General features: G+C 25.0%; 256 protein-coding genes, 3 rRNA genes, 1 pseudogene and 1 other annotated feature (1 of these 261 cut by a window edge). Of the genes and pseudogenes, 183 read left to right on the top strand and 77 right to left on the bottom strand.

The window, feature by feature from the left end; translation table 4 throughout:
- From ACICQF_RS06050 to ACICQF_RS06015, 8 genes are all read left to right on the top strand, one after another.
- On the top strand, positions 1-380 hold the 3' portion of the coding sequence (locus tag ACICQF_RS06050) for a F0F1 ATP synthase subunit delta (RefSeq protein WP_395473154.1). 163 nt of this gene lie to the left of the window's left edge; only the last 380 of its 543 coding nucleotides appear in the window; its start codon lies off the left edge, out of view; its stop codon occupies positions 378-380.
- An 11-nt stretch (positions 381-391) separates the two neighbouring features.
- A complete protein-coding gene (gene atpA / locus ACICQF_RS06045; RefSeq protein WP_395473153.1) occupies positions 392-1,975 on the top strand; it encodes a F0F1 ATP synthase subunit alpha in 1,584 nt (527 codons plus the stop codon).
- Between the two features lie 27 nt (positions 1,976-2,002).
- Positions 2,003-2,854 carry an ATP synthase F1 subunit gamma gene (gene atpG / locus ACICQF_RS06040; protein WP_338958301.1) on the top strand — a complete coding sequence of 284 codons (852 nt, stop codon included), beginning with the start codon at positions 2,003-2,005 and terminating at the stop codon, positions 2,852-2,854.
- A gap of 17 nt (positions 2,855-2,871) precedes the next feature.
- Positions 2,872-4,434 (top strand): F0F1 ATP synthase subunit beta, encoded by a 1,563-nt coding sequence (gene atpD, locus ACICQF_RS06035; RefSeq protein ID WP_338958299.1) that lies wholly within the window; start codon positions 2,872-2,874, stop codon positions 4,432-4,434.
- A 14-nt stretch (positions 4,435-4,448) separates the two neighbouring features.
- Positions 4,449-4,766 carry a F0F1 ATP synthase subunit epsilon gene (locus ACICQF_RS06030; RefSeq protein ID WP_174480958.1) on the top strand — a complete coding sequence of 106 codons (318 nt, stop codon included), beginning with the start codon at positions 4,449-4,451 and terminating at the stop codon, positions 4,764-4,766.
- Between the two features lie 5 nt (positions 4,767-4,771).
- Positions 4,772-5,002: a hypothetical protein gene (locus ACICQF_RS06025; protein ID WP_174480957.1), complete on the top strand. Its 231-nt coding sequence runs from the start codon at positions 4,772-4,774 to the stop codon at positions 5,000-5,002.
- Between the two features lie 275 nt (positions 5,003-5,277).
- On the top strand, positions 5,278-7,335 hold the full coding sequence (locus ACICQF_RS06020) for a PTS transporter subunit EIIC (RefSeq protein ID WP_395473152.1): 2,058 nt from the start codon (positions 5,278-5,280) through the stop codon (positions 7,333-7,335).
- A gap of 103 nt (positions 7,336-7,438) precedes the next feature.
- On the top strand, positions 7,439-8,155 hold the full coding sequence (locus ACICQF_RS06015; RefSeq protein ID WP_395473151.1) for a hypothetical protein: 717 nt from the start codon (positions 7,439-7,441) through the stop codon (positions 8,153-8,155).
- 382 nt (positions 8,156-8,537) lie between these two features.
- Here the strand turns inward: ACICQF_RS06015 and ACICQF_RS06010 are convergent, their stop codons facing one another.
- Positions 8,538-8,678: a hypothetical protein gene (locus tag ACICQF_RS06010; RefSeq protein WP_395473150.1), complete on the bottom strand. Its 141-nt coding sequence runs from the start codon at positions 8,676-8,678 to the stop codon at positions 8,538-8,540.
- 40 nt (positions 8,679-8,718) lie between these two features.
- On the opposite strand from ACICQF_RS06010, the gene ACICQF_RS06005 reads away from it, so the two are divergent.
- From ACICQF_RS06005 to ACICQF_RS05990, 4 genes are all read left to right on the top strand, one after another.
- Positions 8,719-9,669 carry an IS30 family transposase gene (locus ACICQF_RS06005; protein WP_395473149.1) on the top strand — a complete coding sequence of 317 codons (951 nt, stop codon included), beginning with the start codon at positions 8,719-8,721 and terminating at the stop codon, positions 9,667-9,669.
- A 232-nt stretch (positions 9,670-9,901) separates the two neighbouring features.
- Positions 9,902-10,525 carry a hypothetical protein gene (locus ACICQF_RS06000; protein WP_395473148.1) on the top strand — a complete coding sequence of 208 codons (624 nt, stop codon included), beginning with the start codon at positions 9,902-9,904 and terminating at the stop codon, positions 10,523-10,525.
- A gap of 72 nt (positions 10,526-10,597) precedes the next feature.
- Positions 10,598-11,245 carry a hypothetical protein gene (locus ACICQF_RS05995; protein WP_395473147.1) on the top strand — a complete coding sequence of 216 codons (648 nt, stop codon included), beginning with the start codon at positions 10,598-10,600 and terminating at the stop codon, positions 11,243-11,245.
- Complete coding sequence (locus ACICQF_RS05990; RefSeq protein WP_395473146.1) at positions 11,239-12,306, top strand: hypothetical protein; 1,068 nt, start codon at positions 11,239-11,241, stop codon at positions 12,304-12,306. Before ACICQF_RS05995 ends, ACICQF_RS05990 begins: the two co-directional genes overlap by 7 nt.
- A 19-nt stretch (positions 12,307-12,325) precedes the next feature.
- On the opposite strand, the gene ACICQF_RS05985 is transcribed toward ACICQF_RS05990, so the two are convergent.
- Positions 12,326-13,276: an IS30 family transposase gene (locus ACICQF_RS05985; RefSeq protein ID WP_395473145.1), complete on the bottom strand. Its 951-nt coding sequence runs from the start codon at positions 13,274-13,276 to the stop codon at positions 12,326-12,328.
- Positions 13,277-13,571: 295 nt separating this feature from the next.
- Between ACICQF_RS05985 and secA the strand changes: the two genes are divergently transcribed.
- Complete coding sequence (gene secA / locus ACICQF_RS05980) at positions 13,572-15,956, top strand: preprotein translocase subunit SecA (protein ID WP_395473144.1); 2,385 nt, start codon at positions 13,572-13,574, stop codon at positions 15,954-15,956.
- Between the two features lie 57 nt (positions 15,957-16,013).
- Here secA and ACICQF_RS05975 read toward each other — a convergent pair whose 3' ends face one another.
- Together ACICQF_RS05975 and ACICQF_RS05970 are read right to left on the bottom strand one after the other, a co-directional pair.
- Positions 16,014-17,012 carry a hypothetical protein gene (locus ACICQF_RS05975; protein WP_395473143.1) on the bottom strand — a complete coding sequence of 333 codons (999 nt, stop codon included), beginning with the start codon at positions 17,010-17,012 and terminating at the stop codon, positions 16,014-16,016.
- 82 nt (positions 17,013-17,094) lie between these two features.
- Positions 17,095-17,244: a hypothetical protein gene (locus ACICQF_RS05970; protein ID WP_281748502.1), complete on the bottom strand. Its 150-nt coding sequence runs from the start codon at positions 17,242-17,244 to the stop codon at positions 17,095-17,097.
- A gap of 362 nt (positions 17,245-17,606) precedes the next feature.
- Between ACICQF_RS05970 and ACICQF_RS05965 the strand changes: the two genes are divergently transcribed.
- The 5 genes from ACICQF_RS05965 (at position 17,607) to ACICQF_RS05945 (ending at position 20,971) form a co-directional block, all read left to right on the top strand.
- Positions 17,607-18,557: an IS30 family transposase gene (locus ACICQF_RS05965; RefSeq protein ID WP_395473142.1), complete on the top strand. Its 951-nt coding sequence runs from the start codon at positions 17,607-17,609 to the stop codon at positions 18,555-18,557.
- A 255-nt stretch (positions 18,558-18,812) separates the two neighbouring features.
- Positions 18,813-18,938, top strand: a complete 126-nt coding sequence (locus ACICQF_RS05960; RefSeq protein WP_395473141.1) for a hypothetical protein — start codon at positions 18,813-18,815, stop codon at positions 18,936-18,938.
- 21 nt (positions 18,939-18,959) lie between these two features.
- Positions 18,960-19,781 carry a BspA family leucine-rich repeat surface protein gene (locus tag ACICQF_RS05955; RefSeq protein WP_395473140.1) on the top strand — a complete coding sequence of 274 codons (822 nt, stop codon included), beginning with the start codon at positions 18,960-18,962 and terminating at the stop codon, positions 19,779-19,781.
- Positions 19,782-19,940: 159 nt separating this feature from the next.
- Positions 19,941-20,561 carry a ribonuclease H family protein gene (locus ACICQF_RS05950; protein WP_339039162.1) on the top strand — a complete coding sequence of 207 codons (621 nt, stop codon included), beginning with the start codon at positions 19,941-19,943 and terminating at the stop codon, positions 20,559-20,561.
- Positions 20,562-20,584: 23 nt separating this feature from the next.
- Entirely contained in the window at positions 20,585-20,971 is a 387-nt protein-coding gene (locus ACICQF_RS05945) for a hypothetical protein (RefSeq protein WP_338958242.1), read from the top strand.
- Between the two features lie 11 nt (positions 20,972-20,982).
- On the opposite strand, the gene ACICQF_RS05940 is transcribed toward ACICQF_RS05945, so the two are convergent.
- From ACICQF_RS05940 to ACICQF_RS05930, 3 genes are all read right to left on the bottom strand, one after another.
- Entirely contained in the window at positions 20,983-21,480 is a 498-nt protein-coding gene (locus tag ACICQF_RS05940; protein WP_395473139.1) for a helicase-related protein, read from the bottom strand.
- Positions 21,446-22,408, bottom strand: coding sequence for an SNF2-related protein (locus ACICQF_RS05935; RefSeq protein WP_395473138.1), 963 nt, complete (start codon positions 22,406-22,408; stop codon positions 21,446-21,448). The genes ACICQF_RS05940 and ACICQF_RS05935 overlap by 35 nt, the downstream gene beginning before the upstream one ends.
- A gap of 271 nt (positions 22,409-22,679) precedes the next feature.
- Positions 22,680-23,630: an IS30 family transposase gene (locus ACICQF_RS05930; protein ID WP_395472746.1), complete on the bottom strand. Its 951-nt coding sequence runs from the start codon at positions 23,628-23,630 to the stop codon at positions 22,680-22,682.
- Positions 23,631-23,670: 40 nt separating this feature from the next.
- Here ACICQF_RS05930 and ACICQF_RS05925 point away from each other — a divergent pair, with 40 nt between their 5' ends.
- The 8 genes from ACICQF_RS05925 to ACICQF_RS05890 all read left to right on the top strand — a co-directional run bounded on the left by ACICQF_RS05925 (position 23,671) and on the right by ACICQF_RS05890 (position 26,745).
- Positions 23,671-23,913 (top strand): hypothetical protein, encoded by a 243-nt coding sequence (locus ACICQF_RS05925; protein WP_395473137.1) that lies wholly within the window; start codon positions 23,671-23,673, stop codon positions 23,911-23,913.
- Positions 23,914-24,415: 502 nt separating this feature from the next.
- On the top strand, positions 24,416-24,622 hold the full coding sequence (locus ACICQF_RS05920; protein WP_395473136.1) for a hypothetical protein: 207 nt from the start codon (positions 24,416-24,418) through the stop codon (positions 24,620-24,622).
- Between the two features lie 16 nt (positions 24,623-24,638).
- Positions 24,639-24,818, top strand: a complete 180-nt coding sequence (locus ACICQF_RS05915; protein WP_395473134.1) for a hypothetical protein — start codon at positions 24,639-24,641, stop codon at positions 24,816-24,818.
- Positions 24,811-25,173 carry an ERF family protein gene (locus ACICQF_RS05910; RefSeq protein ID WP_339049050.1) on the top strand — a complete coding sequence of 121 codons (363 nt, stop codon included), beginning with the start codon at positions 24,811-24,813 and terminating at the stop codon, positions 25,171-25,173. Before ACICQF_RS05915 ends, ACICQF_RS05910 begins: the two co-directional genes overlap by 8 nt.
- An 8-nt stretch (positions 25,174-25,181) precedes the next feature.
- Positions 25,182-25,532: a hypothetical protein gene (locus ACICQF_RS05905; protein WP_395473133.1), complete on the top strand. Its 351-nt coding sequence runs from the start codon at positions 25,182-25,184 to the stop codon at positions 25,530-25,532.
- A 102-nt stretch (positions 25,533-25,634) separates the two neighbouring features.
- Entirely contained in the window at positions 25,635-25,913 is a 279-nt protein-coding gene (locus ACICQF_RS05900; RefSeq protein ID WP_395473132.1) for a hypothetical protein, read from the top strand.
- Positions 25,914-25,915: 2 nt separating this feature from the next.
- Positions 25,916-26,485 (top strand): hypothetical protein, encoded by a 570-nt coding sequence (locus tag ACICQF_RS05895; RefSeq protein WP_395473130.1) that lies wholly within the window; start codon positions 25,916-25,918, stop codon positions 26,483-26,485.
- Positions 26,485-26,745, top strand: coding sequence for a hypothetical protein (locus ACICQF_RS05890; RefSeq protein ID WP_395473129.1), 261 nt, complete (start codon positions 26,485-26,487; stop codon positions 26,743-26,745). Before ACICQF_RS05895 ends, ACICQF_RS05890 begins: the two co-directional genes overlap by 1 nt.
- Positions 26,746-26,812: 67 nt before the next feature.
- On the opposite strand, the gene ACICQF_RS05885 is transcribed toward ACICQF_RS05890, so the two are convergent.
- The 4 genes from ACICQF_RS05885 to ACICQF_RS05870 all read right to left on the bottom strand — a co-directional run bounded on the left by ACICQF_RS05885 (position 26,813) and on the right by ACICQF_RS05870 (position 32,669).
- Positions 26,813-27,703 (bottom strand): hypothetical protein, encoded by an 891-nt coding sequence (locus ACICQF_RS05885; protein WP_395473128.1) that lies wholly within the window; start codon positions 27,701-27,703, stop codon positions 26,813-26,815.
- A gap of 830 nt (positions 27,704-28,533) precedes the next feature.
- The gene (locus ACICQF_RS05880) at positions 28,534-30,795 is read right to left on the bottom strand and encodes a hypothetical protein (RefSeq protein WP_395473127.1); all 2,262 of its coding nucleotides are present in this window, start codon (positions 30,793-30,795) and stop codon (positions 28,534-28,536) included.
- Positions 30,785-31,507, bottom strand: coding sequence for a hypothetical protein (locus ACICQF_RS05875; protein ID WP_395473125.1), 723 nt, complete (start codon positions 31,505-31,507; stop codon positions 30,785-30,787). Before ACICQF_RS05875 ends, ACICQF_RS05880 begins: the two co-directional genes overlap by 11 nt.
- Positions 31,428-32,669, bottom strand: coding sequence for a hypothetical protein (locus tag ACICQF_RS05870; RefSeq protein WP_395473124.1), 1,242 nt, complete (start codon positions 32,667-32,669; stop codon positions 31,428-31,430). The genes ACICQF_RS05875 and ACICQF_RS05870 overlap by 80 nt, the downstream gene beginning before the upstream one ends.
- Before the next feature lie 40 nt (positions 32,670-32,709).
- Here ACICQF_RS05870 and ACICQF_RS05865 point away from each other — a divergent pair, with 40 nt between their 5' ends.
- On the top strand, positions 32,710-33,660 hold the full coding sequence (locus ACICQF_RS05865; protein ID WP_395473123.1) for an IS30 family transposase: 951 nt from the start codon (positions 32,710-32,712) through the stop codon (positions 33,658-33,660).
- Here the strand turns inward: ACICQF_RS05865 and ACICQF_RS05860 are convergent.
- The 13 genes from ACICQF_RS05860 to ACICQF_RS05800 form a co-directional block, all read right to left on the bottom strand.
- Positions 33,657-33,878: a hypothetical protein gene (locus ACICQF_RS05860; RefSeq protein WP_395473122.1), complete on the bottom strand. Its 222-nt coding sequence runs from the start codon at positions 33,876-33,878 to the stop codon at positions 33,657-33,659. The two genes, ACICQF_RS05865 and ACICQF_RS05860, sit on opposite strands and share 4 nt — an antisense overlap.
- Positions 33,879-33,880: 2 nt before the next feature.
- Entirely contained in the window at positions 33,881-34,381 is a 501-nt protein-coding gene (locus ACICQF_RS05855) for a hypothetical protein (RefSeq protein ID WP_395473121.1), read from the bottom strand.
- Between the two features lie 21 nt (positions 34,382-34,402).
- Positions 34,403-35,365 (bottom strand): hypothetical protein, encoded by a 963-nt coding sequence (locus ACICQF_RS05850; protein WP_395473119.1) that lies wholly within the window; start codon positions 35,363-35,365, stop codon positions 34,403-34,405.
- A 4-nt stretch (positions 35,366-35,369) separates the two neighbouring features.
- Entirely contained in the window at positions 35,370-36,818 is a 1,449-nt protein-coding gene (locus ACICQF_RS05845; protein WP_395473118.1) for a hypothetical protein, read from the bottom strand.
- A 43-nt stretch (positions 36,819-36,861) separates the two neighbouring features.
- Complete coding sequence (locus ACICQF_RS05840) at positions 36,862-37,212, bottom strand: hypothetical protein (protein ID WP_395473116.1); 351 nt, start codon at positions 37,210-37,212, stop codon at positions 36,862-36,864.
- A gap of 3 nt (positions 37,213-37,215) precedes the next feature.
- Entirely contained in the window at positions 37,216-37,734 is a 519-nt protein-coding gene (locus ACICQF_RS05835) for a hypothetical protein (RefSeq protein WP_395473114.1), read from the bottom strand.
- Positions 37,735-38,106, bottom strand: coding sequence for a hypothetical protein (locus ACICQF_RS05830; protein WP_395473113.1), 372 nt, complete (start codon positions 38,104-38,106; stop codon positions 37,735-37,737).
- Positions 38,107-38,268: 162 nt separating this feature from the next.
- Entirely contained in the window at positions 38,269-38,646 is a 378-nt protein-coding gene (locus ACICQF_RS05825; protein WP_395473112.1) for a hypothetical protein, read from the bottom strand.
- 5 nt (positions 38,647-38,651) lie between these two features.
- Entirely contained in the window at positions 38,652-39,431 is a 780-nt protein-coding gene (locus ACICQF_RS05820; RefSeq protein ID WP_395473111.1) for a hypothetical protein, read from the bottom strand.
- Positions 39,397-39,687: a hypothetical protein gene (locus ACICQF_RS05815; RefSeq protein WP_395473110.1), complete on the bottom strand. Its 291-nt coding sequence runs from the start codon at positions 39,685-39,687 to the stop codon at positions 39,397-39,399. Before ACICQF_RS05815 ends, ACICQF_RS05820 begins: the two co-directional genes overlap by 35 nt.
- 2 nt (positions 39,688-39,689) lie before the next feature.
- Positions 39,690-41,024 (bottom strand): hypothetical protein, encoded by a 1,335-nt coding sequence (locus tag ACICQF_RS05810; protein WP_395473109.1) that lies wholly within the window; start codon positions 41,022-41,024, stop codon positions 39,690-39,692.
- Positions 41,025-41,079: 55 nt separating this feature from the next.
- A complete protein-coding gene (locus ACICQF_RS05805) occupies positions 41,080-41,577 on the bottom strand; it encodes a hypothetical protein (RefSeq protein WP_395473108.1) in 498 nt (165 codons plus the stop codon).
- Between the two features lie 145 nt (positions 41,578-41,722).
- On the bottom strand, positions 41,723-42,088 hold the full coding sequence (locus ACICQF_RS05800) for a hypothetical protein (protein ID WP_395473107.1): 366 nt from the start codon (positions 42,086-42,088) through the stop codon (positions 41,723-41,725).
- A gap of 102 nt (positions 42,089-42,190) precedes the next feature.
- Between ACICQF_RS05800 and ACICQF_RS05795 the strand changes: the two genes are divergently transcribed.
- On the top strand, positions 42,191-42,760 hold the full coding sequence (locus tag ACICQF_RS05795) for a hypothetical protein (protein ID WP_395473105.1): 570 nt from the start codon (positions 42,191-42,193) through the stop codon (positions 42,758-42,760).
- A 731-nt stretch (positions 42,761-43,491) separates the two neighbouring features.
- Here ACICQF_RS05795 and ACICQF_RS05790 read toward each other — a convergent pair.
- A complete protein-coding gene (locus ACICQF_RS05790) occupies positions 43,492-44,013 on the bottom strand; it encodes an IS30 family transposase (RefSeq protein WP_395473104.1) in 522 nt (173 codons plus the stop codon).
- 221 nt (positions 44,014-44,234) lie between these two features.
- Between ACICQF_RS05790 and ACICQF_RS05785 the strand changes: the two genes are divergently transcribed.
- Positions 44,235-44,603, top strand: coding sequence for a hypothetical protein (locus ACICQF_RS05785; RefSeq protein ID WP_395473103.1), 369 nt, complete (start codon positions 44,235-44,237; stop codon positions 44,601-44,603).
- 93 nt (positions 44,604-44,696) lie between these two features.
- Here the strand turns inward: ACICQF_RS05785 and ACICQF_RS05780 are convergent, their stop codons facing one another.
- From ACICQF_RS05780 to pepF, 4 genes are all read right to left on the bottom strand, one after another.
- Entirely contained in the window at positions 44,697-46,091 is a 1,395-nt protein-coding gene (locus tag ACICQF_RS05780) for a hypothetical protein (protein ID WP_395473101.1), read from the bottom strand.
- A 345-nt stretch (positions 46,092-46,436) separates the two neighbouring features.
- The gene (locus ACICQF_RS05775) at positions 46,437-47,387 is read right to left on the bottom strand and encodes an IS30 family transposase (protein WP_395473100.1); all 951 of its coding nucleotides are present in this window, start codon (positions 47,385-47,387) and stop codon (positions 46,437-46,439) included.
- 261 nt (positions 47,388-47,648) lie between these two features.
- Complete coding sequence (locus tag ACICQF_RS05770; protein WP_252320243.1) at positions 47,649-48,638, bottom strand: GMP reductase; 990 nt, start codon at positions 48,636-48,638, stop codon at positions 47,649-47,651.
- 129 nt (positions 48,639-48,767) lie between these two features.
- The gene (gene pepF, locus ACICQF_RS05765; RefSeq protein ID WP_395473099.1) at positions 48,768-50,606 is read right to left on the bottom strand and encodes an oligoendopeptidase F; all 1,839 of its coding nucleotides are present in this window, start codon (positions 50,604-50,606) and stop codon (positions 48,768-48,770) included.
- 145 nt (positions 50,607-50,751) lie between these two features.
- Between pepF and ACICQF_RS05760 the strand changes: the two genes are divergently transcribed.
- A complete protein-coding gene (locus tag ACICQF_RS05760) occupies positions 50,752-52,146 on the top strand; it encodes a M17 family metallopeptidase (RefSeq protein ID WP_395473098.1) in 1,395 nt (464 codons plus the stop codon).
- A gap of 70 nt (positions 52,147-52,216) precedes the next feature.
- Here ACICQF_RS05760 and ACICQF_RS05755 read toward each other — a convergent pair whose 3' ends face one another.
- Positions 52,217-53,809, bottom strand: a complete 1,593-nt coding sequence (locus ACICQF_RS05755) for a hypothetical protein (RefSeq protein ID WP_395473097.1) — start codon at positions 53,807-53,809, stop codon at positions 52,217-52,219.
- Between the two features lie 297 nt (positions 53,810-54,106).
- Between ACICQF_RS05755 and ACICQF_RS05750 the strand changes: the two genes are divergently transcribed.
- The 39 genes from ACICQF_RS05750 (at position 54,107) to ACICQF_RS05560 (ending at position 77,730) form a co-directional block, all read left to right on the top strand.
- Positions 54,107-54,229, top strand: coding sequence for a hypothetical protein (locus ACICQF_RS05750; RefSeq protein WP_395473096.1), 123 nt, complete (start codon positions 54,107-54,109; stop codon positions 54,227-54,229).
- Positions 54,230-55,057 (top strand): IS30 family transposase, encoded by an 828-nt coding sequence (locus tag ACICQF_RS05745; protein ID WP_395473718.1) that lies wholly within the window; start codon positions 54,230-54,232, stop codon positions 55,055-55,057.
- Positions 55,058-55,319: 262 nt separating this feature from the next.
- Positions 55,320-55,652, top strand: coding sequence for a 30S ribosomal protein S10 (rpsJ, locus tag ACICQF_RS05740; protein ID WP_395473717.1), 333 nt, complete (start codon positions 55,320-55,322; stop codon positions 55,650-55,652).
- 84 nt (positions 55,653-55,736) lie between these two features.
- A complete protein-coding gene (gene rplC, locus ACICQF_RS05735; protein ID WP_174480934.1) occupies positions 55,737-56,429 on the top strand; it encodes a 50S ribosomal protein L3 in 693 nt (230 codons plus the stop codon).
- A gap of 23 nt (positions 56,430-56,452) precedes the next feature.
- A complete protein-coding gene (rplD, locus tag ACICQF_RS05730; protein WP_281748516.1) occupies positions 56,453-57,082 on the top strand; it encodes a 50S ribosomal protein L4 in 630 nt (209 codons plus the stop codon).
- 1 nt (position 57,083) lies between these two features.
- Complete coding sequence (rplW, locus tag ACICQF_RS05725) at positions 57,084-57,377, top strand: 50S ribosomal protein L23 (RefSeq protein ID WP_252319250.1); 294 nt, start codon at positions 57,084-57,086, stop codon at positions 57,375-57,377.
- 24 nt (positions 57,378-57,401) lie between these two features.
- Complete coding sequence (rplB, locus tag ACICQF_RS05720; RefSeq protein WP_252319248.1) at positions 57,402-58,265, top strand: 50S ribosomal protein L2; 864 nt, start codon at positions 57,402-57,404, stop codon at positions 58,263-58,265.
- 14 nt (positions 58,266-58,279) lie between these two features.
- Positions 58,280-58,552, top strand: a complete 273-nt coding sequence (rpsS, locus tag ACICQF_RS05715; protein WP_395473095.1) for a 30S ribosomal protein S19 — start codon at positions 58,280-58,282, stop codon at positions 58,550-58,552.
- Positions 58,553-58,564: 12 nt separating this feature from the next.
- Complete coding sequence (gene rplV, locus ACICQF_RS05710; RefSeq protein ID WP_174480929.1) at positions 58,565-58,897, top strand: 50S ribosomal protein L22; 333 nt, start codon at positions 58,565-58,567, stop codon at positions 58,895-58,897.
- 16 nt (positions 58,898-58,913) lie between these two features.
- The gene (gene rpsC, locus ACICQF_RS05705; protein WP_395473094.1) at positions 58,914-59,657 is read left to right on the top strand and encodes a 30S ribosomal protein S3; all 744 of its coding nucleotides are present in this window, start codon (positions 58,914-58,916) and stop codon (positions 59,655-59,657) included.
- A gap of 1 nt (position 59,658) precedes the next feature.
- A complete protein-coding gene (gene rplP / locus ACICQF_RS05700; RefSeq protein WP_281748520.1) occupies positions 59,659-60,144 on the top strand; it encodes a 50S ribosomal protein L16 in 486 nt (161 codons plus the stop codon).
- A complete protein-coding gene (gene rpmC / locus ACICQF_RS05695; protein WP_338958179.1) occupies positions 60,125-60,619 on the top strand; it encodes a 50S ribosomal protein L29 in 495 nt (164 codons plus the stop codon). The genes rplP and rpmC overlap by 20 nt, the downstream gene beginning before the upstream one ends.
- Positions 60,619-60,897 carry a 30S ribosomal protein S17 gene (gene rpsQ / locus ACICQF_RS05690; protein WP_395473093.1) on the top strand — a complete coding sequence of 93 codons (279 nt, stop codon included), beginning with the start codon at positions 60,619-60,621 and terminating at the stop codon, positions 60,895-60,897. Before rpmC ends, rpsQ begins: the two co-directional genes overlap by 1 nt.
- 21 nt (positions 60,898-60,918) lie before the next feature.
- Positions 60,919-61,287, top strand: coding sequence for a 50S ribosomal protein L14 (gene rplN / locus ACICQF_RS05685; protein ID WP_174480924.1), 369 nt, complete (start codon positions 60,919-60,921; stop codon positions 61,285-61,287).
- 13 nt (positions 61,288-61,300) lie between these two features.
- Complete coding sequence (gene rplX / locus ACICQF_RS05680; protein WP_395473092.1) at positions 61,301-61,648, top strand: 50S ribosomal protein L24; 348 nt, start codon at positions 61,301-61,303, stop codon at positions 61,646-61,648.
- A 21-nt stretch (positions 61,649-61,669) separates the two neighbouring features.
- Positions 61,670-62,227: a 50S ribosomal protein L5 gene (rplE, locus tag ACICQF_RS05675; RefSeq protein WP_338958174.1), complete on the top strand. Its 558-nt coding sequence runs from the start codon at positions 61,670-61,672 to the stop codon at positions 62,225-62,227.
- A 1-nt stretch (position 62,228) separates the two neighbouring features.
- Positions 62,229-62,414, top strand: coding sequence for a type Z 30S ribosomal protein S14 (locus tag ACICQF_RS05670; RefSeq protein WP_174480921.1), 186 nt, complete (start codon positions 62,229-62,231; stop codon positions 62,412-62,414).
- Positions 62,415-62,427: 13 nt separating this feature from the next.
- Entirely contained in the window at positions 62,428-62,832 is a 405-nt protein-coding gene (rpsH, locus tag ACICQF_RS05665) for a 30S ribosomal protein S8 (RefSeq protein ID WP_174480920.1), read from the top strand.
- Positions 62,833-62,844: 12 nt separating this feature from the next.
- The gene (gene rplF, locus ACICQF_RS05660; protein WP_395473091.1) at positions 62,845-63,399 is read left to right on the top strand and encodes a 50S ribosomal protein L6; all 555 of its coding nucleotides are present in this window, start codon (positions 62,845-62,847) and stop codon (positions 63,397-63,399) included.
- Between the two features lie 30 nt (positions 63,400-63,429).
- Positions 63,430-63,780 (top strand): 50S ribosomal protein L18, encoded by a 351-nt coding sequence (rplR, locus tag ACICQF_RS05655; protein WP_174480918.1) that lies wholly within the window; start codon positions 63,430-63,432, stop codon positions 63,778-63,780.
- 18 nt (positions 63,781-63,798) lie between these two features.
- Positions 63,799-64,503, top strand: a complete 705-nt coding sequence (rpsE, locus tag ACICQF_RS05650; protein ID WP_338988156.1) for a 30S ribosomal protein S5 — start codon at positions 63,799-63,801, stop codon at positions 64,501-64,503.
- A gap of 9 nt (positions 64,504-64,512) precedes the next feature.
- A complete protein-coding gene (rplO, locus tag ACICQF_RS05645) occupies positions 64,513-64,956 on the top strand; it encodes a 50S ribosomal protein L15 (RefSeq protein ID WP_395473090.1) in 444 nt (147 codons plus the stop codon).
- Positions 64,957-66,315 (top strand): preprotein translocase subunit SecY, encoded by a 1,359-nt coding sequence (secY, locus tag ACICQF_RS05640; RefSeq protein ID WP_338958165.1) that lies wholly within the window; start codon positions 64,957-64,959, stop codon positions 66,313-66,315.
- Positions 66,316-66,324: 9 nt separating this feature from the next.
- Positions 66,325-66,990: an adenylate kinase gene (locus ACICQF_RS05635; protein WP_395473089.1), complete on the top strand. Its 666-nt coding sequence runs from the start codon at positions 66,325-66,327 to the stop codon at positions 66,988-66,990.
- Positions 66,983-67,765 (top strand): type I methionyl aminopeptidase, encoded by a 783-nt coding sequence (gene map / locus ACICQF_RS05630; RefSeq protein ID WP_395473088.1) that lies wholly within the window; start codon positions 66,983-66,985, stop codon positions 67,763-67,765. The genes ACICQF_RS05635 and map overlap by 8 nt, the downstream gene beginning before the upstream one ends.
- On the top strand, positions 67,765-68,085 hold the full coding sequence (infA, locus tag ACICQF_RS05625) for a translation initiation factor IF-1 (RefSeq protein WP_348774424.1): 321 nt from the start codon (positions 67,765-67,767) through the stop codon (positions 68,083-68,085). Before map ends, infA begins: the two co-directional genes overlap by 1 nt.
- Before the next feature lie 21 nt (positions 68,086-68,106).
- Positions 68,107-68,220 carry a 50S ribosomal protein L36 gene (rpmJ, locus tag ACICQF_RS05620; protein WP_174480911.1) on the top strand — a complete coding sequence of 38 codons (114 nt, stop codon included), beginning with the start codon at positions 68,107-68,109 and terminating at the stop codon, positions 68,218-68,220.
- 24 nt (positions 68,221-68,244) lie between these two features.
- On the top strand, positions 68,245-68,643 hold the full coding sequence (gene rpsM, locus ACICQF_RS05615) for a 30S ribosomal protein S13 (protein ID WP_174480910.1): 399 nt from the start codon (positions 68,245-68,247) through the stop codon (positions 68,641-68,643).
- Positions 68,644-68,660: 17 nt separating this feature from the next.
- Positions 68,661-69,053 carry a 30S ribosomal protein S11 gene (gene rpsK, locus ACICQF_RS05610; RefSeq protein ID WP_252319229.1) on the top strand — a complete coding sequence of 131 codons (393 nt, stop codon included), beginning with the start codon at positions 68,661-68,663 and terminating at the stop codon, positions 69,051-69,053.
- An 18-nt stretch (positions 69,054-69,071) separates the two neighbouring features.
- Positions 69,072-70,040, top strand: a complete 969-nt coding sequence (locus ACICQF_RS05605) for a DNA-directed RNA polymerase subunit alpha (protein ID WP_395473087.1) — start codon at positions 69,072-69,074, stop codon at positions 70,038-70,040.
- An 18-nt stretch (positions 70,041-70,058) separates the two neighbouring features.
- Positions 70,059-70,424, top strand: a complete 366-nt coding sequence (rplQ, locus tag ACICQF_RS05600; RefSeq protein WP_252319218.1) for a 50S ribosomal protein L17 — start codon at positions 70,059-70,061, stop codon at positions 70,422-70,424.
- A 468-nt stretch (positions 70,425-70,892) separates the two neighbouring features.
- Positions 70,893-71,291 (top strand): hypothetical protein, encoded by a 399-nt coding sequence (locus ACICQF_RS05595; protein ID WP_395473716.1) that lies wholly within the window; start codon positions 70,893-70,895, stop codon positions 71,289-71,291.
- A 9-nt stretch (positions 71,292-71,300) separates the two neighbouring features.
- Positions 71,301-72,221, top strand: coding sequence for a M60 family metallopeptidase (locus tag ACICQF_RS05590; RefSeq protein WP_395473086.1), 921 nt, complete (start codon positions 71,301-71,303; stop codon positions 72,219-72,221).
- Positions 72,222-72,307: 86 nt separating this feature from the next.
- Complete coding sequence (locus ACICQF_RS05585; RefSeq protein WP_395473085.1) at positions 72,308-73,258, top strand: IS30 family transposase; 951 nt, start codon at positions 72,308-72,310, stop codon at positions 73,256-73,258.
- A 402-nt stretch (positions 73,259-73,660) separates the two neighbouring features.
- Positions 73,661-73,879: a hypothetical protein gene (locus ACICQF_RS05580; protein ID WP_395473084.1), complete on the top strand. Its 219-nt coding sequence runs from the start codon at positions 73,661-73,663 to the stop codon at positions 73,877-73,879.
- Between the two features lie 17 nt (positions 73,880-73,896).
- Positions 73,897-74,532 (top strand): hypothetical protein, encoded by a 636-nt coding sequence (locus ACICQF_RS05575; RefSeq protein WP_395473083.1) that lies wholly within the window; start codon positions 73,897-73,899, stop codon positions 74,530-74,532.
- Positions 74,533-74,659: 127 nt separating this feature from the next.
- On the top strand, positions 74,660-75,397 hold the full coding sequence (locus ACICQF_RS05570; protein WP_395473082.1) for a hypothetical protein: 738 nt from the start codon (positions 74,660-74,662) through the stop codon (positions 75,395-75,397).
- Positions 75,398-75,776: 379 nt separating this feature from the next.
- The gene (locus ACICQF_RS05565; RefSeq protein ID WP_395473081.1) at positions 75,777-76,406 is read left to right on the top strand and encodes a hypothetical protein; all 630 of its coding nucleotides are present in this window, start codon (positions 75,777-75,779) and stop codon (positions 76,404-76,406) included.
- 148 nt (positions 76,407-76,554) lie between these two features.
- Complete coding sequence (locus ACICQF_RS05560; protein ID WP_395473080.1) at positions 76,555-77,730, top strand: TIR domain-containing protein; 1,176 nt, start codon at positions 76,555-76,557, stop codon at positions 77,728-77,730.
- A 76-nt stretch (positions 77,731-77,806) separates the two neighbouring features.
- Here the strand turns inward: ACICQF_RS05560 and rpoC are convergent, their stop codons facing one another.
- The 6 genes from rpoC to ACICQF_RS05530 form a co-directional block, all read right to left on the bottom strand.
- Positions 77,807-81,565 carry a DNA-directed RNA polymerase subunit beta' gene (gene rpoC, locus ACICQF_RS05555; RefSeq protein ID WP_395473079.1) on the bottom strand — a complete coding sequence of 1,253 codons (3,759 nt, stop codon included), beginning with the start codon at positions 81,563-81,565 and terminating at the stop codon, positions 77,807-77,809.
- An 18-nt stretch (positions 81,566-81,583) separates the two neighbouring features.
- The gene (locus ACICQF_RS05550) at positions 81,584-85,294 is read right to left on the bottom strand and encodes a DNA-directed RNA polymerase subunit beta (protein WP_395473078.1); all 3,711 of its coding nucleotides are present in this window, start codon (positions 85,292-85,294) and stop codon (positions 81,584-81,586) included.
- Positions 85,295-85,476: 182 nt separating this feature from the next.
- On the bottom strand, positions 85,477-85,857 hold the full coding sequence (gene rplL, locus ACICQF_RS05545; RefSeq protein WP_252320298.1) for a 50S ribosomal protein L7/L12: 381 nt from the start codon (positions 85,855-85,857) through the stop codon (positions 85,477-85,479).
- Positions 85,858-85,897: 40 nt separating this feature from the next.
- Positions 85,898-86,389: a 50S ribosomal protein L10 gene (rplJ, locus tag ACICQF_RS05540; RefSeq protein ID WP_252320296.1), complete on the bottom strand. Its 492-nt coding sequence runs from the start codon at positions 86,387-86,389 to the stop codon at positions 85,898-85,900.
- Positions 86,390-86,425: 36 nt separating this feature from the next.
- Positions 86,426-86,551, bottom strand: a sequence feature (ribosomal protein L10 leader region).
- Between the two features lie 202 nt (positions 86,552-86,753).
- Positions 86,754-86,966: a hypothetical protein gene (locus ACICQF_RS05535; protein WP_252320294.1), complete on the bottom strand. Its 213-nt coding sequence runs from the start codon at positions 86,964-86,966 to the stop codon at positions 86,754-86,756.
- Between the two features lie 380 nt (positions 86,967-87,346).
- On the bottom strand, positions 87,347-87,472 hold the full coding sequence (locus tag ACICQF_RS05530; RefSeq protein WP_395473077.1) for a hypothetical protein: 126 nt from the start codon (positions 87,470-87,472) through the stop codon (positions 87,347-87,349).
- Between the two features lie 40 nt (positions 87,473-87,512).
- Between ACICQF_RS05530 and ACICQF_RS05525 the strand changes: the two genes are divergently transcribed.
- Positions 87,513-88,463 (top strand): IS30 family transposase, encoded by a 951-nt coding sequence (locus ACICQF_RS05525; RefSeq protein ID WP_338980648.1) that lies wholly within the window; start codon positions 87,513-87,515, stop codon positions 88,461-88,463.
- 12 nt (positions 88,464-88,475) lie between these two features.
- On the opposite strand, the gene ACICQF_RS05520 is transcribed toward ACICQF_RS05525, so the two are convergent.
- The 3 genes from ACICQF_RS05520 to ACICQF_RS05510 form a co-directional block, all read right to left on the bottom strand.
- Positions 88,476-88,751, bottom strand: a complete 276-nt coding sequence (locus ACICQF_RS05520) for a hypothetical protein (protein WP_395473076.1) — start codon at positions 88,749-88,751, stop codon at positions 88,476-88,478.
- A gap of 15 nt (positions 88,752-88,766) precedes the next feature.
- Positions 88,767-89,390: a hypothetical protein gene (locus ACICQF_RS05515; protein ID WP_395473075.1), complete on the bottom strand. Its 624-nt coding sequence runs from the start codon at positions 89,388-89,390 to the stop codon at positions 88,767-88,769.
- Between the two features lie 914 nt (positions 89,391-90,304).
- Positions 90,305-91,057: a TIR domain-containing protein gene (locus tag ACICQF_RS05510; RefSeq protein WP_395473074.1), complete on the bottom strand. Its 753-nt coding sequence runs from the start codon at positions 91,055-91,057 to the stop codon at positions 90,305-90,307.
- 244 nt (positions 91,058-91,301) lie between these two features.
- Here ACICQF_RS05510 and ileS point away from each other — a divergent pair, with 244 nt between their 5' ends.
- Genes ileS through ACICQF_RS05490 form a run of 4 tightly spaced genes read left to right on the top strand, consistent with a single transcriptional unit; the run spans position 91,302 to position 96,972 of the window.
- Positions 91,302-94,064 (top strand): isoleucine--tRNA ligase, encoded by a 2,763-nt coding sequence (gene ileS, locus ACICQF_RS05505; protein WP_395473073.1) that lies wholly within the window; start codon positions 91,302-91,304, stop codon positions 94,062-94,064.
- A gap of 31 nt (positions 94,065-94,095) precedes the next feature.
- On the top strand, positions 94,096-94,803 hold the full coding sequence (gene lspA / locus ACICQF_RS05500; protein ID WP_395473072.1) for a signal peptidase II: 708 nt from the start codon (positions 94,096-94,098) through the stop codon (positions 94,801-94,803).
- Positions 94,691-95,614 carry an RluA family pseudouridine synthase gene (locus ACICQF_RS05495; RefSeq protein ID WP_395473715.1) on the top strand — a complete coding sequence of 308 codons (924 nt, stop codon included), beginning with the start codon at positions 94,691-94,693 and terminating at the stop codon, positions 95,612-95,614. Before lspA ends, ACICQF_RS05495 begins: the two co-directional genes overlap by 113 nt.
- Positions 95,614-96,972, top strand: a complete 1,359-nt coding sequence (locus ACICQF_RS05490) for a hypothetical protein (RefSeq protein WP_395473071.1) — start codon at positions 95,614-95,616, stop codon at positions 96,970-96,972. Before ACICQF_RS05495 ends, ACICQF_RS05490 begins: the two co-directional genes overlap by 1 nt.
- 42 nt (positions 96,973-97,014) lie before the next feature.
- On the opposite strand, the gene tsaE is transcribed toward ACICQF_RS05490, so the two are convergent.
- From tsaE to ACICQF_RS05470, 4 genes are all read right to left on the bottom strand, one after another.
- Complete coding sequence (gene tsaE / locus ACICQF_RS05485) at positions 97,015-97,485, bottom strand: tRNA (adenosine(37)-N6)-threonylcarbamoyltransferase complex ATPase subunit type 1 TsaE (protein WP_395473070.1); 471 nt, start codon at positions 97,483-97,485, stop codon at positions 97,015-97,017.
- Positions 97,486-97,580: 95 nt separating this feature from the next.
- The gene (gene pnuC / locus ACICQF_RS05480) at positions 97,581-98,474 is read right to left on the bottom strand and encodes a nicotinamide riboside transporter PnuC (RefSeq protein WP_395473069.1); all 894 of its coding nucleotides are present in this window, start codon (positions 98,472-98,474) and stop codon (positions 97,581-97,583) included.
- 22 nt (positions 98,475-98,496) lie between these two features.
- Positions 98,497-98,907: a hypothetical protein gene (locus ACICQF_RS05475; RefSeq protein ID WP_395473068.1), complete on the bottom strand. Its 411-nt coding sequence runs from the start codon at positions 98,905-98,907 to the stop codon at positions 98,497-98,499.
- The gene (locus tag ACICQF_RS05470) at positions 98,907-99,032 is read right to left on the bottom strand and encodes a hypothetical protein (RefSeq protein WP_395473067.1); all 126 of its coding nucleotides are present in this window, start codon (positions 99,030-99,032) and stop codon (positions 98,907-98,909) included. The genes ACICQF_RS05475 and ACICQF_RS05470 overlap by 1 nt, the downstream gene beginning before the upstream one ends.
- Positions 99,033-99,213: 181 nt before the next feature.
- Between ACICQF_RS05470 and asnS the strand changes: the two genes are divergently transcribed.
- The 4 genes from asnS to ACICQF_RS05450 all read left to right on the top strand — a co-directional run bounded on the left by asnS (position 99,214) and on the right by ACICQF_RS05450 (position 103,326).
- On the top strand, positions 99,214-100,632 hold the full coding sequence (asnS, locus tag ACICQF_RS05465) for an asparagine--tRNA ligase (RefSeq protein ID WP_395473714.1): 1,419 nt from the start codon (positions 99,214-99,216) through the stop codon (positions 100,630-100,632).
- Between the two features lie 144 nt (positions 100,633-100,776).
- Positions 100,777-101,190, top strand: coding sequence for a hypothetical protein (locus ACICQF_RS05460; protein WP_395473066.1), 414 nt, complete (start codon positions 100,777-100,779; stop codon positions 101,188-101,190).
- A 390-nt stretch (positions 101,191-101,580) separates the two neighbouring features.
- Positions 101,581-102,531: an IS30 family transposase gene (locus ACICQF_RS05455; protein WP_338979395.1), complete on the top strand. Its 951-nt coding sequence runs from the start codon at positions 101,581-101,583 to the stop codon at positions 102,529-102,531.
- A 390-nt stretch (positions 102,532-102,921) separates the two neighbouring features.
- The gene (locus ACICQF_RS05450) at positions 102,922-103,326 is read left to right on the top strand and encodes a hypothetical protein (protein ID WP_339038919.1); all 405 of its coding nucleotides are present in this window, start codon (positions 102,922-102,924) and stop codon (positions 103,324-103,326) included.
- An 844-nt stretch (positions 103,327-104,170) separates the two neighbouring features.
- Here the strand turns inward: ACICQF_RS05450 and ACICQF_RS05445 are convergent.
- Together ACICQF_RS05445 and ACICQF_RS05440 are read right to left on the bottom strand one after the other, a co-directional pair.
- Complete coding sequence (locus ACICQF_RS05445; RefSeq protein WP_395473065.1) at positions 104,171-104,509, bottom strand: hypothetical protein; 339 nt, start codon at positions 104,507-104,509, stop codon at positions 104,171-104,173.
- The gene (locus ACICQF_RS05440) at positions 104,484-104,672 is read right to left on the bottom strand and encodes a hypothetical protein (RefSeq protein ID WP_395473064.1); all 189 of its coding nucleotides are present in this window, start codon (positions 104,670-104,672) and stop codon (positions 104,484-104,486) included. Before ACICQF_RS05440 ends, ACICQF_RS05445 begins: the two co-directional genes overlap by 26 nt.
- Before the next feature lie 709 nt (positions 104,673-105,381).
- On the opposite strand from ACICQF_RS05440, the gene ACICQF_RS05435 reads away from it, so the two are divergent.
- The 12 genes from ACICQF_RS05435 (at position 105,382) to ACICQF_RS05380 (ending at position 112,610) form a co-directional block, all read left to right on the top strand.
- Positions 105,382-105,537, top strand: a complete 156-nt coding sequence (locus tag ACICQF_RS05435; protein ID WP_395472771.1) for a hypothetical protein — start codon at positions 105,382-105,384, stop codon at positions 105,535-105,537.
- Positions 105,522-105,647, top strand: coding sequence for a hypothetical protein (locus ACICQF_RS05430; RefSeq protein WP_395472770.1), 126 nt, complete (start codon positions 105,522-105,524; stop codon positions 105,645-105,647). The genes ACICQF_RS05435 and ACICQF_RS05430 overlap by 16 nt, the downstream gene beginning before the upstream one ends.
- 551 nt (positions 105,648-106,198) lie before the next feature.
- Positions 106,199-106,672 carry a hypothetical protein gene (locus ACICQF_RS05425; RefSeq protein WP_338957806.1) on the top strand — a complete coding sequence of 158 codons (474 nt, stop codon included), beginning with the start codon at positions 106,199-106,201 and terminating at the stop codon, positions 106,670-106,672.
- 250 nt (positions 106,673-106,922) lie between these two features.
- Positions 106,923-107,084: a hypothetical protein gene (locus tag ACICQF_RS05420; RefSeq protein WP_338957563.1), complete on the top strand. Its 162-nt coding sequence runs from the start codon at positions 106,923-106,925 to the stop codon at positions 107,082-107,084.
- Positions 107,084-107,308 (top strand): hypothetical protein, encoded by a 225-nt coding sequence (locus tag ACICQF_RS05415; protein ID WP_395473063.1) that lies wholly within the window; start codon positions 107,084-107,086, stop codon positions 107,306-107,308. The genes ACICQF_RS05420 and ACICQF_RS05415 overlap by 1 nt, the downstream gene beginning before the upstream one ends.
- Positions 107,308-107,451, top strand: a complete 144-nt coding sequence (locus ACICQF_RS05410; protein WP_338957559.1) for a hypothetical protein — start codon at positions 107,308-107,310, stop codon at positions 107,449-107,451. Before ACICQF_RS05415 ends, ACICQF_RS05410 begins: the two co-directional genes overlap by 1 nt.
- Complete coding sequence (locus tag ACICQF_RS05405; protein ID WP_395473062.1) at positions 107,444-107,719, top strand: hypothetical protein; 276 nt, start codon at positions 107,444-107,446, stop codon at positions 107,717-107,719. The genes ACICQF_RS05410 and ACICQF_RS05405 overlap by 8 nt, the downstream gene beginning before the upstream one ends.
- 49 nt (positions 107,720-107,768) lie before the next feature.
- Positions 107,769-108,458, top strand: coding sequence for a hypothetical protein (locus ACICQF_RS05400; protein ID WP_395473061.1), 690 nt, complete (start codon positions 107,769-107,771; stop codon positions 108,456-108,458).
- A gap of 15 nt (positions 108,459-108,473) precedes the next feature.
- Positions 108,474-108,632: a hypothetical protein gene (locus tag ACICQF_RS05395; protein ID WP_395473060.1), complete on the top strand. Its 159-nt coding sequence runs from the start codon at positions 108,474-108,476 to the stop codon at positions 108,630-108,632.
- Between the two features lie 242 nt (positions 108,633-108,874).
- Complete coding sequence (locus tag ACICQF_RS05390) at positions 108,875-109,189, top strand: hypothetical protein (protein ID WP_395473059.1); 315 nt, start codon at positions 108,875-108,877, stop codon at positions 109,187-109,189.
- 80 nt (positions 109,190-109,269) lie between these two features.
- A complete protein-coding gene (locus ACICQF_RS05385) occupies positions 109,270-110,454 on the top strand; it encodes a hypothetical protein (protein ID WP_395473058.1) in 1,185 nt (394 codons plus the stop codon).
- An 11-nt stretch (positions 110,455-110,465) separates the two neighbouring features.
- Positions 110,466-112,610, top strand: a complete 2,145-nt coding sequence (locus ACICQF_RS05380; RefSeq protein ID WP_395473057.1) for an IS30 family transposase — start codon at positions 110,466-110,468, stop codon at positions 112,608-112,610.
- Positions 112,611-113,097: 487 nt separating this feature from the next.
- Here ACICQF_RS05380 and ACICQF_RS05375 read toward each other — a convergent pair whose 3' ends face one another.
- On the bottom strand, positions 113,098-113,346 hold the full coding sequence (locus tag ACICQF_RS05375) for a hypothetical protein (RefSeq protein WP_395473056.1): 249 nt from the start codon (positions 113,344-113,346) through the stop codon (positions 113,098-113,100).
- Positions 113,347-113,672: 326 nt separating this feature from the next.
- Between ACICQF_RS05375 and ACICQF_RS05370 the strand changes: the two genes are divergently transcribed.
- The 3 genes from ACICQF_RS05370 to ACICQF_RS05360 all read left to right on the top strand — a co-directional run bounded on the left by ACICQF_RS05370 (position 113,673) and on the right by ACICQF_RS05360 (position 115,263).
- Positions 113,673-114,335, top strand: a complete 663-nt coding sequence (locus tag ACICQF_RS05370) for an FMN-dependent NADH-azoreductase (RefSeq protein WP_338956870.1) — start codon at positions 113,673-113,675, stop codon at positions 114,333-114,335.
- 97 nt (positions 114,336-114,432) lie between these two features.
- Positions 114,433-114,666, top strand: coding sequence for a hypothetical protein (locus tag ACICQF_RS05365; RefSeq protein WP_395473055.1), 234 nt, complete (start codon positions 114,433-114,435; stop codon positions 114,664-114,666).
- A gap of 21 nt (positions 114,667-114,687) precedes the next feature.
- The gene (locus ACICQF_RS05360; protein ID WP_395473054.1) at positions 114,688-115,263 is read left to right on the top strand and encodes a BspA family leucine-rich repeat surface protein; all 576 of its coding nucleotides are present in this window, start codon (positions 114,688-114,690) and stop codon (positions 115,261-115,263) included.
- 23 nt (positions 115,264-115,286) lie between these two features.
- Here ACICQF_RS05360 and ACICQF_RS05355 read toward each other — a convergent pair whose 3' ends face one another.
- Positions 115,287-116,552: a rod shape-determining protein gene (locus tag ACICQF_RS05355; protein ID WP_395473053.1), complete on the bottom strand. Its 1,266-nt coding sequence runs from the start codon at positions 116,550-116,552 to the stop codon at positions 115,287-115,289.
- A 297-nt stretch (positions 116,553-116,849) separates the two neighbouring features.
- Here ACICQF_RS05355 and ACICQF_RS05350 point away from each other — a divergent pair, with 297 nt between their 5' ends.
- Both ACICQF_RS05350 and ACICQF_RS05345 read left to right on the top strand, forming a co-directional pair.
- Positions 116,850-117,449, top strand: coding sequence for a fructose PTS transporter subunit IIA (locus ACICQF_RS05350; protein WP_395473052.1), 600 nt, complete (start codon positions 116,850-116,852; stop codon positions 117,447-117,449).
- A complete protein-coding gene (locus tag ACICQF_RS05345) occupies positions 117,419-117,613 on the top strand; it encodes a hypothetical protein (protein WP_395473713.1) in 195 nt (64 codons plus the stop codon). The genes ACICQF_RS05350 and ACICQF_RS05345 overlap by 31 nt, the downstream gene beginning before the upstream one ends.
- Here the strand turns inward: ACICQF_RS05345 and ACICQF_RS05340 are convergent.
- The gene (locus ACICQF_RS05340) at positions 117,534-117,698 is read right to left on the bottom strand and encodes a hypothetical protein (protein ID WP_395473051.1); all 165 of its coding nucleotides are present in this window, start codon (positions 117,696-117,698) and stop codon (positions 117,534-117,536) included. The genes ACICQF_RS05345 and ACICQF_RS05340 overlap by 80 nt on opposite strands.
- A gap of 61 nt (positions 117,699-117,759) precedes the next feature.
- On the opposite strand from ACICQF_RS05340, the gene ACICQF_RS05335 reads away from it, so the two are divergent.
- From ACICQF_RS05335 to ACICQF_RS05310, 6 genes are all read left to right on the top strand, one after another.
- Positions 117,760-118,311 carry a hypothetical protein gene (locus tag ACICQF_RS05335; protein WP_395473050.1) on the top strand — a complete coding sequence of 184 codons (552 nt, stop codon included), beginning with the start codon at positions 117,760-117,762 and terminating at the stop codon, positions 118,309-118,311.
- Positions 118,312-118,331: 20 nt separating this feature from the next.
- Positions 118,332-118,823, top strand: a complete 492-nt coding sequence (locus ACICQF_RS05330) for a hypothetical protein (RefSeq protein ID WP_395473049.1) — start codon at positions 118,332-118,334, stop codon at positions 118,821-118,823.
- An 85-nt stretch (positions 118,824-118,908) separates the two neighbouring features.
- A complete protein-coding gene (locus tag ACICQF_RS05325) occupies positions 118,909-119,247 on the top strand; it encodes a hypothetical protein (RefSeq protein ID WP_395473048.1) in 339 nt (112 codons plus the stop codon).
- Between the two features lie 145 nt (positions 119,248-119,392).
- Positions 119,393-119,755, top strand: coding sequence for a hypothetical protein (locus ACICQF_RS05320; RefSeq protein WP_395473047.1), 363 nt, complete (start codon positions 119,393-119,395; stop codon positions 119,753-119,755).
- 149 nt (positions 119,756-119,904) lie between these two features.
- Positions 119,905-120,162 carry a hypothetical protein gene (locus ACICQF_RS05315; RefSeq protein ID WP_338956883.1) on the top strand — a complete coding sequence of 86 codons (258 nt, stop codon included), beginning with the start codon at positions 119,905-119,907 and terminating at the stop codon, positions 120,160-120,162.
- A 60-nt stretch (positions 120,163-120,222) separates the two neighbouring features.
- Positions 120,223-120,501 (top strand): hypothetical protein, encoded by a 279-nt coding sequence (locus ACICQF_RS05310; RefSeq protein ID WP_342258150.1) that lies wholly within the window; start codon positions 120,223-120,225, stop codon positions 120,499-120,501.
- A 241-nt stretch (positions 120,502-120,742) separates the two neighbouring features.
- Here the strand turns inward: ACICQF_RS05310 and ACICQF_RS05305 are convergent, their stop codons facing one another.
- Complete coding sequence (locus ACICQF_RS05305; RefSeq protein ID WP_395473046.1) at positions 120,743-120,991, bottom strand: hypothetical protein; 249 nt, start codon at positions 120,989-120,991, stop codon at positions 120,743-120,745.
- 40 nt (positions 120,992-121,031) lie between these two features.
- On the opposite strand from ACICQF_RS05305, the gene ACICQF_RS05300 reads away from it, so the two are divergent.
- The 3 genes from ACICQF_RS05300 to ACICQF_RS05290 are packed head-to-tail and all read left to right on the top strand — an operon-like array spanning position 121,032 to position 121,981.
- Entirely contained in the window at positions 121,032-121,154 is a 123-nt protein-coding gene (locus ACICQF_RS05300; protein WP_395473045.1) for a hypothetical protein, read from the top strand.
- Entirely contained in the window at positions 121,155-121,763 is a 609-nt protein-coding gene (locus ACICQF_RS05295; RefSeq protein ID WP_395473712.1) for an IS30 family transposase, read from the top strand.
- Positions 121,739-121,981 carry a transposase gene (locus tag ACICQF_RS05290; protein WP_395473044.1) on the top strand — a complete coding sequence of 81 codons (243 nt, stop codon included), beginning with the start codon at positions 121,739-121,741 and terminating at the stop codon, positions 121,979-121,981. The genes ACICQF_RS05295 and ACICQF_RS05290 overlap by 25 nt, the downstream gene beginning before the upstream one ends.
- Positions 121,982-121,993: 12 nt before the next feature.
- Here ACICQF_RS05290 and ACICQF_RS05285 read toward each other — a convergent pair whose 3' ends face one another.
- The 3 genes from ACICQF_RS05285 to ACICQF_RS05275 form a co-directional block, all read right to left on the bottom strand.
- The gene (locus ACICQF_RS05285; protein ID WP_395473043.1) at positions 121,994-122,290 is read right to left on the bottom strand and encodes a hypothetical protein; all 297 of its coding nucleotides are present in this window, start codon (positions 122,288-122,290) and stop codon (positions 121,994-121,996) included.
- A 146-nt stretch (positions 122,291-122,436) separates the two neighbouring features.
- Positions 122,437-125,160, bottom strand: a complete 2,724-nt coding sequence (mgtA, locus tag ACICQF_RS05280) for a magnesium-translocating P-type ATPase (protein WP_395473042.1) — start codon at positions 125,158-125,160, stop codon at positions 122,437-122,439.
- A 394-nt stretch (positions 125,161-125,554) separates the two neighbouring features.
- Positions 125,555-126,481 carry an IS30 family transposase gene (locus ACICQF_RS05275; RefSeq protein ID WP_395473041.1) on the bottom strand — a complete coding sequence of 309 codons (927 nt, stop codon included), beginning with the start codon at positions 126,479-126,481 and terminating at the stop codon, positions 125,555-125,557.
- Between the two features lie 239 nt (positions 126,482-126,720).
- On the opposite strand from ACICQF_RS05275, the gene ACICQF_RS05270 reads away from it, so the two are divergent.
- The 14 genes from ACICQF_RS05270 (at position 126,721) to rrf (ending at position 146,158) form a co-directional block, all read left to right on the top strand.
- Positions 126,721-127,218 carry an amidohydrolase family protein gene (locus ACICQF_RS05270; RefSeq protein WP_395473040.1) on the top strand — a complete coding sequence of 166 codons (498 nt, stop codon included), beginning with the start codon at positions 126,721-126,723 and terminating at the stop codon, positions 127,216-127,218.
- A 27-nt stretch (positions 127,219-127,245) separates the two neighbouring features.
- A complete protein-coding gene (gene nagB, locus ACICQF_RS05265) occupies positions 127,246-128,001 on the top strand; it encodes a glucosamine-6-phosphate deaminase (RefSeq protein WP_395473039.1) in 756 nt (251 codons plus the stop codon).
- Positions 128,002-128,012: 11 nt separating this feature from the next.
- Positions 128,013-128,762 (top strand): triose-phosphate isomerase, encoded by a 750-nt coding sequence (gene tpiA, locus ACICQF_RS05260; protein ID WP_395473038.1) that lies wholly within the window; start codon positions 128,013-128,015, stop codon positions 128,760-128,762.
- 41 nt (positions 128,763-128,803) lie between these two features.
- Entirely contained in the window at positions 128,804-130,180 is a 1,377-nt protein-coding gene (locus tag ACICQF_RS05255; protein ID WP_395473037.1) for a hypothetical protein, read from the top strand.
- 17 nt (positions 130,181-130,197) lie between these two features.
- On the top strand, positions 130,198-131,733 hold the full coding sequence (gene gpmI, locus ACICQF_RS05250; protein ID WP_395473036.1) for a 2,3-bisphosphoglycerate-independent phosphoglycerate mutase: 1,536 nt from the start codon (positions 130,198-130,200) through the stop codon (positions 131,731-131,733).
- Positions 131,734-131,923: 190 nt separating this feature from the next.
- Positions 131,924-132,850 carry a hypothetical protein gene (locus ACICQF_RS05245; protein ID WP_395473035.1) on the top strand — a complete coding sequence of 309 codons (927 nt, stop codon included), beginning with the start codon at positions 131,924-131,926 and terminating at the stop codon, positions 132,848-132,850.
- 29 nt (positions 132,851-132,879) lie between these two features.
- Complete coding sequence (locus tag ACICQF_RS05240) at positions 132,880-135,219, top strand: hypothetical protein (RefSeq protein ID WP_395473034.1); 2,340 nt, start codon at positions 132,880-132,882, stop codon at positions 135,217-135,219.
- A gap of 119 nt (positions 135,220-135,338) precedes the next feature.
- The gene (eno, locus tag ACICQF_RS05235; protein WP_395473033.1) at positions 135,339-136,643 is read left to right on the top strand and encodes a phosphopyruvate hydratase; all 1,305 of its coding nucleotides are present in this window, start codon (positions 135,339-135,341) and stop codon (positions 136,641-136,643) included.
- Between the two features lie 107 nt (positions 136,644-136,750).
- Positions 136,751-137,803, top strand: a complete 1,053-nt coding sequence (locus ACICQF_RS05230) for an ATP-dependent 6-phosphofructokinase (RefSeq protein WP_342257626.1) — start codon at positions 136,751-136,753, stop codon at positions 137,801-137,803.
- A gap of 18 nt (positions 137,804-137,821) precedes the next feature.
- On the top strand, positions 137,822-139,228 hold the full coding sequence (gene pyk, locus ACICQF_RS05225; RefSeq protein WP_339039014.1) for a pyruvate kinase: 1,407 nt from the start codon (positions 137,822-137,824) through the stop codon (positions 139,226-139,228).
- A gap of 43 nt (positions 139,229-139,271) precedes the next feature.
- On the top strand, positions 139,272-141,206 hold the full coding sequence (thrS, locus tag ACICQF_RS05220; protein ID WP_395473032.1) for a threonine--tRNA ligase: 1,935 nt from the start codon (positions 139,272-139,274) through the stop codon (positions 141,204-141,206).
- A 311-nt stretch (positions 141,207-141,517) separates the two neighbouring features.
- Positions 141,518-143,038 (top strand): 16S ribosomal RNA (locus ACICQF_RS05215).
- A gap of 192 nt (positions 143,039-143,230) precedes the next feature.
- Positions 143,231-145,969 (top strand): 23S ribosomal RNA (locus ACICQF_RS05210).
- Positions 145,970-146,051: 82 nt separating this feature from the next.
- Positions 146,052-146,158: ribosomal RNA gene (rrf, locus tag ACICQF_RS05205) — 5S ribosomal RNA — on the top strand.
- Together the 16S, 23S and 5S rRNA genes form the textbook arrangement of a ribosomal RNA operon.
- An 82-nt stretch (positions 146,159-146,240) precedes the next feature.
- Here rrf and ACICQF_RS05200 read toward each other — a convergent pair.
- Entirely contained in the window at positions 146,241-146,513 is a 273-nt protein-coding gene (locus ACICQF_RS05200) for a hypothetical protein (RefSeq protein WP_338988300.1), read from the bottom strand.
- A gap of 278 nt (positions 146,514-146,791) precedes the next feature.
- On the opposite strand from ACICQF_RS05200, the gene ACICQF_RS05195 reads away from it, so the two are divergent.
- Positions 146,792-147,895, top strand: coding sequence for a DNA alkylation repair protein (locus tag ACICQF_RS05195; RefSeq protein ID WP_395473031.1), 1,104 nt, complete (start codon positions 146,792-146,794; stop codon positions 147,893-147,895).
- A gap of 320 nt (positions 147,896-148,215) precedes the next feature.
- On the opposite strand, the gene ACICQF_RS05190 is transcribed toward ACICQF_RS05195, so the two are convergent.
- On the bottom strand, positions 148,216-148,917 hold the full coding sequence (locus tag ACICQF_RS05190) for an IS30 family transposase (RefSeq protein ID WP_395473030.1): 702 nt from the start codon (positions 148,915-148,917) through the stop codon (positions 148,216-148,218).
- Positions 148,918-149,215: 298 nt separating this feature from the next.
- Here ACICQF_RS05190 and infC point away from each other — a divergent pair, with 298 nt between their 5' ends.
- The 11 genes from infC (at position 149,216) to ACICQF_RS05135 (ending at position 159,513) form a co-directional block, all read left to right on the top strand.
- The gene (gene infC / locus ACICQF_RS05185; protein WP_174480738.1) at positions 149,216-149,758 is read left to right on the top strand and encodes a translation initiation factor IF-3; all 543 of its coding nucleotides are present in this window, start codon (positions 149,216-149,218) and stop codon (positions 149,756-149,758) included.
- A 16-nt stretch (positions 149,759-149,774) separates the two neighbouring features.
- Entirely contained in the window at positions 149,775-149,963 is a 189-nt protein-coding gene (gene rpmI, locus ACICQF_RS05180; protein WP_338959025.1) for a 50S ribosomal protein L35, read from the top strand.
- A 16-nt stretch (positions 149,964-149,979) separates the two neighbouring features.
- Entirely contained in the window at positions 149,980-150,339 is a 360-nt protein-coding gene (rplT, locus tag ACICQF_RS05175) for a 50S ribosomal protein L20 (RefSeq protein ID WP_252320320.1), read from the top strand.
- A 165-nt stretch (positions 150,340-150,504) separates the two neighbouring features.
- Positions 150,505-151,455 (top strand): IS30 family transposase, encoded by a 951-nt coding sequence (locus tag ACICQF_RS05170; protein WP_395473711.1) that lies wholly within the window; start codon positions 150,505-150,507, stop codon positions 151,453-151,455.
- 105 nt (positions 151,456-151,560) lie between these two features.
- The gene (locus ACICQF_RS05165) at positions 151,561-152,421 is read left to right on the top strand and encodes a TMEM164 family acyltransferase (protein ID WP_395473029.1); all 861 of its coding nucleotides are present in this window, start codon (positions 151,561-151,563) and stop codon (positions 152,419-152,421) included.
- Positions 152,422-152,452: 31 nt separating this feature from the next.
- Positions 152,453-152,956: a dUTP diphosphatase gene (locus tag ACICQF_RS05160; RefSeq protein ID WP_395473028.1), complete on the top strand. Its 504-nt coding sequence runs from the start codon at positions 152,453-152,455 to the stop codon at positions 152,954-152,956.
- Positions 152,957-152,991: 35 nt separating this feature from the next.
- On the top strand, positions 152,992-153,699 hold the full coding sequence (locus ACICQF_RS05155; RefSeq protein ID WP_395473027.1) for a M48 family metallopeptidase: 708 nt from the start codon (positions 152,992-152,994) through the stop codon (positions 153,697-153,699).
- On the top strand, positions 153,677-154,456 hold the full coding sequence (locus tag ACICQF_RS05150; protein ID WP_395473026.1) for a TrmH family RNA methyltransferase: 780 nt from the start codon (positions 153,677-153,679) through the stop codon (positions 154,454-154,456). The genes ACICQF_RS05155 and ACICQF_RS05150 overlap by 23 nt, the downstream gene beginning before the upstream one ends.
- A gap of 64 nt (positions 154,457-154,520) precedes the next feature.
- The gene (pheS, locus tag ACICQF_RS05145) at positions 154,521-155,585 is read left to right on the top strand and encodes a phenylalanine--tRNA ligase subunit alpha (RefSeq protein WP_395473025.1); all 1,065 of its coding nucleotides are present in this window, start codon (positions 154,521-154,523) and stop codon (positions 155,583-155,585) included.
- Between the two features lie 24 nt (positions 155,586-155,609).
- Positions 155,610-158,015, top strand: coding sequence for a phenylalanine--tRNA ligase subunit beta (pheT, locus tag ACICQF_RS05140; RefSeq protein ID WP_395473024.1), 2,406 nt, complete (start codon positions 155,610-155,612; stop codon positions 158,013-158,015).
- A 76-nt stretch (positions 158,016-158,091) separates the two neighbouring features.
- Positions 158,092-159,513 (top strand): MATE family efflux transporter, encoded by a 1,422-nt coding sequence (locus tag ACICQF_RS05135; RefSeq protein WP_395473023.1) that lies wholly within the window; start codon positions 158,092-158,094, stop codon positions 159,511-159,513.
- A gap of 99 nt (positions 159,514-159,612) precedes the next feature.
- Here ACICQF_RS05135 and ACICQF_RS05130 read toward each other — a convergent pair whose 3' ends face one another.
- Positions 159,613-160,563: an IS30 family transposase gene (locus ACICQF_RS05130; RefSeq protein WP_395473022.1), complete on the bottom strand. Its 951-nt coding sequence runs from the start codon at positions 160,561-160,563 to the stop codon at positions 159,613-159,615.
- 817 nt (positions 160,564-161,380) lie between these two features.
- On the opposite strand from ACICQF_RS05130, the gene ACICQF_RS05125 reads away from it, so the two are divergent.
- Positions 161,381-164,008, top strand: coding sequence for a valine--tRNA ligase (locus ACICQF_RS05125; protein ID WP_395473021.1), 2,628 nt, complete (start codon positions 161,381-161,383; stop codon positions 164,006-164,008).
- 7 nt (positions 164,009-164,015) lie between these two features.
- Here ACICQF_RS05125 and ACICQF_RS05120 read toward each other — a convergent pair whose 3' ends face one another.
- Positions 164,016-164,303 carry a hypothetical protein gene (locus ACICQF_RS05120; protein WP_395473020.1) on the bottom strand — a complete coding sequence of 96 codons (288 nt, stop codon included), beginning with the start codon at positions 164,301-164,303 and terminating at the stop codon, positions 164,016-164,018.
- A 41-nt stretch (positions 164,304-164,344) separates the two neighbouring features.
- Here ACICQF_RS05120 and ACICQF_RS05115 point away from each other — a divergent pair, with 41 nt between their 5' ends.
- From ACICQF_RS05115 to ACICQF_RS05080, 8 genes are all read left to right on the top strand, one after another.
- On the top strand, positions 164,345-165,295 hold the full coding sequence (locus tag ACICQF_RS05115) for an IS30 family transposase (RefSeq protein WP_395473019.1): 951 nt from the start codon (positions 164,345-164,347) through the stop codon (positions 165,293-165,295).
- A 171-nt stretch (positions 165,296-165,466) separates the two neighbouring features.
- The gene (locus ACICQF_RS05110) at positions 165,467-165,928 is read left to right on the top strand and encodes a hypothetical protein (RefSeq protein ID WP_395473018.1); all 462 of its coding nucleotides are present in this window, start codon (positions 165,467-165,469) and stop codon (positions 165,926-165,928) included.
- 64 nt (positions 165,929-165,992) lie between these two features.
- Positions 165,993-167,303, top strand: a complete 1,311-nt coding sequence (locus ACICQF_RS05105) for a ComEC/Rec2 family competence protein (protein WP_395473016.1) — start codon at positions 165,993-165,995, stop codon at positions 167,301-167,303.
- Positions 167,304-167,499: 196 nt separating this feature from the next.
- Entirely contained in the window at positions 167,500-168,498 is a 999-nt protein-coding gene (locus ACICQF_RS05100) for an SGNH/GDSL hydrolase family protein (RefSeq protein WP_395473015.1), read from the top strand.
- 215 nt (positions 168,499-168,713) lie between these two features.
- Positions 168,714-169,625, top strand: a complete 912-nt coding sequence (gene holA, locus ACICQF_RS05095; RefSeq protein WP_395473014.1) for a DNA polymerase III subunit delta — start codon at positions 168,714-168,716, stop codon at positions 169,623-169,625.
- Between the two features lie 43 nt (positions 169,626-169,668).
- Positions 169,669-171,120, top strand: a complete 1,452-nt coding sequence (locus tag ACICQF_RS05090) for a hypothetical protein (protein ID WP_395473013.1) — start codon at positions 169,669-169,671, stop codon at positions 171,118-171,120.
- Positions 171,121-171,267: 147 nt separating this feature from the next.
- Positions 171,268-171,582: a transposase gene (locus ACICQF_RS05085; protein WP_395473012.1), complete on the top strand. Its 315-nt coding sequence runs from the start codon at positions 171,268-171,270 to the stop codon at positions 171,580-171,582.
- 45 nt (positions 171,583-171,627) lie between these two features.
- Positions 171,628-172,218 (top strand): IS30 family transposase, encoded by a 591-nt coding sequence (locus tag ACICQF_RS05080; RefSeq protein WP_395473011.1) that lies wholly within the window; start codon positions 171,628-171,630, stop codon positions 172,216-172,218.
- 41 nt (positions 172,219-172,259) lie between these two features.
- Here the strand turns inward: ACICQF_RS05080 and ACICQF_RS05075 are convergent, their stop codons facing one another.
- The 3 genes from ACICQF_RS05075 to ACICQF_RS05065 form a co-directional block, all read right to left on the bottom strand.
- The gene (locus tag ACICQF_RS05075) at positions 172,260-173,282 is read right to left on the bottom strand and encodes an ABC transporter permease (protein WP_395473010.1); all 1,023 of its coding nucleotides are present in this window, start codon (positions 173,280-173,282) and stop codon (positions 172,260-172,262) included.
- Positions 173,283-173,384: 102 nt separating this feature from the next.
- Positions 173,385-173,678: an ATP-binding cassette domain-containing protein gene (locus tag ACICQF_RS05070; RefSeq protein WP_395473009.1), complete on the bottom strand. Its 294-nt coding sequence runs from the start codon at positions 173,676-173,678 to the stop codon at positions 173,385-173,387.
- Positions 173,602-173,868: an ATP-binding cassette domain-containing protein gene (locus ACICQF_RS05065; protein WP_395473008.1), complete on the bottom strand. Its 267-nt coding sequence runs from the start codon at positions 173,866-173,868 to the stop codon at positions 173,602-173,604. Before ACICQF_RS05065 ends, ACICQF_RS05070 begins: the two co-directional genes overlap by 77 nt.
- Positions 173,869-174,207: 339 nt before the next feature.
- Here ACICQF_RS05065 and ACICQF_RS05060 point away from each other — a divergent pair.
- A pseudogene (locus ACICQF_RS05060) lies at positions 174,208-175,035 on the top strand (threonine/serine dehydratase).
- Between the two features lie 525 nt (positions 175,036-175,560).
- Here the strand turns inward: ACICQF_RS05060 and rpsT are convergent.
- Entirely contained in the window at positions 175,561-175,821 is a 261-nt protein-coding gene (gene rpsT, locus ACICQF_RS05055; RefSeq protein WP_338959088.1) for a 30S ribosomal protein S20, read from the bottom strand.
- Between the two features lie 212 nt (positions 175,822-176,033).
- Here rpsT and ACICQF_RS05050 point away from each other — a divergent pair, with 212 nt between their 5' ends.
- The 5 genes from ACICQF_RS05050 (at position 176,034) to ACICQF_RS05030 (ending at position 180,132) form a co-directional block, all read left to right on the top strand.
- Positions 176,034-176,315 carry a hypothetical protein gene (locus ACICQF_RS05050; RefSeq protein WP_174480491.1) on the top strand — a complete coding sequence of 94 codons (282 nt, stop codon included), beginning with the start codon at positions 176,034-176,036 and terminating at the stop codon, positions 176,313-176,315.
- A gap of 21 nt (positions 176,316-176,336) precedes the next feature.
- The gene (locus ACICQF_RS05045; RefSeq protein ID WP_338959091.1) at positions 176,337-176,945 is read left to right on the top strand and encodes a hypothetical protein; all 609 of its coding nucleotides are present in this window, start codon (positions 176,337-176,339) and stop codon (positions 176,943-176,945) included.
- A gap of 36 nt (positions 176,946-176,981) precedes the next feature.
- A complete protein-coding gene (locus ACICQF_RS05040) occupies positions 176,982-178,736 on the top strand; it encodes a DUF2779 domain-containing protein (protein ID WP_395473007.1) in 1,755 nt (584 codons plus the stop codon).
- Positions 178,723-179,670 (top strand): methionyl-tRNA formyltransferase, encoded by a 948-nt coding sequence (fmt, locus tag ACICQF_RS05035; protein WP_395473005.1) that lies wholly within the window; start codon positions 178,723-178,725, stop codon positions 179,668-179,670. Before ACICQF_RS05040 ends, fmt begins: the two co-directional genes overlap by 14 nt.
- Before the next feature lie 105 nt (positions 179,671-179,775).
- Positions 179,776-180,132 (top strand): transposase, encoded by a 357-nt coding sequence (locus tag ACICQF_RS05030; protein ID WP_395473004.1) that lies wholly within the window; start codon positions 179,776-179,778, stop codon positions 180,130-180,132.
- Here the strand turns inward: ACICQF_RS05030 and ACICQF_RS05025 are convergent.
- The 3 genes from ACICQF_RS05025 to ACICQF_RS05015 all read right to left on the bottom strand — a co-directional run bounded on the left by ACICQF_RS05025 (position 180,129) and on the right by ACICQF_RS05015 (position 182,336).
- Positions 180,129-181,079 carry an IS30 family transposase gene (locus tag ACICQF_RS05025; RefSeq protein WP_395473003.1) on the bottom strand — a complete coding sequence of 317 codons (951 nt, stop codon included), beginning with the start codon at positions 181,077-181,079 and terminating at the stop codon, positions 180,129-180,131. The two genes, ACICQF_RS05030 and ACICQF_RS05025, sit on opposite strands and share 4 nt — an antisense overlap.
- Before the next feature lie 325 nt (positions 181,080-181,404).
- Positions 181,405-181,623, bottom strand: a complete 219-nt coding sequence (locus tag ACICQF_RS05020) for a hypothetical protein (protein WP_395473002.1) — start codon at positions 181,621-181,623, stop codon at positions 181,405-181,407.
- 38 nt (positions 181,624-181,661) lie between these two features.
- Positions 181,662-182,336, bottom strand: coding sequence for a BspA family leucine-rich repeat surface protein (locus tag ACICQF_RS05015; RefSeq protein ID WP_395473001.1), 675 nt, complete (start codon positions 182,334-182,336; stop codon positions 181,662-181,664).
- Positions 182,337-182,559: 223 nt separating this feature from the next.
- Between ACICQF_RS05015 and lepA the strand changes: the two genes are divergently transcribed.
- On the top strand, positions 182,560-184,368 hold the full coding sequence (lepA, locus tag ACICQF_RS05010) for a translation elongation factor 4 (RefSeq protein WP_395473710.1): 1,809 nt from the start codon (positions 182,560-182,562) through the stop codon (positions 184,366-184,368).
- A 187-nt stretch (positions 184,369-184,555) separates the two neighbouring features.
- Here lepA and ACICQF_RS05005 read toward each other — a convergent pair whose 3' ends face one another.
- Entirely contained in the window at positions 184,556-184,705 is a 150-nt protein-coding gene (locus ACICQF_RS05005; RefSeq protein WP_339038931.1) for a hypothetical protein, read from the bottom strand.
- 250 nt (positions 184,706-184,955) lie between these two features.
- On the opposite strand from ACICQF_RS05005, the gene ACICQF_RS05000 reads away from it, so the two are divergent.
- On the top strand, positions 184,956-185,309 hold the full coding sequence (locus tag ACICQF_RS05000) for a hypothetical protein (RefSeq protein WP_339038933.1): 354 nt from the start codon (positions 184,956-184,958) through the stop codon (positions 185,307-185,309).
- Between the two features lie 75 nt (positions 185,310-185,384).
- Positions 185,385-185,897, top strand: coding sequence for a hypothetical protein (locus tag ACICQF_RS04995; protein WP_395473000.1), 513 nt, complete (start codon positions 185,385-185,387; stop codon positions 185,895-185,897).
- A 108-nt stretch (positions 185,898-186,005) separates the two neighbouring features.
- Here ACICQF_RS04995 and ACICQF_RS04990 read toward each other — a convergent pair whose 3' ends face one another.
- Positions 186,006-186,956 (bottom strand): IS30 family transposase, encoded by a 951-nt coding sequence (locus ACICQF_RS04990; RefSeq protein ID WP_395472999.1) that lies wholly within the window; start codon positions 186,954-186,956, stop codon positions 186,006-186,008.
- A gap of 86 nt (positions 186,957-187,042) precedes the next feature.
- Positions 187,043-187,168, bottom strand: coding sequence for a hypothetical protein (locus ACICQF_RS04985; protein ID WP_395472998.1), 126 nt, complete (start codon positions 187,166-187,168; stop codon positions 187,043-187,045).
- Between the two features lie 265 nt (positions 187,169-187,433).
- On the opposite strand from ACICQF_RS04985, the gene ACICQF_RS04980 reads away from it, so the two are divergent.
- The 7 genes from ACICQF_RS04980 (at position 187,434) to ACICQF_RS04950 (ending at position 192,228) form a co-directional block, all read left to right on the top strand.
- Positions 187,434-188,615, top strand: a complete 1,182-nt coding sequence (locus ACICQF_RS04980; RefSeq protein ID WP_342267150.1) for a prolipoprotein diacylglyceryl transferase — start codon at positions 187,434-187,436, stop codon at positions 188,613-188,615.
- A 123-nt stretch (positions 188,616-188,738) separates the two neighbouring features.
- Positions 188,739-189,047, top strand: coding sequence for a hypothetical protein (locus ACICQF_RS04975; protein WP_174480536.1), 309 nt, complete (start codon positions 188,739-188,741; stop codon positions 189,045-189,047).
- 19 nt (positions 189,048-189,066) lie between these two features.
- On the top strand, positions 189,067-190,125 hold the full coding sequence (locus ACICQF_RS04970; protein WP_395472997.1) for an MSC_0882 family membrane protein: 1,059 nt from the start codon (positions 189,067-189,069) through the stop codon (positions 190,123-190,125).
- Positions 190,126-190,643: 518 nt separating this feature from the next.
- The gene (locus ACICQF_RS04965; RefSeq protein WP_395472996.1) at positions 190,644-190,805 is read left to right on the top strand and encodes a hypothetical protein; all 162 of its coding nucleotides are present in this window, start codon (positions 190,644-190,646) and stop codon (positions 190,803-190,805) included.
- A complete protein-coding gene (locus ACICQF_RS04960) occupies positions 190,754-191,593 on the top strand; it encodes an IS30 family transposase (protein WP_395473709.1) in 840 nt (279 codons plus the stop codon). Before ACICQF_RS04965 ends, ACICQF_RS04960 begins: the two co-directional genes overlap by 52 nt.
- Before the next feature lie 169 nt (positions 191,594-191,762).
- Positions 191,763-191,963 (top strand): hypothetical protein, encoded by a 201-nt coding sequence (locus ACICQF_RS04955; RefSeq protein WP_395472995.1) that lies wholly within the window; start codon positions 191,763-191,765, stop codon positions 191,961-191,963.
- 13 nt (positions 191,964-191,976) lie between these two features.
- A complete protein-coding gene (locus ACICQF_RS04950; RefSeq protein WP_395472994.1) occupies positions 191,977-192,228 on the top strand; it encodes a hypothetical protein in 252 nt (83 codons plus the stop codon).
- An 87-nt stretch (positions 192,229-192,315) separates the two neighbouring features.
- Here ACICQF_RS04950 and ACICQF_RS04945 read toward each other — a convergent pair whose 3' ends face one another.
- A complete protein-coding gene (locus ACICQF_RS04945) occupies positions 192,316-192,873 on the bottom strand; it encodes a hypothetical protein (RefSeq protein WP_395472993.1) in 558 nt (185 codons plus the stop codon).
- Between the two features lie 246 nt (positions 192,874-193,119).
- Between ACICQF_RS04945 and topA the strand changes: the two genes are divergently transcribed.
- The 4 genes from topA to ACICQF_RS04925 all read left to right on the top strand — a co-directional run bounded on the left by topA (position 193,120) and on the right by ACICQF_RS04925 (position 197,330).
- On the top strand, positions 193,120-195,081 hold the full coding sequence (gene topA, locus ACICQF_RS04940; RefSeq protein ID WP_395472992.1) for a type I DNA topoisomerase: 1,962 nt from the start codon (positions 193,120-193,122) through the stop codon (positions 195,079-195,081).
- A 9-nt stretch (positions 195,082-195,090) separates the two neighbouring features.
- Entirely contained in the window at positions 195,091-196,014 is a 924-nt protein-coding gene (truB, locus tag ACICQF_RS04935) for a tRNA pseudouridine(55) synthase TruB (RefSeq protein WP_395472991.1), read from the top strand.
- On the top strand, positions 196,007-196,891 hold the full coding sequence (ribF, locus tag ACICQF_RS04930; protein WP_395472990.1) for a riboflavin biosynthesis protein RibF: 885 nt from the start codon (positions 196,007-196,009) through the stop codon (positions 196,889-196,891). Before truB ends, ribF begins: the two co-directional genes overlap by 8 nt.
- Positions 196,892-197,027: 136 nt before the next feature.
- Complete coding sequence (locus ACICQF_RS04925; protein ID WP_252320869.1) at positions 197,028-197,330, top strand: hypothetical protein; 303 nt, start codon at positions 197,028-197,030, stop codon at positions 197,328-197,330.
- A gap of 50 nt (positions 197,331-197,380) precedes the next feature.
- Here ACICQF_RS04925 and ACICQF_RS04920 read toward each other — a convergent pair whose 3' ends face one another.
- The gene (locus ACICQF_RS04920) at positions 197,381-198,184 is read right to left on the bottom strand and encodes a phosphotransferase (protein WP_395472989.1); all 804 of its coding nucleotides are present in this window, start codon (positions 198,182-198,184) and stop codon (positions 197,381-197,383) included.
- Positions 198,185-198,284: 100 nt separating this feature from the next.
- On the opposite strand from ACICQF_RS04920, the gene ACICQF_RS04915 reads away from it, so the two are divergent.
- Positions 198,285-198,800 carry a cob(I)yrinic acid a,c-diamide adenosyltransferase gene (locus ACICQF_RS04915; RefSeq protein WP_395473708.1) on the top strand — a complete coding sequence of 172 codons (516 nt, stop codon included), beginning with the start codon at positions 198,285-198,287 and terminating at the stop codon, positions 198,798-198,800.
- Positions 198,800-199,393 (top strand): RdgB/HAM1 family non-canonical purine NTP pyrophosphatase, encoded by a 594-nt coding sequence (gene rdgB / locus ACICQF_RS04910; protein ID WP_395472988.1) that lies wholly within the window; start codon positions 198,800-198,802, stop codon positions 199,391-199,393. The genes ACICQF_RS04915 and rdgB overlap by 1 nt, the downstream gene beginning before the upstream one ends.
- Positions 199,394-199,881: 488 nt before the next feature.
- On the opposite strand, the gene ACICQF_RS04905 is transcribed toward rdgB, so the two are convergent.
- Positions 199,882-200,715: a hypothetical protein gene (locus ACICQF_RS04905; protein WP_395472987.1), complete on the bottom strand. Its 834-nt coding sequence runs from the start codon at positions 200,713-200,715 to the stop codon at positions 199,882-199,884.
- A 241-nt stretch (positions 200,716-200,956) separates the two neighbouring features.
- Positions 200,957-201,604: a hypothetical protein gene (locus ACICQF_RS04900; RefSeq protein WP_395472986.1), complete on the bottom strand. Its 648-nt coding sequence runs from the start codon at positions 201,602-201,604 to the stop codon at positions 200,957-200,959.
- Between the two features lie 135 nt (positions 201,605-201,739).
- On the opposite strand from ACICQF_RS04900, the gene ACICQF_RS04895 reads away from it, so the two are divergent.
- From ACICQF_RS04895 to ACICQF_RS04885, 3 genes are all read left to right on the top strand, one after another.
- Positions 201,740-203,014 carry a hemolysin family protein gene (locus ACICQF_RS04895; protein ID WP_395472985.1) on the top strand — a complete coding sequence of 425 codons (1,275 nt, stop codon included), beginning with the start codon at positions 201,740-201,742 and terminating at the stop codon, positions 203,012-203,014.
- Between the two features lie 75 nt (positions 203,015-203,089).
- Positions 203,090-204,160, top strand: a complete 1,071-nt coding sequence (locus tag ACICQF_RS04890) for a hypothetical protein (RefSeq protein WP_339038964.1) — start codon at positions 203,090-203,092, stop codon at positions 204,158-204,160.
- Positions 204,161-204,253: 93 nt separating this feature from the next.
- Positions 204,254-204,415 carry a hypothetical protein gene (locus tag ACICQF_RS04885; protein WP_395472984.1) on the top strand — a complete coding sequence of 54 codons (162 nt, stop codon included), beginning with the start codon at positions 204,254-204,256 and terminating at the stop codon, positions 204,413-204,415.
- A 345-nt stretch (positions 204,416-204,760) separates the two neighbouring features.
- Here the strand turns inward: ACICQF_RS04885 and ACICQF_RS04880 are convergent, their stop codons facing one another.
- The 3 genes from ACICQF_RS04880 to trpS all read right to left on the bottom strand — a co-directional run bounded on the left by ACICQF_RS04880 (position 204,761) and on the right by trpS (position 206,664).
- Positions 204,761-205,105 carry an HAD hydrolase family protein gene (locus ACICQF_RS04880; RefSeq protein ID WP_395472983.1) on the bottom strand — a complete coding sequence of 115 codons (345 nt, stop codon included), beginning with the start codon at positions 205,103-205,105 and terminating at the stop codon, positions 204,761-204,763.
- Positions 205,106-205,224: 119 nt separating this feature from the next.
- On the bottom strand, positions 205,225-205,539 hold the full coding sequence (locus ACICQF_RS04875) for an HAD hydrolase family protein (protein WP_395473707.1): 315 nt from the start codon (positions 205,537-205,539) through the stop codon (positions 205,225-205,227).
- A 99-nt stretch (positions 205,540-205,638) separates the two neighbouring features.
- Positions 205,639-206,664, bottom strand: coding sequence for a tryptophan--tRNA ligase (gene trpS, locus ACICQF_RS04870; protein WP_339038969.1), 1,026 nt, complete (start codon positions 206,662-206,664; stop codon positions 205,639-205,641).
- Between the two features lie 379 nt (positions 206,665-207,043).
- On the opposite strand from trpS, the gene ACICQF_RS04865 reads away from it, so the two are divergent.
- Genes ACICQF_RS04865 through ACICQF_RS04855 form a run of 3 tightly spaced genes read left to right on the top strand, consistent with a single transcriptional unit; the run spans position 207,044 to position 208,473 of the window.
- On the top strand, positions 207,044-207,304 hold the full coding sequence (locus ACICQF_RS04865) for a hypothetical protein (RefSeq protein WP_395472982.1): 261 nt from the start codon (positions 207,044-207,046) through the stop codon (positions 207,302-207,304).
- 28 nt (positions 207,305-207,332) lie between these two features.
- Positions 207,333-207,938, top strand: a complete 606-nt coding sequence (locus tag ACICQF_RS04860; protein ID WP_395472981.1) for a hypothetical protein — start codon at positions 207,333-207,335, stop codon at positions 207,936-207,938.
- Positions 207,901-208,473, top strand: coding sequence for a hypothetical protein (locus tag ACICQF_RS04855; RefSeq protein ID WP_395472980.1), 573 nt, complete (start codon positions 207,901-207,903; stop codon positions 208,471-208,473). Before ACICQF_RS04860 ends, ACICQF_RS04855 begins: the two co-directional genes overlap by 38 nt.
- A 50-nt stretch (positions 208,474-208,523) precedes the next feature.
- On the opposite strand, the gene ACICQF_RS04850 is transcribed toward ACICQF_RS04855, so the two are convergent.
- Positions 208,524-208,829 (bottom strand): hypothetical protein, encoded by a 306-nt coding sequence (locus ACICQF_RS04850; protein WP_395472979.1) that lies wholly within the window; start codon positions 208,827-208,829, stop codon positions 208,524-208,526.
- A gap of 514 nt (positions 208,830-209,343) precedes the next feature.
- On the opposite strand from ACICQF_RS04850, the gene ACICQF_RS04845 reads away from it, so the two are divergent.
- Genes ACICQF_RS04845 through ACICQF_RS04835 form a run of 3 tightly spaced genes read left to right on the top strand, consistent with a single transcriptional unit; the run spans position 209,344 to position 211,015 of the window.
- Positions 209,344-209,739, top strand: a complete 396-nt coding sequence (locus tag ACICQF_RS04845; RefSeq protein ID WP_174481244.1) for a Spx/MgsR family RNA polymerase-binding regulatory protein — start codon at positions 209,344-209,346, stop codon at positions 209,737-209,739.
- A gap of 23 nt (positions 209,740-209,762) precedes the next feature.
- Positions 209,763-210,578: an NAD(+)/NADH kinase gene (locus ACICQF_RS04840; protein WP_395472978.1), complete on the top strand. Its 816-nt coding sequence runs from the start codon at positions 209,763-209,765 to the stop codon at positions 210,576-210,578.
- A 38-nt stretch (positions 210,579-210,616) separates the two neighbouring features.
- Positions 210,617-211,015 (top strand): hypothetical protein, encoded by a 399-nt coding sequence (locus ACICQF_RS04835; RefSeq protein ID WP_395472977.1) that lies wholly within the window; start codon positions 210,617-210,619, stop codon positions 211,013-211,015.
- A 1-nt stretch (position 211,016) separates the two neighbouring features.
- Here ACICQF_RS04835 and ACICQF_RS04830 read toward each other — a convergent pair whose 3' ends face one another.
- The gene (locus tag ACICQF_RS04830; RefSeq protein ID WP_395472976.1) at positions 211,017-211,352 is read right to left on the bottom strand and encodes a rhodanese-like domain-containing protein; all 336 of its coding nucleotides are present in this window, start codon (positions 211,350-211,352) and stop codon (positions 211,017-211,019) included.
- Between the two features lie 119 nt (positions 211,353-211,471).
- On the opposite strand from ACICQF_RS04830, the gene ACICQF_RS04825 reads away from it, so the two are divergent.
- The 3 genes from ACICQF_RS04825 (at position 211,472) to ACICQF_RS04815 (ending at position 216,782) form a co-directional block, all read left to right on the top strand.
- Entirely contained in the window at positions 211,472-213,586 is a 2,115-nt protein-coding gene (locus ACICQF_RS04825) for a polyribonucleotide nucleotidyltransferase (RefSeq protein ID WP_395472975.1), read from the top strand.
- 178 nt (positions 213,587-213,764) lie between these two features.
- Positions 213,765-215,534 carry a ribonuclease J gene (locus tag ACICQF_RS04820; RefSeq protein WP_395472974.1) on the top strand — a complete coding sequence of 590 codons (1,770 nt, stop codon included), beginning with the start codon at positions 213,765-213,767 and terminating at the stop codon, positions 215,532-215,534.
- A 297-nt stretch (positions 215,535-215,831) separates the two neighbouring features.
- Entirely contained in the window at positions 215,832-216,782 is a 951-nt protein-coding gene (locus ACICQF_RS04815; protein ID WP_338979395.1) for an IS30 family transposase, read from the top strand.
- A 146-nt stretch (positions 216,783-216,928) separates the two neighbouring features.
- Here ACICQF_RS04815 and ACICQF_RS04810 read toward each other — a convergent pair whose 3' ends face one another.
- On the bottom strand, positions 216,929-217,126 hold the full coding sequence (locus ACICQF_RS04810) for a hypothetical protein (RefSeq protein WP_395472973.1): 198 nt from the start codon (positions 217,124-217,126) through the stop codon (positions 216,929-216,931).
- 12 nt (positions 217,127-217,138) lie between these two features.
- The gene (locus ACICQF_RS04805) at positions 217,139-217,579 is read right to left on the bottom strand and encodes a hypothetical protein (RefSeq protein ID WP_395472972.1); all 441 of its coding nucleotides are present in this window, start codon (positions 217,577-217,579) and stop codon (positions 217,139-217,141) included.
- A 344-nt stretch (positions 217,580-217,923) separates the two neighbouring features.
- On the opposite strand from ACICQF_RS04805, the gene ACICQF_RS04800 reads away from it, so the two are divergent.
- From ACICQF_RS04800 to ACICQF_RS04755, 10 genes are all read left to right on the top strand, one after another.
- Positions 217,924-219,024: a hypothetical protein gene (locus tag ACICQF_RS04800; RefSeq protein WP_395472971.1), complete on the top strand. Its 1,101-nt coding sequence runs from the start codon at positions 217,924-217,926 to the stop codon at positions 219,022-219,024.
- 104 nt (positions 219,025-219,128) lie between these two features.
- A complete protein-coding gene (locus ACICQF_RS04795) occupies positions 219,129-219,842 on the top strand; it encodes a GIY-YIG nuclease family protein (protein ID WP_395472970.1) in 714 nt (237 codons plus the stop codon).
- Positions 219,843-219,914: 72 nt separating this feature from the next.
- Positions 219,915-220,865, top strand: coding sequence for an IS30 family transposase (locus ACICQF_RS04790; protein ID WP_395472969.1), 951 nt, complete (start codon positions 219,915-219,917; stop codon positions 220,863-220,865).
- Between the two features lie 124 nt (positions 220,866-220,989).
- On the top strand, positions 220,990-222,912 hold the full coding sequence (parE, locus tag ACICQF_RS04785; protein ID WP_395472968.1) for a DNA topoisomerase IV subunit B: 1,923 nt from the start codon (positions 220,990-220,992) through the stop codon (positions 222,910-222,912).
- Positions 222,913-222,932: 20 nt separating this feature from the next.
- Entirely contained in the window at positions 222,933-225,446 is a 2,514-nt protein-coding gene (gene parC / locus ACICQF_RS04780; protein ID WP_395472967.1) for a DNA topoisomerase IV subunit A, read from the top strand.
- A gap of 159 nt (positions 225,447-225,605) precedes the next feature.
- The gene (locus ACICQF_RS04775; protein ID WP_395472966.1) at positions 225,606-227,045 is read left to right on the top strand and encodes an NADP-dependent glyceraldehyde-3-phosphate dehydrogenase; all 1,440 of its coding nucleotides are present in this window, start codon (positions 225,606-225,608) and stop codon (positions 227,043-227,045) included.
- Between the two features lie 246 nt (positions 227,046-227,291).
- A complete protein-coding gene (locus ACICQF_RS04770; protein WP_395472965.1) occupies positions 227,292-228,242 on the top strand; it encodes an L-lactate dehydrogenase in 951 nt (316 codons plus the stop codon).
- Between the two features lie 20 nt (positions 228,243-228,262).
- Positions 228,263-228,778, top strand: coding sequence for a formate/nitrite transporter family protein (locus tag ACICQF_RS04765; RefSeq protein WP_395472964.1), 516 nt, complete (start codon positions 228,263-228,265; stop codon positions 228,776-228,778).
- Positions 228,768-229,091: a formate/nitrite transporter family protein gene (locus ACICQF_RS04760; protein ID WP_395473706.1), complete on the top strand. Its 324-nt coding sequence runs from the start codon at positions 228,768-228,770 to the stop codon at positions 229,089-229,091. Before ACICQF_RS04765 ends, ACICQF_RS04760 begins: the two co-directional genes overlap by 11 nt.
- 294 nt (positions 229,092-229,385) lie before the next feature.
- Entirely contained in the window at positions 229,386-230,684 is a 1,299-nt protein-coding gene (locus tag ACICQF_RS04755) for a hypothetical protein (RefSeq protein ID WP_395472963.1), read from the top strand.
- The last annotated feature ends 2 nt before the right edge of the window (positions 230,685-230,686 follow it).

Here is a 230,686-nt window from a genome sequence, read left to right as displayed (position 1 = left end):
TTGAAACACGTAAACAAATTATTAGTGAAACTTTTAAAAATCATATTGAACCATATATGTTAAATTTTTTCTTTTTGTTGATTGATGAACATCATTTCCAGTGTGTTCGTTTTATTTTAAAAGAATTTCGCAAATTATGTAATGAATATCAAGATGTAAACTATGGCATTATTTATTCAGTAATAGAACTTTCAAACCAACAAATAAATCAAATAAAATTGAAAATTGAGAAAGTCATTAAACATAAGATTAAAGTCGTTAACAAGATTGATAAATCATTAATTGGCGGTATTAAAGTTAAAGTACGGAATCAAGTTTTTGATGGTTCCATTAAAGGTCAAATTGATCAATTAAAACAAGAATTATTAAGTCATGAATAGAGGTAAAACAAATGTCCTTAAATGTTAATCAAATTTCAGAAATTGTAAAAAGCCAAATTAAAAATTATGGTAAAAAAATTAGTGCTAATGAGGAAGGCATTGTTGTTACTGTCGGTGATGGAATTGCGCTAATTCATGGTTTAGATAAGGCTGTTAATGGTGAATTAGTATTTTTTTCTAAAAGTAATATTTATGGTATGGTTTTGAGTTTAGAAGAAACTGCTGTTGGTGTTACTTTAATGGGGGATGACACAGGTATCAAAGAAGGAGATATTGTTAGTAGAACAGGTAATGTTGTTGAAACACCAGTTGGTAATATGCTTTTAGGAAGAGTTGTTAATGCACTAGGGCAAAAGATTGATGGTAAAGGTCCAATTAAAACTACGAAAACTAGACCGATTGAAAGAATAGCGCTGGGTGTGATGACTAGAAAATCTGTATCAGAACCTTTAGCAACAGGATTATTATCAATTGATGCAATGATTCCGATTGGCAAAGGTCAAAGAGAGTTAATAATTGGTGATCGTCAAACTGGAAAAACAACGATTGCTATTGATACTATTATTAATCAAAAGGGTAAAAATGTCTTTTGTGTTTATGTTGCTATTGGTCAAAAAGCTTCAACTGTTGCTCAAATTGTTGATAAATTAACACAACTAGGGGCAATGAAGTATACAACTATTGTTGCTGCTACTGCTAGTGAAGTTGCTCCTTTGCAATATATTGCTCCTTATACAGGAGTAACTATTGCCGAAGAATGAATGGAAGAAGGTAAAGATGTCTTAATTGTTTATGATGATTTGAGTAAACATGCAGTGGCCTATCGTGCTATTTCCTTATTATTAAGAAGACCACCAGGAAGAGAAGCTTATCCAGGAGATGTTTTTTATCTTCATTCACGTTTATTAGAGCGTGCAGCTAAATTAAATGAAAAACATGGTGGTGGGAGTATTACTGCCTTACCTATTATTGAAACACAAGCCGGTGATATTTCTGCATATATTCCTACTAATGTTATTTCAATTACTGATGGTCAAATTTTTTTAATGTCAGAATTATTTAATGCCGGAATTCGTCCAGCAGTTGATGTAGGTTTATCAGTTTCACGGGTAGGTTCATCAGCACAAATTAAAGCAATAAAAAAAGCAGGTGGAACATTAAAATTAGAATTAGCACAATTTCGTGAATTACAAGCTTTTTCACAATTTGGTTCTGATTTAGATGAAAATACTAGAGCTGTTATTGAACATGGTAAACGTGCCATTGAAATTTTAAAACAAAAACAAAATGAACCATTAAATCAAATTGATCAAGCAATTATTTTATTAGCAATTAAAAATAAGGCAATTAAATGATTACCAGTAGAAATGATGGATTCTTTTAAAAAGGAAGTAATAACTTATTTTCAAAAACAACAACGAAAAAGTTATTTAAAGTTACAGCAAGATCAAGCATTTAGTGAAGAGTTACAAGTGAGCATTAGTCAAGGCATTATGCAGGTTGTTTATAATTTGACTAATAAGCTAAATGACTATAATCCTAAAATATATGGTAGTCTTGAAGAATGGGAAACACTAATTAAAACATTCAAATAATGTATTAGGAAGGTAAGGTGAAATATCATGGCTCAAAGCATGGAACAAATTAGACAAAAAATTAAATCTGTTAATACTAGTTATAAAATTACTAAAGCAATGCAACTAGTATCAACAGCTAAATTAAAAAAAGTAGGTAAAAGAATTGAGATGATTAAACCTTATTATTCTGAAGTTTATGATACATTCAATCAACTAATACCTAAATTAAGTAATTCAATTTATTTAAAAACAAAGGATCAAGTTATTAATAAAACAATATGAGTTGTTTTTAATTCTAATTTAGGATTATGTGGTGGTTTTAATAATAATTTAAATAAATTAGTACTAGAACAATATCAACCACAAGATGAAATAGTTGTTATTGGTAGTAAAGGAGTTTCATACTTTACTAATCATCATTGTAAAATTATGCAATCTTATACTGAAATTAACATTCAATCATCATATAATGAGTCGCAAGAGATATCTTTGTTGTTACTTTCTAAGTTTAATAATAAAGAAACTGATGCTATTAAAATTGCATATACAAAATATGTAAATACGGTAACAACAATTCCAACAATTATTGATTTATTACCAATTGTTTCTATTAAAACTAATCAAGAAAGTAATTTAATTCAAACTGATTTTGAACCAGACGCTAATACTGTTATTAATAGTGCTATTCCTTTATATGTTGGTGCCATTGTTTATGGTGCATTAGTAGAATCACAAGTGTCAGAGCAAGCATTACGAAGATTAGCAATGGAAAATGCTTCAAATAATGCCAAAGAAATGAAAGATAAATTATTAGTAAGTTATAATCGTGCCCGTCAAGGTGCTATTACCCAAGAAATTTCAGAAATTATTGGTGGCGCTGATGCCCAATCATCATAATAAAGGAGTAAACTAAAATGAAAAATGCAACTAGTAAAAAATCTATAACAATTAAAGAAAAAAATGTTAGTGATAAAAATTCTTTAAAAAAAGATAACACTAAAGTTATTGCTAAAGTAAAAGCAAAAGTGACTAAAAAAGTAGTTAATAGCAAAGAAAGTGTTAAAACTAGTAAACAATTACCAACTAAACGAAATATTGGAAAAATTGTTCAAATTTCAGGTCCAGTTATTGATATTCGTTTTAATGATAATAGTTTACCTAATTTAAATAATGCTATTAGTATTGATAATAATGGTCAAAAATTAATTGTTGAAGTTGCAAAACATATTGGTGATGATAGTGTTCGTTGTATTTCAATGGGTCCAACTGAAGGATTACTACGTGGTCTTGAAGCAGTTGATTTAGGAATACCAATTAGTGTTCCTGTTGGTGAAGAAGTTTTGGGTAGACTTTTTAATGTATTGGGTGAAGTCATTGATGATGGTAAAGAACTTAAAACTAAATTAAAATATCCTATTCATCGTACACCTCCTAGTTTTGATGAATTACAATCAAAATCTGAAATTTTAGAAACAGGAATTAAAGTTATTGATTTATTAGCACCTTATGCTAAAGGTGGAAAAATTGGTTTATTCGGTGGAGCTGGAGTTGGTAAAACAGTTTTAATTCAAGAATTAATTAATAACATAGCTAAAGAACATGGTGGTATTTCTGTCTTTTCAGGAGTTGGCGAAAGAACACGTGAGGGTAATGATTTATATTATGAAATGCAAGAGTCAGGTGTTATTAGTAAAACTGCTTTAGTGTTTGGTCAAATGTCAGAACCACCAGGTGCTAGAATGCGTGTTGCATTAACTGGTTTAACAATTGCTGAATACTTCCGTGATGAAAAACAACAAGATGTATTATTATTTATTGATAATATATTTCGTTTTACACAAGCTGGTAGTGAAGTATCAGCTTTATTAGGAAGAATGCCTTCAGCAGTAGGGTACCAACCAACATTATCGACAGAAATGGGTGCTTTACAAGAACGTATTGTATCAACAACACGTGGTTCTATTACATCTGTACAAGCAGTATATGTACCAGCTGATGATTTAACTGATCCAGCTCCTGCGACAACATTTACTCACTTGGATGCCAAAATTGTTTTAGATCGTAATATTGCTGCTTTAGGGCTTTATCCTGCTGTTCATCCTTTACAATCTTCATCAAGAATGTTAGATCCTGCTATTGTTGGTCAGGAGCATTATGATGTTGCGCAAAGAGTTATTGAAACAATTCAACGTTTTTCTGAATTAGAACCAATCATTGGTATTTTAGGAATGGATGAGTTGAGCGAAGAAGATAAAAAAATAGTAGCTAGAGCAAGAAGAATTCGTAATTTTTGTTCACAACCATTTCATGTTGCTGAAAAATTTTCGGGTTTAAATGGTATTTATATTCCGATTAGTAAAACTGTTAATAGTTTTAAACAAATTTTAGATGGTGAATGTGATGATTTACCAGAGCAAGCGTTTTTATATGTAGGAACTATTGAACAAGCAATTGAAAAGGCAAAGAAATTGAGATAATTGAAGGTGATAGTATGGCATTAAATCTTAAAATTATTACTCCTGATGGTATTTTTTTCGATGGAGAAGTACAGTGAGTTAATGTTAAAACAACTGAAGGCTATGTTGGTATTCTTGAATGGCATACACCTTTGATTGCTAATATTCAAATATCGAAAATGTCATTTAAAATTAAAGAAAAAATTCGTAATTTAACGATTTCTGGTGGACTTTTGGTAACTGATTTACATATGGTTCGTATTATTAGTGATAAAGTTGAATATACATCAATTTTAAAAGAGCAAGAAACAAAGGTATTTGATGAGCGTATTAAAAGGGTTAGTGGAGGTTAATAAATATGCATGATTCACATTTAATAAAATGAATAATTGAAATAAGTATTTATCTTTTTAGTTTTATTGCTAGCGGATTTGCTGTAAAAGCAATTCCTTTTAATAAATTTCTTGATCATAAAAGAATAAAAGAATCATGAATTTTATATATGTTAACAACTTTAGTTTTTACTTATTGTATTGGTACGTTAATTATTAAATTTATTGGTTTAGATATTTGGTTTAATTTAAATTAATACTTAAAATTAAAAAAATAAAAATAGTAAGTGTTTTAAAATACTTACTATTTTTTTAATTACAATATATTATTAAAATTTATAGTAGTTATTGATAATACCTATATATATTATAAAATTTCTCCGAAATTACTATTATAGTAGTAAAAAAATCGTTTTTATTTATTTTATTGTTGTTTTTACTATTATATATATATATATATATATATAATATTTTTATCTGTATAGAATAAAATTCTCATCTGTATAGAACAATATAGAATGGAGGTGAGAAAATGAGTAAATTTTTTCATAGTAAACAAACAACTCCTGAGGATAAGAAAAATCCTAGTTTTACTTTTAAAGGAACTTTTAATAAATTAGGTGGCAAAATGTTTGGTAAAATGCAAAACTTATCAAGAGCCATTGTTTTACCAATAGCCACATTACCAATAGCTGGCTTATTGTTAGGAATTGGTGGTGGAGTTGCTAGTTCTTTAAAGCAATTACCTAATCATGATAGTCTTGTTGGTATTATTAATATTTTTTCAATTATGCAATCAGCTGGAAACGTTGTTTTTGCTAATTTAGGATTGATTTTTGCTATTTCTATTGCTTTTGGTTTTGCAAAAGCTAGTAAAGGTGTAGCTGCTCTTTCTGGATTTATTACTTTTATTGTTATGACTTCAGTTATTAGTGGCATGTTTTTTTGAAATCCTAAAACAGGAATGTTGGGATTTGATCCATGAGGTTTAGGTGAAGGTGCAAAGATTACTCCAGAAAGTGGTAAATCTTCTGGTTTATTTTCTTCTGTCTTAGGATTATTTCCTACGTTTGATACTTCAGTTTTAGGTGGCATTCTTGTTGGTTGATTAGTATCAGTTGTTCATAATCATTCATACAATATTCGTATGCCAAGAGTATTAGCTTTTTTTGGTGGTGAACGTTTTGTGCCAATTTTAGCTGTTTTTGTTGGAATAGGAATGGGATTAGCTTTTTTCTTTATTTGACCAATGTTATTAATTGCTTTTAGAGAAATTGGTAATGGCTTAGCAGCTGGTATGAATACAGGTCAACTTACTGATGGACAGTTAACTGGTGATAATTTTCATCCAACAGTTGGTGGAGCATTTATTGCAATGTTTTTTGGAATTACTGAACGTTTATTAATACCAACAGGATTGCATCACGTTCAATATGCACCTTTCTGATATACTGGAATTGGTGGTACGTGAACTAATGGATCTGACACATTTGTAGGAGCGTACAATATTTTCTTTGGACAATTTGCTTCTAATGCAGTAGGACACATGAATCAAACACCAGGAACAATGTTTATGAGTGGGCGATTTGCATATATGCAATATGGTTATCCATTTGCAGCGCTTGCTATGTGAATGTTAGCACGACCAGAAAATAAAAAAATGGTTGGTGGTATTTTAGGATCTGCTGCTCTAACTTCTTTCTTAACAGGAGTTACAGAACCATTGTTGTTTTCATTCTTATTTGTAGCACCATTATGTTTTGTTTTCCATGCATTTATGGCAGGAATTAGTTTTATGATGGCGTATTTATTAAATATAGTTGTTGGTCAAGGTTTTGCTGCTGGATTTATTGACTTTTCTTTCTTTGGAATATTACCAAGTATTCTTGGTAAAGAAACAGGCTTCTATTGAGTATTTGGTGCTGGATTAATTATGGCACCTGCTTATTTCTTTGGGTTCTATTACATTATTAAGTGAAGAAATTACAAAACTTTAGGTCGTGAAGAAGGAGAATTAGCAACCAACTTAGCTTTACAAAGTGTTGAAAGTTCTTTAGATAAGTCTTCAAAAAAAGGTAGAACAAAAGTAGAAAATTTATTACTTGGACTTGGTGGAGCATTAAATATTATTGATGTTAACGCTAAAGATAAAGTATTAGTTGCAACTTTAAAAGATGCAAATATTTATTCAAAAGCTTTATTAAGATTAAGTGGAACTAAAAATATTAAAGTAATTGCCAATAAAGTTGAAATTACTTATCTTGATGGTGCAGAGTCTATTCATAAAACTTTACAAGCAGAAATGACAAAGAAACAAACATTAACACCTGATACTAATAAAGATAAAAATAATGATATGTTAGAAAATATTTTTAAAGGTCTTGGTGGACGAAGTAATGTTAAATTATTAGACAATTGTGCTACAAGATTGCGTGTTACAGTTTTTGATGAAACTAAAGTTGATGATAATATTTTAAAATCAACTGGTGCAGTTGGTATCTTTAAAAAAGGTACAGCTATTCAAGTAATTTATGGGCCACAAGTAGGTAATATTAAAAATGATTTATTAAAAACTTGAACTCCAAAATAAACTATTACTAAAATATAAAAATGAGCAACTTTTTAAGTTGTTCATTTTTTTAGTTTTAGTTACGGATAATGTTAAAATTATGATATAGGATGGAGGGAAAACTATGTTTTTTGATGATGATGAAGAAAAGTTAGAAGAAGCTAGGTATGAAGAAATACAAACAAATATACAAAATTTAACATTAACAATTGATGTTAATATTGTTGTTAAAGATTTATTTAAATATATTAAATTAAAATGTACACAAAAAATTAGAATTATGGATATATTAGCATTGTTTTTATCAATATTTTCAATAATTCTTTCAATATTATTAACTGTTATTGATAAAACTGATCAAAAAATTAGTTTTGAACTTCGAAAATTATTGTATGCGGTAAATATATTTAAAGATTTAACAGTGGTAATGGTATTAGTAATTGCATTATTTATGATTATTTATGAGATTAAATATTGAATTAAACAAAATAAGCAATTCAAATCTTTTTATGCAGCAAATGCTGATTTTACACCCGAAGAAATTGTTTTGGAACTAATGGATCTTAATAATATTTTTAGTTTTAAGCATTGAAATGAAATTTCATTCCATATTAAATACTATAAAAAATGTAAATCATTTAAACGACATGCAATTTTAATCGCTATTTTGGATTATTATCAATTGCCAATTAATAAATGAAATTTAATGTATTTAAATCAAACAATTAATTATTTAAATAAAAAACATTTTCGTCATATTCTTAGATTATGCATATTTAGTTGTTTAGCAATAATAATGATTATTTTAATGAGTACTTTCCCTTCAATATTTTTAAGATAAAATATTTTATATAGATAGAAAGGTATATATGGAAAAATTTAATGAATAAATAAAAATATTAACGACAATTTTTATTAATAATGCTAATATCAATACTAAAATTAAACAAGAAAAATTTTTAATCAATAATTTTGAATTTTATGGAATTTTAACTAGTAAACGAAAACCATTAGTAAAATTATTTTTAAATAAATGAAATAAAAATTTATCGTTAGTAAATAAAAAAACAGTTATTTGAAACATTATATTTACAAAAAAATCGTGAATTTCAATATACAGCAATGGAATTTTTAAATCTTTGATGAAAGAAAAACTTAAGTTTTAATGACTTAGATTGGCTTTTATCGATAATTAAACATAATATTTGATGAGATACTACTGATTATTTTGATAATATTATTGGTGTTCTTATATTTAGCAACAATAATATTAGTGTTAGAGATCAATATTTATTTAAGTGCTGAATTATACTTGTAAGTGCAAGTAAATAAAATTGCAAAAAATTCTCATATAAAAATTTCATAATGCTAAATTTAGTTTAGAAAAAAGTAAGGAGTTTTTATATGAGTTATAAACATCTTGGCATAGATGAAAGGATTTATATTGAGAATCAATTGAAATTTAAATTTAAAATTAGTGAAATAGCTAAAAATCTTAATCGAAGTATTAGTACTATTATTCGAGAAATTAATAGAAATAAAGATAATAATCATTATTTTTCATTAATTGCACAAAATAAAGCTGAAAATCGAAAACAATCACATATTAGTTTTCATAAGTTTAAAAATAAGAATTTAGTAAAATATGTACAACAAAAATTACTATTAGGTTGATCACCTGAACAAATTTATGGCAGAATTAAAAATTTTCATAAAGAGTGAGTTATTAGTTTTAAAACAATTTATACTTGAATTTATTTTGGAATGCTTGATAAAGTTACTAGTAAAAATTTAAGAAGAAAAGGTAAAAAACTAAAATCTAAAGAAAATCGTGGCAAGTTTAATGGTAAATCAATTAAAGAACTAGATATAAATGTTAATGATCGTATAACACTTGGTCATTGAGAAGGAGATACTATAGTATCATCAAGAGGCAAAAGCAAATCATGTTTAATAACTTTAGTTGAAAGAGTATCACGATTTACTTTAGCAATATTAGTTAAAAACAGAACTACTAAAGTTATTAATAAAAATGTCAGTTATTATTTATCAATTCTTCCTAAAAACATTGTTAAAACTAGTACTTTTGATCGTGGCAAAGAATTTTCAAATTGACAACAACTTGAAAAAAATTTAGATGTAAAAATTTATTTTGACAATCCATATTCACCTTGACAAAGAGGTACTAATGAAAATACTAATGGTTTAATTAGAGAAAAATTTCCTAAAAAATTTATTTTTTCAAAAACTAATAAAAATGAAGTTCATAAATTTATATTGTCTTTAAATCAAAGACCGAGAAAAATATTAAATTATCTTTCACCAATCGAATATTTGGATAGAAAAATAATTTAGTTGCACTTACCTTTACAATTTAGCAAATTAACAATGTTAGTCAAAAAATAATTGTTGTTATTGATGAACATTAAAATTAAAATTGCTTATAAATAATATTTATAATAATATTCTTAAAATAGTGTAAGATTCACTTAATAGATAGAGAAAAATATTAAAATATAAATATAAGTTTTTGACCTATTTACTTTATTTTAAAGTAAATGGGTTTTTATTTGGAAAGGAAAAGCACATGCCTAATAATTATTCATTGATTGTTAAACCTCTTTTACAAGAAGAACCTATCATTAATAGTAATATTTCATTTTTTAAGACTTTACAAGTAGAATCTAGTACAACAATGATTTCAATAATACCTTCAATAAAAATATCAATTTTAACAGATCATGAAATAAAAGCTTTATCTAAATATCAAATTCAATCATTGCTACCAGAACAAATCCCACTTTTTACAGCAGAACAAATTAAATCATTTAGACCCAAACAAATTCAATGATTTTGATTATGACAAATTCAGTCATTTACAAAAAAACAGATTGCATCATTTACGCCACAACAAATTCCGTATTTAACATATGAACAAATCCCAATTTTTACACCAGAACAAATCCCTACGTTTACACCGTTGCAAATTTCTGTATTTACGCCACAACAAATTCCTCTTTTTACAATCGAACAAATCCCTACGTTTACACCGTTGCAAATTTCTGCTTTTACAAAAGAACAAATTCCAGAATTTACAGAAAAACATATTGCATCATTTACGCCAGAACAAAAACAAATTTTTACATTAGAGCAGCGTAAATTTTTTGGAAGAAAAATAATTTCAACTTTTAATAAACAAAAAAATAATTAATCAATAATTGAACAAGTTGTATCATTTACATCAGAACAAATTCAATCTTTTACGTTATCACAAATTCAGTCATTGACAAGAGAACAAGTTGTATCATTTACAGAAAATCAAATCAAGGCGTTTACTCCTATTCAGATTCAAGCATTTTTGCCGTTGCAAGTAGCAGCATTTACACAAGAACAAATTGCATCATTTTTGCCTTTGCAAATTCCGTATTTTAGTGAAAAACAAGTTGTATCATTTACACCAGAACAAGTTGTATCATTTACAGAAAATCAAATCAAGGCGTTTACTCCTATTCAAATTCAAGCATTGACGCCTATACAAATTAGATCATTTTTGCCTATACAAATTAAATCTTTTACATTATTACAAATTCAATCATTAACAGAAGAACAAGTTCCATTTTTTACAGAAGATCAGATTCAAGCATTGACATCAATTCAAATTGAGTCATTTACGTCATTACAAATTCCACTTTTTACATCAGAACAAATTCCTCTTTTTACAACAGAACAAATTTCATTTTTTACACAAATTTCATTTTTTACAATAGAACAAATTCGTTCATTTACATCATCACAAATTTTACATTTTACAAAAACACAAATTTCTTCATTTTGGTCATGACAAATTCAATCGTTGACAAAAGAACAAATTCAGTCATTTACAACAGAGCAGATTAAATTTTTACGTTATCACAAATTCAGTCATTGATAGAAGAACAGATTCAATCATTGACAAAAGTACAAATTGTTTCATTGACAATTGAGCAAGTTTCACATTTAACAAATCAACAAATACCATTATTTACAACTGAACAAATTCAAGCATTGACGCCTATACAAATTAGGTCATTTAATGTTACACAAATTCCATATTTTACATCTATTCAAATTGCATCATTTTTGCCATCACGAGTTTCAAAATTTATAGAAATACAAATTGTATCTTTTACAAAAGAGCAAATTTCATTGTTTTTACCATCACAAATTACGGCTTTTACTCCTAGCCAGATTCAATCGTTTTTGGCTACTCAAATTGCATCATTTTTGCCGTTGCAAGTGGTAGATTTTACAAAACAACAAGTTCCACTTTTTACAATTCAACAAATACAATCATTTTTGGCTATTCAAATTGCAGCTTTTACACCCATTCAAATTGATTCATTTTGATTATGACAGATTAAATCATTTTTGCCGTTGCAAGTAGCAGCATTTACAAGAGAACAAATTGCATCATTTTTGCCGTTGCAAATTCAGTCTTTTTGATTATGGCAAATTCAGTCATTGACAGAAGATCAAATTCCAGCGTTTACAAAAATACAAATTTTACATTTAACAGAAGACCAAATACAATCATTTTTACCAATTCAAATTGCAGCTTTTACACCCATTCAAATTGAGTCATTTTGATTATGGCAAATTCCACTTTTTACAAAAGAGCAAATTCCAAATTTTACAAAAGAACAGATTGCTTCATTTACATTAGAACAAATTCGTTGATTTACACTATTACAAATTCCATTTTTTACACCAGAACAAGTTTCATTTTTTACAAAAGAGCAAATTTCTTGATTTACAGAAAAGCAAATTTCATCATTTACAGAACAACAAATTCCATACTTTACAAAAGAGCAGATTCAAGAGTTGACAATGGAACAGATTCAATCTTTAATAGGCCAACAAATTCAATCGTTTACAAAGGAGCAAATTCCATTTTTTACAGATATGCAAATTCAATGGTTTAGAGCTGACCAACGTAAATTTTTTAAAGGCTAAATTGTAAAGGTAAGTGCAACTAAATTATTTTTCTATCCAAATATTCGATTGGTGAAAGATAATTTAATATTTTTCTCGGTCTTTGATTTAAAGACAATATAAATTTGTGAACTTCATTTTTATTAGTTTTTGAAAAAATAAATTTTTTAGGAAATTTTTCTCTAATTAAACCATTAGTATTTTCATTAGTACCTCTTTGTCAAGGTGAATATGGATTGGCAAAATAAATTTTTACATCTAAATTTTTTTCAAGTTGTTGTCAATTTGAAAATTCTTTGCCACGATCAAAAGTAATAGTTTTAACAATGTTTTTAGGAAGAATTGATAAATAATAACTGACATTTTTATTAATAACTTTAGTAGTTCTGTTTTTAACTAATATTGCTAAAGTAAATCGTGATACTCTTTCAACTAAAGTTATTAAACATGATTTGCTTTTACCTCGTGATGATACTATAGTATCTCCTTCTCAATGACCAAGTGTTATACGATCATTAACATTTATATCTCGTTCTTTAATTGATTTATCATTAAACTTGCCACGATTTTCTTTAGATTTTCGTTTTTTACCTTTTCTTCTTAAATTTTTACTAGTAACTTTATCAAGCATTCCAAAATAAATTCAAGTATAAATTGTTTTAAAACTAATAACTCACTCTTTATGAAAATTTTTAATTCTGCCATAAATTTGTTCAGGTGATCAACCTAATAGTAATTTTTGTTGTACATATTTTACTAAATTCTTATTTTTAAACTTATGAAAACTAATATGTGATTGTTTTTGATTTTCAGCTTTATTTTGTGCAATTAATGAAAAATAATGATTATTATCTTTATTTCTATTAATTTCTCGAATAATAGTACTAATACTTCGATTAAGATTTTTAGCTATTTCACTAATTTTAAATTTAAATTTCAATTGATTCTCAATATAAATCCTTTCATCTATGCCAAGATGTTTATAACTCATATAAAAACTCCTTACTTTTTTCTAAACTAAATTTAGCATTATGAAATTTTTATATGAGAATTTTTTGCAATTTTATTTACTTGCACTTACAAGTATAATTCAGCGTAATTAAAATAATTATAGTAAATTATTTTTTCTAACTTCGAAGAGAAAGAAAAAAATATAATATAAATACAATTTTTTTTTGGGTACTAAGTTTTCTAAGTTTTTTTATGTTAAAATAATAAAGATTTTATTACTTTACAAGTAATAATAAGTATAAGTAATAATAAAGAAAAAAATGGTGATTTACTTTATGTGAGATCGTAAAATTTTACGAAAAATTAATAAACAAGTTAAGGCAATAATTAGCCTTGATGAAACAATGAGAAAAATTAAAGATGAAGAATTAGCAAATAAAACAGTTGAATTCAGAACCAGATTGGCAGAAGGTGAGACTTTAGATGATATTTTAGTTGAAGTTTTTGCGACAATTAGAGAAGCAGCACGAAGAATTAGTGGATTACATCCATATCCTGTTCAATTAATTAGTGGTATTGTTCTTCATAATGGTGATGTTGCTGAAATGCGAACTGGTGAAGGAAAAACTTTAACTGCTGTGATGCCAATTTATCTAAATGCTTTAAGTAGTAAAGGTGTTCATGTTATTACTGTTAATGAATATTTGGCGGCAAGAGATGCTGAATTAAATCGACCAATTTTAGAATTTTTGGGAATTACTATTGGCGTTAGTCTTCGTGATCATTCTACTAATCAAAAACGTGAAGCGTATTTAAAAGATGTTACATATACAACTAATTCGGAATTAGGCTTTGATTATTTGCGTGATAATATGGTTAAGGTTTATCCAGAAAAAGTTCAACGTCAGCTTAATTATGCTATCATTGATGAGGCGGACTCTGTTTTAATTGATGAATCAAGAACACCTTTAATTATTTCTGGTGGTTCAAAAAATCGTACTCCTTTATATCAAGCATCAGATGTTTTTGCAAAAACTTTAATACCTGAAGATTATAAAATTGATTGAGAATCACGTCAAATTGCATTAACAGTAACGGGTGTTAATAAAGCTCAAAAACAGTTTAATTTAAAAAATTTATTTGATATTGATAACTCGGAATTATTTCATCATATTCAAAATGCACTTCGTGCTAATCATGTTTTCAAATTAGATGTAGAATATGTTGTTAAAGATGGTGAAATTGTGCTAGTTGATCAGTTTACTGGTAGATTAATGCCTGGTAGAGTATATAGTGATGGACTTCATCAATCTTTACAGGCTAAAGAAAATGTTACAATTCAACAAGAAACAACAACAGTAGCTACTATTACTTATCAAAACTTTTTCCGTTTATATAATAAATTAAGTGGTATGACAGGAACTGCTAAAACCGAAGAAGAAGAATTTGTAAAAATTTATAATATGAGAGTAATTAAGATTCCTACTAATAAACCAATTATTCGAGAAGATAAACCCGATCATGTTTTTGCTTCATTAAATGCTAAATTTAAATCTTTAATTGCAGAAGTTAAAGAACGACATACTAAAGGACAACCAATTTTGATTGGTACTGCTAATGTTGATGTATCAGAACGAATTGCTAATATGTTAACTTTGGAAGGAATTAAGCATGAGATTTTAAATGCTAAAAATCATGCTCGTGAAGCTGATATTATTGCTAGAGCTGGTGAAAAAGGATCAATTACTTTAGCAACTAATATGGCAGGACGTGGAACTGATATTAAACTTGGTAAGGGTGTTATTGAACTTGGTGGCCTTGCTGTATTAGGTACCGAAAGAAACGAAGCACGAAGAATTGATAATCAATTACGTGGAAGAGCCGGAAGACAAGGTGATCCTGGATTTTCACGATTTTATGTTTCAATTGAAGATGATTTGATGTTACGTTTTGGTGGTGAAAAATTAAAAAAAGCTTTTGCAAGTTTAGGTGAAGACTATATTAGATCAAAAATGTTAACTAGATCAATTACTAGAGCACAACAAAAAATTGAAGGTATGAATTTTGATGCACGAAAAAACTTATTAGATTATGATAATGTTATTGCTCAGCATCGTGAAGCTACATATCATCAACGTGATAATATTTTACTTGCTGATGATTTATTAGATTTAATCAAAAATATGCACAGAACAGTAGCACGTGATTTACTAAATATTTTTAATAAAGTTGTTGGTAGAGAACAGTTTATTGATTATGATGAATTAGTTAAAGGTATTGAAAATAAATTAATTAAGCCTAATGATTTAATAGCAGAAAAGTTAAATCGATTAAGTACTGAAGAAAATATTGATTTAATTGTTGAAAAATCTTATAATTTTTATCTTGAAAAAAGAGAAAAGTTAAATGATGTTATTATAAAACAAATTGAAAATAGTGTTATTTTACAAACTTTTGATCAATATTGAACTAATCACATTGATGCTTTAAGTAAACTGCGTGCAGGAATCCATTTGCGTGGTTATGCGCAGTTAAATCCCTTACAAGCTTATATTGAGGAAGCTTCAAAATTATTTAATCGTATGAAAATCAATGTTGCTTATCAAGTTATTATTATGTTACATAGCATTGATCCAGAACAACATCAGGTCCGTGGTGGTCAAGATGTATTGGATACAGTATTAGCAAGTAATGTTGAAACTAAAACTAAAATTGGATAATCAATCTTTATTTAAAAAACTAAGTATTAAAATACTTAGTTTTTTAAATATGTTTTTTTATTCTATTTGATTTTTTTCTTTATGTTTTCATGACTTCTTTTTAAATATGTTTTTATTTTTTTTACTGTCATAAGTGACTGAAGTTGTTCAATGGGGGAAATTATTACCTTTAGTAACAGCATTACTATTATTCATGGGTACTAAATTTTTAATATAATTAGTTCCATCTGCTGTGGTGGGGCGTTCATAAACAATAGTTCAATTTAAACTTTCAATTGGATCATTAAGCTTCGGTTGTGCAATAAAATTATGTCAAAACATTAAGGCACCTGCATAATCTCGACGGTATAATTGTGGATTAAAATTATTAATAATTTCTCCTTTATTTCATACTTCTTCAATTTGTTGTGGTGTTCATATTGTTTCTTCTTCTTCATTATTTGTTGAAGAAGTTATTTTTTGATTAATTTCATTTTGTGAATATAGTGCTTTTGCTTCTAGTGACATATATTTCTTTTTTCTACTTTTTTTAATAAAGCATATACAAGAAATTATTAAAACTATAAAATAAAAAAATTCTAATCCTCATGGAATAATGAAAAATAGTTTTTTCCGAATAGTTATCGTAGAAGCAAATTTATAAAAAGCAACATATCCGCCAAAGGAAAAAAATAAAATTGATCCAATAATAAAAAATAATGATATTCATAACATAATTCTAGTTAATATTAAGGAAATAAAATCATTATTTTTTAAAAAAATAAAAGGAAAGGCAACAACACCTAAAATTATGAAACCAAAACCCAATACTGCAATTGTCAGAGTTGGAAAAGTTAAATTGAATTTAAAAAATTTCTTAGTGATTAAATTATCAATAAGGATTAATAAATCAGTAGTTTCTCTTTTAAAGAAAATAATTCATAAAACTCAACTAATTAGTAAAGTTACACTTGTTAATCATGAAAAAATTATAATCATTCAATTATTATAATAGTTAATACTTTTCTTTGTTGAATAATTATCATCAACAGTTTCTTTAAATATCTTTTTTTTCATTTTTAAAAACCTTATAATATTTTATTGTTAATCAATTCTAATAATTTTTCTTTTTTCATAATATCTCTCCAAAACTAACTTATTATTTTTGTGTATATTTTGTTACTGTATTATTGAATGCTTGTTGATAACATTTACCACTGCAATATATAAATTTATCACGATATAAAGAGTCAAATGTATATTCTTTCTCACATGATGAAATATAGCATTTAGTTGTAATAATTGGCATAATCTAATTAACCCCCTTTAAATTTATATTATACATTTTACATGATTTCTGTTTTATCATTTTATTAATTATTTTTTTATATTTTAAGTTTTTTATATATTAAAATTTATATTATTTTAAATAGTGCAATAGATTTAGTTAATAAGTTATTAGTATACAATTTTATGAAAAAAGTGTTAAAAAATAATTAAAAGTATGTAAAATATATTTATCTTCTTAAACTTAAGAAGTTATTGGTAAAAATTGAGGAGGATTAATGCTGAATTATACTTGTAAGTGCAAGTAAATAAAATTGCAAAAAATTCTCATATAAAAATTTCATAATGCTAAATTTAGTTTAGAAAAAAGTAAGGAGTTTTTATATGAGTTATAAACATCTTGGCATAGATGAAAGGATTTATATTGAGAATCAATTGAAATTTAAATTTAAAATTAGTGAAATAGCTAAAAATCTTAATCGAAGTATTAGTACTATTATTCGAGAAATTAATAGAAATAAAGATAATAATCATTATTTTTCATTAATTGCACAAAATAAAGCTGAAAATCGAAAACAATCACATATTAGTTTTCATAAGTTTAAAAATAAGAATTTAGTAAAATATGTACAACAAAAATTACTATTAGGTTGATCACCTGAACAAATTTATGGCAGAATTAAAAATTTTCATAAACAATGAGTTATTAGTTTTAAAACAATTTATACTTGAATTTATTTTGGAATGCTTGATAAAGTTACTAGTAAAAATTTAAGAAGAAAAGGTAAAAAACGAAAATCTAAAGAAAATCGTGGCAAGTTTAATGGTAAATCAATTAAAGAACGAGATATAAATGTTAATGATCGTATAACACTTGGTCATTGAGAAGGAGATACTATAGTATCATCACGAGGTAAAAGCAAATCATGTTTAATAACTTTAGTTGAAAGAGTATCGCGATTTACTTTAGCAATATTAGTTAAAAACAGAACTACTAAAGTTATTAATAAAAATGTCAGTTATTATTTATCAATTCTTCCTAAAAACATTGTTAAAACTATTACTTTTTATCGTGGCAAAGAATTTTCAAATTGACAACAACTTGAAAAAAATTTAGATGTAAAAATTTATTTTGCCAATCCATATTCACCTTGACAAAGAGGTACTAATGAAAATACTAATGGTTTAATTAGAGAAAAATTTCCTAAAAAATTTATTTTTTCAAAAACTAATAAAAATGAAGTTCATAAATTTATATTGTCTTTAAATCAAAGACCGAGAAAAATATTAAATTATCTTTCACCAATCGAATATTTGGATAGAAAAATAATTTAGTTGCACTTACCTTTACAATTTAGCAATTTAGCAATTTAATAATAAAAAATAGTTTCAATTTAAAAATAGTTTAGTTATCGGTGAACATTTTGCAAGTACATTGATAATTTTTTATTTAATTTAAATTTAAAGATAATTGTAATGCTTTGTTTTTTTATAACTTATTGTTTATTTATTTTTTTAAAAAATACTAAAATATATTTATCTTCTTAAATTTTAAGAAGTTATTGGAGAAAACTTGGAAGGTGATTAATTATGAAATCATTATTAACAACATTAAGTATTTTAGCAATTACGGGTAATTTAACTAATGTTATCTTAAATACAAGTTCACAAAAAATTCAATTTTTAGATAATAAAATTCAGCAAGATACAATTTAAATTGACAAAGATGGAAAACAAGTGAAAACTAGTGAAGTAGATTTATCAAATATAAATAGCAAAGAGGTTATTCAAATTGGATTTTTTCAAAATCGAGAAGGAATAATTCAAGTTGTTAAAATGCCAGTAACAATAGAAAAAGTATCTGATCATTTACCATCAGAAATTAGATCTTTGAAAAATATGTTTATGGATGCAAGAGCATTTAATCAAGATATTTCAAAATGAAATACATCAAATGTAGTAGATATGAGTTATATGTTTAGTAATGCTTCATCATTTAATCAAAATATATCAAGTTGAAATATTGCACACGTAACAAATATGAGTTCAATGTTTGCTGGAGCAAAAAAATTTAATCAAGATATTTCAAACTGAGATGTAGTTAATGTAACAACTATGCATGCAATGTTTTATGGTGCTTTATCATTTAATCAAAATTTATCTTGAAATATAATTAATGTGAGAGATATGAGTTCAATGTTTTATGGTGCTTCGTTATTTAATGGTAATATTACAAATTTACTCTATGATAATAATGTAACAAATATGAATAATATGTTTCGAAATTGTTTATCATTTAATCAAGATATTTCAAAATGAATTGTAAATGATGTTACAAGCATGCGTTGTATGTTTGCTGGAGCAGTGGCATTTAATCAAGATATTTCGAAGTGAGATACTTCAAAAGTGGTGGATATGGGTTATATGTTTTATAAAGCTTCTTTATTTAATAAAGACTTATCAAAATGAAATGTAAATGAAGTATTATGACATGGATGATTTGCTAAAAATTCAGGATTTGAAAATGATCCTAACAAATGACCCAAATTTAAAAATTAAAATTTTAAAATAATAAATATTTTTTTGTGCCATTTTATTTAATTAGTAAAGTCACTTGCTAATTAGCATTAGCAATATTTTTGCTTTTAGTTGTAATTTTAATTAGATAAAATTTAATATTATTGTAAAATTAAAATAAACAATAGAGGAGTCATAATTATGGCAAGTAAATTTTATGCAGTAAAAAAAGGTAGAGTCATCGGAATATTTGAAAACTGGAATGAATGTGAAACACAAATTAGAGGTTATGCTGGTGCTCAGTATAAAAAATTTGCAACTAAAAAAGAAGCTCAAGATTATTTAGATGATAAAATTCAAATAAAATCTGAAAATCACTATAAATATGAAGTAATAGCATATACTGATGGTAGTTTTAAAGAAGAAATTAATCAATTTTCTTATGGACTTGTTTTCTTAAATAATGGCAAAAAAGATATATTTTATGAAAAATTTGATGATGAAAATTGAGCAAAATTAAGAAATGTTGCTGGAGAAATAATGGGTGCACAAAAGGCAATGCAGTTAGCTTTGGAAAATAATATAAAATCAATTTTAATTTGTCATGATTATGTTGGAATTAGTAAATGATGTACTGGTGAATGAAAAACTACTAAAGTAGAAACAAAGGCATATAAAGCATTTTATGATAAAATAGCAAAAGATGTTAATGTTTATTTTAAATGAGTTAAAGGTCATAGTGGTAATATATATAATGATGAAGCAGATGCTCTTGCTTGAAAAGCATTTAATTTAAAAAAAATGTCTAAACCAATAATTTAAATGTTAAAAAGGTGGTAAATAACATGATTAATAAAAAAATAATATTAGCAACTTGTTTAGGAAATATTATTGGAGGTAGTTTGTTTACTCTTTCTGATCTATATCAAAAAAGAGAACAAAATATTCTTGAATTTGATATTACTTCAGCTATAACAGTGCTTTCAGGATGTTTTACTGGTGCTCTTTTTGGTTTTATTTCAGGTCTTTTTTGTTGTTTAAATGATGAAGAAGATAATGGTGATTATAGAGAATTTTTTGAAAGTCAACAAATCATTGATAACACTCATTCTTTTCAATCTTCAAACGAATTTGCGCCTTTATTGCAAGAATATATTCTTGAAATTAATGATGAACAATTCATTCCTAATAATAATGCAGATCTTGTTTTTAATCCTCGTTTAGTTTATTAAACATAATAAAATTATTCAAAAAATTTAATACCTTGATCATTAATTATTTTATTAATATCAATTTTATTATTAAGGATGTCTCTAATTTTTAAATCGATAGTATTAGCACAATATAAATTAATAATTTCTCTAGTTTTATTATCGTTTAATTGAGTTGGAAAAAAGCGACTTTCAGCTTGCTCATTTTCGGTTGGGTTTAATTCACGATCTAGAAAAATCATAACATCACCTTTATCTAATGTGATACCAACATTAGTAGATTTAATATTACATAAAATAATTTTAACTTTTTTACTTTGAAAATCACTAATAGCTTTAAGCCTTTGTTCATGATTTACTTTACCAGTAATTAATTGATGATTTAATTTATGTTTATCTAAAATGTTACTTAAAATGTTAATTACTTTATCACTAAAACTACTATAAATAATAATTGAATCATTTTCATTATCATGTAAGTAGTCTAGTAGTCAATTAAATTTTGCTCCTAAGTTCTTTCATTCCCTCATTAATAGGTGTTGAACAAATAGTTCTTAATTTCGTAAATATTTGTAAAAAAGTTATTTTAGATTTTTTATTATAAAATAATTCTTGTTTCATAGTTTCAAGAGTATCATAATAAATTGCGGTTTGTGCTTTGGACATAGTTAAAATTAAATCATTTTTAATAATTTTTGGCATTTCATTACGTACATCAATTTGTTTGCGCATAATTGATATTTTTTTAACTAAATAATCAAATTCTGCTGCTAGTTGTGGTTTAACATTTGGTTTTGGTATATTAATAGTTACAAAATTGGTAATACGTTTTCTAATTATTCCAAAATAACGAGCAACAAAATCTCAATAATCAATATTTTTATATAGTTTATTATCAATAATTTTTAATATACCAAAAATATCACTAGGATGATTATTGGCAGGGGTACCAGTTAAACAATAAACTGATGATACTTTATTTGCAACTTCCAAAATTGTTGAACTTTGTGCAGTTTTATAGTTTCTTAAAAAATGTGCTTCATCAATAACTAATGTAAAATCAAATTTAGTTAATAATTTATTTTTTATATCATTTTTAAAAGTGTTTTTAGAAACTACTAAAATACAATTATTACTATTTTTAAATTGATTATATTTTTCTGTTCGCACTTTAGTAATATCATCTTTAATAGTAATACAATTATAGGTAGTTCATTTTTTAATTTCAGGAACCCATGTTAATAAAATAGTTGACTTAGGAACAACAAATAATATTTTATTAGTTTTCATTTCTGATAATGCTGTTAAAATAGTTGGTGTTTTCCCAGTACGCATTTCATTAAATAAGCCAAATCTTTTATTTGCTTTTAAAATTGCAACATCAACACGTTGATAATGTCTTAGTTTAGGATTACCTGGATAATCATTTAAGTTTTTTTCTTGTTGGATTTTTTTCATGATATTAGTGAGTGTTCATATATTTTTTTTAATTTATCATTATTATTTGTATATTTAAGTAGTATTTCAAGAGCAAACGGAGTATTAAATATTTTAAATTCATTGGTATTATTGATATCAATAATACCAATGAATTTAAAATTTCTTTTTTATTTTTTTTCACTTTAATTGTAATATGTTCATTATTAAAACTTATGATTTCTAACATTATTAACCTACTTTAGTGTTTGTATATGATATTAAATATGCTAAATTGTAAAGGTAAGTGCAACTAAATTATTTTTCTATCCAAATATTCGATTGGTGAAAGATAATTTAATATTTTTCTCGGTCTTTGATTTAAAGACAATATAAATTTATGAACTTCATTTTTATTAGTTTTTGAAAAAATAAATTTTTTAGGAAATTTTTCTCTAATTAAACCATTAGTATTTTCATTAGTACCTCTTTGTCAAGGTGAATATGGATTGGCAAAATAAATTTTTACATCTAAATTTTTTTCAAGTTGTTGTCAATTTGAAAATTCTTTGCCACGATCAAAAGTAATAGTTTTAACAATGTTTTTAGGAAGAATTGATAAATAATAACTGACATTTTTATTAATAACTTTAGTAGTTCTGTTTTTAACTAATATTGCTAAAGTAAATCGTGATACTCTTTCAACTAAAGTTATTAAACATGATTTGCTTTTGCCTCTTGATGATACTATAGTATCTCCTTCTCAATGACCAAGTGTTATACGATCATTAACATTTATATCTCGTTCTTTAATTGATTTACCATTAAACTTGCCACGATTCTCTTGAGATTTTCGTTTTTTACCTTTTCTTCTTAAATTTTTACTAGTAACTTTATCAAGCATTCCAAAATAAATTCAAGTATAAATTGTTTTAAAACTAATAACTCACTCTTTATGAAAATTTTTAATTCTGCCATAAATTTGTTCAGGTGATCAACCTAATAGTAATTTTTGTTGTACATATTTTACTAAATTCTTATTTTTAAACTTATGAAAACTAATATGTGATTGTTTTCGATTTTCAGCTTTATTTTGTGCAATTAATGAAAAATAATGATTATTATCTTTATTTCTATTAATTTCTCGAATAATAGTACTAATACTTCGATTAAGATTTTTAGCTATTTCACTAATTTTAAATTTAAATTTCAATTGATTCTCAATATAAATCCTTTCATCTATGCCAAGATGTTTATAACTCATATAAAAACTCCTTACTTTTTTCTAAACTAAATTTAGCATTATGAAATTTTTATATGAGAATTTTTTGCAATTTTATTTACTTGCACTTACAAGTATAATTCAGCATTATAAATTAGGTAAAAAATCAATTACAAAAGATATTGAAAGTATTAAAGGTAGTGAAATTTTAAAATATATTAAAAATATTCCAAATATTAATACAAATGAAAATGATTTAATATCTTGTACATTTTATGAACAATATAATGGTTATTATATTTTTACAAATGATAAAAATCAATAATGTTTTAAATATAACATTAAATGAGAACAAGATAGAAGAAGTTTTAAAATAAATAATCCATATAATCATAATGATTTATCAATTAATTATATAGTTACTGAAATGAAAGATGTATCAACACATAACGAAAAAGTATTTTATATCAAATTTATGAAAGGAATGAGTATAAATGCTTAATTGAAAAGAAAATTATGAATATAGAAAAAATTATTTAAATATTAAAGTAACTCATAGTTGTGATATATGTAATAAAAATTCATCATATGCAAATAGAACTTGTAATAAATGTTTTTATAAATTAATAGGTGAAAATAATGAAATGTCAATTACATAATGAAAAATATATATGATTTTCTGAATTAGAAAAAACATATTATTGTAATAAATGTATTAATGAAATGATTTAAGAAGATATGTATTTAACATCAAATAATTGAGATTACTTATATGAATATTATATTAATGAATTACAATTAGAAAATTTTAAAGGAGTGTAAAAATAATGAATCAATTAGAATTACATATTGCAATGAAATTAATAGAAAAATTTGAAGAATTACAAGAAGAATTTAATAGTAAGTATGAAGATTTATACGTTGAAATTGATAATGATGGTGATTTAAAAATTAGTAATGATTATTTTAATTATGAAAATGTAAATCAATTAGAACAAATAATTATTGACTATAAAAAGATTATTAAAGGTTAAAGGAGATGAAAAAATAATGCCTGCACATAAGAAAAAACCCGAAGATTTTATTAATAAACAAATGATTATTAGACTTACTGAAAAAGAATATGAAGAATTTAAAAAATATTGTGTTGAAAGAAATATAAATATGAGTTCTTTTGTAAGGAGTTTAATTAAAAATGCAATAAATAGAAAGAGTGATTATAATGAATAATTTATATAAAAAAATACTTAAATTACAATTAGAAATTGGTAGTACACCTAAAAATGGTTTTAATAAATTTGGAAATTATAAATATTGATTATTAAGTGATATTTTTAATAAATTTAAATTATTATGTAAAGAATTAAATATTGTGATTACACATGAAGATATATTAACAACAGATAGAAAAATAAATTATTTAGATACTAAAGAAGTAGAAATAACTTATTTTAAAAGATATACAATTATTGATTTAGATAATGATAAAGAAATTAAATATTTTGATATACTTGCTTGTGCTAAAAATACAGATATAGCAAAAGCAAAAGGTAGTGCAGAAACTTATGCTTATAGATATTTTTAATGAATTTATTGTTATTAAGTGAAGATGAACTTGACCCAGATAATGATAGTGTTAATGTAATTCAAAATAATAAACCACAAAATAATTATGTTAATACTGCTAAAATACAAAATGAAAAATGAGAACCAAGTGAAAAACAATTAGATTATTTTGAAAAATATATGATTACAAATACAGTTTTATTTGATGATTATATAAGAGAAGATATGGAAAGATTAAATCCAAGTAATAATAAAGATTTTTTAATCTTGATGGGTGAAAATTATTTAAAAACTTTATTTGATAAATTTAAAGAAATTCGTGAAAGATTTAAAAATATAAAAACTAATAATAAAAATGAGTATAGAAATTATGAATAAATGTAAATATTGTAATAAAAGAATTTGATTAACAAATTATTGATGTATGAATTGTTTAGAAATATTAGTTATGAATTTAAATAAAAATAAGGAGAAAAAATAATGAATAAAGAAAATGACTATATATTTACATATAAAGAATGTCAATTATTAGAAGAGAAATATAAATTAGATTTTCCTTATTATGTTGGTAATAAATTAAGAAGTGAATGTGATGAGTGTAAAAGTATTACTGATAATGATGTATTAGATTGAATTAATGAAGAAATGGCAAAAGTTGAAAATTTATTAAAAAAATATAAAAATAAAAAAATGTTAAAAGGTTATTATTTAGGATTAGAAACTGCAAAATCTTATTTTGTTTGTAGAGAGGGACAATAATAATGACTAATTATTTACTTTCAATTGACCCAAGTATAAAAAATACCGGATTTACTTTATGAGAAAAAGAATGTGAAGTAAATTGTAAATATTTATGAAAACCAGTAGAAAGTAATACTCCACATACAAATGATATATGAAGACCAATATGATTAAGTAGTTATAATTTTAAAAATTATAACTATGAAAATTATATGGAATTTATACATAATATTATTTTAAATAAAGTTGATGGTTTATATTGAGAACAATTATCTTTATGTATTGAAAAAGGTTTTATTAATAAAGGTAAAGGTAAAGAAACATTAGAACATTTACGTGGTTTTATTGCTGGTTGATTTAATAAATTAATAACAAAAGATATGTTAGTTCATAATTTGACGTGAAAGAAATGATATATAGATAATAATATTACTAATATTTCTTTAAGAAATTGAAATAAAAAAATAAGTGAAGATATATGTTTTTATTTGAATGAAAAATATGAATGAAATATAACAATATCAAATCATGATGAAGCAGATAGTTTATTAATTGGTTGATATTATTTAAATAATAAGGAGAATAAATAATGAAAACTAAATTTATAAAAATTAAATGTATGGCTAAAAATTGTAAAGTTAAAATTATTATTGAAGTAAATAAAGTAATTATTGATAATAAAGAACAATTTGAACCAAAAGAAATGTTAAATTTTTGTTTAATACATAAAGAACAATTTAATAATAAATTAAAAGAAATTAAACAAAATTATACAGAAAATAATTTAAATAATAAATTTATAAAAGATATTAGTACAAATGTAGTAAATAAATATAATAAAAAAAATTAAAAAATAAAAATCCCAGTATTTGCATTGGGATTTTTATTAATAACAATATTTTCAAATATTTAAATTTTTAAGCAGGTGGTGTACCACAATTAACAGGACCTCAAACTTTTATATCACCAAACATTATGGTTAAAAATGCTGGTGCATTAGTATAAGTATTTATTATTTGCTTTCCTTGACTATCTGAACTTCATGATAAATGAACCAAAATATCAGAATTTTTTACTAAACCTAATAACTTACATAAAGATTTAAATTGTTTTTTTGCTTTTTGTCCATCAGTATCAGAATTTCATGGTAATTGTTTAATAACCGGCTGATTTTGTTTATAAGCAGATGTACCTTCAAATGTTATATTTCAGGCGCTTGATGATTTTTGTATCATTTGACTAACAACACTAGGAACAAGCAAATCACTTTCTTTTGTTTTAATATTAATTTTTTTTAATACAGTATTATTACTTTTAACTTCAATTTGACAAGTACCACTAGCAACTTTAAAGTCAGTTGTATCTTTTTTTTCAATTTTACCTGAATTATTATTTTGTAATACTGCAGATAAAGAAGTAATAGATGTAACATCAGTATCTGAATAATCTTGACTTTCATTACCAGATTTAAAACCTAAATCATATAATAATTTTGCAGATTCAACATTTTTTGCTTTAAATTTACCCACAACTGAACCTTGAACTAATAATTTCGTTTTAAAAAGTGCAGTAGGTTTAATTAACGAATCATCAGCAATAATTGAATATTTTTCTTTTCTAACAGTGCTATCATAATTTAATTTTTGAACAATTAAACTTTTTCCATCAGTATCATATCATCCTAATAATTTTGCAATATCAGCATGTGACTCCGGTGTCTTTGCGCCACAAGCAACAACTGAACTTGCTGCAACAGTACTCAAACTAACTGCTCCTAATAATTTTAATAATGTTTTAATATTTCTCATATAATATTACCTCCATTATCTAAAATTTCTATTTATTATTATAAATTATTTTTTTAGATATTTAATATTTATGCTTAAAATTATGTAAAGTAATAAAAAATAGTTATCAGTTAAGGTAACTATTTAATTAGGTGCCAACCTAATTATTTATAAATAAAACATAAGTTTGAAAAAAATTGATATTATCATCATATTACTTACATAAGTAAGTAATTTAAGTATATATTAATCTTTTATAATTTAAAAGTATTTTTAAAAATAAAAAGTTACTATTTATTGTAGTAACTTTTTATCTAAATCTAACTATGAGATGAGTTTACATATAATCTATAACTTACCAACCTTAAAAGGTAAGTATTTTTACATTATACATTAATATTTAAGATTGTGGGGAAATATTATTTTGTTTAGATTTGCTTTTAAATTTAAAAATAGATTTTAATTTTGGAAATTTTCGAATTAACTTTAAAATTATTGGAATAAAATAAAAATATAATAACTCAATACATGCAAAAATAATAAATATATAATAAACATTTTTTAAATTCATACTACTATTAAAAAATAAAAAAAGTAATGGACTTATAAATAAAAAACTTAAGGTGGTATATATATATATATATATAGTTTTTTAAATTTTTATTATCACAAAAACGAATGAATAACTTATATGGTACAAACATTAGAAATAAAAATGTCAAAGATATGGCAATTGAAATTGTGTAAGGAGAATTTATAAAATCACCTCATCATGGTCAAAATTCATTACGATTTAAAAAATACATGTTTATTCACTTCCTAGAACTTAATTATATTTTAATTTTACCAAATTATCTTGCATTTAAAACTATTTTATTAATATTAGATTTAAGATTTGATATATATCTATATGCTCAACTTTTATCTGCTTCTCTTTGTGCAGAATTGGTATATTCTATTTTACCTAAATTGCCTTGTAAATAAATAATTCAATTTAATTTTTCTGAGTTATTAATTATACTAAATGCTATAGGATAATCATTACTTATTTTTTGTTCATAAGAATCATAAGACTTCTTAATTTTTAAATCGAATGAATAATTACATAATGAATATGAAGTAAAAACATTATAATTACTAATACTTTTATAATAAGCATTTGCAAAATAATCAGTAACTTCTTTTGGAGCAACTGTTCCAAATTTACTAAAAAAGCCAGCATCTGGAAAATTACTTTTGTTTATTTTTAAATCTTTTAAATCAATAGTTATACTTGTAGTTTCTTCTTTTGATGGTGTAAAAGTTTCACTATTAATATCAATAATAGTTAAATCAGAGTTCTTGGAATTTGATATTGTTTCAAATTTATAACTATAATATATTGTTATACTTTTATAAAATCTTTGTAAATCATTAAAAGTATTAATTAATAATGTAGGGTCTAATAATGAATTTAAATCTACTTCATATTTATTAAATTTACTTGTATTTTTATCTTCTCATTCTTTTATATTACTATATCCATTTTTTATTAATGACACATCATTTGCTGTAATTTCAATTTTTAAATCTGGAATAATAACAATTGATTTTGCTATATTTTGAGGACTTGGTGGTAATATTTTTGCAGGATAACTAAATGTAGTTTCTTCACTTTCTTCATATTCATCATGATTTAATTTATATAAAGTTGTTCAATTAAAAGCATTACCAGTTAAAGCACCCATATTATTATATCTAAACTGAGCAACTGATATTTCATTATAATCACCTTGATAAGTAAATGGATTATCACTATAAAATGTATGTCTTTCTTCACCTTGATGTAAACTTTGTGTAACAATTGTATCAATAATATAAGCATAATTTGAACCATCAATAACTCCATTACTTGTAGGATTTCATTGACATTCAGTATCTTCATTAGTTAATGGTGAAGAAATATCTAAAAATTCAGTATCTTCTGCCATTATATATACTTTATCATCTATTATATGATTAAAAATTTCTTTTGTTTTCTTTTGTGATAAATCAACTGTACTTATTTGTTCTTTTACTTCTAACTTTTTACCAGTTTTAGCATCTCATGGATAAACACTAATTCTATCACTTAATTTCATTGTCATAGCAGTTGTTGAAACATTTGCACCTAATAATTTACCAATAGTAAAATCATTATCATTTGTAAAAGCATTTAAAGGAATTAAACCACCATTACCAATAATATTTTCTAAATTACTTGTAAAAAAAGCACTCATAAAACCATTAAAATATAACATTTTTTTATATTGTTGAGCATTTTGAGTAATAACTCAACTACTTCATATACCTAATGTTAAAGCATTTAATAATTTACCAATTAAAGGAATATCACTTAATGCAAATGGTAATCATTGTTGACTATCATAAGGCATTTGTATTAATGGTGAAAATACTACACTATTAAAATTTAATATTGCTGACATATATTTTTGACTTATTTTTGAATAATCAACAGTTGGTGAACCAATAACTAATCCAGAATCTGGGTCTTTATATTTAAAATTACTTGACATATCAACATTATAATTACCTGTTAAATTATTTATATTTCATTCACTATCTCAAAAGAATTTTGCTTCTCCTACTGATGTACCATTACTTAATCTTGCTTTATCTTTATCAAAAGATAACATACCTTTAAAATCTTTTGTTACAAATAAATTATCTTGAAAATTTAATGAAGTTTTTAATCATTCTGTAAAATTTTTAAAATTAGTAAATCCAGTAGGTTTAGCGTCCATAATATTATAAAATTTTGTTTCTGGATGACTACTTGTAGTTATTTTATCATTTATTCCAGCAAGTAAACCACCATTATTTTTAGTATCAGTTGTAGATAAATCATTATTACCAGCAATAAATAATATTCTTGAAGCAAATACTTTACTTTCAAATATTTCTTCATTATTTTGTTGTATTGGTTCTTGACCTTGAATTATTGGTCTTCCATAATAATAACAACTTGTTAATAATTCTAATCCATAACTTTGTCTATGACTATATCTTACTCCTATATCACGCATTAAAGTACGATTTAAGGTTACTTTTCCTTTTTCAATACTAGGAAACATAACCACTACCCGGGCTTGCATATTGTACAAAATCAAGTGTATTTTGACCACTACTAATTACTCTATCATTTAAACTACTAAAAGTTAAAACTTGCATACTAAATGCACCATTATAAGGACTATAATAATTTGTTACATTTGAAATATATAATAATTGTCTATCTTGATTTTTACCACTATTACCACCAATATTTTCATTTTCATCATTAAATACAACAAAAAATTGTAAATAATCATCAATTGTAATATGTTCTTCAAACATTACTAAAGTATATTGCCTTTTAGTTTGTACTGTTTTAAATATTTGATTATTTGGTAAATTACTAAAATCAACACCACTTGTATCATCAATTAAATAAGCATTTCAATAATCACCAATTTTATATTGTTTTGTATAAAATTCATCTTGACCACTAGATTTATGAGTATCTGGATTAATAATACCTTTATTTTTTTGATATATTTTTGTACTATTTTTTCAAATACATACAACTGGAGTATTACCAGTTAATATTAATTCATATTGACCAAAATCACTAATTTTACTATTAATAGTCTTATAACCAGTTTCAGTTAAAGGTATAGCACCATTATTTATAATAAATGGAAATATTTTTCAATAACTACATCTTTTAATTAATTGTTGAGTTTGTTTTAATGCTAGATGTGCTTGTTTCATTAATTGAATTTTCATTGCGTTGCTCATTATCATTTTGATTTTCTCCTAATTTATTATTTATTTTTATATCTGATTTAATAATATTTTCTAATTTATTTTCAGCCATTAAAGGGTCAATATTATCATATTCACCAATTGCTTCTTCTTGTGACATTGTTCCATTATTTAATCTTGAATTAATAATTTGGTCTTGTACTATTTGGTCAGTCATAGCAATTGGAATAAATTTAAAACTATAAGGTCTTTCACTATTACTATCTCAATAACCTTTATAAGTAACTAAAATATCAAGCATTCTATAAATATAAGGAGTATAATGTGCAATTTTTGTTTCTGTAGTTTCCGTATCATATTTATTATTAAACATACTTTGTGTTTTATTAGTATAAACATCACTACCATGTTCATCATAATCATAACCAGAACCATTAAATATTAATTTAGCAGTATTATTAATATCTAATCAATAATTATCAAATTTAGGGTCACCTTGAATAACTACCATACTTGAATTACCATTTTTATTATAAATTTCTACACCAACATCAATAAGAAAATCATCAGCAAATTCACTAATATCCATTTCATTATTTTTTAATTTTAATATTTGTTCTGGTTTTAATTTACCTAATGCTCTAGTTCTATTTAATACTCTTTCTTTTTGTTTTTGTGTAAATGCTTTATTAACATCATGAATTAATTTATAAACATTTTGACAATCTGGATATGCATTTAATTGTGTTGAATTACCATATAAATTTAAATAAGGTAAATTTGTTATTTCAACAATTGGTAAATAATCAAATGGATTTTTTAATTCATATTCTTCAACTGGTTCAATATTAGGTTTTATTTTAGTTTTTGTAGAACCTAAAATAATTTCTTTTGAACCACTAAATACTTCCACTTTTACTTTTCCATTTTGCATAGTAACTCATGTTAATTTTGCACTATCACTTTGTTCTTGTTGAAAAAATAATTCTGCTGATTGTTCTTGTTCATTAAATTTAGCAACTCTATCCATAAAACTTGGTGTTGGAACAAGTAATGTTAATTCATTATTTTTAGTTAACATTAACATTAAAAATGATTTTCCTAATAAACTTTCTTGTAAACCAAATTTATATAATTGCTGAATTATACTTGTAAGTGCAAGTAAATAAAATTGCAAAAAATTATCATATAAAAATTTCATAATGCTAAATTTAGTTTAGAAAAAAGTAAGGAGTTTTTATATGAGTTATAAACATCTTGGCATAGATGAAAGGATTTATATTGAGAATCAATTGAAATTTAAATTTAAAATTAGTGAGATAGCTAAAAATCTTAATCGAAGTATTAGTACTATTATTCGAGAAATTAATAGAAATAAAGATAATAATCATTATTTTTCATTAATTGCACAAAATAAAGCTGAAAATCGAAAACAATCACATATTAGTTTTCATAAGTTTAAAAATAAGAATTTAGTAAAATATGTACAACAAAAATTACTATTAGGTTGATCACCTGAACAAATTTATGGCAGAATTAAAAATTTTCATAAAGAGTGAGTTATTAGTTTTAAAACAATTTATACTTGAATTTATTTTGGAATGCTTGATAAAGTTACTAGTAAAAATTTAAGAAGAAAAGGTAAAAAACGAAAATCTAAAGAAAATCGTGGCAAGTTTAATGGTAAATCAATTAAAGAACGAGATATAAATGTTAATGATCGTATAACACTTGGTCATTGAGAAGGAGATACTATAGTATCATCAAGAGGCAAAAGCAAATCATGTTTAATAACTTTAGTTGAAAGAGTATCACGATTTACTTTAGCAATATTAGTTAAAAACAGAACTACTAAAGTTATTAATAAAAATGTCAGTTATTATTTATCAATTCTTCCTAAAAACATTGTTAAAACTATTACTTTTGATCGTGGCAAAGAATTTTCAAATTGACAACAACTTGAAAAAAATTTAGATGTAAAAATTTATTTTGCCAATCCATATTCACCTTGACAAAGAGGTACTAATGAAAATACTAATGGTTTAATTAGAGAAAAATTTCCTAAAAAATTTATTTTTTCAAAAACTAATAAAAATGAAGTTCATAAATTTATATTGTCTTTAAATCAAAGACCGAGAAAAATATTAAATTATCTTTCACCAATCGAATATTTGGATATAAAAATAATTTAGTTGCACTTACCTTTACAATTTAGCAATTTTTCAAATCATTTATCTTTATCTTTTGATTTATTTAAAAAATCTAATAAATCTTTATCTTTACTTTGAAATAATAAACCTTTACCTAATCATAATTTAGTTGATTTTTGAGCAATAATCATAGGTATATCTAAAAATCACTCTACTTTATCAAAAGTATCTAAATATTGATATGGATTATTATTTATCATTTTTATCACTCCTTATTAAATAAATTAAATTTATTTTTATTAATTAATAATTCATTATTTATTTGTTCAATTAATCATTTCATATCATTCATTAATGCATAACAATCACTATCTCAAGTATCATCATGTAAATCTAACATTTGTGGTTCATTATTAACATTATCTAATTTAGTTTTAGATAATCATTGAATTAAATTATATTGACGTTTAGTATTAGGACAACGTTCTCAATTATAACTAAGAAATTTTTTTATTAATCCAGTAGTAGTAAAATCAATTCTATCTTTTAAAAACATTATTGATTTATCAAAAGGTTCAAAATTTAATCATTTCATATTTTTTTTATTTTTTTCTACATTTAAAACATCAATAAATGCTTGACCACCATTACCATAATCAACATAACAAGTAAAACCATAAAACATAACATGATATTTTTGTGCTTCATATAAATAATAATCAATAATACTATTTGCTAATTCATAAGTATTTTTAAATTGCATAGTATTATTACTATGATAAAATTAACTTTCTTTATGTGCTCTTCTACATTTATCATTTTCACCAATAAATCATAATGAAGCAGCAGTTGGATGACCACTTGAACTTGTTGCCATACCTATATCTAATCCACCAGTTATTTTAGATACTTGAAAATCTAATTTAGTATTTACTTTATCTAAATATCTAGCAAATATAGCCCCTTGTAAAACACTAGGTACACCATAATATCATGACTGTGCTTTTATAGGGTCTAATACTTTTAATTCTTCTAAATCATTAATCATATCTAATGTAAGATTATGAGCGTTTACTTTTCAATTACTATAATGAAATAATTTAAAGATATTATTATCAAATACTGATTTAATTTGTTCATTTTTAGATTTCATAATTTCTAAATTAAAAGGTACTATATTATTAATATATTCAATAAAATATTGATAAATATTATCTGGATTACAACTTTTTATTTTTATTCTTTTTTTAGCATTACCTAATGCAAATGTTATTGCTTGAAATTCTTGTTGACTAAATTCATTTGCTTCTTCACATCATTCAATTGCTAAATCAAAACCTTTGATTTCACTTCTAGAAAATCATTTTAAAGGTATTCTATCATTTGAATTACTATATACACCCATTACTCTAATAAAAGATTTTGTACCTTTAAATCTAAAATCTGCTTGTTTATTTGGATATTTTAAAGTAAAATCTTTATAATCATTCAATCCAATTGTTATTAAAGCATTATATATTTCTTTTACTAAATCATTAATATCTTTATTTAATTTTCTAAAACAATATATAGCAATTGATTTATTAACTTTAATTGAAATTGCTATTAATATTGCTAATTCTTCTGCAATACTATATGTTTTACTTGAATATCTACTACCACTTAAATTATATTCACTATGAGTAAAATCACTTTTATTTAATAATCAATAACTAATTTCATGTAAATAAGTAAATTCTTTATTCATAATATTATTCCTGTAATTCTTCTAATTTTCAAAGATTACCATATGAATTATTATCTCATCCAAATTTATCAGGATTTCCTTTTTCTAATTTTAATAATTTATTATCTAAACTTGCAATAACTACAACAGCAGGAACTTTGCCATTATATGAATATACAAATTCTTGTGACATAAATGTATGTTCCGATGAAGGTGTACAATTTGTTGGAGAAATATTGTACCAAATTTTATATTTTGTATCGGGTAAACAGTTATAAGTAATTCAATCTTTATTATCACTACAAAAAACATCTGCTACTTTTTTTCATTGCGGAATATTTTGACTTGATTGTTTTTTATTAATTTCATTAATAGCACCAGCAACAGTCTTATCAGTGGTTTCTAAATTAGGAATTTCAGTACCAACAATATTTAAAGCAAAAGCATATTGAAATTGTTCTTTATCCATTTTATCTTCTAATTTTTTGTCTAAAGTTCGTAAATTAACAGCATCTTGTGGTTGTGTAGGGTCTGCAATATCAACAATTCTAGTATTATTTGAAGTAATAATTCTTTTTTCTTTAGGTTGTATTATATTTGTACTATTAGGGTCTACTTCTCATAATGATTCACCACTACCACCAGTAGCGCTAATAGTATTAGTTTTTTCATCAATCTTAATATTTTCACCAGCAATTAATTTATCTTGTTTTTTACCTACTAAATCATCAACATATACTTTAGTTGTAGCATCACTTAAAAATGTAGGTGTACCAACATCAATAATTCTTTTACCATTAGCACTAATACCTTTATTATCTTTTGGATTTATAAAATTAGGATTCGTTTCATTAATTTTTCATAATGAATTATCAATATCAGTTTTAATACCTCTAGTATCAATATCAACTACTGGACTATCTAAATTTTCAGGTTGATAAATATTAATTTTTACTCTTTTATCACTACTTTTAAGATTTAAAATTTTTAAATATTCAATTAATCTATTAATTTCACCATGATTACTTAAAAATTTTGAAAAATAACTTTGTTTATTAGGTAAATTTAAAGGAAATCCTTGCATATTTTCATATTCATTTATATCTCTTAAATAATTAAATACTTGTGGAGGTATAAAATAAGGGTCTTCTGGATTATTTTGTGAATAAACTATACCACCTTGACCAATACTTGCTTGACCACGTGCATATTCAACACCTTTACTTAATAAAAAATTAACATAATGAGTAGTTGCTGTTTGAATATTATCAGTAAATTTAGTTGGATTTATTTCTGGTCATTTTTTTGAAATAGTAAAACCACTTAAATAATCAATATTATTACTTACAATTTCAATTGCATATCTAATTTCACTATCTGGTGTTGTAATTTCATCAAATAATTGATTATTAAAACCTTTTCAATTTTTAAATTCTTCAATTGTAATAAACATTAATGGGTCTTTAATAGCCATAATAATTTACTCCTTAATGTAAAATAAAGGGTATTTAAACCCTTTAAATTTTAACTTTAGTTGCTTTTTTCTTATCTTTTTCAGTTAATTCTTTTCTAGATGCTCTTTGACTGATAATAGTATTTTTAAATACTTCATCTTTTTCTTCATCATTATTAAAACTATCAAGTAATTTTGCAACTGATGTAGTTTCTAATTGTAATTGAGAATTTATTTGTTTAATATTTGCTTTAATAAATTCTAATTCTTTATTATTTTTTAATTCTTTTGCTAAATTTGATTGTTTTGTTTTTTTAATAATTTTTGATAAAAATAATAAAACAATAGTAACAATTACTCCACTAGCAACTGCTCCACTTAATACTGATGAAATTACTGTTGTAGATAAATTCATTTTTTATTCCTCCAATTGAATTTTATTTGAATGTTGTTTACATAATTGACATTCTTTTTTATGTTTTTTAATATTTTTATATTGATATATTAAATATGGACTTGTAATAATAATTGGTATTGTTATTAATACATATTTAATCAATTTTCCATAATTACCTAATTTAGTTACTAAATTTAGTCCAATATGACCAAACATAGGAAATAAAGTTAATATTAAATGGTCAGGTCAAGTAAAATTATATTGATTAGTATAACTACCTATTCCCATTTCTATTGGTATTTTAGGTATTAATCATGGTGTTATTGTAAAAAATAATGTTATTAACATACCAAGACTATGACTTGTTATTTTTAAAATATTTGATATTAAAATTTTAATTTTATCAATATGAGTACTATTTTTATTAAATCAAATCTTATTTAATCTTTTATATTCTTTATTATCTTTACTTAATGGATTAATAGTATTTCATATACCAATTGGTTTAATTGGTTTATCTAATTCAATAATAATTATCACCTACTTTCATGTTTTATAAAAATTAGAATTTTGTTTAATTTTTATATATTTATTTGTATGTAAAGAATTTTTTAATAATTGTTTTCTTTCATATCTTCATTGATTACTTCCTATTTCATTTTTAGATAAAGTTTTATATTCTTTTAATTTAAAAAAACCTTTTTCTAATCTATTAATAAAATTCATAGTTTTTTGTACATTAATATTATTTGGATAAATTACATTTGTATCTTGTGAACCATAATATTTACCTTTTTTTGCTAATTCACTTTTAACATATTTTCTTAATTGACTTGGTAATCATTTTCTATTTCAAAATTTTCAAAATATAGTTCCAGCACCAGTACCATTTTTACCTTTTGCTTGTGTCATTAATATTCATATTTCTTGTGGAAATGCTGGATAAGTATAAGGACCATATCATATTTTTCTTTTATCATTATCACTTTGAAATAATGTTGTTAATGTTCCAATTTTTAAATTTTTATTGTCAACAGTAAATCTACCTTTTTTAAATCATGAACTTGATAATACTTATCATGCATTATTTGGTATTTCTTCTTCATTTTCTTTAAATAAATTATTAAATTTATTTACATAATTTTTAACTGTTCTAATTTCTGTTGGCATAATAGATTTTTTTAAACTATTTACTGGCTTTTTAAATTTATGAATTTCATGTTGAAGTATACTTAATTCATTTGGTTTTAATATACTTATTAATTTTTTAAGTATATTTGGATTTAAAAATGAATAATGTTGATGTATTTCATTTTCATTAACATTTTCACTATCAAATACTGCTTTTAATGATTGATTTTTATAATATTGTTTTAAAACATTTATTAATGCTAATTTAATATCATTAGTTGCTAAAGCATAGTATATTCATTCAATAATTAAAGGGTTCATATGGCTTACAAACCGTTATATACAGTTGCTCTATATATTGGTTGTGTTCTCTCTAAAACATCATTAATTAATCTTCTATTTTCGCTAGTAAATGTTGTTTCTTGCATTTCTTCACTATTATGATTTGTTTCCATAGGTAATAAATTATGAATAATTTCAGATGCACCAGCAACAATAGTCGGAACTGCATAAGCATTCATAAAATCATTATTAATACCCATTGCAACACCACTTGAAATCAAACATCCACCAGTAGCCATATTTGCTATTTTACGTATATTTTCAAACTTGCTAGGTATTAATTCAGTAATACCAGCAAGTAAATTGGCAATACCATATGAATTTAAAGATATATAAGTATCTCAATCCATTAAATGATTATTATCAATATTAGTAGTATTTAATAATAAATCTGGAAAAGGATTAACTGTAGTTGTACTAGTAGTAGTTATAGGAATAGGTGTAGTTGTTGGTTCTATAGGATTTATATTATTAGTAAATTTAGCATAATTAACTAAACCTATTGTTCCTAATCCTAGTAATATTTTTTTAGAACTATTTAATAATTTAGTTTTAGTATTTGGCATTTGATTTAAATTTCAAATATCAATCCCTAATTTTTTTGAAAAAAATAAAGCATTTATACTTCCTAAAATAGGATTACCTATTAATTGGCCATAATAAGCACTTGTACCTATCATTGCTGATAATGGTGATAATCCAGTTCTTATTAATTTTAATAAAGTATAATTACTCAATTGTGTAGTCTCAGCATGTTGTGGCATGTTTATTTTCTCCTTTTAATAATTTAGTAACTTTTTTAATTTGAATAAGTATTTTACCTTTGTAATGAATATTATCTCCAACAAAAACAGCAAAACTTTCATGTTGATTTGATACAATAACATAATTTTGATTTAAATTAGGATATTCATAAAGTAATATTGCTAATATATCTTTTGAACTATTTAAATCTTCTGGTTTTTGTGAATTTATAATAATATGTGATTTATTATTAAAAACTTCATAAATATAATTCATAATTACGCCTTAGTATAAGTTAATTTAACTATTCCAATATAATCAGTACCATTACCAGTCATAGTAGCAGATGTATCAGTAATAACATCATATTTTGCTTTAGTTGCAGCAAATCCAACATTACCAGCCTTTACTATTGCAGTATCCAATTCAGCATTAGTAGGTTTATCACCAGCCATAGTAATTTTTCCTAAATCTTTATAATAAATTACATTTTCTAAATCTAAAAGAAAATCATCATAATCAGTCTTTTTAAAAGTAGCATCAGTTTTTTTCTCAACTTTACTTCATTCTTTAGCACGTGCACTTTGAATTTCTTGTACAGTAGGCATTTTAGACATAATAATATACATTAAATCTGGTCTAATAGCAGTAGGTGCTGAATATAAACATTTTCCTAATCATTTCATATTTCCAGTATTTGGGTCAAGAATTTGTCTAATTTTTTCAAATGAAATAGGCATACCTCACATATATCTATTAATCATTGCACCTAACATATCATTTAAAATATAATCTTTTTCTAAATGCATAGCAGTTAATGATTTTTGTTCTTCTGTACTATGAATAAAATCTTTTTCTAAAAAGAAACTTTCATATATTTCTACACCCATTACTGATGTTTTATACAATTTTCCAATTGTTACAGTATCAGCAGCAATTTGTGAATAATTTAATAATGCAAATGCTTTTGTCATTTGTAATGTTCCATCAATTCCAAATACACCAGTAATATCTGATTTATTACCACCAACCATAATATCTGTAATTTTTTTAATTAATTGTTTATTATTTTTATAACCAATTTTATAAAATGCTTCTTTTGCAGTTTCTGGAGTTAAATTTAATAAATTAATAGGTAATACTAATGATTTAGCAATAGCATAATCTTTAATACCTTGTAAAAAACTTAATTCTAAATTATAAAATAAATTATCTGTCATACTTGAAACTCATCCACTAACCATAGATGCTGCAACCTCTGGTGTTGAACTTAAAAATCTTTCAATATCAAATTCGGTTACTTTTCAATCAATAACTAATATTTGGTCTAAAATAACACTAGTTGTTTTTACTGTTCCTACTTGTTTTTTAGTTCCAGTATTATCATCTCATATAGAACCTCATACTAATCGTGCTATTGCTCGATAAATAGCGATTCCTACACCAGTTAAATTACTAATTTGATTTGGTGTAATAGTTGTTCTTAAATATACTGATGTCATTTCATTAGTTAAAACACCACGTATTTGTGCTTCCATTACACTTAAAATTGCTTTTTCTGTTGAACTATTACCACCAGTAACTAAAGCCTTTGGTAAATCTGGTAAAGCCATTATTTTCTCTCCTTAATAAAAATTAAGCAGAAAATATTTAATTATTTAATTTATATTATTTATTACCACGTGCAACACTAATTAAAGTAGCTAATTCTCTTTGGTCAGTAATACCAGTAGTTTTTGCTTTTTCTTTAAGTTGATTAATTTTATTATTATCTGCTATTTGGTCTAAATCAGAAATAATTTTTGGATTAAATATTTTAATTTCTTCTTGTTTTATTTCTGGTTTAATTTCATTATTATTAAATAATTCTGCATAATCTTCTTTTATTTTATTTAAATCAGAATGTTTATCAAATTCTTTATATTCACTATTCATTAATAATTTAGCAAGTTTTACTTGTTTATCATTAAAATTAGTAAATAATTCTTTTTCTTGATATTCATTTACTTTTATTTCATATTCTTTTAATTTAGTTTGATATTCATTTAATTTAGGTTCAATATCTTTTTTACTTTCAGCATATACTACATTTCTATGTTGTTTTAATAAATTTTTAACATCATCTAAACTATAATTCTCTTTTTCATCAAAAGTAAAATCGCTCATACTTTTAATCTCCCTTTATTAATTTTTGATAATTCACTTGGTTAATAAGTCACTTTTATATATGTTATTTAACATATTCACTTTACTTAATTATATCATTTTTATCCTTTAAAATAAAGAAAAAATCTATATATAATATAGACCTTTAATCATTATTTTCTATTTTTCTTGGTTCACAAATATTAATAATTATATTACTTTGTGTAGTATTATCTTCTTCATTAATATCAAATTCATTTGGATGAGATTTTAATCAATGTGTATAAATTAATTCTGGTTTTACTAATGCTTTTTCTAACATATGAGTTGAAATAATACTACGTGCTTTATCATAACTTTTTAAAAAATTACGTTGTCATGGATTGCTTCTGCGTCGGCAATCAAATATAAATTTTCTATCAATTCCAAGTGCATTATTTAATCCTTGTGGTGTTAATGTTTTATTTTTAGTTCTTAAATAATTACTAATTGTAACATCATAATTTCCTAATTCTTTTCTTTGTTTTGGCATATTATCACCTTTAAAATCATTATTATCATTAAGTATATTATAACATTTCCTAATGTATCTATATATAATCATTTGTAGTTTAAAGAAGGGATTAGTAATATTATGATTTTAATGTCCGAAAAACTTGATAATTATCAACATAAAATTAATCATGAAAAACAAATGTTATTAGATTACGATAATAAAATATTAAAATATGATAATGATTGATTTTTAAATCAATATGATATAAGCAAATATAAAGTAATAAAACGTAGAAAATATTTAATAAAAAGTGAATTTGGAGTATCTTATTTACCATTAAGAACATATAAAAATAAATTAACAAATGAAATTATAACTCCAACAAGAACATATATTGATATTGATAAATATAAAAATTATACAAATTGAGTTAATAAATTAATAATTTATGAAGCAGATTTAAATAATATTACATATCCTATAATTAAACATAATTTAAAAATTGATATATCTTTATCAACTATTTGTAGAAGAGTAAAGAAAACAACTATATTTGTACAAGATTTACCACAAGAAAAAAGGCAAATATTACCTACTGATTTTATTTATATTCAATCAGATGAATCATATAATAATTTAATTGATAATAAGAAAAAAAGAAAATTTAGACATCGAACAGTAAGTATTAGTTTAGGTTTTGATTTATAAAAATCTACTGATAACAGACATGTTTTAGAAAATAAATATATTTATGTTTTATCAACTAGAAAAGGTCAAAGAATTAGTAAAAAAGAATTTGCTAAATCAATAATAACTAATTTAGATAATCTTTTTATTGGTTATAATAATAGAAATTTAAAATTAACTGGTGATGGTGCAACTTATCTTAAATCTACTGCTAATTATTTAAAAATTGATTATGCTGTAGATAAATGACATCCATTACAAAAATTAAAAAAAGTATTTATTGTAGGAAAAGGTAAAAGAACAAAAGAAAATAATAAAAAATTAAATTACGCTTATTATGAATTATTTTCAAATGGTTGTTATTATAAATTATTAGATTATTTAAAAGAAAATAATGCTGATGAAAAAATATATGAATATTTTAAAAATAATAAAGAAGGAATTAGAAATCAAAATGCTATTTGAAATATTGGTTGTAGTGCTGAAAGTGATGTATATCATTTAATAAAATCTATATCTAATAATAATGCTAAAATTTATTCAAAAGAAGCATTTTTTAATTTATTAAAATTAAAACAAGCAAGAATTAATAAATTAAAAGTGTTTGTTTAAATTTATAAAATTTAATAAATCTAAACCTAAGTAGTTAGGAATTTTTGTTGTAAAATAGTAAAAATAAAAAATATATTTTGTTGAAAAAAATATAGAAAAGATATATAATAATAGCAACAATTAATAATTTATTTTATCTTTTATTTAAAGAAAATTAAATTATATCCACATTTGAAATACGTCCCATTAACATTTATATCTCGTTCTTTAATTGATTTACCATTAAACTTGCCACGATTCTCTTGAGATTTTCGTTTTTTACCTTTTCTTCTTAAATTTTTACTAGTAACTTTATCAAGCATTCCAAAATAAATTCAAGTATAAATTGTTTTAAAACTAATAACTCACTCTTTATGAAAATTTTTAATTCTGCCATAAATTTGTTCAGGTGATCAACCTAATAGTAATTTTTGTTGTACATATTTTACTAAATTCTTATTTTTAAACTTATGAAAACTAATATGTGATTGTTTTCGATTTTCAGCTTTATTTTGTGCAATTAATGAAAAATAATGATTATTATCTTTATTTCTATTAATTTCTCGAATAATAGTACTAATACTTCGATTAAGATTTTTAGCTATTTCACTAATTTTAAATTTAAATTTCAATTGATTCTCAATATAAATCCTTTCATCTATGCCAAGATGTTTATAACTCATATAAAAACTCTTTACTTTTTTCTAAACTAAATTTAGCATTATGAAATTTTTATATGAGAAATTTTTGCAATTTTATTTAATTGCACTTACAAGTATAATTCAGCTAGTATAAATAAAAAAATATTGAAATTAATGGTTGTCTTGCAGCAGTAAGACAAATTTATAATTCACAAAGTATAAAAACACAAATAAAAATATTATTAAAATCTCCTTTTATTTGATTGAATAAACAATTTCAAAAATATAAATATGAATTAACGTTAAATCAATATCAAGCTCAATTAGAAAAATTAGAAAAAGAAATCCAAAAATTAGAAACAGATAAAGGAGGGCGAAATTTTTCTAATAAATTTTGAGTTATTATTAGTTGTGGTCGTTTTAATAATAATAGAAGCAATGAAATTAAACAACAAAAAAAGGCAAAATTATATGAAATTAAACAAAAGATTTCTGGATTAAGAAATCAAGCAACTATGCAATCTCAACCTTCAACATCTAGACATGCTGTATCTTGAAATGAAATGGATCCTAATCGCTGTTTCAATGAAATTGGATATAACGATGATAGGGGGTTTACTTCTTCGTTTTAATATATTATATAATGTATTTTTTCAGTTAATATTTTTAACTAAAATGTGTTATTTTTTTATATTTCATCAAAAGAGAAGTTAATGACTTTACTTTTACATAACTTGGATAGATGGTTGATTTGAATCTGGATGATATATCGGTTCGCTTTCATTTATTAAGTTTGCATTAAATGGTTGAAAATTAAATTGTTTTATTAATTTTTTAAAACTATAATTTTGTGCTTGTTGATTAGCAAATCTTTCTATTCCTTTTATACTATTGGTTGCTATTTCTTTTGCAATTGAAATTTTTGTTCAAAATCAATCAAAATAAGAAAAAGAAAAAGAAGTAAGAATATTTTCAAGAATTACTGTCAATAGTGTTAGTGGAAGTGCTTTTTTAATATTTTCTAAATTTATTTCTTTTTCTTCGCCATAAAGACCAGTTAATATATTTTTAAAAATTGATACAAAAAGAAGCATACTAACAGTAATACCATATTTAATAATTTTTGAAAAGTTTTGATTTTTTAAATTTTGTCATAATTTTTCAATGCAAGGTTGAGCAATTTTATCAAAAATTAATTCTTCAATTAAAATACTAGTAAAAAAGATACTTATTCTTTCTATAAAAGATATGAAGTTGAAATTTTCTTCACTAACATGTAAATATAAAAATTGATCTCAAATACTAATACCACCAATTACTAAAGAAAAAGATAAGTATTTTCATTTATTTTTTAAAGAAATAAGTTTGTAATTTAAATAAGATAAATTCATTACTATAACACCACTAATACCACTCATTAATACATCTCAAAAATTATTATAAAGATTTTCAGGTAACTTTTCTTTATGAAAATAATTTTTAGCTTCAAATAATAATACTGATCCGAAAGCAAAATTTAAAAAAATTGTATTAGGTAAAAACATATATTTTGAACTTAAAAATTTTTTAAAAAAATTAGGTTTTTCTTTATTTATTGGTAAAAAAATAGTTAAATCCAAGTCATTTAAATTATTATTGTATTTTCTTTCTTCTTCATTATTGTATATTTTATATTTTGTTTCAATTTTTTTATTTTCATTTAAATTTGATAATTCTAAAATAACTGCACCATCATTTAATATAATTTCTTTCATTAAATATAATTGATTATTAATATTTGCTATTTTTTCATTTAAAACATCACCTGTTATAAATTTCGTATTATATTCTCAATTACCATTAATATCTAATCTTTTTTGTGTTTTTCCACCATAACGATCATCAGTATCCCTTCAATCATTGCTAAAATTAACAATAGTATGTACTGAATCACCATCAAATAATAAATTGTTTAAATTATTATTTTCTCTTGCATTTGTTATTTGAACATCATTTAAAGTTATAATACTTTCAGTACTAGATGAATCATTATGATTTATTGATATATGTGAATTATTAATTCCATTATAATTAATATGTTCATTTATTTTTAATAAAGGTAATTTTTCTGTATTAATCATTTTTTCATCCCTTTCAAAATAAAAAAACCATTTACTTTAAAATGAAAGTAAATGGTTTAAAAAACTTATATTAATTTTTATATTTATTATAAAGAAATAAAACGTATTTCACAATATATTTTTATCTAGTATTTTAAATAAAGTTTATTTAATTTATTTTTTATTAAAAATATAATTGAATATAAACTAAAAAGCAAAAAATATGGAAGAAGCTAAAAAAGCAAAACTATTAAAAATGATATCATAAAGAAATATAATCAAAATAAATATAAAATAATGATAAAAAATCAGAAAAAAAGTTTTAGACAAAGTAGTTTAAATGCTAAATTGTAAAGGTAAGTGCAACTAAATTATTTTTCTATCCAAATATTCGATTGGTGAAAGATAATTTAGTATTTTTCTCGGTCTTTGGTTTAAAGACAATATAAATTTATGAACTTCATTTTTATTAGTTTTTGAAAAAATAAATTTTTTAGGAAATTTTTCTCTAATTAAACCATTAGTATTTTCATTAGTACCTCTTTGTCAAGGTGAATATGGATTGGCAAAATAAATTTTTACATCTAAATTTTTTTCAAGTTGTTGTCAATTTGAAAATTCTTTGCCACGATCAAAAGTAATAGTTTTAACAATGTTTTTAGGAAGAATTGATAAATAATAACTGACATTTTTATTAATAACTTTAGTAGTTCTGTTTTTAACTAATATTGCTAAAGTAAATCGTGATACTCTTTCAACTAAAGTTATTAAACATGATTTGCTTTTACCTCGTGATGATACTATAGTATCTCCTTCTCAATGACCAAGTGTTATACGATCATTAACATTTATATCTCATTCTTTAATTGATTTACCATTAAACTTGCCACGATTTTCTTTAGATTTTCGTTTTTTACCTTTTCTTCTTAAATTTTTACTAGTAACTTTATCAAGCATTCCAAAATAAATTCAAGTATAAATTGTTTTAAAACTAATAACTCACTCTTTATGAAAATTTTTAATTCTGCCATAAATTTGTTCAGGTGATCAACCTAATAGTAATTTTTGTTGTACATATTTTACTAAATTCTTATTTTTAAACTTATGAAAACTAATATGTGATTGTTTTCGATTTTCAGCTTTATTTTGTGCAATTAATGAAAAATAATGATTATTATCTTTATTTATATTAATTTCTCGAATAATAGTACTAATACTTCGATTAAGATTTTTAGCTATTTCACTAATTTTAAATTTAAATTTCAATTGATTCTCAATATAAATCCTTTCATCTATGCCAAGATGTTTATAACTCATATAAAAACTCCTTACTTTTTTCTAAACTAAATTTAGCATTATGAAATTTTTATATGAGAATTTTTTGCAATTTTATTTACTTGCACTTACAAGTATAATTCAGCAAATATTAAAAATAATTTAATTATTAGATTCTTTAATATCATTAAACAATTATCACAGTGAATTCAATTATCATCATAGGCAGTTTGATTTGCTTCTATTTTAATAAAAAACAATTCTGGGTACCCAGAATTGTTTTTAAAGAAAAATTAAAAGTTATTAACGATCATCACCATTATTAATAGTACCTTTAACAATAACATAATCACATTTTGTTAATGCAGATAAATCTTTACCACCAGCATAAGAAATAGCAGATTGTAAATCTTCTTCCATTTCTTTATAAGTATCAGCAATTGAACCTTTATATGGAACAAGTATTTTTTTACCTTCAATATTTTTTGCTTCCGCTTTGTTAAAAATACTTGCTGATCCAAAATATTCTTTGTAAGATTGACCATTTATTGTAACAATTTTGCCAGGTGATTCATCATAACCCGCTAAAATACTTCCTGCCATAATCATAGTGGCACCAAAAGCTATTGCTTTAGCAATATCACCATTACATCTAATACCACCATCTGCAATTAATGGTTTAGTGGTGCTATTGGCAACATCTTGTAAAGCATTTAATTGTCAACCACCTGTACCAAATCCAGTTTTTAGTTTAGTAATACAAGCTTTTCCTGGACCAACACCAAATTTAATTGCATCAGCGCCTCATTTTTCTAAATCTTTAACAGCGGTTTTTGTCATAACGTTACCAGCAATAATAAAAGGTTTAGTATTTGTTTTAGCAAAAGTAGTTTTTATAAATTTAATCATTTCTTCCATAGCATTACTATGACCATGAGCAATATCAATAGTAATAAATTCCGGAATTAGATTCAGTTTGATTAATTGTTCAAGTAACTCTTTATCCTCTTTTTTAACACCAATGCTAATTGAAGCATATAACTTTTGTTCGTGCATACTTTTAATAAATTTAATTTGATCGATATTAAAACGGTGCATTACATAAAAGTAATTATTTTTAGCCAATCAAATACATAATTCTTGGTTAATGACAGCACTCATATTTGCTGGAATAATTGGAATTTTAAAAGTAAAACCATTTAGTTTAACACTGGTATCACATTCTTTTCGTGATTTAACTATTCCTTTATTTGCAATTAGATTTATATCTTCAAAATCAAATTTCACATTCATTTTTTATTTATTCTCCTTAGTCTTTACTAATTGTAATAGTCAAAATATGTACATATTATTTTATAACGTTTTAAATAAAATGCTAAAGGACTAAAACACCATTAGTATTATATATTATTTTTTTGCAATTTAATTATCTTTATTATTAATTAAGTCTGATAATTGATTAATCATTTTCTTTAAATTAGTAATTAATGGGTTATAAACATCAATTTGTGTTAAATCAACACCCGCATCTTTTAAAATATCTAATGGATATTTGCTGCCACCGGCTTTTAAAAAGTTAAGTAAATTTTCTTTTTTGCCGTTTTTAACATCTTCATAAAGTTTATAAGAAACGGTAATTGAAGTAGCATATTTATAAACATAATAAGGTGAGTGGAAAAAATGAAGAATTCTTGGTCATGAGTATCCTTTTGCTTTTTCTTCGTATTTATCTAATGCTTTTTGTCCATATTTATTAGCTGTATTTTCAAATAAATCAGCCAAAATATCGGTGTTTAATGGCACTTCTTTTTCTACTAATTTATGTGCTTCTCATTCAAATTCAGCAAATTGAATTTGACGAAAAAAAGTACCAATTACAGTTTCAATATGAGTTTGTAGTAAGTAAATGCGTTCTTGATTATTTGAGGCTTTATTATATAAATAATCAAAGGCTAGATGTTCATTAACTGTTGAAGCAACTTCAGCTAAAATAATTGGATAGTCAGCATTTGGATATTTTTGATATTTTTCTGAAAATAGGGTGTGAACAGAATGACCTAATTCATGAGCTAGTGTATTAATTGAATTAATAGTATCATCTCAATTCATTAAAATAATGGGTTCTACGCCATTACCACCCGTTGAATAAGCACCAGTTCGTTTATTTGTGTCTTCATAATAGTCAATTCTACCTGGTAATAATGCTAAGTTTAATTGCTCTAAATATTCATCACCTAAGATACTTAAAATTTCTTTGACTGAATTAATACCTTCTTCAACACTGAATTTTTTGGTTGGTATTGTTGTCATTTTTAAACTAGTATCGGTACTATAAAATTTTTTAAATTTAAAAAATTTACGTTTTAAATTATAAAATTCTTCTACTAAAATAGCGTGTTTCTGTCCTGTTTTTATTAAATTTTCATATAGTATTAATGGTACATCATCACTTAATAGACTATATTCTAAAGTAGTTAAATGTTTTTTATTATCTTTTTCTTTATCGTTGTTACGAATTTTTATTTCTTCAACAGCTACTTCTAAAATGCTTTCATAAACTTGTGCTAATGAATGTTTTTTATTTTTAATATCTTCATAAAATTTTTTTGAAATATCAATTCTTAATTGTTGATCTTTTACTGGATTACTATTTTCTAAAATGTCTAAATATAAAGTTTGTGTTAATTCTTGTTCTTTATTTTGATAATTAAACATTGTTTTTTGTTTATCAGCATAAACCAAACTATCATATAAACCACCAGCAGCACTTCTTGATTTGCTAACTTTGCTTAGTAAATTTTCATCGTGCTCACTTAAAATAAATTTTTCAAATTTAAAGAAAACTTCCATATCATGTTTATATATCATTAATGAGGGGTCATTATTAATTCAGTTTTTAATAGTTTGTAAACCAATAGTTTTGATTTCTGGTTCAATTCATGCTAACTTTTCCGATAACTTACTTTGTTGAGTCGCAAATAAACTAGATAATTGTTGCAATTCTAAGTTAGTTTGATCTAAATCTCCATAATGTAAATATTGCACAACTTTAGACCCTAACATTGATATTTCTTTGCTAATTGCTAAATATTTTTTAAAGTTATCAATATTATTTAATTTTCCTTTAAAAGTTAAAAGTTGATTGGCAAATTTATCAAACTCAGGTAAAGCTTTTTTTCAAGAGTCATTATTAATAAATAAATGCTTAAAATCTCAGCAGTACTTTTTTTTATCTTTTTCATTTAATTCAGAACGCTTCATAGTTTTTGCTCCATTCTATGGTAATATTACAATACAATAATAATACAATAATATTGTTTAACTTATCTATTTTTGTTGTAATTTTCGAAAATATTAATTCAGATATATTGTAATTATTTTAATATTACCATTTAGGAGTGAAAATATGGATAAAAATATTCTACTTAATGTTAGTAGTAAACTTGAATTAAAATTAAAATTAACAGCGGTATTTGCTGATAAAGTTCCTCATGAATTGATTGCTAAAGAAAAAAATAAATTAACATTAATTTCTGAAGATAAAACTTATTACCTATATTTAGGTGATAGTAAGGGCTTAACTCGTAATGATGTTTATAATTTTTTTGTAAATTTTAGTAGTAATAATAGTCAAGATTTGGATATTGATGTCAAATCTTTTGTTACGAGTAATTTAGATGAAAGTATACTTTTACAAACTATATATGAAGCATTATGATTCGGTACTTTTAAAGAATATACTTTAAAAAGTAAAAACAATGAAGAAAAAAAAGTTAAATATAATGTTGTTTCAGCAGCAAAATTTCCTAACTATACTTCACAACAACAAATCGAAATTCAAGGAGAAAGTATTAATTTAGCACGTAATTTCCAAGATATGCCACCTAATTTGTTATATCCCGAAGTTTTTGCAAAAAAAATTCAAGATGCAGCAAAAGGTATTAAAAATTTATCAGTAAAGGTTTTAGGGCAAAAAGAAATAACAGAACTAAATATGAATTTATTATTAGCAGTTAATGCTGGAAGTAATTTTGATGCTCGTGTTGTTGTTTTAGAATATAAAGGTGATCCACAGCATGCCGATGATATTTTAGGATTAGTTGGTAAAGGAATTACTTTTGATAGTGGTGGTTATTCACTAAAACCTTCTTCAGCAATGAAAGGTATGAAATTTGATATGTCGGGTGCAGCTAGTGTATGTAATGCTGCCATTGCTGCTGCTAAATTACAATTAAAAATAAACTTTGTAGCTGTTGCTTGTTTAACAGAAAATAAGATTGGTAGTCATGCTACTTTAGTAGAAACAGTCTTTACTTCAATGAATGGTAAAACTGTAGAAATTAATAATACCGATGCCGAAGGAAGGTTGGTATTAGCAGATGGTATGACATATGCTTTACGTAAAGGAAAATCAAATCGTATTATTGAATTATCAACTTTAACTGGTGCAATGCTAGTTGCATTAGGTAGTTATATGACTGGTGCTTTTGCTACTGATGATAAATTATTTAATGATTTTGATTTATCATCACAACAAACTAATGAAGAAATTTGAAGAATGCCAATTCATCAACAAAATATTTTAAATATGCGTTCATCTAAAATAGCTGATTTAAGTAATCTTTCTAAAGATCCATATGGTGGTTCATCAAATGCTGCTGCATTTTTAAAAGAATTTAGTGAAGATAAACCATTTTTACATTTAGATATTGCAGGAACTGCTTATAAAAATGATCGTGGTATGGGTGTATTAATTAAAACATTAGTTCAATATATGAAAAATTATAGTACAAGTAAATAAAGTTATAAAAAGGAATAATCATAACAATTATTCCTTTTTTATTTTATAAAAAAGTTATTTAACAATATTTTTAGTTAATTGGTATTGAAATAATATTTGATTCTATTTTTTGTAGTGTTTTTAATAATGGTGGTAGTTGAGAATTATTAATTTTATTAATATTTAATCGATTACTTGTATCAATAGTATCATTTAATTTAATATTTATTTTTTCTAAGATTTTAATGTTTTTATCAAATTTTTCATAATAATTTTTGACTAATTTTTCTAAATTTTCTTCAGTAATATTTGAATTTAATTGGAAAATTGAATTGTTTGAGTAAACAGACTGATAATATTTTTTAGGAAAATTACATATATAACTTAATGCTTGACAAGTATATGTATTTTTAAATTTTTCTCAACAAAAATCAGTAATATTAAGTTTAAATGAAAAACCAATTTGGGCTATTATTGCAACTATTATATTTTCTTTAGTTATTAGTAGTTTTAAATCTTTTATAAAATCTATTTTTTTGTTAGCACTTATTTGAGCAGTAATAATATCAAAATAACTATCAAGTGTCATTGAAGATACTATTGATATTAATCAAGTAAATAAATATTTAATATTTTTACAAATATTGCTATTGTAGTTATTATTAGGATTTAAAGTTTGTATTTCTAAAATATTTTGTATTTCATTTAAATTAAATTCTAGTTTAATAAAATTTAAATCATATCATCTTTTTAAAGCAGTTATTTTTTCATATTCTAATTCAATATCAGCTTCACTAATAGTAGGTTTATTAATAATTTTTTTAATGCATTGTCATAATAATGAGTGTTTAATATTTTTTAATCCATTTTCAAATAGATTAAATTTTAATTTAAAAATTATTAATGCTAAAAAGGACACAATAATAGTTTCAAGAGCAGTAAAAGTTTTAACAAAGGATGTTGGATTTAAAGGTAAATCATTGGCTATATCGTTTTTTATAATACTTATAGAACTAGCAAAAGCTACTCCGCTAGTGAAAACTGTGAAAGTAGCAATAATTTTTATTAATTCATTAGTAATTATTGAATATGCTTTAAGATTGTTATTAATGTTTTCTTCAATGGTTAATATAATATCATTTTCAGTATTATTATTTAAAAAAGTTTTAAACTTTGTAACTAATTGTTGACATAAGTTTGAAAACTCTTTTATTTGTGTTACTAATGTATTTTTATTTGCTTCAAGAACATTAATTTTAGTTTTTATTTCCTCAAAATTGAGGTTAGATGTTTCAATAGTATTAGTAAATACTTTATCTTTTATTTTATTTCATATTTTATAAAATAAAGTTTTTTCTAATTGACTATTACCGAAATTTGTTAAACATTTCTTTAGAAATGAAACAAAGAGTGAAACAGTAGTATTGCCAAGTACTTCTCATTTAATTAAAGTAGTAAATGCCTTTTTAAAATCTATATCCTCATTACTATTTACTTGAGTGCTAATAATGTTTAAACTAGCAATTATAATAATAGCTGATGATATTCATAGTGACCCCAAAACTAAATGTTTAATTTCTTGGTAAAATCCATTAGTTCAATTTTTAATAGTTTGTCTTCATGTGCTAGTATTATTTGATAGTGGTAATAAAGGTGTGGTTTCAGTTATTAATGATAATGGCATTAGTATTCTCCTTAATTACTTAAAATATTTGTTTTTCTTTTTAATCTTTATAATAAATTCAAATAAAATCAATAATATTTTATTAGAAATATTACTTTTCTAATCTAATAAAATATTTTATACAATATTTACTTTTAATGTTACTTATAAGATTACTATTATCAATATTATAAGTTTTTGTATAAATTGCTGAGCTGAATTATACTTGTAAGTGCAAGTAAATAAAATTGCAAAAAATTCTCATATAAAAATTTCATAATGCTAAATTTAGTTTAGAAAAAAGTAAGGAGTTTTTATATGAGTTATAAACATCTTGGCATAGATGAAAGGATTTATATTGAGAATCAATTGAAATTTAAATTTAAAATTAGTGAAATAGCTAAAAATCTTAATCGAATTATTAGTACTATTATTCGATAAATTAATAGAAATAAAGATAATAATCATTATTTTTCATTAATTGCACAAAATAAAGCTGAAAATCGAAAACAATCACATATTAGTTTTCATAAGTTTAAAAATAAGAATTTAGTAAAATATGTACAACAAAAATTACTATTAGGTTGATCACCTGAACAAATTTATGGCAGAATTAAAAATTTTCATAAAGAGTGAGTTATTAGTTTTAAAACAATTTATACTTGAATTTATTTTGGAATGCTTGATAAAGTTACTAGTAAAAATTTAAGAAGAAAAGGTAAAAAACGAAAATCTCAAGAGAATCGTGGCAAGTTTAATGGTAAATCAATTAAAGAACGAGATATAAATGTTAATGATCGTATAACACTTGGTCATTGAGAAGGAGATACTATAGTATCATCACGAGGTAAAAGCAAATCATGTTTAATAACTTTAGTTGAAAGAGTATCACGATTTACTTTAGCAATATTAGTTAAAAACAGAACTACTAAAGTTATTAATAAAAATGTCAGTTATTATTTATCAATTCTTCCTAAAAACATTGTTAAAACTATTACTTTTGATCGTGGCAAAGAATTTTCAAATTGACAACAACTTGAAAAAAATTTAGATGTAAAAATTTATTTTGCCAATCCATATTCACCTTGACAAAGAGGTACTAATGAAAATACTAATGGTTTAATTAGAGAAAAATTTCCTAAAAAATTTATTTTTTCAAAAACTAATAAAAATGAAGTTCATAAATTTATATTGTCTTTAAATCAAAGACCGAGAAAAATACTAAATTATCTTTCACCAATCGAATATTTGGATAGAAAAATAATTTAGTTGCACTTACCTTTACAATTTAGCTAAAAATCTTTATTTTTTACAACTAAATTAATAGTTAAAAGATTATGAACAAAAAACCCATTATTTTTTTTGTATTTTTTGTATTTTGCTATTCCCTTTTACCATTACACTATGTTATACTTACAAGGCGTGATTGTTATTTATAAATGCTGATACACTGATATCAGTTGTCATTATATCACATGTTTTGTTCTTTATTTTATTAAAAATCGTTCTAAGGAGGATATAGCCAATGGCAATCATAGGAGACAAAGTAAAAATTCGTTTAGAAAGTTATGATCACTCAGCTATTGACCAAATAGCACAGAAAATTAAAGATGTGTTAAAAAAAGAAGGTGCTGAAGTGGTAGGTCCAATTCCATTACCAACTCATAAAGAAATTTTCACTATTCTTCGTTCACCGCATAAACATAAAGATTCACGTGAACAATTTGAAAAGAGAACTCACAAAAGAATTATTGGTGCTCAATTATCACCAAAATCTTTAAATGCTCTAAGTGGACTTACTATCCCTAATAGTGTTAGTATCTCTTTGATAATCGAATCTAAAGATGAAAAAAATCAACTTTAAATCAAGTATCAAAAAAGATTAATAAAAAAAATTATTAAAATCGATAAATATTAATTATTTACAACATATTCCAAGGAGGAAATTATGAAAGGAATCTTAGGTAAGAAACTAGGAATGTCACAAGTTTTCTTAAACAACGGACAACTAGTTCCAGTAACAATTATCGAAGTACAACCAAATGTAGTAAGTCAAGTTAAAACAAATGTAAAAGACAAATATAGTAGTTTACAACTTGCAACGTTCGATCTTCGCGTTACTTTATCAAACAAACCAACAATCGGACACTTTAAAAAAGCCGACAGCCAACCTAAGCGCTTCGTGAAAGAAATTCGTAACATGAACGGATTTAATCATAAAGATCTTATTAATGTTGCTGACGTATTCACAGCAGGTGAATTCGTTGATGTCCAAGGAACTTCTAAAGGTAAAGGATTTACAGGACGTATTAAACGTCATAATCAATCACGTGGTCCAATGGGTCATGGATCAGGTTTACATCGTCAAATGGGTTCAACAGGTTCTATTAATGCTAACCGTGTGTTTAAATCACAACCAATGCCAGGGCAAATGGGAAATGTTAAACGTAGTGTTGCTAACTTAGAAGTTATTAAAGTAGATAAAGAAAATAATTATCTTTTAGTAAAAGGTTCAGTTCCAGGACCAAAACAAGGCTTTCTTGTTATTAAACAAGCAGTTAAAAAACCAATTCTCAAAACCCCAGTATCATTAGTTGTTAGAAATCAAAATACTACAACCGAAGTTACTGATGGTCAATAAAGTTAATTATGGAGGATAGCAAAATGAAAATTAATGTTGTTAACAACGCTGGAACAAAAGTTAGCGAATTAACTTTAAACGAAAAAATTTGAGGAATTGAACCCCACAAGCAAGCGCAGTTTGATAGTTTATTAAGTTATAATGCTACAAAACGTCAAGGAACACACGCTGTTAAAAGTCGTGCTGAAGTTGCTGGCGGTGGTAGAAAACCATGAAAACAAAAAGGAACAGGGAATGCGCGTCAAGGCTCAATTCGTTCACCACAATGAAAAGGTGGGGGGATTGTTTTTGGACCAAATACTGATCGTAATTATTTAATTGGATTACCAAAAAAAGTAAGAAGATTGGCAATAAAATCAGCATTGGCTGCCAAATTCCAAAATAAAAACATAGTTGTAATTGATGAATTAAACTTTGAAAAACCTTCAACTAAAATTATGTTAGAAACTTTAAAAGTTTTAGAATTAGCAAACAATAAAACACTAATTGTTTCAGGAATAAGCAATAAAGAAACAGTTATTAAATCAGGTCGTAATTTACCTAGAACAACAACAATCGCTGCTAATAGTATTAATATTTACGATTTATTAAATGCTAAAAAAGTATTGTTTACTACTGAGGCAATTAAAATCGTTGAGGAGGCTTTAATTTAATATGCATTTAAGTGAAGTTATAGTAAAACCAGTATTAACTGAGAAAACTTATAAACAAATGGCTGAAGGTATCTATACATTTACTGTTAACCGTAAAGCTAATAAAAGTCACGTTAAAAAAGCCTTTGAACAGATTTTTGAAGTTAAAGTAGCAGACGTTAATATTATTAATAGTAAACCAAAAACTAAAACTGTTGGTAGATTTGTTGGAAAAACATCGGCAGTAAAAAAAGCTCTTATTAAATTAGCTCCTGGTGAACAATTAAGTTTGTTTAGTTCTGAAGAACAAAGCTAATAAGATTGGAAGGAGAAAAAAACAATGGCAATTAGAAAAATTAATCCCACTACTGCAGGAAGACGTAATATGACCGTTCTGGATTACAAACAGAACTTAACTATTGGTAATAGCCCTGAAAAATCTTTATTAGTAAATTTAGTTAAACAAGCTGGTAGAAATAATCAAGGTAAAATTACAGTAAGACATCAAGGTAATGGTCATAAGGTTAAATACCGTATTATTGATTTTAAACGTAACAAAGACAATGTAGTTGGAACAGTTAAAACAATTGAATACGATCCAAATCGTAATGCTAACATTTGTCTTATTTCTTATCTTGATGGTGAAAAGCGTTATATCTTAGCACCAAAAGGAATCAAAGTAGGAGATAAGTTATTAAGTGGTGAAAACAGTGATACTGTTAAAATTGATATTACTGTTGGTAACTGTTTACCATTATCACAGATTCCACAAGGAACAGTTGTTCATAATGTTGAATTAAAACCAGGTAAAGGTGGACAAATGGCACGAAGTGCTGGTGGTAGTGTTCAAATTCTTGGTCGTGATGAAACAGCTAAGTATACATTATTAAAATTAACATCAGGTGAAGTTAGAAAAGTATTAAGTAATTGTCGAGCTACAATTGGTACAGTTGGAAATGATGATCATAACTTAGTAAACATTGGTAAAGCGGGAAGAAATCGTTGAAAAGGAATTAGACCTACTGTTCGTGGTAGTGTTATGAATCCAAATGATCACCCACATGGTGGAGGAGAAGGTAAAGCTCCAATCGGAAGAAAAGCTCCAGTAACACCATGAGGTAAAAAAGCATTAGGTTTAAAAACTCGTGATAGTAAAAAAGCATCAAATAAATTAATTGTACGAAGAAGAAATGCAACAAAGTAGGAGGAAAGTAATATATGTCAAGATCTTTAAAAAAAGGACCCTTTGCTGATAGTCATTTATTAAACAAAGTGGAAACTCAAAATAAAAATAAATCAAAAAAAATTATTCAAACTTGATCTCGTCGTTCAACAATTTTCCCACAATTTGTTGGACATACATTCGGTGTACATAATGGCAAAACACATTTACCTGTATATGTAACAGAAGATATGGTTGGTCATAAATTAGGAGAATTCGTACCCACACGTAAGTTTGGTGGTCACGGTTCTGACAAGAAAAAGCGTTAGGAGATAGAAATTATGGAAGCAAAAGCTCATTTAGATAAATTACGCATTAGTCCAAGAAAAGTGCGTTTAGTAGCCGATTTAGTTCGTGATAATGCTGTTGCCAAAGCTCTAGTAATTCTAGCTCATGAAAAAAAACGCGCAGCACAGCCAATTATAAAATTAATTAATTCAGCAGTTGCTAATGCTGCTAATAACTATGGAATGGAAGCCAACAAATTACGTATTAAGGAAATATTTGTAAATGAAGGTCCAACTATGAAAAGATTTATGCCCCGTGCTCATGGTAGAGCATATCAAATCTTAAAAAGAACAAGCAAAATCACTATCGTGGTTAGCGATAATTAGGAGGTAAATAAGTAATATGGGTCACAAAGTTAGTCCAAATGGATTAAGATATGGTATCAATAAAGATTGACAATCACGTTGATATACAACTAGTAACGAAGATTTAGCAAAATGAATTTTAGAAGACCACAAAATTAGAAAAGCACTATTTGCACATTTAAAAACTTCTGGTGTTTCTAAAATTGAAATTGAAAGAACTAAATCACAAATTACCTTATTTATCCACTGTGTTCGTGTTGGTTCAGTTTTAGGGCAAGGCGGTTCAAACATTGAAGTATTAACAACACTAGTTCGTAAAACAATTAAAAATCGTAAAATAGGTATTAGAATTAATGTTGTTGAAATTAAAAATCCTGATATTGATGCGCAAACAATTGCTAATACATTAGCACAACAAATAAGCAATCGTATGTCACATCGTACAACACAAAAATTAGCAATTCGTAAATCACTTCGTGCTGGAGCAAAGGGAATTAAAACTCGTGTTTCAGGAAGACTTGGTGAAGCGGATATGGCACGTGTTGAAGGTTATTCAGAAAGTAGTGTTCCTTTAGCAACATTACGTAGTAATATTGATTATGCTACTTCTGAGGCAAAAACAACTTTTGGTCAAATTGGTATTAAAGTTTGAGTATATAAAGGTGAAATTTTATCAGGAACTGACTCAACTCAACCTGAAATTATTTCAAAATATAATCAAAGAAATAATAACAATCGCCGAAATAATTACTCACAACAACCACGTAAGGAGGTAAAGTAAGATGGCTATACCTAAGAGATATAAACACTCTTGCGTCCACCGTTTAAGTTATGAAGGAACTGCAAAAGGTTGTAAAACAGTTGCTTTTGGAACTTACGGACTTCGTGCTGAAGAAGGTTCTTACATTACTGAAAGACAAATTGAAGCAGCCAGAGTAGCAATGACACGTTACATGAAACGTGGTGGAAAAGTTTGAATTAGAATCTTTCCACATTTACCAATTACTAGAAAACCAGCGGAAGTACGTATGGGATCAGGAAAAGGTTCAATTGATCATTGAGTTTCAGTAGTAAAAGCAAAAACAGTTATGTTTGAAGTATCATATCCTAATGAAGCAACAGCACGTGAAGCATTGCGTCTTGCAATGCACAAGTTGCCAATCAAATGTAAAATTGTTACTAGAGAAATAAAACCAACAGAAGAAGTAAAGGTTGCTAAAAATTTAACAACAGAATTGGGTGAAGCAAATGGAAATGCAAGTAATTAAAAATAAATCAACTTTAGAATTACAACAACATGAAGAAACTCTTCGTGCGCAATTGTTTGCTTTACGAATTCAAAGTTCGTTAGGTAAACTAGAAACTCCGCATATGATAAATAATCTTCGTAAGGATATTGCTCGTATTAAAACTGAATTAACTATCAGAATTAATAATGGTGAAAAAATCAAACCATTACATATTAATAAAATGGTATTACCAGAAGAAAATAAAGAAAGCAAAAAAACTAAAAAAGTTGCTAAAGTTGATGATAAAAAAGATATTAAAGTTAAAACAATAACTAAATCAGAAGTTATTAAAGAATCAGATAAAATTGCTAAAAAAGAAGTTACTGAAAAAACAACTAAAGCAAAATCATCAAACAAAGAAGTTAAAAAAGTTACTACTACTAAAGTAGAAAAACCATCTAAAAAACCTACAGTTAAGAAAACTGTGACACCAGCTAAGGAGGACAAAGAATAATGACAAATATTATTCCAAGCAAACAACGTAAAACTTTTGTTGGAATTGTAAGTTCTGACAAAAATGATAAAACAATTACTGTTGTTGTTGAAACTTCAAAACGACATCCAATGTACAATAAAAGTTTTAAGTCAACTAAAAAGTATCATGCCCATGATGAAACTAACCAAGCTAAAATTGGTGACAAGGTTGAAATCATTTCAACTCGTCCACTTTCAGCTCTAAAACGCTTCCGTTTGTTAAAGATTATTGAATCTAAAACAAATAAAAAAGCTTAATTAACCAGGAGGATAAGAAAGATGTTACAAAATCTATCGTGAGCCAATGTGGCTGACAACACTGGTATTAAAGAAGTTATGGTTATTAGAGTTTTGGGTGGTAGTACTAAAAAATTTGCTAAAATCGGTGATATTGTTGTTTGTTCAGCAAAATCAGTAACACCTAATAGTGCAATGAAAAAAGGACAAGTTGTTAAAGCAGTTGTCGTACGTAGTAAATTTGGTGTAAAACGTAATGATGGTTCTTGTGTAAAATTTGATGATAATGCAGTAGTAATTATTAAAGAAGATAAAACACCACGTGGTACTAGAGTATTTGGTGTCTTGGCTCGTGAAGTTAAAGAGCGTGGTTATAATAAAATTGCTTCTTTAGCAGAAGAAATTGTTTAGGAGGATGAAATAAATGGCAAGCAAAAAGAAACCAGTTATTAGTCTTGATACTAAATTAAAAAGAGGCGACCAAATTAAAATCATTGCAGGAAAGCATAAAGGTCATACCGGACCAATTATCCAAGTACTTCGTGAAAAAAATCGTGTTATTATTGAAGGTATTACTGCTAAGAAAAATAAAAAACCTACCCAAAATGATCAAGAAGGTGGAATTGTGGAAGTAAAAACTAGTGTTCACATTTCTAATGTAATGATCATTGATGGTAAAAAAGATAAAAAAGTAACAAAAATTGGGTACAAAATTGATAAAGATGGCAAAAAAATTCGTATTGCACGAAGATCTGAAACAGAATTACGATAATAAAGGAGTAACAGCATAAAAATGAATCGTTTACAAGAAAAATATAATAAAACTATTATTCCCCAATTGCAAAAAGAATTAAATTTTACATCAATAATGCAAGTACCCAAAATTGAAAAAGTTGTTATTAATATTGGCGTTGGAGATGCAAGTAGTAATCCAAAAGCCATTGATAAATCAGTATCTGAATTATCAAAAATTACTGGTCAAAAACCAATTATCACTAAAGCAAAAAAGTCAATTGCCGGCTTTAAATTAAGAGCAGGAATGCCAATTGGTTGTAAAGTTACATTACGTGGCGAAAAAATGTATGATTTCCTTGATAAATTTATCTCAATTTCTTTACCAAGAATTCGTGATTTTCAAGGTTTATCAGCTAAAGCATTTGATCAAAATGGTAATTACACTGTTGGTATTAAAGAACAAATTATTTTCCCTGAAATTAATTATGAAGAAGTAGATAAAGTTCGTGGTATGGAAATCTCAATTATTACCACAACATCAAATAATGCAACAGCATTATTGTTATTAAAAAAAATAGGATTACCGTTTAAAAAACAAGGAAAGCAGGTGGCATAAGATGGCAAAAACTTCATTAAAAGTAAGACAAGCCCGTAAATCAAAGTTTAGTACGCAAGCATATACACGCTGTCAAAAGTGTGGCCGTCCTCATGCGGTTATTCGTAAATTTATGTTATGCCGTATTTGTTTTCGCGGTTTAGTATACCAAGGACAAATTCCTGGTATTAGAAAAGCATCATGATAGGAGGTATATAATTATGATGACAGATCCAATAAGTAATATTTTAACAGTTATTCGTAATGCTATTAGCGCTGCGGATAGCAGTAAACATCGAGTAGTTAGTGTACCTTCTTCAAAACAACTAGTTAAGATAGCTGATATCTTGCAAAAAAATGGTTATATTGAAAAATATCGTGTTACTAAAGAAAATCCTAGCAAACCTAAATTAGAACTTTTATTAGTTCATACTGGTAAAAGTCCAATTCTTGGTTTAAAAAGAATATCTAAACCAGGATTAAGAATGTATGCAAAATGTGAAGACTTACCAAGTGTGTTAAATGGTTATGGAATTGCAATCATTTCTACATCAAAAGGTATTATGACAAATAAACAAGCAAAAAAACTTGGTCTTGGTGGCGAAGTTCTTGCTTATGTATGATAAGGAGGAAACTATATGTCACGTATTGGTAACCGTATCCTTACCATTCCAGTAAATACTTCAATAACGCTAGATTCAAGTAACTTGTTGACTGTTACAGGAGCAAAAGGTTCTTTAAAAAAACTATTACCAAATGTTATTAAAATTAACGTTGATGAAGAGAAAAAAACAATTACTACAACAAGACCTGATGATAACAAAAAAAATAAACAACTTCACGGAACAACTAATTCATTAATTAATGGAATGTTAGTTGGTGTATCAACAGGTTTCATGAAAGAATTAGAAATAAATGGTGTTGGATATCGTGCTGCTGTTCAAGCTAATATCTTAAATTTAACATTAGGATATTCTCATCCTATTAAGTTTGAAATTCCGCAAGGAATTACCATTTTTGCTCCTAAACCAACAGTATTACAAATTAGTGGTATTGATAAACAATTAATTGGAGAAGTTGCAGCCAAAATTCGTAAATTCCGTAAACCAGAACCATATAAAGGTAAAGGAATTAAATATAAAAATGAACACATTCGTCGTAAGGAAGGAAAAGCTGCTGGTAAAGGTAAATAATCTTATACTGGCACTTAAGGAGAATAGAAAATGATTAATAAACAACAAGCTCGTAAAGTTCGTCATTATCGTATTCGTAGTAAAATTATGGGTACTAGTGAAAGACCACGCTTAAATATCTTTAAATCTAATAATAGTTTTTATGCTCAAATTATTGACGATACTGCTTCAAATACAATTATTGGTGTATCAACATTAACATTTAAAGATTTAGCATCAAAAAGCAATATAGATGCTGCTACTAAACTTGGAGAAACAATTGCTAATTTAGCTATTAAGAAAAAAATTAAAAAAGTGGTTTTTGATCGTGGTGGATATTTATATCATGGTAAAGTGAAAGCATTCGCAGAAGCGGCGCGTAGTGCTGGATTAGAATTCTAAAAAAGGAGAATTAAAAGTATGAGTTTAGAAAATAAAAAAACAATTATTGATGATAAAGAAAATACTGAAGTTCAAAAATCAGTAGCAAAACCTTCTGTTAAAGCAGAAGTAAAAAATCCTGCTGGTAATGAAAATAAAATTAGACATACTAATTCATCACAACCAAGAAATAGCCATGATAAAAAAGAAAATAAAGTTCGTGAACCACGTAAAAATTTTGAACGTAAACCAAAAACTCCAAGTGAATTTATTGAAAAAGTGATTTGAATCAGAAAAATTAACAAAGTAACAACTGGGGGAAGAAGATTGCGTTTCTCTGCTGCTGTTGCTATTGGTAATGGTAAAGGAGTAGTTGGTTTTGGTATATCTAAAGCCAATGAAGTTCCTGATGCAATTAAAAAGGCAATTGAAGCTGCTCACAAAAATTTAACAACAATTACGATAACTAAAAACAATAATTCTATTGTTCATGAAGTTAAAGGTAAATATTGTGGAAGTGAAATTTTATTAAAACCAGCTAAAGAAGGAATCGGAATTAAAGCTGGTGGATCTGCTCGTGATATTTTAGAATTAGCTGGTATTCATAATATTTATTCAAAAGCATTTAGATCTAGAAATAAAATTAATTTAGCTAGAGCAACAATTGCAGGTCTTGGCAATGTTAAACCAGCAGAATATTTTATAAAAAATAAAAATCTTACTACTAAGCGTAGTAATGGTTAGAGGTGGATTATGGAAACAACATTACATAACTTAAAACCAACACCAGGTTCTCGTAAAGACATTAAACGTTTAGGTAGAGGAACTTCATCTGGAAAAGGTAAAACGGCTGGTAAAGGAACAAAAGGACAAAATGCCCGTACCGGTGGTGGAACAAGACCCGGATTTGAAGGAGGACAAACACCACTGTACCGTCGTATTTCAAAACGAGGGTTTACTAACTTTACTACAACCAATTATAGTATTATTAACTTAGAACAAATTGATTTAATTAAAGAGCATGAAATAACACCTGAACTTGTATTTCAATTAAAATTGATTAGAAGTAAAAAAGATGGTATTAAAGTTCTTGGTAAAGGTAAATTAACAACACCAAAAACAATTAAAGCTCATAAATTTTCAAAATCAGCAATTACTGCTATTGAACAAGCCGGAGGAAAAGCGCAGGTGATCTAAGTGTTCACAACAACCCGTGAATTAATAAAAAAGTATAAAGAAGTTATAATTAGAATTTTATTTACCATTTTTATTTTATTTATCTTTCGTGTTGGAGCATTTATTACAGTTCCAGGAGTAACTTTGAATGAAGATTTAAGTAGCAGTAATAGTAGTGGTATTGAATTCTTTAATTTAATTTCAATGTTAGGTGGTGGTGCTATTAGCAGATTTTCTGTTTTTGCACTTGGAGTCTCACCTTACATTACTGCATCAATTATTGTGCAGTTATTATCAACTGATGTTGTTCCTACTTTAACAAGATGGGCTAAATCAGGCGAAAAAGGTAAGAAAAAATTAGAGTTAATGAATCGAGTATTAACTGTTCCCTTTGCTATTATGCAAGGTTTTGCCACTATCTTTGGCTTACAATCTCAACATATTATTAGTGTTGATTGAAGTTCGGGATCGGGAGCAGCCGGACCAGAAGTTTTCTATTATGTATTAATTCCAGCTATTTTACTAGCAGGGACAATGTTATCATTATGAATGGCTGATCAGATTACTAATCGTGGTATTGGTAATGGAATTTCACTAATTATTTTTGGTGGAATTGCTGCTAATTTACCATTTAACTTAGCTTCAACTTTTAAGTATTGAGTAGGACCAGATACTAATAACGGTGTTATTTTTCAAGGGGCTTTAAAATTTGCTCTTTATTTTGCAGCCTTCCTACTGATTATTCTTGTTGTTGTATTCTTTAGTGAATCAGAGCGACACTTACCAATTCAACAAACTGGTAGTGGTTTAACTTTAAAGGGTGATAAAAGTTCTTATTTACCTTTAAAAGTTAACTCAGCCGGAGTAATTCCTGTTATTTTTTCTTCGGCACTAATTACTGCTCCAATGACAGTGGCACAAATTGTTGATCAAAATAGTGGTTTTGCTAATTTTGCTAGAAATTATTTATCTTTACAGTCGTGGCCGGGAATTAGTATTTTTGCTATAATGACGATTATGTTTACTTTCTTATATGCACAAGTGCAAATTAATCCAGAACAAATGGCTAAGAATTTTCAAAAATCAGGAACTTATATTCCTGGCGTTCAGCCAGGGAAGGAAACAGAAATTTATATTAAAAGAATGTTAAATCGTTTAAGTACGATTGGTTCCTTTTTCTTAACTGCTGTTGCAGTAACTCCATTTTTGATTTCTAAATTTACTAATCTACCTTCTTCATTAGCAGTTGGTGGAACTGGATTAATAATTATGGTTGGAGTAGCATTAGATACAACAAAACAAATTAAGGGACGAATTACTCAACATTCATTCTTAAATTATAAGGACAACAAAGATGTTAAAGAACACTTATGGTCTTAGGGGGTAACGATGAATTTAATTATTTTAGGTCCACCAGGATCAGGGAAAGGGACACAGTCACAGTTTCTGAAAGAACAATATAATTTAATGCATTTATCAACTGGTGATTTGTTTCGTGATGAAATCACAAAACAATCACCAGTAGGTAAAAAAGCTCAAACTTATGTTAATAAGGGTCAATATGTTCCTGATGAGATTACAAATGAGATTATTAGTAATACTTTAAAAAATATTAAACATAATTTTATTCTTGATGGTTATCCAAGAACAATCTCACAAGTAGCATCATTAGACAAAGTATTAACAAGTTTGAATGAAACGCTTTCAATGGTATTGTATCTAGATATTAATGAAGAAACAGTTATTAAACGTTTGTCTTCAAGAGTTACTTGTCCTCAATGTAAAGCAATTTATAATCTTAATTTCCTACCACCAAAGATTACTGGTATTTGTGATAATGATGGGGTAAAATTAATTAAGCGAATTGATGATAGTGATGAAAAGACAATTATCAATCGTTTAAAAACTTACAAAGTAGCAACGGCACCATTGGTAGATTCTTATCAAGAACGTGGACTGTTAAGAACAGTGGATGTCAACCAAGATAATAGTGATATTAAAAAACAAATTAAATCATATTTATCATCATTAAAAGGAAATAAAAATAATGGTTAGCATTAAAAGTCAAAGTGAAATTCAAAATATCAAAGCCGCTAGTCAAGTTGTAGCACTTATTCATAAAGAGTTAGCAAAGATAATAAAAGTTGGGATAACGGGTAAAATACTTGATAAAGTGGCAGCACAAATTATTAAAGAAAATAATGCTGTACCTTCTTTTTTAAATTATCATGGGTTTCCTGCCACAATTTGTGTTTCAGTTAATGAACAATTAATTCATGGCATTCCTAATGATAAACCTTTTAAAATGAATGATATTGTGAAAATTGATGCTGGTGCTGCTGTTAATGGTTATCATGCAGATGCTGCCTTTACAATGTGTGTTGGTGGGAAACCAACACCAGAACAAGCAAAACTTATTAATGTGACTAAAGAATCATTAAATAAAGCAATAGCAATTGTTGCACCAGGAGTTAGAATTGGTGATATTAGTAACGCCATTCAAACTTATGTAGAAAGCGAAGGCTTTTATTTACCAACATCATATACTGGGCATGGTATTGGTAAAAAACTCCACGAAGACCCAGCTATTCCTAATATTGGTAAGCCCAACACTGGAATAAAATTGCAGTCAGGAATGACAATTTGTATTGAACCAATGGTTCAAACAACAACTGATAAAATTCTGGTTTTAAGTGATAAGTGAACAGTAGTTGCTGCTGATAAACAGCAGACTGCTCACTTTGAACACACTATCCTAGTAACTAATGATGGATGTGAAGTACTAACAATACTTAATGAAAATCAAAAAAATAATGAGGAATGTAATTAATGGCTAAACCAAAACAAGTAGTTAAACCCAAAGTTCAAAAAGTAAAAAAAACTAATGATAGTACTATTGAATGTGAAGGTATAGTAATAGAAGTCTTACCTAATGCTAGATTTAAAGTAAAGTTGAATGAATATGACTTTACTCCTATTGTAAGACCATCTGGTCGTATGCAAACACATAAAATTAAAATTATCAAAGGTGATCATGTAAAAGTTGAATTATCAACTTATAATTTAACTGAAGGACGAATTACTTTTCGTAACAGAATGGCTACTACACATTTACCGATAAATAAAGATGATGAAAACAAAGAAAACTAATAGTTTAACAGGAGGAAAATGATGAAAGTACAAGCATCAGTTAAAAAAATTTGTGACAAATGTCAACCAATCAAACGTAAAAAACGTAATGTAATCATTTGTGAAAATCCTAAACATAAGCAACGTCAAGGATAGAAATATTAAGGAGGAAAAATAAATATGACATCAAATACTAATAATGCAAGTCGAAGAATTGCGCAAGTAAATATTCCTGGAAATCAACATACAGTAATTGGTTTAACAAGAATTTATGGAATTGGTCGCAGCAAATCTTCAGAAATATTAAAAGAACTAAAAATTGAAGAAACTAAAAAAATTAATGAATTAACAGAAAAAGAATTAAGTTCAATTAGTCAATTAATTGAAAAGAAATATAAAACTGAAGGTGAACTAAGACGTGAAGTGTCTTTAAACATTAAGAGATTAATGGAAATTGGATGTTATCGTGGTATTCGTCATCGTAAAGGATTACCAGCCAGAGGACAATCAACAAAAACTAATGCAAGAACTTGCAAGGGACCACGTAAAACGGTTGCTAACAAGAAAAAAGCAAGTTAATTAGGAGGAAAAAAATAATGAATATAAAAACAACAGTAAAGAAAAAAATTAAAGTTAATCCTAATTTTATTAAAGCAAAAGCATTTATTAAAGCAAGTTTTAATAATACTATTGTTACTATTACTGATCTTAATGGTAATGTTATTGCTTGATCAAGTGCTGGAGCAGTAGGTTTCAAAGGAACTCGTAAATCAACTCCTCACTCAGCACAGTTAGCAGCTGAAGCTGCAGGTAAAACTGCTATGGAACACGGAGTTAAAATTTTAAGTGTTTTTGTTAATGGAACAGGACCAGGAAGAGAACCATCAATTCGTAGTTTACAAGCAGTAGGTTTTGAAATCAAAGATTTAAATGATGTGACACCAATCCCTCATAATGGTTGTCGTCCACCAAAAAAACCAAGAAAATAAAGTAGGTGAAAATAAAACATGGAACAACAATTTTTAAAACCAAAATTTAGTTTAAACAGTGAAAATAGTGCTATTAATTACAGTGAATTTATTGTGAGTCAATTAGAACGTGGTTATGGAACAACTTTAGCTAATGCCTTAAGAAGAACATTATTATCTTCAGTACCAGGTATTTCTGTATATGCAATTAGAATAAGTGGTGTATCTCATGAATTTACTGCAGTTAAAGGTGTAATTGAAAATGTTTCTGAAATAATTTTAAATGTTAAGGACTTAGTTTTAGCTTTTGATGGTGATATTCAAAAGGACGAAAAAATTGCTAATTTAAAAATTAGTATTACTGGTGAACAAGATATTACTGCCGGAGATATTATTTGTCCAACTGATGTTAGAGTAGTTAATCCAAAATTAATTATTGCTCGAACAACTTCAAGAAATGTTCTTTTTGAAATGGAATTAATGGTAAAGAAATCTCGTGGTTATTCTTCATTTGAGGAAAATAAAAAAGAAATTGCTAATAGTTCAGGCATTATTGCTATTGATTCAAACTTTTCACCTGTTGAAAAAGTTGATTATAAAATTGAACCTGTAACTAAAACATTAAAAGGTATTGAATATGAAAAATTAATTCTTCGTGTACAAACTAATGGTTCAGTTAAAGCAGCATCAGCTATTGCAATGGCAGCTAAAATTTTAATGAGTCATATTGAGTTTTTTGTTAATTTAGATGATAATGTTAAAAACTTTGAAGTTATTTCAATTACTAATGAGCAAGAAAATAATGATTTAAACAAAGCCTTAGAAGAATTGAATTTAACTGTTCGTTCATACAATTGTTTAAAACGTGATGGTTATAAAACTTTGGGTGATATTGTAACTAAAAGTTTAGATGAAATTAAACAAATTAAACATTTAGGTTCAAAATCAATTAAAGAAATTGAAGATTGTGTATCAAAACATAATTTAGAGTTTTCTATTAAAAACTAAGAAGGAGGATAAGAAAAAATGTCATATATTAACGATATCGGAAGAAATAGTGCTAAAGTAGATGCTGAAATCCGTAATTTAGCAAGTGAATTAATTGTTCATGGAAAATTAGTTTTGTTAGAAAAAAGAGCAAAAAGATTACAAACATTTATTGAACCTTTAGTAACGTTAGCTAAACGTGGTGATTTGCATTCAAGAAGAATGGCAATTGCTAAATTGCGTAAAATTACAACTAAAGAGCATCCAAAGGATGGTGTTATTCCAACATTATTTGGCAATATTGCTGAAAGATATAAAGACCGTAAAGGTGGATATACAAAGTTAATTAAAGTAGATAATAGAACTGGTGATAATGCACCAATGGTATTAATTACTTTTGTTTAATTAAAAATATTAAAGCAAGAAAATTTTGGAAAGAGTAAAGCATTTTTATGTTTTCTCTTTTTTATATGTTGACAATTTTAAATAAAATTGTATTTTTTAATACAATTATTGATAAATATTTTTTTATGGTATTTTTATTATTTCAATGTTATATTACATATATAAGTTTTATTTTATAAAAATTTATAGATTATTACTCCTTATTTTTGTAAGGAGTTTTTAGTTTTTTTAATTAAAAATAAAACTTATATATTTGATCGGGATAGTATTTGGATTATTTGTATATAAAACAATAATTATCAAAAAAATATCAGTCAATAATTAAAATTATTTTTGTAAAGAAATTTACTAGATATAGTAATTTTTAAATATTTATCTCAAATAAAGGAGAAAAAATATGAAAAAAATGGTTGTTGCTAATGCACAAGGTATTGTTGAAGAAAATCTTACTAATTTACTCCAACAGGAATTTTTGTAGTTAAAGGATCAAAAATAACAATAAAATTATTAGAAAATGATGAATATTTACTTAGCATTTTTATTGGACAATTAGGAAGTTATAAAAATTTAAATGATGGTCAAATTTTAAAACCAAAAGAGTATGTTATTAATGAAGAAAATCAAACTATTATTTCTGAAATAGAAGGTATGTTATATCTGTATAATAAAAGTGAAAGTACTGATTACGAAGTATTAATTACTGCTGAATCAGAAGTAGAAGATCCAACATTTGTTACTAGTAAAATAATAAATAAAAAATATAATGAAACATTAAATAATAACATTAATTCACGATTTGCTAAAATTATTGTTGAAGATCCAATAGAAGTTCCAACATTTGTTGTTGTATCAACAACAAATGAATAATTTCAACAAATGTTATATGATAATATAGAATCACCATTTGTTGAAATTATTGGAGAACATGTTTTTGGAACATTCCAAATGGAACTTGCAAAAGAATTATGAATAGATGAAGATCCTAATAACTATAATATTAATGAAACATTTACTCGTTTAGATAAGGTTTATGAATTAACAAGTACAGTTAGTGGATTAAATTTAGAATATAATGGTATTGCTCGAAAGGTTAATAATAAAATACATATTACAAATCCTGATACTGGTGCAGGATATGCTAGTGCAACACACTATCATATTATTATTCAACAAGCTACTGGTGCAGGAAAAGCATTATTTAAGAAGAAACCTAATGAGGGTTGATATATATGACATGAGATAGGACACACATTTCAAAATCCACGTTATAAATGAAATGATCTAACTGAAGTTACAGTAAATATTAGTGCGCTTTGAGTTGAAAGAGAATTTGGATTTCAAAATAACTTAATTAAATGACATGCTGATAAAGATATTAAAGAATTCATTTTAAATTCAAATGCTGATAAAAATTTTGATAAACAATCACTTTTTGTTAAATTAGGTATGTTTTGACAATTATATCAGGCCTTTGGAAAATGATTTTATTCAACTTTAAATCAATCTTGTCGATTATTAGATAATAAGTTATTACCAACTGATAATGAATTAAAAAAACAATTTTTTATTCAAATGACTTCAAAAATAGCTAATCGAAATCTAATTCCATTCTTTGCTAAATGAGGAATTAAAGCTGATGAAGATACTGAAAACATTGTAAGTAAATATCCAAAGTTAACAAAAGAGATTTGAAATAATATCTTTGATGGTCATTATGATGATGATGCTATTGTTGAACATGAATTGCGAAGTTATCAACCAGTGCAAGAAGTAAAAGTTGCTGAATTATACTTGTAAGTGCAAGTAAATAAAATTGCAAAAAATTCTCATATAAAAATTTCATAATGCTAAATTTAGTTTAGAAAAAAGTAAGGAGTTTTTATATGAGTTATAAACATCTTGGCATAGATGAAAGGATTTATATTGAGAATCAATTGAAATTTAAATTTAAAATTAGTGAAATAGCTAAAAATCTTAATCGAAGTATTAGTACTATTATTCGAGAAATTAATAGAAATAAAGATAATAATCATTATTTTTCATTAATTGCACAAAATAAAGCTGAAAATCGAAAACAATCACATATTAGTTTTCATAAGTTTAAAAATAAGAATTTAGTAAAATATGTACAACAAAAATTACTATTAGGTTGATCACCTGAACAAATTTATGGCAGAATTAAAAATTTTCATAAAGAGTGAGTTATTAGTTTTAAAACAATTTATACTTGAATTTATTTTGGAATGCTTGATAAAGTTACTAGTAAAAATTTAAGAAGAAAATGTAAAAAACGAAAATCTCAAGAGAATCGTGGCAAGTTTAATGGTAAATCAATTAAAGAACGAGATATAAATGTTAATGATCGTATAACACTTGGTCATTGAGAAGGAGATACTATAGTATCATCACGAGGTAAAAGCAAATCATGTTTAATAACTTTAGTTGAAAGAGTATCACGATTTACTTTAGCAATATTAGTTAAAAACAGAACTACTAAAGTTATTAATAAAAATGTCAGTTATTATTTATCAATTCTTCCTAAAAACATTGTTAAAACTATTACTTTTGATCGTGGCAAAGAATTTTCAAATTGACAACAACTTGAAAAAAATTTAGATGTAAAAATTTATTTTGCCAATCCATATTCACCTTGACAAAGAGGTACTAATGAAAATACTAATGGTTTAATTAGAGAAAAATTTACTAAAAAATTTATTTTTTCAAAAACTAATAAAAATGAAGTTCATAAATTTATATTGTCTTTAAATCAAAGACCGAGAAAAATATTAAATTATCTTTCACCAATCGAATATTTGGATAGAAAAATAATTTAGTTGCACTTACCTTTACAATTTAGCGTTCTATTATTTTTAATTTTAGTTCCTTACTATATCTTGTCATAAAAAGAGTCTCCTTACTAACTCAAAACATTGTTTTTTGCAACTTAGGGGTGACCCTTTCACATATTCAAAAATTTGTAAAATACACTTAATAAATATTTATTTTTTATTATGTCTATGTATAATTAAGATTAAATTAAGTATCACAATTCAATTAAGTATCATAATTCACCGCAAGATAATTCATTAATTATTTTGTTTTTTGTGTTATGATTATTTTGTTAGTAAAAAAATATATAAAATTAATAATGCTGTCGAGGATTTTTATATACGGAAGAAAATTTTTATATTAAAAAAGTTTATTATGGTGCTTATGTTAAAAATATAGTTTTGCCTATGAGTGCTATTTTAAATAATAAACGTAATGAAATTGGTATTAAAAATTTAGGGATTAATGATAAAAAATTACGTAATAATGCAATTCGGACTAAAAGAAAATTAATACATAAAGCGTATCATAATTTTTATAATTCAAAGGTTTTAAGTTTTGTTACTTTGACTTATGCTGATAATATGCAAGATATTGATAAAGCAAAACATGATATTTCTATTTAAAAAATGGTTATTCTTATTTGGTTAATTATAATGATGTTTTTACTTTTAATCAGTTAGCAAGTAATTATGCTTTTGAAGAAGAAGATTTAATAATTTTAGATGAATTAGCATTAAAGATAAATTCTAATGATTTAGGAGTACAGTTTAAAAATCAACAAGAAAGTTTAGGACAATTTTGTAAGTTAATAGGTCATATGTTTAATGGTACTATGTATTTTATTGAACAACATCCTAATAGAATACCAGTACAAGCAAGAGAAAAAGTAGAGTATGTTGTGCAAGTTAAAAGAATGCGTTTTTTGGGCTTTGTTGTTATATTTAATCTTAATTTATATACTAATATTGATGATTATAATAAAGTAGTGTTTTCACGACGTATAACAAAGAAAATGATTAAAAAAGGCATTATACCTCCAAGTTATAGTGGTGAAGCAATGGCTATGACTTTATTTTTTCCTAGACACTGGTTAAAAAGGTATAATTCACGTGCTTTACATTATGTGCATGAACTTAAAAGTGAATTGTCACCTAGAAAATACTTTAAAGAAGCAAGTAGTATTGATATGACTTATACTGATATTAAGTCTGCTGGTTTAGATAAATTAGATAATATTTTAAAGAAAAAAGATAAACCTAAAAATAAAGATAAATAAAAATAGTTATAGTCCCAGTAGGTTCACTGGGACTATAACTTGGGTGAGCCACGTAGTGGCGAGGGACGTAGTCCCTATATACTTGATATCAATATCATATTTCATGTTATTTGAAAGGAAAATTAAATTGAGTCAAAATGAAGTATTTAGTTGAATAGGTGTTATTTCTGGTTCTAGCTTACTTATTTCTTTTATATTACTTTTAATGTTTTTACTAATAAAATTTTTATTAAATTATAAACAAAAAAACAAAGTTAAAAGAATACTTTCTTCAAATGATTTTAGTCAAATCATAGGAACGAAAAAAGAATTAAAAATAAAACTAAGAAAATATTTTAAAGAAATATTTATTAGAGATGTTGATATAAATTTATTTAAAAAATTTCTAAAATCAGAAAGTGGAATTAATAAAAAACCAACAAAAATTGCCTGAAATTTTTTTATAATTTTGACAAGTTCAATATTAGTAAATAAATCCGAAGGAAGAGTTTCTGAAGCAATTAAAAGTATTAAAAATACTTTTGATGAAAGTAAACAATTATTATTAACTTCCGATAACAATAACTTAGTAACAGATGTAATTTTAAAAATTATGAATTTAAAAATCAGACCAATCTTAATTGCTAGTAGATCACTAACAAAAATAGACACTAATTGTAATTTCATCATTAATGATGAAAATTTAAGCAAAGAAGAAATCGAAGATTTTTGAAAACAAATTGATAAAGTTAGAAAAGATTTAATAGAAAACAAATATTTATATTTTATTTCAATACTTTCACTTTCAACTGCAACTAATGAACAACTCAAAAAATTATTAAACTACACAAATCAGTATAAAATACATAAAAAAGAAGCATTATAACAATAATTTTTTTAAAAAATTCTTATATTATGTTGCTTTTTAATAGATTTTTTAAATTATATATGTATATAATTAAAATGGAATATTATTATTAATATCATAATAATTTTCAACAAATATTAATAAGAATCTAAAATAAAATTAATAACTAACAGAAAACAAGTAACTATTTAATTAAAAAATTATAATACTAAATTTTTTTATTTTTTTAAACTAATACCCCAAATTATAAATATAAAAGTTATGTATTTTTTATACTATTATGTTTAACATTTTATGGATAAAACTAAGGAAAAGCAAATTGACTACAACTAAAATATTTAATTGAATAGCTTATATTTCAAGTATCGCTTTACTTATTTTTTTCATATTACTTTTAATGTTTTTACTAATAAAATTTTTATTAAATTATAAACAAAAAAACAAAGTTAAAAGAATACTTTCTTCAAATGATTTTAGTCAAATCATAGGAACGAAAAAAGAATTAAAAATAAAACTAAGAAAATATTTTAAAGAAATATTTATTAGAGATGTTGATATAAATTTATTTAAAAAATTTCTAAAATCAGAAAGTGGAATTAATAAAAAACCAACAAAAATTGCCTGAAATTTTTTTATAATTTTGACAAGTTCAATATTAGTAAATAAATCCGAAGGAAGAGTTTCTGAAGCAATTAAAAGTATTAAAAATACTTTTGATGAAAGTAAACAAATATTATTAACTTCCGATAACAATAACTTAGTAACAGATGTAATTTTAAAAATTATGAATTTAAAAATCAGACCAATCTTAATTGCTAGTAGATCACTAACAAAAATAGACACTAATGGTAATTTCATCATTAATGATGAAAATTTAAGCAAAAAAGAAATCGAAGATTTTTGAAAACAAATTGATAAAGTTAGAAAAGATTTAATAGAAAACAAATACTTATATTTTATTTCAATAATTTCACTTTCAACTGCAACTAATGAACAAATCAAAAAATTATTAAACTACACAGATTAAAATATTAAATGTTTAAATAAAATATAAGTAAAAACAAATTTAAATTTTTAAAACAATATCTTTAAAATTACCTATTAAGACTTATGTTTTATAATTTTTTTGATTATAAAACATAAGTCTTAATAATGTTAAAAAAAGGAGTTAAACAGTGAGAAAAATTTTTATTTCATATCATCATCTAAGAGAACAAGAAGAAAAAGACCAATTAGCAGAGTTAATTAAAAAGTATGCTAATTATTTAAATATAAAAGACATGTCTGTAGAAATAGGGGATATTGATACCACATGATCAAATAATGAAATAGCTAAAACTATTAGACAAAATCATTTAAAAGATACAACTATTACTATTCTTATTCTAGGAATACATACAAAATGTAGACAACATATTGACTGAGAAATTGAAGCTTCATTAAATAAATATGGAAGTTTAAATAGAAGAAAGAAAATAAATAGTTTTATAATACTTTTAACTGCTGATTTTATTAAAAAAGCAAAAACAAATTGTAATTTTAATAACACTTGTGATTATTCTTCTTTAATCACCCAAGAAAATGCTGGTCAAAGAATATATGAAACCGTAATAAATAAACATGCAATTATTGCTACTTATGATGAAATCTTTTCAGATATAATAATTCTTAAAAATTTACTTGATAAAGTTCAATCTAATCATAAAAAAGAAGAAATGTTTTATCAAAATGTTATCAGCCCTAGTTTTTTAAAACCAACTGTTTTAAGAGATAATAATAAAGATACTGTTTTTAATGAAAAAAAAGAAATAGATAATACAAAATTATCTTCAAATAAAGATAATGGTTTTAAAGAAGAAGATAGTGATATTGAAATACTTTCTGAATCAGACGAAGAAATAGATAATGCAAAATTAACTTCAAATAAAGATAATGATTTTAACGAAGATGATGATAGTAATATCGTAGTACCTTCTAAATCAGAGGAAAAAATAAATAATGTAATATTAACTTTAAGTCAAGATAGTGAAATTAACAATCAATTACTACAAGAAATTACAACGGACTTTACTAAAGATGATAATAAAAGTAATCTTTTAAGAAAATTATCTTTAAAACATAATAGTAAAGATAATGGAATTGGTAGTGAACTACAAGAAACAAGTATACTGAAAGACGAAAATTTTAAAAGAATACATCTCCATAAAAAAGATAATTCAGAAGAATGTGAAGCAAAAGAAAAATCTGAAAAAACAATGCAAGTGTTTAATAAAAAAACAAAAAAATTTATAAATTCTGGTAAAATTAATTATACACAAGAATGTCCAGAAATATATTTATCCTATCTTTAAAACATACAACTAGTAAAATAAAATATAAATATTTAAAAAGTGAGAATTTTATTCTCACTTTTTATTTTAATTTAATTTAGTATTCTTCTTCAAGTGAAGAATTACCCATACCTATTAACTTCTCAGTTGGCATTAAACCAGTACCGGCCGGTATCAAGTTTCCTAAAATAACATTTTCCTTTAAACCACGTAAATTATCTTGTTTTGACTTAATAACAGCATTAGTTAATACTCTTGTTGTATCTTGGAAAGAAGCAGCAGCCAAGAATGATTCTGATTCTAATGGTGCTTTTTTAATCCCTAAAATAATTGGATGACCAAAAGCAGGTTTTTTACCAGCAACAATAATTTTGGCATTAACATTCTTAAATTCTTTGATATCAACAATCGCTCCAGGCAATAATGGTGAATCATTACCTTCAACTACAAAAATACGATTCAACATTTGTTTTACAATAATTTCAATATACTTATCAGAAATTTCAATTCCTTGTAAACGATAAACACGTTGTACTTCTTTTAAAATATATTGTTGAACTTCAATGATTCCTGCTACTTCTAATAATTGTGTAATATTAATTGCACCTTCAGTTAGTTTTTGGCCAATCTTAACATTATCACCAATTTTAATTCTTACCTGCGCATTATATTGAGTTTTGTATTCTTTATAGTCAAGTTTTGACTTTACAGTAATTGTATAAATTCCTTGCTCTTCACGAATATCTGTTACTTTACCATCAAATTCACTAATAATAGCAACAGCACCTTTGGGATTAGTAATATCTAATAATTCTTTAATTCTTGGTAATCCTTGGGTAATATCACTACCACCAGCAACTCCTCCAGTATGGAAAGTTCTCATCGTTAGTTGAGTTCCTGGTTCACCAATTGATTGCGCTGCAATAATTCCAACTGCTTCGCCAATAGCAACAATAGAACCTGTTATTAAATTAATACCATAACATTTTTGACAAACACCATAACTTGCTTCACAAGTTAAAACTGAACGAATATTTATTTTTGTAATTTTTGCCTCTAATATTGTTTCTACTAATTTTTCAGTAATTAATTCATTATTTGCAACAATTACATTATTTTTACTATCAACAACGTCACCTTGAACAAAACGTCCAAATAAACGGTCACGTAACGGCACAATAATATTATTACGTTTTTGGTCAACAACGTCACTAATTATAAAGCCATTACCGGTATTACAATCTTCTTCAGTAACAATAATATCTTGTGAAACGTCAACTAGTCTTCTTGTTAAATAACCTGAGTCAGAAGTTTTAAGCGCCATATCTGCCATTCCTTTACGAGCACCATGGGTAGAAATAAAGAACTCTGAAACATTTAATCCTTCACGGAATGAAGATTTAATTGGTAATTCAATAACTTCTCCTTTTGGATTATTCATTAAACCACGCATCCCTACTAATTGAGTAAAGTTACTAATATTAGTTCTAGCACCTGAATCTCACATCATAAAGATTGGATTTTCAATATCTTTTCTTAAAACTGTTTCTAGTTCAACTTGAATATTGTTTTTAATACCACTTCATTTATTAATAATATGGTAATGACGCTCACGATTAGTTAACATACCTTGTTTATAAAACTTGTTAATTGTTTTAACATATTCATCTGCTTCTTTAAATAATCTTGTTTTACCTGAATAAGATACAACATCGCCTGCAGAAATTGTTGTTCCTGAAATTGTTGAAAATTTAAAACCAAGATTTTTCATTTTATCTAACATTTGTGCAGTTAATTGAGTTCCAAAAGTTTTAAAATATTTATGAATAATATCTGCTAAAGCTTTTTTCTTAAATGGTTCAACAATAACTCTTTTTTTAATAAATTCACGAAAATCAACATCAGTGGCAACTAAATCTTCATTATGATTTTCAGTTAAATTAATAATATTTGGGCGATTAATAAATGGCATTCTTTCTGAAAACATTTGATTAAAAATAATCTTACCAATAGTAGTAATTAAAAATTTATTTTGATCGGTAGCAGCAAATTTACTTGCACCTAAACTAGCAACACGAATTCCAATAATAGCATGTAATGAAACCTGTTTTGTATCATAAGCTTTAATTGCTTCATTAACATCTTTAAAAATTGAACCTTGACCTAATTCATCTAATTTTTCAATAGTTAAATAATAATTACCAAGAACCATATCTTGAGTTGGCGTAACAATTGGTTTACCATCTTTAGGACTTAAAATATTTTTTGAACCTAACATTAAACTTCTTGCTTCAGCTACTGCTTCTTGAGTAATTGGCACGTGAACAGCCATTTGGTCACCATCAAAGTCAGCATTAAAAGCAGGAGTTACTAGTGGGTGTAAACGAATAGCTTTCCCTTTAACTAGAATTGGTTCAAATGCTTGAATTCCTAAACGGTGTAAAGTTGGAGCACGGTTTAATAAGACAGGACGATCTTTAATTACTTCTTCTAAAACATCTCAAATTCGTTCATCTTGAATTTCAATTAATTTTTCAGCAATTTTAATATTTAAAGCTAATTCTTGATGAACTAATCTTTGCACAACAAAAGGTTTGAACAAAATAATTGCCATATCACGAGGAATACCACATTGATACATTTTTAATTCCGGACCAACAGCAATAACGCTTCGACCTGAATAATCAACACGCTTACCTAATAAGTTTTGACGGAAACGTCCTTGTTTTCCTTTTAATGTTGAAGTTAAAGATTTTAATGGACGTTTATCTCTTCCTGTTACTGGACGTGCTTTACGTTCATTATCAAATAAAGCATCAACTGATTCTTGCAACATTCTTTTTTCATTATTAATAATTAAGATTGGTGCTCCCATTTGTTTTACTTTTTTTAAGCGTTCATTACGAATAATAATTCTTCGATATAAATCATTAATTTCTGATGTTGTAAAACGACCACCATCTAACTGAATAATTGGACGAATATCAGGTGGAATCACCGGAATAGCATGTAATACCATTCATTCTGGTTTATTTCCTGATTTAGCAAATGAATCAATAACATCTAAACGACGTTCTAGTTTTCTACGATCAGTTTGTGATTTCTTGTTTGTCAATTGTTTTTTAATGGCAAGAAATTCTTTTTCTAAATTAATATTTTTTAATAAATACTCAATAGCTGAAGCACCAATTCCAAATTTTGTTCCAGTATGTTTAGTAATAAATTGAGCACATTCATCCATTGAAAATGGACGTGAAGTATCTGCTAAAGTATCAGTTAACATTTGAGCACGAGTATAAGCAAAAGAAGAAGGTTCTAATTGTTCTAAAATTTGTGCAAATACTTTACGTAAACGATTACGAGTATCAGTTGAAGATTTAGCATTACCTAAATCCATAATCATTTTTTGTTTTAAACCTTTAGCAGTCCCTGGATCTAAAACAATATAAGAAACAAAATATGCTACTTCTTCTAAGTCTTTAGCTTTCATATCTAATGCTAACGCAATTCTTGAAGGAGAAGCCTTTAACATTCAAATATGAGTTACTGGTTCTTCTAACTCAATGTGTCCTAAACGTTCACGTCGAACAATTGCTTCAGTAATTTCTACTAAACAACGTTCACAAACTTTACCTTTATTTTTTATTTTCTTATATTTACCACAAGTACATTCATAATTTTTAGTTGGTCCAAATATTCGTGCATCAAATAATCCATCTTTTTCAGGTTTTAATGACTTATAATTAATTGTTTCTGGCTTTGTAATTTCTCCATGTGATCATGAGCGAATTTGATCGGGAGAAGCAAGAGAAATTTTAAGGGCAGTATAATGTTTTGAATTTTTTTGTATTTGCATATATTTATTACTCCTTTTCTAATCCTCAAGATAACTTTCGACTTCTTCATCGTAAGTTACCACTTTTTTTTCTTGACCTTTTTCGTCAATTAACACAATATTTATTCCTAAACCTTGTAGTTCTTTTGTTAAAACATTAAATGATTCAGGGATACCTGGCGTTGGAATTTGTTTATTACGTAGAATCGCTTCATAAGTTTTAATTCTACCTTTAATATCATCAGATTTAATAGTTAGGATTTCTTGTAAAGTATGAGCAGCACCATAAGCTTCTAATGCTCAAACTTCCATTTCTCCAAATCTTTGTCCACCATTTTGTGCCTTACCACCTAATGGTTGTTGAGTAATTAATGAATATGGACCCACATTACGAGCATGTAATTTATCATCTACCATGTGTGATAGTTTTAACATATACATAACACCAACTGAAATTTTCTTGGCAAACTTTTCACCAGTTAAACCATCATATAATGTTAATTTATCAAAGTCATTATATTTTGCTTCTTTCATAATATCTAACAAGTCTTGATTTTTTGCACCATCAAAAACAGGGGTTGCTACTTTAATTCCTAAAGTTTTAGCAGCCATTCCTAAGTGTAATTCAAGAATTTGTCCAATATTCATCCGCGATGGTACTCCTAATGGATTTAACATAATATCAACCGGTGTTCCATCTTCTAGGAAAGGCATATCTTCAATTGGTAAGACTTTAGAAATAACACCTTTATTTCCGTGTCTTCCAGCCATTTTATCTCCTTCTCGAATTTTACGTTTTTGTACAATAAATACTTTAACTACTTCTTCTACTTCTGAAGGTAAGTCAAAACCATCTTCACGTTTATAACGTTTAATACCTTGAACAATTCCACCACCACCATTAGGTACTCGTAATGAATTATCTTTAACATTACGTGATTTTTCACCAAAAATAGCTGCTAATAATTTTTCTTCAACAGTTGATTGTGTTTGACCTTTTGGTGTAACTTTACCAACAATAATATCTCCTTCTTTAACTTCAGTTCCAATTAAAACAATTCCTTCATCATCAAGATAACGTCTTGATTGTTCAGAAGTATTAGGGATTTCACGTGTAATTTCTTCTTTACCTTGTTTTGTTTTTCGACATTCTAAATTATATTCTTCAATATGCATTGAAGAATAAACATCATCTTTTACTAAACGTTCACTAATAATAATAGCATCTTCATAGTTATAACCATGTCAAGTCATGAAAGCAATAATTACATTTTGTCCTAATGCAAGTTCACCATCTTTCATTGAAGGTCCGTCTGCTAAAATTTGATTAACTTCAACTTTATCACCAACTTTTACTAATGGCACATGAGTTACTGCTGTTCCTTGATTACTACGTTCAAAACGACTTAACTCATAAGTTGTTATTTCATCTTCTGATTTAATAATAATTTCATGAGAATCAACATATTGTACAACTCCCGGTAAATTAGCAACAATAGCTAATCCTGAGTCACGAGCAACAGCATACTCAACACCCGTACCAACAATTGGTGTTTGTGGTTTTAATAATGGAATTGCTTGACGTTGCATATTAGCACCCATTAAAGCACGGTTAGCATCATCATTTTCTAAAAAGGGAATACAACTTGTAGCTATTGACACAATTTGTTTTGGTGAAACATCAATATATTCAACTTCGTTTGGTCCAACAATAATATTTTGACCATTACTACGAGCAATAACATTATTATTTTTAATAACATTATTAGTATCTAATTCAATATTAGCTTGTGCAATGATATAATTCTTTTCTTCACCGGCAGTTAAATATTTAATTTCATTAGTAATTTTACCTGCAATTACTTGACGGTAAGGTGTTTCAATAAAACCGTATTCATTAATACGAGCATAAGTGGCTAAATTATTGATTAAACCAATATTAGGTCCTTCAGGAGTTTCAATTGGACAAATTCTTCCATAGTGAGAATAGTGAACATCACGAACTTCTAAACTAGCACGATCACGTGATAATCCACCAGGTCCTAAAGCAGTTAAACGTCTTTTATTAGCCAATTCTGCTAATGGATTAGTTTGATCCATAAATTGTGATAATTGTGATAAGTTAAAAAATTCACCAATAACAGCTGTTAATGGTTTATTATTTGTAATATTTGCTGGTTTCATTTTATCACTATCAGTAGTTGACATTTTTTCTTTAACATTTTTTTCAATACGTCCCATTCCGATACGAAATTGGTTTTGTAGTAATTCACCAATTGTACGAATACGACGATTTGCTAAGTGATCAATATCATCAGCATTACCAATACCATGAACAAAATTTAAAATATAAGAAAGAGTTGCTAAAATATCAGCAATAGTAATAATTACTTCTTTACATTTAGGATTAATTCCAACAACATTAATAACTTCATTTAATCTTTCTTTATCATTATAAACTTTAATTAACTGCACATAATGTTTTGTTTCACTATCACTAATTGATGTTTTTAAAGGTACTAAACATGCTCCTTCTTCTAATACTGTTTTTAGAATTTCTAATTGTGATTTACCAATTACTGTTTTTTTGGATAAAACAACTTTACCTCTAATATCTTTAATATCTTCAGCTAGAGTGTAATTTAAAACACGATCTGTAATAGCTAATTTTTGAATTAACTTATATCTTCCTGCTTTTGTTAAATCATATTTTTTTGAATCAAATAATAATCCAGTTAAAAATTTTGCAGCACCATCAACACTGGCAGTTTCTCCAGCTTTAATTTTTTTATAAATTTCTTGTACTGCTGCTGGTCAATTTTGATGTTCATCATATTCATAAGTATTCAATAAAACATCATCTTTACCAATTATATTAATAACATCATCTTTAGTTAATCCTAAGGCAGTAAGTAAAGTGGTTACTGCAATTTTACGTGATTTTTCAATTTTAACTTGAATAATATCTTTAATTGCATTTTTATTACCAACTAATTTATTACGTTTAGAATCAGTTTCAAATTCTAGTCAAGTTCCACGTGATGGAATTAAATCACCTAAAAATTTATATAATCCGGTTTTTGGATCAATTTCAATTTTAAAATATGCACCTGGTGAACGAACTAATTGTGAAACAACAACCTTTTCACTTCCATTAATAATAAAGGTTCCTTTTTGTGTCATTAATGGAAAATCACCTAAAAATACATCTCCTTCACGAGTTAATGTATAATCAACAATTAAAACATCTTCTTCTCTACTTTTAATAGTAACTTCAATAGTTGAAAATTCACTATTAGCATGAACATTTTTTTCTTCAAAATAATATATATTATCGCTAACTTTTGGTTCATTAATGTTTTTAATACCAAATTGGTCTTTAATTCAACGCATTAAATAATCTAAAATATTATCTTTAGCAGCAATAGTTAAATGACGATTATTTTCATGAATTGATAAAGATAATTTTGTATAGATTGGTGCTTCATAAGTTTTTGACTCATCTTTTGCTTCTTTTAATGTTCTTCTTGGTTTACGAAATTCTCAATCAATCAATGATAAAATAATACGATTATCATTATCAGTTACCGGAAATATTTCATTAAATACTTCTTGTATTCCTGTATCAATAAATCATTTATAAGTATCACGTTGAATTGAAATTAAATCAGGAAGATCTAAATTTCCTGATACTTTAGTATAGTCACGTCTTTTTGCATAATGACCAAATTGTTTTGTAGTATATGACATTGGTTCATCTCCAATTTTAAAAATTTATTAAAATCAAATAATTTGATTTCAGTTAATTAGTATTAAATTACTAATTAGTTTGATAAAATATTAAGTTTTAAGTTGATAATTTTTAGTTAAATAACAAACAGAAAACCAGTATTAATTAAAACTGGTTTTCATATAAATTTTTAATATTTGAACTACTTAACTTCAACAATAGCACCAACGGCTTTTAACGTTGCTTCGTGTTCTGTTGCTTTTGCTGTATCAATATTTTCTAAAATCTTTTGTGGTCCTGTTGCTACTGCATCAACCATTTTTTTAGCATCCATTAAAGACATTGTACCACCAACAATTGCCTTAACTGCTTTAATAACATCAACTTTTTTGTCTCCTACTTCTTTTAATATTACAGAAACTGTTGATGGTTTTGTTGCTTCTTCTTTAGCTGCTGCTGGTGCAGAAGCAACTGCTGCAGTTACTCCAAAAGTTGTTTCAATTAATTCAACTAATTCTTTTAATTGAACTGCTGTCATTGTTTTAACATGTTCAATAATTTGTTTATTTGTAATATTTTCCATTATTTTTTCCTCCATATTTTTTTTATTTAATAAGTGTTAATTATGCGTTTTCTTTTTGTTGGGCTACTGCTTTAATTGCTAAAGCCAAATTGCGAACTGGTGCTTGTAAACAAGAAGCTAACATTGAAATTAATTCTAATTTTGATGGTAATGAAGCTATTTTTTGTAACTCACTTTGGTCAATAACTTTCCCTTCAAAAATGCCACCTCTTAATACTAATAATTTATTAATTTTAGCATAATTAGAAACTATTTTAGCTGTTTCTAAGTCGTTTTCAAATCCAAAGATAAAACCATTTGGGCCAACTAAACTACTTTCAAGCGATGAATATTCTTTTTTTAAAGCACGAGCAACTAAATTATTCTTATAAATAGTGAATGTTGCACCTTTAGCTCTTAATTCCTTACGTAAAGAACTAATTTCTTCAACATTCATACCTTGATATTGTACAACAATTGTTGTTTTTGAATCATTAATTTGCTTAGCAATTAAATCAATAGTTTTTTGTTTTTCAACCATTGCTGGGCGCATAAGTACACCTCCTTATTATTCTGAAATAACTAGCAATAAGTAGTAAATAAAACTCGGAGCAAAACCGAGTAAATCACATGCATATATAATGATGGAAATTACCTGAGCAACATAATTAAGACAAAAGTCCGTTGCTGTCTTTGGCTTATTCTAGCTTGTACATTATATGATATATATATATTAAAATCAAGAAAAATTTACAAAAGATTAAATAAATAATTTTTTATTATATATCTTTTAAGTTATAAACACTATTTTTAATAACATAAATGCTAATTTCATCAATATCTTAATTAAGATTAAAAAAATAAATTAAAAATAAACTTCATATTGAAGTTTATTTTAATTAAAAAAATTGTTTTTTTTATAACTGGTTACTGTTTTTACTACTAGAGTTTTTGCTTTCACTTGAAGAAGATTCACTATTTATTTTTGATTTATCTAACTCAAGATTTTTACAAACTCTTTCTCTTCTTTCAGATTCATTTTTTTCTCCTCAAGCTTTATTTATTTTATCAGCATTTTTAGCATGTGCTTCTTGTTTTAATTTATTATTCTCAATAGATTTTCATGGCATAATTTATTATTCCTTTCACTTTTTGAATATTTTTTCTACCTTTAAATACTCAATAAAATTATATATTTTTTATTAAAAATATATATAAAAATATATAAAAAATTATTCTTACTTAATTAAGTAAGAATAATTAAACTAATTATCGTTATATTTTAAAATGAATAACGTCGTTGTCTTACATTTGTAGGAGGTTGCATATTGGCCATAGAATTTGCTTTATCTTACATCAAACTGATTTTCAACTGGAATTATATTATTTTCAACATTTATTATTGTTTTATCATTCATTAGTTCATTTATAGTTTTAAGTTTTCTACCATCCAGTTCTTGTTTTAATATATTAAATTGTGTTTCTAACTTAGTTTCTAATTTATCACTTGTTAAATCCTTAGATACTGATTTAACTTCTTTTTTTTCTTTTTCTTTTTTATCTTTATTATTTGCTGAATTATACTTGTAAGTGCAAGTAAATAAAATTGCAAAAAATTCTCATATAAAAATTTCATAATGCTAAATTTAGTTTAGAAAAAAGTAAGGAGTTTTTATATGAGTTATAAACATCTTGGCATAGATGAAAGGATTTATATTGAGAATCAATTTAAATTTAAATTTAAAATTAGTGAAATAGCTAAAAATCTTAATCGAAGTATTAGTACTATTATTCGAGAAATTAATAGAAATAAAGATAATAATCATTATTTTTCATTAATTGCACAAAATAAAGCTGAAAATCGAAAACAATCACATATTAGTTTTCATAAGTTTAAAAATAAGAATTTAGTAAAATATGTACAACAAAAATTACTATTAGGTTGATCACCTGAACAAATTTATGGCAGAATTAAAAATTTTCATAAAGAGTGAGTTATTAGTTTTAAAACAATTTATACTTGAATTTATTTTGGAATGCTTGATAAAGTTACTAGTAAAAATTTAAGAAGAAAAGGTAAAAAACGAAAATCTAAAGAAAATCGTGGCAAGTTTAATGGTAAATCAATTAAAGAACGAGATATAAATGTTAATGATCGTATAACACTTGGTCATTGAGAAGGAGATACTATAGTATCATCACGAGGTAAAAGCAAATCATGTTTAATAACTTTAGTTGAAAGAGTATCACGATTTACTTTAGCAATATTAGTTAAAAACAGAACTACTAAAGTTATTAATAAAAATGTCAGTTATTATTTATCAATTCTTCCTAAAAACATTGTTAAAACTATTACTTTTGATCGTGGCAAAGAATTTTCAAATTGACAACAACTTGAAAAAAATTTAGATGTAAAAATTTATTTTGCCAATCCATATTCACCTTGACAAAGAGGTACTAATGAAAATACTAATGGTTTAATTAGAGAAAAATTTCCTAAAAAATTTATTTTTTCAAAAACTAATAAAAATGAAGTTCATAAATTTATATTGTCTTTAAATCAAAGACCGAGAAAAATATTAAATTATCTTTCACCAATCGAATATTTGGATAGAAAAATAATTTAGTTGCACTTACCTTTACAATTTAGCATTTTTAAATATTTTATTATAAATTCATGATTCAACTTTTTTTGATGCAGTTGAAAAAACTGATGTAATTGCTTTAAAACCTCCACTAATAAAAACTGAAGCAATAGCAATATCAATCTTAATTGCTGCCACTACTGCAGCAGCCAAATAAGGAGCTAAAATCACAGGAAGCAAATTTGGAAGAACAGCAATAACAATAGTAATGACTAAAATAATAACCCAAACTTTTCACTCGGTTTTAGATGGCTTTGATTTTAATTCCATTTGTTCTTTTAATAATTATTTAACTGGCATTGTACTAATATTATTTGCATTTTCTTTATCAATTAAACAAGTGCTTTTTTTATATTCTTCAATACTCTGGTACTTTTTAGTCTGTTTTCAAACTTCAACCTCATTTTTTTCATTATTATCAAAATATATTATTTCTTCAAAAATTGATTCATCATTATAAACTAAAGTTGTTATATAAAATATCTTATCTTCAATTGGAAAAATTTCTTCATAAATTTTTTGAACATTTTGACTTTTAATATTTCATTCTTTTTTTATTTCTTTTTTTAACTTAGAAATATTAGAAAATATTTCTAGTTTTTGCTCTTCAGTTAAATTTTCTTCATCAATTTTTCTTTGTAGTTCTATTCTTCTATTAATATTTTCTTTTAATGATAACGGCATCCAATCATCACTATAACTATCTAGTTCACTATTTAAATTGCTTATAGTATTTTCTAATTCTTCAATTTTAGAATTATTTTTTTCAATATTATTATTCAATTCTTTTTTTATATTTCTTTGTTCTTCAATTTCTAATTCTTTATCTGATATTGTTTCTTTAAGCGCAAAATATTCTCTAAATTCACTATCGGTTGTATTTTGTTTCTTAGTTTTATTTATTTCCATTTTTCTTTCTTTACATTTTAAATCATCAAGTAATGGTTTAAGTTGAATAATTTCTAATTCAAAAAGATTTTCTCTAATAATAGTTAATTTTTTATTTAAATCATCATTTGTTCTTTTGACATCTTCTAATTGTTTTGTAAAATTAAAAATTTCTTCTCTAAGTTTACTTATCTTTTGATCTTCTATAATTGTAAGACAATTATATTTATATTTATTTAAAACATTACTATCATTATTTGCTTCATTATTTGATTCATTTAAACTATTTTCACTTCTAGAAGATTTTATCGCTAAACCTCCATGTCTTTTTTTTTTATAGAACCATCGGTTTGAGCAAAAATATTTTCTGGATTATTTTCCACTATTCGCTGAAATGTTGTTGATTTTCTTTTATCATTATCACGCATTTTATACACCTTCTTAGTAAAATAAAACCCATTTACTTACAAACAAAGCAATGGGTTAAAAACTATATTTATTTTTACACTTATCTTTTACCAAATTTTAGAAATTTTTACAATATTTTTTATTTTCATATTATATAAATAATTTAAATATTATTAAATTTTGAGGTATATAATAATTATTTAAAATAAAAGAGTTACCAATAATGGTAACTCCTATTCACTGTTAGGTGCCAACCGCAATGAATATTTACTTACCCTTAACTAAGTAAGTATTTTTATTATACTACTAAAATAAAGTTTTTTTAGTTTTATTTACTAAAAAAATAAAACCTTTTTAATTTTATATATTTTTGATATTTATAATTAACTACTAATATACATCTGTATTCTTATTGGTATTTAATTATTTATTTTTTTCTAATTAAAAATATTATTTAAAACAACATTCTGATTACATAAAATTTTCTTAAATAATTGATAAAAAAGTATATTTTTTAATTTTTAACCTTAATAATAATAATGAAAATCTTTTAAAATTTTTTCATAACTAAAAAGTTTTTCATTATTATTAACTTCATTTTTAACTTTTTCAAAAAATAATTTTTTTGATTTATGTTTTTTTGAAAAATAACAATTTAGTTTATTTTTAGATTTTTTTGGACAATCTTCTATATTTTCTTCAAACAAATTTATTTCTTTGAAAAGATCAAAGTTTTTTTTCAATTTTTCAGTTTTAACTTTATCTTGACATTTATCAAGTAATTTTTTAAACTTTAAAGGATTTGAAACTACATTTGAAAAACTTTCAACGATTGCATAGTTATTTATTACATTTTCATAAATTCTTGGAGTAGAATTTTGTTCATTAATTAAAGTTTTGTAATCATTATCATTAAAATCACAATTTTTTTTTGATTTTTTAATAAAATCATCAGTTAAAAGTATTAATAAACCATTTTTTCCCCTTCGATGAAGACTACCATATATTGATAATGAAGATGCAATTTCTCAATCAATATGTTTTCTACATTTTGTATGTTTTCCTAAAATAACTACAGTAGTATCTGAATCTTTTAAATACTCTTCTCTAATAGTTTTAAATATCTTTTTAGGAGGCAATTGCGGATCAATATCACCTAGTTTTACAGATACGTCTTTCACTTCAAAATATTCTCCATAACATTGCGAAATTAATTCTGATAATTCATCCTTTGCTTTTTGTTCTCTTAAATGATGATATGAAATAAAAATTTTTAACATTATTCATTAACCTCTTTTTTAAAATTTTAAAAATATTTTTTATAAACTTTAATAAGTTTATACTTTATTATAAAATAATACTCACTAAAAGTAATATTTTTAACTTTTAAGTTTTATAAAATCTTATTATTAAAATAAAGTAAATATTATACAAATTTCAAGTAATTACTAGTATAATGATTTAAGAATAAAAAAGAATAATTAGTACAAATAAAACTTGTTATTTTAAAGGAGAATAATATACATGAATAAAAACTATAAAGATACATTATTAATGCCTCAAACTAACTTTGAAATGCGTGCTAATTTAACTATAAAAGAACCACAACTACAAAAATATTGACAAGACCAAAAAATATATCAACAACTAATTAACAAAAATAAAAAATCTACGAAAACTTTTATTCTTCATGATGGACCTCCATATGCTAATGGTGATCTACATTTAGGACATGCATTAAATAAAATTTTAAAAGATATTATTGTTCGCTATTATAATAGTAGCAATTATTATGCACCCTATATTGCAGGTTGAGATACGCATGGTTTACCTATTGAAACAGCAGTTACTAACTCGGGAATTAATCGTAAAACAATAGCAGTATCAGATTTTAGAAAACAATGTCAAAAATATGCAGAACTGCAAGTTGCTAATCAAATTAATCAATTTAAAACATTAGGATTATTAACAGATTTTGAAGATCATTATGTTACTTATGATAAAAAATATGAATCTGAACAAATTAAAGTTTTTGCTAAAATGGTAGAAAAAAAACTAGTATATCGTAATTTATATCCTGTATATTGATCACCATCAAGCGAAAGTGCCTTAGCTGAAGTTGAAGTTGAATATTTAACAAAAACTAGTGCTGCTATTTATGTTGCCTTTTTACTAAATGATGAAAAAAAAATATTTAACTTACCTACCTCACTAATAATTTGAACAACAACACCATGAACCATTCCTAGCAATCAAATGTTAGCAGTAAATGAAGAATTTACATATAGTATTATTAAAACTAATGAACAACAATATATTATTGCACAACCATTGATTGATTCTTTTACTAAAGCAAACAACATCACCGATTTTATAATTGTTAAAACAATTTCTGGTAAAGATTTAATTGAATTAACAGCATTACATCCATTATATCAAAGAAAAACTCCAATCGTTCATGGTTCTCATGTTACTATAAATGATGGAACTGGAATTGTTCACACTGCTCCAGCGTTTGGTGAAGAAGATTTTGATTTAGGATTAAAACATAATATCAAAATTCTTTGTCCAATTAATGATCAAGGTCAATTTACAGCAGAAATCAATGATGAACAATTAGTCAATAAATTTTATGATGATACTAATAAAATTATTGTTGAGCGCTTAAAAAATAATGGTACATTAATTGGTATGAAATGATTTAAACATCAATATCCACATGATTGACGAACTAAAAAACCCGTTATTTATCGTGCCACTTTACAATGATTTATCGCTATTGAAAAAATCAAACCATTACTTACTAAAAATATTAATAAAGTAAATTTTGTTCCTGAATTAGCAAAAAAAAGAATGTTATTAATGACAAATAATCGCTATGATTGATGCATTTCTCGTCAACGTGCTTGAGGATTACCAATTCCAATTTTTTACACCGAAAAAAAAGAACCAATCATGGATATAAACCTTATTAATCATGTTGCTGATTTATTTGCTAAACATGGTTCAAATATTTGATTCGAAAAAGAAGCAAAAGATTTATTACCACCTAAATATCAACATAAAGATAGTCCAAATGGTATTTTTTATAAAGAACAAGACATCATGGATGTTTGATATGATAGTGGCGTTTCCCACTTAGCAGTTATTAAAAATAATAATTTACCTTGACCAGCAGATTTATATTTGGAGGGTAATGATCAATTTCGTGGTTGATTTAATTCAAGTTTAACAACAGGAACTATTACTAATAATAGTAGTCCCTATAAAAACTTGCTGGCACATGGTTTTGTAACTGACGCTAAAGGCAATAAAATGTCAAAATCAATTGGTAATGTTATTAGTGTTAAATCAATTTGTGATACTAATGGTGCTGATATTTTACGATTATGAGTAGCCAGTGTTGATTTTACTGATGATACAAGAATTGGTACTGAAATTTTAAAACAAGTTAGTGAAAACTATCGTAAAATCAGAAATATTTTTCGTTTCTTACTAGGTAATTTATTTGGTTTAGATATCAAAACTATTGAAAATAAAACAGAAGAAGAAATTATTAATAGTTTATCAGAAGTTGATCAATATATTTTAAATAAATTAAACGGATTAGTGACTAAAATTAATGAAAATTATCAAACTTATCAATTTAATACTATCTATCATTTAATTTTAAATTTTGTTACTAATGATTTGTCTGCTTTTTATTGTGATTTTACTAAAGATATTTTATATGTTAATAGCAAAAATGATATTAGAAGAAAACAAGTACAAATGACAATGTTTTTAATAGTAAAAACTTTAATTGGTTTATTAGCCCCTATTTTGCCACACACTACTGAAGAAGCATTCCAAAGTTTAACTAAAAAAGATTTAAACACAAGCAGTGATTCTATTCATTTAAAAAAATTTCCACAACCATGAAATTTAAACAAACCAACAAAACTAATGGAAAAATGAGAATATTTTATTAACTTTAAAAATGAAGTTAATAAAGTTATTGAACAAGCTAAAAAAGACAAAATTGTTAAAACAGCCTTAGAAACAATAGTGACTATTATTTTTAAAGATAATCATAATATCTTATCAACAATTGATGAAAAAGAATTAGCACAATTATTAATTGTTAGTGAAGTTAATATTAATTATAATAATAGCAACGTTAATGACTGAACTATTAATGTTAAAACAAAAGAGGGTACTAAATGTCCTCGCTGTTGATTAATTGTTAATGAAAAAAAAGAAGATGTTTGTAATCGTTGTTTTGAAGTGTTATCATTAATAATGTAAATAACTAATATTAGTTTAGAAAGAAGTAATTATGGAATTTTCTTGATTAGCAATTAAAAATCATTTAAAAACACGTGATTGAAAATGATTAACTAAAATAATTTTTTTTTGTGCAATTATTATTCTAATTGTCACTGATCAAATGATAAAATTAGCAGTACAAAATGGAATAAAAGTTGGTGAAGAATATAAATTCATACCCGGATTTATTAATTTAAAATTTATTATTAATTATGGTTCTGCTTTTAGTTTTTTTCAAAATCAAAAAATCTTTCTAATAACTTTTGCTTTTCTAGTAGCAATTGCTAGTAGCACCTGACTATTATTTACTAAATCTATTAACAGAGCACTAGGTCTCAGTTTTGTTATTGCAGGAACAATCGGTAATTTAACCGATAGATTTTTACATAATGGTGGTGTTATTGACTTTTTATTATGACAACTATTCCCACCATATACTATTTTTAATACTGCGGATATATTTATTACCATTGGTATCACAATTATTATTCTACAAATAATTATTGGAACCATAATTAATGCCTATCAAGAAAAGTTTGGAGAACACAATAATGAAGTCAACAACGGAACATTCACAACAATCATCAATGATAGAAAATCAAAAGATGATAAAACTAACATATCATGAAAACAAAAATATCCGCATCAACAAATATTTAGCAATGGTATTAACAGAACATCATTATTCACGAAATTTTATCCAAAATTTAATCACTAATGGGCAAGTAATAGTTAATAATAAAACTATTTCATCAGCTAACTTATTATTAAAAAATAATGATGAAATAAATATTATTATTAAAAATGAAAAAGAGAACACTTTAAAAGCAACTGCAATTGATTTTGAAATAATTTATGAGGATAATGAAATTCTTGTTATTAACAAACCTAATAATTTGGTTGTCCACCCAGGAGCAGGTAATTGAGATAATACTTTAGTTAACGGATTATTATTCCAATCTAAAATTGAAAATATTGATGAAAATAATTTACGTCCAGGTATTGTTCATCGTATTGACAAACAAACGACAGGGTTATTATTAGTAGCTAAAAATAAAATTAGTCATCATATTTTAGCAGAACAATTACAAAAACATGAAATTAAACGAATTTATATTGCATTAGTTCATGGTACAATTAAAGGTAGATCAGGAACCATTAAAGCGCCTATTGCTAGAAGCAATAATAATCGTCTAAAAATGATGGTCAATGAACAAAATAGTAAGAAAGCAACTACTCATTTTACAGTTATTGAGCGATTTAAAGACTATACTTTAGTTCAATGTCAATTAGAAACTGGTCGAACACACCAAATTCGTGTTCATTTTGAGTGAATTGAACATCCAATTGTAAATGACCCTTTATACAGCAAGTTTAAATTGGAAAATGCTAATATTGGACAATACTTACATGCTAAAGTCATTACTTTTACTCATCCCACAACTAAAAAAGTTATGACTTTTGAATGTAATTTACCTGATTTTTTTGAAAATAAATTACAATTATTACGAAAGGAAAGTGTTAAATAATGGATGATAATATTCTAGATATTTTAGGTTTACAATTAGTTGATTATTTTATTAGTCATCAAGATTATCGACCATTTAATGTTCCTAAAGAATTAAAACTACATGTTAAAGGTGAAGTATATCTAACTAATAAAGATAGTAATACTTATCATATCATTAAAATTATTAAAGAAAATAATTTTAATCCTCACCATTTAAAAAATAAAGATGAAGTTTATGAAATTTTACATAAACAATTAGCAGATGAAGGTGTTAAAGATATTCGTTATTTAATGGTTATTTTAAATGATGATAACCAAAACGAAAATCGAATGTCACCAGCGGTTGATGTTATTATTGCTACTAGTGACAAAATTGTTCAAGAATTATCTAAATTTTATCCTAGTATTACTAAATTTATTAAGGTAGACTTACCCCAACTTGAAACTGAAACCGAAAATAATGAAGAGACTAATGAAGATAATAGTACTGGAACTTTAAGTGATAATTGAAAAAAAGTTAATTTTCAAAACCGTCGTTACTTAAGCGAAACATTAAAAAAATGTACTAATGCTAATTTGGCAGTTACCTGATTTCTTTTTATAATTCCTATTATTACACTTGTTGTTTTTCTAGTAATTATAAACCTTAGTCAAGATGATTGATTAGCATTAGATTATAAACAACAACATTTGCTTTTTGGTGCCAATTATCATAACTTAATATTTGGTGCTTATCAATATTGAAGGTGATTAATTTATCCATTTGCTGGTAATGATATAAATCCTTCAGCTCCTATTAATTTAATATTTTCACTTTGAATTTTTTATCGTGTTGGTAGATTTGTTGAAGGATTTTATGGATGATGAAAAGCAATTTTCATTTGAATTGGTGCAATGATTCTAACCGGTATTTTACAAAGTGTTGTTGATAATATTAATATCATGTCAGGATTTTGAGTTTTTCCTGTAATTTCATTAGGAGCAATGTTACCTTTCATTTGAAATTATAAATTATTTAAAACTCCAATTATGAGTCGTTTCTTTACAACTATTTTATTAATGTTAATATTTTGATTTATAACTGATCAACAAGTAGTGACATTATTATATTGAATGATTGCTTTTGTCACAGGATGATTATTTGCTTCTTTAATCGGATATCATAATCGTAAAATAACTGTTTATTATGCTTTTAGTCCAATTGCTATTGGTTCATTAGTATTATTTGCTGGTTTACTTTGATGTTTAAATAATTATTATCCTGTTGATGATAATAATTATACTTTAGAAGTATTAAAACAATATCAAAAACTTGGTCTAATTAGTCAAAGTACTATTAATAGTATTATGCTTAATTACTTTCACATACAAGTATAAAAAAAAGTAGGATTTTTCCTACTTTTTTTTATAAATAAAATTCTATATTTTTTTTAATGCATCAAATAAATACTTTTCTTCCTCTTTTGTAAGAAGATTATTATTAATAACTATCTGTCTACTATTAATATCAATAATTTTAAAATCTATAGCAATATATGAATAATTATTAAAATTAATTTTTAATCTTTCCGATCATTCAATTATCATAAAATTATTAATCATTATTTCATAATATTCTTCTAAATGAGGATTAATTAAACGATAAGCATCCATATGAATTAAATTTCATTCATATTTAGTTTGATACTTATTTCAAATAATAAAAGTTGGTGAATTAATAATATTTTTAACTCCAAGTAAATTACCAATTAATTTAGTAATTTGCGTTTTACCACTACCAAGCGGACCATTTAATAATAAAATTAAATTTGGTTTAGCAATTTTAGCAATTATTTTGGCAAGAGTATTAGTGTCATCTAAATTTTTTAATATATATACATTTTTTTTCATAATAACCTTCTTTGATAATTATTTTATACTTTACAAACTATTATACAAAATAATAACTTATTTTCTAAATTATTATTTTTCTTATTTAAAAGTTATTACTGCTCATATGTTTCTTTTTTAACTACTACTTTTTCTTTACTTCTTACAAAAAATCATTGATAAAAACCAAAACCAGAATTACCAAGAGCAACAATTCACATTAATAAAAGATTTACATCCAAACGATTATGAGCAACTCCCGAATACATAGCTATTTGAAAAATATTAACAATTATTCAAAAAATTCATTGTTCACGAAAACGTAATAACATTAGTATTTGCGCAACAATACTTAAAGAATTAGTTAATGAATCTAGAATATGTGGTAAAACTTGTTGAAAAGTATTACCATCAAAATCATATTTCCCTAAAATTACACGTGAAAATTCAGGAATTTCAAAATAAAAAAATACTGATAAAACAATTGCAAAGTAAATAGTAACAATACTTGTTTTTAAATTTAAACGTTTAGAAATTATTTCTTGTTGTGAATCTAAATGAAATTTCCATAAACTATAGCCAATAAATTGAAAAGGCAAAAAGAAAAATAAATTCAACTGCATATCACCAACATAATCTCAAACTAAAGCAATACAACCATAAATAGTAACAGAAAAAAAGCCTCAAAAAAAATTAGAAATTTTACCAAATGAAATTAAAATTATACAAATAACATTAGTAAAAGCAGCAATACCATTTAAGAATAATAATACTTGCTGTCAAGGATGATAAACTTGACGATTTACAATAGTTCAAACCGAAGGATATAAATTAGGATTAATAAAATGATTAAAATCAAAAAATGTATTTCATAACATAAAAATCCCTAAACAAATAATAGCTACTTTAGCAGAAAATGGAATTTTATTAAGATCTTTGGGTATTGATAATAAAAATTCTTTTATATTTTTCTTTCTTTTTATAAATCTAAATTTTATATCTTTAAACATATTTTCTTCCTTTTAAATTTATTTATTTATTTATGTTCACTATTGTATTATTCAATCGTAATTTTCCATAAATTGCCAATGTAAGTGCATCATTAACTTTATCTAGTTCACTCTCATTAATAAAAATACCATTAATACCATTTTCACCAATACTACCATCACCTTTACCAAAATAACTTAACTTTAAATCTAAATTCAAACTAGATAAATCAACAGCATAAAAATGTCATATTTTTATTGAAGTTTTATTAGCATAGTAACTACCAAGTCTATAAATACAATCAAGTTTTAAGCTTCTAATATTAATTCCTGTCTCTTCTAAAATTTCATTCTTAACAGTTTCTAGTGATGATTTACCTAATTTACAACCACCTGTTAGAGTACTAAAAAATGATATCTTTTTATTTTCAAATAAAGGATTCTTTTCTTTCATTAATAAAATCAATATTGATTGTATTTATATACAAAAGGTAAAACTGCAACTCCTTTATTATTACATCATGGTTCACTAACACCTGTCATAAAGCCATTAGTAATTAACTTTAAAAATTTGCCCATAATAAACCCCCTTTACTATAAGTAATATTATAACATTAACTTAAAATTCAATTTGAAATTTTATACTAACTAAAAATAAAATTTATCCCAAATATTAATGAAAAAAATCATAAATAATTCCCTACTAAGATAATAGTTAATATATAATTTATTTATTATATAAAAATAAATAGGAGGAACAATAATGATTTACACAATTAATAATTTATTTATTAATAGTAACGATAAAACTAAAAAAATACCAACACAAGTAACTGTTAACGGTTGGGTTCGTTCTAATCGAAATAGTAAAAAAGTTGGGTTTTTAGATTTAAACGATGGTTCTTCAATTAATAACTTACAAGTAGTATATGATCCAAATTTAGAAAATACTAACAATTTAACTAATGTTACTACTGGTAGTGCTGTTACTATTACTGGTAATTTAATTTTAACACCAAATGCGAAACAACCATTTGAACTAAAAGTAATTACTGCTACTGTCTACAACATATGCGCTAATGATTATCCAATCCAAAAAAAAGAACATACAAATGAATTTCTTCGTGAACATGCACACTTACGTGTTCGTACTAATACTTTCTTGTCATTATTTAGAATTCGTGATCAAGTATCATGATCTATTCATAATTTTTTTCATAATAATCAATTTATTTACCTACATAGTCCTCTTATTACAGCTAATGATGCTGAAGGTGCTGGTGAAAATTTTATTGTTACTACTATAACTAATGATAAATATGAAAAGGATTTTTTTGGGAAAAAAGCCTCATTAACTGTTAGTGGTCAGTTAAATGCTGAAGCCTACGCTCAATCTTTACAAAAAGTTTATACATTTGGACCAACATTTCGTGCTGAAAAATCTAATACTACACGTCACGCAGCAGAATTTTGAATGGTAGAACCAGAATTTACCTTTAGTAATCTACAAGATAATATTATACTAGCCCAAAAACTAATAAAAACCGTTATTAGAGATGTTCTAAATAATTGTAATTCTGAATTAAAATTTTTAGAACAAAAACAAGAAACTAAAAATGAACAATCACTAATTGAAAAATTAGAAAAAATTGCCGATTTTAAATCTGATTTTAAAGTTATTACTTATACAGAAGTCATTGAATTACTTTTAAATGCGCAAAAAAAAGGAAAAAAATTTGAATTTAATGAAATTAAATGAGGAATTGATTTACAATCAGAACATGAAAGATATTTATGTGAAGAAATAACTAAACAACCAACTTTTGTTATTAACTATCCACAAACCATCAAAGCTTTTTACATGAAACTTAATCCAATTGATAGTAATTATCTACAACAAAAAACAGTGGCAGCTATGGATTTATTAGTGCCAAGGATTGGTGAATTAATTGGTGGTTCTGTTCGTGAAGATAATTATGAACAATTACTAAAAAATAAAACCCAATTCAAAATTGAGGGTAATGATCTACAATGATATTTTGATTTAAGAAAATATGGATATGCACCAAGTGCTGGTTTTGGTTTAGGTCTAGAAAGATTTTTAATGTTTATTACTGGTATTAATAATATTAGAGATGTTATTCCTTTTCCTCGTACACCAAATAACTTATTATTCTAAAATAATAATATTTTAATAATATCTTTTTAAATTAAACTTATAATGTTATTTAAAACTCCTATTACTACATTAAAATCCAAAATAATATATAATTAATTTAGTATTAAATAATTATTAATAAGTTAAAAAAGAAAGGATAATTATATGCCAAAGTCATATGAAATTATAAAAACAATATTAAAAAATAATACTTTTAAATTAAAAAGTAAACGTTTAAATTTAGAAATAATGATTGATTATAATCAAAAAGATCTAATTAATGTTCAACACTCAATTTACAATAGTTCAAAAGCAACCATTTTTTCTAAAGAATTACAAGAATTTTTAAAAAATGCTTACCATAATGCAGTTGCATCTAAAAAAATAGATATCCCATGAGTAATAACAGCAACTTTTAATTTACCAAATTCATCATATATAACTGAAATTAATGACTTAAAAAATAAAATTATTAAAGAAGGTATAACTATTAAAAATGATGAAATATACTTTGAAACTAAACTTTCTTTAAAAGAAATATGTGAAAACTTTAATATTGAAAATTCTAACATAAAATAATTACTAAATGATTGCTTAAAAATCCCAGATAATAATTTTGAAAAAATCAAACAACAAAGTAATTTAGATACTAAAGAAAACAAAACTTATAATTATCATTCTGTTCAATTATAAATTAATAATTTAATTAAAAATGATCACGGACGGTTGTCAAATTTACGAAATAATTTATTCCAATATTAGTAACTTATTTCCAAAAATGAATTATTTGAAAAATAATGAAAATTAGACAAAATTACTCTCTTTAACCCTTAAATTTTTAAATTTATATTCGACGTATTTGCTTGCTGAATTATACTTGTAAGTGCAAGTAAATAAAATTGCAAAAAATTCTCATATAAAAATTTCATAATGCTAAATTTAGTTTAGAAAAAAGTAAGGAGTTGTTATATGAGTTATAAACATCTTGGCATAGATGAAAGGATTTATATTGAGAATCAATTGAAATTTAAATTTAAAATTAGTGAAATAGCTAAAAATCTTAATCGAAGTATTAGTACTATTATTCGAGAAATTAATAGAAATAAAGATAATAATCATTATTTTTCATTAATTGCACAAAATAAAGCTGAAAATCGAAAACAATCACATATTAGTTTTCATAAGTTTAAAAATAAGAATTTAGTAAAATATGTACAACAAAAATTACTATTAGGTTGATCACCTGAACAAATTTATGGCAGAATTAAAAATTTTCATAAAGAGTGAGTTATTAGTTTTAAAACAATTTATACTTGAATTTATTTTGGAATGCTTGATAAAGTTACTAGTAAAAATTTAAGAAGAAAAGGTAAAAAACGAAAATCTAAAGAAAATCGTGGCAAGTTTAATGGTAAATCAATTAAAGAACGAGATATAAATGTTAATGATCGTATAACACTTGGTCATTGAGAAGGAGATACTATAGTATCATCACGAGGTAAAAGCAAATCATGTTTAATAACTTTAGTTGAAAGAGTATCACGATTTACTTTAGCAATATTAGTTAAAAACAGAACTACTAAAGTTATTAATAAAAATGTCAGTTATTATTTATCAATTCTTCCTAAAAACATTGTTAAAACTATTACTTTTGATCGTGGCAAAGAATTTTCAAATTGACAACAACTTGAAAAAAATTTAGATGTAAAAATTTATTTTGCCAATCCATATTCACCTTGACAAAGAGGTACTAATGAAAATACTAATGGTTTAATTAGAGAAAAATTTCCTAAAAAATTTATTTTTTCAAAAACTAATAAAAATGAAGTTCATAAATTTATATTGTCTTTAAATCAAAGACCGAGAAAAATATTAAATTATCTTTCACCAATCGAATATTTGGATAGAAAAATAATTTAGTTGCACTTACCTTTACAATTGAGCATGTTCTAAAACTAATTTATCAATTTTTGCACTTTGTTCTCTAAAATTTCATTTATAATTAAAATTCACATTTACTTCTCCTAACTATTTTAAAAAATTCTAAATTTATTGTAAATATATTTTAAAAATTAATTTACTTAATTATTATATAAATATATAAGTGTAATTTTAAATAAAATAAAAATTATTTAAAAAATAACTTTCATATTTGCTATATAATAAACAATTTCAATATAATTAATAGTATAGGTCTCATAAAATAAATGCCTTTAATTTAGGCGTTTATTTTGCATTTAAAAGCATACTTGTAAAAATAATCAAAAATAGTATAATTTATAAGTAAAATCAAGGAAAAAGGAGAAAAAAATGAAAACATTAGAATTGGAATATAATTGAGTTTTTAATTTTTTAAAATCTGCACAAATTAATAATGGTAATGAAGAAGTAATTAAAAATAAAGTTGAACTAGCAAAAACTACAATTAATGATATGAATAATGAAATAACAAAAATTAAAAAACAACCAAAAGTTAAAAATTTTTTTATTACACTTTTTAGTTTTGGGATTATTAACAAAAACAAAGAAAATAAAAAGAAAATTTTTGAAATTAATGAAAAAATAAAAAGATTAAATAAAGAAATTAACATATGAAATTTAATTTTTAAAAAAAGACAAAAAAATACTAATATTCAAAATCTAGTAAATCATATAAATAAAACGCCAAATAATGAACAAAATCATTATTATTCAAATAATCGTACAGTTTTATAAAATTTAAAAAAGGATTAATTTAATATGAAAACATGAATAAAAACAAATTTAAGTAAAATAACATTAGCATTAGCACTAACTGGTGCTACAAATGGAACAATAGGATTAATCATGGGGGGTGCTTACCCATGAAAATAATTTCAAATATTCATATGAAAAACCAGACCATAGTATAGTTTTTGGTAAGTATCAAATTTGAGTTGATAAAACAACTTCATCAGATGTATTTTCACTATATTTTTCATCTGTTAAACAACATAAAGTTGATATAGAATGGGATGGTAAATATCCAAATGGATATTTTGATTGATAATTAAATTTCTAAATTTATATAAGAGATATTTTCATTATATTTATCGAATAAATTAATATCTTTTAAATCAATTTCTTGTTTATCAGTTATTAAAATTAAATCATAATTGCCAGCACCAAATATACCGCTAATTTCAATCCGATTTAAGTTATTAATCGGATTTTCAATTTGTAATTCAAATTCAATATTATTATCAATTTGTGAAATTTCTTTATAAAATTCTAATTTAGAAAATAATTGAGATTTATTTGAACCATATAAATTTAAAACATTTTCAATTTTAATTTTATTAATAATTACTCTTGTAAAATATTTTCCATATTCTCCATTTCCTAATGTTCAATCAGCAGGAATTAATGACGGAATATTATTACTTTCTAATTCATTGGTAATAGATAATCAATTAAATTGATTATCATCTAGTTTAAATAATTCATTTTGACTAATATCATTATTTTTTAAATTAATATTATTAATATCTGTAAAATCAAAATATTTAGATTTTAATATTACCTTTACATCTTTAAATTCTTAAACTTTACCAGTATCTGTATGTATAGGATTTGATTTTAATTCAAAATAATAAGGTAATAAAATTTTATTATCGTCATTTAATCCTTTATTAATTGACATATTTGAATAGATATTATTTGATAACATAATAATTAATTGTTTAAATATTTGAACTTGTGGTAAATTTATATAATTTGGATAATCTAATTTTCATTCTTTAAATAAATTAGTAATAACATCATCAGGCTTTTGACCTTCAAATTTTTGTTTTAATTTAGCAATATCATTTTTAGGATTTCCGTTTTCATATACAGCACCATCAAAATTTCTGTTATAAGTATATGTATAAGTTAACATATCTAATAATACTTTTTTGTAAACTATCAATTGGTGGTTTATCATTTACTTCAATTTCAATTGAATTAAAGTTCTGTGATAACTCAATAGCAATATATTTACTAGGATATGGTGGGGTTGGTTCTCTATGACTATATAATATATATTGTTCATTCTTTTTCATTTCAAAATCAGCTAATTTTGGGAGCGTACCGAAGATGTCGATAAATAAAAAGTTTTAAAAATAACTCCTTTCTTTTTTAAACCCTTAAATTAAAAATAAATGACAAAAGACGAGAATAAAATTCTTGTCTTTTTTTGTAATTGTAAAATTTTAAAATTTTTAATAACCGTCTTTAGCACTATTATCAACACGTGTTAGGGAACTAAAAAAGTGAACTACAACATAGTTGTTAAAAATAGTAGCTAGCATGTGGACTTGCATGAATAAATAAAAAGTGGAGTGATACCTAATAAAATATACTAACCAGAAATGGTAATTCTTGGGGTGGGAGCGAATTGGAAACTAGTATATATAGACCCGGAGTGGGGACCAACTATTATTATTTATTTAACCAACCTTGCCACTACCAAGTGAGCAAGTGTTGGTTTTATTTTTTATTTTTTTTAAAAAATTTTTGGGCGAGAAAATAAATTTCAAACTTGTAAAAAAAATTGAGCGGGACCGGTTCAATTAAAATATTAATTTGCTAAACGCAAATTAAATAAATATTGAATCGAATGCCTCAATGTTTTTTAAAATTTCACAATTTATTTTTGAGCCCAGAATTGCTGGAATGAATAAAACGAATAGTGGGATTATTAATAATCTAAAAATCAAAATATATGTTCTTTATGCTAGAAGCAACAGAACATATTAGGAAAGGATTATTATGCAAATAGAATTTAAAAAAGAACAAATTGTAAAAGATAAACCACAATCTATTCTTATTGATTATGGTGAATATAAATTACAATGTCCAAAATGAATGGTTAAAAATAATACTTTTATTGCTGATGATAAATATACATATTGAGTTTTAATTTAGAAAATATTAAAAGAGAATTAAGTGGTAATGAATTAATAAAATTATTAGAACCATATATTAAAGACCAAAAAATAACTGTTAATAAAGCAACTGCTCCAAAAGAATATTAACTTAATGATGTAAAACTTGAACAACTAACATTTTATGAACAGCATAATAGTTGATTTATTGGTGAAATAACAGATAACAAAAATAAAATTACTAATCCTTGTTTTAAATATAACATTACGTGAGAAGAGAACAGAAAAGGTTTTAAAATAAATAATCCATATAAACATGATGATTTACCAACTAATTATATAATTACTTCCTATAAAGAAATTTCAACTCATAATGAAAAAGTATTTTTGTTGAACATGTAAACAAAATAAATTATATTATTTATTCTTTAATACTAATGATATAAAAACAAAAAAATATTTTTTAAGAGATAAAAATGGTAAAGCAATTTGTTATGACTGTATTTTAAATATTAGGTTAAGTAGGAGGTATAAATATGAATAAAAAAAATACTTGAATATCTTAAAGATGAATGAGAATGAAATAAAGAAATGAGAGACGATGAAAAAGTAACTAAACTTTGAAAAAGTTGTTTTAATGGAAGATTAAATCTTATATCTCAATTAAATCAAAAAATTAAAAATGGTGAATTTGATTAATAATGCAATATGACTTAATTATTGGGATTGACCCCGCTGGTATTGGTAATAATGGAATTGTTATATATTCAAATGAAACTAATAATATTGTTTTTAATGAAACATTTAATACATTAACTGTTTTATGAACTAAAAATATGTATAAAGAAAAATTTCAATTAATTAAAGAAAAATTTATTGATAAAAAAATATTAGTTATTGTAGAAAATTTCTTTTTAAGTTCAAAACAATTATTAACTAATCCATTAGCAACACCTAAAATTATTGGTGCATTAATGGTATTAGTAGAAGATATTATGAACTGAGATTATTTAGAAAATCATCCTAAAAATAAAACTAAAATAGAAAATTATAAAGGAAATATAAAATTAACAAAACATGAACAAGATGCTTATAAGCATATTCAATATTATTTAAGGAATTATAAAAACGAAAGAGAAAGCAAATTATGTCAAATTAACAGTAAAACTAAGTAACACTATTGAAGCAAAATATTACGAAAAAGGTAATAAAGAATTATATTATAGTGTTCGTGGTCAATGAAATGGTTTAAACTATGTTACTTTAATTTTTAATAACCCAAAACTTTATAGACGCTGTATTTTATTAAACAAAAACGATGAAATTATTGTAACTGGTCAAATTTTTAATACTTTAAACATTCCTAAAAATCGTGTATTTTGTTCAATTAATGTTAAATGATTTAAAAAATGAAAAGAGTAAAAAATGATATGATGAGAAATTTTATTAATAGCACCAATATTAATAACAAGTATAACACTAATAATATTTTTAATATTTATTATTAAAGAATTAAAAAATGAATATAAAGTATTAAAAATATTAAGTGAAATTGCTAATCAAATTGAAAATAAGGAGAATAAATAATGAAATGTTTTCTTTGCATGCATGGAGAAATATATTCTCCAAAAAACTTGTATAAAATAAAAAAATTGAAAAAAATAATTTACCAAGATAGAGATATTGATAGTGAATATTTTAAGAAAAGATATGAATATCTTTTAAAAAAATTAGGTGATGGTGATAATCAAATTATTTGAATAAATTTATTAATAAAGCAAGAAAGAAATAATAGAAAGGAGAATAAATAATGAATAAAGAAAAATTACTTAAATATATGAAAGATATAATTAAATGAACTAAAAAAATTAATTATACAAACTCTGATTTGGACAAAAATATTTTAAATTTATTAATTGAAAAAATAGAAAAAGGTGAATTTGATAATGATTAAATTAAAAGATTTATTTGGTCAAGATAAAATAGAAATATTTTCACCAAATCCCAAAGATTTAACAGATAGTAATGATATAAAAGCAATTATTTTATGAAAATATCCTAATGTTATTGCTGAATATTTAGTTGTTTCTCAACCACATGCAAATACTGCTATTTTAGTTGGTGATAACGTTCACTATACAGGTTGAGTTGAAGTGTTTATTAAATCAAAAAATGAAGGAGTAAATGAAAATGCCAAATGACACGAATGTACAATAAAATAACTATACTTTATTAAAAATAATAAGAATTGGAATAAGTCCATTATCAGCAATGATTGGTACAAGTGCTTATTATGGTCAAGTAATTGCAAATCCAGTATTAGGAAGTATTAATGCTTTATTATTTAGTAAAAAGTTAGGAATTGATATATGAAACTTAAATCAAATGCCAAGTACTAAAAAGAAAATATTAAATTCAAGTAAAAAAATATTATTAGGTTTAGGAACTATTGGTTTAATTAATTATGCAAAATTTACAAAAATCAATCCTAATCCTGAACCACCACCTTGATTAACAACTACTACCACAGAAACACCACCATGACCATTATTATTAACTAATGATAATAAACAACAAATGGATTGAGATACATATATTAGTTTAAGTACTTATGGTATATCAAATCTAATTGGTGGGTTAAGTGAATTAATACCTAATAGATTTGAAGTAATAAGAAAAATATGTAATATGGCAACTAGTGTATGTCTAATTTCAAGTGGTGTAGCTATGGGTATAAATAATGATTTTAATAATGCTTATGCAGTACCAACAATAGTTGCTGGTGCAAGTGAAATTATACATAATTTATTACCTATGGAAACTAAAAATCATAATCAAGAAATGCAAGAAACATCATTTACAAATGAAACAAGAAGATTAATTAATAGTGATGCTATTAGTAATAATAGTGGAAGTAGTGATGTTTTATATGAAAGACCAACTACATATGATAGTTTATAAAGGAGATGATAACTAATGAATAAAGAAAAATTGATTGAATATTATAACAATGAAATTAAGACATATAAAGAAAGAATGGAACAATTAAATAAAGAAATATCTTTATTAGTAACTATTATAAGTAATTCAAAATCAATGATTGAAAGAATTAATAATGGTCAATTTGACGAATAATTAAAAATAAATAATTGAAAGGAAATAATTGAAAATGAAAGAATTTTTACATGAATTAATTATTATTGGAACAAGTGTAGGAACATTAATTTGTAGATAATTAATTGTTTGATTTAAAAGATTTATTACAACTCCAAAACATATTAGAAGAAATAATAAAGTGATGAAACATCAAAAAAAATTAGCAAAACTTAATGAAAAAATTAATGGAAAAGAAAATAAATAATAAAGGTGTAATTTAAATGTTAGAAAATGAAACTAATGTTGAACAAAATACTGAACCTTTAACTGAAAATAATAATTTACAACAAGAGCAAGAAATTAAGATTGTTGAATTAGAAAATAAGTTAAATAAACTTAATCAAGAAATTAAAGAAAAAGAAATAATTAATATATTTAAAAAATATCAAGTTAAAAAAGAATTTTATGAATTTTTAAAATTTAAAACAAGTAATATAGAAAATTCAAAAATTGAAGAAACTATTAAAAAATGATTAAAGAACAACCACTATTTAAAGAACCAATTAATACAGGTGGTAAACAAGAAACAATATTAACAAATCAAGAAACTTCAATAAAAAGTAGTTTATTAGATTATAAAAAGAAAAATAATTTATAAAAGAAAGGAAAATTTAAAATGCCAAATCCAGTGCCATTTAAACAAAATTTAGATAATACTACAAAATTAGTAGAAACACCTGAATTTATAGAATTTTATAAACAATCAAATAGTCCATGAGCAAGTTTTTTTCCAATTGAAATGGTTAATTCTACAAAAATTGAATTTATAGTTAAAAAACCAAAAGACCCAACATTCAAAATACTTCATTGAAATGATAAAAGTAAAGGATTAGAAGTTGGTTATGTTGATACTGATAAAATTATTAAAGAAATTACAAAAGAAGCTAGTACAGGAGAAATGATTGGTGAAGTTGATTTATTTGCAGATAATGGGCAAAATTTACTAGAAAGTATGCAATATGAAGTTGCTAATGATTTAGCAGATTATTTAACAAATAATGATACAAATACAATTGCTAAATCTGCCAAAAAAGTAATCATTACTGATACAACACCAGTAGGATATTTAAAATCAATGTTATCAGCATGAAATACTTTATTTCAATTAAGAAATAGTAATAATTGTAAATTTTTTATAACAAATAGTCTTTATGATACTTTAGTTTATTTAGCAGATAATAAAGGTTTAATTACTGATAATCAACTAGCACAACAATTAAGATTAAATGGAACAAATTTATATATTAAAGGTGTATTATGTCAAATTGTTATGGATGATTATATGACATTTAAAAATACTGAAAATAAAAATCAAATTATGAATTTTGTTTTAGCAACACCAAAAGCAATGAAAAGATATATGTTACAACAAACTAGTATATATGTTGAAGATATTAAAGATGGTAAAGTTCCAAAAAGATATTTAGTTGGTGGACAAGTAACAGGAGAATCTATTCCTTATATGTCAAACTCAGAAACAGAATCAAGATGAATGTTATGTGGTATTGTTAATAAAAAATATTTAAGTGAAGAAATTACAACATTAACAACTAATATTACTGCTGATACTACTAAAAAGAATAAATTATTAGATACAACAATTAAAAATACAACTGAACTAAATAATTTAAATCCAAATTTAACAACTCCAATTATTAATTATTTTAGTGATGCCCAAGGTCAAGTTGATGTAAGTAATCAAAACCAAAAAGCAGGAGATTTATATGTAGTAATCACTACTAATGACACTGATAAAAATTATCAAGGTTCAACAAATCCTATAAAAATAACTCTTAAATAAGGATAATTATTATGCCAATTGGTACAACTAGTACAGCAATACTTTTAAACATAAATAAACCAAAACATAATATAACAAGTCAACAACAAGAACATAAAAGTTGATGATGAGAAATTTTAGAAATGATTGGTGTACAAGTAATAGCAGTAGCACTTGCTCCTTTTACTGGTGGATTAAGTGAAAGTTTAGCACTTAGTTTAGGTGCAAGTGATTTACTTGCTAGTATTAGTGCTGTTGGTGTAGAGTTTTTAACTGATTTTACTATTAATCAAATTTATGATTATTTAAAAGGAAATGTTACACCATTAAATGCTTTTTTTAATATATTACCTGCATTTGCTGGACTTAATAGAATTAGTCGTGGTTATCGTACAACTAAATTTATTAGTTTAGCAGAAAAAACTAAAACATTAGAACAAATTGGTATTAAAAAAGCAAAAAATTTACAAGAAATCATTAGTCAAGTAAGTGAAAAACAATTTTTAACAGATAAAATTATTGGAAATAAACGTTATTTATTTAATTATAACCATGCTCCAAATCGCGAAACAATAATACAAAATTTAGGTTTTGTTGCTGAAAGACAATATAAAAATAATTTTGCAAAATTAGAAGTACAAGAATTAAAAAATTATTTATTATTACAAAATGAATTAATAAAGTTAAGTCCACAGTTAACTCCTAAATTTAAAATTAAAGATATTGATAAAGCAAACAATTTTTTACAAAAATATAATACTGATTTAAAAGAAGTATTAAAAATGAACCAACATGACTGATTAAATTTAGTTCATACAATACATGCAGAAAATAGATATGGAAAATATTTAATTTTAGATTTACAAAAAATTCGTGCTAATGCAATTAAATTTAATTTTAAAAATAGTTCAATTCATAAATTAGTATTAAAAGCAAATCAAACTTTTAAATATTTTGATATTAAATTTTATTTTAAAAAAGGTTTAAATAAATTTTGAAAAGATACTTCATATTTTGAAAAAATAAGAATAAATATTTATAAATTGCAAGAGAAATTCGAAAAATTAGAAAAACAAGCATTTGAAAAAATTAATAAATTAAAAGAAAAAACAATTGATTTATTTACAAGTTCTGAAAAGAAAGCAATTAAACATGCACAATTAATTCCATTAAATTCACCAGTATTTATGGCTTGTAAAATTCAACCTTTATCATTAGATAAATGTGGAATTACTATTTATCATCGTAATCCTAAATATAAACCAATTGTAGTTATTGATAGTATTATCAAAGCAGAAACTTTTGTTATTCAAATACATCCATTTCATTGATATAGTATTATTCGAGAAATTAATAGAAATAAAGATAATAATCATTATTTTTCATTAATTGCACAAAATAAAGCTGAAAATCGAAAACAATCACATATTAGTTTTCATAAGTTTAAAAATAAGAATTTAGTAAAATATGTACAACAAAAATTACTATTAGGTTGATCACCTGAACAAATTTATGGCAGAATTAAAAATTTTCATAAAGAGTGAGTTATTAGTTTTAAAACAATTTATAGTTGAATTTATTTTGGAATGCTTGATAAAGTTACTAGTAAAAATTTAAGAAGAAAAGGTAAAAAACGAAAATCTAAAGAAAATCGTGGCAAGTTTAATGGTAAATCAATTAAAGAACGAGATATAAATGTTAATGATCGTATAAAACTTGGTCATTGAGAAGGATATACTATAGTATCATCACGAGGTAAAAGCAAATCATGTTTAATAACTTTAGTTGAAAGAGTATCACGATTTACTTTAGCAATATTAGTTAAAAACAGAACTACTAAAGTTATTAATAAAAATGTCAGTTATTATTTATCAATTCTTCCTAAAAACATTGTTAAAACTATTACTTTTGATCGTGGCAAAGAATTTTCAAATTGACAACAACTTGAAAAAAATTTAGATGTAAAAATTTATTTTGCCAATCCATATTCACCTTGACAAAGAGGTACTAATGAAAATACTAATGGTTTAATTAGAGAAAAATTTCCTAAAAAATTTATTTTTTCAAAAACTAATAAAAATGAAGTTCATAAATTTATATTGTCTTTAAATCAAAGACCGAGAAAAATATTAAATTATCTTTCACCAATCGAATATTTGGATAGAAAAATAATTTAGTTGCACTTACCTTTACAATTTAGCATTGAACCGGTCCCGCTCAATTTTTTTTACAAGTTTGAAATTTATTTTCTCGCCCAAAAATTTTTTAAAAAAAATAAAAAATAAAACCAACACTTGCTCACTTGGTAGTGGCAAGGTTGGTTAAATAAATAATAATAGTTGGTCCCCACTCCGGGTCTATATATACTAGTTTCCAATTCGCTCCCACCCCAAGAATTACCATTTCTGGTTAGTATATTTTATTAGGTATCACTCCACTTTTTATTTATCAATGCAAGTCCACATGCTAGCTACTATTTTTAACAACTATGTTGTAGTTCACTTTTTTAGTTCCCTAACACGTGTTGATAATAGTGCTAAAGACGGTTATTAAAAATTTTAAAATTTTACAATTACAAAAAAAGACAAGAATTTTATTCTCGTCTTTTGTCATTTATTTTTAATTTAAGGGTTTAAAAAAGAAAGGAGTTATTTTTAAAACTTTTTATTTATCGACATCTTCGGTACGCTCCCAATTTATCTTTTTGTTTTTATTAAATTTTCTTTGAATTTTATTTCTGTATTTTCTAATATTTTCTAATTCTAAAAAATATTTTTGTTGTTTATATAAATCATTATTGATACTTGCAATTGCATTAGTTATTTCAGAAATTTTAAATTTGTAATTAATTAAAGTACTAATTTTTAAATTTCTATTCATCAATTCAAGTAATTTTTGTCTTCTTTCATTCATATTTTTGCCTCTTTCTATATTTTTGATAGTCTAATCTCAAATTTCTTAATAATTATAATTTGTGTACAAATACTAAAATTTCTATAATAACTACTTATATCTATTTTTTAGAATTAATATCTATTTAATTTAAAATTTTTCTATAAACTTTTTTAAAAGTTTTACACACTTTAATGATAACACTTTATAGAAATTGATAAAATTATAATAAATATTTCATTTTTTTATAAAACTATATTTTTATTTATTATTTTTTAAAAAATAATAAATAAAAACTGATAAAATCAAATTATAAAGTTATTTTAGATATTTCGGAGGCAAAAATAATGGCAAATAAAATATTAGTAATTCGTTCTTCTATGATTAAAAAAGAACTATCTTATTCTGAAAGTTTAGTATCTCGTTTTGTTAAATATTATCGTGAATTTCATCCAGAAGATTCAATAATTGAATTAGATTTAAATCAAATACCAATGGCAAGTATTACTATTACGCAAAAAAACTTTACTTCATATTTTAATGAAAAAGATTCTGATTATTATATTAATCAACTAAAAAATGTTAATAAAGTTATATATACAACACCAATGACAAATTTTAATGTTACTAGCATGACAAAAAATTATTTAGATCACATCTTAGTTGCTGGTAAAACTTTTGATTATAAATATACCAAACAAGGTGAAGCTAGAGGATTATTACCACATTTAAAAGTTCAAATTTTGGCGACACAAGGAGCACCATATGGCTGATATTTATGAGGTAATCATGCAACTTATTTAAAAGGGACATGAGAATTTGTAGGTGCTAAAGTAGTAGAACCAATTCTTATTTGTGGTACTAAGGTTCAAGAACTTCATCAAAATGATGCTAATTTACTTATTGGTTCTAAAATATTAGCAAAAGGTGGAGGTTTGTCAGCATTAGGGCCAGAAAAAACGATGGATAAATTTGAACAGTATATTAAAGAAGCAGCAAAAAAGTTTTAACTTTAAAAAATATAATTTTTGTGAATTTGTCTTCAAAAAGTAGTAAAGTAAAATTGACTTCTTAAATAAAGTCAAAATAAAATAGAAGGATGGAAAAATGAAAAAAATATTAACAGCATTAAGTGTTTTAACATTTGCATCAACTATAGGAAGTTTAACTGTAACTGTCTTAAACACAAGTTCACAAAAAAATGATGTTTTAAATAATAAAACTCAACAAGACACTATTTACATTGATGAAAATGGCAAAAAAGTAATAACTAATAAGCATAATCTATCAGATATAAAAACTACCAAAATTACTCAAATTGGATTTTATAAAAATGATTAGGGAGAAATTCAAGTTGTTAATATGCCAAGAACAATTAAAGAAGTTCCAGAACAATTACCACCAGAAATAACTTCTTTGAGTTATATGTTTACTCATACAACATCATTTAATCAATATTTATCAAAATGAAATGTATCTAATGTAACAAATATGAGTTGAATGTTTTCCGCTGCAAATGCATTTAATCAAAATTTATCATCTTGAGATACTTCAAATGTAACAAATATGAGTTATATGTTTGCTGATGCGACATCATTTAATCAAGATTTGTCAAAATGAGATGTATCTAATGTAACAAATATGAACAATATGTTTAGTAATGCATGAGTATTTAATCAAGATTTATCAAAGTGAAATACATCAAACGTAATAGATATGAGTTGAATGTTTTGCAGTACTTTAAAGTTTAACGGTAATATTTCAACTTGGGATACTTCAAATGTTACGAATATGAATTTAATGTTTGCTCATGCTTTAAAATTTAATCAAAATTTATCAAAGTGAAATGTATCAAATGTTATGAAATACGAAAGTTTTTCTTTTGATTCAGGACTTCATAACTCAAAAAAATTACCAAAGTTTAAAAAAAATTTTTAATAATTTAAGATTTTTATAGTTTTTTATCCTAAATCTTCGTCCTTTATTAGAATTTCACGATTAGGATTTTGTTCAATTATTAATTGTTTGTAAATTGTATCACGATATTTTACACAACCATCAATAACATTATCTAAAGGATTTAGAGCAGTCCGCACTTCAAAAAGATCTCCTTCATATTTTTGACGCATTGGTTTTGTACCTTTTTCAGTTTTAACTTCAATATAATATTCTTTAGCTAATTCTTCTTGAATAAATTTATCAACTTTTTTAATATAAGCTCCACCACCACAAATTGTGATTCCCTTACCTTTTTTCTTTAAATCACTAATACTTCCAGCAGCCTTGTCACCAGCAGTTCTTAGTACTCTGCGAATGGCTGGAATAATATGTTCTTTGAATTGAACTTGCATAACATTTTCACGAATTTCTTCTGGTGTAATTTCAATAGTTTTAGAAATTGACATTGTTTCTCCTGGTTGAGAATTTAATCTAGGTAATGAAAAGCCCGAAATTGTGTATGGTTTTTCATCTTGATATTTCATAAGTGAGCCAATATTTTTAATAACATCTTCAGCTTCTTTTATTCCAACTTTTAAGGCATGTTTTTTTATAATATATTCTTGAACTTTTTGTATTAAATAGTCACCAGCACAATGTGTTGTATATGAATATAATATTGAATTATTACTAATAATAGCAACATCAGTACTGCCACCACCAATATCAATACACATAATTGCACTTCCAAAAATATCTTGCCCTGAACCTAAGGCTGCCATTTTTACTTCTTCTTGTACAAATCCACGGAGTGCTCCTAAACGATATACAATATTTTCTAAAGCTTCTTTTTGTGCTGAATTAATTTCACTTGGTGTTGCCATCAACACAATCAAATTACGATTTTTATCTAATTTTTCATGTTTTTTTATAGAATTGTTATTAATTTCTTTTAAATTTTTAATTTCAAGTCTGAAATCTTGAAAAATTTTAGTAAGAATACGTTGTAAAGCATCTGGATCAGCAATATTACCATCACGAACTGGACGTTTAATAATAACGTTTTCATTTGTTTTGTCAGTTAAAGCCTTAGCCTCTTCACCGTAAAGAATTCTATTTTTTTCATAGTCTTCAGCTAAATAGGTTGGAGCATCATATCTAAGACCTATATTAATATATCTAGCTTTAAAGTTTTCTGTTCCGATATCTAAAGCTAATCATTGATAATCAGTTATTGATTTAAGTTTGTTATTTTTCTGATTTAAATTTTCTTTTCTTGTTTTAAACATTTCTCTAATTTTCCCTTTCTTTAAATACTTAAATTTTATCTAAATTAATTTTACATTATTTTATAAATAAGTTATTTATATTAATTTATAAGGAAATATGGGATTAATGTTGATAATTTTTATTTATTATATTTTGTTTAAAAAACAGCAAAAACTTTGAAGTATGTAATATATCTAATTTTATAAATATTAAATTTAATTGAATAAATAGTTAAAAATATATTTTAATTATCTGAAAAAATCTCTGGTTTTTATTAAAAAAAGGAGATAAAATAATCATTAGAAAGGAAGGTAAAATTGAAAATAACTAATGATTTATTAAACAACTCACATATTATTTTTGAATCTAATATTAAAAATCAAATAGAAGCACTAACTAAAATTACTGATTTGGCATTTTCATTAGGTTATATTACTAATCGTGATGAATTACTAAAAGCATTTCTTGCTCGTGAACAAGAATCATCAACAGGTTTTGAAGGTGGAATTGCAATTCCACACGCTAGAATTAAATCAATTAAAAAACCTGCAATTCTAATATTATGTAATAATAATGGTGTTGACTGAAAAGCAATATATGGACAATTAACAACTTTTATTATTGCTTTAATAATTCCTGAAACACAAGCAGAAAATTTACATTTAGATATTTTAAGTACACTTGCAATTAAACTTGTAAATGAAGATTTTCGTAAAAAATTAAAAAATGCAAAAAATTCACAAGAAATAATATCGCTTATTAATGATGAAACAGTTAAAAATAGTACTAAAAAAGAAATAAAAACAATGAAAAATAAGGAAACAAAAAAAATTATTGGAGTTTCTTCTTGTACAACTGGAGTAGTTCATACTTACATGTGTAAAGAATTATTAGAAACCGCAGGAAAAGAAAACTAGGCTATCAAGTACATATTGAATGTCAAGGTAAAAAAGGACCAGAATATGTACTAACAGAACAAGAAATTAAAGAAGCGGATGTCGTTATTTTAGCAACAGATGTTGCAATTGACTTAGAACGTTTATTGGTAAAAAAACATATACTTGTGGTACAAAACCAGTAGTTAAAGATGCTAAACAAACTATTAAAGAAAGTTTAACAAAAGCAAAAATATACGCTGAACCTAATGGTAATAGTGGTGATTTCATTTTAAATGCTTCGAAAGGTAAACCAGCAATTTTAAAACATTTATTAAGTGGAGTATCATATATGATACCATTTGTTGTTTTTGCTGGTTTAATTTTTGCTATTGTTGGTGGTATCGCAAAAGGTACTTTTGGTAATGGATTTGAATTTAAAAATTCATGAGAAGAACAACTTGTTTGATTAAAAACAAATCCACCAGGAGTTAATTCTGGATTAATTGGTGGTACAACGCTAATGCATGTATTAATGATTATTACATTTTTATTAGTATCACCTGGTACGGGAATGTGATTTTGATGAGGAGTATTTAATCTTACTGCTAGTTCTAAAATTGATGCAAGTCAACCTTTTCAGGGTAACGCTAATGTTTCATGAACATTATTTGGTGCTCTTTATGGAGGACTAATGGCTGGTTATTTAGTTAGATTTGTAAATTCATGAAAAGTACCAAAATGATTATTACCAATTATGCCAATTATTATTATTCCTGTTTTTTGTACAGCAATTATTGCAATTCCAACCGCTTTCTTTTTAGCAGCACCGTTTGGATATGTAATGGGTGCATTGTATTATGGTTTAAGTTGAATGGGGTTACATCCAAATATAGGGTTTTAGTTGGATTATTATTAGGAGCAATGGTTGGATTTGATATGGGTGGTCCAATTAATAAAACAGCTGTTCTTGTTGCAACATCATTAATGGTACAAGATGGTGGTCGATTAATGGGACCAGTAGCAGCAGCGATTCCGATTGCACCATTGGGTTGTGCATTAACATCAACAGTATTTAGTCGTAAATTATTTACAAAACAAGAACAATCATTAGGGTGAAATGCCTGATTATTAGGGTTTATGGGAATTTCTGAATTTGCTATTCCATTTGCAGTGAGAGATACATGAATAACAATAGTTGCTAATTTTATTGGTAGTGCTGTTGCGGGTGCTTTAGCATTTGGTTTTGGTGTACTTGGTCATGTTGGGGCTTGAGGTTCTTTTATTATTGCTTTATTTGGTGGTGTTACTAATATTGATGGTAGTTATATTGGTATTTTATGATATGCAGTAGCTATTATTATTGGTACGGTAGTACAATCTATTATTTATACTTCACTTTTATTGCAAAAGTAAGGATTATATAGATCTTCAATTTTAACTTTATTAAATAAAATTGGAATTAAAACTAAAAATAAAAAAAAGAAAATAATATTAATATATGAATAATAAAAAAAATTGATGATTTGAAAATCAATATAGTCGAAGTTCAATAACTATTGATGATAAAAAAATAACTATTTATCATAAAGAATTAACAACTTTTAGTTTAAAAAAACAAACTAAAAATATTATTATGATTAATAATATTAATTATTTAGTTCTTAGAAAGCCAACTTTTTGACAGTGTGGGTACCTTTATTTTGTTTTAAAAAATGAAATTGAAAAAACTAATAATCAAGAAATTTTATTATCTAATTTATGTATAGCCTTCAAACGAAAAAATGAATTTAAAGAAGCAGAAGAAATTAAGAGTATTATTGATAATTTAACTATTTAAACTAAAAAAAGCTTTTAATTGACACATTAAAAAAAATAAATTACAATTCTAATTATAATTTAATAGATGTCCAATCCTAATATAGATATTTCTCTATATTAGGATTTTTATTAAATTAAAATATTTGAAAGGAAGATTAAAAGATATGCCTAAAAATATACAAAATATACAAATGACAGAAAAAGAATATAAAAATTTTAAAAATTATAAAAAACAAAAAGCAATTCAAGAAGAAATGATATTAAAAACAAAAAGTACAGCAAAAAAAGCGGGGAAAATTGCTATTAATCATGCGCTAACAATAGGTGGTACGTTGGGGTTTTTAGCGGGTGGATTTGGTGCAGGACTTACTGATAATAATTATAATACTATTTTTGATATACCTGTTGCAATTTCTTCAGGTGTTGGTGGTGCAATAATTGGATCTGTTGTAAAACAAAATTACAAAGCTAATATTGCTGAAAAAAAAGCAAAACGACAAGAAAAATTACAATACATGCTATTATAAAATATAAATAATTCATCAGATTCAGAATCCGAAGAAGAATCAGAACAAGAATTTGAACAAAACAAAGAAAATAGTTTGTATACTGATTTTGAAAAAAAATAACATTAAAAGAAGAAGCAATAAAAAAGAGAGAACTTTTATTACGAAACATGAAATTAGATGCAAAATTTCAAAAGCAAGAACAACAATTAAAAGAATTGAGTATTCAAAATAATTCAGTCGATGATATTCTTACAAAAGAATTAGCAAACACATTATCTACTGTTCCTATGACTTTTGCTACTTTAAATAAGGGTAATCCTATTTCTCAAGATGTAATAAATGCTGCTAATTTAATGTCTATAAGTCCATCTTCAAAACCTGTTGCTGATAAACAAGAAAACCAAAAACCTCTTATTTCTATGTAATATCATATACATTAATGAAACAAATAATAAAATCAGATATAGTTTAAAGGAGGATTACTTATGCATTTTGATCCTATCGAAGACTTGTTTAATGATTTAGGTTCACAGTTTCAGTCTTTTGGAAATGATACTGAAACTTTATTTAATAATTTTGGTGATAATATAAGTTCAGAATTTGAAGTATTTACAAAAGATTTAAATACTAATTTTCAATCTTTTAGCAATGATGCAAGTAATGTCTTTAATGATCTAGGTAAGGAGTTTCAATCTCTGGGTAATGAGATTAGTGAAGGTTTTCAAATTGTTAGTAATGATGTAGAATTTTTTTTAATGATCTAGGTAAGGAGTTTCAATCTCTGAGTAATGAAATTAGTGAAGGTTTTCAAACATTTGTTCATAATTTTGAAACTGCCTTTAAAGATTTTGGTAATAATATAAAAACTTTTTTTAATAATATTGGTAATAATATTGAATCATTTTATAACGGTATTACTTCATTTTTTTTAGGAATTGAAAATTTAATTAAAATTATGCCCTATGCAATTGGTGGAGTAATTGGATCAGTTATAGCATTTAAGATTTATAAAGCAAGAAAGTCAATGTTAAAAAATGAAAGAATAAGAAAAATATATAAAATTTGTAAAAATCAAGAACTAAATAATGATATTAAAAATGTTAATTTTGATAAATTAAAACCAGTAGTAAATAATACAAAACTTACAACAAGTAAATCAAAAAAGTTTACTAAAAAAATTTTAGTAAAATGCTGAATTATACTTGTAAGTGCAAGTAAATAAAATTGCAAAAAATTATCATATAAAAATTTCATAATGCTAAATTTAGTTTAGAAAAAAGTAAGGAGTTTTTATATGAGTTATAAACATCTTGGCATAGATGAAAGGATTTATATTGATAATCAATTGAAATTTAAATTTAAAATTAGTGAAATAGCTAAAAATCTTAATCGAATTATTAGTACTATTATTCGATAAATTAATAGAAATAAAGATAATAATCATTATTTTTCATTAATTGCACAAAATAAAGCTGAAAATCGAAAACAATCACATATTAGTTTTCATAAGTTTAAAAATAAGAATTTAGTAAAATATGTACAACAAAAATTACTATTAGGTTGATCACCTGAACAAATTTATGACAGAATTAAAAATTTTCATAAAGAGTGGGTTATTAGTTTTAAAACAATTTATACTTGAATTTATTTTGGAATGCTTGATAAAGTTACTAGTAAAAATTTAAGAAGAAAAGGTAAAAAACGAAAATCTAAAGAAAATCGTGGCAAGTTTAATGGTAAATCAATTAAAGAACGATATATAAATGTTAATGATCGTATAACACTTGGTCATTGAGAAGGAGATACTATAGTATCATCACGAGGTAAAAGCAAATCATGTTTAATAACTTTAGTTGAAAGAGTATCACGATTTACTTTAGCAATATTAGTTAAAAACAGAACTACTAAAGTTATTAATAAAAATGTCAGTTATTATTTATCAATTCTTCCTAAAAACATTGTTAAAACTATTACTTTTGATCGTGGCAAAGAATTTTCAAATTGACAACAACTTGAAAAAATTTAGATGTAAAAATTTATTTTGCCAATCCATATTCACCTTGACAAAGAGGTACTAATGAAAATACTAATGGTTTAATTAGAGAAAAATTTCCTAAAAAATTTATTTTTTCAAAAACTAATAAAAATGAAGTTCATAAATTTATATTGTCTTTAAATCAAAGACCGAGAAAAATATTAAATTATCTTTCACCAATCGAATATTTGGATAGAAAAATAATTTAGTTGCACTTACCTTTACAATTTAGCATTTATTAATCAATTAATAAGTTTTATTTTATTAGTTGTAAATTCTATTAATTCACTTGAAGTTTCTCAACCTTCCTCATGTGGATCATAGTTATATTCATCTTCTATTTCTGCTGCTTCATCTAAATCTAATAAAAAACTATTATGAAGGGCATTTCTATTGTTATTATCTAAACTAATAACTTCCTCATCACTAATGTTTGGATTATTCATAAAATCTTCAATAATAGAAAATTGAATTCTTTTCTTTTGAAATTGATCAATAAGGTAATTTAATGTTAGCATACTTTTATCTGTTCCTATCTATAATATGAAATTCCTTTTACTTTTAATAAAGTAACAGGAATACAAAAACTTTCTTTAGTTTTACATTTATTTGTATAATAATTTTAAAAAAATCAAATACATTTTTCTTAAAATTAAAATTTAGTTTATAATCAGCGTTTATTAACCTTTATATATATCATTTTTAATAATTGACTAGCAATGAAATAAACAATGACAACACCAGCTAAATAAGCATAAAAAATTAAAGGAATTGGTGTTAAACCAATAGTAGCTCCTAATTGTGTATATGGAATACTAATGCCCATAATAGTAATTATAATTGTTGTTAAAAATAACTGATGAGATGGCATACTTTGAATAAAAGGTACCTTAGAAGTTCGTAATAATTGTACAATTAATGTTTGTGAAGTAACTCCTAAAATAAATCATCCAGTATGAAATAATGATTGTTGATATATGCCAGCATCACTATTAGGATCTACATTAGCAAAATTGGCAAAGATATGTAAACCATATCCTAAAAATAAAAAGGTGGTTATATCAAATATTGAACTTAGCGGTCCATTCCATAATGCAAAAGGTAAAATACTTTTTGCATTTCATTTTTGTGGTTTTTTAATAAAGTCTTCATCAACCCTATCTCAAGGAATTGCTAATTGAGAAATATCATATAATAAATTTTGTAGTAAAATTTGAATTGCCATCATTGGTAAAAAAGGTAATCAAATTGAAGCAATTAAAATACTTAATGAATTACCAAAATTAGAAGAAATAGTAATTTTAATATATTTTAAAATATTACCAAAAGTATTTCTGCCACTAATCACTCCTTGTTCTAAAACATCTAAATCTTTTTCTAATAAAATAATATCAGATGCTTCTTTGGCAATATCAGTAGCACTATTAACAGATATTCCAACATCAGCGTGATGCAAAGCAACAGCATCATTAATACCATCACCTAAAAAGCCAACAGTGTGACCATTTAACTTTAAAATATCAATAATTCTTGATTTTTGTAATGGATCCATTTTCGCAAAAATAGTAGTTTTATTTACTAATGCTTGTAAATGTTGATCATTCATATCTTCAATGTCACTACCTAATAAAGGATTTCCTGGCTCTAATCCCACCTTTTTACAAATTGCTTTAGTAACAATTTCATTATCACCAGTCAAAATTTTAACATCAATTCCGTGTTGATTAAGAGTTGTTATTGCTTTAATAGCACTAGGTTTAGGTACATCTAAAAAACCTATATATCCTAATAAAACTAAATTAGATTCATCTTCTATTTTAAAAACTGTTTTGTCACTAGCAAAATCTTGATAGCCAATTGCAATTACTCGTAAACCATCATTATTTAATTCCGTACTTAATTTTAAAACATTTTCTTTAATTTTATCAGTTAAGGTAATTACTTTCCCTCCAATTTCAACTTTAGTACAAATTTTTAATATTTCTTCTACTGCTCCTTTGCAAATTAAAGTATTAATAATTTTATCTTTTGAAACTACTATTGACATTCGTCTTCTTATAAAATCAAAAGGTATTTCATCAATTTTACGATAGGGCATTTCAACTATTTTATTATGATGAGCTTTAATGTGTTGGACAATTGTTTTATCAATATTATTTTTTAATCCAGTTTGTAAAGAACTATTTAAATATGCCATTTCTAAAACTTTGTTTGATTCAACACCTTCTGGATCTAAGTGTTTAACTAACTCAATTCTATCCTCAGTTAAAGTACCGGTTTTATCAGTGCATAAAACATCCATTGCACCAAAACTTTGAATACTAGTTAAATTTTTAACAATTACTTTTTTATGTGATAATCTAATTGCACCTTTTGCTAAGTTAGCACTAACAATCATTGGCAGCATTTCGGGGGTAATACCAACAGCAACTGATATTGAAAATATTAACGCTGTTAAAATATTATTTTTAGTAATTACATTAACAATAAATATTAATGGTATCATTACACACATAAAACCAATAAGAATGTAGGTAACTTTTTTAATACCTTTACTAAAACTAGTAACAGGACGTTTACTAGTTACTGCACTAGCAATTGATCCAAAATAAGTATTAACACCTGATGCAATAACAATAGCAATAGCACCGCCCGAAACAATACTAGTACCCATAAAACATATGTTTTCTAATTCTAGGATACTAGTTTTTTTATTATCATCTTTAGTATTAATAGCATGTTTTTCAACAGGAAATGTTTCACCAGTTAGTGCTGATTGATTAATAAATAGATCGGTTGAAACTAAAATTCGAACATCAGCAGGAATCATATCACCAGAAGATAAGAAAATAATATCACCTGGTACTAAATTTTCAATTAATACTTCTTTTGTAAAATTGGCAACACTATTTAAAGCATTAAAATCAATTTTTTTATTTTTATTACTAAATCGAAAAACACTGGCTGTTGTTTCAATTAATTGTCGTAATTTTTCTGAAGATTTATAGGAACGATAATCTTGAAAGTAAGATATAAAAACACTCAAAATAATCATTACTAAAACAATAATAGCACTGTACAAATCAACATTTTTATCAGTATTAGTATCAATAATACTGTAACTAATAAAATTATAGATAACTATTATCATTAAAACAATAATAAAAGGATTAAAAATATTGTGCATTAATTTTTTGTATCAAACAAATCGTTTATGAGAAAAAACATTTTTACCATATTTTTTAAGTCTGTCTTCTACTTCTTCCTTTTTTAATCCGTACATACTACCATCTAATTGTTGGATAACTTCTTCTTTCGATAGTTGCGAAAATTGTTTAAACATGGTTGTTGTTTTTTGTTCTATATGCTTCTTTTTAAAAAATTGCATTATCAATCAACCTTTCTTCAAACGTATAATTTAATTGTATACTAAAATCAAAAGAACTTTATTCACTAAAATAAAGTTCTTAAAACTACCAAATATTTAAGAATAATATTCTTCTATTTTTAATAAAAAATTTGTATTATTTTTAAATACAAATTATTTATATCAAAAATAGGAGTAAACATCAATGATTTAAAAGGAGTTGAAACATAATTATAAATCTTCTAATCAATTTTCTATATTTATTAATCAAATATGATAGTATTTAGTTAAACTTGATTAAGTATCGTTTTTGTTTATGTTTGCTTTTATATTTTTTTATGTTAAGATTTGTTTGTTATTAAAATATGATAAATTGTAAAGGTAAGTGCAACTAAATTATTTTTCTATCCAAATATTAGATTGGTGAAAGATAATTTAATATTTTTCTCGGTCTTTGATTTAAAGACAATATAAATTTATGAACTTCATTTTTATTAGTTTTTGAAAAAATAAATTTTTTAGGAAATTTTTCTCTAATTAAACCATTAGTATTTTCATTAGTACCTCTTTGTCAAGGTGAATATGGATTGGCAAAATAAATTTTTACATCTAAATTTTTTTCAAGTTGTTGTCAATTTGAAAATTCTTTGCCACGATAAAAAGTAATAGTTTTAACAATGTTTTTTGGAAGAATTGATAAATAATAACTGACATTTTTATTAATAACTTTAGTAGTTCTGTTTTTAACTAATATTGCTAAAGAAAATCGTGATACTCTTTCAACTAAAGTTATTAAACATGATTTGCTTTTGCCTCTTGATGATACTATAGTATCTCCTTCTCAATGACCAAGTGTTATACGATCATTAACATTTATATCTCGTTCTTTAATTGATTTACCATTAAACTTGCCACGATTTTCTTTAGATTTTCGTTTTTTACCTTTTCTTCTTAAATTTTTACTAGTAACTTTATCAAGCATTCCAAAATAAATTCAAGTATAAATTGTTTTAAAACTAATAACTCATTGTTTATGAAAATTTTTAATTCTGCCATAAATTTGTTCAGGTGATCAACCTAATAGTAATTTTTGTTGTACATATTTTACTAAATTCTTATTTTTAAACTTATGAAAACTAATATGTGATTGTTTTCTATTTTCAGCTTTATTTTGTGCAATTAATGAAAAATAATGATTATTATCTTTATTTCTATTAATTTCTCGAATAATAGTACTAATACTTCGATTAAGATTTTTAGCTATTTCACTAATTTTAAATTTAAATTTCAATTGATTCTCAATATAAATCCTTTCATCTATGCGAAGATGTTTATAACTCATATAAAAACTCCTTACTTTTTTCTAAACTAAATTTAGCATTATGAAATTTTTATATGAGAATTTTTTGCAATTTTATTTACTTGCACTTACAAGTATAATTCAGCAAAAATTCAAATTTTATTTCTTCATTAATTAAAAATAATATTATTCCTAGTGTTGGTCATAGTAATGCTACTTTTAAAGAAATAACTAAAACTGTCGAATATGGTTAACGCATATTACCCATCTTTATAATGCAAATGAGTCCCTATAATCATCGCGATCCTGGTGTTGTTCCAGCATCATTATATTATGATCAATTAGTTACTGAGTTAATTTGTGATGGAATTCATGTTGATATTGATATTTTAGCAATAACATATAAAATTAAAAGTGCCGATGGAATTTGTATGATTACTGATGCCATGAGTGCAAAGGGACAGCCTGATGGTAAGTATTTATTGGGACCATTACCTGTCATTAAAAGTAATAATAAGGTTACTGTTGAAGCAACCGGAAAATTGGCAGGCAGCATTGCAACAATGATTGCTGGTTTTAAAAATTTATTAAAAATTACTAATAATAATTGACAAGATTGCATCAAAATGGCCTCTTATAATAGTGCTAAACAAGTAGGAATTGCAAATAAAACGGGTGATATTGTTATTGGTAAATTAGCAGATATTATTGTATTAACTAAGAATAATGATATTTTTTTAACAATATGCGAAGGAAAAATTGCGTATCAACAAGAATAAGTAAGTAATGTAAGGGGTTTTTAAATTATGAAATTAATTATTTTAAAAGATAAAACTGAGGTTGCTCAATTATTAAGTAAAATTATTATTGATATTATTAAAGTTAAACCAAATGCTATTTTAGGATTAGCAACAGGAAGTAGTCCAATTGAAACATATAATTTATTAATAGAAGATGCAAAAAATAACAAAAGAGATTGATCAAAAGTTGTAACATTTAATTTAGATGAATATGTTGGTTTAACTCCAGATCATGTAAAAAGTTATCGTTATTTTATGAATCATCAATTATTTAATCATATTAAAAGTCTTAATTTAAAAAATACGTATGTTCCTAAAGGTATTGGTGATTTAGACCAAAATGTGGAAGAATATGAAAAATTATTAAAAGAAAAAGGACCAATTGATTTACAAATATTGGGTTTAGGTACTAATGGTCATATTGCTTTTAATGAACCAGGTACTCTTGCAAGTAGTAAAACACATGTTGTTAATTTAACTAAAGAAACAATTGAAGCTAATAAAATATTTTTTTCTAAAGTTGAAGATGTACCAACCAAAGCTGTTACGATGGGCATTCATACTATTTTACAAGCTAAATTTATTGTTTTAATTGCTACAGGAACTAATAAAGCACAAGCTATTCGAGAGTTAGTTGAAGGTAAAGTTTCTCCAAATTATCCATGTACTTTTTTACAAAATCATGATGATGTTACAATTATTATTGATGAAGAAGAAGCAGCATTATTAAAACCAACTATATCAAAAAAAAAATTAACTTAAAGGAGAAACAAATGGAACGTAAAAAGATTATTATTGGAAATTGAAAAATGTATAAAAATATAGAAGAAACTCAATTTTTTTTAAATGAATTTAATAAATTAATAAAAACTAAAAATATTAAATATGATTATGGAATAGCAGCTAGTTTTACTAATTTACCCTTACTAAAAATGAATAAAACTTCTGCTTTAATTATTGCAGCTCAAAATTGTCATTATGAAACCGAAGGTGCATATACTGGTGAAATTTCAATTAAGATGCTAAAAGATATGATGGTTAGTAATGTTATTATTGGTCATTCTGAACGCAGAATGTATTTTAATGAAGTAGATGAAACAATAAATAAAAAAATACATTCACTATTTAATGCTAATATTATACCAATTTTATGTTGTGGTGAAACTTTAAACCAATATGAAAATAAAGAAACTAATGAAGTAATTAAAAATCAAATTAAGTTAGCATTAAAAAATATTAAAGCCGAAAATATTGCTAAGTTAGTAATTGCCTATGAGCCAATATGAGCAATTGGTACTGGTAAAACAGCAACAGCTCAACAAGCCCAAACGGTTTGTAAAATGATTCGTGAATTTATTAGTGAATTATATAATAAAAATGTTGCAGAACAAGTACGTATTCAGTATGGTGGTTCAGTAAAACCCGATAATATTAAATTAATACTTTCTGAACCCGACATTGATGGTGCATTAGTTGGAGGTGCTTCATTAGTACCACAATCTTTTTTTGATTTACTAATTTAACTCTATTTAAATTACTAATAAAAATAAGGAGTTAACTAAACATGGAATTATCAAAGATACAAATTAAAAGTATGTGAACAAAACTAACAAAAAAAATTAAACATCGTGCCTTTCCGGCAACCACTTTTGTCAATGCTTTTAGGAATAAGTCAGAAATTTTAGCATTGTTTAGTAAAAATGGTGAAGACACTAATCAATTAGAACAAATTGGCTTTATTATTTGTACTAAAACTATTTTTGCTCCTAGTAGTGATAGTATTGTTAGTGACAAAGGTATTATTACTAATGAATATTTTACTTGTGAAGTAATTGATGTTAATAATACTCTTATTCCTAATACTTATATTCATTTAGTTAAGGTTAATAGTGGACCAATCGTTATTAACGATATTCCATTGTATTTAACTATCAATGAAAGTCATCATCAATCATTAGTTAATAATAAAATTGGTGCTAAATTATTTATAAATAGTTTGATGAAACAATTAAATTATAAAACTTCTAATTTTAGTTCTATTTCTATTACTGAACAAAATTTTATTGTTGCTCTTAATAATTTAAAGATAAATAGAAAACAAATATTGCAAAGTGAATTTATCATTAATTCTTTATTAGAACAAAAATTATCATTAGAACAGTTAATTTTATTGCAAAATAAAAAAGAATATAGTTATTTAAAAAAATTTAATGAAGTTGAATTACAAGAAATTATTAATTTGCAAAAAATAGCAGTTGTTGCTATTAAAACTAATAAAGATCAGCGAAAAATAACATTAATAGCAGGTAATAAACAACGAATTGAAAACTTTTTTATTAATGCTAAAAAACCAATCATTATTGCTATTAATGCTATTAATAAAAAAATTAGAGCAATTAATCAGCCCGAAAATATTCAACCAATAGCACCGATAACTAATATTACTAATTATCAAGATTTATGACAATTACAAAAAATTCATAAAGAACTATTGAAGTCATTTTCAAAATGGCGGATAGTATCTCAAGATATATTAGAAAATTTATCACAGACTTTTGCTTATGGTTATTATTCAGAAGTCATTGATAATTTTAAAATTACTCATTATTCTTTTAATAATGATTTATTAGATTATAATTTAATGGAAATTAAAGGACACAATTTATTAGCTAATAGTAGTAATACTATTTTATTTCTTTCTAATAATATTAGTGATAATCCTAGTATGGTTATTTTATTAAGTGAAGATTTAAAATCAATTTGTGATTTAAAAACAATAATTACTAAAATTACTAAAAAGCAATCTATTAAAATAGTCTTTAAAAGAGATATTGTTATTTTGAGTACTGTTCATTATCAATGTATTACTGATTTTATTACTAAAATTATTACTATTTTTAAATCTGATAATTTTAAACATCAGTTACAAGTTATTAAATAAAATATGAGGTGAAATTTATGAAAACAAAACAACCAATATTACTATGTATTTTAGATGGTTTTGGTATTGCAAAATCTAGTTCAACTAATGCTATTAGTTCTGCAACAAAACCTAATTTGGATTATTTATTAAAAACTTATCCGCATACTGAAGTTTCAGCTTCTGGACTTGCAGTTGGTTTACCAGAAGGACAAATGGGCAACTCTGAAGTTGGACATTTACAAATTGGTGCCGGTAGAGTAATTTATCAGTCATTAACATTAATTAATAAGTCAATAAATGATAAAACATTTTTTAAAAATGAAACAATATTGTCAGCAATTAATCATGCCAAAAAGAATAATAGTAATGTTAATATTATTGGTTTACTAAGTGATGGTGGAGTACATGCTCATATTAATCATATTTTAGCATTATTAGAAATTGCTAAACAACAAAATTTTAAGAATGTTTATGTTCATGCTATTTTAGATGGTCGTGATACAAAAGCTGATATTTCTAAAATTTATATTGAACAGTTATTAAAAACTATGAAACAATTAGGCATTGGTATGCTTGCTACTATTTCAGGAAGATATTATGCTATGGATCGCGATAAACGTTGAGATCGTTTAAAAATAGCATATGATGTAATAGTTAATCATGAAGGTGCTTCATTTATTGATCCTATTGCTTATGTTAATGCAGAATATAGCGCTGGTCGTAATGATGAATTTATTATGCCTGCTTATAATTCTGAAATTAATAATGGTAATATCAGGAATAACGATAGCATTATTTTTGCTAATTTCCGTCCTGATCGTGCAATTCAATTAGCATCAGCATTAACAAATAATAAATATGATTTTAATATTAGTATGAAAATACCAACATTAAAAAATACTTTTTTTATTTCAATGATGGAATATGCTAAAAGTGTTAAACCACAAGGTGTTATTTTTCCACCTATATCAATGCTTGATGCTTTAGGGGAATGATTAAGTAAAAATCAATATCATCAATTACGAATTGCTGAAACTGAAAAATATGCACACGTAACTTATTTTTTTGATGGTGGTGTTGATGTTGAATATCCACTATCAACAAGAATTTTAATTCCTTCACCAAAAGTAGCAACTTATGACTTAAAACCAGAAATGAGTGCTCGCGAAATTACTACTCGTTTAGAAAGTGAAATTTCTAAAAACATATATGATGTTATGGTTTTAAATTTTGCTAATCCTGATATGGTTGGTCATACTGGTGTTTTAAATGCTGCCATTGATGCGATTGATGTTATTGATGAATGTATTGGAAAATTGTATCAAGCAATAAAAAAAGTGAATGGTATTTTAATGATTACTGCTGATCATGGTAATGCTGAAATCATGATTGATAAAGAGGGTAATCCTAATAAAAAACATACATCGCAACCAGTACCATTTATTATTTGTAAAACAGGATTAAAATTAAAATCAGGTGGTTGCTTAGCAAATATTGCTCCAACGCTATTAGACGTTTTGGGTTTAGTTAAACCAACTGTTATGACCAGTGAGTCTTTAATTATTAAATAGAAATATATTGATTTTTCTTTTTATTGATAAGTGCTTGTTTTAAGAATATAAAAGTATTAAAATATAGGCATATGAATTAAATATAGTGTTTCCCCTTTTATTTTTTTAAATAAATATAAGGGTTTATTATATTTAGTTCCTGTATTATTTTAGAAATCTATACATTTATTAAAAATTATGGAGGTAAAGTATGCCATTATCAGAAACAGTAGAATATCGAGAACTTAATGACTTTCTACAAAAATCATTAAGTTCTAAAAAAGATGAATCATCACCCAATATAACTTTAAATAGTTTGGAAGTTAAGATTGATGATATAAAAACACAATTAGATAGTAGTTTAAAAGAATATATTATTGAACTTGTATATGTAGATGAAAAGGGACGTTTAGTAAAAAATACTAATGATGAAAATGTTAGTATTATTCAACAACCACCTTTAGCAATTAATAGTGATCAATTACAACAACTAGTAATAGTAAAAGAAAAATTAGATAGTTCTCTAGTACATTTATATCGAACTAAAAAAGAAAATGATAAGATTATTCTTGAATATTTAGGTAAAAAAGAATTACCGGCATTATTATTAAAAACTCAATCAGAATCCAATAATTTAAATAATGAAGAATATAAAGAAGAGTTAGATGATCTTAATGTTAATATTATAAAAAGATCTGAAGAGCCTATGAAATTATCATTTGCTGAAAATGGAACGTGTTATTTGTTTATTGATAATAAAAACAAAACAATTGTTCCTGTAGATGTAAATGATGCCAAGGAATTTAAAAACTTTGTAGCCAAAAAATGTCCTCGTAATGGTAGTATAAATATTGAAGTTGATAAAAACGGAAAGATTTTGTTTGCATATATTATTGATAACCCGACTCATAAGAGGAAAGATATAAAAATTGATGAAAAATTAATTGATACTCTTGAAAGAGTAATTAGTACAGCCTCTTCTTTACATTCACAACATTCACAAAATAATTCTGTTGCACCTAAAAAAGAAGTACAAAGTAATAATTATTTTCCTGCAAAGGAAATTAATGGTACTGAAGCACCATCAAAACCAGTAGAACAAAACGTTAAGTCAGTTTTATCTACACCAACACCATAAATGTAATAATTAAAGGAGAAAATATAAAAATGCCACTAATGGAAAATTTTAAATGATTTACAAACATTATGAGAAGTATATATCAATCAGAAATAAGTGATGTTGAAGATATTGCTATTGAAGTAGAGGATGACCTATATTCAAAAAAGAATACACTTAATATTTTGAAGAATTCTTCTTTCAATATTAATCAATTAAAAGTAAAAAAAATAGTTAGTTTAAATCAAGATGGAAAATTTGTTGTTGATAGTGGTTCATTAGTTAATACTATATTTATTAGTGATGAATCATTAATTCAAAATGATCAAAGTATATTTAAAAAAGACCAATTAGTTTTCGTTGACGATGAAACTGACAATACTAAAATTAAAGTATATAAAATTTTATTTGATGAATCTGAAGGTGAAATAAGACCTGAATTAGGATTATTAGGAAGTATAAATTTATTAAAATTTAATGAAATTTTTATAAATTCTGGACTGTTTAAAGAAAATGATGTTTTAATTAATCAAAAGATTAAAAGTTTATTAGATACTCCACAGTTGCGAAATCCATTTGAACAATCAAACCCAGTTTGAGATGTGGAACAGTATAAAATTAATGATTATTCTTCAAATAGTACAATGATCGAAGATTTTAAAAAACATTTAAACTTAGTGAATGTTGAAAAAGACTATTTTATTTATCGTCAAGGAAATGAAATTTTTATTAAAAATGTTACTGATCCAAATGATACTTTTATAATCTCAACAACTGCTCAAAGTATTACTGATAATGATATTTTTTATTTAAATAAAAAGATTAACGAAAATGGAGAAATTTTTTGAGAAACCTATAAAATAACAAAAAAACCTGTTCTAGGATGATTATATGATAATGTAAAATATCAAGGACATAAAGTTAAATCTTTAACCGACCAGCAATTTGATGATTTAAAAGCATTAAGTACTCCTCCACAATTGGGATTTACTATAGAACCAACAATTAATATTGGATTAGCATCTGTTGTTAAAGAAGAACAAGAAGAAATTGATTTAGTTGCTATGCGTTTTTTAGTTATTGCACCAGAAGTGTTATCAGAAGATTTACCTGCACCTTTATCGATTACAAATAATATCATTGAAACATTACAAAATAATAGCATAGAAGGTTTGTATAGTTTAGTAATAGAAGATGGTAAAATAAAAATATCAGATGCTAAATCAGATCCAGAAAATGTAATTTTTGAACAAGAATTTTCTCGGGATAATAAAAAAATATGAAATGATATAGAAGTTGCTGGTAAGTATCAAAAAGTATACTTTGCAAAAAACCCAAGTAATAATTTAGTAGAAAAATGAGTAGTTATTGCTGATCAAAATCAACTACAATGTATTGGAACACTTTCTTTATTAGAGTTAAGAAAAAGTTTTGCAAATAATAATTTATTTCCTAATGGATTAAAGGGTATTCACTGTGGAGAAAATTGATCACAAGTTAAAGTGGCAAGAGCTGCTGCTGAACAGGTAATATCACCAAAACCATCAGCTACAAAATTATCTCCAGTTATCGTTAAAAATGTTATTAATTTAAAATGAGATGATAGTAGAGAATTATGAGATTTAAACATAACAACTGATGATCAAACATTGGATAAAAAATTAAAATTAGAAAAAGATGAAAATGATATTTTGAAAAATTTAATAGATAAAAATAATAATGCAAATACTGTTATTTTATTTAATAAGTGTGATGGAAAATTTTTAAGAGCATATTATTTTGATGAAAATAATGAAAAAGTAAATTGCTCTAATAAGTTAAGTGATGAAGATAAAGAACAACTTAGTATCATAAATCAGAAAGCAAAAGTAAGAGTATCAGAAACAAGAACAGTAAGACCAATACATGATTTAAAATCAAACTTATTTTCAAAAAATATTAAAACTTTTAATTTTAATATTTTTAATGGAAAATGTTATGTTTTATGTAATGATGAACTTGGAATTCCATTAAAAGTAGAAGTGAAACTTAGTCCTGAACAAATTCGTGCATTATCATATTTAACTAAAAATGGAGTTGATTTTTCTTTAACTTTTGATAAAGATGATAATTTTAAAAGTATAAGTTATATCTTTTATAGAGATGAAGTAAAACAAAATGTAACTATTAACAGAAAAGATTTATCTAATAGTAATAATTTTAATCAAAAAACGATTGAAACTGATGAATTAATGGAAGCAATAATTACTGCTCTTAATAATCCTGAAAGTTTAATACCAGAGGATGATGGAGTAACTCCAAAACCATGAAATAGTGATACTGCTGCTAAAGTTAATGATACATCATCACCAAGTAGTACAACTCAACATTCACAACAACAACAAATGTAATTAAATCATCATTATTTTAGAAGCACAAATAAAAAATATTTGTGCTTTTTTGATTCTAAACAATATTTTTTTCTGTATAATAATTAGTGAAATATTAAAGAAAGAAGGAATTAACAAATATGTCTTGCATTATTGATATTAGAGCACTACAAGTAATAGACTCAAGAGGAAATCCAACTATTCAAGTTGAATGTTGAACTGAAGATGGTGGATACGGGATTGCTTTAGTGCCATCAGGTGCTTCAACAGGTACTAGAGAAGCTTTAGAACTACGAGACAAAGATACTAAAGTTTATGGTGGACTTGGTGTTATGAAAGCTATTAAAAATATTAATGAAAATATTGCCGAAGCCATTACCGGTTTGGAAGTTACTAATCAAAGATTAATTGATCAAACAATGATTAAGTTAGATGGAACAGAAAATAAAACAAAATTAGGTGCCAATGCTATTTTAGGGGTATCATTAGCAGTTGCTAAAGCTGCCGCTGATGAATTATATGTGCCCTTATATACATACTTAGGTGGTACTAATGCTTGTCAGTTGCCAGTCCCAATGTTAAATGTAATTAATGGTGGTGCTCATGCTGATAATAATATTGACTTTCAAGAATTTTTAATAATGCCAGTTGGTGCTAAAACATTTTCAAAGGCAATCCAAATGGCTGCTGAAACTTTTCATACTTTAAAAAGTATTTTAAAAGGTAAGGGTTTAGTTACTGCAGTTGGTGATGAAGGTGGTTTTGCTCCTAATTTAAAATCAACTGAAGAAGCATTAGATTTAATTGTTGAAGCTATTAAAAAAGCGGGTTACACTCCAAATAAAGATATAAAAATTGCTATGGATTGTGCATCATCAGAGATTTATAAAAATGGTAAATATGTTTTTGGCAATAAAGATGGTAAAAGTAAAAATACTGAAAAATTATTAACTTCAGCGCAACTAGTAGATTATTTAGTTGATTTAACTAAAAAATATCCAATTATTTCAATTGAAGATGGTTTGGCTGAAGGTGATTGAGAAGGATTTAAATTATTATTAGAAAAATCAGAAGGTAAATTCCAAGTTGTTGGTGATGATTTATTCGTTACTAATCCAAAAATTATTAAAGAAGGAATTATTAAAAACGTTGCTAATTCAGTATTAATTAAACTAAATCAAATTGGAACATTAACTGAAACTATGGAGGCTATTGAAATGTGTCAAAAAGCTGGGTGAACAGCAGTAGTATCTCATCGTTCTGGGGAAACTGAAGATACAACGATTGCTGACTTAGCAGTAGCTTTTAATACTGGACAAATTAAAACAGGTTCAATGTCAAGAACTGATCGTGTTGCAAAATATAATCGTTTATTAACAATTGAAGCCGATTTAGCAGATCAAGCTAAATTTTTAGGTGACGATGTATTTTATAATATTAATTAATTAAAATCATATTTTATGGTTAAATTTACTGATATCCTTTTTAATTTTAAACAAATTATAATAATTATCACTAAAATAATGTAACTTAGAAGAGAGGATGACTAAATATGCAAGAATTAAATAAAAGAAGAATTGGAATCTTAACTTCTGGTGGTGATTCACCAGGTATGAATAATGTTATTAATGCAGTATATAAGACTTTTCGTGGTATAAATCATGAAAATAGTAAAATTGCTACTGCTGATAAAAGACCATTTGAATTAGTTTTAATAAAAAATGGTTATAAAGGAATAATGACAAATGACATTCACGTTATTGATAACAATTGAGCAAATTTAATTGATCTAGGAACTGAGATGGGGGGAACAATCATTGGGTCTGCTCGTTTTAGAGAATTTGAGCAAGAAGAAACTCGTAAAAAATGTATTGAAATTTTAAAATCTAAAAAAATTGAAGGTTTAATTGCTATTGGTGGTGATGGCACATATAATGGTTTGCAAAAATTAAGTAATGAAGCAGCTATTCAATGTGTGGGTATTCCAGGTACTATTGATAATGATATTAGTTCAAGTGAGTTTACTATTGGTTTTGATACCGCTCTTAATACAATTGTTGAAAATCTTGATAAAATTCGTCAAACTGCTAATTCTCACGGAAGAATTATGATTGTTGAAGTAATGGGTCGTAATTGTGGTGACCTTGCTCTTCACAGTGCTGCTGCTGCAAATTGTGATTTAGTTGCAACTAAAGATTTAGGAATTGGAGAACAGTCATTGATTGATATTATTAAACAGTTGTACACTAAAAAACAACGTCGTTCATTAGTAATAGTAGTAACTGAACGTCAATATGATGTTAATAAAATAGTTAAAATCATTGAAAAGGATACTGATTGTGAAACAAGAGCAGTAATATTGGGTCAAATTCAACGTGGGGGAACACCAAGTGCATTTGATCGTTATTTAGCAACAATGATGGGTATTTTTGCTGCTGAAAGATTTGCAAATAGTAATAAATCTAGTATTTGTATTGGATTACAAGATAATAAATTAGTAGCTATTGAAATTCAAGATGCATTAAACACACCTTCAATAAATAAAAATAACGTTGCTAATAAAATTTTACGTTTGTCAGGAGTTATTTTTAAAAAAAATACTTAATAAAAAGAGGTGAATAATTTGATATCAATTATAAAAAGAACTAAATGTGTAACTACTTTAGGACCTGCTTCAAATTCTGCTGATGTTATTAAACAACTAATAGAAAATGGCTCAATTTGCGGGCGTTTAAATTTTTCTCATGGTACTCATGATGAACATTTAGCAAGGGTTTTAATGATTAGAGAAGTATCTAAACAATTAAATGTACCAGTTGCTATTATGTTAGATACTAGAGGTCCGGAAGTTAGAACACATACCTTTACAAAGGGTAGTGTAGAAATCAAAAAAAATGAAATTATTACGATAATTGATAATAAAGAGATTATTGGTACTGCGGATAAGTTTTCTGTAAATTATGGTAATTTAGCAAAGGATATTAAAGTTAATGATAATTTACTAGTAGATGATGGTAAATTAACATTAAAGGTTACAGCGGTTAAAGACCATACTGTTATTTGTCAAGCTTTAAATACACATACTATTAAAGATCGTCGTGCTATTAATATTCCAAATGTTAAATTATCTTTACCTTTTATTTCTGAAAAAGATAGAGCAGATTTAATTTTTGGTTGTCAGCAAAAAGTAGATTATGTTGCTGCATCATTTGTTTGTTCAGCAGCTGATATTAAAGAAATCCGCAAAGTTTTAGATGATAATGATGGTAAACATATTCAAATCATTGCTAAAATTGAATCACAATTAGCAGTTAATAATTTTGATGAAATTTTAAAAGAATCAGATGCTATTATGGTTGCTCGTGGTGATTTAGGAGTTGAAATTCCTTTTGAAAAAGTTCCTTTTTTAGAACGTGAATGAATTAAAAAATGTCGTACTGTTAACAAACCGATAATTGTTGCTACGCAAATGCTAGATTCAATGATAGATAACCCTCATCCAACACGTGCTGAAGTTACTGATGTTTGGGTTGCTATGGATTGGGGAGCAACATGTACAATGTTATCGGGTGAATCTGCTAATGGTAACTATCCTGTGTTATCAATTGCAACAATGAGTAAAATTCTTGTTGATGCTGAAAGTCATCAAGAACAGATTAAAATTGCTACTGATTTATTGCATACAAAAGATCAATTAGTTGCTAAAACTATTAAAAAAATTATTGAAGAAAAACCACAATATTTAATTACTAATAGTCAAGATAGTAATTATATTAGAACTATTGCTAATGCTCATTTGCCAGTTTATATAATTCCTATTGTTAATAATGTTATTGATTATAATAAATTTGCAATAAACTTTGGAATTTATACTTTTTTAGCAACTGAAGGAATTCCAGTAGAATTAAGTAATTCTTCGCAATTAGTTAAAAGCATTAGTAGCACTTATATAATCCCTACTAAATCAAAAGTATTAGTAGTAGATATTAATAATAATACTAATCCTTTTACAACTTTTATTGTTAAATAACCTAGTAATACTGAGGTAAATTAGAAAAGGAATTAGGTAAAACATGAAAATTAATGTAATTAAATTAAATTGCAAAACAATGACTTATAATATTGAAAATCAAATTACTGGTTATCAATTATTAAAACAGGAAAATGAAAATATAGATTCTTCAATTATTGCTTTTACTCTGAATGGACAATTAAAAGATTTATATTGAGAAATTAAAGAAGATGCTGAAATCAAGTTTATTAAAAAAGATGATGCTTTAGGATGAACTATTTTAAATTATGGATGTGCTATGATTTTAGCTCATACTATTAAATTAATGTATCCACAAGCGTTAATTACGATTGCTAATACTAATGATAATGGTTTTTATTTAGATTTTGATTATGAAAAACGACTTTCTAATGATGAATTAATTAAAATTGAAGAGAAAATGCGTGAAATTTTAATAAAAAATATTGAAATTAAAAGAGTTTGTCAAACTAAAGAAGAATCTTTAAAAACTCATAAAGACAATCCTTTTGCTTTAGAATATATTAAATTAAATCATGTTAATGGATTAAAATGCTCTTATTTAGTTGATAATAAAACTTTAGTAGTAGCATCGGGTGTTGCTATTAATAATTCTTCATCAATAAAAGATTTTAAATTATTAAGTATTACTGGTGCATATTGATTAGGAAATGATAAAAATAAACAATTACAGCGCATTTCTGGAATTTGTGATTATTCAAAAGTAAAATTAGTAGATAAACTTAATGAACTTGAAGAACAAAAAAATCGTGATCATCGTAAACTAGGTAAAGAATTAAGTATTGTTACTTTTAATGATGATTGTGGTAAAGGATTACCTATATTTTTACCAAATGGTATGGTTATTAAAAAAGTTTTGCAGGAATATTTGAGAAAACAAGAATTTATGTGAGATTATCAAGAAGTAGCGACACCAGTTTTAGGTTCTGTTGAATTATATAAAAAAAGTGGTCATTGAGATCATTATCGTGAAAATATGTTTACTCCAATTAAAAAAAAAGAAGAACAATTGGTATTAAGACCAATGACTTGTCCTCATCACTGTATGATTTATAAAAGTGCTCTTCGTAGTTATAAAGATTTGCCTTTGCGTTTAAGTGAACATGCTTTATTATATCGTTATGAAGCAAGTGGGGCTTTAACTGGTTTAGAACGAGTAAGAAGTATGGAATTAACCGATTCTCATATTTTTGTTAGATTTGATCAAATGAAAACAGAGTTTAAACGTTGTTATCAGTTAATTGCTGAGGTTTTAAAAACTTTAAATATTAAAATTGATTATTTATCATTATCTTTACGAGATCCTGCTGATAAAGAAAAATATTTTAATGATGATAAAATGTGAAATCAAGCAGAAACAGCATTACGTGAAGTATTAGATGAATTACAATTAGAGTATAAACCAATGATTGGTGAGGCTGCTTTTTATGGACCAAAATTTGATGTTCAAATTAAAACAGCATTAGGTCATGAAATTACAATATCTACTATTCAATTCGATTTCTTATTACCGAAAAAGTTTAATTTAACTTATATTGATGAAAATAATAATGAAATAAATCCAGTTATTGTTCATCGAGGATTAATTGGTACATATGAACGTTTTATTGCCACATTATTAGAACAAAATAAAGGTGTTTTTCCACTATGATTAGCACCAAGGCAAATTGCAATTTTACCAATAAATGAAAAAGAAAAAACCTTAGAATATGCTAATAAATTATTGCAAACTTGTAAACAACATAATTTACGAACTGAAATTATTAGCAGTGGAACTATTGGCAAACGTATTGTTGAAACACAAACTCAAAAAATTCCTTATCAAATTATTATTGGTGATAAGGAAATAGAAAATAATAATTTAAGTTATCGTCAGTATGGTCAAAAAGAAAGTAAAATTGTTACTTTATCAGAATTTTTAAAATTATTAACAAAACAAGTTGATAATAAAATATAATTATAAAAATTAAAAAACCATTTAAGGTTCTAATTCTTAAATGGTTTTTTTAGTTAATTAAGCAATTTAATTTTACTAAGTATATTAGTAAAATTTAAACCATTTTTTTATACGAAAAAAATATTTATATTTTTAGTATTATTTTCATTGACATTGGGTTTTGTTTTCTGTAAGATACTTATTGTGCCCGAAAATAAATGGGTTACAAACTAGAAAAAACGATCTTTGAAAACTAAATAGAACAAGAATTAATCTGTCAATTTTTTATTAAAAATTAAATAAGTCAGACATCATCTTTTAACAAAAACAATTTTATTGAGAGTTTGATCCTGGCTCAGGATTAACGCTGGCGGCATGCCTAATACATGCAAGTCGAACGAAAGTAGCAATCTTTAGTGGCGAACGGGTGAGTAACACGTATCTAACCTACCATTTAGTGGGGAATAACTGTTGGAAACGACAGCTAATACCGCATATGTTATTTATTTGCAATGATAAATAATGAAAGGAGCATTTGCTTCGCTAATTGATGGGGATGCGGTGCATTAACTAGTTGGTAAGGTAATTGCTTACCAAGGTAACGATGCGTAGCCGATCTGAGAGGATGAACGGCCACATTGGGACTGAGACACGGCCCAAACTTCTACGGAAGGCAGCAGTAGGGAATTTTTCACAATGGGCGAAAGCCTGATGGAGCAATGCCGCGTGACTGATGAAGGTCTTCGGATTGTAAAGGTCTGTTGTAAGGGAAGAAGTGCTAGAATAGGAAATGATTTTAGTATCGACCATACCTTACCAGAAAGCCACGGCTAACTATGTGCCAGCAGCCGCGGTAATACATAGGTGGCAAGCGTTATCCGGATTTATTGGGCGTAAAGCGTGCGTAGACGGTTTTGCAAGTCTGAGGTTAAATTTAGGGGCTCAACCCCTAACCGCCTTGGAAACTACATTACTAGAGTATAGGAGAGGTTAGTGGAATTTCATGTGTAGCGGTGGAATGCGTAGATATATGAAGGAACACCAGTGGCGAAGGCGGCTAACTGGCCTATTACTGACGTTGTGGCACGAAAGCGTGGAGAGCAAATAGGATTAGATACCCTAGTAGTCCACGCCGTAAACGATGAGTACTAAGTGTTGCCATGAGGCAGTGCTGTAGCTAACGCATTAAGTACTCCGCCTGAGTAGTATGCTCGCAAGAGTGAAACTCAAAGGAATTGACGGGGACCCGCACAAGCGGTGGAGCATGTGGTTTAATTCGAAGCAACGCGAAGAACCTTACCAGGTCTTGACATACCTTGCGAAGCTATAGAGATATAGTAGAGGTTAACAAGGATACAGGTGGTGCATGGTTGTCGTCAGTTCGTGTCGTGAGATGTTTGGTTAAGTTCAGCAACGAACGCAACCCTTGTCCTTAGTTGCCAGCATTAAGTTGGGGACTCTAAGGAGACTGCTAGTGTAAGCTAGAGGAAGTTGGGGACGACGTCAAATCATCATGCCCCTTATGACCTGGGCTACACACGTGCTACAATGGCTGATACAAAGAGTCGCTAAACCGCGAGGTCAAGCAAATCTCAAAAAGTCAGTCTCAGTCCGGATTGAAGTCTGCAACTCGACTTCATGAAGTCGGAATCGCTAGTAATCGCGAATCAGCAATGTCGCGGTGAATACGTTCTCGGGTCTTGTACACACCGCCCGTCAAACCACGAGAGTTGGCAATGCCAGAAGTCGGTGTCCTAACCGTAAGGAGGGAGCTGCCAAAGGCAGGGTTGATGATTGGGGTTAAGTCGTAACAAGGTATCCCTACCGGAAGGTGGGGATGGATCACCTCCTTTCTATGGAGTTTATTTTCTAATAAGAAACCAAGACAACAAGAAAAATTAGATGGATGATTTATTGGATTACTTCTTTTGTTCTGTTTAGTTTTCAGGGATTGTTTTCTCTGAGCAATTGTTCTTTAAAAACTGGATAATAGACATCTTTTAAAAAAAATAAGATAATTTTTATCTTGCAATAGGATATTCTAAAAATAAATTATTAAGAGCGTATGGTGGATGCCTTGGAATTGGAAGAAGATGAAGGACGCGATTACCTGCGATAAGCTTCGGGGAGCTGGAAATAAGCTTTGATCCGGAGATGTCCGAATGGGGAAACCCACTATCTTTAATCAGATAGTACTGTACAATGAATTCATAGTTGTGCAGAGTGATACCTAGAGAATTGAAACATCTTAGTACCTAGAGGAAAAGAAAGCGAATGCGATTCCCTTAGTAGCGGCGAGCGAAAAGGGAGCAGCCTAAACCAGTCGTCGGACTGGGGTTATAGGACTGTCTATTAGGTTCGACCTATGAAGAGTTACAAAATTTATATATAGCAGAAGTTGTTGGGAAGCAACGCCATAGATGGTGAAAGCACAGTATGCGAAATGTATAAATCTCTTGACAGTATCCTGAGTACGGCGAGGCACGTGGAACCTTGTCGGAATTTGCGCAGACCACTGCGTAAGGCTAAATACTAACCAATTACCGATAGTGAACCAGTACCGTGAGGGAAAGGTGAAAAGTACCCCGAGAGGGGAGTGAAATAGTTTCTGAAACCATATGCTTACAACAAGTCGGAGCCCGTTAATGGGTGACGGCGTGCCTTTTGTAGAATGAGTCGGCGAGTTACGATTACATGCAAGGTTAAGTTGAAAAGACGGAGCCGAAGTGAAAGCGAGCCTGAATAGGGCGTTTAGTATGTGGTCGTAGACCCGAAACCAGGTGATCTAGCCATGAGCAGGTTGAAGTTAATGTAACAGTTAATGGAGGACCGAACCAACGTTCGTTGAAAAGACCGTGGATGACTTGTGGCTAGCGGTGAAATTCCAATCGAACCTGGAGATAGCTGGTTCTCCCCGATATAGTTTTAGGACTAGCGTCAGAATTAGTGCAATGGAGGTAAAGCTCTGAATGTATGATGGCCCCACTTCGGGATACTGAATGCAATTAAACTGCGAATGCCATTGTTACATATCTGGCAGTCAGTCTATGGGTGATAAGGTTCATGGACGTGAGGGAAACAGCCCAGATCATCAGCTAAGGTCCCCAAATCAATGCTAAGTGGAAAACGATGTGGAATTGTTCAGACAGCTAGGAGGTTGGCTTAGAAGCAGCCATCCTTTAAAGAGTGCGTAACAGCTCACTAGTCGAATGATTCTGCGCGGAAAATGTACCGGGGCTAAGCATTGTACCGAAGCTATGGGTCTATATATATGTTTACATATATTGTGGGCGGTAGGGGAGCGTTCTAATCTGCGACGAAGTTAGACCCGAAGGACTAGTGGAGCGTTTAGAAGTGAGAATGCCGGCGTGAGTAACGATTGAAGGTGAGAATCCTTCATGCCGATTGACCAAGGTTTCCTGGGCTAGGTTCGTCCACCACCCCGTCCACCCAGGGTTAGTCAGGACCTAAGGCGAGGCCGAAAGGCGTAGTCGATGGATAACAGGTTGATATTCCTGTACCACCATGGTGACTGATGGAATGAAGGAGAAGGCTAAAATGTCCCAGTGGTTGGTAGTGCTGGACTAAGTACAAAGAGGGTTGTGTAGGCAAATCCGCACAGCGTTAACCTTGAAGTACGATGGGGAGTGAACGGTTCGCTTAGTAACGAAGCATTTGATGCCATACTTCCAAGAAAAGTTTCTAAAGACATCACCATGGTGCCTGTACCGAGAACGGACACACGTAGTCAAGGAGAATATCCTAAGGCAAGCGAGATAACTATAGCTAAGGAACTCTGCAAAATAACCCCGTAAGTTAGCGAAATTCCTTGTCAGGTAAGTTCTGACCCGCACGAAAGGCGTAACGATCCGGACGCTGTCTCGGCTATAGACTCGGTGAAATCTTAGTACCTGTGAAGATGCAGGTTACCCGCGATTAGACGGAAAGACCCCGTGGAGCTTTACTACAACTTGATATTGAATTTTGGTGTAGTTTGTACAGCATAGGTGGGAGACGTTGATATGCAGACGCTAGTAGGCATGGAGTCACCATTGGGATACCACTCTTGCTATATTGAAATTCTAACTTGAGACCATAATCTGGTCTAAGGACAGTGTCTGGTAGGTATTTTGACTGGGGCGGTCGCCTCCTAAAAAGTAACGGAGGCGCCCAAAGGTACCCTCAATATGAATGGAAATCATATGTAGAGCGCAAAGGTAAAAGGGTGCTTGACTGCGAGACATACAAGTCGAGCAGGAACGGAAGTTGGGCTTAGTGATCCGGCGGTGCTGTGTGGAAAGGCCGTCGCTCAACGGATAAAAGTTACCCCGGGGATAACAGGCTAATCTTTCCCAATAGTTCATATAGACGGGGAGGTTTGGCACCTCGATGTCGGCTCATCGCATCCTGGAGGTGTAGTCGCTTCCAAGGGTTGGGCTGTTCGCCCATTAAAGCGGTACGCGAGCTGGGTTCAGAACGTCGTGAGACAGTTTGGTCCCTATCTGTCGTGGGCGCAAGAAATTTGAGGAAAGCTGTTCCTAGTACGAGAGGATCGGAATGGACCTACCTCTGGTGCACCAGTTGTCACGCCAGTGGCACAGCTGGGTAGCTATGTAGGGCATGAATAAGCGCTGAAAGCATCTAAGCGTGAAGTCAGTTCAAAGATGAGATTTCTCATTCGAAAGAAGTAAGATCCCTTGAATACTACAAGGTTGATAGGTCAGGTGTGTAAGCATAGTGATATGTTCAGCTTACTGATACTAATAGATCGAGGATTTATTGAAGAATATATTCTCTATTGCAAATCAAAAGTAATCAAATTTAAAGATGTCTGTTTCTAGTTTTTAGGGAGCAATTGCTAAACTATTTGGTGTCCATGGCGGAGTGGTCACACCTGTTCCCATCTCGAACACAGCAGTTAAGCACTCCAGCGGCGAAAATAACAGCAATGGGAAAATAGCACGATGCCAAATTTTTTTTATTGTTAATCTTAATGTAAAAATTAAGATTTTTTTAATTTTTACATTAAAATAAGTAAAAAATTTTATTTTTAATTTATGATTGTTTTAAACCACTTATACGCTCTGCTATTGATAAATCATTTTTTATTCATCAATAAATAGTAATAATAAATCCAATTAATGATATATAAGTTATATATTGTAGTAAACTGCAAAGTCCATAGATTAGTTTTTCTTTACGATTTGATCCAACATTAATTCCGGTGACGATTTCACCAACGGATCTAATATTAAAAATTCATAAAATAGCATTAATAATAAATAAAAAATTATTAATTAAACTTTTAATTAAACGTTTTGTTTGCATATTATTCTCCTTTAAACTAAAAATATTAATAATAATAATTTTAACATTTTAACTATAAAATATATTATTTTAAACATTACCTTTATTATTGATATTAAAATAATATTAAATTAAAAATAATCTTGATGCTTTATCATAAGAAATGTAACAAATATTAATGTAAAGGAAATTGATATTAATTATTTTTTCATTGGTTTTTTATGTATAAAAAAGAAGGAAAAACAATGATAAAATATTATTAATAATTTTTTATTAATAAAAATTAAAAGGAAAATAGTATGCCAAAATTATTAAAAAATAGGTATAATTACCAGTCACTCCAAGATCTGGCTGTAACTATTAGAACCATATACCCTTTATTTAAAATTGATGATTTTATCAATGACATTATAGATGAAACATGAGATAAGTTAGAATTGAAAGCCCGTATGAGGAAAATTGCTATTAATTTAGGAAGATATTTACCAACCAGTTATGAACAGGTACTTGCTATCATTGATAAGATCATTGATCTTTATCCTGTAGGATTTAATGATTTTTCACTAATGTTTTTTCCAAATTTTGTTGAAATCTATGGACAAAATGAACATCATTGGGATTTGTCAATAGCTGCATTAGAAAGGTATACACAATTTTCATCTTCTGAATTTGCAGTGAGACAATTTATTATAAAACATGAAAAGCGTATGATGCAGCAAATGCTTGTTTGATCTAAGCATGATAATGTGCATGTGCGACGACTTGCTAGTGAAGGTTGTCGTCCCCAATTACCATGAGGACAAGTATTAACAAATTTCAAAAAAAATCCATATCCAATCCTTAAAATTTTAGAACAATTAAAAGCCGATCCCTCTTGTTATGTTCGTAAAAGTGTAGCAAATAATCTAAATGATATTTCTAAAACACATCCTGACTTGGTTACAAAAATTGCAAAGGAATGATATGGTAAAAACAATCATACTGATTGGATTGTAAAGCACGGTTGTAGGACCCTTTTGAAAAAAGGCAATATGGAGGTAATGAAAATCTTTGGTTTTACCAATATTGATTGTGTAAATGTGATTGATTTTGCTTTAGGTACTGAATTTGTTTCTATTGGAGAAAATATGACTTTTTCTTTTAAGATTGAGACAAAAAAAGCAATCAAGGTACGATTAGAATATGGTATTGATTATGTGAAAGCAAGTGGTAAACGGAATCGTAAAATATTCCAAATATCAGAGATATATTTAAAGGAAAATATGAAGAAATTTTACGCAAAAAAACATTGTTTTGCAGATATAAGTACAAGGAAACATTACCCAGGAATTCATTCAATTACACTTATTGTGAATGGTACTGATTGAGATACATTAGATTTTAAGATATTGGCTATTAGATAGTGTAACTAATTATTTGATTAACCTAAATATCGATTTTATTAGATTACAAAATTGGAAAATTAAAAGATTTGTTTTTTAGCTAAATTGTAAAGGTAAGTGCAATTAAATTATTTTTCTATCCAAATATTCGATTGGTGAAAGATAATTTAGTATTTTTCTTGGTCTTTGGTTTAAAGACAATATAAATTTATGAACTTCATTTTTATTAGTTTTTGAAAAAATAAATTTTTTAGGAAATTTTTCTCTAATTAAACCATTAGTATTTTAATTAGTACCTCTTTGTCAAGGTGAATATGGATTGGCAAAATAAATTTTTACATCTAAATTTTTTTCAAGTTGTTGTCAATTTGAAAATTATTTGCCACGATCAAAAGTAATAGTTTTAACAATGTTTTTAGGAAGAATTGATAAATAATAACTGACATTTTTATTATTGCTAAAGTAAATCGTGATACTCTTTCAACTAAAGTTATTAAACATGATTTGCTTTTGCCTCTTGATGATACTATAGTATCTCCTTCTCAATGACCAAGTGTTATACGATCATTAACATTTATATCTAGTTCTTTAATTGATTTACCATTAAACTTGCCACGATTTTCTTTAGATTTTCGTTTTTTACCTTTTCTTCTTAAATTTTTACTAGTAACTTTATCAAGCATTCCAAAATAAATTCAAGTATAAATTGTTTTAAAACTAATAACTCACTCTTTATGAAAATTTTTAATTCTGCCATAAATTTGTTCAGGTGATCAACCTAATAGTAATTTTTGTTGTACATATTTTACTAAATTCTTATTTTTAAACTTATGAAAACTAATATGTGATTGTTTTCGATTTTCAGCTTTATTTTGTGCAATTAATGAAAAATAATGATTATTATCTTTATTTCTATTAATTTCTCGAATAATAGTACTAATACTTCGATTAAGATTTTTAGCTATTTCACTAATTTTAAATTTAAATTTCAATTGATTCTCAATATAAATCCTTTCATCTATGCCAAGATGTTTATAACTCATATAAAAACTCCTTACTTTTTTCTAAACTAAATTTAGCATTATGAAATTTTTATATGAGAATTTTTTGCAATTTTATTTACTTGCACTTACAAGTATAATTCAGCATTAAAAAAATCTTGTAATTTATTAAAAATCTAATATAATAATACTTGACATAAAGAAAGTAGTTTTTACGCTCACCTGATAGCTAAGTTGTTATAGGTTCAATGCTTTAAATTTTTATTTTTAAAATAAAGTTTTGTAGTGGTGAGTGTGCTTTTTAGCACACTTTTATTTATGCAAATTAAAGGAGGTATGTATGGCTTTTAAAAATAATGATAATTTATGAAATAGTAATATTCCCTTTTATGAATTTTTATTAATTGGTAATGATGGTACTAATTATGGTTTAATGAAAAAAAATGATGCTTTAAAAAAAGCAGAAGATTTAGGATATGACCTATTATGTATATCACCAAATGCTAAACCACCTGTTTGTAAAATGTTTAAATTTGATACATATCGTTTTGAACAACAAAAAAAGGAAAAAGAAGTTAAAAAAGCACAAAAATTAACAATTGTTGAAGAAAAAGAAATTCGACTAAGTGTTGTTATTGATAACAATGACATTAAAACAAAGGCAAATAAGGCTCGTAAATTTCTAAGTAATGGTAACAAAGTAAAAGTTACATTAAAATATCGTGGTCGTGAATTACATAATCCTGAAGCAGGATTTGAAGTAATTACAAAATTTTATAAAGAATTAGAAGATATTTGTATTTATGATAAAAACTTTGATAAAAAAGAAAAAAATATACAAACTATTTATCTTTTTCCAAAAAAGAAAAATCAAGAAAATTAACAATAGGAGGTAAAATATGCCAAAAATGAAAGCAAAAAAAGCTTTAAAAAAAAGAATTAAAGTAACAGGAAGTGGTAAATGAATGCGTAGTGGTGCTTTTGTTTCTCACTTAGCTCAAAATAAAACAACAAAACAAAAACGTCAATTACGTGGGTGAAGTGAAGTATCTGCTTCTGACTATAAGCGTTTAAAAGATTTAATTTAGGAAGGTGACAAAATAAATGGCCAGAGTTAAAGGTGGTTATACAACTAATCATCGTCGTAAAAAAATACTAAAAGCAGCAAAAGGATATTATGGAGCAAAACATAGTTTATATCGTACAGCAAATGAACAAGTAATGAACTCATTAGCATATGCTTATCGTGATCGTAAAAATTGTAAACGTGAGTTTCGCAAGTTATGAATTCAAAGAATTAATGCAGCTGTTCGTAATTATGATTTATCATATTCACGTTTTATTGATGGCTTAAATAAAGCTAATATTAATCTTAATCGTAAAATATTGTCTGAGTTATCAATTAATCAACCAGAAGAATTTGAAAAATTAGTTTTGGCATCAAAATCTGCTTTAGCAAAATAATTAATTGCATAATTTTATATAAATTTCAAAGAATATTTTTTTATCACAAACTTTGTTTTATGCTGAATTATACTTGTAAGTGCAAGTAAATAAAATTGCAAAAAATTCTCATATAAAAATTTCATAATGCTAAATTTAGTTTAGAAAAAAGTAAGGAGTTTTTATATTAGTTATAAACATCTTGGCATAGATGAAAGGATTTATATTGAGAATCAATTGAAATTTAAATTTAAAATTAGTGAAATAGCTAAAAATCTTAATCGAAGTATTAGTACTATTATTCGAGAAATTAATAGAAATAAAGATAATAATCATTATTTTTCATTAATTGCACAAAATAAAGCTGAAAATCGAAAACAATCACATATTAGTTTTCATAAGTTTAAAAATAAGAATTTAGTAAAATATGTACAACAAAAATTACTATTAGGTTGATCACCTGAACAAATTTATGGCAGAATTAAAAATTTTCATAAAGAGTGAGTTATTAGTTTTAAAACAATTTATACTTGAATTTATTTTGGAATGCTTGATAAAGTTACTAGTAAAAATTTAAGAAGAAAATGTAAAAAACGAAAATCTCAAGAGAATCGTGGCAAGTTTAATGGTAAATCAATTAAAGAACGAGATATAAATGTTAATGATCGTATAACACTTGGTCATTGAGAAGGAGATACTATAGTATCATCACGAGGTAAAAGCAAATCATGTTTAATAACTTTAGTTGAAAGAGTATCACGATTTACTTTAGCAATATTAGTTAAAAACAGAACTACTAAAGTTATTAATAAAAATGTCATTTATTATTTATCAATTCTTCCTAAAAACATTGTTAAAACTAGTACTTTTGATCGTGGCAAAGAATTTTCAAATTGACAACAACTTGAAAAAAATTTAGATGTAAAAATTTATTTTGCCAATCCATATTCACCTTGACAAAGAGGTACTAATGAAAATACTAATGGTTTAATTAGAGAAAAATTTCCTAAAAAATTTATTTTTTCAAAAACTAATAAAAATGAAGTTCATAAATTTATATTGTCTTTAAATCAAAGACCGAGAAAAATATTAAATTATCTTTCACCAATCGAATATTTGGATAGAAAAATAATTTAGTTGCACTTACCTTTACAATTTAGCATATTTAATGGTAAAATTAAAAAATAAATTCGCTTCTTAGTATAAAAATAAGAAAGAAATTTAAAAAAAGAGGGGGCCATTATGCAATTTGTTTTTCTTGGATTTTTTGATGGTAATCCACAAGCAGTTATTAATCCTTTATTTGGTATGTATTATTGAATTGGCTTATCTATATCATTATTCTTGATAATTAGTTTATTTATTTTTAAAAGGTTTTATGCTAATTTCAGTAAGTGCTATAGTTTTAAATGTAGTTTAGGTATTTTTCAAATACTTTTATATATTAGTTTTTATATTGTTCATGGATTGAATGGTGATAATTATCAATGGTATGATTATTTTCCTTTTCAATTATGTTCGGTATTAAATATTACTAGTGGTATACTATTAATTATTCCTAATAAAAGTTTATTTAATATTACTTTTCCTTTAATTGGTCCTGTTATTTTGGGATTTTTATTACCAGATAAAACAAAATGAGTTTTTGGTCCACAGCATTTTCTTTATTGAAATTATTATTTTATTCATATTATTATTCTTTTTTCTTATTTACTTTTATATTTATATGGTCATATTCAATATGACAAAATATATATCAAAAAAAGTATATTATATTTAACTTTATTTGGTAGTGGTGTTTTTATTTTTAATACTTCTTTTGGTACTAATTACTTATTTATTGGTAATGCTGGTTATACAGCAAGTTTTGGTAAAAAAGTATTAGACACTTCAGTGTGGTTACCAATTTTACGTTTTACATTTATGTCTGTTGTTGGTATTTCATTACTAGTTTTAACATATATTTTTATTATAAAAACTTTATCTCCTTTTTATTTAGAAAAAGGAACAAAAATTAATCCTATTTATAAAGATAAAAAATCATTAATTACAAAATTTTATCAAAAATTAAATTTAAAAGATAAAAAAATAATGAAATCTTAATTAATAATTAAAAAAAGAAAGTGAGTTAATTATGTTAAATTCAAAACAATTTTTAACAATTATCCAACTTCAAAACAAGTTAGATAAAAAAATAATTATTAATCGTGGTGTTAGCGATATTAAAACATTAAATTCTAGATTTTTAGCACTTTTAGTTGAATTAGGTGAATTTGCAAATGAACAAAGATGTTTTAAATATTGAAGTTCAAAACCAAGTAGTGAAAAATCAGTAATGCTTGAAGAATATATTGATAGTCTTCATTTTATTCTTAGTATCGGTAATAGCCTTAATATTGATTTTCAAAATTTTAGTTTTTCAGAAAAAACAAATTATCAAGATCTTAATCTTGCATTCATTGATTTATTTGCTTTTGTTACAACTCTTTTTAAATCAAAATCAAGTAATGATTTTTTTGAATTATTAAATATTTATTTTACAATTGGTAAAAAATGTAATTTTAATAGTGAAGACATTATTTCTTGTTATATTTATAAAAATGAAATAAATCATTTACGACAATCACAAAATTATTAATGGAAATAAGTGATCGTTTTATTTAGGAGATTAAAATGACTAATGTTAAAATTTTCAATTATAATAATACAAAATGAGAGTACATTATTACATATAAACAACAAAAACATATGTATTTAAAAGTGCGCAACGATCAAATTATTATTAGTGCTCCATTTTTTATTCAAGAAAAATTAATTGAAGATTTCATTTTAAAAAGTTTACCTAAAATTTTAAAAAAGAAAACTATATTAAAACCTAATATTGTTATTAATAATAATGACAGTTATCTTTATTTTTTAAGTAAAAAATATAAATTAATTACTAAGTATCATTCAAAAAAAACCATTATTTATTTTGAATTTAATAATTTGGTAGTATGCACAAATATTCAAGATGATAAGCAAATATTAATTAAAATTCAAAAATTTTTAAAAGAAGAGTCAAAAAATATTTTTATGAGTCGCTTACAATATTGATCAGAAATTATCAATATTGAGTTTTCAGTACTAAAAATTCGTTCGATGTTAAATAAATGAGGTGTTTGTCAACCAAATACTAAAATCATTACACTTAATTATAAATTAATTCATTTTGATTATGCTGTAATTGATTATGTTATAATTCATGAGTTAACGCATATAATTCATGCTCATCATAAAAAAACATTTTGAAATTTTGTTGCTCAATATTGTCCAGATTTTCAAGATTGTCAAAAAATATTAAAACAAGGAGTTATGGATGAAACAAATAACCTCACTTAAAAATCCAATAATTCAAGAATTAGTTTTATTACATGAAAGAAAACATCGCAATGTTAAAAAAAAGTTTTTAATCGAAGGAGAACATTTAATTAGTATTGCATTATTAAAAAAAAGATTACTTGCAGTATATGTTGATGAGAAGTATTTAGAGAAATATGCAAATTTATTAAAAACTTGTAATAATATTGAAGTTATTGTTGTAAATAGTATGATTATTAAAAAAATTTCACAACAAAAAACACCACAACCAATAATTGGCGTTTGTAATATTGTTAAATCTTTAAATTATTTTTATTCTTCTCATATTATTCTAATTGATACAATTCAAGATCCAGGTAATTTAGGAAATATTTTACGCAGTGTTACTGCTTTTAATATTTCTGAAGTATATTTATCAGATGAAAGCGTTGATTTATATAATCACAAAGTAATTAGTGCAAGTCAAGGAGCTATTTTTTATACTAATGTGTATTATGAAAATTTTGATCAATTTTTATTAAAAGTAAAAAATGAAAATTATATGATTTATGGTACATTTCTACATGAAGATAATAGTACTAATTTATCTGAAATTACCTTTAAGCAAAAGAATGCTTTTTTATTTGGCAATGAAGGACAAGGTATTAATAAAAAGTATAAAGATAAAATTAATAGTAATATTTTTATTCCAACTTCTTTTAATGTTGAATCATTAAATTTAGCAACAAGTGTAGCAATAGTAACGTATTGCTTATTTACTAGTAATATATTAAAATAAATTATACTTATTTTGAATTATAAAAATTTAATTATACATATTAATAAATTAATGGAGGAATAGAATGTTAGCGTTTAACGATTTAAAAAAAAGATTAGAAATTATTAGACAGCAAGCATTTAATAATATTGATGAAGTTGCTGATTTACATAAATTGAAAGTTTTAAAATCACAATATTTAGGTAAAAATTCGGATATTAATAATATATTAAAATCTTTAGAAAAGTTTCCTCATAATTTTAGAATTGAAATTGGTCAAGCAGCTAATAAATTAAAAAAAGAAATTAATGAATATATAATAAAAAAATTTAATGAAATTGAGAAAGATAACATTAATGAGCGTCTTAAATCTTCAGAAATTGATTTAACACTACCTGGTATTGATTTTAATATTGGTCACACCAATCCTTTATTAAAAACTGTTACCGAAATATCTGAAATTTTTAAAAATTTTGGTTATCAAATCATTAGTGGTAATGAAGTAGAAAATGAAGAATATAATTTTAATCGCTTAAATTTACCATTTGATCATCCAGCAAGAGATATGCAAGATACTTTTTATCTTGAAAATAATAATGACAAACTTAATCGTTGATTATTAAGAACACACGCTACAAATATGACTGCACGCATTCTTAGCGAGCAAGATAAAAATTCAAAAGAAACCACGGCTATTATTAGTTTAGGAAATGTTTATCGAAAAGATGATGATGATGTTACTCATTCTCACCAATTTATTCAAGTTGATGGGTTTTTAGTTGGATCTAATATTACTTTTGCAAATTTAAAATGAACATTAAATTATTTTTGTCAGCAATTTTTTGGTATGGAAACTAAAACAAGATTACGTCCTAGTTATTTCCCATTTACGGAGCCTTCAGTTGAAGTAGATGTAAGTTGCCCAAAATGTAATACAGAAGGTTGTTCATTATGTAAGTATACTGGTTGAATTGAAGTTTTAGGTGCTGGTATGATTCATCCAAATGTTTTTATTGCTGCTGGTTTAGATGAAACAACAGCAGGTTTTGCCTTTGGTGTAGGCATTGAAAGAATTACTATGATTAAATATGGCATTGACGATATCAGATTATTTTATAATAATGATTTTCGATTCTTAAAACAATTTTAAAAATTAAAAGGAGTATAAAATAAAATGATAGTTTCACGTAAAATCATTTCGCAGTGATTGAATATTAATAGCATTAAAGATTATGAAATCGTTGATGCTTTAAATAGTTTGGGTTTTGAGGTTGATCAAGTAAAAAATTTAATGTTCAGTAATACAAACTTAGTTGTTGGTCAAATTACTAAAATTACTAAACATCCTAAATCAAATAAATTAAATATTTGTGAAGTAACAGTAGGCACTGAAATGTTAACTATAGTTTGTGGTGCAGCAAATGTAGTTATTGGTATTAAAGTTGTTGTAGCAAGGATAGGAAGTACTTTAGGTAATGGTCTTACTATTGTTGAAAGAACAATTCAAGACGTTGTTTCTTCAGGAATGCTTTGTTCATTAACAGAATTAGGATTAAGTGGTATTGTTCAGAATAAAGAAGAATTAAGTGGTATTATTCATTTACCAGATGATGCAATGGTTGGTAATATTAATCCATTACAATATTTAAATTTAGATGATACAATTTTTTTTATTGATTTAACAGTAAATCGTAGTGATTGTTTGGGGATTTATAGTATTACTAGAGAATTAAGCGGTTATTTTAAAATTCCTTTAAAAAACATGGAAGTTAGTAGTATAGGAAAATTTGATAATAAAAGTCAAGTTAGTGTTCTTAATGGTAAAATTCAAGCTTTAGCAACATTAAAGATTGAATTTGATGATAAATCTGTAATAACACCAATTTGAATTAGAAGAACACTACAACTTGCAAATATTGTACCCAAAACTTTATCAGAAGATATTATTCATTTAGTAATGTTAGAATTGGGTCAACCCTTAATTACTTTTAGTGCCGATGTTTTAAAAAAACCATCTTTAAATATTTCACCTAAATCATACCCAGAAGGTAATTTGCAAATTAAAGAGGGTGATATTTTATTACATGATAAATATTTGGCTTTTAGTGTTTTAGGAGTTAGTCATAATATTGAATATGAAGTTAAACCAAGTTCCAAAGAAGTTTTTATATTTTCAATTAATCCTGATGTTACCTTAATGAGTAAACAAGCAAAGCGACATGGTGCTCTTATTAATACATTATTAGAACGTTTAACAAGACCAGTTGTTCCTGATTATTATTTAATTGCTTTACAACGTTATTTGTTTATTTTAGGACAATTACAAGTTAAATATGAAATTACTGGTTTTAGTAATGATGTTCCTTATCAAGTTAAAACAAAAGTGATCAATTTTAATTTTAATTTTATTAATAAAATTTTAGGTACAAATTTTGGGGTTAATGAAATAATTAATTATTTGACTATTATTGGTTGTCAAATTGAAATTGATGCAAAAAATCAAGAAATTTTAAAAGTAACAGTTCCTAATCATCGTAGTGATTTAAATAATGCTAATGATTTTAGTGAAGAAGTTGCCAGAGTATTTGGATATGATAAATTACCAGTTATTAAACCACAATTTAATGTATCATTTAAGTCACCAACGGCAATGGAAAATTTAATGATGAAGTGAAGACAACATTTAACAAGTTATGGTTTTAATCAAGTAAAAACATATAGTTTAACAAGTATGCAGAGATTAAATGATTTTAATTTTTTTAAATATAAAATACCTGTAAAATTAGAAGCACCTTTGACATTAACAAGAGAAGTTATGCGTTTTAGTTTGACAGATAGTTTATTAAGAATTTGTCAATATAATTATGCACGTAAAGAAACACAATTAAAAATTTTTACTGATGAAACTATTTATACAGGTGATGAAACTGATGATAATCATCATTTAGCTTTTATGATTATGGATAATTTTTGACCAAAAATTAATACTAATATAATTACTAATAGTACGTATTATTTTATTAAAGGTTTTTTAGATGGTTTTTTAGCAAAAGTTATGCCAAATTTATTTAACTCTATTGTTTATAAAACAAATAATAATTCTTTAATGCATCCGTATTTAAGCGCAGATATTTTTTATGAGCAAGAACATATTGCTACTATTGGCGCACTGCATCCACAAACTGAAAAAATAATGAATGTTGAAAAAATATTCTTAGCAGAAATTAATTGTAGTAAGTTAGTTAAAATCATAGAAGAACAACAAAAAGTAGTTTCTAAATTTAAGCTTTGATCAAAATTTAATGCTTTAAGTCGTGATATATCAATTATTGTTAATAGCGATATTCAATTTTCTGATGTAAAAAATTCTATAATATTTGCAAATATTGATTTTTTAGAACAAATATCTTTGGTAGATTTTTATAATGATGAAAAATTAAAATCACAAAATCAACACTCATTAACTTTTAATTTGAAATTTAATAGTCAAGAAGAACAATTAGATGAAACAAAAGTAAGTGGACAAATAAGTATTATTCAAGAAATATTAAAGAAAAAATTTCAAGCAATTATTCGTTAAAAATATAACAATATATTAAATAATAACATTAATATATTTTTTTATTATATTAAATTTTTAAATTGGGTGAGATAATATGAAAACATTAAACAAAGATAATTTAAACTTTTATAAAATGGCATTATTATTTATGATTCCAATTTGTGCACAATCTTTAATTGAAACATTAATAAACTTAATGAATAATTTTGTGGTTGGTCAATTCGGAAATGATGATGCTATTGCTGGAGTTGCATCATCAAGTAATATTTATGATATGGTTTGATATATCTTTTTTGCTATCGTTGCTACCGGTAATATTTTTACTGCTCAATATTTAGGTATTAAAGATAAGAAGAAAATTCAAGAAACTACTAATATAAAATTATTTTATATTTTAATTTTTTCAATATTTTTTGTTGTAATATTAGAATTATTTAGCAAACAAATTATGGGAGTAATTCTTGGTGCTGAAGATAATTCTCATGAAAATGCTATTGGTATTGCTGAAGAATATAGTAAATTAATTGCTTGAAATTACCCATTGTTAGGTTTTGCTTTTATTATGTCAATTACTATGAATACATGTGGTAATGTTAAAACACCATTGATAACTTCTATTTGCTCATTACTCTTAAATACATTTTTAGTTTGTATTTTATCATTACCATATAGTGGGGGACCACAATTAGGTATTGAAGGATTAGCAATAAGTTTAATTATTTCAAGAGCAGTAGAATGTTTTATATTGTTAGGTTATTTAATTTATAAAAAACCAATTTATGCTCCTAATTGAAATATTTTTAAATTTACAAAAGATTTACATAAAAAATATATTATTACTTTTATTCCTTTATTTGCTAGTCAAGTATTATTTGGTGTTTCAGTAGTAATGTTAACAGCTTTATATTCTCATTTTGGTGATACTGAAGTTGTTGCCGCTGTGCAAATTGTTGGTAGTGTTGTTGCTATTTTTTATTCTACTTTTAGGGGATATAATGCTTTAGTTGGATATGCTGTTGGTAGCAAGTTAGGTTCAGGAGAACTAGTACTGGCTAAAGAAAATGCTAACAAGATATTAAAATTGAGTTTTGCTATTTCAACTGTTATTGCTTTAATTATTTTGGGTAGTGCTTTTTGAGTTCCAAAAGTATTATTTCCGAATTTATCTAATAATGCTATGAAACTTGCAGTTTGATATATGACTTTTTCAGCAGTAACTTATTTTTTCATTAATATGATGCAACCATTATTTAGTTTTCTTTATGCTGGTGGCTATACTTTAATTATTAGTATTGCTGATCTATTTTTAATTTGATTTATTGATATTTTTATTACTTTTGCTTTATTGCAGTGAACTGACTTAAGTATTAAAATGGTAATTATGATTTCGTGTTTAATTAAATCAGCTGATTTTATTTGTGCTTATGTATTTTATAAAGTAATTCCTTGAAATAAAAATATTATTAATTCTAAAGTAGAAAATGTACCTCATCCGACATTTGAACCACATGGATAATATAAAAATCCCTTTTTAATAATAGATTTTATTTTAATAAATTTTGTTTAAAAAATGTTAAAAAAATTTTATTATGCTAAATTGTAAAGGTAAGTGCAACTAAATTATTTTTCTATCCAAATATTCGATTGGTGAAAGATAATTTAATATTTTTCTCGGTCTTTGATTTAAAGACAATATAAATTTGTGAACTTCATTTTTATTAGTTTTTGAAAAAATAAATTTTTTAGGAAATTTTTCTCTAATTAAACCATTAGTATTTTCATTAGTACCTCTTTGTCAAGGTGAATATGGATTGGCAAAATAAATTTTTACATCTAAATTTTTTTCAAGTTGTTGTCAATTTGAAAATTCTTTGCCACGATCAAAAGTAATAGTTTTAACAATTTTTTTAGGAAGAATTGATAAATAATAACTGACATTTTTATTAATAACTTTAGTAGTTCTGTTTTTAACTAATATTGCTAAAGTAAATCGTGATACTCTTTCAACTAAAGTTATTAAACATGATTTGCTTTTACCTCGTGATGATACTATAGTATCTCCTTCTCAATGACCAAGTGTTATACGATCATTAACATTTATATCTCGTTCTTTAATTGATTTACCATTAAACTTGCCACGATTTTCTTGAGATTTTCGTTTTTTACCTTTTCTTCTTAAATTTTTACTAGTAACTTTATCAAGCATTCCAAAATAAATTCAAGTATAAATTGTTTTAAAACTAATAACTCACTCTTTATGAAAATTTTTAATTCTGCCATAAATTTGTTCAGGTGATCAACCTAATAGTAATTTTTGTTGTACATATTTTACTAAATTCTTATTTTTAAACTTATGAAAACTAATATGTGATTGTTTTCGATTTTCAGCTTTATTTTGTGCAATTAATGAAAAATAATGATTATTATCTTTATTTCTATTAATTTCTCGAATAATAGTACTAATACTTCGATTAAGATTTTTAGCTATTTCACTAATTTTAAATTTAAATTTCAATTGATTCTCAATATAAATTCTTTCATCTATGCCAAGATGTTTATAACTCATATAAAAACTCCTTACTTTTTTCTAAACTAAATTTAGCATTATGAAATTTTTATATGAGAATTTTTTGCAATTTTATTTACTTGCACTTACAAGTATAATTCAGCGATTTTGATAAGTCAAAATCAAAAGCTATAAATGATGAACAAAAGATATTAGAGGATAGTGAAATATTATCTAGTATTTTAGATGAAGTTTTAATACATGAATAATCAATTTTCAAGGAAGATTATCAAAAAGTTATTGATTGATTTAATCAACAAAGAGAACAAATAATCAAAAATCCAAAACAATGATGAAATACTTTAACCCCCAAACAAGTAGATGTTGTTAAAAATGAGGCAAAAAAATGGTGAAATAACTTAACACCAGAACAAAGAAAAATAAAATTATTAGAAAAACAAGCATATCAAAAAAAGACAATAAAAAAAGATGATACTCCTTTATTGTGTGATTTTGATCAAAATATAAAAAATAAATTAGACTGCATGCAGTCTATGAAAACATCAACTCCTGTTGTTAAAAAAGATAATTTTAATATTTAGATTTTTTCTTTTCTCAAATGTCTTGTTTTTTAAAATTAACAATGTAAAATAAAATACATAATTAATTTAAAATATAAAAGAGTAAAATTAAATGGTAATTTAGAGACTTAGTGGTTGCTGTAAACTAAGCAAGTTTAATTTGAAGGTAACTTATATTATTAGTAATTTAAATAATAATTAAGTGCGTTTACTTTGTAAATGAATTAGGATGGTACCGCGTTAAAAAACGTTCCTATTTGTGGAATCTTTTTTTATTTTAAAAAGGAGTATAACAAATGAATAGAAATTTAAACAAAAAATATAATCATATTGAAATTGAAAAGGATCGTTATGAACAATGAGTAAAATCTGGATTATTTAAGGCAAATGTTAGTTCTATTAATCCTACATTTTCTATTATCTTACCACCACCTAATGTAACCGGACTTTTACATTTAGGTCATGCTTGAGATAGTACTATCCAAGATTTATTAATTCGTTATAAACGTTTACAAGGATTTAATACTTTATTTATACCTGGTATGGATCATGCTGGCATTGCCACGCAAGTTAAAGTTGCACAACGTATTAAAGAAGAACAAAAACTTAATTTGCAAGAATTAGGTAAAGATAAATTTTTACAACAAGCATGAAAATGAAAAATAGAATATGCACAAAACATAAGAAAACAGTGAGCAAAACTTGGTTTAGCATTAGATTATTCGCATGAAGTATTTACTTTAGATGAAAATGTTAAGCAAGCAGTTAATGAAGTATTTGTAAAGTTATATAAAGAAGGTTTAGTTTATCGAGGAAAAAAGATAGTAAATTGAGATCCAGAATTAAAAACCGCTATTTCTAATATTGAAGTAAATTATCATGAAACAAAAGGAAAAATGTATTATTTAAAATATTTTATAGAAAATAGTAGTGAATTTATTACTATTGCTACTACCAGACCAGAAACAATGTTTGCTGATCAGTGTATAGTTGTAAATAGTAAAGATAAACGTTATTTACAATTTATTGGTAAAATGGTTGTTAATCCGGCTAATAAAATGTTAATTAAAGTCATTGCTGATGATTATGTTGATATGAATTTTGGAACAGGTGCTATGAAATGCACACCAGCACATGATGCTAATGACTATGAAATTGCATTACGTCACAATTTAGCAATGCTTATTTGTATGAATGTTGATGGAACTATGAATGAATTAGCACAATCATATATTAATCAAGATCGAATGGTATGTCGTAAACAATTAGTTGAACAATTAAGAAAAGAAGATTTAGTTGTAAAGGTTGAAGACCATCTTCATCAAGTTGGTTATTCAGAAAGAAGTAACGCTATTATTGAACCATATTTATCACAACAATGATTCATAAAAATGAAACCATTAGTTGAAATGATTATTTATAAACAAAAAAATAAGAAAACAAAGATTGATTTTCATCCAATATTATTTGAACAACAACTTTTGCAGTGATTAAATAATATTCAAGATTGATGTATTTCTCGTCAATTGTGATGAGGTCATTCGCTTCCAGTTTGATATCATAAAAAAACTAAGAAAATTTATGTTGATACTAACCCACCATCACCAATTAACGATTATATTCAAGAATCAGACGTATTAGATACATGATTTTCTAGCGGTTTATGACCTTTTGTAACCTTGGGTTGACCACAAAAAAATGTTGATTTGCAAAAATATTATCCAATATCAGTATTAGTTACTGCTTATGATATTTTATTTTTTTGAGTTGCACGAATGATGTTTATGGGTTGAAAATTTACTAATCAAAAACCATTTACTAATGTTTTAATTCATGGTTTAATTCGTGATGAACAAGGTAGAAAAATGTCAAAATCATTAAATAATGGAATTGATCCAATGGAAGTTATTAAAAAGTATGGTGCGGATGCTTTACGTTACTTTTTAGTTAGCAATTGTGCTCCAGGTCAAGATTTAAGATTTAGTATTACTAAAGTTGAGTCAGCTTGAAATTTCAATAATAAGTTATGAAACGCTGCACGTTATGTACTAATGAATATTGATGATAAGTTTCAATTGGATGAAAATATTGTCTATAATAATTCATTATCATTTATTGATCAATGAATTTTACAAGAACTTAATCAATTGATTATTTATGTAGAGCAATATATGGAAAAATATGAATTTGTTTTAGTAGTTAAAGCACTATCAAATTTTATATGAAATAAATATTGTTCTTGATATATTGAATTAAATAAAGTTAATTTACAAAATCAAGAGCAACAAAGTAACTCATTACAAACATTATATTATGTTTTACAACAAATTATTATTATGGTTCATCCCTTTATTCCCTTTATCACAGAAGCAATCTATGAAGAAATGGGGTATAAAAATAGCATTTTAACAAATAAGTTTCCTAAAGTTAAAGTTATGGAAAAAACAAAAGATGTAACACAATTTGTTGAAATATTAATTGAAATTATTGGTAATATTCGAGAAATTCGTAAAGAACTTAATTTATCTTTAAAATTACCGTTAACTATTCATATCAATACGACTAATTCTTTTTTTGAATTAGAAAAAAATACTTTAAATCCTTATTTATTACAATTAACTAATAGTCAAATTGTTACTATTAGTGATAGTCCGTTGTCTGTTAATAATAAAATAATTAAAATTATTAATTCAGCAGTAATAAAAATTAATGTTTCAAATTTATTTAATAAAGAAGAACAATTAGCAAAATTAAAAGAGGAATTAGTTTATATTGAAAATGAAATAAAACGTAGTAAAGATATTTTAAGTAACCAACAATTTTTAGCAAAGGCACCACCAACAAAAGTTGAAATAGAAAAGCAGAAATTAGAAAAGTATCAAAATCAAAAAATTTTAATCAATGCCAAGATTAAAGAATTATAAAAAACTTTTATTTTAATTCAAGTTGAAAAATTTCATTATTTTCCAATTTAATATCATCGATACCTACTGAAAAATCAATAAATTCTTTACCATTTCAGTGCTCAATGTATCAAAATTTTTTATCTTCTTGAGTACCTTTTTTACCTTTTACAGCAACCAAAAATCTTCCAATTTGACTTTTTTCAACAGTAAAATCATTAGAACAAGCACTTAGTAAATTACCAAGTGTATGCTGAATTATACTTGTAAGTGCAAGTAAATAAAATTGCAAAAAATTCTCATATAAAAACTTCATAATGCTAAATTTAATTTAGAAAAAAAGTAAGGAGTTTTTATATGAGTTATAAACATCTTGGCATAGATGAAAGGATTTATATTGAGAATCAATTGAAATTTAAATTTAAAATTAGTGAAATAGCTAAAAATCTTAATCGAAGTATTAGTACTATTATTCGAGAAATTAATAGAAATAAAGATAATAATCATTATTTTTCATTAATTGCACAAAATAAAGCTGAAAATCGAAAAAAATCACATATTAGTTTTCATAAGTTTAAAAATAAGAATTTAGTAAAATATGTACAACAAAAATTACTATTAGGTTGATCACCTGAACAAATTTATGGCAGAATTAAAAATTTTCATAAACAATGAGTTATTAGTTTTAAAACAATTTATACTTGAATTTATTTTGGAATGCTTGATAAAGTTACTAGTAAAAATTTAAGAAGAAAAGGTAAAAAACGAAAATCTCAAGAGAATCGTGGCAAGTTTAATGGTAAATCAATTAAAGAACCAGATATAAATGTTAATGATCGTATAACACTTGGTCATTGAGAAGGAGATACTATAGTATCATCAAGAGGCAAAAGCAAATCATGTTTAATAACTTTAGTTGAAAGAGTATCACGATTTACTTTAGCAATATTAGTTAAAAACAGAACTACTAAAGTTATTAATAAAAATGTCAGTTATTATTTATCAATTCTTCCTAAAAACATTGTTAAAACTATTACTTTTGATCGTGGCAAAGAATTTTCAAATTGACAACAACTTGAAAAAAATTTAGATGTAAAAATTTATTTTGCCAATCCATATTCACCTTGACAAAGAGGTACTAATGAAAATACTAATGGTTTAATCAGAAAAAAATTTCCTAAAAAATTTATTTTTTCAAAAACTAATAAAAATGAAGTTCATAAATTTATATTGTCTTTAAATCAAAGACCGAGAAAAATATTAAATTATCTTTCACCAATCGAATATTTGGATAGAAAAATAATTTAGTTGCACTTACCTTTACAATTTAGCTTTTTTAAAAAGCAATCATTTTATAAGTATTTCTTTTGATTATTAGTATTTACTTTTACTTCCTTAGTTAACATTAACTTTAAAAAAGATGAACATATAAATATTGAAAATGTTAATTTGAAAGTAGTAGAAACCCATCCAAATTATTTGATAGTACAAGAAGGATGAAAAAAATATTATTTATTATCACATTATTATATTAATAATATGCAGTATACTATTAATGCCCAATTAGATGATACACTTATTTTTAAAGGTCAAACTAAAGATTTAAAAACTATTAATAATTTTTATGAGTTTGATTTTAAATTATTTTTAAATGCTAATAATGTTAATAAACAAATAGTAGTTAATGAAAATAAAGTAAAAGTTGTTTTTGGAAAAACTCTTAGAATTATTTTTTTTAATTATATAAATACTTTTCCAAAGGAAATTAAAAATTGAACTAAATTATTATTATTTGGTCAGCAAACCGAAGAAAATAAATCTATTTTTACCATTTTTAATAAGTTTGGTATTACTCCAATTATTGTTGTTAGTGGTTTACACATTAATTTTTTCTTTTTTTTTAAAAAAAAGTTTTTGATTTATCAAAAATGAATTAATTAAACTTTTAATTTGCTTTGCAATTTTATGTTTTTATTTATATTTACTTAATTGATCTATTGCAGCAATGAAAGCATTATTTTTTTTAATTTTTAGTTGTATTTTAAAATTTAATAAAAAAACTATTCATCCAATTTCTATTCTTAGTTTTAGTGCTTATTGTTGTCTTTGTTTATGACCTTTACAATTCTATCTTTTAGGATTTCAAGTTTCTTTTGGTATTACTTTTTTGATTTTATTTATTAATAATAAATTTAAAAAATATAGTTATTGGATTAGATTATTATTGATTAATATTGTTTTATTTTTATTCACTATTCCTATTCAGTGACAAATAAATCATGGTTTTAGTTTGTTAACTGTTGCATATTTATTATTTTTTACACCAATCATTATTTTTTGTGATGTTATTTTATTTTTAAATTTATTTTTAAATTCAATTTTAAGTTTTTTTGTTTCTCCAATTTTAAATTTTTTAATTATTATTATTAAGTTAATAAATATGAGTAATATTTGAATTCCGACTTTTCAAATTGAAATTTGAATTTTACAACTTTATTTTTTAATTTTAATAGTTATTTATAACTGTTGACGATATTTTAATTGAAGAATGTTAACAGTTATTATTATTAATTTTGTTTTACTTTCAACATTATGAATGAATAGTATTATTAAACCTTATTATGAATTAACGATGATTAATGTTGGTAATGCTATGAGCTTTTTATTAACTAGTCCTTATAATAAATCTGCTATTTTAATTGATGCGGGCACAGAAGATTTAAAACCAAATAATCCAACTATTTATAATTATCTTTCAGCAAAAGGAATTCATAGTTTAAAAGCAGTATTTTTAACTCATCATGATTTAGATCATATTAGTAATATTGGATTTTTGAAAATGAAATTAAAAATAGATAAAATTTATGAAAATACCAATCAATTATCGCAATATATTATTGATGGTTTTAATCCAATTCATAATTTAGTTTATGGTTTTAATTTGCAATATGTTTCTGAAAATAATAAAAGTTTAGTTTTGTTATTAAAAGTTTATAATTATAAAATTTTATTTACTGGTGATATTGAAGAACAAACCGAAAATTTATTAGTTAACACCCATGTATTAAGTAAAATTAATATTTTACAAGTTCCTCATCATGGTTCAAAAACTTCATCAACTATTAGTTTTTTAAAAACTCTTAATCCAGAAATAGCATTAATTTCCGGACATTATCAAAAACGAAGACAGTTTCCGAATATTGAAACATTGAATAATCTTAAAAAAATTAATTCTCAAGTTTATTATTCGGGAAAAAATAAAACTGTGATTATAAGAATATATATGAAACATTATGGTATTATAACGTTAATATAAACTGATATAATAATATTGTGAGATTAGAAATAGTATTTATATTATTCATGTTCAATATGAATATTTAGTAAAAATTATTGAATAATTAAAAGAAAATTACTTTTTAGAAAAGAAACTAAAAAATATATAATTAAAACAAAAGGGGAAAAATATGAAAAAAATAAATCATTTATTAAAAATTTTGTTGTTACCTTAAATGTTAATAACTACTATTACATCCAATATTAAGGAAGAAAAAACAGTTATTGATTATCATCAATTATACATTCTTGATGATAGTCTTTCTGATACTGGGAGTTTTGTTGGAGCTGGGAGTGACTTTGTCCAAAAATCACCATTAGCACCTTGATGAGTCGCTCAAGTAGAATTAGGAGATCCATATTATTTAAATCGCTCTTTCAGTAATGGTAAGGTTGCAGCTGAAATTTTAGCTAATAAATTACATTTAAACTTACAAGCAGGATGAAAATATACGATTTTAAATGATGCAGCAACTTATGAGCAATTTGGTAATAACTATGCGGTTGGGTGTGCTGTTGCAGCTGAAAATGATTCATGAACAGGAACATTTTATTCAAATCGTTTTAGCCTTCAACATCAAATGGCTGCTTTTTTATCTCAACATCAAGATTTACAAAGTGATGATTTAGTCTTTCTTGAATCAGGAAATAATGATATGTTGGCTGCTATTGATAGTGGTAACTATTATAAAGGACTTGATATTATTTATAATGCAATTATAAAAGAAGGAGATATAATTCAAGAATTAATTAATAAAGGCATCCAACATATTGTTGCTACTGATGTTCCAGATTTTAGTCTTGTCCCAAAATATTATGGAACTAAATCGCAAGTTTTAGCAAAACAATTATCTGATGCTTATAAAACACTTTGAAATCACGAGATATTTTTATATACAACTAATTATCCTAATTTTATTAGAAGATTTAGTTTAAGAGAAGAATTAAGTAAATATGCACTGATATTTCAACAAGAAGGTAAAAATATTACTCAAAATGCAATTGAATCTGATTATGCTCATATGGCATTAGATGGTGCTGTTACAGCAACATATGTTAATGGTTCAACAAAAGAAACATTAAATAATTATTTCTTCTTTGATGAAGTTCATCCAACAACATTAGTGCATCAAGCGGTTGCTGAAGATCTTTATAATTTAGTTGAAAAGCGATAATGTTTTAAAACATTATATATAATAATTACTATATAAGATAAAAGTTCAAATTTGGAATATTATCAAAAACGAAAGTATTTTTCAAATATTGAAACACTGAATAATCTTAAAAAATTTTATTATTGAGGAAAAAATAAAAGTGTGATTATATATGAAACATTATGATATTATAACATTAACATAAAATATATTAATAATTTTGTGAGGTTGGAAACATGGTTTATATTGTTCATGGTCAAGATGAGTATTTAGTAAGAAAAAATATTGAACAATTAATTAAAAAAAATCATAAAAAAGAAAATTATGATTATAATCTATATGAATTACAAGAGGATACAATTGTTAATATTATTAATGAAATTCAAATTATGAGTATATTTGAAGAAAATAAAGTAATCGTAATTAATGATAGCAGTAATTTATGACAAAAATATATTAAAGAAAAAAAATTTGTTAATGCTTTGCTTAATCATAATCAAAAAACAATGATAATTATTAAAAGTTTAAATGTTGATTTTAAAATTAGTAGAGAATTTCAACAATTTAATATTATCAAAATTAAAAATTATACAAAATCACAATTATTATTATTAATTAATAAAGTTTGCAATAGTTTTAAAATTAACATTACTCAAGAAGCAACTAATTTTCTTTTAGAATACTTGCCAAATGATGTCAGTATTATTTTAAATGAGTTATCAAAATTAAGATTAATTGGAAAAAAAATAACTTCAGATATTATTACTGAGGTGGTTCCTAAATATTTTGAAACAAATATTTTTAAAACTGTTGAATATATATTAAAAAAAGATTATAACAATTTTTGAAGACAATATAACTATTATAATGTTATTAATTATGATAAAATTAAATTGATTAATATTCTTGTATATCAATTAGAATTAATTAGAGATATCAAAATTTTAGTTAAACAAAAAAAAAGTAATGAAGATATTTCCAATATATTAAATATTTCTAAGTTTCAAGTAAAAATATTAGAACAATATTTAAATATTAATTTAAATATTAATAATATTTTGTTAAAATTATATGAATTAGATTACAATATCAAAAAAGGAAAGTTTAATAAAAATATTGCAATTGATTTATTTTTTTTGAATATTTAGTATATAATTATAGATGTTTTAAACTCAAGAGGTGATACATATAATGAAAAGTAATAAAAATACTGATGTTACAGAAAAAAAGTTAGTAGAAGAAAATAGTGACATTACATTGGTTAAACCAAAAGTAAAAAGAGTTACAAAGAAAAAAACTGAAAAAGTGTACTCAGAAGAAGATTTAAATGTTGCATTATACTATGAAATATCAAGTACTATATATAACAGTTTAAATAATTTAATTGTTAGAAAATCTATTTTTGCTAATGAAGAACTTTTAAAAATTTTAGAATTACAAATTTCTAATTTATTTTTTCTTGAAAAAGAACTAAAAGAATTAAAAGATAAAAAGTATGCAATAGAATTTTTGCAGTTAATTTCTAATTTGGTAAATCGTAGTTTGAGTATTACTAAAAGTTCTCCTAAAAATCGTATTGAAATTCTTGAAGAGCGTAACTTATTAATAGTTACAATTACTAATATTTGTAAGACTGTGGAAAAAGAAAGTCTTGAACGAATAAGACAGTTTGATAATAATACTTTTAATGAATTAAATGATCAAATTACTGCATTAAATAATTTTAGTGATGATGCTACTGAGGTTAAGCCAAGTGTTACTCCAAATAATCAGAATGTTGATAATAATGTTGATACAAATCCTAATATTGGTGGCATTGGAAATCTAGGTAATAATTTAAATATTAATAATCTTGATAATAATAGTTTAGCAAATTTAGCGAAGTTAGGTGTATTACCGCAACATCCCGCCACAAATCCTAAATTTTACCCGTATATGAATAAACCAAAATATATTCCACTTTTAAAGAAAATATTATCAGCTTTTTTCTTATTAACAACAGTGCTAGCAATAGCTACTTATATACTAACTTATTTTATAGCAGGTACTTTTCAAATTAAAAATAATAGTACATTACCTGTTTATTATAATTTAGCACAACAATCAAAAACTATAGTTTTCACTATTGTCACAACAATAGTTTTAAATGGAGGCTTTTTATATTCAATTTTAAAACCACCAAAATTAGGTCGTGATTTATATCAAACATCATATTTTTTAATAGTTATTTTAATTTTTTGAATAATTTATACAATTTCAAATTTAATTTATATGACAACAAATGATTCGTTATTAAGAACATTTATTTCTTTTTTAGATAAAGGTGATGAAATTAATCCTGATGCTTTACCTTGATTAAAAGGATTAGCAACTTTTAAAGCTTTTCAAATATTAACATATATTACAGCAACATCAGCAATTTTACCAATTGCTATTATACTAGTTATTGCTATTCTTAATCCAAAAATTGATCGTAATAAAATTATGAGAGCCAATTCGGAATATCAAAATGCTATTAATAATGCTTTAAGTGGTAAACCCTATGAAATCGATCCATCACTTTTTGATGATAGTTTAGATAATGATAATAAAAAAGATACAAAAGATCATAAATTTTGACGTAATAGTGATTTATTTAAATAATAAAATAAAAAAGGACTTTTAGTCCTTTTTTATTTTATTATTTGCTGAATTATACTTGTAAATGCAAGTAAATAAAATTGCAAAAAATTCTCATATAAAAATTTCATAATGCTAAATTTAGTTTAGAAAAAAGTAAGGAGTTTTTATATGAGTTATAAACATCTTGGCATAGATGAAAGGATTTATATTGAGAATCAATTGAAATTTAAATTTAAAATTAGTGAAATAGCTAAAAATCTTAATCGAAGTATTAGTACTATTATTCGAGAAATTAATAGAAATAAAGATAATAATCATTATTTTTCATTAATTGCACAAAATAAAGCTGAAAATCGAAAACAATCACATATTAGTTTTCATAAGTTTAAAAATAAGAATTTAGTAAAATATGTACAACAAAAATTACTATTAGGTTGATCACCTGAACAAATTTATGGCAGAATTAAAAATTTTCATAAATAGTGAGTTATTAGTTTTAAAACAATTTATACTTGAATTTATTTTGGAATGCTTGATAAAGTTACTAGTAAAAATTTAAGAAGAAAATGTAAAAAACGAAAATCTCAAGAGAATCGTGGCAAGTTTAATGGTAAATCAATTAAAGAACGAGATATAAATGTTAATGATCGTATAACACTTGGTCATTGAGAAGGAGATACTATAGTATCATCACGAGGTAAAAGCAAATCATGTTTAATAACTTTAGTTGAAAGAGTATCACGATTTACTTTAGCAATATTAGTTAAAAACAGAACTACTAAAGTTATTAATAAAAATGTCAGTTATTATTTATCAATTCTTCCTAAAAACATTGTTAAAACTATTACTTTTGATCGTGGCAAAGAATTTTCAAATTGACAACAACTTGAAAAAAATTTAGATGTAAAAATTTATTTTGCCAATCCATATTCACCTTGACAAAGAGGTACTAATGAAAATACTAATGGTTTAATTAGAGAAAAATTTACTAAAAAATTTATTTTTTCAAAAACTAATAAAAATGAAGTTCATAAATTTATATTGTCTTTAAATCAAAGACCGAGAAAAATATTAAATTATCTTTCACCAATCGAATATTTGGATAGAAAAATAATTTAGTTGCACTTACCTTTACAATTTAGCATTTTTAATTATTAGATTTAATATCTTATGCTTGTCAACGTAATTTTGAACTTGCAACTATTTTGTAAATACCAATCAATCCAAGCCGCAACTCCTAGATATATTCCATAAGTTGTTGTAAAAGTAAAACTTGTTCCACTTCAAGCTTGAATAAATGGATCCATAGCGTATTTAAATGGATTAAAGTAAGTTGCGTATTTTAAAACGGGACTACTATTAATTAACTCAGCTGGGAAAAATACCCCACTTAAAAGTGCAACCGGAAAATAAATTACATTTGATGCTGCAACTAAAGCAGTTACTGATTTGAAAATTGAGGCCAATAACATTCCTAAACCCATTGATGAAAAGAAAATTAAGATAATAAACGGGATAGATTCTCCAATAAAATTTGCTGTTACTATATTATTTCACCCATAAGTACCACCAAACATAATTCCAACTCATAATAAAGATCATAAGAATGTCGCTATCATAAAGAAAAATCCAATTATCATAACTGAAAGAACAAAGAAAATTGGTTTAATATTTGTTGCTCCAATTCGCTTCATTAAAACACTATTTTTAAATTCAACAATTGTTTGTGGAATAATGAAAATTCCTACTGCCATTGGTTGTAACATTGAAATTGAACCAACTAAAGTATGTAAACTTTTTACAGTATCACCTTCCATTTGTTTAAAAGCAAAACCTTCTAAGAACAACATTAGAATTGGAAATAAAACTAAAAAGTAGTGTACAAAAAATCCCTGATAATAATATTTAAACATTAAGTTTATTAATGGTCGACTTTTTTCGGGCATTTTGGCTTTATGAATTCATTTATTTTTTTTCTTATTTTTTTTGATTTCAGCATTTTCTTTTTTTATTTCTTCATATTGTTTTTTTAAATCAGCTTTTTTATTTTTATCAAACATTTTTCATGTAAAGTTATGAACTGAACCATATTTTTTAACAATATCTTTAACATTTCCTGCTTCTTTTATAATTCCATTATGAATGTAAATATACTTTTCACAAAATTCTTCAACTTCGCTCATATTATGAGTAACTAAGATCATTGTCTTATTTTTGTCAATAATATTTTTTCTAAAAAATTCAAAAATTTCTGAACGAACTTCAATATCTAATCCTGTGGAAACTTAATCTAAAATAACTAGATCAGGATCATGAATAACAGCAAGTAAAATATTTAAACGTTGTTGTTGTCCACCCGAAAGTGTTTGAATAAACTTATTTTCAATTCCAAGTAATTGGTATGTCTTCAGTAACTCTAATAGTTCATCTTCTTTCGTTGAAATATTAAAAGTATGTAAATAATATTTAATCATATCCATAACAGATATTCCGGCCGGATATCTAGATTCTTGAAATTGTAAACCATTTACTAAATGTTCTTGACGAATTATTTCACCAGATGTTGGTTTGAATACCACCAATAATTTCACTTAAAGTTGATTTACCACTACCATTTGCACCAATGATTCCAATTCGATCGCCAGGATTAATAGTTAAATTAACTTTATCTAATGCTATTTTATTTTTATATTCCTTTGTTAGATTTAAAATTTCTACTAGTGGCCGAGATTTATCTATTTTTTTCTTATTTTGTTCATTATTTTCCATATATAATACCTCCTGCATTAGATTGTACTATAATTAAGTGTTAAAAAGCAATTATTGAAATTTGTAACAATAAAATAAACAGTATTAATTCTAAATATTTTGGAAAAATATTTTTTAATTTTTGTTTTTCATGTATATATAATATAGATTTGAAAATAGTGATTATGTAGTATAGCAATTTAACATATGCTTTAAATCAACATTTATGAATTCAAATCCCATTTAATTATAAAACCATATACTATTAATGATTACTTTTGTTGTTTTATAAATAAAAGTTATTATATTGTATAATTAATTATATTTGAGAAATTAGATAGAAACTCAGCAGGAACCATTTTGGAAAATTTAGTAAGTGAAGAAGTAATTGAAGAAACGTATTCAAAAATTAAAGATAAAATTAGTAAGACAAGTTTGATAAAAGCAGATAAACTTTCTTCATTTTCTGGTAATAATATATTTTTAAAGTTAGAAAATTTACAAAAAACAGGTAGTTTTAAAATTAGAGGAACTTTAAATAAAATTCTTAATTTATCAAAGGAACAGCAAGCAAAGGGTTTAATTGCTGCTAGTGCTGGTAATCATGCACAAGGAGTCGCTTTAGCAGCTTCAAGTTTAAATTTAGTATCCAAGATAGTTATGCCTTTAACATCACCACTAGCCAAAATTGCTGCTACTAAAGAATTTGGTGGTGCTAAATGTACTGTTAAACTTTGTGGTAATATGTTTGATGATGCAATGTCTGAAGCATTAAGACTTGAAAAAGAAGAAGGGTTAACGTTAGTTCATCCATATGATGATAATTTTGTTATTGCTGGTCAAGGTACAATTGGTTTATAAATATATGAGCAAATGAATGCAACGGGTAAAGAAATTGATTATTGTTTAGTTCCAATTGGAGGAGGACTTTTAAGTGGTATTTCAATTTATTTAAAAAGTAAAAATCCAAATATTAAATTTATTGGGATTGAGGCACAAAATGTTGATTATTATAATCAAGCTTTAAAACAAGGAAAACCATTTAAAATTCAAGGTAAAAGTTCAATTGCTGATGGAATTACTGTTAAACAAACAGGAGAATTAACGTTTAATATTTTAAAGAAAAATGTTGATAAAGTTGTTACTGTTAGCGAAGAAGAAATTGCGCAAGCAATGTTATTTTATTAGAAAAATGTAAAATTGTAACTGAAGGTAGTGGCGCTGTTAGTGTTGCTGCTATTCTTTCTGGTAAATTAGATAAAATTATTGGTAAAGATAAAAATGTTGTTTGTGTAATTAGTGGTGGTAATGTTGATATTACTACATTAGGAACAATTATTAATAGCGCCTTAATTAGTTCACATCGACGAGTTCCTTTTTCAGTTAACGGTAAAATTAATAATAGTACTATTAACGAAATTATTAATATTATTACTAAAAATTGTGCCTCTATTTATAAAATTCACAGTACATTTGATCGTAATAAATTAGATATTAGTAATTTTAGTATTTTTATAGTTATGGATACATCAGATGAATTTCAAAAAAATAAAATTTTTGCTGAGATTAGAGCATCAAGTTCTAACTTTACATTATTAGCTAAATAGTTTTTAAATTTGGTATTTTATTAAAACAAAAATTTAGTTTAAAAATATCAATTATATTTTAAAAAGAGACACTATTAATAGTGTCTATTTTTAAAATAAATTATAGTTATTTTGCTTTTGCTAATTTAGTCATAATTTTAGATTTTTGACGAGCAGCTTTATTAATGTGATAAATGTCTTTAACAACAGCTTTATCAATTAAACTACATACTTCATTAACAAGTACTGCAGCATTTTCTGCTTTGTTTTTTATTGATATTTCAGCTTTTTTTAAAGCAGTTTTAACTTTAGATTTATAACTTTTATTAATTTCATTTCTTTTTTGGTTTGTTTTAATTCTTTTAATTTGTGATGCAATGTTAGCCATTTTTTCTCCTTTTTTGTTTTGAACATGTTTTATAGATTAATTACAACAAAAATAATTATAACAAAAATCATAAATGTTGTATAATATTTTTTATTTTTTCAGTATAATTAATGTGTTAGCTTTTTGTTAATAGTATATTTTAATCTTTTTACACTTTTAATGTAAATTATTTGTTTAAAAACTTTAATGATAAATGTAGGTGTGGTAAATAAATGAGTTACTATTTTCGTAACCCTTATCAATTTTCTTACCATAGTATTGGTAGGATTAGAACAAGATTAAAATTGCAAGACTTAAATGATATCCAATTACGTGAATATTGTTTAAAATTGATTAATGAGTCTTATGATATCGAAGAGACAAAAAGTTTTAAATATATTAGAGTAAATAAAACACATCTTTATTTTGTAATTAAAAAAGATGTTAATTTAATTTTAACAATTTCACCGATGAGTCCAACTAAACTATTAGCAGTAATCGAGGAAAATTTATAAATCAAAAAAGAGGAATAAAAAATGGGAAATTTATCTAGTCAATGATGAATGTTAGCGCTTATAGGAGTAGTTTTAATAATTTTTATTTTTACAACCATTTCAGCAAAAAAGAAGAAAAAAGAAGAGAAAAAACAACGTCAAAAAGAAGTAAAAAATATTATTAAATCCTTTATGCGTGATGAATTAAAATTGCAACATAAAACAGTAGAATTTGAACAAGTAGTTTCACGTAGTAGTAAAGAATATCGCTATCGTGATGTTTTTGATGTAATTGTAAAATTATATGATTCTAAGAAAAATGATTTATTTGCAACTAAAGCATTTGAGGTAGAAGGGTTTACTAAACAATTATCAAAGAAAGAATTTGAAACAATTTGAAAAGTAAATTGTGAATTAGATTTAGAAGAAACACTTAAGAAAATTGAAATGTCAAAAAAACGTAGTGGTAAAATTAAAATAAAAAGAAAGACAGCAGAAGAAAAAGCAGCAATTAAAAAAGAAAATGAAGGCGTTAAACTTGCAATTGAAGAAGAACGTTTACAAAATAAAGAAAATAAAAAACGTGCTAAAAATTTAGAAAAACCTAAAATTGCAATTCATGATAAATTTTCTGGATGAAAAGATAAATAAATCTTTATTTTAAAGTAGGCAATTGGGTGATATGTAATGAAAATTTATAAAGATGATTATAAGCATTTCCGTATTTGTCGAAAACTTTCATGATTTTTAAATGCAAAAAATTATGCTTTAGCTAAGCATTTAATTGAAGAGAAAAAGATAATAAATTTTGTTGAACTAACGCATACTAAAACAAGTAGTAAATTTAAATCTAATTTAATTACTATTTCTGATTTAGACGATGATACATTTGAAAATAATTATAATGAAGAAGATGATTCTGAATTTTATCTTGGTGAAACAATTGCAGATGGTATTGAAACTGGGCACTATGCTCAAGAATATTTTAAAGTAAAATATTCTTGTTTTAATTTTGAGTCTGAACTGGGTAGTAATGTTATAGAAATTATTAATAATAAAGAGTATGATGTTTTATTTGAACCAAGATTTGAATATCAGGGTTGTGTTACTAAGTGTGATATTTTAAAGCGAAATAATGATGGTTGGGATTTAATCGAAGTAAAAGCAGTAACTTGAGTTAAAGAAGAACATATGTGAGATTTACTTTATCAGTATGATATTTTAACCAAATGTGGAATTAAAGTAGTTAATACTTATATTATGTATTTAAATAATAATTATGTTAAGAAGGAAAAAATAGATTTAAATGAATTATTTATTGTTAATGGATCAACTTGGCAAAAAAGTCCAAATACTAAAAAAAGTTTTAGTCTTTTTGAATCAATTCAAGATGAAATTTTAAATAATAATTTGAAATTACAATATGAAAATATTAAGAATATTATTAAAATTAGTGATATTGACGAAATAGTTAAATTATTAACTTTACCTTATTGTCATGAAAATAGTAATCAATTTTGTCCTCATATTTTTAAATATTTTTCTATTCATAATACTATTTTTGAATTATATCGTTTAAGAAAAACTAAGAAAGCATTGTGATATTATGAAGAAGATTTCTTAGAAATTAATGATGAAAGATTATTACCATTTTTAACAAAGTCTAATTTACATTTAAGACAATATGATGTAATTAAAAATGGTGAAAAATTAATTGATGGCAATAAATTTGTTGATTTAAAAATTGAATACAAAAAGTACCAATATCCAATTTATATGTATGATTTTGAGACTATGAAATCTGCAATACCTAAGTTTAAAAATAGTAAACCATATCAACAAATTCCTTTTCAATATTCTGTCCATGTGTTATTAGCACCAGATTTTGATTTTAAAACTTATAAATCAATTAAACATTATGAATTTTTAGCAGATGGCAATGATGATCCAAGAGAAATGTTAACAAAAAAATTATGTTATGATTTAATTAATATTCATGGTAAGGGTACGTATGTTGCTTATAATCAATCATTTGAGAAATCTGTTCTTAAAAAATTAGCTTATTATTACCCTCAATATAAAAATAAATTATCATTAATTCATGATGGTACTATTGATTTACAAGATTTTTTTAAAGAATTTAAAATTTATAAAGAACAGTTTTATGGTTCTCTTTCAATTAAAAAAACTTTACCAGCATTTGAATCTTCCTTTTCTTATGAAGGATTAGTTATTAAAAAAGGAGATATGGCATCAGAAGTTTTTCGTAGAAGAGTTGAAAATAACATTAGTTTAACTAATTGAATTCATAATTTTCGTGAAAATATGTTAAAATATTGTGCTCAAGATACTTTAGGTATGGTAGTATTATTCTGACATGTAAAAAATATTATTGAAATGTACAAAGCAAAAATTGAGGGTGAAAATTATGAAAAAATTTAAAATTTTATTTATGGGTTCTTCTTTTTTTTCTGAAAATATTTTAAAAACATTGTTATTAACAATGAAAAATGAAATTGAAATAGTTGGTGTTGTTTGTCAGCCAGATCGTAAAATTGGTCGTAAACAAGAAGTTGTTCCTTTAGCAATTAAACAATTGGCACAAGAATATCAAATTCCTGTTTTCCAACCCGAAAATATTATTGAAAGTTTAAAAGATTTACAATTATTAAATATTGATGTTATTCTTACTTGTGCTTATGGTCAATTTTTACCAAAAGCAATTTTAAATTTACCAAAATATAAATGTTTAAATATTCATGCTTCATTATTACCATCATTGCGTGGTGGTGCCCCTATTCAATGAGCAATTATTAATGGATTACAAACTACTGGTATTACATTAATGAAAATGGTAATTAAAATGGATGCAGGAGCAATTTATGTTCAAGAACAAGTTTCAATTGGTATTGAGGATACATATACTTCTTTAGTTAATAAGTTGATAACTTTAGCACAAAATATGTTAATAAAATATTTATTAAAAATCATTAATAATGAAATTGAAGAACAAGAACAAGATGAAAATCAAGTAACTTTTGGTTTAAATATTAAAAGAAGTGATGAAAAAATTAATTGAAATCTTTCAGCACAATTAATTTCATGTCATGTTCGTGGATTGTATAATACACCAATTGCTTATACTACGTTGAATGATAATATATACAAAATTCATCAAGTAGCAGTAACTAATGAATTATCAAATGCTCTGCCAGGAACAATTGTTGCAATAAATAAATTAGGTATTATTGTTGCCACTAAAACTAATAACATAGTAATTAAAGTTATTCAACCAGCAGGTAAAAAAGAAATTATAGCAGCTTGTTACTATGGTTCTAAAATTAATCCAATTGCAATTGGTTTTATCTTTAAATAGTGCTGAATTATACTTGTAAGTGCAAGTAAATAAAATTGCAAAAAATTCTCATATAAAAATTTCATAATGCTAAATTTAGTTTAGAAAAAAGTAAGGAGTTTTTATATGAGTTATAAACATCTTGGCATAGATGAAAGGATTTATATTGAGAATCAATTTAAATTTAAATTTAAAATTAGTGAAATAGCTAAAAATCTTAATCGAAGTATTAGTACTATTATTCGAGAAATTAATAGAAATAAAGATAATAATCATTATTTTTCATTAATTGCACAAAATAAAGCTGAAAATCGAAAACAATCACATATTATTTTTCATAAGTTTAAAAATAATAATTTAGTAAAATATGTACAACAAAAATTACTATTAGGTTGATCACCTGAACAAATTTATGGCAGAATTAAAAATTTTCATAAAGAGTGAGTTATTAGTTTGCTAAATTGTAAAGGTAAGTGCAACTAAATTATTTTTCTATCCAAATATTCGATTGGTGAAAGATAATTTAGTATTTTTCTTGGTCTTTGGTTTAAAGACAATATAAATTTATGAACTTCATTTTTATTAGTTTTTGAAAAAATAAATTTTTTAGGAAATTTTTCTCTAATTAAACCATTAGTATTTTCATTAGTACCTCTTTGTCAAGGTGAATATGGATTGGCAAAATAAATTTTTACATCTAAATTTTTTTCAAGTTGTTGTCAATTTGAAAATTCTTTGCCACGATCAAAAGTAATAGTTTTAACAATGTTTTTAGGAATAATTGATAAATAATAACTGACATTTTTATTAATAACTTTAGTAGTTCTGTTTTTAACTAATATTGCTAAAGTAAATCGTGATACTCTTTCAACTAAAGTTATTAAACATGATTTGCTTTTACCTCGTGATGATACTATAGTATCTCCTTCTCAATGACCAAGTGTTATACGATCATTAACATTTATATCTCGTTCTTTAATTGATTTACCATTAAACTTGCCACGATTTTCTTTAGATTTTCGTTTTTTACCTTTTCTTCTTAAATTTTTACTAGTAACTTTATCAAGCATTCCAAAATAAATTCAAGTATAAATTGTTTTAAAACTAATAACTCACTCTTTATGAAAATTTTTAATTCTGCCATAAATTTGTTCAGGTGATCAACCTAATAGTAATTTTTGTTGTACATATTTTACTAAATTCTTATTTTTAAACTTATGAAAACTAATATGTGATTGTTTTCGATTTTCAGCTTTATTTTGTGCAATTAATGAAAAATAATGATTATTATCTTTATTTCTATTAATTTCTCGAATAATAGTACTAATACTTCGATTAAGATTTTTAGCTATTTCACTAATTTTAAATTTAAATTTCAATTGATTCTCAATATAAATCCTTTCATCTATGCCAAGATGTTTATAACTCATATAAAAACTCCTTACTTTTTTCTAAACTAAATTTAGCATTATGAAATTTTTATATGATAATTTTTTGCGATTTTATTTACTTGCACTTACAAGTATAATTCAGCTAAATTTTTTGCTAAAATTTTAATAAATCCTAGGTTTTGATTTGCTATAAGTAAATTTAAGTCTTTTTTCTCTTGTGTGGTTGTAATATTTATATTTATCGTTTTTTCACCAGTAAAGTTTATAGAAGTACTTAATGCAATTATTTTTATAATTAATTTTCTATTTTTAATATCAGCATCTTGTAGAGGTATATTATTATTTTTACTAATTTTTACATCGCTTAGTTGTAAATTTGAAAATGTTTTTTTCTTAATTTATTAATTAATTCAACTTTAAAAACTTTTACATTATTATCAATTGTTGTAATGTCTAAGTTATCAGATAAACTTTTTAAATCTTTTTTATGTACAGGATATACTGCTCCTCCACAAGCAACTAAACTAATACTTGTTGGTGTTACAACCATTAAAGATAATATAAATCTTAGCAGTTTTCTCATAATTATTTACCACCTTATCTTTTTCTTATTAAATTTTTTTATTGTTTAAATTTTGGTAATTTACTGGGATTATAAATTTTTGAGCCAGTAACAAAATTACTGTGTTCTATTATTTTTTTTACATTTGATTTTGAAAGGTTTTGATTGAATGATCTTGCATTAAAAAACATTTTATTCATATTTGTTACATTAGAAGTATTTCGATTTGAAATATTTTGATTAAATGTTAAAGCATCAGCAAACATTGAATTCATATTTATTACATTTGATGTATTTCAATCTGCAAGACTTTGATTAAATGCAATGGCATTTTGAAAGATAAGACTTAAATCTGTTACTTTTGAAATGTCTCACTTTGAAATATCTTGATTGAAGACAATAGCATCTCAAAACATATGTTTTAATGATGTTATTTTTGATGGTAATTGATCTGGCACTTTTTGAATTGTTTTTGGCATTTTAACCACTTGAATTTGATTAATAATGTTTTTATAAAATCCAATTTGAACAATTTCTTTGCTATTTATATTTGATAAATCTGTTTCATTATTTGTTATTTGTTCTCCATCTTTGTCAATGTAAATTGTGTCCTGTTGAGTTTTATTAATTATATGTACATTTTGTTGCCAACTACTATTTAAATTAACATTATTTACATTTCCAACAGTAATTGTAATTGATAAAATACTTAATGTTGTTAATATTTTTTTCATATTATTAACAACCCCCCTCCTTTATTTTTTGTTATTATAATTTTACATGATTTTAAAAACTAGTTATTTATGTATATATCTTTTCATATATTGTTAAGTGATAGTTTAATATATTTATAACATTATCTGCAACTTTCGATTTAATTTTATTTAAACTTTGATATACTAAAACATAGTAAATAGTTTATAAGCAAAAGATAGGTGAATAAATAATATTATGAGTATCGATAAAAAATACATTAGAAATTTTTCAATTATTGCCCATATTGATCATGGTAAATCAACTTTGGCTGATCGTATTTTAGAATTAACTAATGCTGTTTCAAAAAGGGAAATGAAAAATCAATTGTTAGATTCACTAGATTTAGAACGTGAACGTGGCATTACAATTAAACTAAATAGTGTACAACTTAAATATCAATCATTAGATGGTCATACTTATTTGCTTCACTTAATTGATACTCCAGGTCATGTTGACTTTACTTATGAAGTATCGCGTAGTTTAGCAGCATGTGAAGGTGCCATTTTAGTAGTTGATGCTGCTCAGGGTATTGAAGCACAAACTTTAGCAAATGTATATTTAGCATTAGATAATGATTTAGAAATTATTCCTGTTATTAATAAAATAGATTTACCAAGTGCTGAACCAGAAAAAGTTAAGGAAGAAATTGAAAAAGTATTGGGTTTACCTGCTGATTATGCGCCTTTAATTTCTGCAAAAACAGGTATTAATATTCGCGATGTTTTAGAAGCAGTTATTAAATATATTCCTTATCCAATTGATGCTGATGATAATGAACCATTGCGTGCTTTAATTTTTGATTCATTATATGATAAATATCGTGGAGTGATGGCATTTATTAGAATTAAAACTGGTGTAATTAAAGTTGGCGATAAAGTAAGAATGATGTCAACTGGTGCCGAATATGAAATTACTGAATTAGGAGTACGCACACCAAAAGAAGAAAAGAGAGAAATGTTAACAGCTGGTGAAGTTGGTTGAATTAGTGGTGCAATTAAAATAATTAGTGATATTCATGTTGGTGATACGATTACTAGTGTTATTAATCCTGCTGATGCACCATTACCGGGTTATAAAACTTTAAAACCAATGGTTTATTGTGGTTTATATCCAATTGATACTAATAAATATCAAGAATTAAAGTATGCATTATATAAAATTCAATTATCGGATGCCTCATTAATTTTTACTGCTGAAACATCACAAGCATTAGGTTTTGGTTTTCGTTGTGGTTTTTTAGGGTTATTACATATGGATGTTATTCAAGAACGTTTAGAGCGTGAATATAATTTAGTTTTAATTTCAACAGCTCCTTCTGTAATTTATGAAGTAAATTTAACTAATGGTGAAAAGTTAATAATTGATAATCCAGCAAAATGACCAACTGTGCAGACAATTAAAAGTGTAGAAGAACCATTTGTGCAAGTAACAATAATGACACCAGAACAATATGTTGGTGCATTGATGCAATTATGTCAGGATAAACGCGGAACTTATTTAGATTTAAAATATACTGATAATTTACGAAGAACTCTTATTTATAATATGCCACTGAATGAAATTGTCATTGATTTTTTTGATAAATTAAAATCAATATCAAAAGGTTATGCTTCATTAGATTATGAATTAATTGGTTATCAGGAAAGTAAATTAGTGAAAATGGATATTTTATTAGCAGGTAATATTGTTGATGCATTATCTGTTATTGTTCATAAGGATTTTGCTTATGATCGTGGGCGTGTTTTATGTGAAAAATTAAAAAAATTAATTCCAAAACAAAATTTTGAAGTTGCTATTCAGGCTGCTATTAATAATAAAATTATTGCTCGTCAAACTGTGCAAGCAGTTAGAAAAGATGTTATTGCTAAATGTTATGGTGGTGATATTACAAGAAAAAGAAAACTTTTAGAAAAACAAAAAGAAGGAAAGAAAAAAATGAAATCGATTGGTAATGTTGAATTACCACCAGAAGCATTTCGTGCTGTTTTAAAAATAGATGAAGAAAATTAATAAAAAAGTTATAAATATTTGCTTTGTTTTTTTCTAAATTGGATTATTTGAAAATAAAAAATTAATTGATCTATTTAAGTCAATTAATTTTTTATTTTCACAAAGCATATTTTGAAATAAAAATGAGATTTCTCACAATTTTATGTTAAATATATAGTATTTTTTTAATTCTGCAATTATTTCCATTTTAATTTTTATGTAATTTTTTTTGCATTTCAATATTAATTAAATTCTCTTGACTTTTTAAATGATTATTTTCTAAATTATTTTTTATTATTGCGTGACACTCAATTTCTCTAGAGTAATTTTTAATCATATTTTTTATGTTATTAATCATTTTATATTCCCCATTTCAAAGTTTTATAAATAATTTATTTATATTTTTTATTATATCATTTTATTTATAAAAATTATAAATAAAATGATATAATTTTCTATAATAAATCTAGTATTCATAGAAAAATAAATTAAAAGCAAGTTTAAATAAAATGATATAATAAAAAAACAATTCCCTAAGAAATTGATAAAATTTTAATTTATAATAAGTATATTAATAATAATCACTTAAATGGGGAGTAGGGGGTTATGTGAAAATTTTATTAAAAATAATTGATTGTTTGAACCCAATTTCTATTTTTAAAAGTATTAAAAAGTATATAGAAAATAGAGCTAAGATTGAAGCAAAATTAATTGATAAAGAAAAACAAAGACAACATGAAAAAGATTTACAAGATTCTAGATTTAAACATGAATCACTTGAAAATGAAAAAGACAGAAAATTACAAAAAGAATTAGCTGAAGAAAAAACTAAAAGATTAGGGTTAATATTAGAAAATAAATTAACTATAAATAGACAAAATTATTATTTAAAACATGATAATAATCCTAAATTAGAATTGGAACTTAAAAGAAAACGAATTAAAGGTAAAAAAATAAAGTAATATTGTATTTACAAAAATATGAGGTTAAAATTGATATAATCACTCTATTGAAGGTGATTTTAAGGAGTTTTGATAATGGATTTAAATATCAATAAAAATTTAAAAACAAAAGTTTTAAATAATTTTTTAAATTTATTAGCAATTAATTTAGCAGATACTTATTTAGAAACCTTAAAAAAATATAAATCAAAAAATGTAGATGAATTAGTATTAAATTTTTTAGATCAAATAGTTTATTTAGTCGATGAAGAAATTGATATAACAAACGTTAAAAATAGTTCAAAAATATCAAAAATGAATACTAAACAAAAAGAAAAATTTAATAATGCTTTAAGAAAAGATAATAAATATCGAAAAATGTGTTCAGTTCTTAATTTTATATATCGAGTAATAAAAGAAGAAGAAACACAAGAGCAAGTATTCAATAATATATATCATTTTTATGAAAAATCTGATGCTGAAACTTTAGAAATATTTTCTAATGATTATAAAGAAAAAGAAAGATTTGATTTTTTTAAAGAAATAAAATTAAAGTTAAAAAATAGTAATAGTTTTTTATATAAATCAAATTTACAAGCAAATATATAAGTTTAATATATTTATAAAGTATCTTTAAAAACATCTCTAATAAAATATTAGAGATGTTTTATGAATAAACAAAATTATAAAAAAGCTAAATTGTAAAGGTAAGTGCAACTAAATTATTTTTCTATCCAAATATTCGATTGGTGAAAGATAATTTAATATTTTTCTCGGTCTTTGATTTAAAGACAATATAAATTTATGAACTTCATTTTTATTAGTTTTTGAAAAAATAAATTTTTTAGGAAATTTTTCTCTAATTAAACCATTAGTATTTTCATTAGTACCTCTTTGTCAAGGTGAATATGGATTGGCAAAATAAATTTTTACATCTAAATTTTTTTCAAGTTGTTGTCAATTTGAAAATTCTTTGCCACGATCAAAAGTAATAGTTTTAACAATGTTTTTAGGAAGAATTGATAAATAATAACTGACATTTTTATTAATAACTTTAGTAGTTCTGTTTTTAACTAATATTGCTAAAGTAAATCGTGATACTCTTTCAACTAAAGTTATTAAACATGATTTGCTTTTACCTCGTGATGATACTATAGTATCTCCTTCCCAATGACCAAGTGTTATACGATCATTAACATTTATATCTCGTTCTTTAATTGATTTACCATTAAACTTGCCACGATTTTCTTTAGATTTTCGTTTTTTACCTTTTCTTCTTAAATTTTTACTAGTAACTTTATCAAGCATTCCAAAATAAATTCAAGTATAAATTGTTTTAAAACTAATAACTCACTCTTTATGAAAATTTTTAATTCTGCCATAAATTTGTTCAGGTGATCAACCTAATAGTAATTTTTGTTGTACATATTTTACTAAATTCTTATTTTTAAACTTATGAAAACTAATATGTGATTGTTTTCGATTTTCAGCTTTATTTTGTGCAATTAATGAAAAATAATGATTATTATCTTTATTTCTATTAATTTCTCGAATAATAGTACTAATACTTCAATTAAGATTTTTAGCTATTTCACTAATTTTAAATTTAAATTTCAATTGATTCTCAATATAAATCCTTTCATCTATGCCAAGATGTTTATAACTCATATAAAAACTCCTTACTTTTTTCTAAAATAAATTTAGCATTATGAAATTTTTATATGAGAATTTTTTGCAATTTTATTTACTTGCACTTACAAGTATAATTCAGCATTTAAAAAAGTAGTATTTTGATTGCTATTAATTATTTTATTATTTGATAATATCATCCCTAAACTTGTAACAGTGGTAATTAATAATAACAATTGTTTAAATTTCATTTTTATTCCCTCCTTTTTTTTAAAATTAAATTAAGATTTAGCAAAAATACATTATTTTTTGTATTTGTTTTTTGGTAAATCTTAATTTAAGTTTATATTTGCAAAAAATAATATACAATAAAAAATCTAAAAAAATGTGAATTACAATTACACTTTATCAAAATTATATATGTAATATGTATTGTTTGCCTTTATTTATATTGTGATTCTTAGTTAGTTATGGTATTCTATATTAAAAGATGGTCTTGTAAGTGAGGTGTTTGTTATGTTAAATTTAGATTTTGTTGGACCTCACGGCATTACTGATACTTATGGTGGATGGTTTCATGTTTATGCATTTGCTATTATGTCGGGTATTTTTGCTTCAATTATTGCTTCTTGAGTAAAATTTAAACGTTATCGTGTTCCTACTGATTCTTTAGCATGATCAATAATATTTATTATTCCTGCTTCATTATTTGGTGCTAGTTTTCTTGGCAAGGATGATCCTAATAAGTCAATTAGTTTTTTTGAAAAATTTGCATTTTGAAAACCAGGGATGTCTATTCATGGTGGTGTTTTATTTGGAATTATTGCTGGTGCAATTATTTTTTACTTTGTTGGTCGTAAGTATAAAATATCATTATGAATATATGGTGATTTAATTATTCCTAATATTTTATTAGGACAGGTATTAGGACGTTGAGGTAATTTCTTTAATCATGAATTACTTGGTAACGTTGTAAGTTATGATTCATTATCATGATTACCTGCTTTTATTCGTGATAATTGTTTTAAATTAAATGGTGGACCAAGTGGCACTCCAGAAACTATTAATGGTGAAATTGTTTATCGTGCACCAATATTTCTTTATGAATCAATTGCTAATTTAGGATTATGATTAGTGATTACACTTGTTGTTCCAAATCTTGGTAAATGATTTGGTAAAAAGCCATGAAAAGTAGAGCCAGATAAGTTTCAATTTGATTTTAAAAATAATTTTAAATACTGAGGAAAAATAACTTTTAATCCAAAATATTGAAATAAAGTAAATCGTGACCCAAAACATTTGACTTGAACTAAAATGTGAAATGAAGTTTACTATTATAATCAAGTACCAAAAAATGTAGTAAATAAAGCATTAGCAGAAGTCAAACCTTCTGGTAAGAAAATTAATGATTATATAAATAAAAGCAAAAAACTTTATGAAATAAATAATCCACATCATTATCGAATGATGCATGCAGGTGTTCAAATGGGACTTTACTTTTTTGGATGAAATTTAATTAGATTTATTTTAGAGTTACAGCGCCCACCAGAAGATTTATTTTTAATTAATCGTCCAATTCTTGATTATACAGTTTTATTATTGATTACTTTCTTTGGCCTGTTTCTAGCAATATTTGCACAATTTGTTGCAGCAAAATATTTACGTAGCGAAGGATGAACATATGAAAAAGAATATTAATAATATTCTTTTTTATTATTAAAATAATTATTATAACAGAAAATAAACTATTAAATAGATAATATTAATTAGATTTGGTGTTTTTGTTATAATATTTATATACTAATGTATGAGGTGAAATTAGTGTTAGCAGTAGTAAGTGATGATAGTAGTACTAATACCATTAAGTTTTTAGGTTTTGAGATTCCAATTACTACTTTTTTATATTCAATGGGTGGGTTAGCACTTTTGATTTTTCTGTTATTATTATCAATTTTATTAATAATGTATTTACGCAAAAGGATTTCTATTAAAGGATACTTAAGTTTAGAAGAAAAAGATTATCAATTTGAAGATAAAATTTTGGAAATTGAACATGAAATTGCCAAATTACAAAGAAAATTTTATTCAAGTAAACATATTTCTAAAAAGACAAAAAAATATTTTAACTAATTAAATGTAGGTGATGTATATGTCTAAAATAAAATTTAAATTATTTGATAAATTTTTTTCACAAAAAAATAGGTTATCAGATAAAGAAGGTTATCAAAAATCAACTAATAATAACACTTATTTTAGCAATGTTGTACCACCAATTAATAAAAATAAAGAAAATATTCATAATTCTGATTTTAATGAAAATGATTATAATGAAAAAAAATATGATGGTAAAAATATACAAGTTACTAGTTCTTATATAATACCTTTACAAGAAAAAAAGACAGTGCCGATCAATGAAAACTTTACTAAAGAAAAAGATATGTATTATGATCAACCACAAACATTTAATACTATGGAAATAGTTAGTTATAAAAATAGTTTTAAAATTCCAAAACCAATTAGCAGAGAAATTAAATCAGAGAAGCTAAAACAATTAATTTTATTATTTATTGGTGTTATGACATTAATTATTGCTTCAACTTTTATTGGTTTATATTTTGGTATGATTAACATAAAAATTATTCCTCATCCTGTAATTACTATTCCATTAGCAATTATTGCTCTTACCATTATTTTAATTAATATTATTGAATTTGTGACATTAAGAAGAGAAGTGGATTTATATATTGAAAGAACATTAAAAGGGTCATTATTACCTCCTAATTTTATAATTAGAAATTATCGTAAAATTCATGCTAACTTGATAATTATTAATTGAATAAGTATTAGTAGTTATATTGTTCTTGGTATTATTATTGGCATTATGTTTTTGATTAGTGGTCAGAAATTAACTTTTATTATTCAAAAATGAACAGTTAATGTTCCTGATATTATTAAAGATGCAATAACTTTAACAATTATTTTAGGTGTTATTTTATTTATTCATATGATTAATATTGTTATTTTTAAATTTCGTAAACGTAATATTATAAGTTATTATGGCTATGAAATTATTAATCCACAAGAGTTAAATCAATACAAAAAAAAGATAAATAGAATATGTATGATTATTACTATTGGTTTTACTGCTTTAATATTTTTTGCAATTGTTATTCCAATATTTGTATTAAAAAGAAGAAAGAAAAAGTAAAAAAATATTGAATATTATCTATATATAATTAGAGTGTGTCATTAAATAAAATATTTTATGTAATAAAGATTATTTTTAAATAAAAACTAATTTTTATTATGTAAATATTTTTTGGCGGTTGTCAAAAATCCGGAATAAATTAAATCGTTGTAGTCTTATTATAAATTTAGACAAGAAATAATTTGGATTTTTATGAAATTTTAAATTTATCTTACTACTAATTTAAAAATATTACAATTAAAATACTCAATTTTATAAATTATAAAAACATTTTAATAATTTAATTAACATAAATATATAACAAAAATTCTTATTAACTTTTAATTTAATAAGTTGTTTTAATTTTTTATTTTAAAATAAGTAAAATTATGTTTTTAAATTTATTTGATTACATTTAAAAATAACCATTTTTATGATGAATTATACTTGTAAGTGCAAGTAAATAAAATTGCAAAAAATTCTCATATAAAAATTTCATAATGCTAAATTTAGTTTAGAAAAAAGTAAGGAGTTTTTATATGAGTTATAAACATCTTGGCATAGATGAAAGGATTTATATTGAGAATCAATTGAAATTTAAATTTAAAATTAGTGAAATAGCTAAAAATCTTAATCGAATAATAGTACTATTATTCGAGAAATTAATAGAAATAAAGATAATAATCATTATTTTTCATTAATTGCACAAAATAAAGCTGAAAATCGAAAACAATCACATATTAGTTTTCATAAGTTTAAAAATAAGAATTTAGTAAAATATGTACAACAAAAATTACTATTAGGTTGATCACCTGAACAAATTTATGGCAGAATTAAAAATTTTCATAAACAATGAGTTATTAGTTTTAAAACAATTTATACTTGAATTTATTTTGGAATGCTTGATAAAGTTACTAGTAAAAATTTAAGAAGAAAAGGTAAAAAACGAAAATCTCAAGAGAATCGTGGCAAGTTTAATGGTAAATCAATTAAAGAACGAGATATAAATGTTAATGATCGTATAACACTTGGTCATTGAGAAGGAGATACTATAGTATCATCACGAGGTAAAAGCAAATCATGTTTAATAACTTTAGTTGAAAGAGTATCACGATTTACTTTATCAATATTAGTTAAAAACAGAACTACTAAAGTTATTAATAAAAATGTCAGTTATTATTTATCAATTCTTCCTAAAAACATTGTTAAAACTATTACTTTTGATCGTGGCAAAGAATTTTCAAATTGACAACAACTTGAAAAAAATTTAGATGTAAAAATTTATTTTGCCAATCCATATTCACTTTGACAAAGAGGTACTAATGAAAATACTAATGGTTTAATTAGAGAAAAATTTCCTAAAAAATTTATTTTTTCAAAAACTAATAAAAATGAAGTTCATAAATTTATATTGTCTTTAAATCAAAGACCGAGAAAAATATTAAATTATCTTTCACCAATCGAATATTTGGATAGAAAAATAATTTAGTTGCACTTACCTTTACAATTTAGCAACATTATAAGCAAAATTACTTGCACTTTTAGAAAAAAATCAATTTAAAATCAAATGATATCGTGAATTACCTTCTAAGTTTGAAGTAGGAGAATATGTTATTAATGAAAATGATTTAGAAAATGCAAAAAAAATAGGAATCCCAATGTTATATGAAAAAGATCTTAAGCAATTATTAGAAAAATATAAAATTACAATTAAAAATAAAAAATATAAAATTGATAATGATAATGGTAGTATTGTTGTTGCTGGTGTCAAGAAATTTGAATTAAAATTAGGAAATTATGGTGGTAGTTTTGAAATTCCTACTTTATTGCAAATTCCTAGTTTTTATCAAAAATGGTAATAGTAATATTCTAGTGAGTGGTAATAATACTGTTAATGGTAATCAATCAGGATCATTATCAGAAAGTTGTGATGTTACTGATGGTAGTTCATCATTTAGTAATTATTCACGATCATTATCAGAAAGTGGTGGTACTACTGATAGTGAACATGATAATGATGATAAAGAAACTTTATCAATATTTACTAGTTCAGAAACTTGTAATAATGGTATGTTAGATCAGACAATGTTAGAAACTAAAAATAATGTAGGTTCTTCTTTATAAATAAATTAAAAAGAATGATTTTTAATTAATTTTAATTAAACTCATTCTTTTAACTTTTTTTCTTTTTAATATTTTATAAAATATAGTCTATAAAATATTTTTATGAATAGTATTTTTTACATTAGATTGATTATCAATTATTACCCATTCATCTTCTTTGTTTATTTCTGATTTAGCATCATTTAACATATCATATTGTTCTTCAACATTTATTTCTGATTTAGCATCATTTAGCATATCATATTGTTTTTCAACATTTATTTCTGATTTAGCATCATTTAGCATATCATATTGTTCTTCAACATTTATTTCTGATTTATCATCATTTAGCATATCATATTGTTCTTCAACATTTTTGCTATTGTTATTATCTAATATCATATTATATTCATATTTACTTATATTACTTGATTGATTTGTTAGATTATTTGAGTTTAATGTAGTTTTCTTTTCATCATTTTTTTGTATTACTTTTATATTTAATTCTTGTTTTTTATTTTTGTAAAAATTTCATGAATAGTAACCAATTCCACCAGCAAGACATACTAGTCCCACTGTAAGAGGATTATTTGGAAGTATTGATTGTAATAAATTAGAAAGTATTTCAGAATTAATTTTGCTCTCATTTGTGTTTAAAAATTTCATTTTTATGTTCCTTTCAAATCAAAATAAAAACCTATTTATTTACAAAAATAAATAGGATAAAAACTTATATTAAATTTTTACTAAATAAATATAGCATAATTTATATATTAATTGTTAATAAGTTATTTAAAATTTTTATAAAAAAGCATATATCCAAAAAAATATTGACTTTCGCGTTAAAGTTATATATATTACAAAATAGTATTTGGATAAAGCTAATAAATTATATATAGAGGAAGATATAAGATGCCATCAAAATTAGTAATCATGGAATCTCCAGTTAAAAGTAAAGCAGTACAATCATATTTAGGTAATGATTATTTAGTGTTATCTTCGGATGGACACATTCGTAATTTAGCAATTAAAGGTCAATATGGTTTGGGAATTGATTTAGAAACTTTTGAACCAATTTACAAAATTGATCGCAAAAAAATGCCAAAGGTAAAAGAATTAAAAAGTAAATTAAAAAGTATTACTCATGTTTATCTAGCAACCGATCATGATCGTGAAGGAGAAGCAATTGCTTATCATTTAGATCAAGTATTAGCAACAAGTAATATATCATCACGAATAACTTTTAATGAAATTACTAAAGATGCAATTTTAACAGCATTTAAATCTCCACATAGTATTGATTTACCATTAGTTCGTAGTCAAGAAGCAAGAAGAATGGTTGATCGTATCATTGGTTTTCGCTTAAGTAATCTATTACAAAAGAAGATCGGTTCACGTAGTGCAGGGAGAGTACAATCAGTAGCATTAAAATTAATAGCAACAAGAGAACGTGAAATTATTAATTTTATTAGTAAAGAATTTTGAACAATTAATAGTACTTATCAAAAAAAAATAATATTAAATTGTGAAAAATATAAAGAAGAACTGTTAGTTATTAATAATGAACAAGAAGCAGTTGCTATTAAAAATGCATTAAGTGATAGTTATCAAGTAATTTCTGTTACTGAACAAAATCGTAAGCGTAATTCATTAAATCCATTTACTACTAGTAGTTTATTACAAGCAGCATCAAAACAATTAAATTTTAGTACTGCTAAAACAACGCTTATTGCTCAGCAATTGTATGAAGGAATTGATGTTAATGGAACACTTACTGGATTTATTAGTTATCCTCGTACTGATTCAATACGTTTAAATGATAAATTTATTGAAAATGCCAAAACATTAATTGTTAATGAATATGGTGAACAATATCTTGGACAGAAGAAAGAACAGACTAATAAAAAAAATGTGCAAGATGCTCATGAAGCAATCAGACCAACTGATTTAACAATGAATAATAAACGTGCTATTGATTTTTTAAATAAAGATCAATTAAAACTTTATAATTTAATTTATTTTCGTGCCCTTAGTTCATTAATGGCACCAGCACAATTAATTAGTACTACTGTTTTATTTAAAAATAATGATTATCAATTTCGTTTAACAGGACAACAAATCAAGTTTAAAGGATTTTTAATGCTTGATGTAGAAAGTCTTGAAAATGAAGAACTTTTAGTTTTACCAAAATTTGAAAAAAATCAAATTATTAAAGTTGAGTCAGTAAATTTACAGCAACACTTTACTAAACCAAAACCAAGATACACAGAAGCTAAATTAATTAAAACATTAGAAGAACTAGGAATTGGTCGACCATCGACTTATAATCCAATTATGAACACTATTAAAGAACGCGGTTATGTTATTATTGAAAATAAGTCTTTTAAAGCTACTGAGAAAGGTCTTTTAACTAATGATAAACTTCAAGAGTTTTTTTATGATATTATTAATGAGACATATACTTCACAAGTTGAAACTCAATTAGATCAAATTGCTCATGGTAATTTTGATATGCATCAAGTGGTAAAAGACTTTTGAGTTAAGTTTGAACCAAGGATTGATGATGCTTTTGATAAAATGACTGAGTTTAAAATTAAACCGTTTTTATTAGATCAAGATTGTCCACTTTGTGGTGCCCCACTTGTGCAAAGAACAGGAAGATATGGTAAATTTAACGGTTGTTCAGCATTTCCAAAATGTCGATATATTCAAAAACAATTAGAAAAAATTAAACCTTGTTTAGTATGTACAGATGGTTGAATGGTTGTTAAATCTTCAAAACAAAATCGAAAATTTTTAGGGTGTACTAATTATCCAAATTGTAAACATGTTGAAAAGTATCAAGAAGTAACTTCTGATAAAGAAGTAAAGTAGGTGAAACGCATGTTAAAAGATTATATATTATTAATAGATAAACCTTCATTTATGACATCACAAGATTGTCTTGTTGTTATTAAAAAACGTTTGAAATTAAATAAAATTGGTCATACAGGTACGTTAGATCCTTTAGCAACAGGACTAATGGTAGTACTTGTGAATGAAGCAACCAAAATTAGTGATTTTATTTTAAAAAGTGATAAAGTTTACATTGCAAAAATGCAACTATTTTTAAAAACCGACACCGGCGATATTACTGGTAAAATTATTGAATCAAAACCACATCTTGATTTAAAAGAATCAGAAATTGTTAAAGCACTTGAATTTTATAATAATCGTCAATATGAGCAAATAATTCCTGCTTATGCAGCAGTTAAAATTAATGGTAAAAAAATTTATGAATATGCTCGTGAGAATATTCCTGTTGAATTACCAAAACGTAAGGTTTATATTAAATCTTTAAAATTAATTAGTTTTAATAATGATTTAGTTACTTTTGAAGTAGTATGTTCAAAAGGAACTTATGTTCGAGCTTTGGTTACTGACATTGCTAGAATTTTACATACATCAGCAACTTTAACTTATTTGAGAAGAATTCATCAATCGGGTTTTGATTTAAGTAATGCCCTAAATTTAGATGTTATTAATGAAGAAACAGTTAGTAAAAATCATATTAGTATTTATGATGGTGTTAAAAATATTATGCCAGCGATTGTTGTTGATAATAGTAAAAGTGTTATTGATGGTAAACCTTTAGTTATTGATAGCACTAATGAGCCATATGTTTTAGTTGTTAATTCTGAACATTTGCCATTAGCTATTTATCGTAATCAAAAAAATAATTTATACGTAAGCCAACGAGGTTTTAAATGTAATGAAGATATTAAAATTGAAAAATCTAAATATTCAAAATCAAAAATTGATGTCTAAACCAATTATTGCTTGTTGAGGTTTTTTTGATGGTATTCATCAAGGTCATCAAGCCCTATTTAAACAATTATTAGTTAATTCAACAATAAATAATTATCAAACATGTATTATTAGTTTTGATAGAAAACCACAAAGTGTAATTAGTAATAAAAATAATGAGGTTTTATTAAGTAATGAAGATAAAATTAAAACAATTGCTAAATACAATTTTGATTATTATTGGGAAATTAAGTTTAGTAAAGAAATAGCAACACTTTCACCAGAGCAATTTATTTCGTGATTATTGGCAAATAATGTTAAAGCAGTAGTTGTTAATCCAAATATTAGGTTTGGTTATCAAGGGCAAGGTAATATTAAAACATTACAACAATCTTCATTACAAGTTTATCTTTGTAATGATATTATTGTTAATAATAACAAAGTTTCTTCAACTTATATTAAACAAATTTTACAAAATAAAGATATTAGTAGTGCTAATCTTTGTTTACAACAAGAGCCATATACAATTAGTGGTAAAGTAGTTCATGGTATTAAAGAGGCTAGAACGATTAATTTTCCAACTGCTAATTTATCGTTATTAACAAACTATGCATTACCGGGTCTTGCTACTTATATTACGCTTACTGAAGTAGATAATAAATGATATCAAAGTATGACAGTAATTATGTTACGTAATAATAAGCCGTTAGTTGAAACTTACTTATTAAACTTTAATCAAGATTTATATGGAAAAATCATTAAAGTTAGATTTTTAGATTTTCTTCGTGATAATTTAAAGTTTACTAATTTAGATGATTTAAAAAAACAAGTGGATAAAGATTTAATAGAAACAATTAAATATTTTGCTAATTCTAGTAGTAAATTATTAAAGCCATAATAATTGTGATATTCTTTATATTTACAATAATTATTAACATTATAAATACTATTTATTAAAAACTATTTCCAATAAAATTTAATTTTATTGTATATGCTAATAAAAAATAAAAAAGAAAAAAGGGAGTAAATAAATAATGAAATATTGAGTAAAAGAATTTATAAATCAAATAAAAGATAATAATGAAATTTGCGCAAACTGTGATTATAAAGAAAATTTACAAAAAAATATTACTTCAAATGATAATTGTCAAATTGTAAATGATGAAAGAATGCCATTGTTACAAGAACACGCTTCAAATAATAAATGTATAGTTATTGAAATAGAATCAAACATTTCAGCTGTTAATAATATAGTAGAAATAAATTTACAAGGAAAACAAATTGAACAAAAAAAGCAGACTACTAATAAATTACCTAATTATGGTTCAATTTGTTAAGAAGTTAAAACTACATAATCAGGCTTAAAATGATGAATTATTTAAATAACTTATTTTAATAGATTAGTGAATTTACTTTCACTAATTTCTTTATATATGTTTAAATTAGTTTGTTCGTATAAATAACAAGCTCAATAATATCAAATTAAATTTTGATAATTCATTCATTTTTTAGCAATAATTATTTGTTCATTATTTAAATTAAAACAATTAAATCAAGTATTAATTTCGGTTTCAGAAGTTAAACTTTCAGAAGCAAAAGAGGCAATATCAAATAATTCGTCGTTTCAACAAGCAAAATCTCAATCAATTAAATATCAACAATTATTTTTTTTAACAAAATTATTTAATGTTAAATCATTATGAGATAAAACAATTGTTGTTGGTTGATAATTAGCAATTCATTTGATTACCTCACTGGTTATTTTTTCTAAGCAAGGATTACTAGTAGTTAAATTACAGTATAAATTAAGTTGTTCTAAACCTTTTCAAGTTTTAATTAATGATTTATTATCAAATTTAATATTATGTAGTTGTTTTACCAATGATGAAATTTTTTCTAATATTTGTTTATTAATTATTTGTTCGCTTAAATTAATTAAATTATGATAATATGGCATTAAGGTTAATAGTTTATTATTATTAATATTGACTTCATTAATAGGTAATGTAAATTTTTTTGATTTAATTAATTTAATAACATTAATTTGATTTGTAAAATTCAAAAAAGGTTGCAAAATATTTTTAGATTGTTTTAAAAAAAAATGTTTATTTACTAAAAATAAGTCATTGGTTAAACCTTTTGTTTTTAATATCTCTAATTGATATGGTGGTTTAATAGTTTTAAATTTCAAAATGACACCTCTATTTTGCTTGTATTGTCCGTAATAAAATTATACAATTTATTAAATAAAAAATATTGAAAGTAAGTGATAGTATGTAAAAAAAGGTTATATTCATATTTATAAAGGTGAAGGAAGAGGTAAAACCTCAATTCTTAATGGTATGGTAATTAGAGCATTGGGTAATAATCTTAATGTTAGTTACTTACTTTTTTTAAAAAATCGTCCTTCTGGTGAAATTAATTTTTTAAAACAAAATACTAAACTTAAAATTGAAAGTTTTTATGAATCTTCGCAAAAATTTTTTTGAGAAATGGATGAAGAAGAAAAAAATAAATTAAAACAAGAAACTAATTATGGTCTTACTAGATTAAAACTGTTAAGTCAAAGTGATAATAATGATCTTATTGTTGTTGATGAAATTTTAGGGTGTATTCAAAATAATTTGATTAAAGAACAAGACTTAATTGAAATTTTAAAAAATAAAAAATCACATATTGAAATTGCATTATCTGGTAGATATGCATCTTTTGCCTTAGAGCAATGTGCTAATTTAATTAGTGAAGTTAAATCAATTAAACATTATTTTGAAAAAGGTAAAATTGCTCGTGAAGGGATTGATTATTAATGACTGCTAAAACCTTATGGTTTGCATCTAATAATATCGGTAAAATTAATGAATTAAAGAGTATCTTACATACAAAGGGATATAATGTCAAATCAATGTTAGATCTTAATTCTCCTCTTGAAATTAATGAAACAGGTACATCATTTATTGAAAATGCAATTTTAAAAGCAACAACATTTGCAAAATTAGTGAATGGTCCTGTAATTGCTGATGATTCAGGGTTAGAAATATTAGCTTTAAATAATTTTCCTGGTATTAACTCAGCACGATGAAAGGGAGAAATGTCCTATCATGATGCAATGTTAGACATTTTAGAACAAATGGAAGGTGAAACTAATCGTGCAGCAGTATTTATTTCTGCTATTGCTTATGTTGATTTTGATCATAAGATTACTAAAGCATTTATTGGTAAACTTGAAGGTGAAATCACTACTGAGATAAAAGGTAATGATGGTTTTGGTTACGATCAAATATTTTATGTTCCAGTAGTACATGCTACTTTAGGTGAATTGTCATTGGCAGATAAAAATAAAATTTCTCATCGTAATTCAGCAATTCAGCAATTATTAACATTTTTACAAGAACAAAATTAGATAGTTAAAATGAAAAATAAAAAGGATGTTTTAATTCTTTTTTACAGTTTTTCTTTTTTAAAGATTGAATTTTGTTTAGAAACTATTTTAAATAATAGTTTAAGTAAAATAGATAAATTAAAAAAAATTAGTAAAGATACTATGTTAGTTATATCATTTTAGTAATAGTTTACTTGTTTATTTTTTAGTGATATTATTAAAAAATGAAAGAATGGTTTATATAAAAAAATAACGCAAAATGAAGTTGATTCATTACAAGAAGTAGTTGTTATTGGATTTCCTAGAACATATAATACTTTTGGTAATACTGAACTTTAATATTAAAACATAGTATTAGTTTTGATAGTTTTTTAATATTCAAGAAATAAATGAAAATGGTAAACGAGATTTTACTATTAATAGTAGTCAAAAATTTAATTTTATATCAATATAATTTGTTTAAAAATTAATTTTTAAAAAGCTTGTAACTTAAAAGTTACAAGCTTTTTTTACATTTTTGGTAAATTTGGTTTAAATTCACTTGTTGTTGATTGAGTTTGCAAATCCATAGTGTTAATCTTTGTGATTACTTGTTTTGGTCAAAATAGTTCTTTTTGTTCTTCTGTAAATCAAGAAATTTGTTCTTGTGTAAATGATTGTATTTGTTCTTTAGTAAATCATGGAATTTGTATAGGTGTAAATGATTGTATTTGTTCACTTGTGAAACTTTGCATTTGTTTTTGTGTAAATGATTGTATTTGTTCATTTGTGAAAGTTTGCATTTGTATAGGTGTAAATGATTGTATTTGTTCTTTAGTAAATCATGGAATTTGTATAGGTGTAAATGATTGTATTTGTTCACTTGTGAAAGTTTGCATTTGCTCTTTTGTAAAAGCAGAGATTTGTCAAAATGTAAATTGTTCAATTTGATGCACCATTAATGCTTGAATTTGTTCAGGTAAAAATGATTGTATTTGTTGAACTGTAAAACTTTGTATTTGTTCTGCTGTAAGTTCTTTAATTTGTCAATTTGTTAATCATTTTATTTGTTTTGGTGATAATCTTTGTATTTGTTCTGTTGTTAGTGTTGAGACTAATATATTTGTGCTTCTTTTTTTATGTCTGTTTTTAATTTTAGTTGTTGTTAATGGTGTTGTTATTTGTTGTCTTAACTTTTTTCCTCATTCTTGTGATTTTAAAAAAATTTGATATGTTTGTTCAACTTTATTTTTGTGTTCTTGAATAGAATTTTTTCAAGTAATATTTTTTATATTAGTAGGATCTGTACTGTTAGTATTAAAAGTTACCAATTCACTGGTATTATTAATAAGTAAATCATTCATTTTAGATACCTCTTTTTAACTATAAAACTCATTACTTTTTTTAAAGTAATGAGTTAGAAATGTTTAGAATTATTGTTATTTTTACTAAATCTGCTTATCTACTAAAATTTTAGCACCTTATAAATAAAATACAATAAAAAATAAACACGTATCTTAGTTAAATTAATTTATAAAAAATGGAATAATCAATATTAAGAAATAAAAAAGTAAAAGAAGATAATTATATATCTTCTTTTAAAAATTATATAGTTTTTTTAGCAGCAGTTTTTAATAGATTACCTGTGATTAAAGCTGTTAGTTGATCAAAAAACTGATTTGGACTATCAATAGTTCCTCATTCTTGGCCAACAGTTATTAGTTTACCTTTATTAACGATAAAAACAATTGGTAAAGCTTTAAATGCTCTTTCTTTATCAACAGGATTTTGAATTTCCTTGACACCTGAATCAGCAACAGGTGCTGAACTATTATCAGAAATTTTATGGTCAAGTAGTCAATGATAAATTTGTTGTTGTCAACTAATTTTTTTATCATTTCAAAATTGGTTAACAATATCACTACTAGGGTTGGCATAAGGAGATTTTTCATAAATTTTAATATCAATAGTCCCATTAGTAGTAACACTGTTTATTTCAGTTTTCTTTTCTGTTAATCAGTTATCTCATTTACTTGGCACATTATTATTTTTGATTTGCATTGTGTGTAAACCGTCAATAATTTGCTTAGAAAGTGGATTATCAGCAGCACCAAGTATGGCAAAAAAAGCATGCCCACTATTAACATCACTAATAAATTCTTGATATTTTGAATCATCTGTACAAGCACTAACTTGTAAACTAGTTGTTATGCCTATTATTAAGGCTGCTATTAGTCCAAATTTTTTACGCATTTATTTTCATCACCTTCAATATAATATCATAAAGTTATATGAGTAATAAATTAATAATTAAATATAACGTACTAAGTATACTATGTTATAATCTTAATAACAATATAAAAATCAAAAGGAGTAGTTTTTTTCTATATGGACAGTAATTGGTATATTTATTTAATAATATTGCTAGTTTTATTATTTTTAAGTGGTTTTTATTCATCTGCTGAAACATCATTAACTTCTTTAAATGTTATAAGAATTAAATCTATTGGTAAATTACGTAGTAATAAAAGTCGTCGTGCTAATATTGTATTTAAGTTAGTTAAAAATTATAATGTAACTTTAACAACAATTTTACTTGGTAACACAGTAATTAATGTTGGAATTGGTACTTTAAGTACCATATTATTTATTGATTCTTTTCATGTTTCTCCTACTTATGGTCCTTTAATATCAACTTTAGTTTCAGCAATTGTTGTTTTAATTATTGGTGAAATTATACCTAAAAGTGTTGCAAAATTACATCCTGAGACAATAGCTTTAAATTATGCATATATTTTGTATATTATTAATATTATTTTTTATCCAATAACTTTTATTGTTACTTTATTTCAATTTAAAAGTAAAAAACCAACAAGTTCTGAACAAGAACTTATTGAATTGATTTCAATAATTGAAAGAGAAGGAGTTCTTGAAAAAGCAGAACGTGATTTAATTGAATCTGCAATTAAATTTGATGAAAAATCAGTTTTTCAAGCTATGCATCCCAAAAGTAAAATTAAATATATTTATGATGATACGCCACCTAAAGTTATTAAACATCTATATTTAGAAGAAAAATATAGTAGAATTCCTGTTTTAGATCATGTTAATCAAAATGTAATTGGTATTTTAAATATTAAAGAATTTATTATTAATATGTTAGAAAATGAAAATCCAGATTTATTACAATTAATGTTACCAGCAATTTTTATTTCTAAGCGTACTAAGTTAAATGAAGCATTGGAAATTTTACAAACCGAAAGAATGCATATGGCTATTGTCTGCAATAATAAAGATAAAAAAGATTTTAATGGTATTATTACACTTGAAGATATTCTTGAAGAATTAGTTGGTGAAATTTATGATGAAACTGATGAAATTGGATTGATACAAGAAATAGGAACACATAAGTTTCGTGTTGATGGTTCTTCAAAACTTGAAGTATTATTTAAACGTTATTTAAAAAGAAAACCTCCAAATTATAATAAACAAACTGTCCAAGAATGATATATGTTCAAAACAAAAGTGAAGAAAGTAAGGAAAAATAGTCCACTTTTAAAATTTCGAAATTTTTCATTTAAAGTTATAAAGGTTCGCAAAGAATTTGCTGTTTTTGAAGTTGAAATTTTTACTAATAAAAAAATTAAAAATAAATGAGAATAGTTAGTGCAGGATTTTTATTTAAATGCTACAATGTAAAATCATAATTATAATTATGATATGAAGGGGAGGTTAATTATGAAAAAAGGTATTAAATTAGTAACTATGATTGCAGCATTAAATCTTGTAACAGTTAATGGTTTAATGTTAACGTTTTCTCCAGACAGTGATCATTATGTCTATTTAAATAAGCATGATGCTAATGCTAGTTTATTAAAATGAAAACTTTCACCAGAAGATGCAAAGATGGTAAAAAAATATGAATATAAAATCCATCAAATGGCAAGTAAAGAAAGTATTGATGAATTTAATAACTTGTATGATAATAATAAAAGTGATGTAATTTGAAGTAATTATGATAGTTTACAATATGATTTAACTCATACTAAAATTGGTGGTAAAACCATTGATGTTAATTGAGTTGAAATGTATAAAAAAGCTGGTTTAAATAATGAACAATTACAATTAGCAGAGCAACAACAATTACGTTTTTATAATATTTTTGCTAAAGTTTTTCATAAAAACACTGTTATTAAACTAATTCAAAAAGTAGCACCAGTTGCTGTAAGTGATAGCACAGTAGCATGAACTGCTTTTAATTCAGAAGCTGATAATCAACGTATGGGTTATGGTCCTGAATTTGCAAATATTAATTTAATTGATCAACAATTTCAAGAGGGATTTTGATCTTCAGATCAAATAATTAGTGTTACAACTCACGAATATGGTCATGCTTTAAGTAATTTTATTGGTTTAAGTGCTGATGAAAGAAATTCATTTAATGCTAATTGAAAGTGACCAGATAGCAGTTATAGTGATTTTAATACTAATATGACATCAGTTTCTCATAAACTAACTGTTAACAATGATAACAAACAAATTTATGATCGTACTTGATATTTAATTGATTATTTAGGTCAACAAGCAAAATTAACTAATATTAAGCAAGAATTATTATTCGGTTTAATAACAGTTAATAGTAATTATGGTCGTAGTGCCTGATTTAATGGTAAATATAATATAAATCTTGATGATGAATTTTTTGCCGAAAGTTTTGCTAGATGAATTTTAACACCTCAGAATCAGCGTGATTGAGGATGAGAATTAGAAAATAGTTTTTTCTTACATTATTTACCAACGGTTTTATAACATTTTACTAGTTAAAAAGGAGAAATAATTCTCCTTTTTAATTATTTGGTATAATAAATTTAAGTAAAAGAATTGAGGAAAGTAGGTAATTTTATGTTTGGCAAAAATATCCATGATCATGAATCACAGCAAAATAGTTGTTTAAAATGTCAGTATGAAAAACTTTTTAAAACAGGTAAAATATTATTTGATGAATGAGATAAACAACCACCAGCACCTGCTCAATTACTTAAAATAAAAAAGCAATTAAATTAATTAAAAATTAAAATTGAAGAACAAAAAAATGATTCGGAATTAAAGTTTTGTGCCAATCACCCAGAAATTTTTGACTTCTTGCCTTTAGAAGTTTTATAGTTTTTTGTATTAATAGTATTAAAATATTTATATTTAGTAGAAGTTTAATATAATTAATGTCCTATTGTTTTGAAAAATAAAACAATAGGTTTTTTATTTTAGTATATTAAATTTATAAAAAACTTTTTTAAATAAAAACCTATTTACTTTAAAAATAAAGTAAATAGGTTAAAAACTTATATTAATGTTTAAAAACTATATCATATTACAAATATAGAAATAATAGTTAATATATTTTCATTTCCATTAAATATAAATTTCACTTTCTTCATAAGGATTTAATAATTTTGATAAATGATCACCAACGCCACCCTCATCATTAGTTTTAGTAGTAATATCATTGGCAATACTTTTAATAACAATATTACCATTTTTCATTGCTACACCATAGCCAACTTCCATCAACATTTCTTTATCATTAATTTCATCACTATAAGCAATAACATCTCTAATATCAACATTATAATATTGAGCCAAAATGCGAGCTGTAATTCCTTTATCAATAAATTTACTTGAAATTTCAAAGATTAGTTTATTATTATCATAACGATTTCAAGTATTTACCTTAATTGAGTTTGAATATTTTTCCAAGTCACGATATACTTGATCAAGATTAGTATTTTCTTTAAATTCAATTAAAATGGCATTAGCACTCCCTTTTCAATCACGAATTAATTTACTAATTGTAAAAGTATAATTTTCAATAGTATCTAAATGAAAATAAGTTTCAAAGAAATCATCTTTTTTTCAACATACTGCTTTGTTGTAACCGCGTTTTCAATTTGTTGAAAAATATAGTCTTCATTTAAAATATGTTTAACAATTGTTTCAGAAATTGGAAAAACTAATCGTTTGAATTTTTTGATTTTTGGATCATGAATATGGCCACCATTAAAATTGCATAGTAATGTATTAAGACCTAATTCACGATAAAATTTAATTGATCCACGATAAAGTCGACCAGTGACAATACAAACAATATGACCTTGTTTTTGAGCATCAATTAGTGCTTTTTTAGTATTAATATGAATTTCTCGACCACCACTTTTTAATATAGTACCATCTAAATCAACTAGGATTAAATGTTTTTGTTTTTTATTGTATAAAGAAATTGTCTCTTCCTCCTATCTTTCTTTCTCGATAAAATTAATACCCATTGTGTCTTGAACAAAGTTTAATTTTTTAGTAGCAATATTATTAGCAAAATTTGCACCTTCTTCTAAATATTTTGCTAATTGTGATGATTTTTCATTAATAAGTTCTTGGTGTTTTTTTTGCATTGGTTCTAATAAATCATTTATTACTTTAATTACTTCTTCTTTTAAAAAACCATAATTGTGATTGCTGAAGTATTGTTCACAAGTTTTGATATCTTTTTTAGTAATGCTAGCATAAATAGTTAATAAATTACTAACTCCAGGCTTATGTTCTGGATCAAATTTAATAATATTTTCTGAATCAGTAACTGCTTTTTTAATTTTATTGGTAACTTCTTGTTTACTATCGCTTAAAAAAATAGTATTTTTTAGATTAGTATCAGATTTGGACATTTTTTTTTCAGGCTCTTGTAAACTCATAATTTTCTGTGCTTGTTTATCAATAATTATTTTAGGAATTTTGAATAAATCAGTTTTATAATTGTTATTCATTCTTGTTGCTAAAGTTTTTGTCAATTCTAAATGTTGAGTTTGATCAACACCAACTGGCACAAAATCAGCGTCATATAGTAAAATATCAGCAGCCATTAATGCTGGATATGTAAGAATACCTGTTGGAATACTAATCGTTTTATTTTGTTGATTTGTCATTTTTTGACTTTTATCTTTAAATTGTGTCATTCGTTCTAATTCACCGACATAACTATTACATAATAATATATATCCTAATTGACTATGGGCTAAAACATCAGATTGAATAAAAATATGAGATTTATTTGGTATAATACCAGCAGCAAAATATCAAGCGGCAATATCTTTAATATTATCTCTTAATTCTTGTGCTTTTATTGGTAGTGTTAATCCATGTAAATTTGCAACAAATATTAAGAGTTCATGTTCTTCTTGCAATTTTAAAAAATTATTAATTGCTCCCAAGTAGTTACCAAGAGTTAATTTTCCAGTGCTAGTTATTCCAGATATAATACGAGCCATATATTTTGCTTCCTCCAAATTAATTTTTTAATATAATTAATTATCAATGATAAAGTTAAATAATTCAATTAATTATATTAAAATTTGTTTGATTTTGATATAATAAAAACATAAATTAAAAATGGTTTTTGACCCATAGCTTTTATTTTTTAAGAGTAATGGGTTTTTTACTTTATAAAGGAGTTTTTTTATGTTATTTGGAGAAGAAAAATATAAGGATGATTTACAAAAATATTTAAAGAAAATAAAAGATCGAAACAATGTGAAAGAATATCTTCAAACTCTTGGGTTAAAACTTGAGGAATTATAAATCAAGAAACAAAATATTGCCAAAAAACAAGCAAGTTTTGAATTTGAAAGAAAACAACTAGAAGATATATTGAAGAAAGCTGAAAGTCAATTAAGAAATATCAAAGATAGTGAAGATAAAAAAACATTTATTGAACAATATGTTAATAAGATGACTGATAAATTAAAAGCAGTTAATGAAAATATATATACTTTAGAAGTTGAAAGTAAAGAAACTGATAAAGATATAAAAAACAGAAATCTAGACAAAGTAGATAACAGAAGAACCTTAGAAAGAATTAGAAATGAATTATTTAATTTAAAAGAAATAATTCAAGAATCATCTTTTTAATGGTAGTTTAAAAGCATTAAAAGAAAATATGACAAAATTACAAGAAGAAAAAACTAAAATATTAAATTTAAAAAAAGAAATTTTAAAAAAAGAAGAATTGAAATCGGAATCACAAAGTTTAGAAAATTTAATTGCATTAATAAAACAAAAATCAGAAATTGAATTAGAAATTGAAAGATTAGAAAAAAACAAGGAACAATTAACAACAGACATTGATGCAAATAAAGGTCAAATACAATCTATTTTGAATGATAATGAAAGTTCTAAAGAACAATTAATCACAAAAATAGATGAAATAAATTTAAATATTAAAACATTAAATGACAATATAGATGCAAAAACTAATTCAATTTCTTGTTTAGAAAAAGAAATTAAAAGTAATGAAGAAAATATTAGTTTAAAACTAAAATATTCAAAAAATATTTTTCAAAATATTATAGTTTTACAAGATTGAAGAGATAGTATTTGACGTCGTGTTATTTCACTATTAACTTTTGGCATTTTTTGTAATTACAAAAGTGTTCAAAAAAAATTAGATAAAGAATTTGTTAATCGAAGTAATATAAATAAAGAAATTACTGATTTACGAATGGAAAATGAAAAAAAAAATAAAACAAGAAAAAGATTTGTTTAATGAGATATTAAAACATAAAAAAGAGACAAATATATTAAAGGAAAATTGACTAGTATTAAAAGCACAATTAAGCAAAAAGAATAGTACTAAAGAAATAGAAGATTTCAAAGTGACTAATAGTCAAAAACAATTTTTATTAGAAAATACAATACTAAAAATTAAACAACAAAGAGAAAAATTAAAAAATATTTCAATTGAAAATATGCAACCATTAACTGATTTAGAAATACTTCAAAAAGAAAAAAGTGATAAATTAAATTCATTAAATGCCATTAGTTTAGATAAACTTGATAAAGATATAGAAACACTAATAGTAAGAGAAAGTGAATTAAAAATAAAAATTAATGAAAATAAATCATCTATTTCAGATTCTAGTTTAGATAATTTTAAGATAGAAGTAGAAATTGAAACAAAAAAACAACTTTCAGAAGTAGAACCATTTACTAAAGTAAAGCCACTCTTAGAAAAGAGTAATTCTAACGATTCTGGTATTGATATAACAACAGAATCAATTAAAATGATAAGATCAGTTTAATTTATTAAGCTATTTAAATTAAATTTTATTTGTCTTTAAAAGATAAATATTTATAAAGTATTAATTGTTACTTTATTATTTATATTATTTACTGGGTTTTGTAATTCAAAGTTATTGATGTTCGTTACATCAATATTTGCTAATAAAGGAGTTCTATTTTTAGATTTTGAAAATGATACTAGCATATTTTCTACTAATCCTTTAGTGGCATTTGTTATTTTTTTATTACCAACTTGTGTTATGTTTAAACTATGAATTAAAGGTACAGAACCCATTATGCATACTACTAAATTATTTGGATTTAAAATAGTATTTAATTTATCTTTATATTGATTTTCCATTTCTTGTATTATCATAAAAAAATAAAATAGTTGATAAACTAAGACCAGTTAATAATATTCCGGTGGAACTAATTATAGTTCCAATTATGAATTCTTTAAAATATTTACTGTTATTATTTTGAATAGGCATGTTTAGTTAACTCCTTGTTTTTTTACGCATAAAAATTATTTATTTTTAATTATTTACTTTAAAATAAAGAAAATTTAATTTTATAATTTCATTATATTATAATTCAAATTATTAATAAAATTTGATAGTAAAATATATGTTAAATTTTTTTATAAAATTTAAGGAATAAAAGTATCTATTTTTCAAAAAATAATATGATATAATATGTGGGTGAAGGATATAGCGGAAAAGGTCTTTCATGTACTTATTTTCTAAGTTTGGTCAAAGATAGTGTGGAAATATATATTATTATAGTAATGTAGAGTTTATTAACTTTTATCTTTTAAAGATAAAAAAATATTAATTTTAAAAAAGAGTATTTAAATCAAATGTAGTCTAAAAGCAAAGAGGGGTATTGTCATGATTAAAATATATGTTTCGCCAAGTTGTTTGTCTTCAAAAAAAGTTATTCAATTTTTTGATAAACATAAAATTCCATATATTAAACGTAATATTATCCATAATCCATTGACCGATACTGAAATTAAATTATTATTAAGATTTGTACCAAATGGTGTTGGTGATATTATTTCAACAAGAGCAAAGTTTATTAAAACACATGCTATTAATATTGAAAAGTTAACAATGTTACAAGTTTTTGATTTAATTAAAACTTCACCAACTGTTTTAAAACGTCCAATTATTGTTCAAGAAAATAAACAACGTATTCAAATTGGTTATAATGAAGACGAGATTGAATTATTTTTACGTGGTTCTATTGAAAACGAATTTGAAGATTCTTGTGAAATATTTTAATTGAAATATGATTGGAATACATGATGAAAAATTATAAATTTACAATTATTGCTAATAAATATGAGAATTCTCAATCATTAGCTAAGGAATTAAGGGCCAAGTTATTGGCCCTTAAAGCACTTGAAGATACTTCTTTTCCAGATATTGTTTTTATTATTGGCGGTGATGGAACATTTTTAAAAGCTGTTCATGATTATAATAATATGCTCAATACTGTTAAGTTTGTTAGTTTTAAATGTGGTAATCTTGGTTTTTATGAAAACTTTTTAAACACAGAAGTTGACAAAGTATTAATGTGAATTGATAAAAATGATAATAATTTAATAGTAAATAAATTTTCATTATTAGAAGTAAATATTAATAATAAGATTTTATATGCTATTAATGAAGTTAAATTTGTTAATTTAACAACAACTCTTTCATGTCAAGTGTTAATTAATAATCAATTATTTGAAAACTTTCGTGGTTCTGGTTTAGTTATTGCAACAATAACTGGTTCGACGGGTTTAATGAAATCACTTGGTGGTGCTGTTTTAATTTCAAATCATAACTTAATGCAATTTCATGAAATTGCTCCAGTAGATAATAATAGTTATCGCAGTTTAAATTCACCACTAATTTTGGATGAAAATCATGAAATTACTTTGAAAAATATTCAAAAAGATAGTAAATTGAGTGATTTTGGAAAATTAATTGTTGATACTTTTGATTTTAATGATAAACTAAATGATAAGGTAACAATTAAATTATCAGAATTAACGTTACAAGTTTTAGAATATCGACTTAATCATTATTCTTTACTTGCTAAAGTAAAAAAAGCTTTTATTCAAGAAGATTAAGAAAATATTTAAAAATATATTAATTAAGGAAGGTAATCATGCCAATTTGACAAATAGTATTATTAGTTATTGCATTGTTATTTGCTGTGGCTAGTATTGTGATTTGAATATGAAATGTTAGTACAGCTAAAAAATTACGCAATCAACAAGAAAGTAGTTCAAAACCTATTAATAAACCACAAAAATTCCCATTTAAATTACAAAATTTTATTGTTGATTTAGGGGGAATTGATAATATTAAAGAGACAACAGCAACAGCAAATAAAATTAAGGTAGAGATTATTGATCATTCAAAAATTAATTTTAATAATCTTAAAAAAATTAAAAATCGTGGTATTTTAGACCAAGACGATAGTGTTAGTTTAGTCTTAGGAACTTATTGTAATAATTTAAGTATTGCTATTAATGATCTTATTAAATTAAATAATGAGAAATAAGTTATTTTTTGTAATATCCATAAATACCATTAATTAAAACATAAGTGTTAGTATAGCCCAATTCTCTGAGTGTTAGTGCAGCAGCAGTTGAACGATTTCCTGCATTACAAATAGTTATAATCACTTGATTTTTGTTTTCAATATATTTACTAGGATTTTTAATCAAATCATGGTAAGGAATATTAACAATATTAAGTTCACCATTATCATTTGTTATTTTTTTTAAAATTTGATATTCAGCAACATCACGAACATCAATAATTAAAGCTTTATTTTTAATTTTATCAAAGTCTTTATTTGAAATTGAAATTTCATTTTGAATTTTATGTTTAAACATAAGTTATGACCTCCTAAAATAAAATTGTTCTATAACTTATTTTAACATTTTATTATGCTATAATGCTCATAGTTGCGACAAAAAATGGAAGCTAAGGAGTAAATGCTAAGGAGTAAATAATGTTAAGAGAAAAATTCCTTTTTAAAGAAGGAAAATATGAATTAATTGTTGAATTAGGTACAATGGCTAATTTAGCAGAAAAATCAGTAAAAATTACTTATGGAAATACAGTTGTATTAACAACTGTATCATATAATGAAGTTATTAATAATCAAGATTTTTTTCCATTACAAATAGTTTTTCAAGAAAAGTTATATTCAGTTGGTAAGATTCCAGGTGGTTTTTTAAAGCGTGAAGGTCGACCTAGTGAATATGCAACACTATGTGCTAGATTAATTGATCGTTCAATCCGTCCATTATTTCCAAAAGGTTTTGTTAATGAAGTGCAAGTTGTAAATAATGTTTTTGCGTTAGATGATGCTTGTGATGTTAGAGTAAATGCAGCTTTTGGTACTTCACTTGCTTTAGGATTAAGTAGTTTGCCATTTCAGGGTCCTAGTGCTACTGTTGTTGTTGGTAAAATAAATGATGAACTTGTCCTTAATCCAACACAAGAGCAATTATTAAATTCAAAAATGGAATTGATTGTTGGTGGAACAAAAGATGCCATCAATATGGTTGAAGCTGGATGTCATGATATTTTAGAAAAAGATATGATTAAAGCATTAAAATTTGCACATGAACATATTATTAAATTAATAATTTTTCAAGAAAGTATCATTGAAAAATTAAAACCAAATAAATTTAAACCACAGTTAGCATTAATTCCTGTTAATATTGAACAATTTGTAGAAACAAATTGTCAATCACAAATTAGTAAAATTAGTACTACTGTTGATAAAAAAAGTCGAAGCAACTTGATTAAAAATTTAGTTGAAGAAACATTTCAAAGTTTTAAAAATAAATTTAATCAAGAAGTTTTAAATGTTGGTGAAGAAACAACTATTCATAATTTACGCAAAAGTATTGATCAATTATTACAAAAAGCAATGCGTACTATGATTTTAAAAAATAATGTACGAGTTGATGGACGAAAAGCAGATGATATTAGAAAATTAACAAGTATGATTGATGTTTTACCTATTGTTCATGGTAGTGCAATGTTTACTCGTGGTGAAACACAAGTTTTATCAGTTTTAACTTTGGGTGCACTTGCGGAACATCAAATTATTGATGGATTAGGTAAAGAAGAGTATAAACGTTTTATTCATCATTATAATTTTCCTCCATTTTCTGTTGGTGAAACCGGAAGAATGGGTGTTCCTTCACGACGTGAGATTGGTCATGGCGCCCTTGGTGAAAAAGCATTATTACAAATTATTCCTCTTGAAAAAGATTTTCCTTATACAATTAGATTAGTATCAGAAGTATTAGCATCAAATGGTTCAACTTCACAAGCAGCAATTTGTGCTTCATCAATGGCATTAATGGCTGGTGGTGTACCGATTAGAGCTGCAATTGCTGGTATTGCCATGGGTTTAATTAAAGAAGAAAAAGATTTTACAATTTTAACTGACATTCAAGGATTAGAAGATCACTTAGGTGATATGGATTTTAAAGTGGCAGGAACAGCTAATGGTATTTGTGCTTTACAAATGGATATTAAAATTACTGGTATTGATTTTAATATTATTACACAAGCTTTAGAAAAAGCCAGAATTGCGAGATTACAAGTATTAGCAAACATGAATGAAGTAATTAAAAAACCTAGAACTACATTGGCACCTAATGCTCAAAAAATTATTCAAAAGTTAATTCCAATTGATAAAATTCGTGATATTATTGGTGTTGGTGGGAAAGTTATTAATAAAATTATTACCGACTGTGATAATGTTAAAATTGATATTGAAGATGATGGACGATTGATGATTTATCATAATGAACAATCAGCCATTGATAAAGCTTGACAAATTATTGAAAGTATTGTTAATCCTGTTCAAATTAAAATCGGTTCTGAATTTGATAGTAAAGTTGTAAAAATTGTTAATTTTGGTGTTTTTGTTAATTTACAAGATAAGATTGATGGTTTAATTCATATTTCAGAATTTTCAAAAAAATTTAATAAACGTATTGATAATTTAAATAATGTCGTTAAAATCAATGATATAATTAAAGTTCGAGTAATTAAAGTTGAAGATAATAGTAAGCTTAGCTTAGAAATTATTGATAAATAATTTGAAACTATTTTTAATGAAAATTAATTACAGTTTTATTATTAAATTAGTGTTAAAATAATAATAACATAATATAGCAGCATCTTGGGAATTTAAGTTAAAGTTTTAATTTTTATGTTCTTCTAAGATATTAAATTTTATAAAATAAAAATAAAGAAAGTAGAAAACTGGTGAAAACATGGCAAAGATAAAAGTATTTGCTCTGGGTGGATTAGATGAACGTGGTAAAAACTTATATGTTGTTGAAGTAAATGATAAGATATTTGTATTTGATGCCGGCATTAGACTCCCAGAAAGAGAAATTTTAGGAATTGATATTATTATTCCAGATTATACATATTTAAAAGAAAATAAACATCGTATTCAAGGTATATTTATTTCAAAACCATCTGATGATGCTTTTGGAGCACTACCTTATATTTTAAAAGACTTTAATAAAATAAAACCCGAGTATAAAGTTCCAATCTTTACTAGTAAACTAACTGATTTTATGATTAAGCAGAAATTAGAACGTTTTCGTTTTATTAATCAAAATGAAATTATAATTAAAACTATTGAACCCGAACAAAAAGTATCATTTGGTAATGTTGTTGTTAAAACATTTAAAACAACTACTTCAATTCCAGGTAGTTTAGGTTTTGTTCTAACTGTAAATAATGGTGAAAATATTAAATTAAATGAAACAATTGTTTATACGGGTGATTATATTTTTGATGGTGAACATCGTAGTGATTTTACTACTGATATTCAATATTTAGCTAGTGTTTCTAAAAATGATGTTTTATTATTAATTAGTGAAGCAACATGTGCCAATAGAAAAGCTTTTACAGCTCCTAAGCATAAAATTCAAACTATTATTGAGCCAGTATTAAAAGAAGCACCAGGAAGGGTTATTCTTGCATGTTATGATCAAGATTTATATCGTGTTAGTGAAATTCTTAATGCTATTAAAGAAACTGACTCTAAACGTAAAATTGCAGTTTATGGTGCAACTTTATATGATATTTTATTAAAAGTTAATGATTTAAACGCTTTCAATATTGATAAATCACAAATTATTAATTTAGCACAAACAATTGGTACTAAAGATACAGTAATTATTGTTACTGGTAGTGGTGAGCGTTTATTTACTAGAATGAATAAAATTGCTATTGGTAATGATGATTATTTAAAACTTGAATCCCAAGATACAATAATTTTAGCAACTCCACCAATTCCAGGAAATGAATTGGCTCATGCAGCCTTATTAGATGACTTAGCACGTACTGATGTTAAAGTTATTAATATATCAGAAAAACAAGCTTGAAGTTTAAATGCTTCTTATGAAGATATTAAGTTAATGGTTAATATTATTGAACCAAAATATTTTTTGCCAGTTAAAGGTTTATATAAAGATTTTGTAGCAGCACAAGCAGCAGCCATTGATGCTGGTGTATTACATAACAATGCTTTAATTCATGATAATGGTGAAGTTATTACTTTTGAAAATGGTAAATTAATTGATAATTTTGTTAAACAGTATGTTGCACGTCCTTCTCGTTTTAATGATAAAAATGCTACTAATAAAACAACAGATAACTTAATAAAAACTGGTGATGTATATGTAGATGGTATTGGTGTTGGTGATATTGGTTCCATTGTTATTAGTGAAAGAAAACAATTACAACGTGATGGTATTTTAATTACAGGAGTGACAATAAATCGTAAAACTAAAGAAATTGTTTCTTTAATTGATGCACAAATGCGTGGTGTTGTTTATTTAACTAATAATGAAGAAATGTTGAAAAAATTGCAAAACATTATTATTAATGTTATTGAAAAATATAAAACTAATAATGCTTTTAGTCTTAGTGAAGTTAAGACTAAAATGAAAAATGACTTACAAGATTATATTAAAAAAGAAACTGGTAAGTTACCTATGATTTTAACAGTTGTTAATGAAATTTAAGGTTAATGATAATATCATTAACCTTAACTTATATAATTTTTCATATTTAAACTAATTTTAAAATTTATATAATGTTTAGTAAATTAGAACTAGTTTAGAAAATTACTAAAAGCTATTGAAAATCAATTTAAAATAATTTATAGTGCATTTAGTAAAAAAACATGAAAATTATTGCTGGAGAATTTGAAAGTAAGCTGAATTATACTTGTAAGTGCAAGTAAATAAAATTGCAAAAAATTCTCATATAAAAATTTCATAATGCTAAATTTAGTTTAGAAAAAAGTAAGGAGTTTTTATATGAGTTATAAACATCTTGGCATAGATGAAAGGATTTATATTGAGAATCAATTGAAATTTAAATTTAAAATTAGTGAAATAGCTAAAAATCTTAATCGAAGTATTAGTACTATTATTCGAGAAATTAATAGAAATAAAGATAATAATCATTATTTTTCATTAATTGCACAAAATAAAGCTGAAAATCGAAAACAATCACATATTAGTTTTCATAAGTTTAAAAATAAGAATTTAGTAAAATATGTACAACAAAAATTACTATTAGGTTGATCACCTGAACAAATTTATGGCAGAATTAAAAATTTTCATAAAGAGTGAGTTATTAGTTTTAAAACAATTTATACTTGAATTTATTTTGGAATGCTTGATAAAGTTACTAGTAAAAATTTAAGAAGAAAAGGTAAAAAACGAAAATCTAAAGAAAATCGTGGCAAGTTTAATGGTAAATCAATTAAAGAACGAGATATAAATGTTAATGATCGTATAACACTTGGTCATTGAGAAGGAGATACTATAGTATCATCACGAGGTAAAAGCAAATCATGTTTAATAACTTTAGTTGAAAGAGTATCACGATTTACTTTAGCAATATTAGTTAAAAACAGAACTACTAAAGTTATTAATAAAAATGTCAGTTATTATTTATCAATTCTTCCTAAAAACATTGTTAAAACTATTACTTTTGATCGTGGCAAAGAATTTTCAAATTGACAACAACTTGAAAAAAATTTAGATGTAAAAATTTATTTTGCCAATCCATATTCACCTTGACAAAGAGGTACTAATGAAAATACTAATGGTTTAATTAGAGAAAAATTTCCTAAAAAATTTATTTTTTCAAAAACTAATAAAAATGAAGTTCATAAATTTATATTGTCTTTAAATCAAAGACCGAGAAAAATATTAAATTATCTTTCACCAATCGAATATTTGGATAGAAAAATAATTTAGTTGCACTTACCTTTACAATTTAGCGTAATAAAAAAATTTCTTCAACTGGTATATTAGTTTTGGTTGAAGAAATTTTTTATTTTATTAATTAAAAATCTAATAACTTTGTAAACTACATTATATAAATTAATAGAAAAATTTAAAATTTAAAAATTTCATGGATTATAATGTCCTTTACCTTTTATTTTTGCTGCATTTTCTGCTTCTGCACGTTCTCTTTTTTGTCTTTCATCTTCTTCAGCTGCTCTGGCGCGTTCTCTTAATTCTTTAGCTCGATCTTCTTTTAATTTTTCTTGAAAAATTTTTTCTCGTTTTTCTTCTCTTTCTATTCTTTGTTTTTCCATATATTAATTTGCTTATTTTACACGTTGGCTTTCTTCTTCAGCTTTTCTATTTTTTTCTTCTCTTTCTCTTTCTTCTTTTTGTTTTTGTCTTTCTTCTCTTTCGGCTTTTAATCTAGCTTGGTCTCTTTCAATTTTTCATGGTTGTTCTGCTTGTTTTTCAGCTTCTCTTTGCTTTTCTTTTTTTTCTTGTTCTTCTTTTTGTCTTTTTCTTTCTTCTCTTTCGGCTTTTAATCTAGCTTGGTCTCTTTCAATTTTTCGTAGTTGTTCTGCTTGTTTTTCGGCTTCTCTTTGCTTTTCTTTTTTTTCTTGTTCTTCTTTTTGTCTTTTTCTTTCTTCTCTTTCGGCTTTTAATCTAGCTTGGTCTCTTTCAATTTTTCATGGTTGTTCTGCTTGTTTTTCAGCTTCTCTTTGTCTTTCTTGTTCTTCTTTTTTATTTTTATTAAAACCCCACATTGTTTATGTCCCCTTTAAAATTAGAAAATAAAAACCCATTTTACTTTAAATAAAGCAACGGGTAAAACTTATATTAAGTTTACAATGATTATATAATATTATATAAATTAATTGTTAAATAAATATAAATAAGAAAAATGATTTATTTTAAATTTTTAAAATCTAGAAAATAATGAATATGAAATTTAAATAATACATTTTTTATGATAAAAGTATTAAAAAATTAATATTGTTTTTTGCAATAATAAATCAAAAATCGATTATAGAAAGATATTACATATATCAATTATGTTATACTATTTTTATAAGTTATTTTGTGGAGAATATTAAGAGGTGATGTTCTTATGATTAAAAATGGCATTAAAATATCAAAATCTCAATCTCGTGGTGATGAAGTTGGATTACTTTTTTTCTTATTAGTAATCTTCTTTTTCCTAATGGTTAGTTTAACTAGATTTTCAATAATTGGTAAAGTACTTGATGATTTTCTTTTTTCTTTTTTATTTGGGTGAATGAAATATGCTGTTTATTTCTTTCTTTTTTTAATGATTATTCCTTTAGCTTTTGGTTATCGCATGCAATTTAAATTGAAGTATATTTTTGTTTATTTTTTATTTTTAGTGATTAGTTGTTGGATAACGCAAACTTTAACTTTAATAATTTTAGGAAAGAATAATTTATGAACTAGTTATTATAATTTAAACCTATTAAATATTAGTGAAATATACGTTAAAACATGATGAAATACAAATGGTATAAATAATTATCTAGGTTTTTTTGCTTCACCAATTTCTTTTAAAGATTTTAGTGTTGAAACCTTTTTTCCAGCATATGCTACTGGTGGCATTATTAGTAATGTTTTAATAGGTATTTTTAATTATGGTTTTTTTGTTACTAATTTAATTGCAAACTTTATTAGTATTTTTTCTTTAACTTGTTTATTTATTTTTAATAAACCTTTTATTTTCTTTAGCAAAATGAAACAAATTATTAAACAAATTATTATTAATAATAAAAATAAAAAGCAAAAAAATAAAATAAATGCTGATTTAAAACAAAAACATATTAAGTTAAAAAAAGAAAAATTATTAATTGATAAACAAGTTAAAAAATCTTTTAGAAAAGAAAATAGTTTTAATAAGGAATCAAAGAAGGAACCGCCTATATCACCAGTAAAAAAAGCAGAAATAAAACAAAATGAAATAAAACAAAATGAAATAAAACAAAATGATAATAGTGACATTATCAATAAACCTTCTTCGCCTATTGTTTATTTTAATGAAAATAGTTATTTAACTCCTTTTGGTAAAATTGACCCTGAAAAACAAAAATATGTAATGAGTAATAGCAAAGGTACTCTGGTAGTTAAAAAAAGTTTAGAAGATAGTATTTTAAATCGTGAAATTCTTAATGATAACGAAACTATTATTAATAACGAATCATAAGTAATTAATAATGAATAAAATTAAGAATTTACTTTAGGATAAAACATTAATATAATGTTAAAATCAAAATATCTTTTAATTTGTTAATAAATTTAGGTGAACTAATGGCAGAAAAATCTTTACTACAAATGAAAATTAAACTTTTACCTAATATTGCTGGATGTTATTTATTTAAAGATATACATAATAATTTAATTTATGTTGGTAAAGCTAATTCATTAAAAAAACGAGTAACTTCATATTTAAATAAAGCCAGTAATTTTAAAACAATGTTATTAGTTAATGATATTCATGATGTTGAATACATTACGACATCTAATGAAAAAGAGGCTTTAATTTTAGAACAAACATTGATTAAAAAACATCATCCTAAATATAATATTTTGTTAGCAGATGATAAAAAATATCCTTATATTCCAATTACTAATAATCGTGATCCACAATATCGTTATGTACGTAGTGCTACTAAAAAAGAGGGACATTATTATGGACCATTTCCCGATGGTACTGGTGCGCGTGAAATTTTAAAGTTATTGGAACGAATTTTTCCATTACGAAAATGTGCTGGTAATCTTGGTAAACCTTGTTTATATTATCATTTACAGCAATGTTCTGGTGCTTGTTTTAAATTGGTACCTATTACTTATTATGAAGATATGATTAGTAAAATTGATCAATTTTTCAAAGGGAATGTTACTGCTGTTAAAAAAATATTAATTAATAATATGAATATTAGTGTTGAAAACTTACAATTTGAAAATGCTAATCGTATTAAAATTTTGTTATGCTGAATTATACTTGTAAGTGCAAGTAAATAAAATTGCAAAAAATTCTCATATAAAAATTTCATAATTCTAAATTTAGTTTAGAAAAAAGTAAGGAGTTTTTATATGAGTTATAAACATCTTGGCATAGATGAAAGGATTTATATTGAGAATCAATTGAAATTTAAATTTAAAATTAGTGAAATAGCTAAAAATCTTAATCGAAGTATTAGTACTATTATTCGAGAAATTAATAGAAATAAAGATAATAATCATTATTTTTCATTAATTGCACAAAATAAAGCTGAAAATCGAAAACAATCACATATTAGTTTTCATAAGTTTAAAAATAAGAATTTAGTAAAATATGTACAACAAAAATTACTATTAGGTTGATCACCTGAACAAATTTATGGCAGAATTAAAAATTTTCATAAAGAGTGAGTTATTAGTTTTAAAACAATTTATAATTGAATTTATTTGGGTTTTCTTGATAAAGTTACTAGTAAAAATTTAAGAAGAAAAGGTAAAAAACGAAAATCTAAAGAAAATCGTGGCAAGTTTAATGGTAAATCAATTAAAGAACGAGATATAAATGTTAATGATCTTATAACACTTGGTCATTGAGAAGGAGATACTATAGTATCATCACGAGGTAAAAGCAAATCATGTTTAATAACTTTAATTGAAAGAGTATCACGATTTACTTTAGCAATATTAGTTAAAAACAGAACTACTAAAGTTATTAATAAAAATGTCAGTTATTATTTATCAATTCTTCCTAAAAACATTGTTAAAACTATTACTTTTGATCGTGGCAAAGAATTTTCAAATTGACAACAACTTGAAAAAAATTTAGATGTAAAAATTTATTTTGCCAATCCATATTCACCTTGACAAAGAGGTACTAATGAAAATACTAATGGTTTAATTAGAGAAAAATTTCCTAAAAAATTTATTTTTTCAAAAACTAATAAAAATGAAGTTCATAAATTTATATTGTCTTTAAATCAAAGACCGAGAAAAATATTAAATTATCTTTCACCAATCGAATATTTGGATAGAAAAATAATTTAGTTGCACTTACCTTTACAATTTAGCAATTATAAAATTGATTTAGTTCTTTTATCGACATTATCTTTAAATAAATAAATATATGATAAAATGAAAATGAAATAAATTGTAGTAAGGAGTTTTTTTCATGACAAATAAACCAAAAAGCAGTGTTTATAATGAATCATCAATTCAAATTTTAGAAGGTCTAGAAGCAGTTAGAAAAAGACCTGGAATGTATATTGGTTCTACTGATAATCGTGGTCTTCATCATCTAGTTTGAGAAATTGTTGATAATGGTATTGATGAAGCATTAGCTGGCTTTTGTACTAGTATTGTTGTTACTATTAATTTTGATAAGTCAGTTACTGTTGAAGACAATGGTCGTGGTGTTCCAACTGGTATGCATGCTTCAAAAAAAAGTACTCCCGAAGTTATTTATACGGTTTTACATGCTGGTGGAAAATTTGACACTAATAGTTATAAAACCTCGGGTGGTTTACATGGTGTTGGTGCTTCAGTAGTAAATGCTTTAAGTAATTGAATGATTGTTACTATTCATCGTGATAAAAAAATTCATGAAATTAAATTTAAAAATGGTGGTAAGATTGATCAAAGTTTAAAAATGATTGGTAGCACTTATAAAACAGGAACTAGGGTACAATTTTTACCTGATTTTCATCGTGTTTTTCTAGGTTGTGATTGAAATGTTCATTTATTTGAACAACATTTACGTGAAAGTGCTTTTTTAATTAATGATTTAAGTATTCAATTAATTGATAAGAGGACAGGTACTGAAGAAACTTTTCATTATGAAAATGGCTTAGTTGCTTTCATGCAATATTTAAATAAAGATAAAAAAAATTTATCACCAATTGTTAGTTTAAAAGGTAAACAAAATAATATTGACGTTGAAATTGTATTACAATATACTGAAGATTATAGTGAAACGTTAGTAGGGTTTGCTAATAATGTTAAAACTGTTGATGGTGGAAGTCATTTAGTTGGTTTTAAAAGTGGTTTAACGAAAGCTATTAATGAATATGCAAGAAAACAAGAATTATTAAAAGCAAAAGATAAAAATTTAGAAGGTAATGATTTGCGAGAAGGTTTGGTTGCTATTGTTTCGTTGCGTATTCCTGAAAATTTAATTCAATATGAAGGTCAAACAAAAGGTAAATTAGGAACGCCCGAAGCAAGAATTGTTGTTGATAATATTGTTAATGAAAGATTTTCATTTTGACTTCATGAAAATAGTGATGCTGCTAAAAAAATTATTGATAAAGCCATTAAGGCTCGTGATATTCGTAATGCTTTAAGAAAAGAACGCGAATCATTGCGTAATAAAAGTAAAGATACGCAAAAATTTTTAGTAGGTAAATTGGTGCCTGCACAAAGTAAAAATCCTAACATTAATGAATTATTTTTAGTGGAAGGAGATTCCGCTGGTGGCAGTGCCAAGTCAGGTCGTGATCGTAAGTTCCAAGCGATATTACCTTTAAAAGGAAAAGTAATTAATGCCGAAAAAACTAAAGTAATTGATCTTTTTAATAATGAGGAAATTAGTATGATTATTAATGCGATTGGTGCTGGTGTTGGTAACGAATTTAGTATTGAAAATTGTAATTATAATAAAGTCATTATTATGACTGATGCCGATACTGATGGTGCCCATATTCAAATTTTATTACTAACTTTTTTCTATCGTTATATGCGAGATTTAATTACTTCGGGTAATATTTATATTGCATTACCGCCTTTATTTAAAATTTCTTTTAAAGAAGAAGAGCAAGAGAAACATGTATATGTTTGAAATGAGTTAGAATTAAAAGATAAAGTTGAAACAATTAAAGGTAAATATGACCTGCAACGTTATAAAGGTTTAGGAGAAATGAATGCTGAACAATTATGAGAAACAACTATGGATCCAAATGTACGTCAATTAATTAAAATTACTATTGAGGATGCTCTATCAGCAGAAACAGAAATTCAAATATTAATGGGTGATAAACCAGAAAAAAGACGAAAATGAATTGAAGAAAATATTTCTTTTGAAGCTAGTGATTATTAAGAAAAAGGAGTTTATAAGTTATGAATAGTAAAGAAGAGATTCAACAAAATAATGAACAAATTTTATCTTATCCTATTGATGATATTGTTGCAGAATGTTTTGGTCGATATGCCAAATATATTATTTTAGAACGAGCATTGCCCGATATCCGTGATGGTTTGAAACCAGTTCAACGTCGAATTTTGCATGCTATGAATGATTTGGGTTTAACCAATGATAAAGCATATAAAAAAGCAGCTCGTGTTGTTGGAGAAGTAATTGGTAAATATCATCCTCATGGTGATACAGCGGTTTATGCTGCTATGTGTAGAATGGCACAAGAGTGAAAGGTAGCATGACCATTAGTACAAATGCATGGTAATAAAGGTTCAATTGATGGTGATAATCCTGCTGCGATGCGATATACAGAAGCGCGTTTATCATTAATTTCAGAATTATTATTGAAGGATATTAAGAAAAATACTGTTAGTTTAATTAAAAATTTTGATGAATCAGAAACAGAACCAACAGTTTTACCTGCCTATTTTCCAAATTTATTAGTAAATGGTGCTTCTGGAATTGCTGTTGGAATGGCAACTAATATTCCACCTCATAATTTACAAGAAGTAATTAATGCAATTGTCATGAGAATTAATAATCCACAATGTAATTTAAGCGAATTAATGCGTGTTATTAGGGGTCCTGACTTTCCAACCGGAGGAATTATTCAAGGTATTAAAGGTATTAAAGAAGCTTATCGTTCTGGTAAAGGGCGAATTGCAATTCGTGCTAAAACTCATATTAATAATGAAGGTGAAATTCCACAAATAATTATTACCGAAATTCCATTTGAAGTTATTAAACAAGATTTGATTAAAAAAATTGATGATGTTAAAACATTAGCAAAAATTCATGGTATTAAAGAAGTACGTGATGAAACGGATCGTTTTGGTTTACGAATAGTTATTGATTTAGTAGAAGATAGTAAACCGCAAGAAATTTTAAATTATTTATTTAAAAATACCAATTTACAAATTTATTATAACTTTAATTTAGTAGCAATCGCTAACAAAAAACCAGTACAAATGAATTTAATTAATATGTTAGATTTTTATATTAATCATCAAATTGATGTTGTTACTAAGCGTTCACAATATGACTTAGCACAATTAGAACGAAGATTAGAGATTGTTAATGGTTTAGTTATTGCATTAAGTGAAGTTGATAAAGTAATTAAAATTATTAGAACATCAACTGACCGTATGCAAGCAAAATTAAATTTAATATCAGCTTTTAATTTTACTGATATTCAAGCAGAAGCAATTGTACAATTGCGTTTATATCGTTTAACTGCTACTGATATTCAATCATTAGTTTTAGAAAAAGCAGATATTGAAAGTAAAATTATTGTTTTACAAGAAATTCTTAATAATGAAAATTCACTACGTCAAGTTATTATTACTGAGTTAGAACAAATTAATTCTCATTTTTCTGGATTAAGAAAATCACAAATTCAAGGTGAAATTTCTGAAATTACAATTGATGAAAAAGCAACATTGCGACAAGAAAATGTATTTGTTAGTATTAGTTATGATGGTTGAATTAAGGTAATAAGTAGTAAAGTATTTTTACAAAATCTTGATTATCAAGATTTTGGACGTAAGCCAAATGATGTTATTATTGGTGGAGCAATGTTCAATAATTTTAATAATTTATTATTTTTTACAAATAAAGGTAATTATTTTTTAATACCAATTTTTAAATTAGAAGAAAATAAATGAAAAGATAATGGTATTCATGTTAATACGTTATGTAAACTTGAAGGAAATGAAAAAATTATTAGTGTTGCGCAAGTTAATAGTTTTGAACAGCCAAATGTAAATATAGTAGTCGCTACTAGATATGGTTTAATTAAAAGAATGCCACTTTTAGAGTTAGCAACTACTAGATTTAATAAAACCACCAAATATGTTAAGTTAAAAGAGAACGATAGTGTTATTAGTGTTAATAGTACTACCGGTCATGATTTTATTGTTATTAGTACTCGCAAGGGTATGACTTTAAAATATTTAGAAACGAAAGTTCCATTATTAACTAAAACTGCAACAGGTGTTAAAGCTTTGAAAATTAATTCTGAAGAAGATGAAGTGGTAGGAATGGCTTGTGGTAATAGTAATGATATTTATGCAATGTTAACATCAGTTGGAACAATTAAACGAATGTTATTCAATACTATTGAACAAACTTCACGAACAACAAAAGGTAATAAAGTAATAAAAGTTCCTAAAAGTAAAAGTATTAGTATTATTAAAACCTTCTTATCACCAGCAACATCTTTTATTAATATATTAACGAAAAAAGAAAAATGATTAGTGATTAAAGCAAGTGACATTAATCTTAGCAAGGTAAATGAAGGAACTGGCAAAGTAGTTACTGATGATATTATTGCTGGTGGTAATAATTTAGTGATTGATTTAAAAACTGATGTTATTGATGCTGATATATCATCAATATCAGAAAATTTTAATACAAAAGAAAGCAACAATGGTATTTAAAATAAACTTTTTTATTGAAAATTATGAACTTTTTTAAAGAATTAGTTTTTTTGATTTTCATAATATAAATTTAAATAATAATTTTAGTTAAGAGTGAATAGGATAGGACTTATATCAATGCTATAATTATTATAGTAGTGATTTAAGGAGGAAGTATAGATGACAAATAATATTATTAAATATCAATCTCTAATTAATGGTGAGTTGTATGAAAATGGTAATTGAATATCAGTTATTAACCCCACTACTAATAAAATAGCAGGCCAAGTTCCTGCCTTAACTAAAGTTGAAATTAAAAAAGTATATGAATTTGCCAAATTTGCTCAAAAAAATTGAGAACAAATGCCTATTTTAAAAAGAATTTCTTTTTTAAATTCTTGAAAACAATTAATTATTCGCGATAAATTAATACTTGCTGAATTAATGACCAATGAAATTGCTAAAGGCACAAAAGCGGCTTGCAGTGAAATTGATAGAACAGTTGAATATATTGAATATACTTTACAAGAAGCATTACGTCTTCATCCTGAATCTTATACAGGTGATAGTTGAGGAAGTATGAACAAATTAGCTATTTTTGAATACGTACCAAAAGGAATTGTTCTTGCTATTTCCCCTTTTAATTATCCGATAAATTTATCAGTCTCTAAAATATTTCCAGCACTTGTGACCGGTAATAGTGTTGTTTTTAAACCTGCAACACAAGGATCATTGGTGGGATTACACTTAGCTAAATTAGCCAAAGAAGCTAACATTCCTAATGGTGTTTTTAATGCTATAAGTGGTAAAGGTAGTGAAATTGGTGATAGTTTAGTTGAAAATGAAGCAATTAATGTTATTTCTTTTACTGGTAGTGCTGTTGTTGGTAATCGTATTTCACAGAAATCTTTAAAAGCTGATTTGATTTTAGAATTAGGAGGTAAAGATCCAGCAATAGTGCTTAATGATGCTGATCTTGAAGATACAGCAACCAAAATCATTAAAGGTGCATTTAGTTATTCAGGACAACGATGTACTGCTATTAAGAGAGTGTTAGTACAAAGAACAATTAGTAGCAAATTAATTCCAATTTTAAAAGAAAAAGTTGAAAAATTAACTGTTGGTTTGCCCACAGATGATTGTGATATTACTCCTGTTATTGATCAACCAACAGTTGATAATGCTAAAAAATTAATTAAAGATGCTTTAGATAAAGGAGCCAATTTTTTAATTGGTAATAAATTTAAAGAAAATTTAATGTGACCAACTATTATTACTGACGTAACAACAAAAATGAATTTAGCATGAGAAGAACCTTTTGCACCATTGTTGCCGATTATTATTTTTGATGAAGTAAAAGAAGCAATTAATATTACAAATGATTCACAATATGGTTTACAAGCTTCTGTTTTTACTACTAATATTAATAGTGCAATGAGTATTGGTAAATTATTAGAAGTTGGAAGTGTTAATATTAATGATCAGTCACAACGTGGTCCCGATCACTTTTCTTTTGTTGGTGTTAAGGATTCAGGTCTTGGCGTACAAGGTATTCGTCCTTCGTTACTTGCTTTTACTAGACCAAAAGGGATTGTTATTAATTGAAAAACAAAAATTTAAAAGAAAAAATAAAACTTATTTTAATAAAAAAATAAGTTTTATTTTTTTATTAAAATAGTGGTAAGATAAAAATGTAATAAATTTTTGTACTTGTTAATTAGATTTTTATTTTTTTAACATTCTTATATAAAAAGCATAATAAAAATATTACATATCATTGTAACTTTTATTTTAAAAAGTAAGTTATTAAAATAGTGCCGAGGATAAAGTACTGTTACATGAAATGCAAAAAATATGGAGGTAAATATGGCAAAACGAAAAATTGTCCTTGTTGGATGTGGAGCTGTTGGTAGTAGTTTTATTTACAGTGCCATTAATCAAGGTTTAGCCCAAGAATATGTATTAATTGATGCTTTTGAAGGTATAGCTGAAGGTAATGCGATTGATTTTGCTGATTGTCAAGCAGCTTTAGATCATCCTTTTATTTCAATTAAGGCTGGAAATTACAGTGATTGTAAAGATGCTGATATTATTGTTATTACTGCTGGAAGACCACAAAAAGATGGTGAAACAAGATTAAATATGGTAGCAGATAATGCCAAAATTATGAAGAGCATTGCTTTAGAAATTAAAAAATCAGGATTTAAAGGTGTTACTATTATTGCATCTAATCCTGTTGATATAATGACAACTGTTTATCAAAAAATTACACAATTTGATTATCATCAAGTATTAGGTTCTGGTACAATTTTAGATACCTTACGTTTACAATATTTAATTGGAGAAAAAATTGCAGTTAATCCAAAGTCAGTTGCTGCTTATGTAATTGGTGAACATGGTGATTCTTCAATGATTCCTTGAAGTTCGGTTTCGGTAGGTAATAAAACTATTTATCAACAAATTACTGAAGGTAGAATTAAAGAAAAAGATTTAGAAGAATTAAGAAAAGAAGTAGCACAAAGAGCTTATAAAATTATTAAATTAAAACGCGCAACTTTTTATGGTATTGGTGCAGCATTGGCATTATTAGTAAGAAATATCCTTGAAGGACAAAATCACGTTTTAGTAGCGGGTGCTTATTTACAAGGAGAATATGGACAGCAAGGTTTTTATATTGGTGTACCAACAATACTTTACGAAAAAGGTTGAAAAAGAGTAGTTAAGTTACCATTAACGAAAGAAGAGCAAACGGCATTTGATAAATCTTGTGCAATTATTAAAGAAACTTTAGAAACAGCTTTTGCTGCTATTAAATAAAAGATAGGAGTAGTTTATTCGTGAATACAAGTTTAGAAAATATTAATAATGAAGAAACATTAACAAGTATTGAAACTTATATTGCTGTTTATAAGTATGCATTCAAGAAAGCACAAAGTCCGTTATTAAAAACTTTTTTAATGGGTATTGCGGCCGGACTTTTTGTTGGTATTGCTTATATTGCGGCTATTTTTGGTAGTAGAGGATTAAGTGATAATGGTATTAAAAATTTAACATTTGGTTTTATTTTTACTTTAGCAATTACTATGATTTTCTTTATGGGTGGTGAACTTTTTACTTCTAATTCCATGATATTTATGCCATTAATAAAAAAACAAGTTAAGTTAACAAGAATGTTAATTAACTTACTAGTAGTATTAATTGGTAATTTTATAGGTTTTTTTATTCTTTCATTATTTACATGATGAGCAGGATTTTTTGATAATCAAGCTTTTTTGGATAATGCTGTTAGTATTTTTAATCATAAATTAGTAATGTCTTGATGAAAAGCCTTTTTAGAGTGGTATATTATGTAATTTTTTAGTAGCAGAAAGTGTTTATATTTCTCATGCCACTCGTTCATCTACTGCTAAATTTTTATTAATAGGATTAGTAATTATGGTTTTTGCCTTATCTGGTTTTTCTCACGTTGTAGCAAATTCTTATTTTTGAGGATTACGACCTTTGTTTAATATTTATGGAATTCATAGTGGATTTAATGACTTTTTACAATTTGGTTATCAAGTACAACTTCCAACCTTATTTGGTAATTTTATTGGTGGTGGTATTTTATTACCTGGTATGTATTATTTAATATTTAGAAAAGAATTACCAAAAATAACATTATAAATATATTATTAGTTTAATATAAAAATTAATCCATTACTTTAGTTTTAAGTAATAGATTTATTAATTTTATGAAAATAAATTAATTGTAAATAGAAGTTATTTGATAAGCATATTTTAAAATTTGTCAAATTAAAGATTTTAAAAAGGAGAATGGTTTTGATAAAAAATATTTTTTAGAAAATAGATTAGAATACTTTAATATTAATTTTTTATTGCATTTATTTTTTTTGAAAATTAAAATGTAATTAACTTCTTAAATTTAAGAAGTTAATGGGGAAAAAGGAGGTTTTCATCATGAAAGCATTATTAAAAACATTAAGTGTTTTAACACTTGCAACAACTGTTAGCAGTTTAAGTAGTATTTTAAATACTAATAATATAGGTACGAATGCTAATCAGTTACAAGATTTAAAATGTAATCTTCAACAAAATAAAGATGATATTTCTTTAATTAATTTGAATAAAAAAGGTAAATTTTATTTTTTTAATAATAATCTTGGTTTAGTGATTAATGGAAATCAATTATGATTTTTAGATAAAGATAAGAAGTTTCAAGAAATTTCTAATCCTGATCATGTAAGATTCACTGAATTCACTAATGGTCAAGGAGGAAATTACGGAATTTTAACAGAAAAATCTACCAAAAACCTGTATTTATTAACTTCTAATGGTGTTTTAACTTCATTAAAAATAGAAATATTTAAAGAATTTAATCTTTATGGCAAGGTAACAGCAATTAGTAATACAAAATTTTTAATTGAAACAAAAATTTTAAATCACACTATACTTACTCTTGGAGAAGTAAAAGATCAAAAATTAATGCCATTAAAATTTGTTTCTTTATTTCATACAATAAAAGAAATTAACTATATTCGTGATGATGAAGTTATTATTAAGTCAGATAATGGAGACTATAGTCTTTTAATAAGTAATTCCGATTTTACTATTAATAAATTATCGTGAACAGCAAAATATTTTTTTAAAACTAATAGGGAAGTTTGATTAATTAAAGATGATAATAATCAAGTATTAATTTATGATTATGTAAGTAATACATATTCTGAATTAGATCTTTATGGAATTGATATTATTAGATTAAATAGTAAAACATATATTTTAAAAGAAGATAGTAAAAATATTCAAATTATTGATTCATCAGGTCAAGTTATTAAAGGAAAATATAATTTTGAAATTTCTGATGATTATGATTTATTGAATATTAATAGTCAATTATTACTTTTATTTGATCGACAACAAAAAATGACAGTTAGAATAATTGAGAGAAATCTTAATTCTGAAAATGAATTAGTTGTATTAAAAACAATAAATTTAACTAATGAAATAAGTGAAATAAAATTATTAAATAATCAAGAAAATAAGGGTAAATCTTCAACTAATTTTTTCGTTAAAACATTAAATAATACAAATTATGTTCTTAATATTGATGCAAATATAAACAAAATTGAGAATTTAGAAGTTAATACTAAAAGTATTCCTGATGGAATGAATGGCGAAATTAATAGATATAATAAAACAGTTAGTATTTTTACACAGTATAAAACTGATGACTTATATTGATATCAAGTGTTTTAAAT

Source organism: Spiroplasma endosymbiont of Nomada rufipes (assembly GCF_964277355.1).
GTDB lineage: Bacteria > Bacillota_I > Bacilli_A > Mycoplasmatales > VBWQ01 > Spiroplasma_E.
This window is presented reverse-complemented; position numbering and strand designations above follow the sequence as displayed.